At 59.9% G+C, this 228,998-nt stretch carries 219 protein-coding genes, 5 tRNA genes, 1 pseudogene and 1 riboswitch (1 of these 226 running past the window's edge); of the genes and pseudogenes, 93 read left to right on the plus strand and 132 right to left on the minus strand.

Annotated features, from left to right (window positions below; translation table 11 throughout):
• Positions 1-75: 75 nt before the first annotated feature.
• From CD175_RS16860 to cobA, 6 genes are all read left to right on the plus strand, one after another.
• Positions 76-1,287, plus strand: coding sequence for a nitrate/nitrite transporter (locus tag CD175_RS16860; RefSeq protein ID WP_104449766.1), 1,212 nt, complete (start codon positions 76-78; stop codon positions 1,285-1,287).
• Between the two features lie 7 nt (positions 1,288-1,294).
• Positions 1,295-2,962, plus strand: a complete 1,668-nt coding sequence (locus CD175_RS16865) for a bifunctional protein-serine/threonine kinase/phosphatase (RefSeq protein WP_104449767.1) — start codon at positions 1,295-1,297, stop codon at positions 2,960-2,962.
• 290 nt (positions 2,963-3,252) lie between these two features.
• Positions 3,253-5,706 carry a nitrite reductase large subunit NirB gene (nirB, locus tag CD175_RS16870; protein WP_104449768.1) on the plus strand — a complete coding sequence of 818 codons (2,454 nt, stop codon included), beginning with the start codon at positions 3,253-3,255 and terminating at the stop codon, positions 5,704-5,706.
• A complete protein-coding gene (nirD, locus tag CD175_RS16875; RefSeq protein WP_102698809.1) occupies positions 5,703-6,020 on the plus strand; it encodes a nitrite reductase small subunit NirD in 318 nt (105 codons plus the stop codon). Before nirB ends, nirD begins: the two co-directional genes overlap by 4 nt.
• Positions 6,020-8,737, plus strand: coding sequence for a nitrate reductase (locus CD175_RS16880; RefSeq protein ID WP_104449769.1), 2,718 nt, complete (start codon positions 6,020-6,022; stop codon positions 8,735-8,737). The genes nirD and CD175_RS16880 overlap by 1 nt, the downstream gene beginning before the upstream one ends.
• 10 nt (positions 8,738-8,747) lie before the next feature.
• On the plus strand, positions 8,748-9,515 hold the full coding sequence (gene cobA / locus CD175_RS16885) for a uroporphyrinogen-III C-methyltransferase (RefSeq protein ID WP_104449770.1): 768 nt from the start codon (positions 8,748-8,750) through the stop codon (positions 9,513-9,515).
• 114 nt (positions 9,516-9,629) lie between these two features.
• Here cobA and CD175_RS16890 read toward each other — a convergent pair whose 3' ends face one another.
• The 8 genes from CD175_RS16890 to ppsA form a co-directional block, all read right to left on the minus strand.
• The gene (locus CD175_RS16890) at positions 9,630-10,676 is read right to left on the minus strand and encodes an OmpA family protein (protein WP_104449771.1); all 1,047 of its coding nucleotides are present in this window, start codon (positions 10,674-10,676) and stop codon (positions 9,630-9,632) included.
• Positions 10,677-10,783: 107 nt separating this feature from the next.
• On the minus strand, positions 10,784-11,374 hold the full coding sequence (sigX, locus tag CD175_RS16895; RefSeq protein WP_075949123.1) for an RNA polymerase sigma factor SigX: 591 nt from the start codon (positions 11,372-11,374) through the stop codon (positions 10,784-10,786).
• 90 nt (positions 11,375-11,464) lie between these two features.
• On the minus strand, positions 11,465-12,289 hold the full coding sequence (locus CD175_RS16900; protein WP_007916401.1) for a mechanosensitive ion channel family protein: 825 nt from the start codon (positions 12,287-12,289) through the stop codon (positions 11,465-11,467).
• A 2-nt stretch (positions 12,290-12,291) separates the two neighbouring features.
• Positions 12,292-12,540 (minus strand): hypothetical protein, encoded by a 249-nt coding sequence (locus CD175_RS16905; protein ID WP_007971509.1) that lies wholly within the window; start codon positions 12,538-12,540, stop codon positions 12,292-12,294.
• 62 nt (positions 12,541-12,602) lie between these two features.
• Positions 12,603-13,598, minus strand: coding sequence for a divalent cation transporter CmaX (locus CD175_RS16910; protein ID WP_104449772.1), 996 nt, complete (start codon positions 13,596-13,598; stop codon positions 12,603-12,605).
• A gap of 27 nt (positions 13,599-13,625) precedes the next feature.
• Positions 13,626-14,114 (minus strand): ribonuclease E activity regulator RraA, encoded by a 489-nt coding sequence (gene rraA, locus CD175_RS16915; RefSeq protein WP_173900792.1) that lies wholly within the window; start codon positions 14,112-14,114, stop codon positions 13,626-13,628.
• Between the two features lie 140 nt (positions 14,115-14,254).
• Positions 14,255-15,244: an alpha/beta fold hydrolase gene (locus CD175_RS16920; RefSeq protein ID WP_104449773.1), complete on the minus strand. Its 990-nt coding sequence runs from the start codon at positions 15,242-15,244 to the stop codon at positions 14,255-14,257.
• Positions 15,245-15,446: 202 nt separating this feature from the next.
• Positions 15,447-17,822: a phosphoenolpyruvate synthase gene (ppsA, locus tag CD175_RS16925; RefSeq protein WP_007971525.1), complete on the minus strand. Its 2,376-nt coding sequence runs from the start codon at positions 17,820-17,822 to the stop codon at positions 15,447-15,449.
• Positions 17,823-17,996: 174 nt separating this feature from the next.
• On the opposite strand from ppsA, the gene ppsR reads away from it, so the two are divergent.
• On the plus strand, positions 17,997-18,815 hold the full coding sequence (ppsR, locus tag CD175_RS16935; protein ID WP_007971527.1) for a posphoenolpyruvate synthetase regulatory kinase/phosphorylase PpsR: 819 nt from the start codon (positions 17,997-17,999) through the stop codon (positions 18,813-18,815).
• A 210-nt stretch (positions 18,816-19,025) separates the two neighbouring features.
• Here ppsR and prpF read toward each other — a convergent pair whose 3' ends face one another.
• From prpF to CD175_RS16960, 5 genes are all read right to left on the minus strand, one after another.
• Complete coding sequence (gene prpF, locus CD175_RS16940; RefSeq protein ID WP_095965144.1) at positions 19,026-20,216, minus strand: 2-methylaconitate cis-trans isomerase PrpF; 1,191 nt, start codon at positions 20,214-20,216, stop codon at positions 19,026-19,028.
• 66 nt (positions 20,217-20,282) lie between these two features.
• A complete protein-coding gene (gene acnD, locus CD175_RS16945; protein WP_102698814.1) occupies positions 20,283-22,877 on the minus strand; it encodes a Fe/S-dependent 2-methylisocitrate dehydratase AcnD in 2,595 nt (864 codons plus the stop codon).
• 194 nt (positions 22,878-23,071) lie between these two features.
• Entirely contained in the window at positions 23,072-24,199 is a 1,128-nt protein-coding gene (gene prpC / locus CD175_RS16950) for a bifunctional 2-methylcitrate synthase/citrate synthase (RefSeq protein ID WP_046042905.1), read from the minus strand.
• 164 nt (positions 24,200-24,363) lie between these two features.
• Positions 24,364-25,254, minus strand: a complete 891-nt coding sequence (gene prpB / locus CD175_RS16955; RefSeq protein ID WP_046816178.1) for a methylisocitrate lyase — start codon at positions 25,252-25,254, stop codon at positions 24,364-24,366.
• On the minus strand, positions 25,251-25,970 hold the full coding sequence (locus CD175_RS16960) for a GntR family transcriptional regulator (protein WP_007971537.1): 720 nt from the start codon (positions 25,968-25,970) through the stop codon (positions 25,251-25,253). Before CD175_RS16960 ends, prpB begins: the two co-directional genes overlap by 4 nt.
• Positions 25,971-26,266: 296 nt before the next feature.
• Here CD175_RS16960 and rloA point away from each other — a divergent pair, with 296 nt between their 5' ends.
• The 4 genes from rloA (at position 26,267) to pabB (ending at position 30,860) form a co-directional block, all read left to right on the plus strand.
• Complete coding sequence (gene rloA / locus CD175_RS16965; RefSeq protein ID WP_085716837.1) at positions 26,267-26,803, plus strand: retropepsin-like aspartic peptidase RloA; 537 nt, start codon at positions 26,267-26,269, stop codon at positions 26,801-26,803.
• Between the two features lie 5 nt (positions 26,804-26,808).
• Entirely contained in the window at positions 26,809-28,344 is a 1,536-nt protein-coding gene (gene rloB, locus CD175_RS16970) for an osmotic stress tolerance membrane protein RloB (protein WP_104449774.1), read from the plus strand.
• Positions 28,344-29,330, plus strand: a complete 987-nt coding sequence (locus tag CD175_RS16975; protein ID WP_104449775.1) for an alpha-L-glutamate ligase-like protein — start codon at positions 28,344-28,346, stop codon at positions 29,328-29,330. Before rloB ends, CD175_RS16975 begins: the two co-directional genes overlap by 1 nt.
• A gap of 186 nt (positions 29,331-29,516) precedes the next feature.
• A complete protein-coding gene (gene pabB, locus CD175_RS16980; protein WP_104449776.1) occupies positions 29,517-30,860 on the plus strand; it encodes an aminodeoxychorismate synthase component I in 1,344 nt (447 codons plus the stop codon).
• Positions 30,861-30,950: 90 nt separating this feature from the next.
• Here the strand turns inward: pabB and thrH are convergent, their stop codons facing one another.
• The gene (gene thrH, locus CD175_RS16990; protein WP_104449777.1) at positions 30,951-31,568 is read right to left on the minus strand and encodes a bifunctional phosphoserine phosphatase/homoserine phosphotransferase ThrH; all 618 of its coding nucleotides are present in this window, start codon (positions 31,566-31,568) and stop codon (positions 30,951-30,953) included.
• 173 nt (positions 31,569-31,741) lie between these two features.
• Here thrH and CD175_RS16995 point away from each other — a divergent pair, with 173 nt between their 5' ends.
• From CD175_RS16995 to CD175_RS17005, 3 genes are all read left to right on the plus strand, one after another.
• A complete protein-coding gene (locus CD175_RS16995; protein WP_104449778.1) occupies positions 31,742-32,482 on the plus strand; it encodes a phosphoadenylyl-sulfate reductase in 741 nt (246 codons plus the stop codon).
• Between the two features lie 565 nt (positions 32,483-33,047).
• On the plus strand, positions 33,048-34,589 hold the full coding sequence (locus tag CD175_RS17000) for an NCS1 family nucleobase:cation symporter-1 (protein ID WP_104449779.1): 1,542 nt from the start codon (positions 33,048-33,050) through the stop codon (positions 34,587-34,589).
• Between the two features lie 56 nt (positions 34,590-34,645).
• Positions 34,646-35,374: an aspartate/glutamate racemase family protein gene (locus CD175_RS17005; RefSeq protein WP_104449780.1), complete on the plus strand. Its 729-nt coding sequence runs from the start codon at positions 34,646-34,648 to the stop codon at positions 35,372-35,374.
• Positions 35,375-35,489: 115 nt separating this feature from the next.
• Here CD175_RS17005 and CD175_RS17010 read toward each other — a convergent pair whose 3' ends face one another.
• Positions 35,490-36,413 (minus strand): LysR family transcriptional regulator, encoded by a 924-nt coding sequence (locus CD175_RS17010; protein ID WP_104449781.1) that lies wholly within the window; start codon positions 36,411-36,413, stop codon positions 35,490-35,492.
• A gap of 124 nt (positions 36,414-36,537) precedes the next feature.
• Here CD175_RS17010 and CD175_RS17015 point away from each other — a divergent pair, with 124 nt between their 5' ends.
• Positions 36,538-37,284 carry a 3-oxoacyl-ACP reductase family protein gene (locus tag CD175_RS17015; protein ID WP_104449782.1) on the plus strand — a complete coding sequence of 249 codons (747 nt, stop codon included), beginning with the start codon at positions 36,538-36,540 and terminating at the stop codon, positions 37,282-37,284.
• Positions 37,285-37,403: 119 nt separating this feature from the next.
• Here the strand turns inward: CD175_RS17015 and CD175_RS17020 are convergent, their stop codons facing one another.
• A complete protein-coding gene (locus CD175_RS17020) occupies positions 37,404-38,099 on the minus strand; it encodes an HAD-IA family hydrolase (RefSeq protein ID WP_104449783.1) in 696 nt (231 codons plus the stop codon).
• 247 nt (positions 38,100-38,346) lie between these two features.
• Here CD175_RS17020 and CD175_RS17025 point away from each other — a divergent pair, with 247 nt between their 5' ends.
• Entirely contained in the window at positions 38,347-41,556 is a 3,210-nt protein-coding gene (locus CD175_RS17025) for an RHS repeat-associated core domain-containing protein (protein WP_104449784.1), read from the plus strand.
• Here the strand turns inward: CD175_RS17025 and CD175_RS17030 are convergent.
• From CD175_RS17030 to CD175_RS17060, 7 genes are all read right to left on the minus strand, one after another.
• Positions 41,537-41,761, minus strand: coding sequence for a hypothetical protein (locus CD175_RS17030; protein WP_104449785.1), 225 nt, complete (start codon positions 41,759-41,761; stop codon positions 41,537-41,539). The two genes, CD175_RS17025 and CD175_RS17030, sit on opposite strands and share 20 nt — an antisense overlap.
• 107 nt (positions 41,762-41,868) lie before the next feature.
• Entirely contained in the window at positions 41,869-42,051 is a 183-nt protein-coding gene (locus tag CD175_RS17035) for a hypothetical protein (RefSeq protein ID WP_104449786.1), read from the minus strand.
• A gap of 16 nt (positions 42,052-42,067) precedes the next feature.
• Entirely contained in the window at positions 42,068-42,535 is a 468-nt protein-coding gene (locus CD175_RS17040) for a YMGG-like glycine zipper-containing protein (protein ID WP_104449787.1), read from the minus strand.
• Between the two features lie 112 nt (positions 42,536-42,647).
• Positions 42,648-43,016, minus strand: a complete 369-nt coding sequence (locus CD175_RS17045) for a bacteriocin (RefSeq protein WP_104449788.1) — start codon at positions 43,014-43,016, stop codon at positions 42,648-42,650.
• 312 nt (positions 43,017-43,328) lie between these two features.
• A complete protein-coding gene (locus tag CD175_RS17050) occupies positions 43,329-43,517 on the minus strand; it encodes a hypothetical protein (RefSeq protein ID WP_104449968.1) in 189 nt (62 codons plus the stop codon).
• 144 nt (positions 43,518-43,661) lie between these two features.
• The gene (locus CD175_RS17055) at positions 43,662-43,982 is read right to left on the minus strand and encodes a YbjQ family protein (RefSeq protein WP_104449789.1); all 321 of its coding nucleotides are present in this window, start codon (positions 43,980-43,982) and stop codon (positions 43,662-43,664) included.
• Entirely contained in the window at positions 43,979-45,265 is a 1,287-nt protein-coding gene (locus CD175_RS17060) for a serine hydrolase domain-containing protein (protein ID WP_240629008.1), read from the minus strand. Before CD175_RS17060 ends, CD175_RS17055 begins: the two co-directional genes overlap by 4 nt.
• Before the next feature lie 188 nt (positions 45,266-45,453).
• On the opposite strand from CD175_RS17060, the gene CD175_RS17065 reads away from it, so the two are divergent.
• Positions 45,454-46,038, plus strand: coding sequence for a hypothetical protein (locus CD175_RS17065; protein ID WP_104449969.1), 585 nt, complete (start codon positions 45,454-45,456; stop codon positions 46,036-46,038).
• A gap of 92 nt (positions 46,039-46,130) precedes the next feature.
• Here CD175_RS17065 and CD175_RS17070 read toward each other — a convergent pair.
• Positions 46,131-46,220: transfer RNA gene (locus CD175_RS17070), tRNA-Ser, on the minus strand.
• Between the two features lie 307 nt (positions 46,221-46,527).
• Between CD175_RS17070 and CD175_RS17075 the strand changes: the two genes are divergently transcribed.
• The 3 genes from CD175_RS17075 (at position 46,528) to CD175_RS17085 (ending at position 49,289) form a co-directional block, all read left to right on the plus strand.
• Positions 46,528-47,217, plus strand: a complete 690-nt coding sequence (locus tag CD175_RS17075; protein ID WP_102702387.1) for a crotonase/enoyl-CoA hydratase family protein — start codon at positions 46,528-46,530, stop codon at positions 47,215-47,217.
• Positions 47,218-47,431: 214 nt separating this feature from the next.
• Positions 47,432-48,154, plus strand: a complete 723-nt coding sequence (locus tag CD175_RS17080) for a lysophospholipid acyltransferase family protein (RefSeq protein ID WP_104449791.1) — start codon at positions 47,432-47,434, stop codon at positions 48,152-48,154.
• A gap of 163 nt (positions 48,155-48,317) precedes the next feature.
• Positions 48,318-49,289, plus strand: coding sequence for a magnesium and cobalt transport protein CorA (locus tag CD175_RS17085; RefSeq protein ID WP_104449792.1), 972 nt, complete (start codon positions 48,318-48,320; stop codon positions 49,287-49,289).
• Between the two features lie 100 nt (positions 49,290-49,389).
• On the opposite strand, the gene CD175_RS17090 is transcribed toward CD175_RS17085, so the two are convergent.
• From CD175_RS17090 to CD175_RS17100, 3 genes are all read right to left on the minus strand, one after another.
• Positions 49,390-50,112, minus strand: a complete 723-nt coding sequence (locus tag CD175_RS17090) for an amidotransferase (RefSeq protein WP_007971914.1) — start codon at positions 50,110-50,112, stop codon at positions 49,390-49,392.
• A gap of 95 nt (positions 50,113-50,207) precedes the next feature.
• Positions 50,208-52,352, minus strand: coding sequence for a 3-hydroxyacyl-CoA dehydrogenase NAD-binding domain-containing protein (locus CD175_RS17095; RefSeq protein WP_104449793.1), 2,145 nt, complete (start codon positions 52,350-52,352; stop codon positions 50,208-50,210).
• Positions 52,353-52,376: 24 nt separating this feature from the next.
• Positions 52,377-53,582, minus strand: coding sequence for an acetyl-CoA C-acetyltransferase (locus tag CD175_RS17100; RefSeq protein ID WP_104449794.1), 1,206 nt, complete (start codon positions 53,580-53,582; stop codon positions 52,377-52,379).
• A gap of 603 nt (positions 53,583-54,185) precedes the next feature.
• Between CD175_RS17100 and CD175_RS17105 the strand changes: the two are divergent.
• A pseudogene (locus CD175_RS17105) lies at positions 54,186-55,008 on the plus strand (c-type cytochrome).
• A gap of 114 nt (positions 55,009-55,122) precedes the next feature.
• Here CD175_RS17105 and CD175_RS17110 read toward each other — a convergent pair.
• From CD175_RS17110 to CD175_RS17155, 10 genes are all read right to left on the minus strand, one after another.
• On the minus strand, positions 55,123-55,932 hold the full coding sequence (locus tag CD175_RS17110) for a transglutaminase family protein (RefSeq protein ID WP_104449796.1): 810 nt from the start codon (positions 55,930-55,932) through the stop codon (positions 55,123-55,125).
• Positions 55,929-56,879 (minus strand): alpha-E domain-containing protein, encoded by a 951-nt coding sequence (locus CD175_RS17115; RefSeq protein WP_104449797.1) that lies wholly within the window; start codon positions 56,877-56,879, stop codon positions 55,929-55,931. Before CD175_RS17115 ends, CD175_RS17110 begins: the two co-directional genes overlap by 4 nt.
• Positions 56,880-56,891: 12 nt before the next feature.
• Complete coding sequence (locus tag CD175_RS17120; RefSeq protein WP_007971899.1) at positions 56,892-58,301, minus strand: circularly permuted type 2 ATP-grasp protein; 1,410 nt, start codon at positions 58,299-58,301, stop codon at positions 56,892-56,894.
• A gap of 431 nt (positions 58,302-58,732) precedes the next feature.
• On the minus strand, positions 58,733-59,077 hold the full coding sequence (locus CD175_RS17125) for a ribonuclease E inhibitor RraB (RefSeq protein ID WP_007971898.1): 345 nt from the start codon (positions 59,075-59,077) through the stop codon (positions 58,733-58,735).
• Between the two features lie 210 nt (positions 59,078-59,287).
• Positions 59,288-59,521, minus strand: a complete 234-nt coding sequence (locus CD175_RS17130; RefSeq protein ID WP_104449798.1) for a hypothetical protein — start codon at positions 59,519-59,521, stop codon at positions 59,288-59,290.
• 185 nt (positions 59,522-59,706) lie between these two features.
• The gene (speE, locus tag CD175_RS17135; RefSeq protein WP_104449799.1) at positions 59,707-60,582 is read right to left on the minus strand and encodes a polyamine aminopropyltransferase; all 876 of its coding nucleotides are present in this window, start codon (positions 60,580-60,582) and stop codon (positions 59,707-59,709) included.
• A gap of 253 nt (positions 60,583-60,835) precedes the next feature.
• Entirely contained in the window at positions 60,836-61,027 is a 192-nt protein-coding gene (locus CD175_RS17140) for a PLD nuclease N-terminal domain-containing protein (protein WP_104449800.1), read from the minus strand.
• A gap of 83 nt (positions 61,028-61,110) precedes the next feature.
• Positions 61,111-61,641, minus strand: a complete 531-nt coding sequence (locus tag CD175_RS17145) for a hypothetical protein (RefSeq protein ID WP_104449801.1) — start codon at positions 61,639-61,641, stop codon at positions 61,111-61,113.
• Between the two features lie 155 nt (positions 61,642-61,796).
• A complete protein-coding gene (locus CD175_RS17150) occupies positions 61,797-62,315 on the minus strand; it encodes an ankyrin repeat domain-containing protein (protein ID WP_104449802.1) in 519 nt (172 codons plus the stop codon).
• A gap of 97 nt (positions 62,316-62,412) precedes the next feature.
• Positions 62,413-64,251, minus strand: coding sequence for a long-chain-acyl-CoA synthetase (locus tag CD175_RS17155; RefSeq protein ID WP_104449803.1), 1,839 nt, complete (start codon positions 64,249-64,251; stop codon positions 62,413-62,415).
• A gap of 355 nt (positions 64,252-64,606) precedes the next feature.
• Here CD175_RS17155 and CD175_RS17160 point away from each other — a divergent pair, with 355 nt between their 5' ends.
• Positions 64,607-64,885, plus strand: a complete 279-nt coding sequence (locus tag CD175_RS17160; protein ID WP_104449970.1) for a DUF3509 domain-containing protein — start codon at positions 64,607-64,609, stop codon at positions 64,883-64,885.
• A gap of 119 nt (positions 64,886-65,004) precedes the next feature.
• Here CD175_RS17160 and mtnC read toward each other — a convergent pair whose 3' ends face one another.
• Genes mtnC through aroC form a run of 5 tightly spaced genes read right to left on the minus strand, consistent with a single transcriptional unit; the run spans position 65,005 to position 69,154 of the window.
• Positions 65,005-65,688 (minus strand): acireductone synthase, encoded by a 684-nt coding sequence (gene mtnC, locus CD175_RS17165; protein WP_104449804.1) that lies wholly within the window; start codon positions 65,686-65,688, stop codon positions 65,005-65,007.
• A 4-nt stretch (positions 65,689-65,692) separates the two neighbouring features.
• On the minus strand, positions 65,693-66,238 hold the full coding sequence (locus CD175_RS17170) for a 1,2-dihydroxy-3-keto-5-methylthiopentene dioxygenase (RefSeq protein WP_104449805.1): 546 nt from the start codon (positions 66,236-66,238) through the stop codon (positions 65,693-65,695).
• A 20-nt stretch (positions 66,239-66,258) separates the two neighbouring features.
• The gene (locus CD175_RS17175) at positions 66,259-66,885 is read right to left on the minus strand and encodes a methylthioribulose 1-phosphate dehydratase (RefSeq protein WP_095964025.1); all 627 of its coding nucleotides are present in this window, start codon (positions 66,883-66,885) and stop codon (positions 66,259-66,261) included.
• On the minus strand, positions 66,882-68,033 hold the full coding sequence (locus CD175_RS17180; protein ID WP_104449806.1) for an MFS transporter: 1,152 nt from the start codon (positions 68,031-68,033) through the stop codon (positions 66,882-66,884). Before CD175_RS17180 ends, CD175_RS17175 begins: the two co-directional genes overlap by 4 nt.
• A 29-nt stretch (positions 68,034-68,062) precedes the next feature.
• Complete coding sequence (aroC, locus tag CD175_RS17185) at positions 68,063-69,154, minus strand: chorismate synthase (protein ID WP_085716874.1); 1,092 nt, start codon at positions 69,152-69,154, stop codon at positions 68,063-68,065.
• An 83-nt stretch (positions 69,155-69,237) separates the two neighbouring features.
• On the opposite strand from aroC, the gene CD175_RS17190 reads away from it, so the two are divergent.
• On the plus strand, positions 69,238-70,236 hold the full coding sequence (locus tag CD175_RS17190; RefSeq protein WP_104449807.1) for an alpha/beta hydrolase: 999 nt from the start codon (positions 69,238-69,240) through the stop codon (positions 70,234-70,236).
• Between the two features lie 152 nt (positions 70,237-70,388).
• A complete protein-coding gene (locus tag CD175_RS17195) occupies positions 70,389-71,180 on the plus strand; it encodes a hypothetical protein (protein ID WP_104449808.1) in 792 nt (263 codons plus the stop codon).
• 83 nt (positions 71,181-71,263) lie between these two features.
• On the opposite strand, the gene prmB is transcribed toward CD175_RS17195, so the two are convergent.
• Positions 71,264-72,172, minus strand: coding sequence for a 50S ribosomal protein L3 N(5)-glutamine methyltransferase (gene prmB, locus CD175_RS17200; RefSeq protein WP_007974906.1), 909 nt, complete (start codon positions 72,170-72,172; stop codon positions 71,264-71,266).
• A 239-nt stretch (positions 72,173-72,411) separates the two neighbouring features.
• Here prmB and CD175_RS17205 point away from each other — a divergent pair, with 239 nt between their 5' ends.
• The 5 genes from CD175_RS17205 to CD175_RS17225 all read left to right on the plus strand — a co-directional run bounded on the left by CD175_RS17205 (position 72,412) and on the right by CD175_RS17225 (position 75,189).
• On the plus strand, positions 72,412-73,002 hold the full coding sequence (locus CD175_RS17205; RefSeq protein WP_007974909.1) for a cysteine hydrolase family protein: 591 nt from the start codon (positions 72,412-72,414) through the stop codon (positions 73,000-73,002).
• A 131-nt stretch (positions 73,003-73,133) separates the two neighbouring features.
• Entirely contained in the window at positions 73,134-73,454 is a 321-nt protein-coding gene (locus CD175_RS17210; protein WP_007974911.1) for a hypothetical protein, read from the plus strand.
• A 78-nt stretch (positions 73,455-73,532) separates the two neighbouring features.
• Positions 73,533-74,090 (plus strand): Smr/MutS family protein, encoded by a 558-nt coding sequence (locus CD175_RS17215; protein ID WP_104449809.1) that lies wholly within the window; start codon positions 73,533-73,535, stop codon positions 74,088-74,090.
• A 77-nt stretch (positions 74,091-74,167) separates the two neighbouring features.
• A complete protein-coding gene (gene folE, locus CD175_RS17220) occupies positions 74,168-74,713 on the plus strand; it encodes a GTP cyclohydrolase I FolE (protein ID WP_003204506.1) in 546 nt (181 codons plus the stop codon).
• A gap of 104 nt (positions 74,714-74,817) precedes the next feature.
• Positions 74,818-75,189: a glutathione S-transferase N-terminal domain-containing protein gene (locus CD175_RS17225; RefSeq protein ID WP_104449810.1), complete on the plus strand. Its 372-nt coding sequence runs from the start codon at positions 74,818-74,820 to the stop codon at positions 75,187-75,189.
• A 166-nt stretch (positions 75,190-75,355) separates the two neighbouring features.
• On the opposite strand, the gene CD175_RS17230 is transcribed toward CD175_RS17225, so the two are convergent.
• Positions 75,356-76,522 (minus strand): aminotransferase-like domain-containing protein, encoded by a 1,167-nt coding sequence (locus CD175_RS17230; protein ID WP_104449811.1) that lies wholly within the window; start codon positions 76,520-76,522, stop codon positions 75,356-75,358.
• Between the two features lie 82 nt (positions 76,523-76,604).
• Between CD175_RS17230 and CD175_RS17235 the strand changes: the two genes are divergently transcribed.
• From CD175_RS17235 to CD175_RS17245, 3 genes are all read left to right on the plus strand, one after another.
• A complete protein-coding gene (locus CD175_RS17235) occupies positions 76,605-77,051 on the plus strand; it encodes a MarR family winged helix-turn-helix transcriptional regulator (RefSeq protein WP_104449812.1) in 447 nt (148 codons plus the stop codon).
• A 357-nt stretch (positions 77,052-77,408) separates the two neighbouring features.
• Complete coding sequence (locus CD175_RS17240) at positions 77,409-78,758, plus strand: NCS2 family permease (RefSeq protein ID WP_104449813.1); 1,350 nt, start codon at positions 77,409-77,411, stop codon at positions 78,756-78,758.
• A 72-nt stretch (positions 78,759-78,830) separates the two neighbouring features.
• Positions 78,831-79,457: a LysE family translocator gene (locus tag CD175_RS17245; protein ID WP_053157031.1), complete on the plus strand. Its 627-nt coding sequence runs from the start codon at positions 78,831-78,833 to the stop codon at positions 79,455-79,457.
• A 179-nt stretch (positions 79,458-79,636) separates the two neighbouring features.
• Here the strand turns inward: CD175_RS17245 and uraH are convergent, their stop codons facing one another.
• Positions 79,637-79,990, minus strand: coding sequence for a hydroxyisourate hydrolase (gene uraH, locus CD175_RS17250; protein WP_007974925.1), 354 nt, complete (start codon positions 79,988-79,990; stop codon positions 79,637-79,639).
• 428 nt (positions 79,991-80,418) lie between these two features.
• Between uraH and puuE the strand changes: the two genes are divergently transcribed.
• From puuE to CD175_RS17295, 8 genes are all read left to right on the plus strand, one after another.
• Positions 80,419-81,345 (plus strand): allantoinase PuuE, encoded by a 927-nt coding sequence (gene puuE / locus CD175_RS17255; protein WP_007988146.1) that lies wholly within the window; start codon positions 80,419-80,421, stop codon positions 81,343-81,345.
• Positions 81,342-81,857, plus strand: a complete 516-nt coding sequence (gene uraD, locus CD175_RS17260; protein ID WP_104449814.1) for a 2-oxo-4-hydroxy-4-carboxy-5-ureidoimidazoline decarboxylase — start codon at positions 81,342-81,344, stop codon at positions 81,855-81,857. The genes puuE and uraD overlap by 4 nt, the downstream gene beginning before the upstream one ends.
• A gap of 89 nt (positions 81,858-81,946) precedes the next feature.
• Complete coding sequence (gene alc, locus CD175_RS17265) at positions 81,947-82,942, plus strand: allantoicase (RefSeq protein WP_104449815.1); 996 nt, start codon at positions 81,947-81,949, stop codon at positions 82,940-82,942.
• Positions 82,943-83,080: 138 nt separating this feature from the next.
• Positions 83,081-83,584 (plus strand): ureidoglycolate lyase, encoded by a 504-nt coding sequence (locus CD175_RS17270; protein WP_007960046.1) that lies wholly within the window; start codon positions 83,081-83,083, stop codon positions 83,582-83,584.
• Between the two features lie 50 nt (positions 83,585-83,634).
• A complete protein-coding gene (locus CD175_RS17275) occupies positions 83,635-84,936 on the plus strand; it encodes a urate hydroxylase PuuD (protein WP_104449816.1) in 1,302 nt (433 codons plus the stop codon).
• Between the two features lie 139 nt (positions 84,937-85,075).
• A complete protein-coding gene (locus CD175_RS17280; RefSeq protein ID WP_104449817.1) occupies positions 85,076-86,428 on the plus strand; it encodes a nucleobase:cation symporter-2 family protein in 1,353 nt (450 codons plus the stop codon).
• 197 nt (positions 86,429-86,625) lie between these two features.
• Positions 86,626-87,411 (plus strand): outer membrane protein OmpK, encoded by a 786-nt coding sequence (locus tag CD175_RS17290; RefSeq protein WP_104449818.1) that lies wholly within the window; start codon positions 86,626-86,628, stop codon positions 87,409-87,411.
• Between the two features lie 377 nt (positions 87,412-87,788).
• Entirely contained in the window at positions 87,789-88,574 is a 786-nt protein-coding gene (locus tag CD175_RS17295; protein WP_104449819.1) for an outer membrane protein OmpK, read from the plus strand.
• 87 nt (positions 88,575-88,661) lie between these two features.
• On the opposite strand, the gene CD175_RS17300 is transcribed toward CD175_RS17295, so the two are convergent.
• Together CD175_RS17300 and CD175_RS17305 are read right to left on the minus strand one after the other, a co-directional pair.
• Complete coding sequence (locus CD175_RS17300) at positions 88,662-89,816, minus strand: patatin-like phospholipase family protein (RefSeq protein ID WP_104449820.1); 1,155 nt, start codon at positions 89,814-89,816, stop codon at positions 88,662-88,664.
• 150 nt (positions 89,817-89,966) lie between these two features.
• Positions 89,967-90,899: a lipid A biosynthesis lauroyl acyltransferase gene (locus tag CD175_RS17305; RefSeq protein WP_007974944.1), complete on the minus strand. Its 933-nt coding sequence runs from the start codon at positions 90,897-90,899 to the stop codon at positions 89,967-89,969.
• Between the two features lie 118 nt (positions 90,900-91,017).
• Here CD175_RS17305 and minC point away from each other — a divergent pair, with 118 nt between their 5' ends.
• The 7 genes from minC to CD175_RS17340 all read left to right on the plus strand — a co-directional run bounded on the left by minC (position 91,018) and on the right by CD175_RS17340 (position 97,910).
• Positions 91,018-91,755, plus strand: a complete 738-nt coding sequence (gene minC / locus CD175_RS17310) for a septum site-determining protein MinC (protein WP_008017693.1) — start codon at positions 91,018-91,020, stop codon at positions 91,753-91,755.
• A 202-nt stretch (positions 91,756-91,957) separates the two neighbouring features.
• The gene (minD, locus tag CD175_RS17315; protein WP_007974946.1) at positions 91,958-92,770 is read left to right on the plus strand and encodes a septum site-determining protein MinD; all 813 of its coding nucleotides are present in this window, start codon (positions 91,958-91,960) and stop codon (positions 92,768-92,770) included.
• A 3-nt stretch (positions 92,771-92,773) separates the two neighbouring features.
• Positions 92,774-93,028, plus strand: coding sequence for a cell division topological specificity factor MinE (gene minE / locus CD175_RS17320; protein WP_007974947.1), 255 nt, complete (start codon positions 92,774-92,776; stop codon positions 93,026-93,028).
• Between the two features lie 179 nt (positions 93,029-93,207).
• Positions 93,208-93,843, plus strand: a complete 636-nt coding sequence (locus CD175_RS17330; protein ID WP_015096127.1) for an RluA family pseudouridine synthase — start codon at positions 93,208-93,210, stop codon at positions 93,841-93,843.
• 210 nt (positions 93,844-94,053) lie between these two features.
• A complete protein-coding gene (locus tag CD175_RS17335) occupies positions 94,054-95,343 on the plus strand; it encodes a M18 family aminopeptidase (RefSeq protein ID WP_007974949.1) in 1,290 nt (429 codons plus the stop codon).
• A gap of 155 nt (positions 95,344-95,498) precedes the next feature.
• Positions 95,499-95,675, plus strand: coding sequence for a hypothetical protein (locus CD175_RS31360; RefSeq protein ID WP_008048365.1), 177 nt, complete (start codon positions 95,499-95,501; stop codon positions 95,673-95,675).
• Positions 95,676-95,801: 126 nt separating this feature from the next.
• Complete coding sequence (locus CD175_RS17340; RefSeq protein WP_240629003.1) at positions 95,802-97,910, plus strand: mechanosensitive ion channel family protein; 2,109 nt, start codon at positions 95,802-95,804, stop codon at positions 97,908-97,910.
• Positions 97,911-97,975: 65 nt separating this feature from the next.
• On the opposite strand, the gene CD175_RS17345 is transcribed toward CD175_RS17340, so the two are convergent.
• Complete coding sequence (locus CD175_RS17345) at positions 97,976-98,689, minus strand: UTRA domain-containing protein (protein ID WP_104449822.1); 714 nt, start codon at positions 98,687-98,689, stop codon at positions 97,976-97,978.
• Between the two features lie 363 nt (positions 98,690-99,052).
• Between CD175_RS17345 and CD175_RS17355 the strand changes: the two genes are divergently transcribed.
• From CD175_RS17355 to CD175_RS17380, 6 genes are all read left to right on the plus strand, one after another.
• Positions 99,053-100,117, plus strand: coding sequence for an ABC transporter substrate-binding protein (locus tag CD175_RS17355; protein ID WP_007974957.1), 1,065 nt, complete (start codon positions 99,053-99,055; stop codon positions 100,115-100,117).
• A 122-nt stretch (positions 100,118-100,239) separates the two neighbouring features.
• Positions 100,240-101,046, plus strand: coding sequence for an alkaline phosphatase family protein (locus tag CD175_RS17360; RefSeq protein ID WP_104449824.1), 807 nt, complete (start codon positions 100,240-100,242; stop codon positions 101,044-101,046).
• 5 nt (positions 101,047-101,051) lie between these two features.
• Complete coding sequence (locus tag CD175_RS17365; RefSeq protein ID WP_165824810.1) at positions 101,052-101,888, plus strand: ABC transporter permease; 837 nt, start codon at positions 101,052-101,054, stop codon at positions 101,886-101,888.
• Positions 101,875-102,675, plus strand: coding sequence for an ABC transporter permease (locus CD175_RS17370; RefSeq protein ID WP_104449825.1), 801 nt, complete (start codon positions 101,875-101,877; stop codon positions 102,673-102,675). The genes CD175_RS17365 and CD175_RS17370 overlap by 14 nt, the downstream gene beginning before the upstream one ends.
• Positions 102,672-103,661, plus strand: a complete 990-nt coding sequence (locus CD175_RS17375) for an ABC transporter ATP-binding protein (RefSeq protein WP_095964001.1) — start codon at positions 102,672-102,674, stop codon at positions 103,659-103,661. Before CD175_RS17370 ends, CD175_RS17375 begins: the two co-directional genes overlap by 4 nt.
• A gap of 34 nt (positions 103,662-103,695) precedes the next feature.
• Entirely contained in the window at positions 103,696-104,349 is a 654-nt protein-coding gene (locus CD175_RS17380; RefSeq protein WP_104449826.1) for an HAD family hydrolase, read from the plus strand.
• A gap of 113 nt (positions 104,350-104,462) precedes the next feature.
• Here the strand turns inward: CD175_RS17380 and CD175_RS17385 are convergent, their stop codons facing one another.
• Positions 104,463-105,425 (minus strand): zinc-binding dehydrogenase, encoded by a 963-nt coding sequence (locus tag CD175_RS17385; protein ID WP_104449827.1) that lies wholly within the window; start codon positions 105,423-105,425, stop codon positions 104,463-104,465.
• A 138-nt stretch (positions 105,426-105,563) separates the two neighbouring features.
• Between CD175_RS17385 and CD175_RS17390 the strand changes: the two genes are divergently transcribed.
• Together CD175_RS17390 and CD175_RS17395 are read left to right on the plus strand one after the other, a co-directional pair.
• Complete coding sequence (locus tag CD175_RS17390; protein ID WP_167399535.1) at positions 105,564-107,645, plus strand: carboxy terminal-processing peptidase; 2,082 nt, start codon at positions 105,564-105,566, stop codon at positions 107,643-107,645.
• A 146-nt stretch (positions 107,646-107,791) separates the two neighbouring features.
• Complete coding sequence (locus CD175_RS17395) at positions 107,792-109,582, plus strand: bifunctional diguanylate cyclase/phosphodiesterase (protein ID WP_104449829.1); 1,791 nt, start codon at positions 107,792-107,794, stop codon at positions 109,580-109,582.
• 363 nt (positions 109,583-109,945) lie between these two features.
• Here the strand turns inward: CD175_RS17395 and CD175_RS17405 are convergent, their stop codons facing one another.
• From CD175_RS17405 to CD175_RS17430, 6 genes are all read right to left on the minus strand, one after another.
• Positions 109,946-111,124 carry an integrase core domain-containing protein gene (locus CD175_RS17405; protein WP_104447355.1) on the minus strand — a complete coding sequence of 393 codons (1,179 nt, stop codon included), beginning with the start codon at positions 111,122-111,124 and terminating at the stop codon, positions 109,946-109,948.
• 266 nt (positions 111,125-111,390) lie between these two features.
• Positions 111,391-111,798, minus strand: coding sequence for an SEL1-like repeat protein (locus CD175_RS17410; protein ID WP_104449830.1), 408 nt, complete (start codon positions 111,796-111,798; stop codon positions 111,391-111,393).
• Entirely contained in the window at positions 111,799-112,170 is a 372-nt protein-coding gene (locus CD175_RS17415) for a hypothetical protein (RefSeq protein WP_003223109.1), read from the minus strand.
• Positions 112,167-112,508 carry a helix-turn-helix domain-containing protein gene (locus CD175_RS17420; protein ID WP_007974980.1) on the minus strand — a complete coding sequence of 114 codons (342 nt, stop codon included), beginning with the start codon at positions 112,506-112,508 and terminating at the stop codon, positions 112,167-112,169. Before CD175_RS17420 ends, CD175_RS17415 begins: the two co-directional genes overlap by 4 nt.
• Before the next feature lie 114 nt (positions 112,509-112,622).
• Positions 112,623-113,078: a YkvA family protein gene (locus CD175_RS17425; RefSeq protein ID WP_104449831.1), complete on the minus strand. Its 456-nt coding sequence runs from the start codon at positions 113,076-113,078 to the stop codon at positions 112,623-112,625.
• 292 nt (positions 113,079-113,370) lie between these two features.
• The gene (locus tag CD175_RS17430) at positions 113,371-114,087 is read right to left on the minus strand and encodes a BamJ family beta-barrel-assembly machinery protein (RefSeq protein WP_008017718.1); all 717 of its coding nucleotides are present in this window, start codon (positions 114,085-114,087) and stop codon (positions 113,371-113,373) included.
• 267 nt (positions 114,088-114,354) lie between these two features.
• Here CD175_RS17430 and CD175_RS17435 point away from each other — a divergent pair, with 267 nt between their 5' ends.
• On the plus strand, positions 114,355-116,157 hold the full coding sequence (locus CD175_RS17435) for a di-heme-cytochrome C peroxidase (RefSeq protein ID WP_104449971.1): 1,803 nt from the start codon (positions 114,355-114,357) through the stop codon (positions 116,155-116,157).
• Positions 116,158-116,185: 28 nt separating this feature from the next.
• Positions 116,186-117,322, plus strand: coding sequence for a catalase family protein (locus CD175_RS17440; protein ID WP_104449832.1), 1,137 nt, complete (start codon positions 116,186-116,188; stop codon positions 117,320-117,322).
• A 128-nt stretch (positions 117,323-117,450) separates the two neighbouring features.
• Here the strand turns inward: CD175_RS17440 and CD175_RS17445 are convergent.
• From CD175_RS17445 to CD175_RS17460, 4 genes are all read right to left on the minus strand, one after another.
• Positions 117,451-117,527, minus strand: a tRNA-Asp gene (locus tag CD175_RS17445).
• Between the two features lie 19 nt (positions 117,528-117,546).
• Positions 117,547-117,622, minus strand: a tRNA-Val gene (locus CD175_RS17450).
• Positions 117,623-117,821: 199 nt separating this feature from the next.
• Positions 117,822-117,898, minus strand: a tRNA-Asp gene (locus CD175_RS17455).
• Between the two features lie 19 nt (positions 117,899-117,917).
• Positions 117,918-117,993 (minus strand) — tRNA-Val (locus CD175_RS17460).
• 159 nt (positions 117,994-118,152) lie between these two features.
• Here CD175_RS17460 and rdgC point away from each other — a divergent pair.
• The 3 genes from rdgC to sugE all read left to right on the plus strand — a co-directional run bounded on the left by rdgC (position 118,153) and on the right by sugE (position 120,600).
• Positions 118,153-119,073, plus strand: a complete 921-nt coding sequence (gene rdgC, locus CD175_RS17465) for a recombination-associated protein RdgC (protein WP_007969735.1) — start codon at positions 118,153-118,155, stop codon at positions 119,071-119,073.
• A 128-nt stretch (positions 119,074-119,201) separates the two neighbouring features.
• Positions 119,202-120,167, plus strand: coding sequence for a bile acid:sodium symporter family protein (locus CD175_RS17470; protein ID WP_104449833.1), 966 nt, complete (start codon positions 119,202-119,204; stop codon positions 120,165-120,167).
• A 118-nt stretch (positions 120,168-120,285) separates the two neighbouring features.
• On the plus strand, positions 120,286-120,600 hold the full coding sequence (gene sugE, locus CD175_RS17475; protein ID WP_007977599.1) for a quaternary ammonium compound efflux SMR transporter SugE: 315 nt from the start codon (positions 120,286-120,288) through the stop codon (positions 120,598-120,600).
• 126 nt (positions 120,601-120,726) lie between these two features.
• Here the strand turns inward: sugE and CD175_RS17480 are convergent, their stop codons facing one another.
• From CD175_RS17480 to CD175_RS17490, 3 genes are all read right to left on the minus strand, one after another.
• Positions 120,727-122,601 (minus strand): MFS transporter, encoded by a 1,875-nt coding sequence (locus tag CD175_RS17480; RefSeq protein WP_104449834.1) that lies wholly within the window; start codon positions 122,599-122,601, stop codon positions 120,727-120,729.
• A 96-nt stretch (positions 122,602-122,697) separates the two neighbouring features.
• Positions 122,698-123,849 (minus strand): TDT family transporter, encoded by a 1,152-nt coding sequence (locus CD175_RS17485; RefSeq protein WP_104449835.1) that lies wholly within the window; start codon positions 123,847-123,849, stop codon positions 122,698-122,700.
• 105 nt (positions 123,850-123,954) lie between these two features.
• Entirely contained in the window at positions 123,955-125,145 is a 1,191-nt protein-coding gene (locus CD175_RS17490) for an MFS transporter (RefSeq protein ID WP_104449836.1), read from the minus strand.
• Positions 125,146-125,259: 114 nt separating this feature from the next.
• Here CD175_RS17490 and CD175_RS17495 point away from each other — a divergent pair, with 114 nt between their 5' ends.
• Both CD175_RS17495 and CD175_RS17500 read left to right on the plus strand, forming a co-directional pair.
• Entirely contained in the window at positions 125,260-125,796 is a 537-nt protein-coding gene (locus CD175_RS17495; protein ID WP_102701771.1) for a TetR/AcrR family transcriptional regulator, read from the plus strand.
• 194 nt (positions 125,797-125,990) lie between these two features.
• A complete protein-coding gene (locus tag CD175_RS17500; protein WP_104449837.1) occupies positions 125,991-129,461 on the plus strand; it encodes a hybrid sensor histidine kinase/response regulator in 3,471 nt (1,156 codons plus the stop codon).
• Positions 129,462-129,587: 126 nt separating this feature from the next.
• On the opposite strand, the gene CD175_RS17505 is transcribed toward CD175_RS17500, so the two are convergent.
• Together CD175_RS17505 and CD175_RS17510 are read right to left on the minus strand one after the other, a co-directional pair.
• Positions 129,588-130,952 carry a DNA recombination protein RmuC gene (locus CD175_RS17505; RefSeq protein WP_167399541.1) on the minus strand — a complete coding sequence of 455 codons (1,365 nt, stop codon included), beginning with the start codon at positions 130,950-130,952 and terminating at the stop codon, positions 129,588-129,590.
• Between the two features lie 175 nt (positions 130,953-131,127).
• Positions 131,128-131,451: an SEL1-like repeat protein gene (locus CD175_RS17510; RefSeq protein WP_015096151.1), complete on the minus strand. Its 324-nt coding sequence runs from the start codon at positions 131,449-131,451 to the stop codon at positions 131,128-131,130.
• A gap of 1,007 nt (positions 131,452-132,458) precedes the next feature.
• On the opposite strand from CD175_RS17510, the gene CD175_RS17520 reads away from it, so the two are divergent.
• From CD175_RS17520 to CD175_RS17530, 3 genes are all read left to right on the plus strand, one after another.
• Complete coding sequence (locus CD175_RS17520; protein ID WP_007898912.1) at positions 132,459-132,683, plus strand: hypothetical protein; 225 nt, start codon at positions 132,459-132,461, stop codon at positions 132,681-132,683.
• 275 nt (positions 132,684-132,958) lie between these two features.
• Positions 132,959-133,441 (plus strand): hypothetical protein, encoded by a 483-nt coding sequence (locus tag CD175_RS17525; RefSeq protein ID WP_007977587.1) that lies wholly within the window; start codon positions 132,959-132,961, stop codon positions 133,439-133,441.
• Positions 133,442-133,587: 146 nt separating this feature from the next.
• On the plus strand, positions 133,588-134,859 hold the full coding sequence (locus CD175_RS17530) for an OmpP1/FadL family transporter (RefSeq protein WP_104449839.1): 1,272 nt from the start codon (positions 133,588-133,590) through the stop codon (positions 134,857-134,859).
• 174 nt (positions 134,860-135,033) lie between these two features.
• Here CD175_RS17530 and CD175_RS17540 read toward each other — a convergent pair whose 3' ends face one another.
• From CD175_RS17540 to cobO, 14 genes are all read right to left on the minus strand, one after another.
• Positions 135,034-135,600, minus strand: a complete 567-nt coding sequence (locus CD175_RS17540) for a glutathione peroxidase (protein WP_104449841.1) — start codon at positions 135,598-135,600, stop codon at positions 135,034-135,036.
• A 54-nt stretch (positions 135,601-135,654) separates the two neighbouring features.
• Positions 135,655-135,777 carry a hypothetical protein gene (locus tag CD175_RS31915; RefSeq protein WP_007977581.1) on the minus strand — a complete coding sequence of 41 codons (123 nt, stop codon included), beginning with the start codon at positions 135,775-135,777 and terminating at the stop codon, positions 135,655-135,657.
• A complete protein-coding gene (locus tag CD175_RS17545; protein WP_167399542.1) occupies positions 135,774-136,973 on the minus strand; it encodes an MFS transporter in 1,200 nt (399 codons plus the stop codon). Before CD175_RS17545 ends, CD175_RS31915 begins: the two co-directional genes overlap by 4 nt.
• 61 nt (positions 136,974-137,034) lie before the next feature.
• A complete protein-coding gene (locus tag CD175_RS17550; protein WP_046037619.1) occupies positions 137,035-137,439 on the minus strand; it encodes a MarR family winged helix-turn-helix transcriptional regulator in 405 nt (134 codons plus the stop codon).
• Between the two features lie 200 nt (positions 137,440-137,639).
• Complete coding sequence (locus tag CD175_RS17555; RefSeq protein WP_104449843.1) at positions 137,640-138,371, minus strand: adenosylcobinamide-GDP ribazoletransferase; 732 nt, start codon at positions 138,369-138,371, stop codon at positions 137,640-137,642.
• 2 nt (positions 138,372-138,373) lie between these two features.
• On the minus strand, positions 138,374-138,949 hold the full coding sequence (gene cobC / locus CD175_RS17560; RefSeq protein ID WP_104449844.1) for an alpha-ribazole phosphatase family protein: 576 nt from the start codon (positions 138,947-138,949) through the stop codon (positions 138,374-138,376).
• The gene (gene cobT / locus CD175_RS17565) at positions 138,946-140,001 is read right to left on the minus strand and encodes a nicotinate-nucleotide--dimethylbenzimidazole phosphoribosyltransferase (RefSeq protein ID WP_104449845.1); all 1,056 of its coding nucleotides are present in this window, start codon (positions 139,999-140,001) and stop codon (positions 138,946-138,948) included. The genes cobC and cobT overlap by 4 nt, the downstream gene beginning before the upstream one ends.
• A complete protein-coding gene (gene cobU, locus CD175_RS17570; protein WP_104449846.1) occupies positions 139,998-140,519 on the minus strand; it encodes a bifunctional adenosylcobinamide kinase/adenosylcobinamide-phosphate guanylyltransferase in 522 nt (173 codons plus the stop codon). Before cobU ends, cobT begins: the two co-directional genes overlap by 4 nt.
• A 42-nt stretch (positions 140,520-140,561) precedes the next feature.
• Positions 140,562-142,013: a cobyric acid synthase gene (locus CD175_RS17575; protein ID WP_104449847.1), complete on the minus strand. Its 1,452-nt coding sequence runs from the start codon at positions 142,011-142,013 to the stop codon at positions 140,562-140,564.
• On the minus strand, positions 142,010-143,002 hold the full coding sequence (gene cobD / locus CD175_RS17580) for a threonine-phosphate decarboxylase CobD (RefSeq protein ID WP_104449848.1): 993 nt from the start codon (positions 143,000-143,002) through the stop codon (positions 142,010-142,012). The genes CD175_RS17575 and cobD overlap by 4 nt, the downstream gene beginning before the upstream one ends.
• A complete protein-coding gene (gene cbiB / locus CD175_RS17585) occupies positions 142,995-143,903 on the minus strand; it encodes an adenosylcobinamide-phosphate synthase CbiB (RefSeq protein WP_104449849.1) in 909 nt (302 codons plus the stop codon). Before cbiB ends, cobD begins: the two co-directional genes overlap by 8 nt.
• The gene (gene bluB, locus CD175_RS17590) at positions 143,900-144,550 is read right to left on the minus strand and encodes a 5,6-dimethylbenzimidazole synthase (RefSeq protein WP_104449850.1); all 651 of its coding nucleotides are present in this window, start codon (positions 144,548-144,550) and stop codon (positions 143,900-143,902) included. The genes cbiB and bluB overlap by 4 nt, the downstream gene beginning before the upstream one ends.
• Entirely contained in the window at positions 144,547-145,929 is a 1,383-nt protein-coding gene (locus CD175_RS17595; protein ID WP_104449851.1) for a cobyrinic acid a,c-diamide synthase CobB, read from the minus strand. The genes bluB and CD175_RS17595 overlap by 4 nt, the downstream gene beginning before the upstream one ends.
• Complete coding sequence (gene cobO, locus CD175_RS17600; RefSeq protein WP_007984541.1) at positions 145,926-146,537, minus strand: cob(I)yrinic acid a,c-diamide adenosyltransferase; 612 nt, start codon at positions 146,535-146,537, stop codon at positions 145,926-145,928. The genes CD175_RS17595 and cobO overlap by 4 nt, the downstream gene beginning before the upstream one ends.
• A gap of 82 nt (positions 146,538-146,619) precedes the next feature.
• A riboswitch (cobalamin riboswitch) is annotated at positions 146,620-146,852 on the minus strand.
• A 153-nt stretch (positions 146,853-147,005) separates the two neighbouring features.
• On the opposite strand from cobO, the gene CD175_RS17605 reads away from it, so the two are divergent.
• On the plus strand, positions 147,006-147,590 hold the full coding sequence (locus CD175_RS17605) for a hypothetical protein (RefSeq protein ID WP_104449852.1): 585 nt from the start codon (positions 147,006-147,008) through the stop codon (positions 147,588-147,590).
• A gap of 66 nt (positions 147,591-147,656) precedes the next feature.
• Positions 147,657-148,970, plus strand: a complete 1,314-nt coding sequence (locus CD175_RS17610; protein ID WP_104449853.1) for a PQQ-dependent sugar dehydrogenase — start codon at positions 147,657-147,659, stop codon at positions 148,968-148,970.
• Positions 148,971-149,076: 106 nt separating this feature from the next.
• Here CD175_RS17610 and CD175_RS17615 read toward each other — a convergent pair whose 3' ends face one another.
• From CD175_RS17615 to CD175_RS17640, 6 genes are all read right to left on the minus strand, one after another.
• Positions 149,077-149,739 carry an O-methyltransferase gene (locus tag CD175_RS17615; protein WP_104449854.1) on the minus strand — a complete coding sequence of 221 codons (663 nt, stop codon included), beginning with the start codon at positions 149,737-149,739 and terminating at the stop codon, positions 149,077-149,079.
• A gap of 18 nt (positions 149,740-149,757) precedes the next feature.
• Entirely contained in the window at positions 149,758-150,294 is a 537-nt protein-coding gene (locus CD175_RS17620; RefSeq protein WP_104449855.1) for a C40 family peptidase, read from the minus strand.
• 165 nt (positions 150,295-150,459) lie between these two features.
• A complete protein-coding gene (locus CD175_RS17625) occupies positions 150,460-151,092 on the minus strand; it encodes a C40 family peptidase (RefSeq protein ID WP_057715813.1) in 633 nt (210 codons plus the stop codon).
• 221 nt (positions 151,093-151,313) lie between these two features.
• Positions 151,314-152,018: a DnaA regulatory inactivator Hda gene (gene hda, locus CD175_RS17630; RefSeq protein ID WP_007898944.1), complete on the minus strand. Its 705-nt coding sequence runs from the start codon at positions 152,016-152,018 to the stop codon at positions 151,314-151,316.
• 231 nt (positions 152,019-152,249) lie between these two features.
• Complete coding sequence (locus CD175_RS17635; RefSeq protein WP_104449856.1) at positions 152,250-153,323, minus strand: AI-2E family transporter; 1,074 nt, start codon at positions 153,321-153,323, stop codon at positions 152,250-152,252.
• Positions 153,324-153,359: 36 nt separating this feature from the next.
• A complete protein-coding gene (locus tag CD175_RS17640) occupies positions 153,360-154,418 on the minus strand; it encodes a DUF2066 domain-containing protein (RefSeq protein WP_104449857.1) in 1,059 nt (352 codons plus the stop codon).
• A gap of 384 nt (positions 154,419-154,802) precedes the next feature.
• Here CD175_RS17640 and purM point away from each other — a divergent pair, with 384 nt between their 5' ends.
• Genes purM through CD175_RS17655 form a run of 3 tightly spaced genes read left to right on the plus strand, consistent with a single transcriptional unit; the run spans position 154,803 to position 157,233 of the window.
• Positions 154,803-155,861: a phosphoribosylformylglycinamidine cyclo-ligase gene (purM, locus tag CD175_RS17645; protein WP_034146362.1), complete on the plus strand. Its 1,059-nt coding sequence runs from the start codon at positions 154,803-154,805 to the stop codon at positions 155,859-155,861.
• Positions 155,861-156,511 (plus strand): phosphoribosylglycinamide formyltransferase, encoded by a 651-nt coding sequence (gene purN, locus CD175_RS17650; RefSeq protein WP_007977542.1) that lies wholly within the window; start codon positions 155,861-155,863, stop codon positions 156,509-156,511. Before purM ends, purN begins: the two co-directional genes overlap by 1 nt.
• 8 nt (positions 156,512-156,519) lie before the next feature.
• Positions 156,520-157,233 (plus strand): DUF3108 domain-containing protein, encoded by a 714-nt coding sequence (locus CD175_RS17655; protein WP_007977541.1) that lies wholly within the window; start codon positions 156,520-156,522, stop codon positions 157,231-157,233.
• A 208-nt stretch (positions 157,234-157,441) separates the two neighbouring features.
• Here CD175_RS17655 and CD175_RS17660 read toward each other — a convergent pair whose 3' ends face one another.
• Complete coding sequence (locus tag CD175_RS17660) at positions 157,442-159,067, minus strand: methyl-accepting chemotaxis protein (RefSeq protein ID WP_104449858.1); 1,626 nt, start codon at positions 159,065-159,067, stop codon at positions 157,442-157,444.
• 236 nt (positions 159,068-159,303) lie between these two features.
• On the opposite strand from CD175_RS17660, the gene CD175_RS17665 reads away from it, so the two are divergent.
• Both CD175_RS17665 and CD175_RS17670 read left to right on the plus strand, forming a co-directional pair.
• Positions 159,304-159,720: an OsmC family protein gene (locus tag CD175_RS17665; RefSeq protein ID WP_104449859.1), complete on the plus strand. Its 417-nt coding sequence runs from the start codon at positions 159,304-159,306 to the stop codon at positions 159,718-159,720.
• A 62-nt stretch (positions 159,721-159,782) separates the two neighbouring features.
• On the plus strand, positions 159,783-160,649 hold the full coding sequence (locus tag CD175_RS17670) for a pirin family protein (protein ID WP_104449860.1): 867 nt from the start codon (positions 159,783-159,785) through the stop codon (positions 160,647-160,649).
• Positions 160,650-160,749: 100 nt separating this feature from the next.
• Here CD175_RS17670 and CD175_RS17675 read toward each other — a convergent pair whose 3' ends face one another.
• The 4 genes from CD175_RS17675 to CD175_RS17690 all read right to left on the minus strand — a co-directional run bounded on the left by CD175_RS17675 (position 160,750) and on the right by CD175_RS17690 (position 164,457).
• On the minus strand, positions 160,750-161,478 hold the full coding sequence (locus tag CD175_RS17675) for a dienelactone hydrolase family protein (RefSeq protein WP_104449861.1): 729 nt from the start codon (positions 161,476-161,478) through the stop codon (positions 160,750-160,752).
• A 67-nt stretch (positions 161,479-161,545) separates the two neighbouring features.
• Entirely contained in the window at positions 161,546-163,450 is a 1,905-nt protein-coding gene (gene htpG, locus CD175_RS17680; protein WP_104449972.1) for a molecular chaperone HtpG, read from the minus strand.
• Positions 163,451-163,531: 81 nt separating this feature from the next.
• Positions 163,532-163,984 (minus strand): PaaI family thioesterase, encoded by a 453-nt coding sequence (locus CD175_RS17685; protein ID WP_007977526.1) that lies wholly within the window; start codon positions 163,982-163,984, stop codon positions 163,532-163,534.
• Positions 163,981-164,457, minus strand: coding sequence for a PaaI family thioesterase (locus CD175_RS17690; protein ID WP_104449862.1), 477 nt, complete (start codon positions 164,455-164,457; stop codon positions 163,981-163,983). Before CD175_RS17690 ends, CD175_RS17685 begins: the two co-directional genes overlap by 4 nt.
• A 159-nt stretch (positions 164,458-164,616) precedes the next feature.
• On the opposite strand from CD175_RS17690, the gene CD175_RS17695 reads away from it, so the two are divergent.
• Entirely contained in the window at positions 164,617-164,880 is a 264-nt protein-coding gene (locus CD175_RS17695; protein WP_104449973.1) for a hypothetical protein, read from the plus strand.
• A 67-nt stretch (positions 164,881-164,947) separates the two neighbouring features.
• On the opposite strand, the gene CD175_RS17700 is transcribed toward CD175_RS17695, so the two are convergent.
• The 12 genes from CD175_RS17700 to sdhC all read right to left on the minus strand — a co-directional run bounded on the left by CD175_RS17700 (position 164,948) and on the right by sdhC (position 179,397).
• Entirely contained in the window at positions 164,948-165,349 is a 402-nt protein-coding gene (locus CD175_RS17700) for an MAPEG family protein (protein WP_104449863.1), read from the minus strand.
• Complete coding sequence (locus CD175_RS17705) at positions 165,349-166,086, minus strand: DUF599 domain-containing protein (protein ID WP_007977519.1); 738 nt, start codon at positions 166,084-166,086, stop codon at positions 165,349-165,351. The genes CD175_RS17700 and CD175_RS17705 overlap by 1 nt, the downstream gene beginning before the upstream one ends.
• 282 nt (positions 166,087-166,368) lie before the next feature.
• Entirely contained in the window at positions 166,369-167,682 is a 1,314-nt protein-coding gene (gene brnQ, locus CD175_RS17715) for a branched-chain amino acid transport system II carrier protein (RefSeq protein WP_104449865.1), read from the minus strand.
• A 374-nt stretch (positions 167,683-168,056) separates the two neighbouring features.
• Entirely contained in the window at positions 168,057-168,938 is an 882-nt protein-coding gene (gene sucD, locus CD175_RS17720; RefSeq protein WP_003223019.1) for a succinate--CoA ligase subunit alpha, read from the minus strand.
• The gene (gene sucC, locus CD175_RS17725) at positions 168,938-170,104 is read right to left on the minus strand and encodes an ADP-forming succinate--CoA ligase subunit beta (protein WP_003223015.1); all 1,167 of its coding nucleotides are present in this window, start codon (positions 170,102-170,104) and stop codon (positions 168,938-168,940) included. The genes sucD and sucC overlap by 1 nt, the downstream gene beginning before the upstream one ends.
• A 181-nt stretch (positions 170,105-170,285) precedes the next feature.
• A complete protein-coding gene (gene lpdA / locus CD175_RS17730) occupies positions 170,286-171,722 on the minus strand; it encodes a dihydrolipoyl dehydrogenase (RefSeq protein WP_077047447.1) in 1,437 nt (478 codons plus the stop codon).
• 98 nt (positions 171,723-171,820) lie between these two features.
• A complete protein-coding gene (gene odhB, locus CD175_RS17735) occupies positions 171,821-173,041 on the minus strand; it encodes a 2-oxoglutarate dehydrogenase complex dihydrolipoyllysine-residue succinyltransferase (RefSeq protein ID WP_104449866.1) in 1,221 nt (406 codons plus the stop codon).
• Between the two features lie 42 nt (positions 173,042-173,083).
• Complete coding sequence (locus tag CD175_RS17740) at positions 173,084-175,915, minus strand: 2-oxoglutarate dehydrogenase E1 component (protein WP_102701985.1); 2,832 nt, start codon at positions 175,913-175,915, stop codon at positions 173,084-173,086.
• 253 nt (positions 175,916-176,168) lie between these two features.
• Entirely contained in the window at positions 176,169-176,873 is a 705-nt protein-coding gene (locus tag CD175_RS17745; RefSeq protein WP_003223007.1) for a succinate dehydrogenase iron-sulfur subunit, read from the minus strand.
• Positions 176,874-176,884: 11 nt separating this feature from the next.
• Complete coding sequence (gene sdhA, locus CD175_RS17750) at positions 176,885-178,657, minus strand: succinate dehydrogenase flavoprotein subunit (RefSeq protein WP_104449867.1); 1,773 nt, start codon at positions 178,655-178,657, stop codon at positions 176,885-176,887.
• A 3-nt stretch (positions 178,658-178,660) separates the two neighbouring features.
• A complete protein-coding gene (gene sdhD / locus CD175_RS17755) occupies positions 178,661-179,029 on the minus strand; it encodes a succinate dehydrogenase, hydrophobic membrane anchor protein (RefSeq protein WP_007977503.1) in 369 nt (122 codons plus the stop codon).
• Complete coding sequence (gene sdhC, locus CD175_RS17760; RefSeq protein ID WP_015096190.1) at positions 179,023-179,397, minus strand: succinate dehydrogenase, cytochrome b556 subunit; 375 nt, start codon at positions 179,395-179,397, stop codon at positions 179,023-179,025. The genes sdhD and sdhC overlap by 7 nt, the downstream gene beginning before the upstream one ends.
• A gap of 363 nt (positions 179,398-179,760) precedes the next feature.
• On the opposite strand from sdhC, the gene gltA reads away from it, so the two are divergent.
• The gene (gene gltA / locus CD175_RS17765) at positions 179,761-181,050 is read left to right on the plus strand and encodes a citrate synthase (protein ID WP_007977501.1); all 1,290 of its coding nucleotides are present in this window, start codon (positions 179,761-179,763) and stop codon (positions 181,048-181,050) included.
• A gap of 789 nt (positions 181,051-181,839) precedes the next feature.
• Here gltA and CD175_RS17770 read toward each other — a convergent pair.
• From CD175_RS17770 to CD175_RS17785, 4 genes are all read right to left on the minus strand, one after another.
• The gene (locus tag CD175_RS17770; RefSeq protein ID WP_104447355.1) at positions 181,840-183,018 is read right to left on the minus strand and encodes an integrase core domain-containing protein; all 1,179 of its coding nucleotides are present in this window, start codon (positions 183,016-183,018) and stop codon (positions 181,840-181,842) included.
• A 375-nt stretch (positions 183,019-183,393) separates the two neighbouring features.
• Positions 183,394-185,052 (minus strand): cation acetate symporter, encoded by a 1,659-nt coding sequence (locus CD175_RS17775; protein WP_104449868.1) that lies wholly within the window; start codon positions 185,050-185,052, stop codon positions 183,394-183,396.
• Entirely contained in the window at positions 185,049-185,360 is a 312-nt protein-coding gene (locus CD175_RS17780; RefSeq protein WP_104449869.1) for a DUF485 domain-containing protein, read from the minus strand. Before CD175_RS17780 ends, CD175_RS17775 begins: the two co-directional genes overlap by 4 nt.
• Before the next feature lie 242 nt (positions 185,361-185,602).
• Entirely contained in the window at positions 185,603-186,454 is an 852-nt protein-coding gene (locus CD175_RS17785; protein ID WP_104449870.1) for a glycine betaine ABC transporter substrate-binding protein, read from the minus strand.
• Positions 186,455-186,741: 287 nt separating this feature from the next.
• On the opposite strand from CD175_RS17785, the gene CD175_RS17795 reads away from it, so the two are divergent.
• Positions 186,742-188,337 carry a glycoside hydrolase family 17 protein gene (locus CD175_RS17795; RefSeq protein WP_104449871.1) on the plus strand — a complete coding sequence of 532 codons (1,596 nt, stop codon included), beginning with the start codon at positions 186,742-186,744 and terminating at the stop codon, positions 188,335-188,337.
• Positions 188,338-188,461: 124 nt separating this feature from the next.
• On the opposite strand, the gene CD175_RS17800 is transcribed toward CD175_RS17795, so the two are convergent.
• The gene (locus CD175_RS17800; RefSeq protein WP_104449872.1) at positions 188,462-188,830 is read right to left on the minus strand and encodes a hypothetical protein; all 369 of its coding nucleotides are present in this window, start codon (positions 188,828-188,830) and stop codon (positions 188,462-188,464) included.
• A 225-nt stretch (positions 188,831-189,055) separates the two neighbouring features.
• Here CD175_RS17800 and CD175_RS17805 point away from each other — a divergent pair, with 225 nt between their 5' ends.
• Positions 189,056-190,354, plus strand: a complete 1,299-nt coding sequence (locus tag CD175_RS17805; protein ID WP_104449873.1) for a serine/threonine protein kinase — start codon at positions 189,056-189,058, stop codon at positions 190,352-190,354.
• Positions 190,347-191,135, plus strand: coding sequence for an MlaA family lipoprotein (locus CD175_RS17810; protein WP_104449874.1), 789 nt, complete (start codon positions 190,347-190,349; stop codon positions 191,133-191,135). The genes CD175_RS17805 and CD175_RS17810 overlap by 8 nt, the downstream gene beginning before the upstream one ends.
• A 64-nt stretch (positions 191,136-191,199) precedes the next feature.
• Here CD175_RS17810 and CD175_RS17815 read toward each other — a convergent pair whose 3' ends face one another.
• Together CD175_RS17815 and CD175_RS17820 are read right to left on the minus strand one after the other, a co-directional pair.
• The gene (locus CD175_RS17815; protein WP_104449875.1) at positions 191,200-192,075 is read right to left on the minus strand and encodes a YncE family protein; all 876 of its coding nucleotides are present in this window, start codon (positions 192,073-192,075) and stop codon (positions 191,200-191,202) included.
• A gap of 356 nt (positions 192,076-192,431) precedes the next feature.
• On the minus strand, positions 192,432-193,346 hold the full coding sequence (locus CD175_RS17820) for a DUF808 domain-containing protein (RefSeq protein WP_104449876.1): 915 nt from the start codon (positions 193,344-193,346) through the stop codon (positions 192,432-192,434).
• A 134-nt stretch (positions 193,347-193,480) separates the two neighbouring features.
• On the opposite strand from CD175_RS17820, the gene CD175_RS17825 reads away from it, so the two are divergent.
• Entirely contained in the window at positions 193,481-194,089 is a 609-nt protein-coding gene (locus tag CD175_RS17825; protein WP_015096199.1) for a TetR/AcrR family transcriptional regulator, read from the plus strand.
• 98 nt (positions 194,090-194,187) lie between these two features.
• Here the strand turns inward: CD175_RS17825 and CD175_RS17830 are convergent, their stop codons facing one another.
• Together CD175_RS17830 and CD175_RS17835 are read right to left on the minus strand one after the other, a co-directional pair.
• The gene (locus CD175_RS17830; RefSeq protein ID WP_104449975.1) at positions 194,188-194,646 is read right to left on the minus strand and encodes an REP-associated tyrosine transposase; all 459 of its coding nucleotides are present in this window, start codon (positions 194,644-194,646) and stop codon (positions 194,188-194,190) included.
• A 207-nt stretch (positions 194,647-194,853) separates the two neighbouring features.
• Positions 194,854-195,294: a GlcG/HbpS family heme-binding protein gene (locus CD175_RS17835; protein WP_104449877.1), complete on the minus strand. Its 441-nt coding sequence runs from the start codon at positions 195,292-195,294 to the stop codon at positions 194,854-194,856.
• Positions 195,295-195,562: 268 nt separating this feature from the next.
• Here CD175_RS17835 and gcl point away from each other — a divergent pair, with 268 nt between their 5' ends.
• From gcl to CD175_RS17880, 8 genes are all read left to right on the plus strand, one after another.
• Positions 195,563-197,338, plus strand: a complete 1,776-nt coding sequence (gcl, locus tag CD175_RS17840) for a glyoxylate carboligase (RefSeq protein WP_104449878.1) — start codon at positions 195,563-195,565, stop codon at positions 197,336-197,338.
• A gap of 173 nt (positions 197,339-197,511) precedes the next feature.
• A complete protein-coding gene (gene hyi / locus CD175_RS17845; RefSeq protein ID WP_104449879.1) occupies positions 197,512-198,294 on the plus strand; it encodes a hydroxypyruvate isomerase in 783 nt (260 codons plus the stop codon).
• 137 nt (positions 198,295-198,431) lie between these two features.
• Positions 198,432-199,319 (plus strand): 2-hydroxy-3-oxopropionate reductase, encoded by an 888-nt coding sequence (locus CD175_RS17850; protein ID WP_104449880.1) that lies wholly within the window; start codon positions 198,432-198,434, stop codon positions 199,317-199,319.
• A 186-nt stretch (positions 199,320-199,505) separates the two neighbouring features.
• Positions 199,506-200,786 carry a glycerate kinase type-2 family protein gene (locus tag CD175_RS17855; protein ID WP_007971416.1) on the plus strand — a complete coding sequence of 427 codons (1,281 nt, stop codon included), beginning with the start codon at positions 199,506-199,508 and terminating at the stop codon, positions 200,784-200,786.
• A complete protein-coding gene (gene pyk / locus CD175_RS17860; RefSeq protein ID WP_007983282.1) occupies positions 200,776-202,191 on the plus strand; it encodes a pyruvate kinase in 1,416 nt (471 codons plus the stop codon). The genes CD175_RS17855 and pyk overlap by 11 nt, the downstream gene beginning before the upstream one ends.
• Positions 202,192-202,383: 192 nt before the next feature.
• The gene (locus CD175_RS17870) at positions 202,384-203,298 is read left to right on the plus strand and encodes an urea transporter (RefSeq protein WP_104449881.1); all 915 of its coding nucleotides are present in this window, start codon (positions 202,384-202,386) and stop codon (positions 203,296-203,298) included.
• Positions 203,299-203,319: 21 nt separating this feature from the next.
• On the plus strand, positions 203,320-204,144 hold the full coding sequence (locus tag CD175_RS17875; RefSeq protein WP_102702001.1) for an ion transporter: 825 nt from the start codon (positions 203,320-203,322) through the stop codon (positions 204,142-204,144).
• 181 nt (positions 204,145-204,325) lie between these two features.
• Positions 204,326-205,324, plus strand: coding sequence for a sulfate ABC transporter substrate-binding protein (locus CD175_RS17880; protein WP_104449882.1), 999 nt, complete (start codon positions 204,326-204,328; stop codon positions 205,322-205,324).
• A gap of 169 nt (positions 205,325-205,493) precedes the next feature.
• Here the strand turns inward: CD175_RS17880 and CD175_RS17885 are convergent, their stop codons facing one another.
• Positions 205,494-205,937 (minus strand): hypothetical protein, encoded by a 444-nt coding sequence (locus CD175_RS17885; RefSeq protein ID WP_104449883.1) that lies wholly within the window; start codon positions 205,935-205,937, stop codon positions 205,494-205,496.
• Between the two features lie 106 nt (positions 205,938-206,043).
• On the minus strand, positions 206,044-206,673 hold the full coding sequence (locus tag CD175_RS17890) for a hypothetical protein (protein WP_104449884.1): 630 nt from the start codon (positions 206,671-206,673) through the stop codon (positions 206,044-206,046).
• 235 nt (positions 206,674-206,908) lie between these two features.
• On the opposite strand from CD175_RS17890, the gene CD175_RS17895 reads away from it, so the two are divergent.
• The gene (locus CD175_RS17895; protein WP_104449885.1) at positions 206,909-208,114 is read left to right on the plus strand and encodes an MFS transporter; all 1,206 of its coding nucleotides are present in this window, start codon (positions 206,909-206,911) and stop codon (positions 208,112-208,114) included.
• Between the two features lie 46 nt (positions 208,115-208,160).
• A complete protein-coding gene (locus tag CD175_RS17900) occupies positions 208,161-209,048 on the plus strand; it encodes a LysR family transcriptional regulator (RefSeq protein WP_104449886.1) in 888 nt (295 codons plus the stop codon).
• Between the two features lie 111 nt (positions 209,049-209,159).
• Here CD175_RS17900 and phnN read toward each other — a convergent pair whose 3' ends face one another.
• The 11 genes from phnN to ccmA form a co-directional block, all read right to left on the minus strand.
• The gene (gene phnN / locus CD175_RS17905) at positions 209,160-209,711 is read right to left on the minus strand and encodes a phosphonate metabolism protein/1,5-bisphosphokinase (PRPP-forming) PhnN (protein WP_104449976.1); all 552 of its coding nucleotides are present in this window, start codon (positions 209,709-209,711) and stop codon (positions 209,160-209,162) included.
• A gap of 752 nt (positions 209,712-210,463) precedes the next feature.
• Entirely contained in the window at positions 210,464-210,871 is a 408-nt protein-coding gene (locus CD175_RS17915) for a hypothetical protein (RefSeq protein WP_015096214.1), read from the minus strand.
• A gap of 15 nt (positions 210,872-210,886) precedes the next feature.
• The gene (gene ccmI / locus CD175_RS17920; protein ID WP_104449887.1) at positions 210,887-212,089 is read right to left on the minus strand and encodes a c-type cytochrome biogenesis protein CcmI; all 1,203 of its coding nucleotides are present in this window, start codon (positions 212,087-212,089) and stop codon (positions 210,887-210,889) included.
• The gene (locus tag CD175_RS17925) at positions 212,082-212,555 is read right to left on the minus strand and encodes a cytochrome c-type biogenesis protein (RefSeq protein ID WP_104449888.1); all 474 of its coding nucleotides are present in this window, start codon (positions 212,553-212,555) and stop codon (positions 212,082-212,084) included. Before CD175_RS17925 ends, ccmI begins: the two co-directional genes overlap by 8 nt.
• Entirely contained in the window at positions 212,552-213,088 is a 537-nt protein-coding gene (locus CD175_RS17930; RefSeq protein ID WP_104449889.1) for a DsbE family thiol:disulfide interchange protein, read from the minus strand. Before CD175_RS17930 ends, CD175_RS17925 begins: the two co-directional genes overlap by 4 nt.
• Positions 213,085-215,073: a heme lyase CcmF/NrfE family subunit gene (locus tag CD175_RS17935; RefSeq protein ID WP_104449890.1), complete on the minus strand. Its 1,989-nt coding sequence runs from the start codon at positions 215,071-215,073 to the stop codon at positions 213,085-213,087. The genes CD175_RS17930 and CD175_RS17935 overlap by 4 nt, the downstream gene beginning before the upstream one ends.
• Positions 215,074-215,076: 3 nt before the next feature.
• Complete coding sequence (ccmE, locus tag CD175_RS17940; RefSeq protein WP_104449891.1) at positions 215,077-215,532, minus strand: cytochrome c maturation protein CcmE; 456 nt, start codon at positions 215,530-215,532, stop codon at positions 215,077-215,079.
• Positions 215,529-215,705, minus strand: coding sequence for a heme exporter protein CcmD (ccmD, locus tag CD175_RS17945; RefSeq protein ID WP_007980758.1), 177 nt, complete (start codon positions 215,703-215,705; stop codon positions 215,529-215,531). The genes ccmE and ccmD overlap by 4 nt, the downstream gene beginning before the upstream one ends.
• A complete protein-coding gene (locus CD175_RS17950) occupies positions 215,702-216,457 on the minus strand; it encodes a heme ABC transporter permease (RefSeq protein WP_102702637.1) in 756 nt (251 codons plus the stop codon). The genes ccmD and CD175_RS17950 overlap by 4 nt, the downstream gene beginning before the upstream one ends.
• Positions 216,458-216,530: 73 nt before the next feature.
• Positions 216,531-217,199 (minus strand): heme exporter protein CcmB, encoded by a 669-nt coding sequence (ccmB, locus tag CD175_RS17955; RefSeq protein ID WP_007980754.1) that lies wholly within the window; start codon positions 217,197-217,199, stop codon positions 216,531-216,533.
• Complete coding sequence (gene ccmA, locus CD175_RS17960) at positions 217,196-217,831, minus strand: cytochrome c biogenesis heme-transporting ATPase CcmA (RefSeq protein WP_104449892.1); 636 nt, start codon at positions 217,829-217,831, stop codon at positions 217,196-217,198. Before ccmA ends, ccmB begins: the two co-directional genes overlap by 4 nt.
• Positions 217,832-218,030: 199 nt before the next feature.
• Here ccmA and fliK point away from each other — a divergent pair, with 199 nt between their 5' ends.
• On the plus strand, positions 218,031-219,605 hold the full coding sequence (gene fliK, locus CD175_RS17965; protein ID WP_104449893.1) for a flagellar hook-length control protein FliK: 1,575 nt from the start codon (positions 218,031-218,033) through the stop codon (positions 219,603-219,605).
• Positions 219,602-219,931 carry an EscU/YscU/HrcU family type III secretion system export apparatus switch protein gene (locus CD175_RS17970; protein WP_104449894.1) on the plus strand — a complete coding sequence of 110 codons (330 nt, stop codon included), beginning with the start codon at positions 219,602-219,604 and terminating at the stop codon, positions 219,929-219,931. Before fliK ends, CD175_RS17970 begins: the two co-directional genes overlap by 4 nt.
• 281 nt (positions 219,932-220,212) lie before the next feature.
• Here the strand turns inward: CD175_RS17970 and CD175_RS17980 are convergent, their stop codons facing one another.
• Positions 220,213-221,133, minus strand: coding sequence for an EamA family transporter (locus tag CD175_RS17980; RefSeq protein ID WP_104449895.1), 921 nt, complete (start codon positions 221,131-221,133; stop codon positions 220,213-220,215).
• 463 nt (positions 221,134-221,596) lie between these two features.
• On the opposite strand from CD175_RS17980, the gene CD175_RS17985 reads away from it, so the two are divergent.
• Positions 221,597-221,905, plus strand: coding sequence for an EscU/YscU/HrcU family type III secretion system export apparatus switch protein (locus CD175_RS17985; RefSeq protein WP_104449896.1), 309 nt, complete (start codon positions 221,597-221,599; stop codon positions 221,903-221,905).
• A gap of 63 nt (positions 221,906-221,968) precedes the next feature.
• Here the strand turns inward: CD175_RS17985 and CD175_RS17990 are convergent, their stop codons facing one another.
• A complete protein-coding gene (locus CD175_RS17990; protein ID WP_104449897.1) occupies positions 221,969-222,469 on the minus strand; it encodes a hypothetical protein in 501 nt (166 codons plus the stop codon).
• Between the two features lie 260 nt (positions 222,470-222,729).
• Between CD175_RS17990 and CD175_RS31770 the strand changes: the two genes are divergently transcribed.
• Both CD175_RS31770 and CD175_RS17995 read left to right on the plus strand, forming a co-directional pair.
• A complete protein-coding gene (locus tag CD175_RS31770; RefSeq protein ID WP_240628910.1) occupies positions 222,730-223,032 on the plus strand; it encodes a transposase in 303 nt (100 codons plus the stop codon).
• An 8-nt stretch (positions 223,033-223,040) separates the two neighbouring features.
• Positions 223,041-223,865 (plus strand): IS3 family transposase, encoded by an 825-nt coding sequence (locus tag CD175_RS17995; RefSeq protein ID WP_240628908.1) that lies wholly within the window; start codon positions 223,041-223,043, stop codon positions 223,863-223,865.
• Between the two features lie 56 nt (positions 223,866-223,921).
• Here the strand turns inward: CD175_RS17995 and CD175_RS18000 are convergent, their stop codons facing one another.
• From CD175_RS18000 to CD175_RS18030, 7 genes are all read right to left on the minus strand, one after another.
• A complete protein-coding gene (locus CD175_RS18000) occupies positions 223,922-224,314 on the minus strand; it encodes a DUF2802 domain-containing protein (RefSeq protein WP_104449898.1) in 393 nt (130 codons plus the stop codon).
• Positions 224,315-224,800, minus strand: coding sequence for a chemotaxis protein CheW (locus tag CD175_RS18005; RefSeq protein WP_007980742.1), 486 nt, complete (start codon positions 224,798-224,800; stop codon positions 224,315-224,317). It abuts the gene before it with no gap.
• 73 nt (positions 224,801-224,873) lie between these two features.
• A complete protein-coding gene (locus tag CD175_RS18010) occupies positions 224,874-225,794 on the minus strand; it encodes a CheW domain-containing protein (protein WP_104449899.1) in 921 nt (306 codons plus the stop codon).
• A gap of 141 nt (positions 225,795-225,935) precedes the next feature.
• Positions 225,936-226,724 carry a ParA family protein gene (locus CD175_RS18015; RefSeq protein ID WP_007980740.1) on the minus strand — a complete coding sequence of 263 codons (789 nt, stop codon included), beginning with the start codon at positions 226,722-226,724 and terminating at the stop codon, positions 225,936-225,938.
• Between the two features lie 43 nt (positions 226,725-226,767).
• Positions 226,768-227,658: a flagellar motor protein MotD gene (gene motD / locus CD175_RS18020; RefSeq protein ID WP_007980739.1), complete on the minus strand. Its 891-nt coding sequence runs from the start codon at positions 227,656-227,658 to the stop codon at positions 226,768-226,770.
• A 12-nt stretch (positions 227,659-227,670) separates the two neighbouring features.
• Entirely contained in the window at positions 227,671-228,411 is a 741-nt protein-coding gene (locus CD175_RS18025; protein ID WP_007980738.1) for a flagellar motor protein, read from the minus strand.
• Positions 228,411-228,998 carry the 3' portion of a protein-glutamate methylesterase/protein-glutamine glutaminase gene (locus tag CD175_RS18030; RefSeq protein WP_104449900.1) on the minus strand. 543 nt of this gene lie beyond the right edge of the window, so 588 of the gene's 1,131 nt are visible here — the last part of the coding sequence; its start codon lies off the right edge, out of view — the gene reads right to left on this strand; it ends in the stop codon at positions 228,411-228,413. The genes CD175_RS18025 and CD175_RS18030 overlap by 1 nt, the downstream gene beginning before the upstream one ends.

Below are 228,998 nucleotides of genomic sequence, written 5' to 3' on the forward strand. Positions count from 1 at the left end.
GGTGGAGCGGCCGTAGCGGCGCCCCACCTGCAAGCTCATGACTCCTTTCGAGACTCTTCACAGCTGAGGTGCGCAATGAATTCAAGCTTCTGGAAATCCGGCCATACCCCCACATTGTTCGCAGCCTTCCTCTATTTCGACCTGAGCTTCATGGTCTGGTACCTGCTCGGTCCGCTGGCGGTGCAGATCGCCGCCGACCTGCACCTGACGACACAGCAACGCGGGCTGGTGGTCGCCACGCCGATTCTGGCCGGGGCGGTCTTGCGTTTTATCATGGGGATGCTGGCTGATCGCCTGTCGCCCAAAACCGCCGGCCTGATCGGTCAGGTCATCGTGATCTGCGCGCTGTTCGGCGCCTGGAAGCTCGGCATCCACAGCTACGAGCAAGCGCTGCTGCTGGGTCTGTTCCTCGGCATGGCCGGTGCGTCCTTTGCCGTTGCCCTGCCCCTGGCCTCGCAGTGGTATCCGCCGCAGCATCAAGGCAAGGCCATGGGCATCGCCGGCGCCGGCAACTCGGGTACGGTATTCGCCGCACTGATCGCCCCGGTCCTGGCGGCGGCGTTTGGCTGGAGCAACGTGTTCGGCTTCGCCCTGATTCCGCTGATCCTGACCCTGATCGTCTTTGCCTGGCTGGCGAAAAACGCCCCCGAGCGACCAAAAGCCAAATCCATGGCCGACTACTTTAAGGCCTTGGGCGATCGTGACAGCTGGTGGTTCATGTTTTTCTACAGCGTGACGTTCGGCGGCTTCATCGGCCTGGCCAGCGCCCTGCCCGGCTATTTCAACGACCAGTACGGCCTGAGCCCGGTGACGGCCGGTTACTACACGGCGGCCTGCGTGTTCGGCGGCAGCCTGATGCGCCCATTGGGTGGCGCGCTGGCTGACCGGTTCGGTGGCATTCGGACCTTGTTGGCGATGTACACCGTCGCGGCGATCTGCATAACAGCAGTCGGCTTCAACCTGCCGAATTCCTACGCCGCACTCGCACTTTTCGTCTGCACTATGCTCGGCCTGGGCGCCGGCAATGGCGCGGTATTCCAGTTGGTGCCGCAGCGTTTTCGTCGGGAAATCGGTGTGATGACCGGTCTGATCGGCATGGCAGGCGGCATCGGTGGCTTTGCCCTCGCGGCCGGCATGGGTGCGATCAAACAAAGCACCGGTAGTTATCAACTGGCGCTGTGGTTGTTCGCCAGCCTCGGCGTTCTGGCCTGGTTCGGCCTGCACGGCGTGAAACGGCGCTGGAGAACCACCTGGGGTTCGGCGGCCGTGACGGCTGCGCGGGTCTGACGCCTCGATGAGCCTGCAACTGAGTTTCGCCGAAGCCAGCGCCATCGGTCCGCGCGAGGAAAACCAGGATGCCCTGCGCCTGGTCACGCCGGTCCCGGCGCTGGCGGCGAGCAAAGGCTACCTGTTCGCCATCGCCGACGGTGTCAGCCAGTGCGTCGATGGAGGCCTGGCTGCCCGTTCGACGCTGCAAGCCCTGGCGCTGGACTACTACGCCACGCCGGAAACCTGGAGCGTGGCGCAGGCACTTGATCGCCTGTTGCTGGCGCAAAACCGCTGGTTGCAGGCCAATGGCGGCGGACAACCACTGCTGACCACCCTCAGTGCGCTGGTCCTGCGTGGCCGGCGTTTTACCCTGGCCCATGTCGGCGATTGCCGGGTGTATCGCTGGCACGCCGACCGATTGCAGCGAATCAGCGAGGATCACGTCTGGGACCAGCCGGGCATGCAGCATGTGTTGAAACGGGCGCTGGGCCTCGATCAACACCTGGTGCTGGACTTTCTCGACGGTGAATTGCGTCTCGATGAAAGTTTCGTCCTGCTCAGCGACGGCATCTGGGCGGTCCTCGGCGATACCGCCATTGCGGCGATCCTGCGTGATCAACCGGAATTGCACAGTGCTGCGCAAACCCTGGTCAATGCCGCACACCTGGCTGGCAGCCAGGACAACGCCAGCGCCTTGCTGGTGCGGGTCGACGCCCTCGGTGAAGCGAGCATTGGCGATGCATTGATGCACTTGCAGCAATGGCCACTGCCGCCCGCCCTGAAACCGGGTCAGACGTTCGAGGGCTGGCAGGTCGAAGGGATCGTCGCACAAAGCCAGCAATCGCTGCTTTATCGCGTTCGCGACAGCCAGCAACAACCCTGGCTGCTGAAAACCCTGCCGGGGCGCCTGCACGACGATCATCAGGCCGGGCAAGCGTTACTGTCGGAAGAGTGGTTTCTCAAACGCGTGGCCGGTCGGCATTTTCCTGAAGTGCATGCCGCCAGTCAGCGTCAGCATTTGTACTACGTGATGCGCGAATATTCGGGCGCTACCCTGGCGCAACGCCATGAGCAAAACGGGCCGTTGCCGCTGCCCCAGTGGCAAGACATCGCCGAACGCTTGCTGCGAGCGGTCGGCCTGTTGCATCGACGACAGATTCTGCATCGCGATATCAAACCGGAAAACCTGTTGCTGGGGGACGACGGTGAACTGCGCCTGCTGGATTTCGGCCTCGCCTACTGCCCCGGTCTCTCGCAAGACCTGCCCTGGGCTCTGCCGGGTACACCCAGTTACATCGCGCCGGAAGCCTTTCGTGGCGACGTGCCGACACCACAGCAGGACCTGTATGCCGTTGGTGTGACCTTGTATTTCCTGCTCACCGGGCACTATCCCTATGGCGAAATCGAAGCGTTCCAGCGCCCGAGGTTTGGTCTCCCGGTCAACGCCAGCCGCTACCGGCCCGACCTGCCGGACTGGATCGCCCATCACCTGGAACGCGCCGTGGCGGCGGCCCCCGAACAGCGTTTCGAAACGGCGGAAGAATGGTTGCTGCTGATCGAGCAAGGCGAACGCCGCAGTTTGAGCGTGCGCCCCAAACCCTTGCTGGAACGCGAGCCGCTGAAAGTCTGGCGAACATTGACGCTGGTATCGCTGCTGCTCAACCTGGTGCTGCTGGTAGTGGCGCTCCATTAGCGGGCAACGCGCCTTGAATCGGTGCATTCCCTCGCGACCCTGCCCTTGCGAACGGGAAGAACGCCAACAAACACGGGACCTGAGCGACTTGGCACAACCACTGCATTACCCTTTTCAACAGACATAAAGCGCAGGCTTCAACGACGAAGGCTGCTCTTCCCGAGAGAACGGGACCAGGACAAAGGCGTCCTCGCTAGGCAACTAGCGGGACGCCTTTTTTTGTTTGCGCAAAATTTGTCGAGCATGGCCTGAACCCTGATGAGGCAGGCCTGAGCTCCCCGGAGAACCTGATGAAAAAACTAAAACTGGTGATGATCGGCAACGGCATGGCCGGGGTCCGGACCCTGGAAGAACTGCTCAAGCTGAGCACAGAGCTGTACGACATCACGGTCTTCGGCGCCGAACCGCACACCAACTACAATCGCATCCTGTTGTCGCCGGTGCTGGCGGGCGAACAGACCTTCGAAGAGATCGTGCTCAACGATCTGGACTGGTACCTGGACAACAACATCAAACTGCTGCTCAACCGCAAAGTGGTGGAGATCGACCGGGTCAAGCGCCGGGTCATTGCCGAAGACGGCAGTGAAGCCGAATACGATCGCCTGCTGATCGCCACCGGCTCGACGCCATTCATCCTGCCCATTCCCGGCAACACCCTCGAGGGCGTGATCGGCTACCGCGACATCGCCGATACCCAGGCCATGATCGACACCGCGAAAACCTACCGGCACGCCGTGGTGATCGGCGGCGGTCTGCTCGGCCTGGAGGCCGCCAACGGCCTGATGCTGCGGGGCATGCACGTCACCGTGGTGCATATCGGCGAGTGGCTGCTGGAGCGGCAACTGGACAAGACCAGCGGCCAGTTGCTGCAAACCGCCCTGGAGTCTCGCGGCCTGCATTTCCGTCTGTGCGAGCAGACCCAGGCCTTGCACGACGCGGGCAATGGCCGGGTCGGCTCGGTGCAATTCAAGAACGGCGACATCATCCCCGCTGACCTGGTGGTGATGGCTGCCGGCATTCGCCCCAATACCGAACTGGCGGAGAAATCCGGCATTCCGTGCAACCGCGGGATTCTGGTCAACGACACCCTGCAAACCTATGACCCGCGGATCTACGCCATCGGCGAGTGTGCCAGCCACCGCGGCATCGCCTATGGCCTGGTGGCGCCGCTGTTCGAGCAGGCCAAAGTCTGCGCCAACCACCTCGCCCAACTCGGTTTTGCCACCTACAAGGGGTCGGTGACTTCGACCAAGCTGAAGGTCACCGGCATCGATCTGTTTTCCGCCGGCGACTTCATGGGCGGTGAAGGCACCGAGACCATCACCCTCTCGGACCCGATTGGCGGGGTCTACAAGAAACTGGTGATCAAGGACGACGTGCTGGTCGGCGCTTGCCTGTATGGCGATACGGCCGACGGCGGCTGGTATTTCCGGCAGATCCGTGAAAACCACGCCATCAGTGAGATCCGCGATCATCTGATGTTTGGCGAAAATGCTTTGGGCGACGTAGGGCACCAGGGCCAGGACAAAGCCATGAGCATGGTCGATACGGCCGAAGTCTGCGGCTGCAACGGCGTGTGCAAAGGCACCATCGTCAAGGCCATTCAGGAACACGGGCTGTTCAGTGTCGACGAAGTGAAGAAGCACACCAAGGCTGCCAGCTCCTGCGGTTCGTGCGCGGGTTTGGTGGAGCAGATCCTGATCAACACGGTGGGCGGCGCCGCCGACGTCAAACCGAAAAGCGAAAAGGCCATCTGCGGCTGCAGCGACCTCAACCACGGGCAAATCCGCCAGGCCATCCGCGAGCAGCACCTGCTGACCATCGCCGGCACCCTGAGCTACTTGAACTGGCGCACACCCAACGGCTGCGCCACCTGCCGGCCCGCGCTCAATTACTACCTGATCTCCACCTGGCCGGGGGAAGCCAAGGATGATCCGCAATCGCGCCTGATCAACGAACGTGCCCACGCCAACATTCAGAAAGATGGCACCTACTCGGTAGTCCCGCGGATGTGGGGTGGCGTGACCAATCCTTCGGAGCTGCGGCGCATCGCCGACGTTGCCGACAAGTACAACGTGCCGATGGTCAAGGTCACCGGCGGCCAGCGCATCGACTTGCTGGGGATCAAGAAGCAGGACTTGCCGGGCGTCTGGAAAGACCTCGACATGCCGTCCGGCCATGCCTACGGCAAATCCATCCGCACCGTGAAGACCTGCGTCGGCAGCGAATTCTGCCGCTTTGGCACGCAGAACTCCACGCAGTTGGGCATAGAGCTGGAGCACGACCTGTTCAACATGTGGTCGCCGCACAAAGTGAAACTGGCTGTCTCCGGTTGCCCGCGCAACTGCTCGGAAGCGGGCATCAAGGACGTAGGCATCATCGGCGTCGATTCCGGCTGGGAGATGTACATCGGCGGCAACGGCGGGATCAAGACCGAAGTCGCGGAATTCTTCGTCAAACTGAAAACCGCCGAAGAAGTCCGCGAATACAACGGCGCATTCCTGCAGCTCTATCGCGAGGAAGCCTTTTACCTCGAACGCACCGTGCACTACCTGCAACGAGTCGGCATGGACCACATCAAGAAAGCAGTGCTGGAAGACCCGCAGCGGCGCAAGGCGCTCAATGATCGCCTGCAGTTCTCCCTGTCGTTCGAACAGGACCCGTGGAAGGAGCGCCTGGAACAGCCACAGCTGAAAAAAGAATTCGACGTCATCCCCGTGAAAAACCTGGAGGTGCTGGCATGAACTGGCTGGATATCTGCGCACTGGATGAAATCAATGCCCTGGGCTCGCGGATCGTTGCCGGCCCTAAAGGCGACATCGCGATTTTTCGTACCAGCGACGATGAAGTGTTCGCCCTCGACGACCGTTGCCCGCACAAGGGCGGACCGCTGTCCCAAGGTTTGATCTACGGCAAACGCGTGGCCTGCCCACTGCACAACTGGCAAATCGACCTGCAAAGCGGCGAAGCCCTGGCCCCGGACGTCGGTTGCGCCCACCACCATCCGGCGCGGGTCGAAAATGGCCGAGTGATGCTAGCCCTGCGGGACGCAGGCTGATGGACCGCCAGATCACCGCGTCCACCTGCTGCTATTGCGGGGTCGGCTGCGGCGTGCTGATCGAGCATGACGGCGAGCGCATCCTCGGCGTCAGCGGCGATCCGGCGCACCCGGCCAATTTCGGCAAGTTGTGCAGCAAGGGATCAACCCTGCATTTGACCGGCGACTTGACGGCAAGGGCGCTGTACCCGGAACTGCGCCTGGGCAAAGGCCTGGCGCGCAGCCGCACCGACTGGGATACCGCGCTTGATCACGCCGCCAGCGTTTTCGCCCAAACCATTGCCGAGCATGGCCCGGACAGCGTGGCGTTCTACATTTCCGGGCAATTGCTGACCGAGGACTACTACGTCTTCAACAAACTGGCTCGGGCGCTGGTGGGCACCAACAACATCGACAGCAATTCGCGGCTGTGCATGTCGTCGGCGGTGGTCGGCTACAAGCGCAGCCTGGGCGCCGACGCCCCGCCATGCAGCTATGAAGACCTGGAATTGAGCGATTGCGTGATGATCGTCGGCAGTAACATGGCCTACGCCCACCCGGTACTGTTTCGCCGACTGGAAGAAGCCAAATCCCGTCGACCGCAGATGAAAGTCATCGTCATTGACCCACGTCGGACAGACACCTGCGATCTGGCTGACCTGCACCTGGCGATTTTGCCCGGCACCGATGTCGCCTTGTTCCATGGGATTTTGCATCTGCTGCTGTGGGAAGACTGGATCGACCGTGACTTCATCAAGGACCATACCGAAGGCTTGCCCGAGCTGAAGAAACTGGTGCGCGATTACACACCGCAGATGGTGTCGCAGCTCTGCGGCATCAGCGTCGGGCAATTGCAGCAATGTGCCGAGTGGATCGGCACATCACCGTCTTTCCTGTCGCTGTGGTGCATGGGGTTGAACCAGTCCACCGCCGGCAGCGCGAAAAACAGTGCTCTGATCAATCTGCACCTGGCTACCGGGCAGATTGGCCGTCCGGGTGCAGGTCCTTTCTCGTTGACCGGTCAGCCGAATGCCATGGGCGGGCGGGAAACCGGAAGCCTGTCCAACCTGCTGCCGGGCCATCGAGACGCCGCCAACCCTGAGCACCGTGCCGATGTGGCCACTTACTGGGGTGTTGATCAACTGCCTGAAAACCCGGGGCTGACTGCCATCGAGTTGTTTGAGCAGGTGGGCAGCGGCAAGATCAAAGCCTTGTGGATTGCCTGCACCAACCCCGCGCAGTCTCTTCCCGATCAGGCTGCCGTGCGCGCGGCACTGGAGGCCTGCCCGTTTGTTGTGTTGCAGGAGGCCTTTCGCACCACTGAAACCGCCAGGTTTGCCGACCTGTTGTTGCCCGCCGCCAGTTGGGGCGAAAAGGACGGCACGGTGACCAACTCCGAACGGCGTATTTCCCACGTCCGCCGCGCGATCGTCGCACCGGGTGAAGCGCGTCCGGACTGGACGATCACGGTGGATTTCGCACAGCGCCTGGAAAAACATCTGCGCCCGAAAGCCACCAGCCTGTTTGCCTTTGACACCCCGGCGCAGGTCTTCGACGAATACAAACAGCTGACGCGGGGCCGGGATCTTGATTTGTCCGGGATCAGCCACGGCTTGATCGACAGCATCGGCCCGCAGCAATGGCCCTTTCCTGCGGGGTCCAGCGCAGGCACCGCCCGCCTCTATCTCGACGGCATTTTCCCGACTTCCAGCGGACGCGCGCAGTTCGTGGCCGATCCGTATCGCGCCGCCAAGGAACAACGGGATGCGCGCTTCCCGCTGACGCTGATCACCGGTCGTCTGCGCGATCAGTGGCACGGCATGAGCCGCACCGGCACCGCCGCGCAGTTGTTCGGCCATGTCAGTGAAGCCGTGTTGAGCCTGCACCCGGATGAGCTGCGCCGGCATCGCCTGCAAACGGGTGATTTGATCAGCCTGAAAAGCCGCCGCGGCGCGTTGATCGTGCCGGTCGCCAGTGACGACAGCGTGCGTCCGGGCCAAGCCTTCTTGCCGATGCATTTTGGTGACCGTTTTCTCAAGGGGGGTGTGAACAGCCTCACCCTGCCCGCCTTCGACCCGTTGTCGAAACAACCGGAGCTCAAACACAGCGGCGTGCGCCTGGAACCGGTGCAATTGCCTTGGCACCTTTTCGCGCTGATAGAGGGCGATGTCCAACAACACTTTGAGACTCTACGCCCCCTCTGCGAGGCGTTTTCCTACGTCAGCCTTAGCCTGACCGGTCGTGAGCGCCCTGCGCTGCTGATACGCGCTGCCAGCGCCACGGCGCCAGATCCGCAACTGCTGCGCGATATCGATCAATGCCTGGGGCTGAACGACGGACCGGTGCTGGCCTACGACGACCCACGACGCTCCATCGGTAAGCGGGTGCGGATCGAGAACGGCCGGATCACCGCAATCCGCCTGGCGGGTGAAACCCTCGCCCGGCACTGGCTGCAAAACCTCTGGCTCGAAGGTCGCGCCGATGAACAGCTAAGGCGCTGGCTGCTCGCGCCACTGAGTGCCCCTCCGGGCCAGGTTGACGCCGAAGCGATCGGTAACAAAACCCTGTGCAACTGCAAAAACGTCAGCCAAAACGCGGTCTGCGCCGGCATCCGCCGCGGCCTGGACTTGCCGGGGTTGAAACAAGAATTGGGTTGCGGCACGCAATGCGGCTCCTGCGTCCCGGAAATCAAGCGTTTGTTGGCCGCCACCGCGCAGCCGCAAGCCGCCATCTCGTGAGGAAAACACTATGAGCGCAAAAGTCTGGCTGGTGGGTGCAGGTCCCGGTGATCCTGAATTACTGACCCTCAAAGCTGTTCGGGCGTTGAGAGAGGCGCATGTAGTGCTGATCGACGATCTGGTCAACGACGCGGTGCTGGAGCACTGCCCCGGCGCGCGGATAATTCCGGTAGGCAAGCGCGGCGGCTGCCGTTCAACGCCGCAAGCCTTTATCCATCGCCTGATGTTGCGGTATGCCCGTCAGGGCAAATGCGTAGTGCGGCTCAAGGGTGGCGACCCATGCATCTTCGGGCGTGGCGGTGAAGAAGCGCAGTGGTTGCGCGAGCGTGGTGTCGAGGTTGAGCTGGTCAATGGCATCACCGCCGGCCTGGCGGGCGCGACGCAATGCGATATTCCCTTGACCCTGCGCGGCGTGGCACGAGGGGTAACGCTGGTGACCGCCCACACTCAGGATGACAGCAGCCTGAACTGGCAAGCGCTGGCCCAAGGCGGCACGACACTGGTGATCTACATGGGGGTGGCGAAGCTCAGCGAGATCCGTGAGCAACTGCTGGCGGGCGCAATGGCGGCAGATACGCCGGTGGCAATGATTGAAAATGCATCGTTGCCGCATCAACGGGAATGTCGAAGCAACCTGATGGCAATGGAGGACGATGCCTGTGCCTTCGAGTTGAAAAGCCCGGCAATCCTGGTGATCGGTGCTGTGGCGGCCTGTGATGAGATCAAAAGATCGCAGCCTTCGGCAGCTCCTACACGGGTTCGGCATTTATCCCTGTAGGAGCTGCCGCAGGCTGCGATCCTATAGAAGCAACGCAAAACCAATGCTGAAACCCAAATCGCAGACAAAGAAAAGCCCGGCCTGAGCCGGGCTTTTCTCGGAGCTGTGGGCTAATTACTTAGCTTGAGCTTCAACCTGCGCTTCTACGCGACGGTTAACAGCGCGACCAGCTTCAGTTTTGTTGTCAGCAACTGGGCGGGATTCGCCGTAGCCAACGGACTGAACGCGGGACGATTCAACACCGTACTGGTTGGTCAGAACTTGCTTAACGGCGTTTGCACGACGCTCGGACAGTTTCTGGTTGTAAGCGTCAGGACCGACGGAGTCAGTGTGACCTTCAACAGTAGTGGTGGTGGATGGGTACTGCTTCATGAAGTCAGCCAGGTTCTTGATGTCGCCGTAGCTGTTTGGCTTGACTACCGACTTGTCGAAGTCGAACTTCACGTCCAGCTCTACACGAACGACTTCAGCAACAGCTGGGCAGCCATCAGCGTCAACAGTGACGTTGGCCGGGGTGTCCGGGCACTTGTCAACGTTGTCGCAAACGCCGTCGTTGTCGCTGTCGGAGCAGACTTCTGGTGCTGGAACCGGAGCAGCAGCAGGCTTGTTGCCGCCACCGAAGTTCACACCCAGACCTACGGACGGGATGTAGTCCCAACGGCCGTTGTCCAGCTTGTAGTCAGCTTCTACGCCAGCACGAGCGTAGACGTTTTCGAGGAAGTAGTACTTCAGGCCAGCGCCAGCAGTCAGGAAAGTCGACTGGTCACGACCGGTGTGGCCGTCAGCAGCAACGTTGGTCAGGCTACCGTGCTTGACACCACCTTGAACGTAAGGACGCAGAGCGTCGCCAGCGTTGTTGAAGTGGTACTGAGCGTTCAGACCGAACTGGTCGCCCTCGATTTTCTGGTTGCCGGTGTTGTTGTTCGAACGGGTGTAGTCATCGTTGTTGTAGGTGAAGTTCAACGATACGTCGTCGGTCAAGAAGTAACCGATGGAGGCGCCAGGAGTGTAGCCGTCTTCAACGTTGTTAACGCTGTCGTTGTACTTCTTCCCGTAGTTGAGCTCGCCTTCAACTGCGCCTTGGCCTTGTGCCAATGCGCCGAACGAAGTAGCGGCAATAAGAGTACCAATGGCCAAGCCCAAGGTGTTTTTCAGTTTCATCCGTTAAATCCCCATCTGGTGATTGTGAAGCAGTCCCGCAAACCGGGGGACAACTCGGCGGCAAGTCTAACAGAACTTGCCTACACGTAAGAGATATTTGCGCTGAACTAAGTTTCAGCAATGCCTGCAAATTTCTCACGCAATTTATCTAGAGCGCGTTTGTACCGCATTTTTGTTGCACTCAAACCCATATGCATGATGTCTGCGATCTCCTGAAACTCCAGCTCTGCGACAAAACGTAGCACCAGAATTTCCCGGTCAATCGGGTTCACATACACTAACCAGCGATCAAGTCCACCCTTTTCCTCAGGTTTCGGCGCCTTTTCTTCGGACGCCTCCTCGAGGGGGTCAAGACTCAATGCGTCCATCAAGCGACGCTTTCGCCGTTCCTTTCGATACTGTGTGATGCACTCGTTGTACGTGATGCTATATAGCCACGTCTTGAACTTCGATTTGCCCTCGAAGTTCTTCAGGCCATACAACACCTTCAACATGACCTCCTGACAGACATCGTCTGCATCGCGATCGTTCCCGAGATATCTTGCGCACACGTTAAATAATGTTCGCTGGTAACGCCGCATCAGTTCTTCGTAAGCGCGTGTTACGTGAAACAGCTCGGTATGCGAGCGCGCGACCAACTCCTCATCAGAGAGCTCGCGGGGGTCGTAGCGCATGGAGAGCGATTGAGCTTTATTCAAAACAAGTCGGGCCGACAGTCAGGTCAATATCCTCCGCAGCCAGCGTCAGCTGGCATTTTGCGGCGGCATACATTAGCAGGGTTTGCCGGGTTAGCGGCTACTCACATGCTGCTCGAGGAGGATCCGATTGGAAAGAGAGACTAGCTCACCCTCATCGGTCAGCAATGTGGTTTTAACCGTGCCGATCTCTTCGATCTGGCCTTCGACCTCGCCAACACGCACTTGTTGCCCAACCTGGTACAGCTCACGCACGTAGATTCCCGCAAGAATCTGGCCGGCAATTTCCCGGCTTCCCAACCCCATGGCCAGCGCTACCGCCAGACCAACGGTTATCAACACAATCACGATCACGTGGTTCAGCAGGTCGGTCTTGACCTCCAACTGGCTGATCGCCACCGAAATACTGATGATGATCACCAGGCCCTGGGCAATTCGTCCAAGCCCTGAAGCATAGTCCAGACCCACGCCTTCTGCCGCTCCGCGCACCAGCCCGTTGGCCAGTTGCGCCAGCAAAACACCTACCAGCAACACCAGCGCCGCACCGAATACCTTCGGCAAATACAGCGCAAGCATATCCAGCGTAGCTGATACTCGCTCAAGTCCAAGGGATTCTGCGGCAGAAACCAGAAAAATAAGCAGAACGAACCAATAGACGATCTTGCCGATCAGGGTCGAAATGGGAACCTGCAGGCCGGCGCGGGACATCAGCTTGGTCAGGCCGGTGCCGCCCATCAAGCGGTCCAGGCCCAGTTTGGCGAGCAATTTGGAAAGCAGGGTGTCCAGCAGTTTGGCTACGACAAAACCCAACAGCAGCACAACCAGTGCGCCGAACAGGTTTGGAATGAAGTTCGCAACCTTGGTCCACAACGCAGTCATTGCAGTGACGAGGCTCTGTGTCCAGAGATCAAGTTCCATATTCAATCAGCCTTATCAGCAGTGCGGGCAGCAGGTTTACGAAGACGGGATACCGGCGAGACATGGGCCGATCCGTTATTCAGGGCAATCATCAGTGCGGGCAACCAACGCCCCAGCAGACTGAACAAATCACCGGCGCCGACCTGGCGGTTGGCGGTTTTCAGCACACGCCCCAGACACGCATCGTCGTCCCGGGTGGACGGTGAGGCGTTGAGCATGTCGCGCAAAGACTGTTCAAACGGATCGTGCATACGCACCTCTCGTGATGTCTGTGGGAGACGCGGTCAGTTTTGGTCGGGTCACATGCTTTCCCTCAGACCCAGCGCAAACGTCGGAATAACCACCATTGCCCCAGCGCCACCGAGACCATCATCAGGCAGGCGACCAGAAAGCCGTAAGGGCTGGCAGAGAATGGAATACCACCGACGTTGATCCCCAAAAGCCCGGTCAGAAAACTCATCGGCAAAAAGATCCCGGTGATGATGCCAAAGCGATACATCGTGCGATTCATGCGCACGCTCAACCGACGGTCTTCCGCCTCAAGGACCAGCCCCACCCGCTCCCGGGTCAGTTCCAGCTCCTCGAGGTAGCGGGTCAGGCTGTTGTTCAATTCGTTCCAGTAATCACCATCGTCCTCGACGAACCAGGGCAATTTGATCCGCGTCAACTGACCGAAAATATCCCGCTGCGGAGCGAGAAAACGCTTCAACGCGGCAGCCCTGCGACGGATCTGCAATACGGCGCCGTGTTCCGGCGCATACCGTTCGTCGGCATCGAGCTTTTCTTCTTCCTCATCGACCACTTCCGAGAGGTCGCTGACCAGATCCTGCACCTTGTTGGTGAGGTACTGCGCCATATACAGAATGAGTTCCGAGGCGGTTTTCGGCCCCTTGCCCTCAGACAGTTGCACCAGCAACTCGTCAGTGGCACGCAACGGACGCAAACGCAGGGAAATGACACGCTGGGCAGAACCGAAGATCCGCACTGACACCATGTCTTCCGGCTCGGCACCGGGGTTCAGATTGACCCCGCGCAAAAATAGCAGCAGTTCGCTGTCCGAAAGCTGTAAAAGTCGCGGACGGGTGTTTTCTTCGAGTAACAGATCACAGCTGAATTCGCTCAGACCGCTGGATTTGCGTAGCCAGGTCTGGGTTTGCGGATGACTGCGATCCCAGTGCAACCACAGGCTTTCATGGGCCTGCAGCTGCAAGTCGTCAAGTTCAGTCCGGGCAATCGAACGCGCACCGCCTCTACCGTCCAGCACCAGGGCATGCACCAGCCCCCATTGCGCGTTTTCTTCCTCGAACATCCGCACTCCTGTGGTCTGCAGCCGTTTTTATTCAGGCATTTTCAGCGGGCTGGGCGAGATGATCACGCCGTTGTTGTCCGCATAGATGTAATGGCCCGGATGGAAGGTCACGCCGGCGAAGGTCACGGCAACGTTGAGATCGCCGATACCGCGCTTGTCGGTTTTCATCGGGTGGCTGGCCAGCGCCTGAACCCCCAGATCGGTTTGCGCGATGACGTCGACGTCACGGATGCAACCATAGATCACCAGGCCTTCCCAGCCATTGCTGGAGGCTTTCTCGGCGAGCATGTCACCCAGCAGCGCGCGGCGCAGGGAACCGCCGCCATCGACCACCAGAACCTTGCCATTGCCCTTGAGCTCGACTTGCTCCTTGACCAGCGAGTTGTCTTCGAAGCACTTGATGGTCACGATTTCGCCGCCGAAGGAATCACGGCCGCCGAAATTGCTGAACATCGGTTCCAGCACCTGCACCAGTTCCGGATAGGCGTCGCACAGGTCAGGCGTGAGGTAATGGATCATCGAGAAACTCCTGTAAAGAGGAAGACAGCACGAACATCAGTGATGACTCAGTCACGCAAAGTGACCGGAACAGCTCAATGCGTCATATCTTAGCCGCAAGCCGACCGGAGCGAAATGCCCTTGTTAGAGCATCAGGCTCAAACCGCCGCGGCCAAATCCCCTTGCCCACCCAGCAAGGGTGTCTGCTGATCCGCCAGCCAGCGGGTCACCAATGGCCACACTTCGGCCTGGGCAGGTTTGCTGACAAGCATTTCAACGTGACCGAAATTGTCGTTGAAACCCTGATCACGACCCAGATTGATAAATTGCTTGTGCTCGGAACCGAACTGTTCGAACAGCTTGCGGCACGCCCACGCAGGGTCCTGATGATCACCCGCTGCACTCACGGCGAGCACCGGCAACCTGACCTCGGCCAAACCGGCCCACCAGTCTTTATCGGCATCGCCAAAGCGCCCGAACAGACCGAACCAGCGCATGCTTTCCAGGGCCAGGCCAATCGGCTCGTCCTCCGGGCCGCGCTTGAGCCTTGCGCCGGACAACTGGGCAAAACGCTTGAGAATGAAGCGACTGCTCCACTCCACCGGCGGAATTTTCAATGGCCAGTAGGTGCGGCTGACTTGTGTACCGAAAAAAGCCGCTGAGGCCACCACCGGCTCACCGATGTACTCGCCACCCAGCGCTGCGGCCAGTGTAGTACCGCCCAGCGAGTGACCGATCCAGTGCGGCACCTGCCCGCTCTGTTCGCGCACGAACGCACCAATGGCCGGCAGGTCATAGCGTGCGTAGTCGGCGACCCGGTTCTTGCGGTAGTCGTGGTTACGCTGGGACAGGCCATGGCCGCGCATTTCCGGAATCCAGACGTCGAACCCCAAGCGGGCCAGATAGGCGCCCAACCCCAGGCCCTTGGGAGAGAACCAGAACCGGCGATTGGAAAAGCTGCCGTGCAGCAGGATCACCGGCACACCACGGGATGACGACTCATCGGCCATGCCAAGGCGTGTCACAGCCAGTTCGACGGTGAAGTCGGGGCTGTTACCGGGTTTCAAACGATACACATCTTCGCTCAGATCGCCGCGCCGTTCGGCGCTGATCAGGGCGACAGGAAATAGGTTGCTGCTGCTTTGCATAATCTCTTGCACAAAAAAGGGCGGCATCCGGAGGAGCCCGCCCTGCTTGAATCTCTAAAAGACCGCTCCCCTGTGGGAGCGAGCCCTGCTCGCGAAGAACTTCAGGACACCGCGTTTATCCAGGATAAACGCGTGATCGTTGACGTCCATCGCGAGCAGGCTCGCTCCTACAAAGGTATGTGAGCGGTCCGTTCACACGGGATCAAGCCTGCGCCTGACCCTCAGCCAGGAAGAACCAGGTTTCCAATACGGAGTCCGGGTTCAACGAAACGCTTTCAATGCCCTGCTCCATCAGCCACTTGGCCAGGTCCGGGTGGTCCGAAGGCCCCTGACCGCAGATGCCGATGTACTTGCCGGCCTTGTTGCAGGCGGCAATGGCGTTGGCCAGCAGCTTCTTGACCGCCGGATTACGCTCGTCGAACAGGTGCGCGATGATACCGGAATCGCGGTCCAGGCCCAGGGTCAACTGAGTCAGGTCGTTGGAGCCGATGGAGAAACCGTCGAAGAACTCGAGGAATTCTTCGGCCAGGATGGCGTTGGACGGCAGTTCGCACATCATGATCACGCGCAGGCCGTTTTCGCCACGGGCCAGACCGTTTTCCGCCAGCAGATCGACCACCTGGCTCGCTTCACCCAGGGTACGAACGAACGGCACCATGATTTCGACGTTGGTCAGGCCCATCTCGTTGCGCACGCGCTTGAGGGCGCGGCATTCGAGTTCGAAGCAGTCGCGGAACGATTCGCTGATGTAACGCGAAGCACCGCGGAAGCCCAGCATCGGGTTCTCTTCTTCCGGCTCGTACAGCTTGCCACCGATCAGGTTGGCGTATTCGTTGGACTTGAAGTCCGACAGACGCACGATGACCTTCTTCGGCCAGAACGCAGCCGCCAGGGTGCTGATGCCTTCGACCAGTTTCTCGACGTAGAAGCCGACCGGGTCGTTGTAACCGGCAATGCGCTTGTCGACGCTTTCCTTGATGTCCAGCGGCAGACCGTCGTAGTTCAGCAGTGCTTTAGGGTGCACGCCGATCATGCGGTTGATGATGAACTCCAGGCGAGCCAGGCCCACGCCGGCGTTCGGCAATTGCGCGAAGTCGAAAGCGCGGTCCGGGTTGCCGACGTTCATCATGATCTTGAACGGCAGCTCCGGCATGGCATCCACGGAGTTCTTCTTGATGTCGAAGCCCAGTTCGCCTTCGAAGATGAAACCGGTGTCGCCTTCAGCGCAGGAAACGGTCACGCCCTGGCCGTCTTTCAACAGCTGGGTGGCGTTGCCGCAACCGACTACCGCTGGGATGCCCAGCTCACGGGCGATGATCGCCGCGTGGCAGGTACGTCCACCACGGTTGGTGACGATGGCGCTGGCGCGTTTCATGACCGGTTCCCAGTCCGGGTCGGTCATGTCGGACACCAGTACGTCGCCTGGCTGGACCTTGTCCATCTCGGACACGTCCTTGATGATGCGGACCTTGCCGGCGCCGATGCGCTGGCCGATGGCGCGGCCTTCAACCAGCACGGTACCGGTTTCTTTCAACAGGTAACGTTCCATGACGTTGGCCTGGGTGCGGCTCTTCACGGTTTCCGGACGGGCCTGCACGATGTACAGCTTGCCGTCGTCACCGTCCTTGGCCCACTCGATGTCCATCGGGCACTGGTAGTGCTTCTCGATGATCATCGCCTGCTTGGCCAGCTCGCTGACTTCAGCGTCGGTCAGGCAGAAGCGTGCGCGCTCAGCCTTGTCCACGTCGACGGTCTTGACCGAACGACCGGCCTTGGCCTCGTCGCCGTAGATCATCTTGATGGCCTTGCTGCCCAGGTTGCGGCGCAGGATGGCCGGACGACCGGCGGCCAGCGTGCCCTTGTGGACGTAGAACTCATCCGGGTTCACCGCGCCTTGAACGACGGTTTCACCCAGGCCGTAGGCGCCGGTGATGAACACCACGTCACGGAAGCCCGATTCGGTATCGAGGGTGAACATCACGCCGGCGGTGCCGGTTTCGGAGCGGACCATGCGCTGCACGCCGGCCGACAGGGCGACCAGCTTGTGGTCGAAGCCCTGGTGCACGCGGTAGGAAATGGCGCGGTCGTTGAACAGCGAGGCGAACACCTCTTTGGCGGCGCGAATGACGTTTTCGACACCACGAATGTTCAGGAAGGTTTCCTGCTGACCGGCGAAGGACGCGTCCGGCAGGTCTTCGGCGGTAGCGGAAGAACGCACGGCCACGGCCACGTCAGGGTTGCCGGCGGACAGCGTGGCGAACGCGGTACGGATTTCGGCATTCAGTTTTTCAGGGAACTCGGCTTCCATGATCCATTGACGGATCTGGGCACCGGTCTTGGCCAGGGCATTCACGTCATCGACGTCCAGGGCATCGAGCGCGTCGTGAATCTGCTGATTCAGGCCGCTCAGCTCCAGGAAATCACGATAAGCCTGAGCGGTCGTGGCGAAGCCGCCGGGCACCGATACACCGGCACCCGCAAGGTTGCTGATCATCTCGCCCAGGGATGCGTTCTTGCCCCCCACATGCTCAACATCGTGTTTGCCGAGCTTATCGAGGGAAACTACGTACTCTACCAAGGTGATCTCTCCACTAACTGTGTTGGAAAAGCTCAGAAACCGGCTGCTTAAATGAGCATTTGCCGGCTATATGGCCTGGACCTGGAAAATAAGTGAGAATGCGGGCCAATGGCGGCCGGCAAATCGCGCCTATCATATCCAAGATTCGTTACTAGCTTAAGGCCCAAGGTGCAAATGAAACGATCTGCTTTCTTTATCTCCGATGGTACCGGCATTACCGCCGAAACCCTGGGTCAAAGCCTTCTGGCGCAGTTCGAAAACATTACCTTCAGCAAGGTCACGCGGCCGTACATCGACAACGTGGACAAAGCGCGGGCCATGGTACAACAAATCAACAAAGCCGCCGAAACCGACGGCTTCCGTCCGATTATCTTCGACACCATCGTCAATCAGGACATTCGTGAGATTCTCGCCACCTCGAATGGTTTCATGATCGACATTTTCTCGACGTTCCTGGCACCGCTTGAACAGGAACTGACCGAGCATTCTTCCTACACCGTCGGCAAATCCCACTCCATCGGTGCCAACACCAATTACATGGAGCGTATCGAGGCCGTCAACTTCGCCCTCGACAACGACGACGGCGCCCGCACCCACTATTACGACAAGGCCGACCTGATACTAGTAGGCGTGTCGCGATGTGGTAAGACGCCGACGTGCCTGTACATGGCGATGCAGTTCGGTATCCGCGCGGCCAACTACCCGCTGACCGAAGACGACATGGAACGCCTGCAACTGCCAAACGCCCTGCGCGCCCACCAGCACAAGCTGTTCGGCCTGACCATCGACCCGGACCGCCTCACCGCGATTCGCAACGAGCGCAAACCCAACAGCCGCTATTCGAGCTACGCCCAGTGCGAGTTCGAGGTGCGCGAGGTCGAGAACCTGTTCCGCCGCGAAAACATTCCGCACATCAACTCCACGCATTTCTCCGTGGAAGAGATCTCCGCGAAGATTCTCGTGGAGAAGGGTGTGGAGCGGCGTTTCAAGTAAATTTCCCGGGCCTGTTCCGGCCCTATCGTGAGCAGGTTCGCTCCCACACTGGATTTGCGTCGCACACGAATACCGTGCTCATCGAAGATCAATTGTGGGAGCGAGCCTGCTCGCGAATTCGGCGTCACATTCAACATTGATGTCGTCTGATACTCCGCTATCGCGAGCAGGCTCGCTCCCACAGGGTTTAGTGGTGATTTCAGAGGCGCGTCAGAACGAATCCCCCGGCACCCGCACAAACCCTTCCATCAGTACCCGCGCACTGCGGCTCATGATCGCCTTGTTCACGGTCCATTCACCATTGACCAGGCTGGCCTCGGCGCCGACGCGCAGGGTGCCGGACGGGTGTCCGAAGCGCACTGCGTTGCGTTCGATACCGCCTGCCGCGAGGTTCACCAGGGTGCCGGAGATCGCTGCAGCCGTACCGATCGCCACGGCCGCCGTGCCCATCATCGCGTGGTGCAACTTGCCCATGGACAACGCACGCACCAGCAGGTCGACATCGCCTGCGGCAATCGCCTTGCCGCTGGACGCCACGTAGTCCGCCGGCTTGGCCACGAAGGCGACTTTCGGTGTGTGTTGGCGCTTGGCCGCTTCGTCGATGTTGGCAATCAGGCCCATGCGCAATGCGCCGTAAGCACGAATGGTCTCGAACATCAGCAAGGCTTTCGGGTCGCCGTTGATCGCGCCCTGCAACTCGGTGCCCTTGTAGCCGATGTCTTCGGCATTGACGAAAATCGTCGGGATGCCGGCGTTGATCATGGTCGCCTTGAAGGTGCCGACGCCTGGCACTTCCAGGTCATCGACAAGGTTGCCGGTGGGGAACATCGAACCGCCGCCGCCCTCTTCTTCCGCTGCCGGATCGAGGAACTCGATCTGCACTTCGGCCGCCGGGAAGGTCACGCCGTCGAGTTCGAAATCGCCGGTCTCCTGCACTTCACCATTGGTGATCGGCACATGGGCGATGATGGTCTTGCCAATGTTGGCCTGCCACACGCGAACCACGGCTACGCCGTTATGCGGGATGCGGCTGGCGTCCACCAGGCCGTTGCTGACCGCGAACGAACCGACCGCCGCCGACAGATTGCCGCAGTTGCCGCTCCAGTCGACGAAGGGCTTATCGATGGACACCTGACCGAACAGGTAATCGACGTCGTGATCGGCCTTGGTGCTTTTCGACAGGATCACGGTTTTGCTGGTGCTGGAGGTTGCGCCGCCCATGCCGTCGATTTGTTTGTCGTACGGGTCTGGGCTGCCGATCACGCGCAGCAGCAACGCGTCGCGGGCCGGGCCCGGGACCTGTGCCGCTTCAGGCAGGTCTTTGAGACTGAAGAACACGCCTTTGCTGGTGCCGCCGCGCATGTAAGTGGCTGGAATCTTGATTTGAGCTGCGTGAGCCATGGTGCTCGTTACTCCTGATCTGAAAGCAGACACGGGACTTGAAGTCCCGTGTCTGTGTTGCGTGCGTTAAACGGCAACCGCCGACTCTTCGAGGAAGTCCTGGGCGAAGCGTTGCAACACGCCGCCGGCCTCGTAGATCGACACTTCTTCGGCGGTGTCGAGGCGGCAGGTCACCGGCACATCGACGCGCTCCCCGTTCTTGCGATGGATCACCAGCGTCAGCTCGGCGCGCGGCGTGCGATCGCCGATCACGTCGTAGGTTTCGCTGCCGTCGATGGCCAGGGTGTGACGGTTGGTGCCCGGCTTGAACTCCAGCGGCAACACGCCCATGCCCACCAGGTTGGTGCGGTGAATGCGCTCGAAACCTTCGGCGGCAATCGCCTCCACACCCGCCAGACGCACGCCCTTGGCCGCCCAGTCGCGGGACGAACCCTGACCGTAGTCGGCACCGGCGATGATGATCAGCGGCTGCTTGCGATCCATGTAGGTTTCGATGGCTTCCCACATGCGCATCACTTTGCCTTCCGGCTCGACACGGGCCAGCGAACCCTGCTTGACCTTGCCGTTTTCCAGAACCATTTCGTTGAACAGTTTCGGGTTGGCAAAGGTGGCGCGCTGCGCGGTCAGGTGGTCACCGCGGTGAGTCGCGTAAGAGTTGAAGTCCTCTTCCGGCAGGCCCATTTTCGCCAGGTATTCGCCGGCGGCGCTGTCCATCATGATCGCGTTGGACGGCGACAGGTGATCGGTGGTGATGTTGTCCGGCAGCACCGCCAACGGGCGCATGCCCTTGAGCGGACGGGCACCGGCCAGCGCACCTTCCCAGTACGGCGGACGGCGGATGTAGGTGCTCATTTCACGCCACTCGTACAGCGGCGCGACTTTCGGGCCGGTGTCTTCGTGGATGGCGAACATCGGGATGTACACCTGGCGGAACTGCTCCGGTTTCACCGACGCCTTGACCACCGCGTCGATTTCTTCGTCGCTCGGCCAGATGTCTTTCAGGCGGATTTCCTTGCCATCCACCACACCCAGCACGTCTTTTTCGATGTCGAAACGGATGGTGCCGGCAATCGCATACGCAACCACCAATGGCGGTGATGCGAGGAACGCTTGCTTGGCGTACGGGTGAATCCGGCCGTCGAAGTTACGGTTGCCGGACAACACCGCAGTGGCGTACAGGTCGCGGTCGATGATCTCTTGCTGGATCACCGGGTCCAGTGCGCCGGACATGCCGTTGCACGTGGTGCAGGCGAAAGCCACGACGCCGAAGCCGAGCTTGTCCAGCTCTTCGGTCAGGCCGGCTTCATCGAGGTACAGCGCCACGGTTTTCGAACCCGGTGCCAGGGACGACTTGACCCAAGGTTTGCGGGTCAGGCCGAGCTTGTTGGCGTTGCGCGCCAGCAGGCCGGCGGCGATCACGTTGCGCGGGTTGCTGGTGTTGGTGCAGCTGGTGATGGCGGCGATGATCACCGCGCCATCCGGCATTTGCCCCGGCACATCGTCCCACTGACCAGAGATGCCTTTGGCGGCCAGGTCCGAAACCGCCACACGGGCGTGCGGGTTGCTCGGGCCAGCCATGTTGCGCACGACCGAGGACAGATCGAAAGTCAGGCCGCGCTCGTACTGCGCGCCTTTGAGGCTGTCAGCCCACAGGCCGACCTGCTTGGCGTAGTTCTCGACCAACTGCACCTGCTCGTCTTCACGGCCGGTGAGCTTGAGGTAGTCGATAGTCTGCTGGTCGATGTAGAACATTGCCGCAGTGGCGCCGTATTCCGGGGCCATGTTGGAGATGGTTGCGCGGTCGCCGAGGGTCAGCGCGGAGGCGCCTTCGCCGAAGAACTCCAGCCACGCACCAACGACTTTTTGCTTGCGCAGGAACTCGGTCAGCGCCAGCACCATGTCGGTGGCGGTGATGCCCGGTTGCAGCTTGCCGGTCAGTTCGACGCCAACGCTTTCCGGCAGACGCATCCACGATGCGCGGCCGAGCATTACGCTTTCGGCTTCGAGACCACCGACACCGATGGCGATCACGCCCAACGCATCGACGTGCGGGGTGTGGCTGTCGGTACCGACGCAGGTATCAGGGAAGGCCACGCCGTCGCGCACCTGGATCACCGGAGACATTTTCTCCAGGTTGATCTGGTGCATGATGCCGTTGCCCGGCGGGATCACGTCGACGTTCTTGAACGCCTTCTTGGTCCAGTTGATGAAGTGGAAGCGGTCTTCGTTGCGACGGTCTTCGATGGCGCGGTTCTTCTCGAACGCGTCCGGATCAAAGCCACCACGCTCGACGGCCAGGGAGTGGTCGACGATCAGTTGGGTCGGCACCACCGGGTTGACTTGCGCCGGGTCACCGCCTTGCAGGGCGATGGCGTCACGCAGGCCGGCGAGGTCGACCAGCGCGGTCTGGCCGAGAATGTCGTGGCACACCACGCGGGCCGGGAACCACGGGAAATCGAGGTCGCGCTTGCGCTCGATGAATTGCTTCAGGGATTCGGTGAGCGTGGCCGGGTCGCAGCGACGCACAAGGTTTTCCGCCAGCACACGAGAGGTGTACGGCAGGGTGTCGTAGGCGCCAGGCTGGATCGCCTCGACCGCTGCGCGGACATCGAAGTAATCCAGGTGGCTGCCAGGCAGCGGTTTACGGAATTGTGTGTTCATCGTCAGGACTCGGTCACGGTAGTTACAAAAGGTGGGGCCTGGCACAGTTTGCGAGTTGAGCGCGGACCTCTGTAGGAGCTGCCGCAGGCTGCGATCTTTTGATCTTCAAAAAGCAACATCAAAAGATCGCAGCCTGCGGCAGCTCCTACAGGGTCACCGGCTCATTCAGTGACCTGTGTAGGCATTCCCACCATTCAGCGCTGTTCGATTGGCACGAACTTGCGCTGTTCAACGCCGGTGTATTCGGCGCTTGGACGGATGATGCGGTTGTTGGCGCGTTGTTCGTACACGTGTGCAGCCCAGCCGGTCAGGCGCGAGCAGACGAAGATCGGTGTGAACAACTTGGTCGGGATGCCCATGAAGTGGTACGCCGAGGCATGGTAGAAGTCGGCGTTCGGGAACAGCTTCTTCTGCTCCCACATGGTCTTGTCGATGGCTTCGGAGACCGGGAACAACACCTTGTCGCCCACTTCGTCGGCGAGCTTTTTCGACCAGCCCTTGATCACCTCGTTGCGCGGATCGTTGTCCTTATAGATCGCGTGGCCGAAGCCCATGATCTTGTCCTTGCGCTCGAGCATGCCGAGGGTGCCTTTGATCGCGTCTTCCGGCGACGAGAAACGCTCGATCATTTCCATCGCCGCTTCGTTGGCGCCGCCATGCAGCGGGCCGCGCAGCGAGCCAATGGCCGCGGTGATGCACGAATACAGGTCGGACAGGGTCGATGCGCAAACACGTGCGGTGAAAGTCGACGCGTTGAACTCGTGCTCCGCGTAGAGGATCAGCGAAACGTTCATCACCTTGACGTGCAGCTCGCTTGGTTTCTTGCCGTGCAGCAGGTGCAGGAAGTGGCCGCCGATGGACTGCTCGTCGCTGACGCAATCGATGCGCTTGCCTTCGTGGCTGAAGCGATACCAGTAAGTCATGATCGCCGGGAACGCAGCCAGCAGGCGGTCGGTCTTGTCGTGCTGCTCGGAGAAGTTGTTCTCCGGCTCGAGGTTGCCCAGGAACGAGCAGCCCGTGCGCATCACGTCCATCGGGTGGGCGTCGGCGGGGATGCGCTCGAGCACTTCTTTCAGCGCTTGCGGCAGGTCACGCAGCTTGCTCAGCTTGGTGATGTAGGCGTTCAGTTGCGCCTTGCTCGGCAGCTCGCCGTACAGCAGCAGGTACGCAACTTCTTCGAACTGTGCGTCAGCCGCCAGTTCACGTACGTCATAACCACGATAGGTCAGACCGGCACCCGACTGGCCCACGGTGGACAGTGCGGTTTGCCCGGCTACCTGGCCACGGAGCCCGGCGCCACTGAGTACTTTTGCTTCGGCCATTGCTGTCTCCAGTTTTCTTGAATTTTTTAGGGGAAACTCATTGCTCTTCTGTGGGAGCGAGCCTGCTCGCGATGGTGGACGGCACACCGCGGGGTATCAGGCTTCCCGCGTCATCGTTGACGTCTATCGCGAGCAGGCTCGCTCCTACAGGTACAGGGTGTTCATTACTTCTTCGCGGCAAACAACGCATCGAGCTTCTGCTCGAAGGTGTGGTAGTCGATGCGATCGTAAAGCTCCATGCGAGTCTGCATGGTGTCGATGACATTCGCCTGCGTCCCATCGCGGCGCAGTGCGGTGTAGACGTTTTCCGCGGCCTTGTTCATGGCGCGGAAGGCCGACAGCGGGTACAGCACCAGCGACACGTCGACAGCGGCGAGTTGCTCGGTGGTGTACAGCGGGGTCGCGCCGAATTCGGTGATGTTGGCCAGGATCGGCGCTTTCACGCGGCTGGCGAACAGTTTGTACATCTCAAGTTCGGTGATGGCTTCCGGGAAAATCATGTCGGCGCCGGCTTCGATGCAGGCAGCGGCGCGATCCAGGGCAGACTCCAGGCCTTCCACCGCCAGGGCGTCGGTACGGGCCATGATCACGAAGCTGTCATCGGTACGCGCATCGACGGCGGCCTTGATGCGGTCGACCATTTCCTGCTGGGTCACGATTTCCTTATTAGGACGGTGACCGCAGCGCTTGGCGCCAACCTGATCTTCGATATGAATCGCCGCCGCGCCAAACTTGATCATCGACTTGACGGTACGAGCGACGTTGAACGCCGAGGAACCGAAGCCGGTGTCCACGTCCACCAGCAATGGCAGATCGCAGACGTCGGTGATACGGCGCACGTCGGTCAGCACGTCATCCAGGCCGGTGATGCCCAGGTCAGGCAAGCCGAGGGAGCCGGCAGCCACCCCGCCACCCGACAGGTAGATCGCCTTGAAACCGGCGCGCTTGGCCAGCAGCGCATGGTTGGCATTGATTGCGCCGACCACTTGCAGTGGATGTTCGCTGGCGACCGCATCGCGGAAACGCTGGCCTGGTGTGCTCTTGTTCAAACTCATGACTCACCTCGTTTGGCTGTCGGGTTGACGCCGTCCTGGTAATGACGGGCGATATTGCGTTTGGAGGCGCCGATGTGACGGCGCATCAACAACTCGGCCAGCTCACCGTCACGGTCGGCGATGGCATCGAGAATGCGGTGGTGCTCGGCGAAAGCCTGGTGCGGGCGATTGGGCGTGGTGGAAAACTGGATGCGGTACATGCGCACCAATTGATAGAGCTCGCCGCAGAGCATTTGGGTCAGCGTGCGGTTGCCGCTGCCCTGGATGATTCGGTAATGGAAGTCGAAATCGCCTTCCTGCTGGTAGTAGCCCCGACCTGCCTGGAATGCCTCGTCACGTTCATGGGTTTCCAGGACCCGACGCAGCTCGTCGATTTCTTCGAGGCTCATGCGCTCGGCGGCCAGGCGACAGGCCATGCCTTCCAGGGATTCACGGATTTCGTAGAGTTCAAGCAGCTCGGCATGATTGAGCGACACCACCCGCGCCCCGACATGCGGCACGCGTACCAGCAGGCGCTGGCCTTCCAGGCGATGGATGGCCTCGCGCAACGGACCACGGCTGATGCCGTAGGTACGCGCCAGCTCCGGCTCGGAGATTTTGCTGCCCGGCGCGATCTCGCCTTTGACGATAGCCGCCTGAATGCGGCGGAAGACGTTCTCGGAAAGTGTCTCCGTATCGTCTTGCGTAGAAACCGGGGGATCGAGTTGATCCAGCATATTGTCGACACCTTGTGAGCCAATGCCGCAAAAACTAACGAATACCGGGAGCGCAGTCAAAGGATAAATCGATATTGTCGACAATCTTCTGATAACCGGTTGCACCATAACGAAGCAACCTGCTGGTTTATAGCCACCGGCCAGCGCTGGCGCCATCAAACCACCGTGCTAGAATGCCGCCGCATTTGTTTGTCACATCTGCACTGCCTGTCATAAAGATCTGCCAGGCATACGAGGGAGCTTGCGCAGCGATGCCAGGGCCTTGAATCAAGTCGGACCGCTGCGCACCAGGATTTATGAGACTCAAGCCCTTCCCTGCCTTCCTTTATTTACTTTGCCTGCCCGGGTTCGCAATGGCCGGGGAAAAGACTGTGTATGGCCTCAATGAGTACGCATCGCTCAATGGCATCGACCTGGAAGTGGCGGCCAAACTCGACACCGGGGCGAAAACCGCTTCCCTGAGTGCACGGGATATCAAACGTTTCAAACGCAACGGCGAATCCTGGGTGCGGTTTTACCTGGCCATCGACGCCGCCCATTCGCACCCGATCGAACGCCCGCTGGCCCGTGTCAGCAAGATCAAGCGCCGGGCCGGCGACTACGACCCCGAGGAAGGCAAGAAGTACACCGCCCGCCCCGTGATCGAACTGGACATCTGCATGGGCTCGGCCCTGCGCAGCATCGAAGTGAACCTGACCGACCGCAGCGCGTTCCAATACCCGCTCCTGATTGGCTCCGAAGCGCTCAAGCGTTTCGATGCACTGGTTGACCCCAGCCTTAAATATGCTGCCGGCAAACCTGCCTGCACCACCGACGCTCATACCGCCGAGTAATTCAAATGCGCTCTCTTACCCTTCATCTGAAACTGCTGATCGCCATCCTGGTGGTGCTGGGCATTTCAGTTACGGCCTATCAGATCTTCGTGCTGGGCATCCCGGTGACTGAAGACGCCACTGACGACCTGTGGAACATCGACGCCAAGGTCGAGTTCGTCGCCAGTGCCAAGGATCCGGTCAAGATCCAGATGTTCGTGCCACCGCTGAGCCGCGACTTCGTCAGCCTCAACGAGAGCTTCATCTCCAATAATTACGGCGTGGCCGTGAACCGGGTCGACGGCAACCGCAAGGTCACCTGGTCGGCACGCCGGGCCAAAGGCAATCAGACGCTGTATTACCGCCTGGTGCTGACCAAGCGTTATTCCGGCGAGAAGGCCAAGATCAAAGGCCCGACCTTTCGCGACAGCATCACCATCGAAGGTCCGGAAAAAATCGCCGCCGAAGCCCTGCTCGCACCGATTCGCCAGCACTCGGCCGACGTCGAAACCTTCGTCGGCGAAGCCATCAAGCGGGTCAACAACCTCAACGACGACAACGTGAAACTGTTGCTGGCCGGTGATCCATCCACCGCGCACAAGGCGAAAACCGTCGAGCTGCTGCTGTCCATCGCCCACGTGCCGATCGAGAAGGTCCACACCATCCGCCTGGTGGCCGACCAGCCGCAAACACCGGAACTGTGGCTGCGCAGTTTCAATGGCACCGACTGGCTGTACTTCAACCCGGAAACCGGTGAGCAAGGGCTGCCGACCGACCGCCTGCTGTGGTGGACCGGCGACGAAAACCTGATCACCGTCGATGGCGGCAAGAAGGCCAACGTGACCTTCAGCCTGAACAACAGCGAAATGAACGCCATTCGCCTGGCCAAGCTGACCGACGAAAACACCGACGCCAACTTCCTCGAGTACTCGTTGTATGGCCTGCCACTGCAAACCCAGCAGACCTTCATGATCATGGTCATGATCCCGATCGGCGTGCTGGTGATCCTGATCCTGCGCAACCTGATCGGCATCCAGACCCTGGGCACCTTCACCCCGGTGCTGATCGCCCTGGCCTTCCGCGAAACCCAGCTCGGCTTCGGTATCGTGCTGTTTACCATCATCACGGCGCTGGGCCTGTCGCTGCGCTCCTATCTTGAACACTTGAAACTGCAGATGCTGCCGCGGCTGTCGGTGGTACTGACCTTCGTGGTGGTGCTGATTGCCGCGATCAGCCTGCTCAGCCATAAACTCGGCCTGGAACGCGGCTTGTCGGTCGCACTGTTCCCGATGGTGATCCTGACCATGACCATCGAACGCCTGTCGATCACCTGGGAAGAGCGCGGCGGTGGCCATGCCATGAAAGTGGCCATCGGCACGCTGTTCGCCGCGTCCCTGGCGCACCTGATCATGAGCGTGCCGGAACTGGTGTACTTCGTGTTCACCTTCCCGGCGATCCTGCTGATCCTGGTGGGCTTCATGCTGGCCATGGGTCGTTATCGCGGCTATCGCCTGACTGAACTGGTGCGCTTCAAGGCCTTCCTGAAAAAGGCTGACGCCTGATGTTCGGCTTCTGGAAGACCTGGAAGGCCCTGGAAGCCCGGGGCATCATGGGGATCAATCGGCGCAACGCAGACTACGTGCTCAAGTACAACAAGCGCAGCCTGTACCCGATCGTCGATGACAAGATCATCACCAAGGAGCGTGCCATCGCCGCCGGCATCCATGTGCCCGAGCTCTATGGCGTGATCTCCACCGAGAAGGAAATCGACAATCTCGAAGAGATCATCGGCGGTCGCAGTGACTTCGTGATCAAACCGGCCCAAGGCGCTGGCGGCGATGGCATCCTGGTCATCGCCGACCGCTTTGAAGGGCGTTATCGCACGGTATCCGGCCGGATCATCAGCCATGAGGAAATCGAACACCAGGTTTCCAGCATCCTGACCGGTCTTTACTCCCTGGGCGGTCACCGCGACCGGGCGCTGATCGAGTACCGCGTGATTCCGGACCAGATCTTCAAGAGCATCAGCTACGAAGGCGTGCCGGACATCCGCATCATTGTCTTGATGGGTTACCCGGTGATGGCCATGTTGCGCCTGCCGACGCGCCAGTCCAACGGCAAGGCCAACCTGCACCAGGGCGCCATCGGCGTCGGCGTGGACCTGGCCACCGGCCTGACCCTGCGCGGCACCTGGCTGAACAACATCATCAACAAACACCCGGACACCACCAACGCGGTGGATGGGGTTCAACTGCCCTACTGGGACGGCTTCATGAAACTTGCCGCTGGCTGTTATGAGCTGTGCGGGCTGGGCTACATCGGTGTCGACATGGTCCTGGACCAGGAAAAAGGCCCGCTGATCCTTGAACTCAACGCCCGGCCGGGGCTGAATATCCAGATTGCCAATGACTGCGGGCTGACGTTGCGTACTCATGCGGTCGAGGCGCGGCTGGAAGACTTGAAGGCCCGTGGCGTGACCGAAACGGTGGAAGAGCGCGTGGCGTTTGTGCAGGAGATGTTTGGGCATATTCCTGCGGTCGAGGGCTGATCGTCGCCCTGTAGGAGCTGTCGAGTGAAACGAGGCTGCGATCCTTTGATCTTGTTTTTTCAGGATCAAAAGATCGCAGCCTCGTTTCACTCGACAGCTCCTACATTCCCCGACATCCCCTCTAGGAGCAATTCTCCGAGGGGACTACAATCGCCACCCCGCCTCAATGGCTGATCTCCCCCGCCCATGTTGACCTGCTCCGTACACCCGCTGCCCTATCGCGCCAACCCCGCCCACTACTTCGCGGCGATTCGCCATGCCCCGGGCGCCGTGCTGCTCGACAGCGGCCGCCCCAGCGCCGACCGCGGCCGCTATGACCTGCTCAGCGCCTGGCCGCTGGAACAACTGACGGTAGCGCCCGACGAAAGTGGCGAGGCCTTCCTGCAACGCCTGCGCGATAACCTGACACGCCTCGGCGAAGCCTCTTTGCCGGCACCTTATGAGTTGCCGTTTGCCGGTGGGTTGATCGGCTACCTGAGTTACGACTTCGGCCGACATCTGGAGCGCCTGCCGAGCCAGGCCAGTGACGACCTGCATCTGCCCGATGCGCGTTTCGGCCTGTACGGCTGGGCATTGGTCAGCGATCACCTTGCGCTGACCAGCCAGCTGGTATTCCACCCGACCCTGCCCGACAACGAGCATCAGCGCCTGATCGAGCTGTTCAGCCAACCGGCACCTGAAGCCGTCGCGCCCTTCAAACTGCTCACCCCGATGACCGCCGACTTGAGCGCTGACGAGTATCAACAGGCCATCGAGCGCATCCAGCAGTACATTCAGGCCGGTGACTGTTACCAGGTCAATTTCGCCCAGCGTTTTCGCGCACCCTGCCAAGGTGATTCGTGGGCCGCCTACTGCGCCTTGCGCGCAGCGTGCCCGACGCCTTTTTCCGGCTTCCAGAGCTTGCCTGACGGCGATGCCGTACTCAGCCTGTCGCCGGAACGCTTCGTCAAAGTCAGCCAGCGCCATGTGGAAACCCGCCCGATCAAGGGCACTCGGCCCAGGGGCATTACGCCTGAGCAAGACGCCGCGAACGCCGCCGAACTGCTGGCCAGCCCCAAGGACCGCGCGGAAAACCTGATGATCGTCGACCTGCTGCGCAACGATCTCGGCCGGACCTGCCGCATCGGCTCGGTCCGGGTGCCGGAGTTGTTCAGCCTGGAGAGTTACCCGAACGTGCATCACCTGGTGAGCAGCGTCACCGGTGAACTGGCGGATGATCGCGACGCCCTGGACCTGATCGCCGGCAGCTTCCCCGGCGGTTCGATCACCGGCGCGCCAAAGATTCGCGCGATGCAGATCATCGACGAACTGGAGCCGACCCGACGTGGCCTGTATTGCGGTTCGTTGTTGTACCTGGATGTGCGCGGCGAGATGGACAGCTCCATCGCCATCCGCAGTTTGCTGGTCAAGGGCGGGCAGGTGTGTTGCTGGGGCGGTGGCGGGATAGTCGCGGATTCGGAGTGGCAGGCCGAATATCAGGAATCGATCACCAAGGTGAAAATCCTGCTGGAAACGCTGCATAACTTGTAGGAGCTGCCGAAGGCTGCGATCTTTTGATTTTGTTTTTTAAGATCAAGATCAAAAGATCGCAGCCTTCGGCAGCTCCTACAGGGATCGGGTTTACAGGCTCAAAGGGCGGTTCGAAGCTTTGATGAACTCTTGCTTGAGCTCTTCAAACGTATGCACCGCCGGGAACTGCGGGAACTCGGCAATCACGTTATCCGGCGCATGAAACAGAATCCCGGCATCGGCTTCGCCCAGCATCGTGGTGTCGTTGTAGGAATCCCCCGCCGCGATCACCCGGTAGTAGAGGCTCTTGAAGGCCAGGACCGACTGACGCTTTGGATCTTTCTGACGCAGTTGATAGCCCGTGACTCGACCGCTGTCGTCGGTAATCAGTCGATGGCAGAGCAAGGTCGGGAAGCCCAGTTGACGCATCAACGGCTGGGAGAACTCATAGAAAGTGTCCGACAGGATCACCACCTGGAAGCGCTCGCGCAGCCAGTCGACGAACTCGATGGCGCCGTCCAGCGGCTTGAGCGTGGCAATCACTTCCTGGATGTCGGAGAGTTTCAGGCCATGCTCGTCGAGAATCCGCAGGCGTTGCTTCATCAGCACGTCGTAGTCGGGAATGTCCCGGGTGGTGGCCCTGAGGGATTCGATCCCGGTTTTTTCGGCGAAGGCGATCCAGATTTCCGGGACCAGCACACCTTCAAGATCCAGACAGGCAATTTCCACAAGACACTCCCATTTGTATTGATTATTGAGTCGAGCGAGCAAAAAGATTGCCGAACTCTAGCGACTCGGGCCTGCCTGCGCAACGCAGAGGATGCCCCGGCCCGTGCAGCTTTTTGTTACCATCGGCCCTATATAGAGCGCCCAGCGCCACCGACCTGTAGGAAGCCGCCCTGATGAGCCCAACGTTCGACGTCGTGGAACTCGCCACGACCTATGCCAACAAATCCGCCCAGGACATCCTGAAACTCGCGTTTGCCGAGTTCGGCGATGACCTGTGGATATCTTTCAGCGGCGCCGAGGACGTGGTGCTGGTGGACATGGCCTGGAAGCTGAACAAGAACGTCAAGGTGTTCAGCCTCGACACCGGCCGCTTGCACCCCGAGACCTATCGCTTCATCGATCAGGTGCGCGAGCACTACAAGATCGACATCGAACTTGTGTCGCCGGACTACACGAAACTTGAACCCTTCGTGAAGGAAAAAGGCCTGTTCAGCTTCTACAAGGACGGCCATGGCGAATGCTGCGGCATCCGCAAGATCGAACCGCTGCGCCGCAAGCTGTCCGGCGTGAAAGCCTGGGCCACCGGCCAGCGTCGCGACCAGAGCCCCGGCACCCGCAGCGCCGTTGCAGTGATGGAAGTCGACACCGCGTTCTCCACCGCGGAACGCACCCTGTACAAGTTCAACCCGCTGGCGCAAATGACCAGCGAAGAGATCTGGGGCTACATCCGCATGCTGGAGCTGCCGTACAACAGCCTGCACGAACGCGGCTTCATCAGCATCGGCTGCGAACCCTGCACCCGTCCGGTTCTGCCGAACCAGCATGAGCGTGAAGGCCGCTGGTGGTGGGAGGAAGCGACGCAGAAGGAATGCGGGTTGCACGCGGGGAATATCATCAGCAAGTCCAAAGCGTAAACCCACTGTAGGAGCGAGCCTGCTCGCGATGGTCGTCAACGATAACGCGGGGTGCCTGATACCCCGCTGCGTTCTCGGGTTCATCGCGAGCAGGCTCGCTCCTACAGTGTTATCTGCAGCTTCAAAAACGTGTACACACGATTGTCACCATAGGTGCCATTTGTGTGTGCACTTTTAGTTTCTACGCCCCAAAAAGTTACATTCCTCCCCCCGACGTGCGCCGCCACGCCCTCCTGAATCCCCAATTCAAAATAAATACCTGTTCAATCGGTCAATTTATATTGTCGTTTTTTCAATGGCTTGGCGAAAAGCCATAACAAAACGAAATTAACAACGCCGTTCATAGAACGCTCGACTGGCACAGATCTGGCTTAAGTGCATACATGTTTTGTATACAATCACAACAAAACATACACACACTTTAGATCCGCAAGCCTGAAGTGCCCTATCCCGTACAGGCTGCAGATGCCCCATAACCAATGATGTTCGCCACCCGCGACGAAGATTTGTCGAGCCAAGGCTCATGCACAGTCATCGCGGCGTCGAGCATCAGGAGCCTGCCGGAATGCGTACTAGTCTCTCCAATAACAATATCGCGCTGGATCTACCCTCCCCCCATTCCACCCACACCGCCGACCATCAGGCGCATCACTCCCCCGTGGTGCTCAGCCCCCGACTGCACAACAAGGACCTCGCACCGACCAAGGCCGAAGGCCGGCGCTGGGGGCGCTACAGCATCTTTGCCCTGTGGACCAACGACGTTCACAACATTGCCAACTACTCCTTTGCCATCGGCCTATATGCCCTGGGCCTGGGCGGCTGGCAGATCCTGTTGTCCCTGGGGATCGGAGCGGCGCTGGTGTATTGCTTCATGAACCTGTCCGGCTACATGGGACAAAAGACCGGGGTTCCGTTTCCGGTCATCAGCCGGATCAGTTTCGGCATTCACGGGGCGCAGATTCCTGCGTTGATCCGCGCAGTGATCGCCATCGCCTGGTTCGGCATTCAGACGTACCTCGCGTCGGTTGTCTTTCGCGTGCTGTTGACGGCTATCCATCCCGGGTTCGCCGACTATGACCACGACTCGATCCTCGGCCTCTCGACCCTGGGCTGGGTGTGTTTCGTCGCGATCTGGTTCGTGCAACTGGCAATCCTGGCCTATGGCATGGAGATGGTGCGCCGCTACGAGGCGTTTGCCGGCCCGGTGATTCTGCTGACCGTTGCCGCCCTCGCCGGGTGGATGTACTTCCAGGCCAACGCGACCATTGCCTGGTCGATCCGTGAGCCGCTGACCGGTGGTGAGATGTGGCGCAATATCTTTGCCGGCGGCGCACTGTGGCTGGCGATCTACGGCACCTTGATCCTCAATTTCTGCGACTTCGCCCGCTCTTCACCGTGCCGCAAGACCATCAAGGTCGGAAATTTCTGGGGCTTGCCGGTGAATATCCTGGTGTTTGCCGGCATCACAGTCCTGCTGTGCGGTGCGCAGTTTCAGATCAACGGCCGGATCATCGAAAGCCCGACCGAAATCATCGCCTCGATCCCCAACACCTTCTTCCTGGTACTCGGTTGCCTGGCGTTCCTGATCGTCACCGTGGCGGTGAACATCATGGCCAACTTCGTCGCCCCGGCGTTCGTCCTCAGTAACCTGGCGCCGAAGTACCTGACGTTCCGTCGCGCCGGACTGATCAGCGCGACCATCGCCGTGCTGATCCTGCCGTGGAACCTCTACAACAGCCCGCTGGTGATCGTGTACTTCCTGTCCGGCCTCGGTGCCCTGCTCGGCCCGTTGTACGGCGTGATCATGGTCGACTACTGGCTGGTTCGAAAAGGCCAGGTCAACGTGCCGCAGTTGTACAGCGAAGACCCCAACGGCGCGTACTACTACAGCCGCGGTGTCAATTTGCGCGCGGTGGCGGCGTTCATTCCCGCCGCCCTGATCGCCATCGTCCTGGCCCTGGTGCCCGGGTTCCACAACGTATCGCCATTCTCCTGGCTGGTGGGTGCCGGCATCGCCGGGATGCTCTACCTGATCATCGCCAAGCGCCAACCGCACTACGCCGATGTCAGCGGCGAAGCCATCGCGGTCGAAAACGTCAGCCATTAACTCCATGGCGGCCCGACAAAGTCGGGCCGCAGAACCATCCGCAATAAGGACTCCCCATGCGCATTCTCGTGGTCAACGTCAACACCACCGAATCCATCACCCAGGCCATCGCCCGCTCGGCACAAGCCGTCGCGTCGCCCGGCACGGAAATCGTCGGCCTCACCCCGCACTTCGGCGCCGACTCCATCGAAGGCAATTTCGAAAGTTACCTGGCGGCCATCGCGGTCATGGACCGGGTGATGTCCTACGACCAGCCGTTCGACGCGGTGATCCAGGCCGGCTACGGTGAACACGGTCGTGAAGGCTTGCAGGAGCTGCTCAACGTGCCGGTGGTGGACATCACCGATGCCGCCGCCAGCACGGCGATGTTTCTCGGTCACGCCTATTCCGTGGTCACCACCCTCGACCGCACCGTGCCGCTGATCGAAGACCGCCTCAAGCTCTCCGGCCTGTGGGACCGTTGCGCCTCGGTACGGGCCAGTGGTCTGGCGGTGCTGGAACTGGAACATGAACCGCAGCGCGCACTGGAAGCCATCGTGCATCAGGCCGAACTGGCAGTGACCCAGGACAAGGCCGAAGTGATTTGCCTGGGCTGCGGCGGCATGGCCGGGCTGGACGAGCAGATTCGCCAGCGTACCGGGGTGCCGGTGGTGGATGGGGTGACGGCGGCGGTGACCATTGCCGAATCGTTGGTGCGGCTGGGGTTGTCGACCTCGAAGGTGCGGACCTATGCGACGCCGCGGCCGAAAAACATCATTGGCTGGCCGGGGCGGTTTGCCCGTTAGACCGCGGTGTCCTTATCGCGAGCAGGCTCGCTCCCACAGGGGATTTGTGAACGTCGCAGATCCAATGTGGGAGCGAGCCTGCTCGCGATGGCCGCACCTCGGTTTCAAGACTTGCTCAAACCGCACTGAACCTCTGCCCCAACCCCCGCTCGGCAAACTGCTCGATGATGAAATCGACAAACGCCCGGGTCTTGCCGGGCAGCAGCTTGTGTTCGGCGTAATAGATGGAGGTGTAGCCGTCGTCGATGTACCAGTCCGGCAACACCCGCTGCAACCTGCCCGTCTCCAGGTAACCCGAGGCGAACGGCATACTCACCAGCGCAATACCCAGACCTTGTGCGGCGGCGACGCAGGCGGCCTCGGAATCGCTCATGGTCATCCGCGCCTTGAGCGTCAATGGGCTGTGTTGCTGATTGCGATGGGTCAACTGCCAGGAGCGCACGCGACCGGTTTGTGGCGAGCGGATCAGAATCCCGTCGTGGTGCTTGAGGTCGTCCGGTTCGGTGATTGACGCATGTGCCGCCAGGTAATCCGGCGTAGCCACCAATACCCGATGCGCCGGACTCAGCTTGCGCGCGACTACGCCCTGGGGTAATTCGAAGCCGCCGCCGATGGCCGCATCGAACCCCTGCCCGATCAGATCGACCTGGCGGTTGTCGAAGTGCCAGTCCGGGTTGATCGCCGGGAATCGCCGCAGAAACTCGTCGAGCATCGGCACTATGTACAGGCAACCGAATACCGTCCCCATGCTGACCTTCAATGTACCCGCTGGCTGCCCACCGGCGCTGGCGAGATTGGCCACGGCATTCTGGATGGTGTGCAGGCTGGTGCTGACTTCGCCGAGAAACAACTGACCGGCCTCGGTCAGCGTCAGGCTGCGCGTGCTGCGCTGAAACAATCTGACGCCCAGGCGCGCCTCAAGTTTGGCAACGCTCTTGCCCACCGCAGCCGGTGTCAGGCTCAAGCGTCGCGCCGCTTCGGCGAAGCTGCCGACCTCGGCGCTGCGCACAAAGCATTCGATACTGCTGAAGGTTTCCATAGGCGCCACTATAAACTTTTGGTTTACACAGACTATCGCAATTATGGTCTACACAGCTCGTAATCCTGAATCGATACTAACCTCCATCAACCGGGACATCTCGCCTCGGGACTTGGAGACCGACATGACTACTCAAAACCTCAGCGGCAAAGTGGCATTGATTCAAGGTGGTTCCCGCGGCATCGGTGCAGCCATCGTCAAGCGCCTGGCCGCTGAAGGCGCGACCGTTGCCTTCACTTATGTCAGCTCGACAGCCAAAGCTGAAGAGTTGCAACACAGCATCACCGCCAAGGGCGGCAAAGCCCTGGCCATCAAGGCCGACAGCGCCGACGCCGACGCGATCCGCGGCGCCGTGTCCGCCACGGTGGAAGCCTTCGGTCGCCTGGATATCCTGGTCAACAATGCAGGCGTACTGGCCGTCGCACCGCTGGCCGAGTTCAAACTCGAAGACTTCGACCAGACCCTGGCCATCAACGTACGCAGCGTTTTCATTGCCACCCAGGCCGCCGCCAAACACATGACCGAAGGCGGTCGCATCATCAACATCGGCAGCACCAACGCCGATCGCATGCCCTTCGCCGGTGGCGGCCCGTACGCCATGAGCAAGTCGGCGCTGGTCGGCCTGACCAAAGGCCTGGCCCGTGATCTCGGCCCACAAGGCATCACCATCAACAACGTGCAACCGGGTCCGGTCGACACCGACATGAACCCGGCCCACGGTGACTTTGCGGAAAGCCTGATTCCGTTGATGGCCGTGGGCCGTTACGGCAAGGCCGAAGAGATCGCCAGCTTCGTCGCCTACCTCGTCAGCCCGGAAGCCGGCTACATCACCGGGGCCAGCCTGACCATCGACGGTGGCTTCGGCGCCTGATGCGTTGAGCGCATAGCAAATGTGGGAGCGGGCTTGCTCGCGAAGGCGGTGTGTCATTCGACATTGAGGTGACTGACACAACGCCTTCGCGAGCAAGCCCGCTCCCACATTATTTGTTGTCAGGCCCACTCAAGCACAGGCAAACCAAAGGCGCCCGGCTCGAACGCCTTCAACGTACGAAGAATGCCATCGGCGTGTGCGTACCGGGCGTCGGCCATTGCCGCATCCGGAATCGCAATCGCCGTCATCCCCGCCGCTTTCGCCGCGGTGACACCAAAGGGCGAATCCTCGAACACCAGGCAATCCTCGGGCGCGACGCCCAGACGCCGCGCCGCCGTCAGGAAGATATCCGGTGCCGGTTTGGCCGCCGCCACCTCGGGGTCATCGGCGGTGACGATGAAGTCGAACAAAGTGAACCAGTCGCGGTGCAGGGTGGTTTTCTGGCCGAACGACTGGCTCGATGAGCTGGTACCCACGGCAATGGGAATGTGGTTGGCCTTCAGATGCCGTACCAGTTCCTGTGCGCCAGGCATAGCTTGCGCTGTAGGAAAACGCTCGCGCATCAGCGGCTCGCGGATCACCAGAAACTCTTCGGCGGTAATCGGCAGGTCGAGCGCTTCAACCACATAGCGCGCCAGATCCCCAGCGCCCCGGCCAATGATGTTCTGCTTGATGCTCCAGTCGAACGTTCGGCCGTAACGCGCGGCAATGATGGACGTGACTTCGGTGTAGATGCCCTCTGTGTCCAGCAGCAAGCCGTCCATATCGAAAATCACGGCCTTGATCGGGCCGAATGTCTTGAGCGGTGCATTCATCGCATCTGATCCGTTTTCCAAGGCATCCCGGGCGGCGCAGGTGAGGCCCGCCCCCGAATGGATTAAAGGATTCAGCAGCATAACGAGCGCGGCTGCCTCAGAGCAACGATGAAATCCCGATCCACGCCGAATGGCTCTCGTGATTTAGCGATTCGCCCTACATCAAGCGCCAACTTTCCCGACTTCTTTCCTTGAAGATCCTCCGCAGAGTCTCACGTCCTACATTCCGCCAAGCGAAAGTCTGCAGATGTTCGATCCCCAAAAGGTATTGGCCTGTCACGCCAGCGGCCCCCTGACACAGGTGCACAGGTTCGCCACCAGTATCGATACCATCGAGCGCACCGCCCCCCACAACGGACCGGTCTCGATGGTCACCGGTGAAGTATCGCTGGCCCTCACGGACGGCACCCTCGACGGGATCTTGCCGTTCGTCTTCACCCGCCTCTATCGCACCCGTGCCGTCGAACTCGACAGCGGGCTCGGTTTCGGCTGGCGGCACTCGCTGTCCCAGCATCTGGAATTCCACGGCGAGCAGGTGCTGTGGATCGACGCAGAAAACCACCGCACGCCATTTCCATGGCCGACGACGGCGCGCCCGATGATCCGTAACAAACTGTCGCGGGCGGCGATTTACCTCGGCGAAGAACCGGGCGAACTGATCCTCGCTCAGGCCGGCGACGCGGCGCGTTTTTTTCATTTCCGCGACGGCCGACTGACCGTGATCAGCGACGCCTACGACAACCGCCTGACGGTACAGCGGGACGGCCTTGAGCGAATTCAGCGCCTGGACAACGGCGCCGACCGTGCCTTGCAGCTGCGTTATGACCTCAAGCACCTGGTGGCCGTCGACTATCAGGTGTTTCAGCGCTGCGGGCCCGAGGCGCACACCTGGCGCACCGAACAGACACTGGCCAGCTACCGCTACGACGCCCGCCAGCGTCTGGTCGAGGCGACCAACGCCGTGGGTGAAAGCGAGCGTTATGACTACGACGAGCAGCACGTGATCCTGCAACGGCAACTGGCGGGTGGCGCGAGTTTCTTCTGGGCGTGGGAACGCTCGGGCAAAACCGCCCGTTGCGTCCATCATTGGGCCTCGTTTGCGCAGATGGAGGCGCGTTACACCTGGGACGATCAAGGCACCGTGACGGTGAACAACGCCGACGGCAGCCAGGAGGTTTACGTTCATGACCCATACGCGCGGTGGGTACGCCAAATCGGGCTGGACGGCGGCGAGCAGCACAAGGCCTACGACAATCTGGGCCGATTGATCTTCGAGCAGGACGCCCTCGGCGCCGTCACCCAATACCATTATGACGAAGCCGGTCGACTGATCGCGCTGCATGCGCCGGATGAGGCGCCCACGTCCTACAAGTATCGCCACGGTTTCCTGCACGCCCGCACCCGAGGTCGGGCGACGTGGAGCTACCAGCGCAATGCCCAGGGAGACATCACGGCCGTCACCGATCCCGACGGACAGATCACCCACTATGGCTACGACTCGCTGGGGCGCTTGCTGACGATCCGCTTTCCAGACCAGAGCATTCACCGGTTCGCTTGGAACGCCCTGGGGCAATTGCTGAAAGAAACCTTGCCCGATGGTTCTCAGCGCATGTTTTCCTACGATGCGTTGGGGCGGAGGATTACCGGGCAGGACGAACACGGTGCAATCACCCGTTATGAATGGGACGCCGTCGGTCGACTGAGCCGGACCACGCTGCCCACGGGGGTCTGCCGTGCCTGGCGCTACAACGCCTACGGCCGGATAACCGCCGAGACCGACGAACTGGGACGGGTAACCCGTTACGAATACGCCGACGACCTGCACTTGATCAGTCGTCGGATCAACCCCGACGGCAGCGCGCTGAAGTACCGCTACGACCATGCGCAATTGTTGTTGACCGAGATCGAAAACGAGGTGGGCGACACTTACCGTCTGGACTACACCCCCGGAGGATTGATCCGACAGGAAACCGCCTTCGATGGACGTCGTACCACTTACAGCTACGACCTCAATGGCCAATTGCTGAAGAAAACCGAGTTTGGCGACGACGGCTCGCAGCTGGTTACCGGCTATCAGCGTGGCAGCGCCGGGCGGTTACGGGTCAAAACCTTGCCCGATGGGGTCAGGGTCGAGTACCACTACGACACACTCGGGCGACTGGTCAGCGTCGATGACGGCCGGGACCCTCCATTGCAGTTCGAATACGACCTTCAGGACCGACTGATCACCGAGCATCAGGGCTGGGGCATTTTGCGTTACGACTACGACGTCTGCGGTCGGCTCAAGTGCCTGCGCCTGCCGGACGCCTGTATCCTCGTCTACCACCACGCCAAGGGAGGCGCCCTCACGGCCATCGACCTCAATGGCACACCCCTGACCCGCCATCGTTTTGTCGGCGGGCGCGAACAGCAGCGCCAACAGGGCCTTCTGCTCAGCGAATACGCCTACGACGAGCACGGCCGTTTGCAGGCCCATGACATCAGCCAAAAACAACGGCCGCAGTACCGCCGCGAGTATGCCTACAGCGCCAAGGGCAACCTCTTGAAGGTTACCGACAGCCGCCACGGTTCACGCCGCTATCAATACGATGCACTCGACCGCCTGACCGGCGTACGTCACGCCCGCGACCAGTGCGCAGAGCACTTCACCCACGACCCGGCCGGTAACCTGCTGATCCACGGGCGTCCCGGCCCGTGTGTTTTCCAGGGCAACCGACTGCAGCGCAGTGACGACAGCTGGTACGACTACGACGCCTTCGGCAATCTGATCCGCGAACGCCGCGGCCTGCCGCCCCAGGTCACCGAATACGCCTACGACAGCCAGCACCGCCTGATCGGCGTCAGCCCCCCGGACGGTAAAAGTGTCAGCTATCGCTACGACGCCTTCGGCCGGCGCATCCACAAAACGGTTGACGGCTATACCACGCAATACTTCTGGCAAGACGACCGGCTGATCGCCGAAAGCGGCCCCCGGCACTACCGCAGCTACATCTATGAACGCAGTGAACCCGGCGAGCCCGGTAGCTTCCGCCCGCTGGCGCTGCTCGACGGCAAAGGCCGGGCACACGCCTGCCCGTACTACTTTCAACTCGACCACCTCGGCACCCCGCAGGAACTGACCGGCCACGGCGGTGCGATCGTCTGGTCGGCCCAATATACCGCCCACGGCAAACTCCGCGAATCGAGCCGCGAACGGTTCGAACAACCCTTACGGTTTCAGGGGCAATACTTCGATGCTGAGAGTGGTCTGCACTACAACCGGCATCGCTATTACCATCCGGACTTCGGGCGTTTTCTGACGCCGGATCCGCTCAGGTCGGGCGGTGGGTTGAACCCGTATCGGTACACCCGCAACCCGATGGGGTGGGTGGATCCGCTGGGATCGGGCGACCCCCTCGGATTGATTCCTTCAGGAAGCATTCAAGCCCCGGATGTCCTCACCGTCGCTTCGAAGTAGCCGGCTCTTCCGAGGCATCGGTATCTGCATCGCGCCGATCTTGCGGATCTGCCTCGACACTTTCGTCGCTCTCGTCGCTCGGCACTTGCTCCACGCCGGCATCGTCGTCCGGCGGCCGTTGGTCGCGGCTCAAGGAATCGGTAGGTGACGGCAGCGGATACTCCGGAGTTTCATCAACGTCGAAGGCCTTTGGATCAGTGTTCATATCGCACCTCTCATCTGACCTCAAGAGCAGGTCATGACATATCGAGGACTTCCCGATGGACGCGTTCGACTCGGTAGACGATCGGTTGATTCGGCAACAGGGTTCAATCAGTCTTCGTCCTCTTCCTCATCATCAAACTCGATATTTCCCACATCGCCTGCGTCATCGGCATCGTTAAGTGGCACCGTCGCATCATCCATCAGCGATCCCGGATCTTCATTGCCGGGATCGTTGATGGATGACTGTCCGCTTGGATCTTTGTCTTCTGTGCTTTCGGATTCCAGAGTCATGGTTTGCCTCACTCAATCAGTGATGCTTTTTGTGGTGCTTGTTCGAGTGTTTATGTCCGCCACCGGAATGGGAATGGCCACTGCCATCCCCCAGATCATTGCCGATCGCACCGCCGGCTGCACCACCAAGACCGGCACCGATGGCCGATCCGGTCGAACCGCCAAGACTGTTGCCGAGCACCGATCCGCCCGCCGCGCCCAAACCACCGCCTACCGCCGCTTCGGTGCGATTGTTCTTGGGGGCAGCAACGGCACTGCCGGCCGCTCCGCCGACACCCGCACCAATCGCTGCGCCAGTACTGCCACCCACCTGACCACCGACCACGTTGCCCAGCACCCCACCAAGACCACCGCCCACCGCGGCATCTCCATTACCGCCTGCCAGCGCCACCTGGGAGAGCAGCAATCCAAAAACAATCGCAGGCAACATCAATCGTCGAGTCATCGGGCTTGCGTTCTGTTTGCCGTCGGTTTTGGGGTTCATGGCACGCCTCGCATTCTTCAGGGGTATGGAAGATTTGAGCCGTTGCGGCGGGAATCGTTCATATATGAAAAAGCCCGGCATCAAGCCGGGCTTTTTCACATCTGGATCAGCATCAGTGACGCTTGTGACCGTTGGCCAGGTTGCTGCCTACGCCGCCGCCCAATGCACCGCCCAGGCCTGCGCCGATGGTGGCACCGGAATTGCCACCCAGGTTCTTACCGATCACCGAACCACCGGCTGCGCCGACACCGCCACCGATGGCAGCGCTGGTGCGATGACCTTTTTTGGCGGCAACTGCGCTGCCCGCCGCGCCAGCAACGCCCGCACCGATCACTGCGCCAGTGCTGCCGCCCATCTTCTGGCCGACCACGTTACCCAATGCGCCGCCCAAACCACCACCCAGCGCGGCAGTACCGTCACCGGCCATTGCACCTTGAGCAACCAGAAGCCCCAGAACCAGAGCAGGCAGTGTTAAACGCATGACAAAAACCTCAAAAAATAGGGGTACACACAAAGGAGGCGAGATTGAATGCTTTTGCGCGGATAGAGTCCAGCACGCCGGTCCAACTTCGCAATTGGCGACGGTTGGACAGCAATTTTGGAAAAGGTTTTACGACGGGCAAAAAAAAGCCCGCTGGGGAAACGGGCCAGGTGTTGCTTTCTAACGGATAAGTCGAGACTACGGAGGGTGCTGTGAAAAGTTTGTGAAAGGTCTCCACTTTTAAAAAACTTGTCATGAAACCCTTTCAGGCATGAGAAACCCCGTTCTATCACGGGGTCTGTCTGCGTTCGCCTACTTCCTGACCGGTGCTGTCACCCTGGGCAGGAACTTGCCCTTCAGGACCCGGCACGCCCTGGTCTTGATCTTGTCGACCTCTGTCTGGTCTTCGCCGAAACTGGCCACATACTGGGTCTGGCCACACCGTACGGAATTGTTGATCGGAAATTCTGCGCCATCGTCCTCGATATACGGATCAGCCATCTCGTCACCCCTTTCAAAGAGCGGGATCGACACCGGCAAGCCCTTTGCCTGAAAAATATCGACCGCCAAGGTTTTTCAGACTAGCCGGTCACTAATGGACTTGTCGTTCCAATTCCCACGTGACCGACGAATGGCTGCGATCCCTCATCGCAACTTGACCGCTGTCCCGGTCACAAACACGACGACCATCCCGCCCTTGCCGGCCGGCATGCTGATCTCATAGTCAAGCCCCACCACCGCGTCCGCCTGAAGCGCCCGTGCCCGCTCCTTGATCTCATCGGTGGCCTGAATGCGTGCTTCCTTCAACGCTCGCTCCAACGTCTGGGAGCGCCCGCCGAAAAAATCGCGCATCCCGGCAAATACGTCACGAACAACGTTGATCCCTTGCACTGACTCGGCGCTGACGATGTCCAGGTAAGCGGTGATTTGCTGGCCTTCAATGGAGTGGGTTGTGGTGGTGATCATTGCTGTTTATTCCTGTTCAGATATTCGGCCAGCGCATCAAACGCCGGCAAAGTCACGGGATCATTGGCCGAGTTGCTGGCCACCGGATGTGATGCGTAACGGACGATGACCATCTCGGCCTTCGGGTCGACATAGATGCGTTGCCCATGAACCCCGCGCGCCATGAACGCCCCGCCCTCCTTGTCCGTCACCCACCACATCGACCGGTAACTCCAGTCTTTGAGCAATGTGTACCCCGCCTTGGCGAAAGCCTGTTTATCAGCACCGGCACGGATATCCTCAATCACGGTCTCAGGTACGATCTGCTGACCATTGAACCGACCGCCGTTACGCAGCATCTCGCCAAACCGCGCCAAATCCCGCAGCCCCGTATTCAGGCCACCGCCGGCGAACGGCGTGCCGATGGAGTCCACGGTGAAATAGGCGTCCTGTTCGGCACCCAATCGGCTCCAGATTTGCTCCGACAGCAGTTGCGCCACATTGCGTCCGGTGGCACGGGCAATGATCCAGCCCAACACATCAGTGTTGACGGTTTTGTAGGCAAACGCTTTGCCGTGCTCGCCTTGGGGTTGCACCGTCTGCAGAAACTCGTAATAACTGCGAGGGCCGTCATAGTCCTTGGGTTTTGGCAACGGGCTGCCCGCCCTGGCATGAGCCCAGACCTCGGCATCCGGGTCCGCATAGTCCTCGCTGTATTTGAGACCCGTAGTCATGTCGAGCACCTGCCGTACCGTAGCGCCACCAAACGCGGAGTCCTTCAACTCCGGTACATATTCGTCAACCCGTTTGCCAGCATCGATACGTCCCTGCGCCACCAACATGGCGCCCAGCGTACCGACCACAGACTTGGTCACCGACATCGCGGCGTGTTGACCGTCCGCCTTCAACACACCGAAATAACGCTCGTAGACGACCTTCCCGCGGTGCATCACCACAATGCCATCGGTGTAGGTAGCCGCCAGGGATTGCTCCCAGGTCATAGGCAGCTGGGCGCCAAGGGGGACGAAGCTGATCCTGTCGATGTCGTCGCGTAGCATGGATACCAAGGGAACAGGCGAACCAAGCCCACGCGAAACATTGATCGTCGGCATCAGTTGCCGGAAATTCGAGACGCTCCAGCGCATTGCCGGAAACCGGAAATAGCTACCGTCTTCAAAACGCACAGTGCGATCAGCGGGAGGTGGAGACCCGACCATCCAGCCCAGCCTGGCGGGGTCGCTGGCTTCGGCGTCGGGAAAGGTTGCAGGAGCGGAAGCGAGGGCCACTGATGACAGGGCGACCATCCCAACAGTCACTATGAACCTGGCGGTACCACGAAAACTGGCGCGAGGACGGAGCATGATGTCGATTCCATTCGAAGAATCCGGACAGTCTAACAGCCGGCTCGCCTTGTTCACTGCTTGCGTGGCCAATGCCAGAGTGCCCTACTGCTATGCTGAAGGATCGGTTCCCTGCGCTGGAGACCATCAGCATGGCGGCAGAAGGCAATCATTCCCCGTTCACTTGCAAGGCTATGGCCTACACGGTTGCAGGCTTCCTTATTGCCCTGATCATTGCCACAAAGCTGCTCGACACTTACTTCGAGCTGACGCTGTTGGCAGAGATCAAGGGCTGGCTGCTACGTACATGGAGCTGGCTTCAGCTGGAAACGCCATTGCCGAACTGGTCGCTACTGATGATTATCGGGGCTTTCGTCAGCACCCTGACTTTAGTGATTTACTACTACCGCAGCAACGACGGAGCCTACAGCGAGCTACATGAGATAGAGCGAAAAATTTACAAAAAGAACAACCCACAGTTTCCACAGCTGACAGATAACCAAACGCTGCTGATGGAAGCTTTGGCCTATCACGCAAACTTCAGAAAAGTTGCAAACCTGGACTCGATTTGCAAACTGGTCTCACTCAGCAAGCTGGAAGTTGAAGAGGGTCTGAAGCAACTCCAGGCTAAACGTCTTGTGAATCAAAAAGTGACACGGGGTACGTTCGGCGCCACCATTTTTGAACTTACCCTGGCAGGTAAGGATTATGCGCAAGAGCGGTTTGAGCTGACGTAGTGGAGACTCGGGAAGTGGCGGGATGTATTGAGTGGCACAACTGAAAAAGAAAAACCCCCGCAAACCGTTAGCTTGCGGGGGTTTTCAGAATGTGGCGGTGAAGGAGAGATTCGAACTCTCGATACAGTTTCCTGTATACACACTTTCCAGGCGTGCTCCTTAAGCCACTCGGACACTTCACCGTATCTCTTCAAACATGTTCTGTCTGTCGAGGCGCGCTAATGTAGTCGAAAGCTTTTCCGATGGCAAACATTTTTTTCAGAATTTTCATGCGGTTAACGCGATTCAGCGTTTGCGCTCCCTCCGGGCCATGGCAAACCGGCCAATCTCCGGCTTCGTGCCCTCCTCTATATAGAGGGGAATGCGCAGCAGGCGCGGCGGGCTGCGCCTGGCGGCAGGCAAAGGGTGACTGGCGGGTCAGTCACGGCGCTTTACCTGGCCTGCGGCGGTGGGTAACGTCTGCCCATCTTTATTGAAAGGAATAGCGTCATGAGTGAGTTGATTTCCTACCATCTCGAAGACGGTATCGCGACCCTGACCTTGAGCAATGGCAAGGTCAATGCCATCTCCCCGGATGTGATTGCCGAGTTCAACGCTGCGCTGGATCGGGCAGTGACTGATCGTGCGGTGGTGATCATTACCGGCCAGCCGGGCATTCTCTCTGGCGGTTATGACTTGAAGGTGATGACGGCCGGCCCTAGAGAAGCCGTGGCATTGGTGACCTCCGGCTCGACCCTGGCTCGCCGCCTGCTGTCGCACCCCTTCCCGGTGATCGTGGCGTGCCCGGGGCATGCGGTGGCCAAGGGCGCGTTCCTGCTGTTGTCGGCCGACTATCGCATCGGCGTAGACGGTCCGTTCAGCATTGGCCTGAACGAAGTGCAGATCGGCATGACCATGCACCACGCGGGCATCGAGATCGCCCGTGACCGCCTGAACAAAGTGGCGCTTCAGCGCTCGGTGGTCAATGGCGAGATGTTCAATCCACAAGGCGCCGTGGCTGCCGGTTTCCTGGATGTCGTGGTGTCGGCTGAAGAGCTGCAAGGCACGGCACTGGCGGCGGCTCGTCAGTTGAAGAAGATCAACATGACCGCGCACAAGAACACCAAGTTGAAAGTGCGCAAAGCACTGCTGGAGGCCCTGGACAACGCGATCATCCAGGACCAGGAGCATTTGGGTTAAGCCCGGATCGGCTGCAACGAAAAGCCCGACCGTCGTGTCGGGCTTTTTTGTACCTGTCCTGGTTAAACACCTGTAACCGCTCTAGACCGCATCTGACCCATTAGTCGGAAACATCAGCACAAACATCGGCTATCTCTCACTACTCTGGCAGCAATTGCCGAAAACAGTGCACATCCGTACACTGCGCCACCTTTTGTCCCGGTGGGGCCTGTAAATGCTGTTTTTGTTTCGTATGTCATTGATGGGCCTACATTTTATCGTGGCGGGTGTACTGGGTGTAATCCTCGGCCTGTGTCGGCCTTTCAACCCGGACAACAGCCGCCTGTGCGCACGCCTGTATGCGTGGCCGGCGATGTGTATTTTGCGTTTGCGGGTGAAGACCGACGTCGGGCCGTTGATGGATAAACCTGACAGTTGCGTGATCATCGCCAATCATCAGTCCAACTACGACCTGTTCGTGTTTGGCAACGTGGTGCCCCGCCGTACCGTGTGCATCGGCAAAAAGAGCCTGAAATGGGTGCCACTGTTCGGGCAGCTGTTCTGGCTGGCCGGCAATGTGCTGATCGACCGCGGCAATGCGCACAAGGCGCGCAAGTCGATGTTGACCACCACCCACACCCTGCAAAACAAAGACACCTCGATCTGGGTGTTCCCGGAAGGCACGCGCAACCTGGGTGAGGAGTTGCTGCCCTTCAAGAAAGGCGCCTTCCAGATGGCCATTGCCGCCGGGGTACCCATCGTGCCGGTGTGTGTCAGCAGCTACGTCAAACACATGCGATTGAACCGCTGGCGTAGCGGGAAAATCCTGATTCGCTCGTTGCCGGCGATTCCCACCGCCGGATTGAGCCTGGACGACATGCCCCTGCTGATTGCCCAGTGCCGCGAACAGATGCGTGAATGCATCGAGTCGATGGACCGGCAACTGCAAGCCGCCTGAACAAGAAAACCCGCCTGGTGCGGGTTTTCTTTTGCCTGTGAGACTTTACCGGCGAACTCGGCAGATTTAACTGACTCTCAAACCCTTGCGAGGCTAAGCTGATCGACACTGCCATTGCATTTGTTGCCAATTGAAAGCCGCCAAGAAGAAGTGAATCACCATCATGGGTAGAGTTGTTGCTGCGGCGGTTTATAGCGCCGGTAAGAAAGTCACCAATATCACCCTCGACGAAGGCGCAGCCTGGGCGGCAAAGCCCGGGCACTTTGTCTGGATCGGCCTGGAAGAGCCGAACGCCCAGGAACTGAGCAATCTGCAACGCCAGTTCAACCTGCACGAACTGGCGATTGAAGACGCCCTGGAAAAGCACAGCCGGCCGAAGCTGGAAACCTTCGGCGATGCGCTGTTCATCGTTACGTACTCGCCGATTCGTAATGAAGGCAAACTCGAATTCATCGAAACACATATCTTTGCGGGCAAGGGTTACATCATTACCGCACGCAACGGCCATTCGGCTTCCTACGCCTATGTCCGACAGCGCTGTGAGGCACGTCCGATTCTGCTGGAGCACGGAGAAGATTTCGTACTTTACGCCATCCTCGACTTCGTCATCGAAAACTACCAGCCAATGGGTGAAGCCATCCATGCTGAAATCGATGAGCTGGAACGCAACGTACTTTGCAGTGCGCTGAATGAGCATGACATTCAGAAACTTCATGGCTTGCGCCGGGATGTCTTGCGCCTGCGTCGTTACGCGGCGCCGATGGTGGAGATTGGCGAGGAACTGCAAAAGCTGAGCTTCCCGTTCATCGACAAGAACATGCGTCCGTACTTCCGCGATGTGCAGATCCATGTAACGCGGCAGATGGAAGACCTGACAACCCTGGCGGATATTGCCAGCCAGACGATTGAGGTCGGGGTGCTGCTGGAAGCCTCTCGCCAGAGCGTGGTGCAACGCAAGTTTGCGGCCTGGGCGGCGATTCTGGCCTTTCCGACGGCGGTGGCGGGGATCTACGGGATGAACTTCCAGAACATGCCGGAGTTGAGCTGGCACTACGGGTATTTCGGGGTGCTGGGGTTTATTACGCTGGGCTGCCTGGGGTTGTGGGCGAGCTTCAAAAAGTCCGGCTGGTTGTAGGCGCGAGCTCGCTCGCGAAAAACCTGAGAGCACCGTGGGCTGTCAGGTTTGGCGCGTTATCGTTCACGACCATCGCGAGCAGGGCTCGCTCCTACAGGTTTTAAACAGCGGCCGGCTTGTGCGCGACAAACCGCATCATCCACTCGGCAACCGTGGTGCCGTGGTGCTCCTGCTCCAGGCTCGCAATGCCTTTGGAGTAGATCTGCTGGCCCAGCGCATCCTGACGAATCTCCAGCAGGGCGCGGGAGTAGTCGTGGATGAACTCCGGATGCCCCTGGAAGCACAGCACCTGATCGTTGATGTGGTAGGCGGCATAGGGGCAGAAATCGCTGGAGGCGATGACCGTGGCGTTCTCCGGCAGCGACGTGACCTGATCCTGGTGGCTGATCAGCAGCGTCAGTTCTTCGCGTACAGGACTCATCCATGGCGCCTTGGCGGCCAGTTTGTAGTTGTGGGTGCCGACACCCCAGCCTTGAGTGGCGCGCTCGCTCTTGCCACCAAGCAGCAATGCCAGCAACTGATGACCGAAGCAGACACCGAGCAACTTGTCGCCACGCTCGTAGCGGGTCAACAGGTACTTCTTGAGGGTTTCGATCCACGGGTCGGTGCCGAAGGAATCGGCCTTGCTGCCCGTCACCAGGTAGGCATCGAATGTCAGGTCGTCGCTTGGGTATTCACCCTGCACCACGTTGTAGACGGTGAACTCGGCGGCAATCGGCTGCTGCGAAAACAGGTGTTTGAACATCTGCCCGTAGCCCTGATATTGGTCAACCAATTCCGGACGCAGGTGGTCGGTTTCCAGAATGCAGATGCGTAACGACATAAAAAATACCTGACACGTGATGGGAATAATGCACACCCCAGAGCCTGCCTTGAAACACTGTGACAAGGCAAGCCCCGAAATGTGTCATCGCGCCCTTAGAAGGCCTCCCCTTTCGCCGCTTTTTCCAGGAGCAGTGCAGGCGGCGCGAACCGTTCGCCATATTGCTTGGCCAGGTACTGGGCGCGGGCGACGAAGTCCTGTACGCCGTACTGGTTGATGAACTGCAGTGCACCGCCGGTCCAGGCGGCAAAACCGATGCCGAAGATCGAGCCGACGTTGGCGTCCGCCGTCGAGGTCAACACGCCCTCCTCCACACAACGCACGGTTTCGATGGCTTGCACGAACAGCAGGCGATCACGCACATCCACTGGCGAAATCTGCCCGTCGGCTTTCTCGAAGCGTTTTTTCAACTCCGGCCACAGGTGTTTCTGGCCGCCCAGCGGATACTCATAGAAACCGCCACCGGCCGCCTTGCCCGGACGCTTGAACTCATTGAGCAGCAAGTCGATGACGGCAAACGCAGGATGTTCTGTCAGCGGCTTGCCTTCTGCTTGCAGGTCCTTGGCCGTTTGCAGGCGGATATGGTTCATCAGGCTGAGGGAAACTTCATCAGAGATCGCCAGCGGCCCTACAGGCATGCCGGCCTTGCGTGCTTCAGTCTCGATCATCGCCGCGTTCACACCTTCACCCAGCATGGCAATGCCTTCGTTGGTGAAGGTGCCGAACACCCGCGACGTGAAGAAACCGCGGCTGTCATTGACCACAATCGGGGTTTTCCTGATTTGCAGGACGTAATCGAATCCGCGGGCCAGGGTTTCGTCGCTGGTGTTGGCACCCTTGATGATTTCCACCAGCGGCATTTTTTCCACGGGGCTGAAAAAGTGCAGGCCGATGAACTTGCTCTGATCGGGCACGGCGCACGCCAGGCCGCTGATCGGCAAGGTCGAGGTGTTGGACGCGATCACTGCGTCCGCGCCGACGACCTTCTGCGCGGCCAACGAGACTTTGGCCTTCAGGTCACGATCCTCGAACACCGCCTCGATGATCAGGTCGCAACCGGCCAGGTCAGCATCGTTTTCGCTGGTTTGAATGCGCGCCAGCACCGCGTCACGTTGCTCGACGCTCATTTGTCCGCGGGCGACTTTCTTGTCCAGCAGCGCTGCCGAATGCGCCTTGCCCTTCTGGGCTGCGGCGAGGTTGATGTCCTTGAGTACCACGTCGATACCCGCCGACGCGCTGACAAACGCAATACCGGCGCCCATCATCCCGGCGCCGAGCACGCCAACCTTGCGGGTGACATAAGGCGCAAAACCTTGCGGCCGCGAGCCGCCGGCGTTGATTTCGTTGAGCTGGAACCAGAACGTGCCTATCAGGTTTTTCGAGACCTGGCCGGTGGTCAGCTCGGTGAAGTAGCGGGTTTCGATCAGGTGCGCGGTGTCGAAATCCACCTGCGCGCCCTCCACCGCTGCGCAGAGGATTTTCTCCGGCGCGGGCATCGTGCCCTGGGTTTTGCTGCGCAGGATAGACGGGGCAATCGCCAGCATCTGCGCGACTTTCGGATTCGACGGTGTGCCGCCCGGAATCTGATAGCCCTTCACATCCCAGCGTTGTACCGCCACCGGGTTGGCGAGAATCCACGCCCGCGCCTTGGCCAGCAGATCTTCGCGGTCGGTTGCCAACGCGTCGATCAAGCCTGCCTGCAATGCCTGTTGCGGCCGCACCTTCTTGCCTTCCAGCAGGTACGGCAGGGCTTTTTCGATCCCGAGCATACGCACCATGCGCACCACGCCACCACCGCCCGGCAGCAGGCCGAGGGTGACTTCCGGCAGGCCGAGTTGCACCGCAGGATTATCCAGCGCCACCCGATGATGGCAGGCCAGGCAGATTTCCCAGCCGCCGCCGAGTGCCGCACCATTGATCGCCGCAACCACCGGTTTGCCGAGGGTTTCCAGGGTGCGCAACTGCCCCTTGAGGGTCAGCACCATGTCGTAGAAGGCTTTGGCTTCGGGCTTGCCGACCTTGATCAATTCATTGAGGTCGCCGCCGGCAAAGAAGGTTTTCTTGGCCGACGTGATGATCACGCCGGCGATGTTGTCCTTGTCGCCCACCAGGCGCGCGACGCAGTCGGCCATGGCCTCGCGGTACACCGCGTTCATGGTGTTGGCGCTCTGGTCCGGCAGGTCGATGGTCAGGACGACAATGTGGTCCTGATCTTTTTCGTAACGAATGGCTTCGCTCATAACGGGGTTCCTTGAAGTCCGGGCTCAGAGGCGTTCGATGATGGTGGCAATGCCCATGCCGCCGCCGACACACAGGGTCGCGAGGCCATAACGCAGGCGTCGGGCTTCCAGTTCATCCAGCAGCGTGCCGAGAATGGCGCAACCGGTGGCGCCCAGCGGGTGGCCCATGGCGATGGAACCGCCGTTGACATTGACCTTGTCCGGGTCGACCGCCATGTCCTTGATGAATTTCAACACCACCGAAGCGAATGCCTCGTTGACCTCGAACAGGTCAATGTCTTCGACCCGCAGCCCGGCCTTGGCCAACGCCTTGCGGGTCGCCGGCGCAGGGCCGGTGAGCATGATGGTCGGATCGGTACTGGTGACCGCCGTGGCGACGATCCGCGCCCGGGGCTGCAGCCCCAACTCCCGGCCCTTGGCTTCGGAGCCGATGAGCATCAGCGCCGCACCATCGACAATCCCGGAACTGTTGCCCGGGGTGTGAACATGATTGATCCGTTCGACATGGCTGTAGACCCGCAGCGCGGTGGCATCGAATCCCATCTGCCCCATCATCTCGAAACTCGGCTTGAGCTTGCCCAGGCCTTCCAGAGTCGATTCGGCGCGGATGAACTCATCGTGATCGAGCAGGATGATGCCGTTCTGGTCCTGCACCGGCACCAGCGACTTGTTGAACGAACCGTCGGCCCGCGCCCGCGCGGCCTTCTGCTGGGAATGCAGGGCGTAGGCATCGACGTCCTGACGGCTGAAGCCTTCAAGGGTGGCGATCAGATCGGCACCCACCCCTTGCGGAGTGAAATGGCTGTGCAGGTTGGTCGCCGGGTCCAGCGCCCAGGCGCCGCCATCGCTGCCCATCGGCACCCGTGACATCGACTCGACACCACCGACCACCACCAGATCCTCGAAGCCGGACCGCACTTTCATTGCGCCGAGGTTGACCGCCTCCAGCCCCGAAGCGCAGAAACGGTTGATTTGTACCCCCGCCACACTGACATCCCAATCCGCCACCTGGGCGGCGGTCTTGGCGATGTCAGAACCTTGATCGCCAATCGGCGTTACGCAGCCGAGCACCACGTCATCGACCTGGCTGGTGTCCAGCGCCGTGCGCTGCTGCAGCGCGCTGAGCAAACCGGCCACCAGATTCACCGGTTTGACACTGTGCAAGGCGCCGTCGGCCTTGCCTTTGCCACGGGGCGTGCGTAATGCGTCGAAAATCAATGCTTGGGTCATGACGTCCTCGAACCGCAGTGCAGGAGAGTAAAGGCAGAGTGCTCACTCTTGGCCCGAGCGGCGTTTGATTCAATGACCGCAGCGCTCACAGATGTTGACGCACACGCTCAGACGGACGGTCGTGAACGAGTGGATTAACCGTTTCAGGACACCAAGCTGTCTAGCCAACGGGCGGCAAAGAAGCTGGCAATAGGCCTCATACCTTTTTTAAAGCGAATCGTGACAACACCATACGAAATGGATCTAAACCAAGCGCTGCGCGGGCTCTAAGGTGAACTTGTACGAAGTTGTCGTCGGGTTTTGCCGAGGCGCTCGTCACTGCAGGAAGTGCAACGCGCTGCCATCATGGAGATATGCAGGCAGGCATCAGGAAATAACAATAAAGGCGGTCAAGCCATGTTCAAACAATCGAAAGTACGTCAAGCCGGGCTCATCCTTTTTGCCACCACGCTGTTGTTGATATTGCCGAACCTGACCAAGGTCATCGGCTAGTCGCGTCTAAAAGATACGGCGTCACAGTTTTTGAATTGCCACTATCAAAATGTGACTGGCCCGCTACCCGGGCCAGCGTGGCTGTGCCACCCTTCATGGCACTTCCACGACATGGACGGCGATCACTTTGAAAATGCTCATTCTGCTCGGGGCCCTGCTATTCGGCTCGCCCCTTTTGGCCGCACAGCTGAATCTGGAGCTGGGCGCGAACAGTCGCACCTGGCAGACGGAGGAATTGCTCAAGCATCCTCAGGTGCAAACCATCACCATCAGCAACGACGTTTCCTACAAACGGGACATGAGCTACCGCGCCGTGCCTCTCTCCGCCCTGCTGACCGGCATCAAGCCTGACGACCACTTGCAAGCCGTGGCCCTGGATGGCTTTGCCGCCGAAATGGCCGCGGCGCCGTTGCTCAGTACCCAAGGGGCACGGGCCTGGCTGGCGATTGAAGACCCGGCCGAACCGTGGCCAGCACTATCGGAAGACAAGCCGGGTGCCGGGCCGTTCTACCTGGTCTGGACCGATCCGCAGGCCGGCAACATCAGCCCCGAGCAATGGCCGTTCCAGGTCGCGAGCATCAAGCGCCTGGCGCCTGTGGCCGAGCGCTTCCCTGCCCTGCTGCCCGATCCGGCCTTGAAGGCCGATGATCCGGTGAACAAGGGTTTTGCGTTGTTCCAGAAGAACTGCCTGGCGTGCCATCGACTCAATGGTGCCGGGGATGCGCAGTTCGGGCCGGACCTGAATATTCCATACAACCCGACCGAGTACTTCGGCGCGGACTTCCTCAAGCGCTACATTCGCGATCCACAGAGTTTGCGCCAATGGCCGCAGGCGAAGATGCCCGGTTTCTCGGCCGAGGTGTTGCCGGATGGGGATCTGGGGATGCTGGTGGGGTATTTGCAACATATGGTCGGGCGCAAGATCAAGCCCTGACTCGCACGCACTGTAGGAGCTGCCGAAGGCTGCGATCTTTTGATTTTGCTTTTTAAAAGACAACGTCAAAAGATCGCAGCCTTCGGCAGCTCCTACAAAGGGCGATCCGCGGTATTACTGTTGTTGCACCGAAATCACCGGCGCGGGCGTCGGTGAGACCAGCACCTTGGCATGCATCTGCTCACACCCGCCGCCCCGGCGCATTCCGCGTACCGGGCAGGCATCCAGGTAATCCAGGCCCACCGCCAGTTTCAGGTGACGTTCCGGCCGGGCCAGTTCGTTGGTCACGTCGAAGCTGTACCAGGCGTCATCCAGCCAGGCTTCGGCCCAGGCGTGGCTGGCCAAGTGTTCGCTGCTTTCGCTGTACAGATAGCCCGACACATAACGCGCAGGAATGCCCAGGCTGCGGGTGCAGGCAAGAAACGCATGGGTATGGTCCTGACACACGCCGGAGCGTCCGGCAAAGGCCTGGGCCGCGCTGGTGTCCACTTCCGTGGAACCCGGCGTGTAGGTCATATGCTGGTTGAGCCCATGCATCAGATCGATCAACGCCGTGCGGTCGCGGCGCTGCTTGCACGCCTTCTCGGCGAACGCACGCAGGGCGGCGTCGGCTTCAGTCAACCGGGTGAAGCGCAGAAACGGCAGTGCCGATTGGCTTTCGTGTTCGGCCTCACGCCATTCATCGATATCGACCTGGCCGCGGGCACCGATGATGATCGCCTCGTGGGGCTCGTCCATGGTCAGCACATGCAGGATGTTGCCGAACGGATCGAGTTGCGCCCGCACCGGACGCGGCAGGTCGAGCTGCCAGCTGAGCACGTGCTGGCGCTCGCTGTCGTGGGGCGTCAGCCGCAGGTACTGGATGCTCGCCCGCACCTTGTCTTCGTAGTGATAGGTGGTCTCGTGGCTAATGGAAAGTCTCATGCGGCCTCCAGATAAGAACTGTGAATCGCGTTACCCAACTGGCGCACCAGCGGGATGAACTCGGTCAGCCAGGCGTGCAGGCCTTCTTCGAGAATTTCATGGATGCCGGTGTAGCGCAGGCGCGCGTCCATTTCTGCCGCCTGGCGCTGCGCCGGACGACCGTTGGCCCCCGGCAATTGCGCGAGGATCTGGTCGATTTCTTCGGTGCAGGCGCGCAGGGAACGCGGTACATCGGCGCGCAGCAACAGCAATTCGGCAACATGGCGGGCGCCAGGGGCGTCGCGGTAGATTTCCGTGTAGGCCTCGAACGATGACAACGCCCGCAACAACGCGCTCCACTGGTAATACGCGTGAGCGGTGCCATCGCTGACCGCTTCGGCCTGGTCGCCGGCCATCTCGTAGCGGGCATCGAGCAGGCGCAAGGTGTTGTCCGCCCGCTCGATGAAGGTCCCCAGACGAATGAAGCGAAACGCATCGTTACGCATGATGGTGCCGTAGGACGCGCCCCGGAACAGGTGGGAACGTTCCTTGATCCACTCGCAGAATCGGCTCATGCCGTAGCGACTGAGGCCCTGTTCGGCGATGCCGCGAATTTCCAGCCAGGTGGCGTTGATGTTTTCCCACATGTCGGCGGTGATGCGCCCACGCACCGCATGGGCGCTGGCCCGTGCGGCGCCGAGGCAGCTATAGATGCTCGCCGGGTTGGCCGCATCCAGGGCAAAGAAATGCAGCAGCCGTTCGGCATGCAGTTCGCCATGGCGCTCCAGGTAATCGTCCAGGGTGCCGGTGATCAACAGCGGCATGGCCAGTTCGTGCAAACCGTCGCCACGGCCGTCTTGCGGCATCAGCGACAGCGAATAGCTGATGTCGAGCATCCGTGCGAGGTTTTCCGCCCGCTCCAGATAACGCGACATCCAATACAAATCCGAGGCAGTTCTACTTAACATGGCAGGCTTCCTTTAATCCTCGACCACCCAGGTGTCCTTGGTTCCGCCACCCTGGGAGGAGTTGACCACCAGGGAGCCTTCGCGCAGGGCGACACGGGTCAAACCGCCGGGCACCACCCGGGTCTCACGCCCCGACAGGACAAACGGCCGCAAGTCAATGTGGCGTGGTGCGATACCGTTTTCGACAAAGGTCGGACAGGTCGACAGCGACAGCGTCGGTTGTGCGATATAGGCATGAGGCTTGGCGATGATCCGCGCGCGGAAGGCTTCGATTTCCGCCGCCGTCGCCGCCGGCCCCACCAGCATTCCATAACCGCCGGAGCCCTGGGTTTCCTTGACCACCAGTTCTGGAAGATTGGCCAGCACATGGGAAAGTTCAGACGGATTCCGGCACTGCCAGGTCGGCACGTTCTTCAGGATCGGCTCTTCATCGAGGTAGAAACGGATCATGTCGGTCACGAACGGATACACCGATTTGTCGTCCGCCACCCCCGTGCCGATGGCATTGGCCAACACCACGTTGCCGGAACGGTAGGACGACAGCAGCCCCGGCACGCCGAGCATCGATTCCGGGTTGAAGGCCAGCGGATCGAGGAAGGCGTCGTCGAGGCGACGATAAATCACGTCGACCGCTTTCGGCCCATCGGTGGTGCGCATGAAGACCTTGTCGTCACGCACGAACAGGTCCGCGCCTTCCACCAGTTCCACACCCATTTCCCGCGCCAGAAACGCATGCTCGAAGAACGCACTGTTGAAGCGTCCCGGTGTCAGCACCACCACGCTGGGGTTGTCGATGGGGCTTGAGCTTTTCAGGGTATCGAGCAACAGGTTCGGGTAGTGGTCGATGGGGGCGATGCGTTGCGCCGCGAACAGTTCGGGGAACAGGCGCATCATCATCTTGCGGTCTTCGAGCATGTAGCTGACGCCGCTCGGTGTGCGCAGATTGTCTTCGAGCACGTAATACGTGCCGTCGCCGTCGCGCACCAGGTCGACGCCGGAGATGTGCGAGTAGATATCGCGGTGCAGGTCCAGCCCCTGCATCGCCAACTGGTACTGCTCGTTGGCCAGCACCTGCTCGGCCGGAATGATGCCGGCCTTGATGATGCGTTGCTCGTGATACAGGTCGGCGAGGAACATGTTCAACGCCTTGACCCGCTGGATGCACCCGCGCTCGACGACCCGCCATTCACTGGCGGGGATACTGCGGGGGATGGTGTCGAAGGGGATCAGGCGCTCTGTGCCCTGCTCGTCCCCGTAGAGCGTGAAGGTAATCCCGGCGCGATGAAACAGCAGATCGGCCTCGCGTCGCCGTTGTGCCAGAAGCTCGTCAGGCGTCTCGGCCAGCCAACGGGCAAACTCCCGATAATGCGGGCGGACCTGGCCGCCGGCATCGTACATCTCATCAAAATAGGTGCGGATCATGCCGTACTCCTTGTCACTCGGACGTCCAGACCTTCGCAAGGCCCGTGCCAGCGGCATAAACGCTTTGATATCAATCAGTTGGATAATCAATGCGCAAGTACCGCACCATTCCTGTGCGGCAAATGCTCCAATCTGATCGCCCCCGCTTCATTGCAAGGCGTGGCTATCGCCTATCACCAGCATAGCCAGAGATGATTTCACTGCCCGGTAACGGGTGCGGATAATCTAGGCATTCGCTGAAAAGCACACCGAACTTCCCTTTTAGCCGCCTGCTCAGGCGGCTTTTTTTGCCGTCTTGAAACAAGATCAAAAGATCGCAGCCTTCGGCAGCTCCTACAGGGTGTGTGCGATCTTTTGATCTTCAACATCCAAAAACGAAAACGGCCAACCCGAAGGTCAGCCGTCAATGCCGGTTGTCACTGTTCATAAGCTTATGCGAGTCGCCCTCGTACCTCCTGTTTCACACCCCAGCCTTCGATGATGCCGCCCAACGGCTCGACAACCGCTTCGAAACCCTGTTCGAAGTCGCCGATATCGTCGTAGGTGGCATACATGACTTTGCACAACTCCAGCGCCCAGGCGCCATCGTCGCGCACACTGACTTGCGCATCCAGGGATTCACCACGGTGGAAATGACCTGCCGCCCTGCGTGCCCGCTCCTCATCCGGGAAAATGGCGTAGAACTCGATGGGATGAAACCGCGAAAAGTCAAAACCGCCTTCTTTCATGCGGCGCAACACGCTGCTGCTGATGTCTTCTTGATAGGCTGTGCTCATGAAACGTCCTCCTCAAAACGATGGATAGACTTTCCGTACTCCCTCACCCGCAACCGAACAGCGCGAGCGACGGCAACCGATGTGCCGGCGGGAAACAAGCATGGAGCTGACAAGACCAGACCTTAGCGATTCATTCGCTGATCTCGCTTGCAGAGTAGCCTCAAGATAGAGCCTCTGCCAAGGCCTGGATGTGAATGCGACAGGTGTCGTTCAGATTGGAGTAATGCCGAGGATTTCAATGCTGTTCTGGGACTTGAGCTCTTTGACACTCGCATCGGCGGTCCGCCCTTCCAGATCGTTCAGATCCAGTTCGGCAGCGACAGGAAGAAGCCGTTCCTTGATGAGCTTGGCGGCACGCTCGTTGTCCGGGCGCTCGGTGCACTCGAAGACTTCGTCGGTAGTTTCGCCATGATCATCCACGAAAGTGATTTTCCACTTTTGCATTGATGCCTCCTCGATAAAACCCATGGATGGGCTTACACATATCTGGACTTTGACAACGAGTGATCGTTCAAACGGATTACAGCGGCTTGCGTAGGAGCTGCCGCAGGCTGCGATCTCTTGATCTTGATCTTTAAAAAGCCAGGTCAAAAGATCGCAGCCTGCGGCAGCTCCTACAGGGCAGCGCTTTAGTCGTTGCTTGGCTTGTTCACTGCCTGCAACACGTATTGCGGCAGGGCGAAAGCGCCGATGTGGATTTCAGAATTGTAGTAGCGGGTGACGATGCCGCTGCCCGTGAAACGCTGTTGCAGGGTTTCGCGGGACAACTTGCGATAAGCGGTATCGGTCGCGCCCCAGGCGAAGGTCATCGAGCCGCCGATGTAGGTCGGCACAGCGGCCTGGTAGAAGTGCCAGTCCGGGAACAGGCTGCGCAGGCGACCGGCGGTGGTCTTCACTTCTTCGATCTGCATGAACGGCGTGCCGTTCTGGGTCACCAGGATGCCGCCTTCATTCAGGCAGCGGTGGCAAGCCTGGTAAAAGTTTTCCGAGAACAGCACTTCGCCCGGCCCGATCGGGTCAGTGGAGTCGGAAATGATCACGTCGAACTTTTCAGTGGTGGTGGCGACGAAACGCATGCCGTCGTCGATCACCAGGTTCAGGCGTGGATCATCGAATGCACCCTTGGAGTGATTCGGCAGGAACTCCTTGCACATGTCGACCACGGTGCCGTCGATCTCGACCATGGTGATGTGCTCGACACTGCGGTGCTTGGCCACTTCACGCAACATGCCGCCGTCGCCGCCGCCGATGATCAGCACGCGCTTGGCGGTGCCATGGGCGAGGATCGGCACGTGGGTCAACATTTCGTGATAGATGAATTCGTCGGCTTCGGTGGTCTGGATCACGCCGTCCAGCGCCATCACGCGGCCCATGCGCGGGTTCTCGAAGATCACCAGGTGCTGGTGTTCGGTGCGCACTTCGTGCAGCAGTTTTTCCATGCGAAAACGCTGGCCGTAGCCTTCGTAGAGGGTTTCCAGGTAGTCGCTGGTCGGGATGTTGCTCATGGGAAGTGCTCCGATGAATGCGGGTGGCAACGGACGGTTACCCGCCCATGATGGCCATTCGTTCGTCTCGAATGACCGGGAAAGGCGCGCATTCTACGTCGCGGAACATGACAGGTCGAACCTTCGTCATCGAAGTACCCACAGAACATTGTGGGAGCGAGCCTGCTCGCGAAGCGGACGATGCGGTGTTCAGTTGCTCCGCGTCATCGTTCTTCGCGAGCAGGCTCGCTCCCACAGGTACAGTGTCGCTTGTTCAGGCCCGTACATTGCCCCGCGGCCCAGCGATGGCCCAGATGATCAGCCCCAACACCGGCAACAGTGCGATCAACAGTACCCAGAGGACTTTCATCCCGGTCTCGGCGCTGCTTTTGAATACGTTGATGATGGCCCAGATGTCCAGGGCAAAAATGATCAAGGCAACCAGGCTGTTGAACGTGGAACCCATGGTGACGCTCCTGAAGAGTGATTTGCCCTCTTAGGATAGACGGTCGTCGCGAGGGTTCCCTTTGATTTGACAGTATTTGGCTATCAGACGTGGATCGCCACCTTCAGGGCTTCCAGGGAGGGCGCGGCTGCGATGCCGGCTTCTGCGCACAATTCCAGCACGCTGGGAACGTCATTGCCGTACACCAGCACCACCTGCAATTCGTCATCGAGCAACTGGCTGAAGTTCATCAGCGTGTAGCCGCCGTTTTCCTTGTTCAGGCTGCTCATTTGCACTTGGATGCGGTTGAGCGCGGTCAAGGCTTCGGTCTTGGCCAGTTGCTTGGGCTTGAGATTGAACTCCACGCCCGGGCCGAACGAGGCGACGATCTGCGCGAACAGGTCCATGTAGGTGTCAGCCTGGAACAGCACCGTTTCCGGCAGGCTGCCGACCACCACCCATTCACCCAACGGGATCGGGAAGGTTTCGTCGTAGTTGATGTCCGGATTGGCGCTCAGAAAAACCTGCGGATCGGCGTAGGCCTGGGCCGCTTCCTCGGCGACCTTGAGGATTTCGTCTTCGCCCATGCACCCGGAGCTGATTTTGTTGATGAGTTCGACGAGTGCGGCTTTCATGGGGAGGATCCTGTAGCGAGGGGGATTTTGAGGGCGCGAAGGATACCGCAAGGATAGTTTCGATTGTCCAAAAAAGATCGCAGCCTTCGGCAGCTCCTACAGGTCCACGCGGTTCAAATGTAGGAGCTGCCGAAGGCTGCGATCTTTTCAAACAATCAGCCAACCAGTTTCTGCAACTGCGCAACCGTATCGGCAGCCCCCATGGTCCTGGCAGCCTCCAGTGCAGTGATGCCATTGGCGTCCTTGGCATTCGGGTCGGCACCCTTGCTGATCAGGTAATCGACCACTTCGACGCGGTTGAACATCGCCGCCATCATCAGCGCCGTGCGGCCATCGAAGGACGAGCCTTCAACCTGCGCGCCGCCCTCGACCAAAGCCTTGATCACCGCCAGGTCGCCCTTGAAGGCGGCGCCGGCAATCGGGCTCTGGCCGTTGTCGTTGCGGATCTCCGGGTCGGCCTTGTGCTCCAGCAGGACTTTTACCGTGTCCACATGACCGTGGTACGCGGCCAGCATCAGCAAGGTATCGCCCTTGTGGTTACGCAGGTTCGGCGGCAAACCCTTGGTCAGCAGCGCGGCCATCATCGCCGCATCGCCCTCCCGTGCCTTGTTGAATACCTGCTCGGCAAATTCGGCGGCTTCTTCGGGGGTCATCTGGCGGCTTTTGTCTGACATTGGGCACTCCCTTTTCTGTCATTCGTAAAAGCCGACAGTTTCCCGAGCGGTCCCGGCACTGTCACTTGTTTTTTCTCATGGGCGGCCATAGCCAGATTCAATAGCGGTACTTGCCGCCGTGAATGTCAGACAACAATTGCTCCGTGACCTGCACGTAAGTCTGGGTTCCCGGCAGCCAGGCATAGATCGGGTCATCACCGGTCCTACCCGGGTCGAAGGCTTCGTCCTTGAGCCGGGTCTTCTGATACTTGAACGTCCCGGTGGTCTCCATTTTCACTTTCACCCGCAGGAACAACGGCACCGCATAGGCCGGCATTTGCTCGCGGGCAAAGGCCAGCAGTTCGCTGAAGTCCAGGGTGGCCAGGGATTCGGCGGGCGTGATCGCCGCCATCCCGGCCCGGCCATTGGTGTTGCGGATTTCCACGCCGTAGGCCACGGCTTCGGAAATATGCGGGTGTTGCAGGAGGATGTTCTCGACCTCCGTGGTCGACACGTTTTCACCCTTCCAGCGGTAGGTGTCGCCCAGGCGGTCGACAAACTGCGCATGACCAAAGCCGATGTTGCGCAACAGGTCGCCGGTGTTGAAGTAGCGGTCACCCTTTTCGAACACATCCTCAAGCACGACCTTGGCGGTTTTCTGCGGGTCGGTGTAGCCGTCCAGCGGAGCCTTGTCGTCGATTTTTGCCAGCAACAGCCCTTGTTCGCCCTTGGCGACCTTGCGCATCAAGCCATTGGCTTCACGAATCGGCGCGCCGCTGTCGTGGTCATAGGCGACCAGTTCCCAGGACATCAGGGAAAACCCGATGGTGTTGTCGAAATTGAGAATGTTGGTGAACCCGATATTGCCGTCGCTGGCGGCATAGAGTTCGCAAATGTGATTCACCGCAAAGCGGGTCTTGAACTCGTTCCAGGCGCCGGGGCGCAGGCCGTTGCCGATCATCTTCTTCACATCGTGCCGGCTGTCGTTAGCGCTCGGTGGTTGATCGACCAGGTAGCGGCACAGTTCGCCGACATAACCGATGGTGGTTGCCTGGTATTTGCGTACGTCGCTCCAGAATTGACTGGCGCTGAATTTGCGGCGGATGGCGAACCCGCTGGCACCACTGACGGCCGAGCCCCAGCACACGCAAAGGCCGGTGGCGTGGTACAGCGGCAAGGTGCAATAGACGACATCCTCCGGGCGCATGTCCAGCGCGATCATGCCGAAGCTCGCGGAGCTGCGCATCCAGCGGCCATGCTTGAACACTCCGGCCTTGGGCAGCCCCGTGGTGCCCGAGGTGTAGATATAAAAGCAGGGATCGTCGAAGAAAATCTGCCGGCTGCTGGCCGGGTTGTCGCAGGCGTCGTCGAGGCTTACGGTCATCAGGTTGATGAACCCTTCAGGCGCGATACCCGGTTGGCGAGAGGTGTCCTGATCGGCGACGAACCAGGTTCGCGCAGGCTGGATCGACACCCGATCCCGTATTGCCTGGTAAGCCGGGACCAGTTCCTCACCGACAATGATCGCCACCGGCGCCACCAGATTCACACTGTGCACCAGGGTGTCGCGGGTCTGCGAGGTATTGAGCAAGGCACTGATCGCGCCGACCTTGGCCATCGCCAGAATCGTCACCAGCAGTTCCGGGCGGTTCTCGATGAAGACCGCCACCACGTCACCCTTGCCGATACCTTGGCCGATCAGGTGATGGGCGATGCGGTTGGCCCACTGGTTGACCTCGGAGTAACTGAGCGTGACGTCGTCCTGCAGCAGCGCCGGGCCATCCGGGTTGCGCAATGTGGCTTGCTCGAAACTCCAGCCCAAACCACACGCCTGGGTCGGGTCCTTGACGTTGGCGACCTTCATGCCCTTGACCACCCGGGGGATGGCCTTGGCGATGGAAGGCAGCTTGCGGAGCATCATGCCCCAGGTAATCGTGTCGTTCGACGTGCGGCTCATGATGCTCCCGTTCGCTGTATTTTTATTGTCGGGCGGCGATGTCTGAGGCCGAAAATACGTCAACGGTTCTTGAGCTGTACACGCGGTTTTTGAAATGTTTTGTATCTGCGATCTTGATCGGCGATCGATAGGTTGCCCGGCGTGAACCCTGCCTTGAGCAATGGTTCCATCGAATCGCCGAGCGACCTCGCAAAATGCAGGATGCACGATGGCCATTCATGCAGATTGCACGAATGCAAAAAACATCAAAAAAAGTAAGTCATTGATTTTTATTGATATTTGCCAAGTAAAAACACTGGCACAAAGGCTGCAACGGTCTCTCCACGCCATTCAAGTCATCACGGAGCTGAACGACATGAGCCTGATTCAGGAAAAATTTACGTCCCTGTTCTCCAACTACACAGTCACCACCCAGGCCCGTCCTGATGGCGGGATCCTGCTGACACTGAGCGGCGGCGAAGGCAAAGTGTTCAAACGCTCGATTTCCTACCAGCAATTGCACAATGGCGACCAACTGACGTGGGTCATCAGTGCGATTCGCCGCGACCTCGCCGAACAAGCCAGTGAGTTGCCGCAGATTTCCTTGCTGCAAAGCCAGCAACGGTTTGCCTTGCCGACTTATCACTCGCTGTAAAAGGGTAAAAAAACCTGTGGGAGCGAGCCTGCTCGCGAAGACGGAGTGTCAGCCAACATCAATGTTGAATGACAGATCGCCATCGCGAGCAGGCTCGCTCCCAAAGGGGGTTGTGGCGTTTAGAAAATAGCGGGATCGATCCGCGCAAAGCTGTCCACAGTGATATGCGCCGCCAGTTCCCCGCCCTCGCGAGCCAGGCCGCAAGTGGCCATCCCCGCTGTACGCGCCGCATCCAACTCCTCGACGATGTCAGACAGAAACAGAATCTGCCCCGCCTTGATGTGGATCGCCTGGGTGATGTTGACGTAGGACTGCGCCTCGCGCTTGGGGCCCGAAGTGGTATCGAAGTAGCCGCTGAACAGCGGCGTCAGGTCCCCCGCCACCGAGCAGCCAAAGATCAACCGCTGGGCCTGGATCGAACCGGACGAGTAAACAAACAGTTGAAAGCCATCCTGATGCCAGCGCTTGAGCGCTTCAACGGCGTCCGGGTACACGTGGCCCTGCAACTGCCCGGCCTGATAGCCCTGCTCCCAGACCATGCCCTGCAACGCTTTCAACGGCGTGGCCTTGCGGTCTTCGGCAATCCAGCCCAACAGGATCTCGACGACCCGTTCAACGTCGGCGTCCGGCTCATTGCTCTCGCGGCGTACGGCGGCCAGTTGTTCGGCCACGTCAGCGCGCCCGGCCTGCTCTCGAACAAACGCCGGCAGGTGCTTGGCGGCATAGGGAAACAGCACGTCGAAGACAAAACTCACCGCGCTGGTGGTGCCTTCGATGTCGGTGAGAATCGCTTTGATCGGCATCGACTCAGTCCTCCAGACGCGGGAATTGGCTGGCGATGTCTTCACCGGTGAAATTGGCCACCCAGCCTTCCGGGTTGTTGAACAGGCGGATCGCAATGAAATGCGGGTGCTCGCCCATGTCGAACCAGTGTTTGGTACCGGCCGGCACCGAGATCAGATCGTTCTTCTCGCACAGCACGGCGTAGACGTAATCGTCGATGTGCAGGGTAAACAGGCCACGGCCGGCGACGAAAAATCGCACTTCGTCTTCGCCATGGCGGTGTTCGTTGAGGAACTTGGCGCGCAGTTCGGCTTTTTGCGGGTGATCGCTGTTGAGGCTGATCACATCGACAGTGATGTAACCGCGCTCGGTCATCAGCTGGTCGATTTGCGCTTGATAGGCGGCAATCACTTCTTCCTGAGTGGCGCCCGGCTGAAGCCTGGTGGCGGCTTGCCAACGGTCGAAGCGCACGCCTTGTTCAGCCAGGGTCGAGGCGATGTCTTCGAAATGGGTCAGCACCTTGTTGGGGATTTCAGGGCTGGAGACGTGATAAACGGACAGGCTGCTCATCAGGGCAACTCCTTAACGGTTCATGCTTTAACGTTCAAGAGCGAGCGCATCTTCAACTCGCACTCGAACAAAAATTCAAAGGCCTCGATCTGCCGCAGGGCATCGCTCATGCGCGCGCCCCAGGTGTACAGGCCATGGCCGCGGATCAGGTAACCGACGCAATCGGGATGGGCGTCCAGCCAAGGCTGCACTTTGGCGGCCAGGCGCGCAATGTCCTGGTCATTGTCGAAAATCGGCACGCGCACCCGGGACTCGTGGGTCGTCACACCGCTGAAGGCTTTTTGCAGTTCGTAGTCTTCGAATTCGATGAAGTCTTGCGGCGTCAGGCGTGACAGCACGGTGGCATTCACCGAATGGGTGTGCAGCACCGCGCCGATCTCGGGCCGCCAGCTGTAGAGCTGAGTGTGCAGCAGAGTTTCGGCGGACGGCTTCTTGCCCGGCTCCAGGCTATTGCCTGACAGGTCGGTGGCCAGCACATCGTCCATGCCCAACTGGCCCTTGTGCTTGCCGGAGACGGTCAGCAAGGCTTCGGTCGGCGACAGACGGGTCGAGTAATTGCTGCTGGTGGCCGGCGACCAACCGCGGCCATAGAGAAAACGCCCGGCGTCGATGATTTCCTGGGCGAGGTGTTCACGGGTAAGGCTCATGGCCTGTCCTCTTGCATACATGTGGCAATGATAACGGCAGCTGCGAGCGCTGCGAGGCTGGCAATACTAAAGGTCAATGCGGCGCCAAGGGCGTTCCAGCTGTAACCGGCGTACAACGCGCCCATTGCGCCACCCGTGCCGGCCAGGGCGGCGTACAGTGCCTGCCCCTGACCTTGCTGGCGCGCACCGAAGCTACGTTGCACGAATTGAATGGCAGCGGCGTGAAAGCTGCCGAATGTCGCCGCGTGCAACACCTGGGCAAACAACAGCACCCAAAGAAACTCCGCCAGCGAACCCAGCAACAGCCAGCGCAACGCCGCCAGCAGAAAGCTGGCCATCAGCACCCGGCGCAGCGAGACGCGCGCGAGTATCCGGCTCATGGCCAGAAACATCAGCACTTCGGCGACTACGCCGACCGCCCAGAGCATGCCGATCACACCGCGGCTGTAACCCAGCCGCTCGAGGTGCAGGGTCAGAAACGTGTAGTAAGGCCCATGGCTCATCTGCATCAGCGCCACGCAGACGTAAAACGCCAATACACCGGGGCTGCGCAGTTGCTTGAGAAATCCGTCCCCCGCCACCCGGTTGCCCGGTGTCGGTTGGGCATTGGGCACCCACAGGCTGCTGAGCACGATGCCGGCCAGGATCAGCACCAGCGCCGCGGGGTAGATGTCGAGGCTCAGCCATTCGAACAGCCTGCCCAGCGCGACCACGGTGATGATGAAACCGATCGATCCCCACAGGCGAATCTGGCTGTAGCGCGAGGTCTGCCCCTGCAGGTGCGCCAGGGTGATGACTTCGAACTGCGGCAACACCGCGTGCCAGAAGAACGCATGCAAGGCCATGACCATCGCCAGCCAGGCGTAGGTCTTGCTGACGAAAATCAGCGAGAAGGTCAGCAGCGTGCACACCGCGCCAAAACGCACGATGGCCAGCCGCCGCCCCGTGAAGTCGCCCAGCCAGCCCCAGATGTTCGGCGCCACGCAGCGCATCAGCATCGGGATCGCCACCAGCTCGCCGATGCGCGCGGCGCTGAATCCCAGGTGATCGAAATACAGCGCCAGAAACGGCGCTGTCGAACCGAGCAAGGCGAAATAGAACAGATAGAAACTGGAGAGCCGCCAGTACGGGAGCGCCGCAGTCGCCATCAGACGGCTGCGACCAGGAGGTCAGCCATTTACAGCTGACCCAGCACCGGCGTGCTCACACGCACATCGGCGTTCTGCCCACGGTGACGCAGCAGATGATCCATCAGCACGATGGCCATCATCGCCTCGGCGATCGGCGTGGCACGGATACCCACGCACGGGTCGTGACGGCCCTTGGTGATCACTTCCACCGGGTTGCCATGGATGTCGATGGAACGGCCCGGCGTGGTGATGCTCGACGTCGGCTTCAGCGCCAGGTGCGCAACGATAGGCTGGCCGGAGGAAATGCCGCCGAGAATGCCGCCGGCATTGTTGCTGAGGAAACCTTGCGGGGTCATTTCATCGCGATGCTCGGTGCCGCGCTGGGCGACGCTGGCGAAACCGGCGCCGATTTCCACGCCTTTGACCGCGTTGATGCTCATCAGCGCATGGGCCAGTTCGGCATCGAGACGGTCGAAGATCGGCTCGCCCAGACCTGGCATCACACCTTCGGCCACCACGGTGATTTTCGCGCCGACCGAATCCTGGTCGCGGCGCAACTGGTCCATGTAGGCTTCCAGTTCCGGCACTTTGTCCGGATCCGGGCTGAAGAAGGCGTTCTGCTCGACCGATTCCCAGGTCTTGAACGGGATTTCAATCGGCCCGAGCTGGCTCATGTAGCCGCGAATCACGATGCCCTGGCTGGCCAGGTATTTTTTCGCAATCGCACCGGCCGCAACGCGCATTGCGGTTTCACGGGCCGAGCTGCGACCGCCACCGCGGTAGTCGCGCTCACCGTACTTGTGGTGGTAGGTGTAGTCGGCGTGGGCCGGGCGGAACAGGTCCTTGATCGCCGAGTAGTCCTTGGACTTCTGGTCCGTGTTGCGGATCAACAGGCCGATGGCGCAACCGGTGGTGCGACCTTCGAACACGCCAGAGAGGATTTCGACTTCGTCGGCTTCCTGGCGCTGGGTGGTGTGGCGGCTGGTGCCGGGCTTGCGGCGGTCCAGGTCACGCTGCAGATCCTCCAGGGATATCTCCAGGCCCGGCGGGCAGCCATCGACAATGGCGACCAACGCCGGGCCATGGCTTTCGCCCGCGGTGGTGACAGTGAACAGCTTGCCGTAGGTATTGCCGGACATGCAGGACGCTCCGTGAAATGAACCTGAATACGTAATGCGCGCCAGTATACGCAGGCTACCCAAGTAGTTCATCCTCGAACCTTATGGGTGCCTGTGAGTCCAACCGGCATCTTCTTGATGATGGCGTGATGATGCTGCGAGTTCTAGCCTTGAGCCTTACCCTGATTTCCGGCTTCGCCCAGGCGACTGTCCTGCAACGGCCGATCACGTTGGACACCGGCACCGGCGAGCTTTTCGGCTCTTTGCTGCTGCCCAAGTCCGACAACCCGGTCCCCGTTGTCCTGATCATTTCCGGCTCCGGCCCTACGGATCGCGACGGCAACAACCCTGACGGCGGGCGTAACGACAGTCTCAAACGCCTGGCCTGGGTGCTGGCCAAACACAACATCGCCAGCGTGCGTTACGACAAGCGCGGTGTTGCAGCAAGCCTGGCCGCGACGCCGGACGAGCGCAATCTGACGGTCGACGCCTACGTTTCCGACGCCGAGGCCTGGGGCCAGAAACTCAAGACTGATCCGCGCTTCGGCAAACTGATCGTGCTCGGACACAGCGAAGGCGCCTTGATCGCCAGCCTGGCCGCGCCAACCATCGACGCCGATGCGGTGATTTCCGTCTCGGGTAGCGCGAGGCCGGTCGATCAGGTGATCCGCCAGCAACTGGGCAATCGCCTGCCACCGCCGTTGTTGCTGCGCAGTAATCAGCTGCTCGACAGCCTCAAGGCCGGGAAGCCCGACGACAATGTGCCGCCACCCTTGCAGGCCATTTTCCGTCCGAGCGTGCAGCCGTACCTGATTTCCCTGTTCCGCCAGGACCCGGCTGCTGCGTTTGGCCAGTTGAAGATGCCAGCGCTGATCATCCAGGGCAGCAACGACATCCAGGTCGGCGTCAATGACGCCAGGCTGCTCAAGGCCGCCAAACCGGACGCCGAACTGGCCCTGATCGAGGGCATGAACCACGTCATGCGCATCGTACCCAACGACGTCAAACGCCAGCTGGCATCCTATAAAGACCCGCAATTGCCTCTGGCGGCGGAACTGAGCACGCGAATCCTCGGGTTTATCGACGGACTTCGCACCAGTTAAGCGCTGCTGGGGGCGTTATCAACCCGTTTTCATGGTGTGAAAAATAGTTGATAACGCCCCCAGCCCTCCAGTCTTGAAAAAAACGGCCGATAAGCCTTTGTCGCCAACACATTGGTTGGCGACAAGCTGAGCTTGGACAGGATCTCGCCGTTATGACTGACACCCAGACTTCACCCGACACCCCCGCTGAAACAGAAGCACCGCCAGCGGTCGAGCTGCCCTGGGCGGACGTCCACGTCGAGCACCACAAGATGCTCCGTCTGGCGCCGCTGCAGACTGACCGCAATACAGGCGGGCGCCCATTGCGTTTTGTCGAGTTCGGCTATGCCGAGCGCAACGACAAGGCGCACAGCCTGATGCGCATGAGCATCACCCTGCCCGCCCAGCGCGTGCGCAAGGAACAGAATCATCTGGATGTGTGGGTCGATCACGCGGAAAAGCGCGTGCATTTCGGACCGGAAAGCGGTTTGCAGGTCGAACCGCTGAACCGCGGCATCGGCCGATTCATGATCGCCCAGGGCATCAACTGGGCGAAGCAGCGCTGGCCCACCTACACCGTCGACGGCTTTGACCTGAACAACAAGGAAGCGCTCAACGAAGACACCCGCCAGCGTCGCGATCATTTTTTGCGCGTGCACGGTTTCGACGTGGTGTATGCCGATGCCCAGCATTTGAAAGGCAGCGTCAAAGCAGTCAAGGTCGGCGACCTTGCGGGGGACTGGAACAGCGAAAAGCTGCAGGTCGTGGAAATCCTCGAGGCGGCACAGATGCTCCAGCAAGCCGAGCAGAACCTGGCCGAGCAGGAAGTCAAACTCAAGAAACACGAAGAGAAGGTCAGCAAATACAAACGCGAAGACGCCGGGCTGCGTTTCACCATTACGTGCCTGGTGGCGTTTGCGGTGTTTCAGGCGGGGTTGCTGATCTGGATTGCCACGCACCGCTGAATCAAAAGATCGCAGCCTGCGGCAGCTCCTACCTGGAATGCGTATCCCTGTAGGAGCTGCCGCAGGCTGCGATCTTTTGCTTTCTAAACGCGGGAAGCGAACAACGCCTGATGCTCCCGGCACTGCTGCGCGCTCAGCATGAACACACCATGACCACCGCGCTCGAACTCCAGCCAGGCGAAGTCGACTTCCGGGTACAACGCCTCGACGTGCACCTGGCTGTTGCCCACTTCGACAATCAGCAAACCTTTCTCGGTCAGATGATCCGCCGCTTCGGCGAGCATGCGTCGCACCAGGTTCAAACCGTCATCGCCGCACGCCAGGCCCAGTTCCGGTTCGTGCTGGTATTCGTCCGGCATGTCGGCAAAATCTTCCGCATCGACGTAGGGCGGGTTCGACACGATCAGGTCGAAACGCTGGCCAGGCAAGCCCTCGAAACCGTCGCCCTGCACCGTGTACACGCGCTCATCGACACCGTGGCGCTCGATGTTCTGGTTGGCCACTTCCAGCGCTTCGAACGACAGGTCGGCCAACACCACTTCGGCATGCTGGAACTCGTAGGCGCAGGCGATGCCGATGCAGCCGGACCCGGTGCACAGGTCGAGAATCCGCGCCGGCTCGTTGGCCAGCCACGGGGTAAAACGGTTTTCGATCAACTCGCCAATCGGCGAACGCGGAATCAGCACGCGCTCATCGACGATGAACGACATGCCGCAGAACCAGGCCTCGCCCAGCAGGTAAGCCGTTGGCACGCGTTCTTCGATGCGGCGCTTGAGCAGCAGCTGCAAGTGGACCACTTCGTCTTCTTCCAGATTGCAGTCGAGGTAGCTGTCGGCGATTTCCCACGGCAGGTGCAGCGCGCCCAGCACCAGTTGACGGGCTTCGTCCCAGGCGTTGTCGGTGCCATGGCCGAAAAACAGATCCTCCCCATGAAAGCGGCTGACGGCCCAACGGATATGGTCACGCAGGGTGCGAAGGCGGGAAGTGATCACGACGGCAAACTCCAGAAAAATCGACGGGCGATTCTACCAGTCAAACGGCGCCACGACGACGCGGGAAAACGACCGACTCAAATGTAGGAGTTATCCGTTTTTTCGCCAGGCTATTGAACAAAACGTGACTATTGACAAGGCTAGAGGCCAGCAACCACGGCACCTACGATCGTAGCGATTCACATAACCGCTCAGCCAGAGGACAATGGCGCAAAAGCCCCACTCCAAGGAGCCCCAGAATGTCCGTTCCAAAAACGATGTTTCAACTCAGCGGCCGCGGTTATCCGGCAGCCAAACTGAGTCATGCGACCCTTATCATCATCGATGCCCAGAAAGAGTATTTGAGCGGGCCGCTGGCCCTCAGCGGCATGGATGAGGCCGTCGCGAACATCAAGCAGTTACTCGCCGCGGCCCGTGCCGCCGGCCGGCCGATCGTGCATGTCCGCCACCTCGGCACGCTCGGTGGAATGTTCAACCCGCAAGGCGTCGGTGGTGAATTCATTCCGGGTCTTGAGCCACAGAGCGACGAAACGATCATCGGCAAATTGCTGCCGAGCGCGTTCCACGGTACCGAACTGGCCAAACGCCTGGAGGACCTCGGCGCCCTCGACCTGATCGTCTGCGGCTTCATGAGTCACTCGAGCGTCAGCACCACTGTGCGCGCCGCGAAGAACCTGGGTTTCCGCTGCACGCTTATTGAAGACGCCTGCGCCACACGCGACCTGCCCTACAAGGGCGGTGTCCTGAGCGCCGCGCACGTTCATCAGACCGAAATGGCGATCATGGGCGACAACTTCGCCACCCTCGCGCTGACCTGTGAACTGATCTGATCGACGCTCAATGAGCGGCCTGGAACGCCGCTCATCCGCAAAAACCTCTCATTTGCCGTAATTGTCTTAGCCTCAGGAACATCCCGGTCAACTCCCGGTCGAAGGGCCGATACCCATTGAGGAAGGTCGGAATGAAGTTATCCGATGGTTTTGACGCTCGCCGCTTGCGGCCCAAAGGCCAACGCAACTGGCGTTTTCGAATCGGCGCGACGTTCGCGGCATTGCTGGCGATGTGCGGCGTGTTGCTCGCCATGGCCGGTGCCGCCGGCCTGCTCGGCCACGCACCCGCCCTGGGTGAGTTGAACACCAGCCGCACCGGTGCTGCCGTGATCCTGGCCATCGGCCTGTTCGTGCTGTACCTCGGTGTCTGGCTGTGGCGCCGTTGCCGCCGTCGCTCGCGGCAGTCGCGGGAACTGGCCATGTCTCCGCACCTGATGAAAAAACACGACTGAGCCAAGTGCTGCGCGCGTTTTTGTCGCGCCCGATTCGCTTCGAGTTGGGTAAACTGGCCGCCCTTCGCGGAGGCTGACATGCAAGACGACGATTTATCCCTGTTCAAAAGCGCGATCCAAGGCGTCAAGCCGATCAAGCACGATCGCGCCGAAACCGGCAAACCCAAGGCTGACCGTGCGCAGATTGCCAAACTGCGTCAAGCGGCCACCGTGCGCACCGAATCCACCACCGTTGACGGCTTGTCCGATCAGTTTGTCATCGACGTCGGCCCTGAAGACGAGCTGATGTGGGCGCGTGACGGCGTGCAGGAAAGCCAGATGCGCAAGCTCAAGATCGGTCAGATTCCATTCGAAGGCAGCCTCGACCTGCACGGCATGAGCGTGGAAAAGGCCCGGGAAACCCTCTGGGCGTTCCTCGCCGAAGCGACCAAATTCGAAATCCGCTGCGTGCGCGTCACCCATGGCAAGGCAGTACGCCTGGACGGCAAGCGGCCGATGATCAAAAGCCACGTCAACACCTGGCTGCGCCAGCATCCGCAAGTGCTCGGCTTCACCTCGTGCCAGGCGAAACACGGCGGTGCCGGGGCGGTCTATGTGATGCTCAAACGCACCATGATGGAAGGCCGCGACGAGTAAAGCTGATGCGCCACGCTTGCAGCGTCGTGTCCGTCACCGTACCCTTGCCCTTTGCGTAAAATCCCACAGGTAGTTTCATGTCCCTGGAACAGAATTACACGGCGATCCTCGGCCAGCTCGGCGAGGACGTTTCCCGCGAAGGCCTGCTCGACACGCCAAAACGTGCCGCCAAAGCCATGCAGTACCTCTGCCGCGGCTATGAACAGACACTGGAAGAGGTCACCAACGGTGCCCTGTTCAGCTCCGACAACAGCGAAATGGTGCTGGTCAAGGACATCGAGTTGTACTCGTTGTGCGAACACCACCTGCTGCCGTTCATCGGCAAGGCGCACGTTGCCTACATCCCGAGCGGCAAGGTCCTGGGCCTGTCGAAGGTGGCGCGGATCGTCGACATGTACGCCCGTCGCCTGCAGATCCAGGAAAACCTCAGCCGCCAGATCGCCGATGCGGTCCAGCAAGTCACCGGCGCCCTGGGCGTCGCAGTGGTGATCGAGGCCAAGCACATGTGCATGATGATGCGCGGCGTGGAAAAGCAGAATTCGTCGATGATCACTTCGGTGATGCTCGGTGAATTCCGCGAGAACGCCGCCACCCGCAGCGAGTTCCTCAGCCTCATCAAGTAATTCGCGGCACGAAGAAAACCGGCATTCATCGCCGGTTTTTTTTCGTCCGCGAAAAATCAGGTAAGCTGCGCGCCCTTCTTCGTTAGCACCGTGAGGCTTTCAACGTGTTCGTAAAAGCGCTTCGTGTCGGCCTTGGCCAACTGATCATCTTCATCGACTTCCTGACTCGCCCAAGCAAAAAACAGCGCCCTGCCGCCGCCCAGGCCCAGGTTGAATCCGCCGCCAAGGGGCTGACCCTGTATCAATTCCACGCCTGCCCGTTCTGCGTGAAGACTCGCCGCACCCTGCGCCGCCTGAACGTGCCGGTGGCCCTTCGCGACGCGAAGAACAACGAACAGGATCGCCAGACCTTGCTCGAGCAAGGCGGCAAGATCAAGGTGCCGTGCCTGCGTATCGAAGAAAATGGCCAGACCACCTGGATGTATGAGTCCAAGGTGATCATTGATTATCTGGACAAGCGTTTCGCGGCAGCCTGATGTTGATGGGGTGTTGCTGATGGCCCCATCGCTGGCAAGCCAGCTCCTACAGTGATCCGTGGCGTTCACAAATCCTGTGGGAGCTGGCTTGCCAGCGATGAGGCCCGCTAAAACGACACATGACTCAGACAAAAATAAACCGGCCCTTGCGCCGGTTTATTTGTTTTCAGGCCGCTTGCGCCGCCTGCGCCTGTCGCACCACCGCCGCCAGCCGCTTGAGCCCCTCCTCCAGCCGCGCTGGGTCAATGTGGCTGAAGTTCAACCGCAAATACCCGTGATGCTTGTCCGGATCGGGGAAGAACGGCTCGCCCGGCATGAACGCCACATCGTTGGCCAATGCCGCATTGAGCAAAGTTCGAGTGTCCAGCGGCTGCTTGAGTTTCAACCAGAAAAACAGCCCACCCTGCGGTTCGTTCCAGTCCGCCAGATCAGAGAAGTGGGTTTGCAGTGCCAGCTGGAACGCATCCCGGCGCACCCGGTAAAAATCCCGTAGCTCACTGCGATGCTGTTGATACTTCTCGGTTCCGATCCATTGCAGTGCCTGCCACTGGCCAACCCGATTGGTGTGCAGGTCCGCCGACTGCTTGAGTTTCAACAGATGGGGAAACAGGTCCGGGCTGGCGATCAGATAGCCAACGCGCAAACCTGGCAACAGGGTTTTCGACACGGTCCCGGTGTAGATCCAGCTGGCTTTTTTCAAACGACCGGCAATCGGTGTGGCGCTGCCGCCGTCGAAGGTCAGCTCGCGATAAGGCTCGTCTTCGATCAGGGTGACGCCGAACTCGTCAAGCAGCGCTGCCACCGCGTCGCGTTTGGCTTCGCTGTAACGCACCGCCGAAGGATTCTGGAAGGTCGGAATCAGGTAGATGAAGGCCGGGCGGTGTTGCTCCAGGCGAGCGCGCAGCTCTGCCAGGTTCGGCCCGTCAGCTTCCAGCGGTACGGTCAGGCAATCGGCGCCGAACAGCTGGAAAATCTGCAATGCCGCCAGATAAGTCGGCGCTTCGAGCAGGATTTCGGTGCCCTTGTCGATGTAGAGCTTGGCGGCCAGATCCAGGGTTTGCTGTGAGCCACTGACCACCAATACCTGGCTTGCCTCACATGGCACACCCAGCGCTCGCGCCTCAGCGGCCAGCGCCTCACGCAGCGCCGGTTCGCCCTCGCTCATGCCGTACTGGCCCATGGAAAGCGGCATCTCGGCCCAATCGACCTTCGGCAACATGGCTTCCGCTGGCAGACCTCCGGCAAACGACATCACCTGCGGGCGCTGGGCCGCGGCAAGGATTTCACGGATCAAAGAACTTTTAAGGCGTGAGACACGTTCGGAAAAAGGCATGGGGATCACCGGTAGCGAGGCATGAGGAAAATGAGTCAAACTTATTGACCGAAATTACGCTTCTTCGAACGGATACGTCAACATGCTTGACCTTAAAAACCCGCTTTCCCAACAGCAAGCCATGGAAGCGTTTTTCTTCGGCTACCAGGCTTTCACCGCCAAGGCCGATGAAATGCTCGAACGCCGCGGCCTGAGCCGGGTGCATCAACGCATCGTGTTTTTCATCGCCCGCTATCCGAACCTGAGCGTCAAGGAGTTGCTGGCCTTGCTTGGCGTGAGCAAGCAAGCGCTGAACATGCCATTGCGGCAATTGCTGGAGATGCATCTGGTCGAGAGCGTCGCGGCCGAGACGGACAAGCGTAAGCGTCTGCTGGAGTTGACTGCTGAAGGTGTGCGGTTTGAGCAGGCATTGAGGCGTGAGCAGGTGAAATTGCTGGAGCGGGTGTTTGCCGAGGCTGGGGAGACGGCGGTGAATGGGTGGTTGGCGGTGAATCTGGCGCTGGGGCAAACCCGGTTGTCGGCAGACTGAGTATTCAATCTGCTGGATTTGTAGTGAATGTTCCGGCCTCTTCGCGGGCAAGCCCGCTCCCACAGTGATTGATGGCGTCCACAAATCTTGTGGCTGACCGGGTTTCCTGTGGGAGCGGGCTTGCCCCGGGCGGCGTTCCGACGAAGGGGCCGGAACAGGCGATATATCCCTAAAGCCAAACTTTTCGTCGACAAAATCAAAAACATTATTTGCTTTCTTTGTATACAAAAGCATAATCCACTTCGTGCGAGTTCCTGACCAGGCGGTCAACAAATTCGCAAGTGCCTCAAAGGGTCGCTGCCACCCTCATGGGTCCGGCCCTGGAAATAACAATAAAACTCTTGAGGAGTACCCGCTGTGGAAAGCCGCAAATCCGAAGCATCGACGCTGGATCTCTCGCCGCCACTACGCAATGGCTTGCTGGAACGTCTGTTCAAACTCAGCTTGCACGGCACCACGGTGAAGACCGAGCTGATTGCCGGTCTGACAACCTTCATCACGATGGCCTACATCATTTTCGTCAACCCCAACATCATGGCTGACGCCGGGATCGATCACGGCGCGGCTTTCGTCGCCACCTGTATCGCCGCGGCACTCGGTTGCCTGTTGATGGGCCTGTACGCCAACTGGCCAGTCGGCCTGGCGCCAGGCATGGGGCTCAACGCCTTCTTCACCTACACCGTGGTCGGCACCATGGGCTACAACTGGGAAACCGCCCTCGGCGCGGTGTTCGTGTCCGGTGTGTTGTTCATGATCCTGACCTTCTCGCGAATCCGCGAATGGCTGCTCAACAGCATCCCGGTCAGCCTGCGCTTCGCCATGGGCGCCGGCGTGGGTCTGTTCCTGGGGCTGATCGGCCTGAAAACCGCGGGTATCGTCGTCGATAGCCCGGCCACGCTGATCAAGCTCGGTTCCCTGCGCGAACCCGGCCCGCTGCTCGCCGCCGTGTGCTTCCTGATGATCGCCATCCTCAGCTATCACAAGGTGTTCGGCGCGATCCTCATCAGCATCATCACCGTGACCCTCGCTGGCTGGGGCCTGGGCCTGGTGCACTACGAGGGCATCATGTCGGCTCCACCGAGCCTTGCCCCTACCTTCATGGCCATGAACGTCGCCGGCGTGTTCAACGTCAGCATGATCAGCGTGGTGCTGGCGTTCCTCTTCGTACACATGTTCGACACCGCCGGCACCTTGATGGGGGTTGCCCAGCGCGCCAACCTGGTGGGCGCTGACGGCCGCATCGAAAACCTCTCCCGCGCCATGAAAGCCGACAGTGCTTCCAGCGTATTCGGTGCGGTAGTCGGTGTTCCGCCGGTCACCAGCTACGTGGAAAGTGCTGCCGGTGTCGCTGCGGGTGGTCGGACTGGTCTTACCGCAGTCACCGTGGGTGTGCTATTTATAGCGGCAATGTTTTTCGCACCACTGGCCGGCATGATTCCCGCCTATGCCACCGCTGGCGCACTGATTTATGTGGCAATGCTGATGATGGGCGGCATGGCCCACATCGAATGGGATGAAGCGACCGACAGCATCCCGGCGATCGTCACCGCAATCATGATGCCTCTGACCTTCTCGGTCGCTGATGGCATCGCGCTGGGCTTCATCACCTACGTGGCGTTGAAGGCCGGTACCGGCAAGTACAAGGAAATCTCCGTCAGTCTGTGGGTGCTCTGCGCGATCTTCATCGCCAAGTTCATCTTCCTGTAAGCCTTACGCGGGACCCGCTTCAAAACAGCCTCACCCCGTCGGGTGAGGCTTTTGTGCAAATGGAGGAAAGTGATGAGTCTGGAAACCTGGCTGCTGTTCAGCGGCGCTGCGCTGATAGTGATCCTGATCCCGGGGCCGCTGTCTTTGCTGATGATCAGCAACAGTCTGAATTACGGCCTGCGCCGCTCTTACCCGGCCTTTCTCGGCGGCGTGTCCGCATCGATCTGCCTGCTGAGTGCGTCGGCGCTAGGCCTGGGTGCGTTGTTGCTGGCGTCGGAACAGCTGTTCAGCGCCCTGAAGATTCTTGGCGCCCTTTACCTGTTCTACCTCGCCTGGCAGAGCTGGCAGCAATCGCGCCTGCCTTCCCATGGCGCTGAAGTGCCACAGGCCGCGCCGGTGCCACGCTTTCGTGCACTGTTCGGGCGTGCGTTCATGCTGGGCGCCAGCAACCCGAAGGACATCCTGTTCTTTGCCGCTTTCCTGCCGCAGTTCTTGAGTGCCGAACAGCCGTTCCTGCCGCAGCTGCTGGTGATGATTGTCACCTGGACACTGCTGGATCTGGCCTGCAAGTTGGCTTATGGCCTCGGCGCCCATGGTGCGGCGCGGTATCTGCGCAGCGGCAAGGGCCAGAGCTGGTTTAACCGGATCAGTGCGGGGTTGTTCAGCGGAGCGGGGGCAGCGTCCCTGCTGAGCCGCTAAACAGCAAGAGCAAAAGATCGCAGCCTTCGGCAGCTCCTACATATCCCGCGTAGGAGCTACCGAAGGCTGCGATCTTTTGATTTGTTCACAGACGAAAAAAAGCCCGCAGTGTGAGCGGGCGAAAAACCAAAGAAGCTATATGCGCAGTCGCTTCCAGGGTGCAGCAGCTGCTTGGGGGATCAGCTGCCGCGATAGGTGGAGTAGCTGTAAGGCGAAATCAACAACGGCACGTGGTAGTGATCCTGCTCGGCAGAGATGCCGAAACGCAGCACCACGACATCCAGGAAGGCCGGCTCCGGCAGCTTGACGCCGCGGGCGCGGTAGTAATCGCCGGCATGAAACTGAACCTGATAGACCCCGGTGCGGTAGTCATCGCCTTGCAGCAGCGGTGCATCGACACGGCCATCGCTGTTGGTTATCGCGCTGGCGACCAATTCCAGGTGCGATCCTTCAACGCGGTACAACTCGACCTTGATCGAGCTGCCCGGGCAACCGTGTGCTGCGTCCAAAACGTGTGTAGTCAAACGTCCCATTGATTCTGCGCGCCTGCCTGCGTGGAGCAGTCAGACTTCGCGCCTCCCGAAGTCAGTTGAAAAGGAGACCGCACCGATTCGGAGCACGAAAAGTTGCGGCGAGCGACTGATTAAGACACTTTTCAAAAAAATTGTACACAATAAAAACGACATTTTTCGCGTTATACCCGCCACTTGCACCGCCGATTTCCCGCCGAACTGCACACCCTATGTACCCTTCATCAAATTACTGACCAGTCAGGCAGATTTCTTGCAGGCTCACGCCAATAGCAGTAAAAGATGACAGTCGGTTAAAAATGCGAAAATTCAGGCTTACAAAGTGAATATAAAGTTGTATACAATCAGCCCATCGCTGTGACGCCAGCCTGCCACCCAATCTTCAGCTGCGTCACACCAACCGTCATCATCGAACAAGAAGGAAGCCTGCAGTGAGCGCTGACTACCCACGCGACCTGGTCGGTTACGGCAGTAACCCTCCTCATCCACACTGGCCGGGCAATGCCCGTATTGCCCTGTCGTTCGTACTCAATTACGAAGAAGGCGGCGAGCGCAACATCCTGCACGGCGACAAAGAGTCCGAAGCCTTCCTCTCGGAAATGGTGTCTGCCCAGCCACTGCAAGGCGCGCGCAACATGAGCATGGAATCGCTTTACGAGTATGGCAGCCGTGCCGGCGTGTGGCGGATCCTGAAGCTGTTCAAGGAATTCGACATTCCACTGACCATCTTCGCCGTGGCCATGGCCGCCCAGCGTCACCCGGACGTGATCCGCGCCATGGTCGATGCCGGCCACGAGATCTGCAGCCACGGCTATCGCTGGATCGACTACCAGTACATGGACGAAGCCCAGGAACGCGAGCACATGCTCGAAGCGATCCGCATCCTCACCGAAATCACCGGCGAACGCCCGCTGGGCTGGTACACCGGCCGCACGGGTCCGAACACCCGTCGCCTGGTGATGGAAGAAGGCGGTTTCCTCTACGACTGCGACACCTACGACGACGACCTGCCCTACTGGGAGCCGAACAACCCGACCGGCAAGCCGCACCTGGTGATCCCGTACACCCTGGACACCAACGACATGCGCTTCACCCAGGTCCAGGGTTTCAACAAGGGCGACGACTTCTTCGAATACCTCAAGGATGCGTTCGATGTGCTCTACGCCGAAGGCGCCGAAGCACCGAAGATGCTGTCGATCGGCCTGCACTGCCGCCTGATCGGCCGTCCAGCGCGTCTGGCTTCGCTCAAGCGCTTTATCGAATACGCTAAAAGTCATGAACAGGTGTGGTTCAGCCGTCGAGTCGACATCGCACGCCACTGGCAGGAAACCCACCCGTACCAAGGGGCCGCGAAATGAGCGCCTTTCAAACATTGAAACCATCGACATTGAGCCGCGACGCCTTCGTCAATGCCTTCGCCGACATCTACGAACATTCGCCATGGGTGGCCGAAAAGGCCTTCGACCTGGGCCAGGATGCCTCGATCGACGAGATCGAAACCCTGCACCAGCGCATGAGCGACATCCTGTTGAGCGCCGATCACGCCAGCCAGCTGGCTCTGATCAACGCTCACCCGGACCTGGCCGGCAAAGCCGCCGTCCAGGGCCAGTTGACCGAAGCCAGCACTCATGAACAGGCTGGCGCCGGTATTCACCAATGCACGGCCGAAGAGTTCCAGCGCTTCACCGAGCTGAACGACGCCTACAAAGCCAAGTTCAAGTTTCCCTTCATCATGGCGGTAAAAGGCAGCAACCGGCATCAGATCCTCGCAGCGTTCGAAACGCGCATCCACAACCCGGTCGACACCGAGTTCAAATGCGCGTTGGCGGAGATCAACAAGATCGCCCTGTTCCGATTACTGACCCTATAGCAAGCCTGGCCCAGCGATTTCATGAACGCCGAAACCGCCCAGGGCCTTGCAAGCATCCCAAGCCAACTTATTAAAGGCAGACAAGAAGAATGAAAGCTTACGCCGTACCTTTCGAGAAGTTCGTCAACCTGGCCGACGCCCGCCTGGGCACCAAAATCATCTCGGTCACCGATGACTGGTTCGCAGACGCCAACCGTCTGTTCCAACCGACCCCGGCCGTATGGAAGGAGGGCGTGTTCGATGACAACGGCAAGTGGATGGACGGCTGGGAATCGCGCCGCAAGCGCTTCGAAGGCTTCGACAGCGCCGTGATCCGCCTGGGCGTACCGGGTTCAATCAAGGGCGTCGACATCGACACTTCATTCTTCACCGGCAACTTCCCGCCATCGGCGTCCCTGGAAGCCTGCTTCCTGGCGTCGGGCGAGCCAGATGAAAACACCCTGTGGACCGAAGTGCTGTCCGCCGTCGAGCTGCAAGGCAACAGCCACCACTACCACGAAATCAGCAACGACCAGGCCTTCAGCCACCTGCGCTTCAACATCTACCCGGATGGCGGCGTGGCCCGTCTGCGTGTGTACGGCGTGCCGTTCCGCGACTGGTCGGCCATCGGCGACAACGAGCAAGTCGACCTGGCAGCCGCCCTCAACGGTGGCCGTGCCCTCGCCTGCTCCGATGAACACTTCGGCCGCATGAGCAACATCCTCAACCCGGGCCGTGGCATCAACATGGGCGACGGCTGGGAAACCGCGCGTCGCCGTACCCCGGGCAATGACTGGGTCATCGTCGCGCTGGGTCATGCCGGTGAAGTCGAGAAAGTCATCGTCGACACCCTGCACTTCAAGGGCAACTACCCGGACAGCTGCTCGATCCAGGGCGCCTTCGTGAAGGGCGGCACCGACAGCCAGATCGAAACCCAATCGCTGTTCTGGCGTGAACTGTTGCCAAGCCAGAAGCTGGAAATGCACGCCGAACACACCTTCGCCGAGCAGATCAAGGCACTGGGCCCGATCACCCACATCCGCCTGAACGTGTTCCCGGATGGTGGTGTGAGCCGCCTGCGCGTATTGGGCAAGGTCGCGAAGTAATGCTGAGCCTGTAGGAGCTGCCGCAGGCTGCGATCTTTTGATCTTGATCTTAAAAAGCAAAGTCAAAAGATCGCAGGCTTCGCCAGCTCCTACAGGGGCACGGTGAACCGATAACGAATTTTGGATAAGAAGAACAGCATGCGCACACTGACGATTGAACCGCTGACCAAAGAAGCTTTCGCCCCTTTCGGTGACGTGATCGAAACCGACGGCAGCGATCACTTCATGATCAACAACGGTTCGACCATGCGCTTCCATAAACTGGCGACGGTCGAAACCGCTACGCCAGAGGACAACGCGATCATCAGCATCTTCCGCGCCGACGCGCAGGACATGCCGCTGACCGTCAGCATGCTGGAGCGCCATCCGCTGGGCAGCCAGGCTTTCATTCCGCTGCTCGGCAACCCCTTTCTGATCGTGGTCGCGCCACTTGGCGATGAACCTGTATCAGGCTTGGTCCGCGCCTTCGTCACCAACGGCAGGCAGGGCATTAATTACCATCGCGGCGTCTGGCACCACCCGGTGCTGACGATCGAAAAGCGGGATGACTTCCTGGTGGTTGATCGCAGTGGCACAGGCAATAACTGCGATGAGCATTTTTTCAAAGAGGATGAGCGTTTGATCCTCGCCCCCCACCAATAAGAGAAGGTCTGATCACTCGACAACAGAGTGACAGGCGAGAGGTAAAGACTGTGGAAGCACATCTGTTGGAATGGCTGAACCTGAGCGTGCGCTGGGTTCACATGATTACTGGCGTGGCCTGGATCGGTGCGTCGTTCTATTTCGTCTGGCTGGAAAACAACCTCAACCGGGTCAACCCGAGAACCGGCCTGGCCGGCGATTTGTGGGCGATCCACGGCGGCGGTATCTACCACCTGGAAAAATACAAGCTGGCTCCACCGACCATGCCGGACAACCTGCACTGGTTCAAATGGGAAGCCTACTTCACCTGGATGTCGGGGATCGCGCTGCTGTGCGTGGTGTTCTACTCCAACCCGACGCTCTACCTGCTGGCTCCGGGCAGCACCCTCAGCGGTCCTGAAGGCGTGGCCATCGGTATCGGCTCGCTGTTCATCGGCTGGTTCGTCTACTCCTTCCTGTGCGACTCGGCCCTGGGCAAACGCCCTGCCCTGCTCGGCTTCATCCTGTTCGTCCTGATCATCGGCGCGGCCTATGGCTTCAGCAAGGTGTTCAGCGGTCGCGGTGCGTACCTGCACGTCGGCGCGATCATCGGGACCATCATGGTCGGCAACGTGTTCCGCATCATCATGCCGGCACAGCGCGCACTGGTGGCGGCGATCGCCGAGAACCGCACGCCGGATCCGGCCCTGCCGGCCAAAGGCCTGCTGCGTTCGCGTCACAACAACTACTTCACCTTGCCGGTGCTGTTCATCATGATCAGCAACCACTTCCCGAGCACCTACGGCAGCCAGTACAACTGGTTGATCCTGGCCGGGATCGCGGTACTGGCGGTGTTGGTGCGTCACTACTTCAACACCCGTCATGACAGCCACAAGTTTGCCTGGACCCTTCCAGTCGCAGCCGTTGGCATGATCAGCCTGGCTTACGTCACCGGCCCTGCGCCGCTGAACAGCCCGGAAGTGGCCAAGGCACCCGCGAAGATCGAATACCAGCCGCTGCCGGAAACCGCAGTGGGCGGTGGTTTGAAACCCGCTGAAGCCAAACCTGCAGAAACGCCAGCCGCCGCTCCGGCGCAAGCGTCCAACGCCGGCCCTGCCTTTGACAAAGTGCACAGCGTGATTCAGGAACGTTGCGCGGTTTGCCACTCGGCCAAGCCCACCAGCCCGCTGTTCAGTGCGGCCCCTGCCGGTGTGATGTTCGACACCCCCGAGCAGATCCGCCAGAACGCACCGCGGATCCAGGCGCAAGCCGTCACCAGCCAGATCATGCCACTGGGCAACATCACGCAGATGACCCAGCAGGAACGTGACCTGATCGGTGCCTGGATTGTGCAGGGAGCCCAGACCAACTAATCGTTGAGAAGCATCGCTGGCAAGCCAGCTCCTACAGGTCATTTACAACTCTGTAGGAGCTGGCTTGCCAGCGATTGGCCGCGCCGCGGTCAACCCTGACGCACAAAATCACAAGAATAAAAAAGATCCGAGGTGTTGCATGTCCGAGCTATCCGCAGCGCGCATCCCCGACGCACCCGCCATTCAGCGTTTGCCCCTCTTGCAACTGATCCTGGTCGGCTTGCAACATGTTCTGCTGATGTACGGTGGCGCCATCGCGGTGCCGCTGATCATCGGACAGGCCGCTGGCCTGAGTCGTGAAGAAATCGCCTTCCTGATCAACGCCGACCTGCTGGTGGCCGGTATTGCCACCATCGTCCAGTCCCTCGGCATCGGCCCCATGGGCATTCGCATGCCGGTGATGATGGGGGCCAGTTTCGCCGCCGTCGGCAGCATGGTCGCCATGGCCGGCATGCCCGGTATCGGCCTGCAAGGGATCTTCGGCGCGACCATCGCCGCCGGTTTCTTCGGCATGCTCATCGCGCCGTTCATGTCCAAGGTCGTACGCTTCTTCCCGCCGCTGGTGACCGGCACGGTCATCACCTCGATCGGTTTGTCGTTGTTCCCCGTGGCCGTGAACTGGGCCGGCGGCGGTGCCAGCGCCGCTCAGTTCGGCTCGCCGATCTACCTGACCATCGCCGCCCTGGTGCTGGGCACCATCCTGTTGGTCCACCGTTTCATGCGCGGCTTCTGGGTCAATATTTCCGTGCTGATCGGCATGTGCCTGGGCTACGTGCTCTGCGGCCTGCTCGGCATGGTCGACCTCAGCGGCATGGCTCAGGCGCCATGGCTGCAATTCGTTACGCCGCTGCACTTCGGTATGCCGAAATTCGAACTCGCACCGATCCTGTCGATGTGCCTGGTGGTGGTGATCATTTTCGTCGAGTCCACCGGGATGTTTCTTGCGCTGGGCAAGATCACCGGCCAGGAAGTCTGCCCACGGATGCTGCGTCGCGGTTTGCTGTGCGATGCCGGCGCCTCGTTCTCCGCCGGGTTCTTCAACACCTTCACCCACTCCTCCTTTGCCCAGAACATCGGCCTGGTGCAGATGACCGGTGTGCGCTGCCGCTCCGTGACCATCGTCGCCGGCGGTTTGCTGATCGTCCTGAGCCTGCTCCCCAAGGCCGCGTTCCTGGTGGCCTCGATCCCTCCGGCCGTCCTGGGTGGCGCAGCGATTGCGATGTTCGGCATGGTTGCCGCCACCGGCATCAAGATTCTCCAGGAAGCCGACATCGGTGACCGTCGCAACCAGTTGCTGGTGGCGGTGAGCATCGGCATGGGCCTGATCCCGGTGGTGCGCCCGGAGTTTTTCGCCCACCTGCCCGTGTGGATGAGTCCGATCACCCACAGCGGCATTGCCATGGCCACCCTCAGCGCGCTGACGCTGAACCTGCTGTTCAACATCCTCGGTGGCGCCGAACGCGCGGCCATCAACGACTGCCACGCCCACTAAGACAGAAACGCACACCCCCTGTAGGAGCGAGCCTGCTCCGGGCGGCGTTCCGACGATGAACCCGAGAACACCGCGTTTATCCAGATAACACGCGTAATCGTTGACGACCATCGTCGGTACGCCGCCCGGAGCAAGCTCGCTCCTACAGGGGTAGGGGTTTCCTGCGCCTTGAAAATAAAAACAAGAGGGAGCAACAGATGATTCGGACACAAACCAACCTGCTGTTGGGTGCTGGCCTGCTGGCCGCGAGTCAAGCCATGGCCGGCGATTTACTGCTGTGGCAGACCAACAGCCTGAGCTATCTGTACGGCAAGGATTTCGTCGTCAACCCGTCGATCCAGCAGACGATAACCTTCGAACACGCCGATCGCTGGAAGTACGGCGATAACTTCATGTTCATCGACAGCACCTACTACAACGGCGAGAAAGACCGGAACAAAGGCGCCCACGCCTACTACGGCGAGTTCAGCCCGCGCCTCTCCCTGGGCAAGATCCTCGACCGTCGTTTCGAGTTCGGCCCGATCAAGGACGTGCTGCTGGCCATGACCTACGAGAACGGCGAAGACGACACCGAGTCCTACCTGATCGGCCCCGGATTCGACCTTGCGATACCGGGCTTCAATTTTTTCACCCTGAACTTCTACTACCGCCAGACCGAAGGCTCGCGTCCCGGCGACGACGTCTGGCAGATCACGCCGGCCTGGTCCTACACCCTGCCATTGGGTAACTCGAACCTGTTGATCGACGGCTACATCGACTGGGTAGTGGATAACGACCAGAACGCCCATGGCACCTATCACGCCAACCTGCACTTCAACCCACAGATCAAGTACGACCTTGGCAAAGCCTTGGGCTGGCGGGAGAAACAGGTGTACGTCGGCGCCGAATACAGCTACTGGAAAGACAAGTACGGTATCGAAAACAGCGGCAAATTCGACACCAATGAAAACACCACCAGCCTGCTGGTGAAGGTGCATTTCTGATGCTGCCCCGCAACCGTGCCCCAAACCTGTCGTCGGTGCGCCGTTGCGGAGCACTTGAGACCTGGCCGAGGAGTCAGTATTCTCCGCGGCCGCCCGAATCCGGTTTAAAAAAAAGCCCGGATGTAAAACCTGACCAGCAGGCCAACTTATCCCGGCGCTGGCAGGCACCAAGGCACCCCAAAACCCCTCTCAATCGACTGCTCTTGAGCCGTCGAGCGGGAGTTTTTTTGCTTTTTGAAAGCCTTGGCTCAGCTCTTGCTAACAGCACCAAAGCTGACCGATTGGATGATTTTTTACCGCTACGGAAACAGGCGCCACACCAGAGCGCCGATCTTAAAAAAATAACGTGGAACCACCTACTTTTTGGGAGCAACCGAATGAAACGTACGTGCACTAGCCTGATGCTGGCGGGATCGATGCTGGCCGGGGGCCAGGCCATGGCCGGCGATTTGCTGCAGTGGCAGACCAACAGCCTGACCTACCTGTATGGCAAGGACTTCCAGGTCAACCCGCGCATCCAGCAGACGGTGACCTTCGAACACGCCGATGGCTGGAAGTACGGCGACAACTTCTTCTTCATCGACAAGATCTTCTACAACGGCAAGGAAGACGCTTTCGCGGGCAAGAACAGCCACTATGGCGAGCTCAGCCCACGCCTGTCGTTCAACAAGATCTTCGACCAGAAGTTCGAGTTAGGCCCGATCAAGGACGTCCTGCTGGCCATGACCTACGAGTTCGGCGAAGACGACACCGAGTCGTACCTGATCGGTCCGGGTTTCGACCTGGCCATTCCGGGCTTCGACTACTTCCAGTTGAACTTCTACAACCGTCACACCGAAGGCGACCGCCCGGGCGACAACATCTGGCAGGTCTCGCCGGTTTGGTCCTACACCATTCCGGTGGGTGCCTCGGACGTGCTGATCGACGGCTTCATGGACTGGGTCGTCGACAACGACGTCAACAGCAAAGGCGAATACCACGCCAACCTGCACTTCAACCCACAGGTCAAATACGACCTGGGCAAGGCGCTGAACCTGGGTGCCAAGCAGCTGTACGTCGGTGTCGAGTATGACTACTGGAAAAACAAGTACGGGATTGAAGACAGCCAGGGCTTCAAGACGGATCAGAGCGTGACCAGTTTCCTGGTCAAGGTTCACTTCTGATTTAAAATCAAAAGATCGCAGCCTTCGGCAGCTCCTACAGGGGAACGCATTCCAATGTAGGAGCTGCCGAAGGCTGCGATCTTTTGCTTATGGCAACCCCAGAAACCGGCACAACTCCCCGCGCTTGGCCAGTGCATCGCGCCGCCCCAGTTCGATCAACTCGCTGCAATACCCCGCCTCAAACAGCAGGTAACTCAGTACCCCTGCCCCACTAGTTTTGGTCGCGCCCGGTCCGCGTAAAAACAGGCGCAATGCCGCCGGCAACTCCTGACGATGTCGCGCGGCAATCTCATCGATCGGCTGGCTCGGTGAAATCACCAGCACGTCCACCGGCGCCACGCCCAATGCGCGGGTCGGTGTGCCGTCAGGCATCAGGTGACTGAACTGGTTCAGGCGCTGCAACAGCTCGATGTCACTTTCCAGGCTGTCAATGAACGTACTGTTGAGCATGTGTCCGCCGATCTGCGCCAGGGTCGGCTGCTGCCCGGTGTAGCTGCGCTGCAAGGGTTGTTGCGGATCGATACCGCGGGGGTTGCCGCTGACGCCCACCACCAGCACCCGACTGGCGCCCAGATGCAGCGCCGGGCTGATCGGCGCCGACTGACGCACCGCGCCATCACCGAAATACTCTTCGCCGATTTTCACCGGGGCGAACAGCAGCGGAATCGCCGAACTGGCGAGCAAGTGTTCAACCGACAGTCGAGTGGGAACGCCGATGCGCCGGTGGCGCAACCAGGCATCGATCTTGCCGCCGCCCTGATAAAAGGTGACGGCCTGGCCAGACTCATAGCCGAACGCCGTGACCGCCACCGCATGCAATTGCTTCTGGGCGATCGCTTCGGCGATGCCGCCCATATGCAGCTTGTCGTTGAGCAGATCCCGCAGCGGCGAACTGTTGAGCAGCGCCACCGGAACCTGGGAACCGATGCCGAGCAAACTGTGGCTGACAAAGCGACTGGCCTGGCGAATGACCCCGGGCCAGTCGCTGCGCAATACCAGAGGGCTGCGAAAGCCCTGCCAGAAGGCCGTCAGGCGTTGGATGGCATGACGAAAATCCATTGCCCCGCTGGCGAGGCTGACGGCGTTGATCGCGCCTGCGGAGGTGCCGACGATCACCGGAAACGGATTGCTCGCCCCCGGCGGCAGCAATTCCGCAATCGCCGCCAGTACCCCGACCTGATAAGCCGCCCGAGCCCCGCCTCCGGAAAGAATCAACCCTGTAACCGGTTCGCCTGGACTCATGCACAACTCTCCATGGTGCTTGATGGGATTTCGTTGTTTCGACCTGTTCCCTTGTTCGCGATGGTCGTGAAAACGCCGAGGAGTGTCAGGTGCCCCGCGTTATCGTTGACCACCATCGCGAGCAGGCTCGCTCCTACAGGGGATCGGGATTCAACGGCGTTTGGCGTACAGCTTCGGCTCGCCCGGTGGACGGCTCTTGAAGCGGCGATGGGCCCACAGGTATTGCTCGGGATATTCGCGCAGGACGCCTTCGATCCATTGGTTGATGCGAATGCAGTCTTCTTCCTCGGTTTCACCGGGGAAGCCTTCGAGCGGCGCATGGATCACCAGGCGATAACCGCTGCCGTCCGCCAGACGCTCCTGGGTGAACGGCACCACCAGCGCCTTGCCCAGCCGCGCAAACTTGCTCGTGGCGGTGACGGTCGCCGCCTGAATGCCGAACAGCGGCACGAAGATGCTTTGCTTGGCGCCGTAGTCCTGGTCCGGTGCATACCAGATCGCGCGGCCCGAGCGCAGCAATTTGAGCATGCCGCGCACGTCTTCACGCTCTATCGCCAGCGAATCGAGGTTGTGCCGCTCGCGGCCCTGGCGCTGGATGTAGTCGAACAGCGGATTCTTGTGCTCGCGGTACATGCCGTCGATGGTGTGCTGCTGACCGAGCAACGCCGCGCCGATTTCCAGCGTGGTGAAATGCAGCGCCATCAGGATCACGCCCTTGCCTTCGCGCTGGGCCTGCTGCAGATACTCCAGCCCTTCAACGTGAGCGAGACTTGCCAGGCGCTTGCGCGACCACCACCAGCTCATCGCCATTTCAAAGAACGCGATGCCGGTGGAGGCGAAGTTTTCCTTGAGCAGGCGTTTGCGTTCGGCGGCGGTTTTTTCCGGAAAACACAGTTCCAGGTTGCGCTTGGCAATGCGCCGTCTGTCGCCGGCCACGCGATACATCAATGAACCCAGGACGCGACCGATCCACAGCAGGGCCGGATACGGCAACTGGACGATCAGCCACAACAGCCCCAGGCCACACCACAGCGGCCAGAAACGTGGAGATAGAAATGCTTTTCGAAAACGCGGGCGGTCCATTAATGCTTCCGGAATGACAATGGCCGCGCATTCTACATCGTTCGACCCGGCTTGCGGCCTGCGGGCGTTCTCGTTATAAGTCTCGGCACTTTTAGTGACAAGTCGTTGTATGCCGACCATGAGCCAAACCGAACCGCTAGACCAAGATCCCGTGTTCCAGTTGAAGGGCAGCATGCTGGCCATTACGGTGCTGGAACTGGCCCGTAACGACCTGGAAAGCCTTGATCGGCAACTGGCCGCCAAGGTCGCCCAGGCGCCCAACTTCTTCAGCAACGCGCCGCTGGTACTGGCCCTGGACAAACTCCCGGCCAACGAAGGCGCCGTTGATCTGCCCGGCCTGATGCGCGTGTGCCGCCAGCATGGCCTGCGCACCCTGGCGATCCGCGCCAGCCGCATCGAAGACATTGCCGCCGCCATTGCGGTCGACCTGCCGGTGCTGCCACCGTCCGGTGCCCGGGAGCGTCCACTGGACCTGACCGAAGGCGAACCGAAGAAAAAACCGGAAAAACCGCCTGAACCGACCATCAAGCCGACAAAAATCATCACCTCGCCAGTACGTGGTGGCCAGCAGATTTATGCCCAGGGCAGCGATCTGGTGGTGATCTCCTCGGTCAGCCCGGGGGCGGAACTTCTCGCCGATGGCAACATCCATGTATACGGCCCGATGCGTGGTCGCGTGTTGGCCGGCGTCAAGGGCGACACCAGGGCGCGGATTTTCTGTCAGCAAATGAGTGCTGAACTGATTTCCATTGCCGGACATTACAAGGTTTCCGAAGACCTGCGCCGCGATCCTCTGTGGGGTTCGGGTGTGCAGGTCAGCCTGTCCGGCGACGTGTTGAACATCATTCGGCTTTAACGGATACTGCCGCATTTTCCAAGCATCTCTAAAACGTAGCGAAAACGGCTCAAACGAAGTAGGAAAAAGGCCGAAAGCAGTGTTTACCGGGGGTAAGCGCCGCTCAAAACCGGATTCCAGCCAAGGCTGTCCGACTGCAGTAGTTTTTCAGGAGATGTTTTTCAGGGGCTGAAAAGTCCTTTTTCCTTAGGGGTGAAACACCTTGGCCAAGATTCTCGTGGTTACATCCGGCAAGGGTGGTGTGGGTAAGACCACCACCAGCGCCGCTATCGGTACCGGTCTCGCTCTGCGCGGCCACAAAACAGTTATCGTCGACTTCGACGTGGGCTTGCGTAACCTCGACCTGATCATGGGTTGCGAGCGCCGCGTGGTGTATGACTTCGTCAACGTGGTCAACGGCGAAGCCAACCTGCAACAGGCCCTGATCAAAGACAAGCGCCTGGAAAACCTCTACGTGCTGGCCGCCAGCCAGACCCGCGACAAAGATGCGCTGACCGTCGAAGGCGTGGAAAAAGTCCTGATGCAACTCAAGGAAGACTTTGAGTTCGTGGTCTGCGATTCCCCGGCGGGCATCGAGAAAGGCGCCCACCTGGCCATGTACTTCGCCGATGAAGCGATCGTCGTGACCAACCCGGAAGTCTCCTCGGTACGTGACTCCGACCGCATGCTCGGTCTGCTGGCCAGCAAGTCCCGTCGTGCCGAGCGCGGCGAAGACCCGATCAAGGAACACCTGCTGATTACCCGTTATCACCCGGAGCGTGTGAGCAAAGGCGAAATGCTCGGCGTAGAAGACGTCAAGGAAATCCTTTCGGTGACCCTGCTCGGCGTGATCCCTGAATCCCAGGCGGTGCTCAAGGCATCCAACCAGGGCGTTCCGGTGATTCTCGACGACCAGAGCGATGCAGGCCAGGCCTACAGCGATACCGTTGACCGCCTGCTGGGCAAGACCGTGGATCATCGATTCCTTGATGTACAGAAGAAGGGATTCTTCGAGCGCCTGTTTGGAGGCAACTAAGCAATGAACCTTTTTGACTTCTTTCGTGCCAACAAAAAGCAAAGCACCGCGTCGGTAGCGAAAGAGCGTCTACAGATCATCGTGGCGCACGAACGCGGCCAACGCAGCACCCCGGACTACCTGCCGGCCTTGCAGAAGGAACTGGTCGAGGTGATCCGCAAGTACGTCAATATCGGGTCCGATGACGTGCACGTCGCACTGGAAAGCCAGGGCAGCTGCTCGATTCTGGAACTCAACATCACCCTGCCTGATCGCTGAGTCGATCCGGCTGGAGCCACGGCGGCTCAGGCCCTTCAGGCCTTTGTAGGAGCTGCCGCAGGCTGCGATCTTTTGATCTTGTTATTGAAATTCAAAATCAAAAGATCGCAGCCTGCGGCAGCTCCTACGGGGAACGAGGGGCCTGAGCCGCCGTTGGCGTTTGTTACGAGGCTGTTTTAATGCCGTTGTCCAACATCCACATCATCCATCAGGACGCTGCCGTACTGGTGGTGAACAAACCGACCCTGTTGCTCTCTGTCCCTGGCCGGGCCGATGACAACAAGGACTGCCTGATTACCCGCCTGCAGGAAAACGGCTACCCGGAAGCGCGAATCGTCCATCGGCTGGACTGGGAGACGTCCGGCATCATCCTGCTGGCTCGCGATCCGGATACCCATCGCGAGCTGTCCCGGCAATTTCACGACCGCGAAACCGAAAAGGCCTACACCGCCCTGTGCTGGGGTCAGCCGGAACTGGACAGCGGCAGCATCGACCTGCCCTTGCGCTACGACCCGCCGACCAAGCCGCGCCACGTGGTCGACCATGAATTCGGCAAACATGCGCTGACCTTCTGGCGCGTGCTGGAGCGTTGCGGCGACTGGTGCCGCGTTGAGCTGACACCGATCACCGGCCGCTCCCACCAGTTGCGCGTGCACATGCTTTCGATCGGTCATCCGCTGCTGGGTGACGGGCTCTATGCCCACGAGCAGGCGCTGGCGGCCTGGCCGCGCCTGTGCCTGCACGCGAGCATGCTGACCTTCACCCATCCGCAAAGTGGCGAGCGCCTGCGCTTCGAGTGCCCGGCACCGTTCTGAGATCCATACACTCCCCCTGTAGGAGCTGGCTTGCCAGCGATGGCGTCCATTCAGGCGATAAATATGTCGACTGATCCACCGCAATCACTGGCAAGCCAGCTCCTACAGGAGTCCTGCATGCTCAAACTGGGTGTCTACCCCAACATCAGCCCACCGCCACTTCTGCAACCAATACGTTAAACTGGCGCCACTGCTGTCTGGAGCTACTTTATGCGCGAAGAGTTGAACCAAGGCCTGATCGATTTCCTCAAGGCCTCCCCTACCCCGTTCCATGCCACCGCCAGCCTTGTTCAGCGCCTGGAAGCGGCGGGCTATCAACGCCTCGACGAGCGCGAGCCGTGGAATACCGAAGCCAACGGTCGCTACTACGTCACCCGCAATGACTCTTCGATTGTCGCGATCAAAATGGGCCGTCATTCGCCGCTGCACGGCGGCATTCGCCTGGTCGGCGCCCACACCGACAGCCCGTGCCTGCGCGTCAAGCCGCAACCGGAGCTGCAACGCCAGGGTTTCTGGCAGCTGGGTGTCGAAGTCTATGGCGGCGCACTGCTGGCACCGTGGTTCGACCGCGACCTGTCCCTGGCCGGCCGCGTGACCTTCCGGCGTGATGGCAAGGTCGAGAGCCAGTTGATCGACTTCAAGGCCCCGGTCGCGATCATTCCGAACCTGGCGATTCACCTCAACCGCGAAGCCAACATGGGCTGGGCCATCAACGCCCAGACCGAACTGCCGCCGATCCTCGCGCAATTCGCCGGTGACGAACGCGTGGACTTCCGCGCGGTGCTCACTGACCAACTCGCCCGCGAACACGGCCTGAATGCCGATGTGGTGCTCGATTACGAGTTGAGTTTCTACGACACCCAAAGCGCTGCGGTCATTGGCCTGCATGGCGACTTCATCGCCGGCGCGCGCCTGGACAACCTGCTGTCGTGCTATGCCGGCCTGCAAGCGCTGCTGACGGCCGACACCGACGAAACCTGCGTGCTGGTCTGCAACGACCACGAAGAAGTCGGTTCCTGCTCAGCCTGCGGTGCCGATGGCCCGATGCTGGAGCAAACCCTGCGTCGCCTGCTGCCTGAAGGGGATGAATTCGTACGTACCATTCAGAAATCCCTGCTGGTTTCGGCTGACAACGCCCACGGCGTGCATCCGAACTACGCCGACAAGCACGATGCCAACCACGGCCCGAAACTCAACGCCGGCCCGGTGATCAAGGTCAACAGCAACCAGCGCTACGCCACCAACAGCGAAACCGCCGGGTTCTTCCGTCACCTGTGCATGGCTGAAGAAGTGCCGGTGCAAAGCTTCGTGGTACGCAGTGACATGGGCTGTGGCTCGACCATCGGCCCGATCACCGCCAGCCACCTGGGCGTGCGCACCGTGGACATCGGCCTGCCGACGTTCGCCATGCACTCGATCCGCGAACTGTGCGGCAGCCACGACCTGGCGCACCTGGTCAAGGTACTGAGCGCGTTCTACGCCTGCCGCGAGTTGCCGTAAACCCTGTAGGAGCTGCCGCAGGCTGCGATCTTTTGATTTTGTTTTTAAGATCAAGATCAAAAGATCGCAGCCTGCGGCAGCTCCTACACACACATCACTTCGGCTGCTTTAAAAGCGGCCTAGACTTCAAGTATCCCTTCGACAAGGCTGTCTCCATGATTTCGATGTCCACCTTTCACGCCATGCTGATCCCGATTCTTGCCGGGATGCTCCTGCTGGCCGTCGGCTTCAACTTTCGCGACAAAAACGCCGGTGTGTTCGCCATGTGGATCGGCATGCTGACCATCCTCGCGACCGTGGTGATCAAGATCCTCGCCAAACTCAACGAATAATTCATCGCCCTTGGCTCGCATTGATTTTGACGGCCTCGTACACTCGGTCGATCCGCTCCTTGCGAGGTTGACCGCCTAGTGTTCGCTCGTCTTTTTGCCCTTCCGTATATTTTCCTTGTCTGCCTGATGCTGCTGCCAGTGGCACCTGCCCAGGCGGTCGGCCTTCCAAGCCTGCTCGGCGGCCAGGCCAAGGCGCAGCCCGAAGCACAGGAACCGCTGGGGCAGTCCCTGGACGAAGTGATCAAGTCACTGGAAAACGATCAGCAACGCGCCAAGCTGCTGGCCGATCTGAAAAGGCTCCGTGACACCACCAAACAAGCCCAACCGATTACCGAAGAAGGCGTGCTGGGTTTGATTGGCGGAACCCTGGCCACGATCGAAAAGAAATTTTCCGGCGACGACAGTCCGCTCACGCGCTGGTCCAGCGAGTTCGACCAGGCCCAGGAAGAGCTGATGGCGCTGGCGCTGCCGGCCAATGAATGGCTGCCGATGCTCTTTGCGTTCGCCATGATCCTGATGGTCTGGAGCCTGCTGGCCGCCGCGCTGATCTGGATCAGCCACCGCGTGCGCATGCGTTTCGGCCTGACTGAGGAACTGCCGCAGCACCCCCGCGCCCTGGACATGTTGCGCTTTGCCTTGCGCAAGCTCGGGCCATGGCTGATCGCCCTGGTGATCACGATCTACATGAGCTATGCCCTGCCCTCGTCCCTGGGCAAAAGCCTGGCGATGGTGCTGGCCTATGCATTGGTCGTCGGCACCTGCTTCTCGGCCATCTGCGTGATTGCCTTTTCCCTGCTCGACGGCCCACACCGCCACCGCGCCTTGTACATTCTGCGGCACCAGGCGTTTCGACCGCTGTGGCTGATCGGCAGCTTCGCCGCATTTGGCGAAGCGCTGAGCGACCCAAAACTGGTCGACAGCCTCGGCAGCCATCTGGCCCATACGGCTGCCACGATTGCCAATGTCCTGGCAGCTTTGTCCACCGCCCGGTTCATCTTGCGTTTCCGCCGCCCGATCGCCCACCTGATCCGCAACCAGCCGCTGTCCCGACGCCTGACCCGGCGCGCCCTCAACGACACCCTGTCGATTCTCGGCACCTTCTGGTACGTGCCGGCTCTGGTGCTGGTGGCCATCTCCCTGTTCGCGACGTTCATTTCCGCCGGCGACACCAGCACTGCCCTGCGCCAGTCGCTGATCTGCACCGTGTTGCTGGTGTTGTGCATGGTCATCAACGGCCTGGTACGCCGCCACGCCCTTAAGCCCCAGCGCGGAATCCGGCGTTACGCCGTGTATTCGGAACGGCTGAAAAACTTCTTCTACACCATCCTCCACCTGTTGGTGTGGCTGGCCTTTATCGAGCTCGGCCTGCGGGTCTGGGGCATGTCCTTGATCCGCTTTACCGAAGGCGATGGCCACGAAGTCAGCGTCAAGTTGTTCAGCCTCGCCGGCACGCTGTTGTTCGCCTGGTTGATCTGGATTCTCAGCGACACCGCCGTGCACCACGCACTGACCCGCTCGCGCAAAGGCCTGGCCAATGCCCGCGCGCAGACGATGATGCCGCTGATTCGCAACGTGCTGTTCGTGGCCATCTTCATTGTCGCGCTGATCGTTGCACTGGCGAACATGGGCATGAACGTCACGCCGCTGCTGGCCGGTGCCGGTGTGATCGGTCTGGCCATCGGCTTTGGTGCGCAATCGCTGGTAGCCGACCTGATTACCGGGCTGTTCATCATCATCGAAGACTCCCTGGCCATCGACGACTACGTGGATGTCGGCGGCCACCTCGGCACGGTCGAAGGCCTGACCATCCGCACCGTGCGCCTGCGGGACATCGACGGCATCGTCCACACCATTCCGTTCAGTGAAATCAAAAGCATCAAGAACTACTCCCGGGAATTCGGCTACGCGATCTTCCGGGTAGCAGTGCCGGCCAACATGGACATCGACAACGCCATCAAACTGATGCGCGAAGTCGGCCAGAAAATGCGCACCGATCCGTTGCAGCGACGCAATATCTGGTCGCCGCTGGAGTTCCAGGGGGTGGAAAGTTTCGAGTCGGGTAATGCGATCCTGCGCGCCCGCTTCAAGACCGCGCCGATCAAGCAGTGGGAAGTGTCGCGAGCGTTCAACCTGTCACTCAAGCGGCACATGGATGAAGCCGGATTGGACCTGGCGACACCGCGGATGAGCATTCAGGTCACCGCCGCCGCCGGCTCCCCGGAACAACCCTTGTAGGAGCTGCCGCAGGCTGCGATCTTTTAAAAATCAAAAGATCGCAGCCTGCGGCAGCTCCTACGAGGTCAAACCACGTCAACGCCGACATGAATCGCATCATGCCGCCAGAACTCCAGATCGCAGTCGATCAGGCGTTCATACTGGTCATAGTTGACGCGGGCAATCCGTAAGCCCGGGCTACCCGCCGACACCTTCAGCGCCGCCGCCGCATCCACCGACAACGCCGTGGGCACAATCTCGAAGCGCACCCGCCCATAGTGCAAATCGTAATGCCGCGCGTACAACTCGGTGATCGACTGATTCAAATCGAAATCGAGGATTCCCGGAAAGTACTGCGGGTTCAGATAGTGCTCCACATACAGCACCAGCCGCCCGTCGATCCGCCGTGAGCGGCAGATCTGGATCACGCTCGACAGCGCCGGCAATTGCAGCCAGGCACAAACGGCCGCCGACGCCGGTTGCAATCGCGCCGAAATCACCTCCGTGGACGGCACCCGCCCCTGGGCACTGACCATCGCGTGAAAGTGGCTGCGCTGCATCAGGTTGTACGCCAGGCGTGGCGGCGAGACGAACCAGCCGCGACGCTCCTCGCGATAAATCTGCCCCTGCGACTCCAACTGCAACAACGCCTCACGCAAAGTGATCCGCGTGGTGCCGAACAATTCACTGAGCTTGCGCTCGGCCGGCAATTTGCTGCCCGGGGCCAACAAGCCGTGGTCGATCTGCTCCTGAAGTACCTGGCCGATGGCTGTTACCGCCTTTGTTGCCTCTTCACGCATCAACGTTTCCTTTCTGGACTAGACCAGCACCAATTCAGGGCAGAACCGCCGCGCAATCCGGCTCATTCAATAGTCTGCAAGCGTAGGCAGCGTAGATGACCGAGATGTGACAAAGCTGCCCAACGGTCGCCATTCTGCGAACTCGAAAACCTGCAAATCATCGGCCAAGTCCCTTGCCAGCCGAGGGCTTGACCATGGTCTACGCTTATCAGGCCAGTCGCGATACCGCTGAACAAAAAGTCCTCCAGGGCGACGAGCGACATCAAAGTGTCATCCAGCCCCCTTAAATTGGCTCAGGTATTGCTGACCTAGACCAACACAAACCGCAATCGCAGCGTTGAACACGACCCAAGGAGCTTCGGAATGAAAAAGCTTTTCCTGGCATCACTGTTAGGCTCGACCATCGCAATGTGCACCGCCGCCATGGCGGCCGATGATTTGAAAACCCTGGAAGCCGCTGCGAAAGCGGAAGGCGCCGTCAACAGCGTCGGCATGCCCGATGACTGGGCCAACTGGGCCGGCACCTGGAAAGACCTGAGCGACAAGTACGGCCTCAAGCACATCGACACCGACATGAGCTCAGCCCAGGAGATCGCCAAGTTCGCCGCGGAGAAAGACAACGCCAGCGCCGACATCGGCGACGTCGGTGCAGCGTTCGGCCCGATCGCGGTCAAGCAGGGCGTAGTCCAGCCCTACAAGCCTTCCACCTGGGATCAGGTGCCAGCCTGGGCCAAGGACAAGGACGGCAACTGGGCACTGGCCTACACCGGCACCATCGCTTTCATCGTCAACAAGAAGTTGCTGCACGGCTCCGAAGCCCCGACCAAATGGGCTGACCTCAAGAGCGGCAAATACAAGGTGTCCATCGGTGACGTGAGCACTGCAGCCCAGGCAGCCAACGGCGTACTGGCCGCGGCACTGGCCAACGGTGGCGACGAGAAAAACCTGCAGCCTGCCCTGCTGCTGTTCGCCGACATCGCCAAGCAAGGTCGCCTGTCGATGTCCAACCCGACGATTGCCACCATGGAAAAAGGCGAAATCGAAGTCGGCGTGGTCTGGGACTTCAACGGCCTGAGCTACAAGGCCAAGATGGCCAACCCGGATGACTACGTGGTGCTGATCCCGTCCGACGGCTCGGTGATTTCCGGTTACACCACCATCATCAACAAGTACGCGAAAAACCCGAACGCCGCCAAGCTGACCCGCGAATACATCTTCAGCGACGCCGGCCAGATCAACCTGGCCAAGGGCAACGCCCGTCCGATCCGTGCCGAGCACATCACACTGCCGGCCGACGTGAAGGCCAAGCTGCTGCCTAACGAGCAGTACAAGAAAGTGACGCCGATCAAAGACGCGGATGCGTGGGAAAAGACCTCCAAGGCCCTTCCTCAGAAGTGGCAGGAAGAAGTCATCATCAATATGCAGTAATGCTGCATCCGTAGGAGCTGCCGCAGGCTGCGATCTTTTGATTGTGCTTTTTCAAGATCAAAAGATCGCAGCCTGCGGCAGCTCCTACACCGTTCAGTTTTGATTCTGGAGTCATCGCCCCTATGAAGCACAACGTCATCCTTGTGGTGCTCGACGGCCTCAACTACGAGGTCGCCCGTCACGCCATGGGGCACCTGCAGGCGTACGTCGGTGCAGGACGTGCGGCACTCTACAAGCTGGAGTGCGAGTTGCCGGCCCTGTCCCGCCCGCTGTACGAATGCATCCTGACCGGCGTTGCGCCCATCGACAGCGGTATCGTCCACAACAACGTTTCGCGCCTGTCCAACCAACGCAGCATCTATCACTACGCCACCGACGCGGGTCTAGTCACCGCCGCGGCGGCCTATCACTGGGTCAGCGAACTGTATAACCGTTCGCCTTTCGTGGCGGCACGGGACCGCCACACCGATGATCCGCAACTGCCGATCCAGCATGGGCATTTCTACTGGAACGATCACTACCCCGATTCGCACCTGTTCGCCGACGCCGAAAACCTGCGCCAGCGCCATGCGCCGCACTTTTTACTGATCCACCCGATGAACATCGACGACGCCGGGCACAAGCACGGCCTCGACACCCCGCAGTACCGCAACAGCGCCCGCTCGGCCGACATCATCCTGGCCGACTACCTGCAAGGCTGGCTCGGTGCCGGTTATCAGGTGCTGGTCACCGCCGACCACGGCATGAACAACGACCGCTCCCACAACGGCCTGCTGCCGGAAGAACGTGAGGTGCCGTTGTTCGTTCTCGGTGACGCCTTCAGCTTCGACGCCGGCGCAGCGCCGAAACAGACCGAGATCTGCGGCACCGTCTGCGAGTTGCTGGGCGCGCCCCACGACAAACCGGTCTGCCGGGAGCTGCTCAAGTGAATGCCATGACCCGCAGTAAATGGCTCGCAGCCTTATGCCTGGTCCCGTTCGCACTGTTCTTCATCGTGTTCGAGATCGCACCGCTGACCTGGGTGATGATCAACAGCCTGCAATCGGAAGAATTCGGCTGGGGCCTGGCCAACTTCAGCAAAATCTTCAGTTCGAAGTTTTACCTGCAGGCGATCCAGTACAGCCTTGAGATCAGCTTCTGGTCCAGCGTGTTCGGGATCATCATCGCGATACTGGGCGCCTACTCCCTGCGCCGGGTCGATTCGAAACTGCGCAACTTCGTCAACGCCTTCGCCAACATGACCAGCAACTTCGCGGGCGTGCCCCTGGCCTTTGCGTTCATCATTTTGCTCGGCTTCAATGGCAGCTTCACCATCATGCTCAAGCAGGCCGGCATCATCCAGGATTTCAACCTGTACTCGAAAACCGGGCTGATCATTCTCTACACCTACTTCCAGATTCCCCTCGGCGTACTGCTGCTGTACCCCGCCTTCGATGCGCTGCGCGAAGACTGGCGTGAGTCCGCTGCGCTACTGGGCGCCGACGGTTGGCAGTACTGGCGGCACATCGGATTGCCGGTGTTGACGCCGGCACTGCTGGGCACCTTCGTGATCCTGCTGGCCAACGCCCTCGGTGCCTACGCCACGGTGTACGCCCTGACCACCGGCAACTTCAACGTGCTGCCGATCCGCATTGCGGCGATGGTGTCCGGTGACATTTCCCTGGACCCGAACCTGGCCAGCGCCCTGGCCGTTGTGCTGGTGGCCTTGATGACCCTGGTGACCATCGTGCACCAGTTGCTGTTGAAGAGGAGCTACCATGTCTCGCGCTGAACTGGGGCCCGCCGGTGTCTACCACCGCGTCGTGGTTTACCTGTTGTTTGCCATCCTGCTGTTGCCGCTGGCCGGCACGCTGATCTACTCGATCGCCAGCAGTTGGTCGGCAACCATTCTGCCCAGCGGTTTCACCCTCAAGTGGTACATCCAGCTGTGGAGCGATCCGCGCTTCCTGAATGCGTTCGGGCAATCGCTGCTGGTCTGCGTGGGTTCACTGATTCTTTCCGTGGTGCTGATCCTGCCGTTGCTGTTCGTGGTGCATTATCACTTCCCGAAACTCGATGCGCTGATGAACATCCTGATCCTGCTGCCCTTCGCCGTGCCACCGGTGGTGTCGTCGGTGGGGCTGCTGCAACTCTATGGTTCCGGACCGTTCGCCATGGTCGGTACACCCTGGATCCTGATCGGTTGCTACTTCACCGTGGCGCTGCCGTTCATGTATCGGGCGATCACCAACAACCTGCAAGCGATCAACCTGCGCGACCTGATGGACGCCGCCCAGTTGCTCGGCGCCAGCACCTGGCAAGCCGCCCTCCTGGTGGTGCTGCCGAACCTGCGCAAGGGCCTGATGGTGGCGCTGCTGCTGTCGTTCTCGTTCCTGTTCGGTGAGTTCGTGTTCGCCAACATCCTCGTCGGCACCCGCTACGAAACCCTGCAGGTCTACCTCAACAACATGCGCAACAGCAGCGGTCATTTCACCAGTGCGCTGGTGATTTCCTACTTCTTCTTTGTGCTGGTTCTGACCTGGATTGCCAATATCTTGAACAGGGACAAAAGCGAATGAGCTATGTCAGCGTCCAACATCTTCAGAAAAGCTTCGCCGGCACCACGGTGTTCAGCGACATCAATTGCGAAATCCAGAAAGGTGAGTTCGTCACCCTGCTCGGCCCGTCCGGCTGCGGCAAATCCACCCTGCTGCGCTGCATCGCCGGCCTGACTTCGGTGGATGGTGGCAAAATCCTGCTCGATGGTGCCGATATCGTGCCGGTGAGCCCGCAGAAACGTGGGATCGGCATGGTGTTCCAGAGCTATGCGCTGTTCCCCAACATGACCGTGGAGCAAAACGTCGCCTTCGGTCTGCGCATGCAAAAGGTCAATGCCGATGACAGCCAGAAACGTGTCGCCGAAGTACTGAAACTGGTGGAGTTGCAGGACTTCGCCGCACGCTATCCACATCAGCTGTCCGGTGGCCAATGCCAGCGCGTCGCCCTCGCCCGCTCGCTGGTGACCCGGCCACGCCTGTTGCTGCTGGACGAACCGCTGTCGGCGCTGGATGCGCGCATTCGCAAGCACCTGCGCGAACAGATCCGTCAGATCCAGCGCGAACTGGGCCTGACCACGATTTTCGTCACACACGATCAGGAAGAAGCCCTGACCATGTCTGACCGGATTTTCCTGATGAATCAGGGAAAGATCGTACAAAGTGGCGACGCCGAAACCCTCTACACTGCGCCGGTGGATGTGTTCGCTGCCGGTTTCATCGGCAACTACAACCTGCTGGACGCCGACAGCGCCTCGAAGCTGCTGCAGCGGCCAATCAACAAGCGCATCGCCATTCGCCCGGAAGCCATCGAACTGAGCCTCAACGGTGAACTGGACGCGCAGGTACGCAGCCACAGCCTGTTGGGCAACGTCATCCGCTACCGGGTCGAAGCCCGGGGCGTGGAACTGGTGGTGGATGTGCTGAACCGCTCGGCGGCCGACCTGCATCCCGATGGTCAGCGCCTGGCGCTTTCCATCGATCCGACGGCCCTGTGTGAGGTAGCCTGATGCCTTTGCTTATGCTGAAGAGAGAACTGCACTGATGGCCCTGGCAATTTTTGATCTGGACGAAACCCTGATCCACGGCGACTGCGCCACCCTTTGGAGCGAGCAGATGGGTCGCCTGGGCTGGGTCGACCCCGAATCGTTCATGCGACAGAACAACGAGCTGATGGACGCTTACAGCCACGGCAAATTGCGCATGGAAGACTTCATGACCTTCAGCCTGGAGCCGATGATCGGCCGCACGCCACAAGAGGTCGAGCATCTGGTTGGCCCCTGGGTGGAAGACTACATCGAGCCGATCATTTTCAGCGACGCCACCAAGGCCATCGCGGCGCATCGCAAGGCCGGCGACCGGATTCTGGTGATCTCGGCCTCGGGCACTCACCTGGTCGGCCCCATCGCCGAGCGCCTGGGCATCGACGAGATTCTGGGCATCGAACTGGAAGTGGCTCAGGGCGTTTACACCGGCCACACCGTGGGCACCCTGACCTACCGCGAAGGCAAGATCACCCGCTTGCTGGAGTGGCTGGATGCGGAAGAGGAAAACCTCGAAGGCGCGAGCTTCTATTCCGACTCACGCAATGACCTGCCGTTGTTGCTGAAGGTGGATTTCCCCCACGTGGTCAATCCGGATCCGGTGTTGCGCGAGCAGGCCGAAAAGGCCGGGTGGCCGATCCACCTCTGGAAATAACCCGGCCCCCCTGTGGGAGCGAGCTTGCTCGCGATGGCGGCGAGTCAGTTGCATTAATATCAACTGACACTCCGCTAATCGCGAGCAAGCTCGCTCCTACAGGTTTCTCGTTGTCAGTTCAGGCTCTCGTCAATCACCAACACCACCTTCCCCGCCACGTTATTGCTCGCCAACTCGGCAAACGCTGCCTCGGCATCCCTGATCGGGAATGTCCTGGCCAGTTGCGCACTCAAGCGCCCCTCGGCGAACAACGGCCACACGTGCAGGCCCAGATCGCTGAACAGATCCGCCTTGAACTGATCATCCCGGCTGCGCAGGGTCGAGCCCAGCAACTGCACGCGCTTGGCCAGCACCTGGGCCAGATCCAGCTTGGCCTCGCGCCCGCCCATCAGACCGATCAACACCCAGCGACCATCCTGAGCCAGCAACTTCAGGTTCAATGCCGCGTAACTGCCACCCACCGGGTCGAGAATCACGTCGAACGGCCCCAGATCGCGCAAGCTCTCCAGATCACCGTTACGCACCACGCCGCCCTGGGCACCGAGCGCTTCGCAGTACGCCAGTCGCTCGGCAGAGCCGACGCTGACCCAGCACGGGTTACCGAAGGCCTTGCACAGCTGAATGGCCGCTGAACCAATGCCACTTGCTCCGGCGTGCAGCAGAACTTTCTGTCCCGGCTTGAGCGCAGCCAGTTGAAACACATTCAGCCAGACTGTTGCATAAACTTCGGGCAATGCCGCCGCTTCGACCAGTGACATTCCGTCGGGAACCGGCAACACATGCCGCCCGTCGACAACCACCTCTTCGGCCATCCCGCCCCCGGCCAGCAAGGCGCAAACACGATCGCCCACCTGCCAGGAGGAGCCCGCGCCAACCTCGCTGATGACCCCCGAGCACTCTAGACCGAGCACCTGGCTGGCCCCTGGCGGTGGCGGATATAGACCGGCTTTCTGCAACAAATCGGCGCGATTGAGGCCCGCTGCCGCCACTCGAATACGAACTTGCCCTACATCGCATGCAGGACTGGGTTCATCAACCCATACCACTTGACCGTCAACGCCTTGCAATGCTTTCACAGTGCCTCCATAGTGAGTCTGGACTGAGCCCGAAGCTATAGCGCCGGGCTTTTTGCATTATGCGACCGGCTCCCAAAGAGCCGGCGACTTCAAAGACGGCCTAATATGCGTTATCAATTGTCCCCGCGTCGAATCAGCATGAAGCATCTGTTCCCCAGCACTGCCCTCGCCTTATTCATCGGTATCGGCTTGCTGCCGATGTCGAGCAATACATTCGCAGCCAATAGCTGGGACAAGCTTCAGCCCGATCGTGACGAAGTGATCGCCAGTCTGAACGTCGTGGAATTGCTCAAACGCCACCACTACAGCAAGCCGCCACTCGATGACGCGCGCTCGGTGATCATCTACGACAGCTACCTCAAGCTGCTGGATCCATCGCGCAGCTATTTCATGGCCAGCGACATTGCCGAATTCGACAAGTGGAAGACGCAGTTCGACGACTTCCTCAAGAGCGGCGACCTGAACGCCGGGTTCACCATCTACAAGCGCTACCTGGACCGCGTAAAGGCGCGCCTGGACTTTGCCCTTGCCGAGCTGAACAAGGGCGTCGACAAGATCGACTTCAACACCAAGGAAACCTTGCTGATCGACCGCAAGGACGCCCCTTGGCTCAAATCCACCGCGGAACTCGACGACCTGTGGCGCAAACGCGTCAAGGACGAGGTCCTGCGCCAGAAGATCGCCGGCAAGGATTCCAAGCAGATCCAGGAAACCCTGACCAAGCGCTACAAGAACCAGCTGGCGCGCCTGGACCAGACCCGCGCGGAAGACATCTTCCAGGCGTACATCAATACCTTCGCCATGTCCTACGACCCGCATACCAACTATCTGTCGCCGGATAACGCGGAAAACTTCGACATCAACATGAGCCTGTCCCTCGAGGGCATCGGCGCCGTGTTGCAGAGCGATAACGACCAGGTGAAAGTCGTGCGTCTGGTGCCGGCAGGTCCGGCGGACAAGACCAAGCAGGTTGCACCGGCCGACAAGATCATCGGCGTTGCCCAGGGCAACAAGGAAATGGTCGACGTGGTGGGCTGGCGCCTGGACGAAGTGGTCAAGCTGATCCGTGGTCCGAAAGGCACCGTGGTGCGCCTGGAAGTGATCCCGGCCAGCAATGCGCCGAACGACCAGACCACCAAGATCGTGCCGATCACCCGTGAAGCGGTGAAGCTCGAAGACCAGGCCGTGAAGAAATCGGTCTTGAACCTGAAGCAGGACGGCAAGGACTACAAGCTCGGCGTCATCGAGATCCCGGCGTTCTATCTGGACTTCAAGGCCTTCCGTGCCGGCGACCCGGATTACAAGAGCACCACCCGCGACGTCAAGAAACTGCTGACTGAACTGCAGAAAGATAAAGTCGACGGTGTGGTCATCGACCTGCGCAACAACGGCGGCGGCTCCTTGCAGGAAGCCACCGAGCTGACCAGCCTGTTCATCGACAAAGGCCCGACCGTGCTCGTGCGTAACGCCGATGGCCGTGTAGACGTGCTGGAAGATGAAAACCCGGGCGCGTTCTACAAAGGCCCGATGGCGTTGCTGGTCAACCGCCTGTCCGCCTCGGCTTCGGAGATTTTTGCCGGCGCCATGCAGGACTACCACCGCGCACTGATCATCGGCGGCCAGACCTTCGGCAAAGGTACCGTGCAGACCATTCAGCCACTCAACCATGGCGAGCTGAAACTGACCCTGGCCAAGTTCTACCGGGTTTCCGGACAGAGCACCCAGCATCAGGGCGTCTTGCCGGACATCGATTACCCGTCGATCATCGACACCAAGGAAATCGGCGAAAGCGCCCTGCCCGAAGCCATGCCGTGGGACACCATCAAGGCGGCGATCAAGCCGTCGCTGGATCCGTTCAAGCCGTACATTTCGCAGCTCAAGTCCGAGCATGACATACGTACAGCCAAGGATGCGGAGTTCGTGTTCATCCGCGACAAGCTGGCCCTGGCGCAGAAACTGATGGCCGAAAAAACCGTCAGCCTCAATGAAGCCGAGCGTCGTGCCCAGCACGCCGACATCGAAGCCAAACAGTTGACCATGGAAAACATCCGTCGCAAGGCCAAGGGCGAAGAACCGCTCAAAGAGCTGAAGAAAGAAGACGAGGATGCCATCGCGGCCGAGGATGACAAGACCAAACCGGAAGACGATGCCTACCTGAGCGAAACCGGGCGGATTCTGCTGGACTACCTGAAACTCAACACTGCAGTGGCGAAGCACTGAGTGTAAACAAACAGCTGATGGCAATTTAATGCTAACGCCCTCCGGGGCGTCATCAAACAGTCATCATTCTGTCGTGAAATATGGGACTGGCGTGCTCCTCGTAGAAAGGGACCACGCCAGTCCTTTTTTTATCGCCAGAGATCGCCATGACCACAACCGAACAGCTGAGTGCATTGAGCTCGATCCTGACTCAAGGCGGTTTGCACAGTTTGTTCCAACCGATCATCAGCCTCTCTGAGCGGCGCATTCTCGGCTACGAAGCCCTCAGTCGCGGCCCGTCCAACAGCCCTCTGCACTCCCCTGTCGCCCTGTTCGCCGTGGCTCGTCAGGCCGGTCGTTTGAGCGAGCTGGAAATTGCCTGCCGCGAAAGCGCTTGCCGGCGCTTCAATGAACAACAACTGCCCGGCCTGTTGTTCCTCAACGTATCCCCGGAATCCCTGCTCGAAGCCGCCCATCAACCGGGACGCACCCTGCAATTGCTGCAGGACTTCGGCATTCCGCCGAGTCAGGTGGTCATCGAGCTCACGGAACAGACGCCAACGGATGATTTCCAGCTGCTGCAAACCGCCCTGCATCATTATCGGGCGATGGGATTTTCGATTGCGCTGGATGATCTGGGGGCGGGTTATTCGAGTTTGCGCTTGTGGTCCGAACTGCGGCCGGATTACGTGAAAATCGACCGGCATTTCATTGATGGCATTCATCAGGATGCGCTCAAGCGCGAGTTCGTCGGCTCGATCCTGCAAATCGCCAAGGCCTCGCGGGCGCAAGTCATTGCCGAAGGTATCGAGTTACCGGAAGAGCTCGCGGTACTGACCGAGATGGGCGTGGATCTGGTCCAGGGCTATCTGCTCTGCCGCCCCCAGGAACACGCGCCACGGGATGCCCGGGCAATGATGCCCCGCCAGGACAGCACCAGCGTTGTACTGAGCGAAGACGGCAGCGACCTCAGCGCACTGCTCAACGAGCAACCCGCCGTGAACCGGGACACCCCGACCGCCACGGTGCTCGAAGCCTTTCGCCGCCAGGCCAACCTGAACTCGCTGGCGGTCCTGGATGCACAGGGTCAGCCATGCGGTATTGTCCATCGACATTCGCTCTCCGATGCCCTGCTCAAGCCCTTTGCCACCGATCTGTTCGCCCGCAAACCCATCAGCCGCCTGATGAACGATGACTTCCTGGCCGTCGAGCTGAGTCAGTCGCTGCAACAAGTCAGCCGCCTGATCACAGGCCGTGCCCGCCAGCGCATCGAAGAAGACTTCATCATCACCCTCAATGGCGGCTATCTCGGGCTCGGCCGCGTAATAGACGTACTCAAACTGATTACCGAACTGAAGATCCAGCAAGCCCGCTACGCCAACCCGCTTACCTTGCTCCCGGGCAACGTACCGATCCAGCAATGCCTGACGCGGTTGCTGCAACAGCAACGGGAATCGGTGATCTGCTACGTGGACATCGACAGCTTCAAACCTTTCAACGACATCTACGGCTATGGCCGCGGCGACGAAGTCCTGTTGTGCCTGGCGCAATGCCTGAACGACCGCGTCGACCCGTCCCGCGACTTCGTCGGCCACATCGGCGGTGATGATTTCCTGCTGGTGCTCGGCCCGGAAGACTGGCGCAAACGCTTGAACCAGCTGCTCGACGACTTCCAGAGCCAATGCCGACGCTTCTACCGCAGCGAGCACCTGGAAGCCGGCTGCTTCATCGCACCGAATCGCCAGGGCGTGCGGCAGGAGTTTGCGCTGTTGTCGCTGTCGATCGGCGTGGTGCATCTTCATCCACAGGCCTGTGGACAACTCGATGCGAGCCAGTTGGCGGAAATGGCGTCACAAGCCAAGCACCATGCGAAGAATGTGCAGGGCTATAGCGTGCATGTGATTGATAGCCTGGTGGGGCAGGAACATGAAGGTGCTTGCCTGATGGGGCAGCGGTGATTGACAGGACGCTTTCGCGAGCAGGCTCGCTCCCACAGAAGAGCAGAGCAAAGGCAGAGCGGCGTACACCTTCGCTCTTCACCACTCATCAGGCCGAGCGTTAGCTCGCCTGCAGCTCTTGATCCACCCGCCCCCTCGGCAGGCTGAGTGGAGGTGTTCATCCGGGGACGGGCGCGCAGCGCCGTTCGATGCAGTCGAACTCATTGCATGTAGGTCGAAGCGAAGCCGACCGGAGGCGATGCCCCCGGCTGAATGCCGGAGCGAAGGAACGCCGAGCCCAGGCGAGGGGCCGTACGTTCGGGGCGAGTGAAGGGATCAACCACATAGGTAACAGAAGAGGTCAGTCACATAGGTAACACCTGATCACTTATTTCTGATTACTTTGAGCGTCAGATAAGCGTCTTTGGCATCCCTTTCATCAACGCGGCCTAATACTACCGGTCCAAAAATGATGTCCCAAACACCCTCACTGACGCTCTCCAACCCAACCGTTTCATGCTTGAGCACGTAGCCGACATAGATTCTAAGCCTACCTTTGTTCACCACGCCGTTGGAGTCCGTCCGGTAAACCTCAACATGGCTTGGGTACCTCATCTCCGGCAGCTTGCCCGGATAAGGTCGTGAAGAGCTTGTGTAGCAAGAGCCGGGGGTTTTCTGCCCCAGCGCCTCATGAAGACGCTCATGATTGTAGTGCTGCATGAACAGATCGAAATGTTTCTGCTGGGCTCCCCACTCAATTTCCGGCGGCCTTGGCAACGTACTTTTCAGCGTGCGGTGCATGCGCTCATGCCGTCCGTTTTGCTCTGGTCGACCAGGTTGAATCCTTTCGTGAATGATGCCCAGACGGGCCCACCAGATGGACAACTGCGATAACCCGGCACGCCCACCGCTGGCAAAAGGGACACCGTTGTCGGTACGGATCCGCTCGGGCATTCCATGCATCTTAAATAGCCGCTCGAAGGTTGCCTTGGCGTCCTTGAAAGTCGTGCTGGGCATGCTTTCACACGCCAGTAGAAAGCGACTGGCGTGATCCATCACTGTCAGGGGGTAACACCAGACACCGTCTCCCGTCAGGTATTGGCCTTTGTAATCGGCGCTCCAGAGCTGGTTGGGAAGATCGGCTTTCTGAAGTGGCTTGGGATAGATGGCGACACGCTGACGTAAACGCCGTGGGGGCACCAGACCCGCCTTTTTAAGCACGTTGTAGATCGTGGTTTTCGAGGGCGGAGACTGATCTGGAAACCGTTCACTCAGGGCTGTCTGAATCTTCTTCGGGCCCGGTGTGGTTTGCCCTTGGCCGCGCAGCTCAAGAATGGCCTCCTTGACCGCAAACGGCACGGCCTGAGCCTGGGAGTGTCGCTTGCGACTGCACTCCGCCAAGCCATTAATGCTGTCCGCGTTGTAGCGGGCCACCCACTTGTAACCAGTCTTGCGACTGATGCTGTGAGCCGCACAGAGTTGACTGAAATTGAGTCGACCAGACAAATAATCGGCAATGAACATCACTTTCAGGTCCATAGGTTTCAGCTCTCGCCACGGCATGGTCAGATCCTCGGAATCGACCAGTGCCAGTTAAAAACTGTTACCTATGTGCTTGAACTGTTTTGTTACCTATGTGGGTGAGTCATACCGCGAGCGTTTTTTGCTTACTTTTTTAGGCGCTTGTAAAAAAGTGAGTCGCCGTAAGGGCGAAACCATAAGTCGCCGTTACCGAAAAAACGGATATGTACACAGTCAACAAAAGACAGGTCGCCTTGCAGACAGGCGCAGGACAATTCCCCAAATAGCCATCCCCCGCCAGCCCAGGGTTATAGCTCAGACTCGCGAGACGCCAACTCTTGCAACTTGATCGGCGCCAACGGATGCCCGGCCTTGGCAGCCATCGCCCAAAACCGAGCCGCTTCAAGCGGATCCGGCGCCTTGCTCGCCGTCCCGGCCAAACAGATCACGCCCACCTGATACGCCGCCTTGCCATCGCCCGCCAATGCCGCCAGGCGCAACAAACGCACGCCCTCCTCACGAGCGCCGAGGCCGACACCGCGAAACGTCAGGATGTGCCCATAGAAGCTCTGGGCGCCGACGTCGCCCAGGTTGGCCATGCGTGCAAACTGGCCTTCGAGCCAGCGCCAGCCCTGCGGCTGGCGAACAAACCACGACCAGTGAAACAACCGGCGCGCGAGCCAGTACCCGGCTCGCGCCTTGAGTTGCAAAAACATTCAAGCCTCGGCCGATTCCGGGTATTCGTACTCGAACACCCGCACCACTTCCGAAGCGTGCCAGGACGCGGCGGCAACGCCGTCCGACGGCCCGGAAAAACGCCCGAGACGCTCGACACACTCAAAGAATCCGGTGCGCGGCAAACGGCTGGCACCCTGGCTGATCACCAGTGAACTGCGCAATGGCTGCTCCGCCTTGGCGTCCAGAGCCGCCAGATGCTCAAGGGCCGCCGTCAGGGTCTGCATGGCCGGGGTCGGCAGCTGCAAACGCTCCAGCAATGCCCGATACGTCAACAGATGGCGCTGGCGTCGCGCCTGATCCAGTTCGCCCAGCAATCCGTCCCAGTGTTGACGACTGATGCGTACACTCACGATTCATCCCTCCACCCTGGCACCGTCAATTCCCAAGCCAGGCTGCGGCGAATCGCGGCGTCGGGCAGACGCTCGCCACTTTCGATCATGGCCAGGTAAGACGGGCTGATGCCTACCGTGCGGGCCAGCGCCTCGATGGCGATGCCCTTCCCCTCGCGCAAACTGCGTAGTTGATCCAGACCCGGAAGAATCGCGTCTGGTGTCGCCGCCTGAGGCTTCGTGGCTTGAGGCGACGCTTGCTCCTTGATGCCCGCTGCTTTTAATAACGCCTGATATTGAGCCCATGGCAGAACCGCATACTCGGGCTCGCCTTCGCGTGTAATTATCTGAATATCCATCACTACCCCGTAGGACAACAACACTTAGCGAGTCGGCACTTTTCCCTAGAAGTGTAATCCTAACAGCGGCCAAGGTCGCGGGGGGCATCAATCTATGAACTCGTGGAAATCGACTCAGCGTTTTTTCGGGCCTTGCAGTTGAAGTTGCTCGGGGGTATCGGGCAGGCGCTCAACCACCACGAGCTTCTCCGGCACCTGCCGTTTGCGCCAGGCACGGAAGGCATTGAGCTCGTCGTCGAGCACTTTCATCAGCCACGCCAGGACTGCGATGTCATCGAACATGCCGAACACCGGAATGAAATCCGGGATCGCATCCACCGGGCTGAGGAAGTACATCAGGCCCGCGACAACCGACACCAGCGCCTTGGGACTGATGGCTCGATACTCGCCACGCCAGTAGGCCAGGCAGAGTGCCTGCAACAGCTTCAGGTCGTCCTTGATCTTGCCTAGTCGATTGCCCTGGCTTGCGCCTTTACTGGCGACCGCGAACAACAGGGTCGGCAATCGACCGCGTGCCAGCAGACGTCCGGCCAGTGGCAGGAAACGAGCGAAATTCCAGGGTGCTTTCATCATTCCTCCCGTTGAAATGTTATCCACACAAATTGTGGATAACCTTGTGAACAGAGCTACTTTTCATCGCTGTAAGCCCCGTTTTACAAGGCCCGCGTTCAGATCGGGCGTTTTTTACTCATCAAAAAAAACCCATAATTTCATTGACTTGGCGGCCTTGTGCGTCTACCGCCGACACTACTATGCCTAAGACTCCGGCCTAGAGCGTCTGTTCGTTTTGTTTACCCCTGCCGAACGCCAGATGCAACAACGCCCCGCATGAGCGAGGCGTTGTTGTCGAAGCAGGCGCTGGTTACTTGGCAGCGGCGTCTTCTTTTGCCGGGTCCTTGATGGCCAGCAGTTCCAGGTCGAATACCAGTACCGAGTTGGCCGGAATCGCCGGGCTCGGGCTTTGAGCACCGTAAGCCAGGTCAGCAGGGATGTACAGCTTGTACTTCTCGCCAACGTGCATCAGTTGCAGGCCTTCGACCCAACCCGGGATCACACCGCTGACCGGCAGATCGATCGGGCTGCCGCGCTCGACGGAACTGTCGAATACGGTGCCGTTGGTCAGCTTGCCGGTGTAGTGAACGGTCACTACATCAGTCGGCTTTGGCTGAGGACCATCGGCTTTCTGCACGACTTCGTACTGCAAGCCCGAAGCGGTGGTCGTCACGCCGGCTTTCTTGCCGTTTTCCTCGAGGAATTTCTTGCCGGCAGCGGCCGACTCTTCGCTCATCTTGGCCATGCGCTCTTCGGCACGCTTTTGCAGTGCGGCGAACGCCTCGACCAGCTCTTCGTCCTTGAGCTTCTGCTCTTTCTTGCCGACGGCGTCTTCGATGCCCTGGGCTACAGCTTTGGAATCCAGGTCATCCATACCTTCTTGAGCCAGGCTCTTGCCCATGTTCAGGCCAATGCCGTAGGAAGCTTTTTGCGCCGGAGTTTTCAGCTCTACGCTGGTCTGCGAATCACAACCCGCGAGTACCAGGCTAACCAGGGCCACCGCCGCCGCCAACCGATGCTGTTTCATGCTATTTCCTTGTTCATGCGCCTAAAGGGCAATCGAGTAAAGCCGCGAGCTTATCAGGCCGCCACGACCAATGGCTACCGGCATGAGAGCCGGAATCAATTGATAAGTTCAGGTGTTTAAACGCTTTTCACAATTCGGGCGATGAAGCTTCTTTCATCTTGCTCCGACAGAGGCTGATTCCTGAACCTGCAATCTGGCGTAATGGCCTCTTGCCGTACCTTGGGCACTCGGGCATAACCGCATGATAGTTCGACAAGGATGTTTATCTTGCGCCTCTTCCTACGCTTGCTGGTTCTCATCGCAGCCCTGCTCGGGCTGGCCCTGGCCGTGGTTCTTTATTACGTCGCCAACCCGAAACTGCCGGCCTGGTCGCCTGCTGAACAGGTGCATTATCTGGAGCAATGGAGCGCCGTCGACCGAGAGACTTATTACTTCACCCCCCAGGGCACCCAGGTCAAAGGCTTGCGCTATGACTGGTTCACCGCCCTCGAACTGCCCTTCTCGCAGCAACGCTTCGCCGCCCCCGAATACCTCGCGCGCTTCGGTTTTCTGGTGGACCCCGGCCAGAAGCCCACACCGAACAACCCCGGCAACCTCCCCGCAGGCTTTACCCGGCATCAGAATGTCGGCAGCCCGGATGTGTTTCTGGATATCACCTGTGCGGCCTGCCACACCGGTGAACTGCGCTTCAGGGGGCAAGCCGTGCGTATCGACGGCGGTTCGGCGCAGCATGTGCTGCCGTCCAGCGTTCCTACGCTCAAAGGGGGCAGTTTCGGACAAGCGCTGGTCGCCAGCCTGGTCTCGACCTACTACAACCCGTGGAAATTCGAACGTTTCGCACGCAACGTACTGGGCCAAGACTACGAGACGCGCCACAAGCAACTGCGCAAAGAATTCAAGACTTCACTGGATACATTCCTCAAAGTGGCCTGGAACGACACCCATCGCGGGCTCTATCCCACCGAGGAAGGCCCGGGGCGCACCGATGCCTTCGGGCGCATTGCCAACGCCAGCTTCGGTGACGCGATTTCCCCCGACAACTACCGCGTGGCCAATGCTCCGGTCGATTATCCACAGTTGTGGGACATGTGGACGTTCGAATGGGTGCAGTGGAACGGCTCGGCGAAACAACCGATGGCCCGCAACATCGGCGAGGCGCTGGGCGTCGGTGCCACGCTGAACTTCTTCGACCAGAACGGCCAGCCGCTGATGGGCGATGCCCGCTATCCCTCCAGCGTCCATGTGCGCGACCTGCACCTGATCGAAGAAACCCTGCAACGGCTCTCGCCACCGGCCTGGCCGGAAGACCTGCTGGGCGCGATCGACAAGCCGCTGGCCGCCAAGGGGCGCACCCTGTTCGCGGAAAACTGCGCGGGCTGTCATGTACCGCGTACCACCCAGGGCGAGGGACGATACGTTCAGCACCTGAAAATGCTCCCGGTGGATGACATCGGCACAGACCCGGGCGCGGCCAACAACATCGCCGACCATCGCTTCGACCTGACAGCACTGCAATGGAAGCAGGCGGAACTGGAAAAACTGGATGTAGAGCCAAAACCCACCGAACTACTGGACCTGAGCAAGATGTCCGTGGCCACGGGGCTGGCCTATGTCACTGCATTTGTCCGCGACCGCGCCTATCAGGACGCCAGTGTCACCCCCGCCGAGCGCCCGGAAATGGACGGCTTCGGCCTGCCAATCGGTGTGCGCGAATTACGTTCGTACAAGGCCCGGCCGTTGGCGGGTGTATGGGCAACGGCGCCGTTTCTGCACAACGGTTCGGTACCGAGCATTTATCAATTGCTGTCGCCTCAGGATGAGCGTGCAACCACGTTCTACAAAGGCACTTTCGAATATGACCCGGGACACCTGGGTTACCGCACCGAAGCCTTTACCAACGGTTTTCTGTTCGACACGCGAATCACCGGCAACCACAACAGTGGTCATGAATTCCGTGCCGGCAAACTCGGCAATGGCGTGATCGGCCGCTGGTTGCAGCCACAGGAGCGTTGGGCACTGCTGGAATATCTGAAAGTGCTGGGCGGCCCGCTGGAAGCGCAATTGCCATGACCACGGACTCAGCCAAAAGGACGCTCTCATGCTGATTACACTCTGGCTGCGCCTGGGCGCCTTCCTCGGCAAGCTGTTGCTGTGGCTGCTGGTTCTCGGCGTGCTTGGCTGGGCATTGGCCACCGCCTGGTTTGCCTGGCAGCAGCGCGGACCGGTCTCGGCGCAGGAGTCGATTGCGGACGGTGAAGCCGCGATGACCCGGGACATCATCCAGACCGCCGTGCGCATCGTCGATCAGCACCGCGAAAGCACCCGCTACCTGCGCGATGCCCATGCCAAGGCCCACGGCTGCATCAAAGCCGAAGTCCAGGTGTTGCCGGAACTGGCCAGCGAATTGCGCCAGGGCGTGTTCAGCGAGCCGGGCAAAACCTGGCAAGCGACGATGCGCCTGTCCAATGGCAACGCCTACCCGCAGTTCGACAGCATCCGCGACGCCCGGGGCATGGCGATCAAGCTGTTCGATGTTCCGGGCAAACAACTATTGAGCGATCAGCCAGGGCGAAGTGAACAGGACTTTGTGATGTTCAGCCATCCGAACTTTTTTGTAAGTAACGTGGCCGAATACCGTCAGAATGTCGCTGCCCAGGCCGAGGGTAAAAAAATGATGGCGTTCTTTCCGGGGTGGGACCCGCGTTCGTGGCAGGTTCGCCACCTGTTTATTGCCCTGGCGACACTGTCCCCTGCGCCATCGAGCCCAACCCGGACGACGTATTTTTCGGTTTCACCCTACAAATTCGGTGAAGCCAATGCCAAGTTCCGGGTCATGCCCGATCCAGGCAGTTGCCCGGCCTACAACCTGCCGGAACAAAACCGCAGGTTGCCGAACTTCCTGCGCAATGCGCTGAATCAACAGTTGTCGACCGATCGGGTGCCCGCGTGTTTCGTCTTGCAAATCCAGCGACAGGACGCCAACAAGTACATGCCGATTGAAGACACCAGCATTGAATGGCGCGAAAGCGATGCGCCCTTCGAGACGGTGGCGCAGATCAAGGTGCCGGCGCAGGACTTCGATACACCGGCACTGAACCTGCAATGCGACAACCAGTCATTTAATCCCTGGTTCGGTATCGAGGCACACCGCCCTATCGGCGGCATCAATCGCCTGCGCAAAGCCGTTTATGAAGCTGTCAGCGACTACCGGCACAGCCGAAACGCCGAGCAATAACCGGGCAGACACAAAAAAAGCGATCCCGGGATCGCTTTCAGGACTGGCCAAATGCCAGAAAGCAAAAAGCCCGCACAAGGCGGGCTTTCTGTGGTGACCTAGCGTTCAGTGTTCCAGGTTACCGAATATGGCGCAGCGGACGGGACTCGAACCCGCGACCCCCGGCGTGACAGGCCGGTATTCTAACCGACTGAACTACCGCTGCGCGAAACGCTTGAAACGAATGGTGGGTGATGACGGGATCGAACCGCCGACATTCTGCTTGTAAGGCAGACGCTCTCCCAGCTGAGCTAATCACCCTTCGCTTCGTTACGGGACGCATTATGCCACAAGTTTTCGTAAAGTGTTGATTTAATTGAAGTTTTTTTTCAAATAAATCCGAAAACCGGTAAAACGACACGTCCCGCGGGTACAACGTACAAACTTGAGGCAGAAAAAAACCCGCTATTGCGGGTTTTTCCGTGGTGACCTGGCGTTCAGTGGTCCAGGTTACCGAATATGGCGCAGCGGACGGGACTCGAACCCGCGACCCCCGGCGTGACAGGCCGGTATTCTAACCGACTGAACTACCGCTGCGCTAAACACATGAAACGAATGGTGGGTGATGACGGGATCGAACCGCCGACATTCTGCTTGTAAGGCAGACGCTCTCCCAGCTGAGCTAATCACCCTTCGCTTCGGTGTGGCGCGCATTCTACGGAGCGACCCAACCTCTGGCAAGCACTTTTTTAAATAATTTTCTCAGGCCTTCCAAAGGCTTAGAGAAAGGTTGGCCTATGGCACGGCGAAGACAATAATGCCCCCCTTTGTATAAAGGAGAGACTCACCCCATGTGGTTCAAAAACCTGCTTATCTATCGCCTGACCCAAGATCTGCCTGTTGATGCCGAGGCGTTGGAAACTGCACTGGCCACCAAACTGGCGCGCCCCTGTGCAAGCCAGGAGTTGACCACCTACGGTTTCGTCGCGCCGTTCGGCAAAGGCGAAGATGCGCCACTGGTGCACGTCAGCGGTGACTTCCTGCTGGTGTCCGCGCGCAAGGAAGAACGTATTTTGCCGGGCAGCGTCGTGCGTGACGCGGTCAAGGAAAAGGTCGAAGAGATCGAAGCCGAGCAAATGCGCAAGGTCTATAAGAAGGAACGCGATCAGATCAAGGATGAAATCATCCAGGCCTTCCTGCCCCGCGCCTTTATCCGCCGCTCGTCGACCTTCGCCGCCATTGCGCCGAAGCAGGGCCTGATCCTGGTCAACTCGGCCAGCCCGAAACGCGCCGAAGACTTGCTGTCGACCTTGCGTGAAGTGATCGGCACCCTGCCGGTGCGTCCGCTGACCGTGAAAATGTCGCCGACCGCGACCATGACCGAGTGGGTCACCACGCAGAAAGCCGCGGACGATTTCTTTGTGCTGGACGAGTGCGAACTGCGCGACACCCACGAAGACGGCGGCATTGTGCGTTGCAAGCGCCAGGACCTGACCAGCGAAGAAATCCAGCTGCACCTGAGCACCGGTAAAGTGGTCACTCAACTGTCCCTGGCCTGGCAGGACAAACTGTCGTTCGTCCTCGACGACAAGATGGTGGTCAAGCGCCTGAAGTTCGAAGACCTGCTGCAAGACCAGGCGGAACAGGACGGTGGCGACGAAGCCCTGGGCCAACTGGACGCCAGCTTCACCCTGATGATGCTGACCTTCGGCGATTTCCTGCCGGCGCTGGTTGAAGCATTGGGTGGGGAAGAGACGCCGCAAGGGATCTAAGCCCGGTAGTGACTTATTGTAGGAGCCGGCTTGCCGGCGAAGCGGTGTGTCAGGCACTCCGAGTTGCCTGAATCGCTGGCAAGCCAGCTCCTACAGAACTGCGTAGCTCTCATAACAAGGAACAGGCCATGCGCGCACTGGCTGCATTGAGTCGTTTTGTCGGCAACACCTTCGCCTACTGGGTACTGATTTTCGCTGTCGTGGCGTTCCTGCAGCCAGCATGGTTCATCGGCCTCAAAGGCGCCATCGTGCCGTTGCTGGGGCTGGTGATGTTCGGCATGGGCCTGACCCTCAAGGTCGAAGACTTCGCCGAAGTCGCTCGCCATCCCTGGCGCGTGGCCCTGGGCGTGGTTGCACATTTCGTGATCATGCCGGGCGTGGCGTGGTTGCTCTGCCAGGCGTTCCACTTGCCGCCGGAAATCGCCGTCGGCGTGATTCTGGTCGGTTGCTGCCCAAGCGGCACCTCGTCGAACGTGATGACCTGGCTGGCCCGTGGCGACCTGGCGCTGTCGGTGGCCATCGCCGCTGTCACCACCCTCCTCGCCCCCCTGCTGACGCCGGCGCTGATCTGGCTGCTGGCCTCGGCCTGGTTGCCGGTATCGTTCATGGAGTTGTTCTGGTCGATCCTGCAAGTGGTGCTGTTGCCGATCGTGCTGGGAGTGGTTGCCCAACGGGTGCTCGGCGACAAGGTTCGCCACGCCGTGGACGTGTTGCCGCTGGTGTCGGTGGTCAGCATCGTGATCATCGTCACGGCAGTAGTGGCCGCCAGCCAGGCGAAGATTGCCGAGTCGGGCCTGTTGATCATGGCCGTGGTCATGCTGCACAACAGCTTTGGCTACCTGCTGGGTTACTTCACCGGGCGCCTGTTCAAGCTGCCTCTGGCCCAGCGCAAGTCCCTGGCCCTGGAAGTCGGCATGCAGAACTCCGGGTTGGGCGCCGCGTTGGCCAGTGCGCACTTCTCGCCGCTGGCGGCAGTGCCCAGCGCATTGTTCAGTGTCTGGCACAACATTTCCGGGGCATTGCTCTCGACGTATTTCCGTCGCATGAGTGAAAAACAGGATCGGGAAATGGCGGCGCAACAGGTCAGCGACTGACTGGAAAACTTGATCCCCGGGTTAATGCTGGGCACTATATTGCCCATCGCGAGGACGACCTCGCGGCTCGATCGAGTCATTAATCTGGGGACGACCCCGTCAGACGATGGAGGTCTTCATGTCCTGGATCATTCTGTTTTTCGCCGGCCTTTTCGAAGTGGGCTGGGCCGTCGGCCTCAAGTACACCGACGGCTTCACCCGCCCGCTCCCCACCGTATTGACCGTTGCGGCCATGGCTATCAGCCTTGGCTTGCTCGGCCTTGCAATGAAGGAATTGCCGTTGGGCACAGCCTATGCGATCTGGACCGGTGTCGGCGCCGTTGGCACTGTGATCGCCGGGATCATTCTGTTTGGCGAGTCGATGGCGCTGGTGCGGCTGGCGAGTGTGGCGTTGATCATTAGCGGGTTGGTTGGGCTCAAGGTCAGTGCTTAACTTTTAGGCCGCCATCGCGAGCAGGCTCGCTCCCACAGGAATCGCAGGTGTTGCAACAATCTGCGACACACCCTGGAACCCTTGTGGGAGCGAGCCTGCTCGCGAAGAGGCCAGCACAGCCACCGACTATCTGACTGCCCCGCGCAACTCCCCCACCAACGCCTGCAACTTCACCGGCTGCGCCACCTCAACCGCTACCGCCGGCCCGGCCACCAACGTCACCCGCGACCACAACCGGCGAAACAGCCCTTTACCCGGATCGCGGCTGAAGAAACTCCCCCACAACCCCTGCAATGCCAGCGGAATCACCGGTACCGGTGTCTCCTCGAGAATCCGCGTCAACCCGCCCTTGAACTCGTTGATCTCGCCATCGGCGGTCAATTTACCTTCCGGGAAGATGCACACCAGCTCACCGTCCTTCAGATACCGGGCAATCCGCGTGAAGGCTTGCTCATATATCTGGATGTCCTCCTGGCGCCCGGCAATCGGAATCGTCCCTGCGGTTCGGAAGATGAAGTTCAGCACCGGCAGGTTGTAGATCTTGTAATACATCACAAAGCGAATCGGCCGACGTACCGCGCCGCCAATCAGCAAGGCGTCGACGAACGACACGTGGTTGCACACCAGCAGCGCCGCGCCTTCGTCGGGAATCAGGTCCAGATTGCGGTGCTCGACGCGATACATGGAATGGCTGAGCAGCCAGATCATGAAACGCATGGTGAACTCGGGGACAATCCTGAAGATGTAGGCGTTGACACCGATGTTCAGCAACGACACGACCAGGAACAACTGCGGGATCGACAGCTTGACCACGCTCAACAGGACGATCGAGACAATCGCCGACACCACCATGAACAGCGCGTTGAGGATGTTGTTGGCGGCAATCACCCGCGCCCGCTCGTTCTCCGCTGTGCGCGACTGGATCAGCGCGTACAGCGGGACAATGTAGAAACCGCCGAAGACGCCCAGGCCGAGGATGTCGAGCAACACCAGCCAGGTGTGGCCGAAACTGAGGATGTCGATCCAGCCATGGCCGGCGGCGCTGTCCGGAATTCCACCGGAATGCCACCACAGCAACAGACCGAAGACGGTCAGACCGAACGATCCGAACGGCACCAGGCCAATCTCGACTTTGCGCCCGGAGAGTTTCTCGCACAGCATCGAACCCAATGCGATGCCGACCGAGAACACCGTCAAAATCAGCGTCACCACGGTTTCGTCGCCGTGCATCCATTCCTTGGCATAGGCCGGGATCTGCGTCAGATAGATCGCCCCGACAAACCAGAACCATGAGTTGCCGACAATCGAGCGTGACACCGCCGGTGTTTGCCCCAGGCCCAGTTTCAATGTGGCCCAGGACTGGCTGAAAATGTTCCAGTTCAGGCGCATTTGCGGCGTGGCGGCCGCCGCCCGGGGAATGCTGCGGCTGGCCAGGTAGCCGAGCACGGCAATGCCGATGATCGCCGTGGACACCACCGGTGCGTAATGCGCCGAAGACATCATGACCCCAGCGCCAATGGTGCCGGCGAGGATCGCCAGGAAGGTGCCCATTTCCACCAGGCCGTTGCCGCCGACCAATTCATCCTCTCGCAGGGCCTGCGGCAGGATCGAGTACTTCACCGGCCCGAACAGCGCCGAATGGGTGCCCATGGCGAACAGCGCCAGCAGCATCAACGACAGGTGATCGAACAGAAAACCGACGGCACCGACCGCCATGATGGCGATTTCCCCAAGCTTGATCAGGCGGATCAACGCATCCTTGGCGAACTTTTCCCCGAATTGCCCGGCCAGGGCCGAGAACAGGAAAAACGGCAGGATAAACAGCAACGCACACAGGTTGACCCAGACAGAGCGGTCGCCCTCGATGCTCAGCTTGTACAAAATCGCCAGGATCAACGACTGCTTGAACACATTGTCGTTGAATGCCCCAAGGGACTGGGTAATGAAGAACGGCAGGAAGCGCCGGGTACGCAACAAGGTGAACTGTGAGGGGTGACTCATCTTCCATGTGTCCCTGATTATGTAGAGAGTGGCCTGGATACTGTAATTGGAGTATCGAAACTCGATCCAGGCCACACCTTACCTAATCTTTGCCGGTTATTTCTTCAAACCGGCAATGCATGGCGAGACAAACAGTTCGCCACGCCAGGCGCCCAGCACCGTGCGCTTACCGACGATCAGCCACATCACCGCCAGCAACGCCACCAGCACACAGCCAAACACACTGAAAAACGTCAGGTTCAAGGTACTGGCCAGCTTCAACGTCGCCAGAGAATAGACGCCCAACGGGAAGGTGAAGCCCCACCAGCCCAGATTGAAGGGGATGCCGGCACACAGGTAGCGCACAGTGATCAGCAGCGCCATCAGCATCCACCACAGGCCGAAGCCCCACAGGGTGATGCCGGCCACCAGGCCCAGTCCCGCCGCAATCTCACCGACGCCCGGCAAACCGTTGGCCGCGAAAATCAGCGGTGCATCGCCGCCCAGTACCAGCATGCCCAACGCGCCGGTGCCGATCGGGCCAAGGGCCAGCCAGCTCGAGGCGGCCATGTTTTCGTGGGGCAGTTTATGCAGGGCCATGCGCAGCAACAGAATGGTCAGGATGCTGAAAGCCACCGGCAAGGAAAATGCCCAGAGTACGTAGCTGGTCACCAGCATCACCAGTTGCGAGTGAGCGTCGGCCAGATGCGGCGCCAACAGGCCACCGCTGGCGGCCGCCACTTCTGCCGCGACCACCGGCAACAACCAGACGGCGGTCATCTGGTCGATGCTGTGCTCCTGACGCGTGAACATCATGTAGGGAATCAGCACGCCGCAGGCCAGCGACATCGCCACATCCAGCCACCACAGCACTTCGGCGAGGTGAATCACACCTTCGCCCCAGCGTGGCAGGCCGAACACCAGGAAGCCGTTGATGATGGTCGCCAGGCCCATCGGGATGGTGCCGAAAAACATCGAAACCGTGGAGTGGCCGAAGATCCGTCGTGCTTCGTCGAAAAACAGCAGCCAACGCGCGGCGTACAGCGCCGTGAACAGCAGGAACAACGCGATATTGAACAGCCATAGGGCTTCGGCAAAGGCGTGCAAGGCGGGCATGGCAACCGGCAATTGCGCCAGTGCCAGCGCCAGCACACCGGTACCCATGGTGGCCGCGAACCAGTTGGGGGTGAACTGGCGGATCACTTCGCGTGGGTGCTGCAGGTGACTGAACGGTTTGATTCCGGGCTTGATGCTGTTGGCGCATGTCATGGCGAACTCCTGTCCTCTCGTGAGGTAGAGCCCATGTTAGATCCGGATCGAATATCTATATAACGGGTAATATCTCTATATGTTATCTATTACATAGATATTTGATCAGGAACCGACCTCACATGCACTCCCTGAACGCGGGCGCATCAAACCTGCCAAAGCGCCAAGGGCCAGGAGTATCAACACCGCGCCATAACCGTCGACGGTCGCCACCAATCCGAGGGTTCGGCTCAGGTTCCCGGCCAGCAGCGATGGCAGGCAGAAGGCGAGATAGCTGAGCGCGTAATACGTCGACACCAGCCCGGCACGCTCATGAGGCAAGGCCAGCGGCACCAGACTACGCAAGGTGCCCAGAAAACCGGAGCCGAAACCACAGCCTGCGACCAGGGTGCCAAGGAAGAACAGCTGCAGGCTGGCACTGTGGACCCCCAGCAAAATCATCACGACACCCGCTGGCATCATGCTGGCGCCCAATAACAATGACTTGCCGGCGGGTCGGTTGCGCATGCGGTAAATCATCAGCGCACCGGTCAAGGTCAAGGCGGCAACGGTCGCCCCGCCGATCATGTTCGAGGTCGAGCCCGTGGCCGTGCGCACCAACGAAGGCGCCAGGGAAGCGTAGAAACCGCCGAGGGCCCACAGGGCAGTATTGAGCGGCAGCACCCGCCACAAAGTCGAGCGCGCTTGCAGCGGTACATGCAGAGTCGGTCGCAATGAGGCCCAAACCCCGGCCTGCCGCGAGACGCTTTCCGGCAAGCGCCAGACATACAACGCTTGCATCACAAACAACCCCAGCAGCAGCCAGAACGTCAGGTGCAACGGCGCCGGGGCGAACTCGGCCAACACACCGCAACCCAACCCGCCAATGGCCATCCCGGTCAAGGGTGCAACGCTATTGACCAGCGGCCCCCGTTCGCGGTCGGTATCCAGTAGCGTTGCGCCCAGCACCGCGGTAGCCATGCCGGTGGCAAAACCTTGCAGGACTCGGGCACTGATCAGCCAGGTGACGCTGTCGGCGTGAATGAATAGCAGCATCGCCAGGATATTCAGCACCACCGCCGTGAAAATCACCGGTTTGCGCCCCAGGTAATCCGACAGCGAGCCGACGGTCAGCAATGCAACCAACAGGCTGAGGGCGTACACGCCAAAAATCAGGGTCAGGGTCGCGGCCGAAAACTGCATCTGCTCCTGATACAGGTGATACAGCGGCGTCGGCGCCGTGGAGGCCGCGAGGAAACTGAGCAAGGTAACGGCGAGAAACCACAAGCTGGCACGGTTTGAATGAGAACTGGACATGGGTGCGCTCCACAAAAGCTAACTTTTTGCTTTTGCGGAGTGTGCTACTGGATCTCTCTTAAAGCAAATTCTTTGTGTTAAGGTCCGAGGCATGGCTTTTACAGGAACCCCAGGATGACAGCTCCCACCTTACGCCCAGGCGGACGCAGCGCGCGGGTACAAGAGTCGATTCACTCGGCCGTGCGCCAGCTCCTCGAGGAGCAGGACCGCGCCAGCCTGACCGTGCCGCAAATTGCTGCGCGCGCAGGCGTTACACCCTCGACCATCTATCGTCGCTGGGGTGATTTGTCGGCGCTGCTGGCCGACGTCGCCCTCGCCCGCATGCAGCCCGACAACGACCCCACCCACACCGGCAGCCTGCGCGGCGATATTCGAGCCTGGGCGGAACAGTACCTGGACGAAATGAGCTCCGAACCTGGCCGCAACATGCTGCGCGACGTACAGGCGGCGCTCAAGCCAAGTTACTGCGCGACGATCATTGGCGGGCAGTTGCAGACAATCCTCGACCGTTTTCCCAACGAGCCCGTGCCGGGTGTCGATCGGCTGATCAACCTGATCGCCGCCCCCATCGTTTTCCGCATTCTGTTTTCCGAGGCCGCGCTGGAGGTTGAGGAGCTTCATCGATTGATCGAGATTGCATTCAGTCAGTGAGGCCCCCACTTTGCCCTGTGTTCGCCGCCCCCTGTGGGAGCGAGCCTGCTCGCGATGAGGCCAGTCCAGACACTGCAAAATCCCCTGCGACACCCCGCCACGCCACGACCTTGGTCGACACTGACTAACGCTGGCGGTCGTGCGAGACTGTCTGTCCGGGTGTGAGGCCCGGGTGTCTTTTGTCTGGAGTCCCCATGTCGCTGTCCACCGGGCTGATTGCCGCCGTCGCCCTGGCCTATATGGCCATCATGTTCGCCATCGCCTTCTATGGCGACCGTCGCAGCGCGCCTTTGCCGCCGCGTGTGCGCGCCTGGGTGTACAGCCTGTCGCTGGCGGTCTATTGCACCAGCTGGACGTTCTTCGGCGCCGTGGGCCAGGCCGCCGAACAGCTCTGGTCGTTCCTGCCGATCTACCTCGGGCCGATCCTGTTGCTGGTCGGCGCGCCCTGGGTCCTGCAGAAAATGGTGATGATCAGTAAACAGGAGAACATCACCTCGATCGCCGACTTCATCGCTGCGCGCTATGGCAAATCCCAGTCGCTGGCGGTGGTGGTGGCGCTGATTTGCCTGGTCGGCGTGCTGCCCTATATCGCGTTGCAGCTCAAAGGCATTGTGCTCGGCGTGAACCTGCTGATCGGCGCCGGCGCCGACGCCATGGGCACACGGGCCCAGGACACCGCGCTGATCGTGTCACTGGTGCTGGCGCTGTTCACCATCGTCTTCGGTACCCGCAACCTCGACGCCACGGAGCACCACCGCGGCATGGTGCTGGCCATTGCCTTCGAATCACTGGTCAAGCTGTTCGCTTTTCTCGCGGTCGGCGCGTTCGTGACCTACGGCCTGTACGACGGTTTCGACGACCTGTTCGACCAGGCCATGCTGGCGCCGCGTCTCGAACAGTACTGGAAGGAAACCATCAACTGGCCGTCGATGGTGGTGCAGACCGGTGTGGCGATGATGGCGATCATTTGCTTGCCGCGGCAGTTCCACGTGACCGTTGTCGAGAACATCGATCCCCAGGATCTGCGCCTGGCCAAGTGGGTATTCCCGGCCTACCTCGCCCTGGCTGCCTTGTTTGTCGTGCCGATCGCCCTGGCCGGCCAGATGCTGCTGCCCAGCTCGGTATTGCCGGACTCGTTCGTCATCAGCCTGCCCCTGGCGCAGGCGCATCCGGCGCTAGCCCTGCTGGCGTTTATCGGTGGCGCATCGGCGGCCACCGGTATGGTGATCGTGGCCAGCGTGGCGCTGTCGACCATGGTGTCCAACGACATGCTGTTGCCCTGGCTGCTGCGTCGCAACAACGCCGAGCGCCCGTTCGAAGTGTTCCGCCAGTGGATGTTGTCGGTGCGCCGCGTCAGCATCGTGGTCATTCTGCTGCTGGCCTACGTCAGTTACCGCCTGCTGGGCTCGACCGCCAGCCTGGCGACCATCGGCCAGATCGCCTTCGCCGCCGTGACCCAACTGGCCCCCGCCATGCTCGGTGCGCTGTACTGGAAACAGGCCAACCGCCGCGGAGTTTTCGCCGGCCTCGCCGCAGGCACCTTCCTGTGGTTCTACACCCTGATCCTGCCGATTGCCGCCCTCAGCCTCGGCCTTTCCTTGAGCACATTCCCGGGGCTGGCCTGGTTGCACAGCAATCCACTGAACCTGCCGATCACCCCGCTGACCCAGGGTGTGGTGCTGTCGCTGGCTGGCAACTTCACGCTCTTCGCCTGGGTCTCGGTGCTGTCGCGCACCCGGGTTTCCGAGCACTGGCAGGCGGGCCGCTTCATCGGCCAGGAAATCAGTGCCCGCCCCAGCGCACGCTCGATGCTGGCGGTGCAGATCGACGACCTGCTGCAACTGGCGGCGCGCTTCGTCGGCGAAGAGCGCGCCCGTCAGAGCTTCATCCGCTTTGCCTATCGCCAGGGCAAAGGCTTCAACCCGAACCAGAACGCCGACGGTGAATGGATCGCCCACACCGAACGCCTGCTGGCCGGTGTGCTGGGTGCCTCTTCGACCCGCGCGGTGGTCAAAGCCGCCATTGAAGGCCGGGAGATGCAACTGGAAGACGTCGTGCGCATCGCCGACGAAGCCTCGGAGGTGTTGCAATTCAACCGTGCCTTGCTGCAAGGCGCCATCGAGAACATCACCCAGGGCATCAGTGTTGTCGACCAGTCGCTGAAACTGGTGGCCTGGAACCGTCGCTACCTGGAATTGTTCAACTACCCGGACGGCTTGATCAGTGTCGGTCGGCCGATCGCCGACATCATTCGCCACAATGCCGAGCGCGGCCTGTGCGGCCCCGGCGAAGCCGAAGTTCACGTCGCGCGTCGCCTGCACTGGATGCGCCAGGGCCGTGCGCATACCTCCGAGCGCCTGTTCCCCAATGGCCGGGTGATCGAGCTGATCGGCAACCCGATGCCGGGCGGCGGCTTCGTCATGAGTTTCACCGACATCACCGCGTTCCGCGAAGCCGAGCAGGCGCTGACCGAAGCCAACGAAGGCCTGGAGCAACGGGTCACCGAACGGACCCACGAATTGTCGCAGCTCAACGTCGCCCTGACCGAAGCCAAGGGCACCGCCGAGGCGGCCAACCAGTCCAAGACCCGCTTCCTCGCGGCCGTCAGCCATGACTTGATGCAACCGCTGAATGCGGCGCGCCTGTTCTCCGCCGCCCTCTCCCATCAGGACGATGGACTCTCCGGCGAAGCGCAGAAACTGGTCGGGCACCTGGACAGCTCGCTGCGCTCGGCCGAGGACCTGATCAGCGACCTGCTGGACATCTCCCGTCTGGAGAACGGCAAGATCACCCCGAATCGCCAGCCGTTCGCGCTCAACGAACTGTTCGACACCCTTGGTGCAGAGTTCAAGGTGCTGGCGCAGGAACAAGGCCTGGAGTTCCGCGTTCGCGGCAGCGCGCTGCGGGTCGACAGCGACATCAAACTGCTGCGGCGAATTTTGCAGAACTTCCTGACCAATGCGTTTCGCTACGGCAAAGGGCCGGTACTACTGGGCGTTCGCCGGCACAAGGAAGGATTGAGCCTGGAAGTCTGGGACCGTGGGCCGGGTATTCCGGAAGATAAACAACAGGTGATTTTCGAAGAGTTCAAACGCCTCGACAGCCACCAGACACGGGCCGAAAAAGGCCTCGGCCTGGGGTTGGCTATTGCCGACGGGCTATGTCGCGTGCTTGGTCATACCTTGCGCGTGCGCTCCTGGCCGGGACGCGGCAGCGTGTTCAGTGTCAGCGTGCCGCTGGCCCCGGCGCAAACCGTAGCGCCGGTCAAAGTCGCCGAGCTCAATGGCAAATTGCTCAATGGTGCGCAGGTGCTGTGCATCGATAACGAGGACAGCATCCTGATCGGCATGAACAGCTTGCTCAGCCGCTGGGGTTGCCAGGTCTGGACCGCACGCAATCGCGAGGAATGCGCGACGCTGCTGGGCGAAGGCGTGCGCCCGCAATTGGCGCTGGTGGATTACCATCTCGATCATGGCGAAACCGGAACCGACCTGATGGCCTGGTTGCGCACGCAAATGGGTGAGCCGGTTCCTGGCGTGGTGATCAGCGCCGATGGCCGGCCGGAGACGGTCGACAAGGTGCATGCAGCAGGGCTGGATTACCTGGCCAAACCGGTGAAACCGGCGGCGTTGCGGGCGTTGTTGAGTCGGTATTTGCCGTTGTAACGCTCAAGAATTGACCTTTGCGGTGGCGCGACTGCCGTCATCGCGAGCAAGCTCGCTCCCACAGGGGTACGCTGTCAACTGTGGGAGCGAGCTTGCTCCGGGCGGCGTTCCGACGATGCTTTTCCGCTACTCCGGCAATTCGACCAACCCATCGACATCGGTCATCGCCCGCTCCAGCAAATCCGCCGGCAGGCTCTTGCTCGCCCGTGCCCCCAGCAGCTTGAGTTGTTCACTGCGGCTGACCAGGTTGCCACGCCCCTCTGTCAGCTTGTTGCGTGCCGAACTGTAGGCCTTGTCCAGTTGCTGCAGGCGATTGCCGACCTCGTCCAGATCCTGGATGAACAGCACGAACTTGTCGTACAGCCACCCGGCCCGCTCGGCGATTTCCCGGGCGTTCTGGCTCTGGCGCTCCTGTTTCCACAGGCTGTCGATGACACGCAGGGTCGCCAATAACGTGGTCGGGCTGACGATCACGATGTTGCGGTCGAATGCCTCCTGAAACAGCGTCGGCTCAGCTTGCAACGCGGCAGAAAACGCGGCCTCGATCGGCACGAAGAGCAACACGAAATCCAGGCTGTGCAATCCATCGAGGCGCTTGTAATCCTTGCCGGCCAGGCCTTTGACGTGATTGCGCAATGAAAGCACGTGCTGCTTGATGGCGATCTGGCCGATAGCCTCGTCTTCAGCCGCCACGTATTGCTGATAGGCCGTCAGGCTGACCTTGGAGTCGACCACCACCTGCTTGTCCCCCGGCAGGTAAATGATCACGTCCGGCTGGAAGCGCTCGCCGTCCGGTCCCTTGAGATTGACCTGGGTCTGGTACTCGCGCCCCTTCTCCAGCCCTGCATGCTCGAGCACGCGCTCAAGGATCAGTTCGCCCCAATTGCCTTGGGTCTTCTGCCCTTTCAAGGCGCGGGTCAGGTTGGTGGCTTCGTCGCTCAAGCGCAAGTTCAGCTGTTGCAGGCGCTCCAGTTCCTTGGCCAGGGAAAAACGCTCACGGGCCTCGTTCTGATAGCTTTCCTCGACACGCTTTTCGAAGGACTGGATGCGCTCCTTGAGCGGATCGAGCAACTGCCCCAGGCGCTGCTGGCTGGTTTCGGCAAAACGCTGCTCGCGCTCATCGAAAATCTTCCCCGCCAGCTCGGCAAACTGCGCGCGCAATTCGTCCCGCGAACCTTGCAGGTCGTCAAGGCGTTGCTGATGGCTGTCCTGCTGCTCGCGCAATTCGGCGTTGAGCGACGCGGCCTGGGCATCCAGACGGCGCAGTTCGGCGTCTTTGCCGGCGCGTTCGATATTCCACGCATGGGCGGCGTCCCGGGCGTCGTCGCGCTCGATCTGCAGCAGTTCGACTTCACGACGCAGTGCAGCCAGATCAGCCTGTTTGGCGGAATTGGCCTGGGTCAGATCAGCGATTTCATCGCGGCTGGACTCGAGTTGTGCATTCAAGCCGTCCTGCGCCAGTTGCGCCATGGCCAGGCGTTCCTGCAGCAGTGCAACGTCTGCCTGCGTGGTGCTGGCCCGACGCTGAAGTTGCCAGGCCAATACCAGCAACGGCAACCCTGCCGCTGCCAGCCCCAGCAATACGCTGGTCAAGTCCATTGCCATAGCCACTCCTGCCATTCGGATAAAGCCTGAAGGTTAACCAAGGCGTCCGGTCTTGGACAGCTCAGTCTTCGATCAGCCCCAGTTCCTGTTGAGCGCGGCGATCGCCTGCCCGAGCGGCCTGGCGCAACAGGTCCTGACCGATACGGCGGTCCCGGGCATTCCCGCATTCGCGGCACATCAACTGGCCAAGGCGACTTTGCGCAGCCACCACGCCCTCACGGGCCGGCTGCTTGAGCAGACGTCCGGCGATGTGTTTGACGTTCGGGTTTTCACCCAGGTGCGGACTGTCCAACAGCCACTCTGCCACGCGCATGGAAAAGCGCTTGGTAGGGGCAACAGAGGGTGGAGTGGAGGTAGAGGAAACAGGAGCTGAGCGAAACTTCATAAAGCACTGTGGGGCAGATCGGAAGGCGCGCAACTTTACTCTCTTTTTCTTACAGGTAAAGCTGAAAATGTCCCGGCACGCCCGTCCTAGAGCAAGCGCTCGGGACAATCCACAGAAGCTGTGGATAACTCAGTGGACAACCGTCCTTGAACCCGCTCAAAGCCCTGTGGAATGGGGTTCGCAGTCAAACTGACGATTTTTTCACCAGTAAAAAAAAGCGATGTTTTTCATTGACTTAAATTTTGGTTACAGGCAGCCATTACGCTTGAACGTGAGATGACAGCGGGGTGACAGCCTCTGCAACTAATGTGCACAAGTGCCTTTGCGACGGTTATATCAATGCACTTTTTCGGCGCGTTTTTTTGTCATGGCTGGGGATAAGCGCTGGCAAACCCAGTGTTTAGACGGCTGCGTTGCTACCAACGTCGATGACCGATGGTCGGATTTTGTTCTGCTAGTGGGCGTATCAACCGCAGGCAGCGTAGCTTCATACGCTTATCAGCAAGGCAAAACAGCCAGATCGGGCACCCGTTGGGAAATTCTTTTTGCTAACACACTTCCCTTGTCCAGTTCAATCCGTTAGTATCCGCGGCGTTAGTACCAAGCTGAAAGTCAATTCTGGTCGAACAAATCCCCCCGGTCAGCCTTCCCGACGGAAGCCTCCACCGAACAAGCGGGATCGACCACCTCGATGGTTTCCAGGTAAATCTTGCGCCGACACGACCTTTGAATCGAAAGCAAAGGGTGTTGTTCCGCCTGCCTACTCTGCTCGAACCAACCTGCAAATTGATCAGGATCTTCACCCCGGGCCCAGAACCTTTGCCCTTGATGTGTTGCCTGCCCTCCTAAGTACCTACCTGCCAGCCCAAGCGCGCCAACTTATCAGCGCTTCAAACTGGCTGCTTTGTTCCAGTCGGGTTCTTCGTTCGATCAATGGTGATCGACGTTACTGGAACGTTTTAACGTTGCACGGTTCTTATCCGTGTCATTTGTAGGAACACCCAATAATGTCTACTCAAATCCACACTCAGGATGCCATTCGCACCCTAACCAACGCTTTTGCACCAATGAACTGCCTGATCATGGCCGCTCGCAAAGGCTGCTTCAGCTTCACCCTGGTCAACGAACACGGCATCGCTCGTCACAGCGAACGCCTGTACCCCGATCAATACTCCAGCGCCGAGCCGCTGCAGGCCGTGATCGAGCGTACCCGTCAGGCCCTGGTTGCCTGAAACGCCAGAAAGGCTGAAAAACCCGAAAGCCCTGCCCGAAAAGCAGGGCTTTTTATTGCCCGATGTTTCCCTGTCCTCCAACCACGACTAAGCACGATCCGATATAAGGGTTATAACTGGTCGCTGGAAATATTTTAAAAACAGTCCTTTACAGCGCGAATATGACACTACACTTCAACTCAAGCGGCTTGACCCGCTTGCGGCGAGCCTGAACCGATTCACAGCTGCCAAGGCCCCCTCAGGTATCGCCGTCCAATTCAGGTTTCGAGGGTTTTATGGGTATCGCTGCCAGCGAACTGTGCCGCTATGTGATTCGTCCGACGTTGATCTACCTCGGACGCCATAGCGCTACTGCCGAATCCCTGCTGCTGGGCATTGCCGCCAGCCAGTCAGCCCTTGGTTCCGCCCTGCATGACCGCCGTGGGCACGGCTTGTACCGCATCGCCGAGCCCCGCCACCAGGCACTTTGGGACCATTACCTGGCCCTTGATCCGGAGCGTGCAAGCCTGGTCCGCGGCCTGGCCAGCCAGCATGCGTTTCTGAGCGGCCCGCACCTGGAGTTGACCGTCAACCTGCGTTACGCCACTGCCATCGCCTGGCTGCTGGTGGAGGAACAGAATACCCCCCTCCCCTCCCCTGATGATTTGTTGGGCATGGCCAGGATCTGGCGCCAGACATTTCATCCCCAAGGGCGTCTGCGTGATTTCACCAGCGCCTGGCAAACCTGTGTTTCACCTCTGAATCAGGTAGCCTGCTGACACTTCTGGATCCAAACATCGCGTAACAGGTGGTGATTTTGGTCGGATTGTCCTACAAAACCGCTCTAAATCAACGCATACAGCCTATGGCGCCGGGACGAAAATGTTGGTAATTTTCGCCCCGGTGATCACCAGGAGTTCTAATAATGAAAAAAGTAATGCTCAAAACCACCCTTAGCCTCGCCGTTGCCATGGCATCCACCCAGATCTTTGCGAGTGGCTTTGCTCTCAACGAACAGAGCATCAGCGGGATGGGGACAGGTTTTGCCGGGCGATCTTCTGCTGCCGACGACGCATCCACCATTGCTGGCAACCCTGCCGGCATGTCCCGCATCAAGCGCGAACAAGTGACCGGCGGTGTTGCATTCATCGACGCGCACACTGACATCAGTGACGCCAGCTCCCGTCCGAACGGCGGTACCAACAAAGGTGACATGGTCCCTTTCATGGGCGTGCCGATGGGTTACTACGTCAAACCAATCGACGACCACTGGGCATTCGGTATCGGCGTGTACGCACCGTTCGGCCTGGTAACCGACTACGAAAACGGCTTTGCCGGTCGTTACTTCGGCAGCAAGAGCGAAGTTAAAATCGTCACCCTGCAACCGACTGTCAGCTACGCCTTCAACGACAAGGTTTCCATCGGTTTCGGCCCGACCATCAACCGCATCGACGGCACCCTGGAATCGAACCTGTCGATCACCCAGGCCGCGCCAGACGGTAAGGTCAAGATCGAAGGTGACGACACTGCGCTGGGCTACAACATCGGCGTGCTGGTTCAAGCCACCGACAGCACGCGCGTCGGCCTGACCTACCACTCGAAAGTGAAGTACAAGCTTGAGGGCAACACCAAGGTCAACTACAACGTGCTGGGCTTGATCGGCCAGAACCCGAACCAGAAATACGACGCTTCGCTGGACCTGACCACACCTGAATCGGTGGACTTCTCGGTCACTCACCAGCTCGACGACAAGTGGACTCTGTACGCAGGCAGCACCTGGACCCGCTGGAGCCGCCTGAAAGAAATCACCGTTGAAAACACAGGTGTTCCAGCCGTTCTGAATGGCCAGTTCGGTACCATCACCGAAGAACAGAACTGGCACGACACCTGGGCTCACGCCATCGGCGCGTCCTACCAGTTGAACAAGCAATGGGTACTGCGTACCGGTCTGTCCGTTGACCAGGCACCGACCAACAACGTCGACCGCTCTCCGCGCATCCCGACGGGCGATCGCAAGATTTTCAGCGTGGGCGCCGGCTGGAGTCCGACCGACGACCTGACCATCGACCTGGCGTATTCGTACCTGCGCGAAGAGTCGGTCAAGGTGAACAACAGCAACGACCGTGGCCAGAGCTACAACGCCAAGTATGAAAACTACGCGAACGGTTTCGGTCTCGGTGCAACCTACCGCTTCTGATGATTCCCGGCGAGCCTGAACCGCTCGCCATCGGACTCAAAAAAGCCCCGCTCTCTTCACAGAGGCGGGGCTTTTCATTTGTAGGAGCGAGCCTGCTCGCGATGGACGCGAACGATGACGCGTGCTTACTGGATGAACGAAGCGCCTTGAGGCGAGCAAGCTCGCCCCTGCCAGTCAGGGGGCAGAAGCAAGCGGTGCCGAAGCCAGGGCTTTTTCTACCGCGGCGATGAACTCGGGATCATCCGGCTTGGTCAGGCTGGAGAAATTGGCGATCACCTTGCCCTGGCGATCCACCACATACTTGTAGAAATTCCACTTCGGCGCACTGGTTTGACGGGCGAGGACTTTGAACAAGTGCGTCGCATCATCGCCACGAACCTTTTGTGGTTCAGTCATGGTGAAGGTCACGCCGTAGTTGGCATAGCAGACTTTCGCAGTCTCGGCGCTGTCTTTGGACTCCTGCTTGAAGTCGTTTGACGGCACGCCGAGTATTTCCAGCCCTTGCCCCTTGTAGCGCTGATTGAGTGCCTCAAGGCCCTCGAACTGCGGCGCGAAGCCGCAGAAACTGGCGGTATTGACCACCACCAGCGGTTTGTCGGCGTAACGCTGGCACAGGTCGATGGACTCCTTGGCCCGTAACTTCGGCAGCGAGCCCTGCAGCACCTCCGGACAGTCAGCGGCCCAAGCCAGCCCGGACAACGCCATCAGCAACGCGGGAACAGCACACCAGCGCTTGAGCATCTCGAGCATCCTTGATAATTCGTCAAAAGCGACGTTACTCGCCCTCCCCGCTCACTAGCAAGCACCCATACCCAACTGCATCAGCGCCAGCCCGCCCTGATGCCAGCCCCACCACGACAACGCCAGCAACAAGGCGCAGACGGCGGCTACAGCGATCCGCGGCCAAAGGCTGTTCATGTCGCACTCATTTGTGTTTGCAGGCGCGCCACCGGCCGTTCACGCACCGGCCAGTTGAGGGCGGCGGCCAACAGGCTCAAGAGAATTGCCACTTGCCAGATCAAGTCATAACTCCCGGTTCGGTCATACACCACCCCGCCCAGCCAGCCGCCCAGGAACGAACCGAGCTGGTGAAACAGGAAAACAATCCCGCCGAGCATGGACAGGTTTCGCACGCCGAACAAGGTCGCCACCGTACCGTTGGTCAACGGCACCGTCGACAGCCACAGGAAGCCCATGGCCATGCCGAACAGGTAGGCCGTGGTGGTGGTCACCGGTGCCCACAGGAACAACGCAATGACCACCGCCCGCAGCAAATACAAACCGGTGAGCAAACGCGGCTTGGACATGCGCCCGCCGAGCCATCCGGCGGTATAGGTGCCGAAAATGTTGAACAGGCCGATCAGCGCCAGCACCGTGGTGCCGACCGTCGCCGGAAGATGTTGATCCACCAGGTAGGCCGGCAAGTGCACACCGATGAACACCACCTGGAATCCGCAGACAAAAAAGCCGAACGCCAGCAACCAGAATCCGGAATGCGAGCAGGCTTCGCGCAGTGCTTCGCCAAGGGTTTGTTCGTGGCCCAGGACGGGCAACGGCTTGTCCTTGAGCATGCTCACCAGCGGTACGATCAGCGCCACCAGCAAGCCCAGCGCGAGCAACGCCGCGGACCAGCCAAGCCATCCGATCAAACCGAGCGTGCCGGGCAACATCGCGAACTGGCCGAACGAGCCGGCAGCACTGGCGATCCCCATGCCCATGCTGCGCTTTTCCGGCGGTACTGCGCGGCCGACCACACCCAGAATCACCGAGAACGACGTGCCGGACAGCCCGATACCGATCAACAGACCGGCGCTCAGGGACAGGGTCACTGCCGAGTCGGAGAGCCCCATGCAAATCAGCCCGGCTGCGTACAGGACGCCACCGATCAGTACCACCTTCGCCGCGCCGAAGCGGTCGGCCAGCGCGCCGGTGAATGGCTGGGCGAGCCCCCAGATCAGGTTCTGCAAGGCGATGGCGAAGGCAAAGACTTCACGCCCCCAGCCGAACTCGGCACTCATCGGCGCCAGAAACAGCCCGAAGCCATGTCGAACCCCCAGAGACAACGCAAGGATCAGCGCACTCCCCAACAGAACCCAACCGCACGCACGCCACATCGATGTCATTGTTGTTCTCCGGTAGCGGGTATATACCCGCTTATGTTCGGAAAAACCGGCGTCACGCCAGTTCGTCCAGCAGCTTCAATAAGGTTTCGCGCTTCTCGGCCCCCAGGCGATCGATCAAGCGCTGCTGTGCGGCTTCCCAGGCCGGCAAGGCAGCCTTGAGACGCTCTGCCCCGGCTTCGGTCAGCAGGACAATGCGGTTGCGCATGTCCTCGCCCTCGACCAGTGTCACCAGGCCGTCACCCTCCAGCACCCGCAAATTGCGCCCCAAGGTGCTGCGATCCAGGCCCATGGCCTCGGCCAGGGTTGAAATGCTCGGCTGATCCAGACGCTGCAGATTGCACAGCAAAGAATACTGCGCAACGTTGATCCCGAAGCCGTCGAGAGCGCCGTCGTAATGCCTGCTGACGCCACGGGCGGCGCGACGCAGGTTGATGCATAAACATTGGGAATCGAGCATGGTGCGTGTATATACCCGCGAGCGTGTTAAATCAAGTTACATGGTTTCTTCAATGATTGAGCGGCGCCTGGCAGACCGCCATCGCGGGCAAGCCCGCTCCCACAGAGATTTTCGGTGTGCCCACCATTTTGTCAACAAAACAGAAACCCTGTGGGAGCGGGCTTGCCCGCGAAGGGGCCAGAACATTCAATACAACCCCATCAGAACAGCGCCAAGCCTACCAGCACTGCAACTTCCAGCAACTCCAGCATTGCCCCTGCCGTGTCCCCCGTCGTGCCACCCAGCCGCCGCAGCATCACCTGCCGCAACCAGACAAACCCGAGAACCGCCAACACCACCGCCACCACACCACTCAAAGCGGCAATCAAAACACAGGCCAGTGCACTGCCAGCCAACACCCACCTGCCCGCCGAACGCGGAAGATGATCGGCCAAGGCCTGCCCCAGGCCACCGACACGCACATAGGGAGTGGTCAGGAACAAGCCGAGCAAGGCGCTGCGACCAATCAACGGCACGATGATCAAGGCCAGCGAATTCGGTTGCCCGATCAACGCCAGCAACGCAGTGAACTTGAGCAACAACACCAGCACCAGCGTCACCACGGCGATCGGTCCGCTGCGCGGGTCTTTCATGATGGTCAGCGTACGCTCACGGTCGCCAAAACCGCCGAGCCAGGCGTCGGCGCTGTCCGCCAGGCCATCGAGATGCAACCCGCCGCTGAGCAGTACCCAAACGCTCAGCAGTAACGCCGCGTGCAACAACGCCGGTGCGCCCTGCAACAGCCAGTTCACTGCCCACAGAATCACGCCAAAGAACAATCCCACCAGCGGATAAAACAGCAGTGACCGCCCCAGTTCCCGAGGTTCAGGCATGCCGGGCAGGCGAATCGGCAGGCTGCTGAGAAATTGCAGGGCGATCCAGAATGGCAACATGGTCAGAGCACTTCCTTCAATAAACCATCGGACTCCATCGTCAGCGAAAACAGTGCGCCATGCCCGACCTCAACGTTGAGCAGTTGCTCTCGCGGCAGCCCGCGAGCGTGTGCCAGCAACAGGCGCATCACCCCGCCGTGGCTGATCAGCAGAATGCGCTCACCGGTACAGGTCGCGTGCAAACGCTGCAGCGCTGCCAGCACCCGTGTCGAGAAGTCTGCAACCGGCTCGCCCTGAGGCGGCGTGAACGAGTAAGGATCGGCCCAGAACAAGCCCAGCGCCTGCGCGTCGGTCTCCATCAACGCCGCCGCGCTTTGCCCTTCCCAGGCGCCGAAATGCAACTCTTGCAGGTCTTTATCCAATTGCACCGGCACACCCAGTTGTGCACCGAGTTCCTCGGCAAACCGCGCACAACGCTGCAACGGCGAACTGATCAACCGATCCCATGGCCCCTGCCCAACCACGGCGGCGCGCATCTGCGCCCAGCCCGTGTCGGTCAAGGCATCATCAATGCTGCCGCGCAGGCCACCGCCGAATTCGGTTTCACCGTGACGCAACAGATCCACGCGCAGGGTCATGCCGGACGATCTGCCACAGCGGCTTCGGCGAAAGTCGCCATTTGCCCGTGCAGGTCGCACGCCAGACGCAACAGCGGCACAGCCAATGCCGCGCCACTGCCTTCACCGAGCCGCAGACCAAGATCGAGCAAGGGTTGCGCATCCAGGGTTTCCAGCACATGACGATGCCCCGGCTCGGCGCCGCGATGACCGAACAACAGCCACTGACGGCATTCGGGATTCAAGCGCACCGCGACCAGCGCAGCGACACTGCAGATGAAGCCGTCCACCAGTACCGCGACACCTTCTTGAGCACAGGCGAGATAGGCACCGACCAACGCGGCAATCTCGAAGCCACCGAGGTTGAACAGGGTCTGCAAGGCATCGCCACGCTGTGCGCCATGCAATGCCAGGGCGCGCTCGATCACCTGGGCCTTGTGGCTGACACCTTCGGCGTTGAGCCCAGTGCCAGGCCCGGTCAAATGGCCCACCGGGCAATCGAGCAAGGCACAGGCCAGGGCGCTGGCGGCGGTGGTGTTGCCAATGCCCATTTCGCCACCGATGAACAACTGCGCACCGCTGGCAATCGCCCGCTGCACGCTGTCACGGCCGGCCTGCAAAGCAAGTTGTCCTTGGGCGTCGGTCATGGCCGGCCCCTGTACGAAATTCGCCGTGCCCGGGCCGACGCTCAGGTGACGCACACCCGGCAGGTTCAGCGACGGCGTCACCGTGCCAAGGTCAACCACCTCAAGGGAAGCGCCCAGTTGCCGCGCCAGTACGCTGATCGCCGCACCACCGCTGACGAAGTTGAGCAGCATCTGCCCGGTGACTTCCTGGGGATAGGCCGACACGCCCTCGGCGACGACGCCATGGTCGCCGGCAAATATCGCGATCCACACCTGTTCCAGACTCGGCTTGACCCGCCCCTGCAGTCCCGCCAGTTGCACCGCCACCGATTCCAGCTGACCGAGGGACCCGGCCGGTTTGGTCAGCTGCTGTTGCCGCGCCTGGGCCTGTTCGAGCGCTTGGGTATCGACCGGCCTGCACGGGTTCAGCCACCAGGATTGAGTCATAACGCAGTTCCTTTCAGAGTCAGGGGCAGGCCGGCGACGGTCAGGACGACACGCTGACAGCGCTCAGCCAGAGCTTGATGCAGCCAACCGGCTTCATCGACATAGCGGCGAGTCAATTCGCCCAGCGGCACGACACCCATTCCGGTCTCGTTGCTGACAAAAATGATTTCACCCGGCAGCGACGCCAGGCAGTCCAGCAAGGCATCACGCTCGGCTTGCAAGCGCTCGGCATCGTCGAGCATCAGCAGGTTGGTCAGCCACAGGGTCAGGCAATCCACCAGCAGGCAGTGGTCGGCACGGGCGCTTTCACGCAGTACCCGGGCCAGTTCCAGGGGTTCTTCAATCAGTGCCCATTCGGCAGGACGACGGGCACGGTGATGGGCCACCCGCTCGCTCATTTCGCCATCCAGTGGCTGGCTGGTGGCGATGTAGGTCACGGTCAGGGCACTGTCGATAGCGAGTTTTTCAGCCAGGCGACTCTTGCCGGAACGGGCGCCGCCGAGGATCAGTTGGAGCATGGTTGTTTCCTTGAAATTTTCGCTGAGGCCAGCACAAACGCCTCAAATCCCACAGAGTTGCCGCAACAGCCCGGTATCCAGATGCTTCTCCACCAGATCCGCCAGCCGCTCGATATCGCGCTCGCGCAAGGCGTGATAATCCACGTCCTGCACCTCCTGCAAACCGGCCCAGCGCAACAGCGCGCTGCACGCCGCCAGCGATTCGAACAGCCCGTGCAGGTAGGTGCCGAAAACCTGCCCGTCCGCACTTTGCGCACCGTCGCAGCGGCCGTCATCCAGATGCACGGCGGCATTTTCCAGGGCCGCTCCGATGGTCACGCCAGCATGGATTTCATAACCCGATACCGGCGCTTCTTCCAGCGCCAGGCGACCGCACACATTGCGCAGCTGTTTCTCTTGTTCGAGCCGGGTCTGGAACGCCAGCAACCCCAAACCGGCACTGGAGCCCGGCGCCCCTTCAAGCCCCAGCGGGTCATGCACCTGCTCACCGAGCATCTGCAGGCCGCCACAAATCCCCAGCAGTTTTCCGCCGTAACGCAGATGCCGGGCAATCGCGGTTTCCCAGCCGTTGGCCCGCAGGTACGCGAGGTCGCTGCGGACACTTTTCGAACCGGGAAGAATGATCAGGTCGGCGGGAGGAATCGCCTGGCCGGGCCCGATGAATTGCAGGTCCACTTGCGGATGCAGGCGCAGCGGATCGAAATCGGTGTGATTGCTGATGCGCGGCAGCACCGGCACCACGACTTTCAGCACCCGCTCGGCTTTATTGGCCTGGCGTTGATCGATGCCGTCCTCGGCCTCCAGATGCAGATCCATCACGTACGGCAGCACGCCGACCACCGGTTTGCCGGTGCGCTCTTCAAGCCAGTCGAGACCGGGTTGCAGCAACGCGATGTCGCCGCGAAAACGATTGATGATGAAGCCTTTGACCCGCGCCTGTTCGCTCGGCGACAGCAGTTCGAGGGTACCCACCAAATGGGCGAAAACCCCGCCGCGATTGATATCGGCAATCAGCAACACCGGGCAATCCACCGCTTCGGCGAAGCCCATGTTGGCGATGTCGCCTGCGCGCAAATTGATTTCCGCCGGCGAGCCTGCGCCTTCGACCATCACCAGTGGATACGCCGCGCTCAAGCGCTCGTGGGAAGCCAGCACCGCTTGCATGGCGATGCTTTTGTAGTCGTGATAGGCGACGGCGTTCATGCTCGTGACAGCGCGGCCATGGATGATCACCTGGGCACCGGTGTCACTGTTGGGCTTGAGCAATACCGGATTCATATCGGTGTGCGGTTCGAGGTGAGCGGCCTGGGCCTGAACCGCCTGGGCACGGCCAATCTCGCCGCCGTCGGCGGTCACCGCACTGTTGAGTGCCATGTTCTGCGGCTTGAACGGCACCACCCTGACGCCCTGACGCGTGGCCCAACGGCACAACGCAGTCACCAGCGTGCTTTTACCGGCATCCGACGTGGTGCCCTGCACCATCAGCGTGGTCATTGCTTTTCCTTGGCGAAATCTTCGAATGCCTGCGCCAGTCGCACCCAGGCGGCTTCGTCACCGGGCAGGCCGAATCGCAGGCTGCTGTTGTGCGTGAACAACCGCAGGAGAATGCCGCGCCGGGCCATGAACTCATGCAGGGCTTCGGCGCGTTCGGTGATCAGCCACTGGAACAGCGCACATCCGCCCTGGGGCTCGAAACCGTGTCGCTGCAGCAACGACGCCAGGCGCTCACTGGCCTCTTCGGTGCGCTGCCGTTGCCGCGTTTGCCCCTCGGTATCGCGCAGGCAGGCCTGCCCCACTACCCGGGTTGCCCCGCTCACGGCCCAGGGCCCCACTTGTTCTGCCAGCAACTTGAGCAACTTGCGCTCGGCCAGCACAAACCCCAGGCGCACACCGGCCAGACCGAAAAACTTGCCGAAGGAGCGCAAGACGATCAGCCCGACCTGATGGGCAAACGGCGCCACGCTCAGTTGCGGCGTGTTATCCATGAACGCTTCGTCCACCACCAGCCAGCCGCCGCGCTGGGCCAGTCGCGTGTGCCAGTCGAGTAGCCGACTGGGGGTGAGGCTCAGCCCCGTGGGGTTATTCGGATTGACCACCACCAGCACGTCGAAACTGTCGATAAAGAAGTCGACTTCCTGCTCCAGCACTTCCCGCACGATGTAGCCGTTGCGCCGCCACGCTTCGGCGTGCTCGGCATAGCACGGCGACAACACCCCCACCTTGCCCGCCCGCCGCAATCGCGGCAGCAGCTGGATCGCCATTTGCGAACCGGCCACCGGCAATGCCTGCAAGGTGCCGTAGTAATCACAGGCGGCCTGTTCCAGACCATCGTCCGCCTCCGGCAAACGGGCCCAGGCCCGCAGCGGAATATCCGGCACCGGGAACGACCAGGGCGCAAGGCCCGTCGACAGGTCCAGCCAGTCGGCTTCATCTATGCCGTATTCGAGCGCCGCCTTGCGCAATCGTCCACCGTGCTCAAGCATAAAATTCGGCCCCCAGGCAGAGAATCAGCAGCCATAACCATACCCCGCGCTGGACCAGTTGCCAGCCCCGGTCAATGGAGTCGGCGTCCGCCGGCACGCCTTCGCCCAGTTGCGGGCGCTGGTGCAGTTCGCCGTGATAAATCGCCGCGCCGCCCAATTCGACGCCAAGGGCACCCGCCCCTGCCGCCATCACCGGGCCGGCGTTCGGACTGTCCCAGGTCGGGCCCTGGGTGCGCCAGCATTTCAACGCCAGCCGGGTTTTGCCCAGCAGCGCGTAAGTCAGTGCCACCAGACGCGCTGGAATGTAATTGAGCACGTCGTCGATCTTCGCCGCCGCCCAGCCGAACCGTTCGAAGCGCTCATTGCGATAGCCCCACATCGCATCCAGCGTATTGCTCAGGCGATAGAGCACCACGCCCGGCGCACCGGCCACGGCAAACCAGAACAACGCGGCGAACACCGCGTCGCTGCCGTTTTCCAGCACTGACTCGGTGGCGGCACGGGCGACTTCGGTTTTATCCAGGTCACTGGTTTTACGGCTGACCAGAAAACTCACACGCTTGCGCGCTTCATCCAGATCATCGCCGCGCAAGGCCTTGGCCACCGGCGTGACGTGTTCACCGAGGCTGCGCATGCCGAGGGCGCAATAGAGCGCGAGAATCTCGACGATCCAACCAACATAAGGCGCCCAGGAGAATGCCGTGACCAACAGCACCAGCGGCAGCACGGCGATCACCCACGCGGTGACGCCATGGCTGCGCCAGCCGCGACCGCCGCCGTTGAAACGTTGTTCGATACGATCGGCAAAACGGCCGAACGCCACCAGCGGATGCCAGCGCTTGGGTTCGCCCAGCAGCGCATCCAGCGCAACCGCGGCGACACTCAACAACGCCACACTCATTGACTCACTCCCCAATAATTCTCATACAGCAATTCATGCAGCGGACGCGCCTGCGCCCAGCCTTCGAGCACCAGCATCGGTGCCGGGTAGAACGTCTTCACCGGTCCCAGGCACAGCACCGCCAGCGGTTTGGCTCCCGGCGGCAACCTCAGCAGGTCCGCCAGTGCCTGGGGTTCGAACAGCGACACCCAGCCCATGCCCAGCCCTTCGGCGCGGGACGCGAGCCACAGGTTCTGGATGGCACAGGACAGCGAGGCCATGTCCATTTCCGGCAAGGTGCGGCGGCCGAAGATATGCTGCTCGCGGTCGTCCATCAGTGCGGCGACCAGTACCTCGGCGCAATCGTTGATGCCTTCCACCTTGAGCTTCATGAACTCGTCGCTGCGCTCGCCGAGGGCTTCGGCGGTGCGCACGCGCTCCTCTTCCACGAGCTCCTGGATTTGCCCGCGCAAGGCGCGATCGCTGATGCGGATGAAGCGCCAGGGCTGCATCAGGCCGACGCTGGGTGCCTGGTGCGCAGCCTCGAGCAGGCGCTGGAGCAACTCGGGCTCGACGCTGCCACCACTGAAGTGGCGCATGTCGCGGCGCTCGCCGATGGCGCGGTAGACCGCTGCGCGTTCGGCTTCGGTGAATGCGTTGTCGGTCATGGCCTCTTCGCTGGCAAGCCAGCTCCTACAGGGGTTAGGTGATCCATTGTAGGAGCTGGCTTGCCAGCGATGGCGGCTTCAAGGTCCGGCGCAAACAGCGCGGCAATCGCCGAGGGATTGGACGGAAAATAAAAGTGCACATAAGAGGCAGTCATCCGCCCGTCACGGTAAACCGCTTCCGCGCCGCGCCCGCCATTCGGGCTCACGCCTCGGGCAATCGGCGCCAGTTCAGTGCTGGTCAGCGAATGGTGATAGGTGTGCCCGCGCAGCGAACCTTCCGGCAGTGCCACCGCTTGCAACGCCAGCGCGGCCAAGCGCTTTTGCATGACCGCATCACCGGCCAGCAAGCCCGCCAGTTCGGCGCGAGTGCCCTCGACATCGGTCAGGGAGTCGAGCAGATACAGCATGCCGCCACACTCGGCCAGCAAGGGTTTGCCCGTCTGGTGGTGGGCGCGGATCGCCTCGAGCATCGCGGTGTTTTGCGCCAGCGCGACATGGTGCAGCTCCGGGTAACCGCCCGGCAGATACAGGCTGTCCGCCTCCGGCAATTGGCGGTCGCGGATCGGCGAAAAGAACGACAACTCGGCGCCCATCGCCCGCAGCAAATCCAGGCTCGCACCGTAGGTGAACGCAAAGGCTTCATCACGGGCCACAGCAATGCGCACACCGGCCAGCAGCGGTTCGGCGACGATGACATCGGGGGCGGCGAACTCGACTGCCGGTGGCAGCGCGACCTCGCAACTGTTGGCCAGGGCATCGGCTGCCGCATCGAGGCGCAGGTCGAGATCATTCAGCTCACTGGCTTGAACCAGCCCCAGGTGTCGGCTCGGCAGTTCAATCCCGGTTTCCCGGGACAACGCGCCGTACCAGCGCAATCCTTCAGTCAGGCTGCCCTCGAGCAGTTGCGCGTGGCGCAGCGTGCCGACGCGATTGGCCAGCACGCCGGCGAACGGCAAGTCCGGCTGATAACGCGCCAGCCCCAGGGCCAGTGCACCAAAGGTCTGGGCCATGGCAGTGCCGTCGATCACACCCAGCACCGGCACACCGAAATGCCGCGCCAGATCGGCGCTCGACGGCGTACCGTCGAACAGCCCCATGACGCCTTCGATCAGGATCAGGTCGGCTTCAGCGGCGGCTTCCCACAGCAACCGGCGACTCTCCTGCTCGCCGACCATCCACATGTCCAGTTGATACACCGGTGCACCGCTGGCACGCTCGAGGATCATCGGATCGAGAAAGTCGGGGCCGCACTTGAACACGCGAACCTTGCGCCCCTGATTGCGATGCAATCGGGCCAGCGCCGCGGTGACGGTGGTCTTGCCCTGGCCGGAGGCCGGCGCAGCAATCAGTACCGCCGGGCAATGACGAGGCTGGTTCACAGCTCGACGCCTTTCTGCGCTTTGATCCCGGCCTGAAAGGCGTGCTTGATCATGCCCATTTCAGTGACCGTGTCGGCCATCTCGATCATTTCCGGCTTGGCGGCACGCCCGGTGACCACCACGTGTTGCATCGGCGGCCGGGCCTGCAAGTCGCTGAGCACCTGATCGAGGTCGAGGTAGCCGTGCTTGAGGGCGATGTTCAGCTCATCCAGAACCACCAGGCCGATGGACGGATCGCGCAGCAGTTCCCGGGACACCGCCCACGCAGCTTCAGCGGCAGCGATGTCGCGCTGACGGTCCTGGGTTTCCCAGGTAAACCCTTCGCCCATCACATGAAAACGCACCTGCTCGGGAAAGCGCCGGAAGAACAGCTCTTCGCCGGTACTGTTGCGGCCCTTGATGAACTGCACCACGCCGCATTGCATGCCGTGCCCCATGGCGCGGGCGAGCATGCCGAAGGCCGAACTGCTCTTGCCCTTACCGTTGCCGGTCAGCACCAGCAACAGACCACACTCGTTCGGGGAATTGGCGATGCGCTCGTCGATCACGGCTTTTTTGCGCTGCATGCGCGCCAGGTGGCGTTCGTCACGATCGGGGGTATCAGTCATGGGGGAGCTCTCCGTTGAGACAGGAATAACGGCGGGCAGGCACAGCAATAGAAGGCAACAAGCCTGGCATCGCCCACCGTGATGCCGCTGGATGAATCAGGCCGGTCTCCGGGCTCATGAGTGGCGTGAAGCCAGACTGTGCGCCTTCCCGCATCGAATCGACACAGTGGCATCAGACACAGTTTTCACTCATTTACCGTTGCGGGGGCAGCGCCGGAATGGCGGGTCTTCAACCAACAGAAGAACGCGTTCACCGGCTTCCCTGTTTCACTCTGTCGACCCAAGTCACAGAGCACCTGAAACAAGCCGCGAAGGTTAGAGGGTTGGGGGTGGAGCGTCAATTAAAGCCGGGAGGCCACCCGCCGAATAACGGTCGTCAATCAAAAAACTGACGTCAATCTTGTGCCTCGCCCTCAGCAGTGATATCAAAGAGCCATAACCTCACAACACAATAATAAGGGTGAGTCCATGCAAGGCATGATCATCAGCAATCCAAAGCTGGAATTCCTGCGTCCTGTGCTAGAGCGCTGGTTCGAATGCATCGACCGCTATAACGCCGTCCGCGGTGATGGCGACACCCCCTACTGGCACGACGAAAAAGCCAATCTCGGACTGTTGTCGGCCGCCGCCTGGATGGCCGAGATGGTCACACTGCAACAGACACCCACCCGCAAGCAGACCGAAGAAGGCGAACGCAACAGCCGCGCCGATCTGTTCCTCGCCTCGCCCGAAACCCGCGCCTACATCCAGACCAGCCAGCGCTGGCCACGGGTCAACAGCCTCAATCTGACCCAGGCCCTGTTCGACATCGCCAGCGATGCGAAGCGCCTGAGCCACGCCAGCGACCTGAAACTCGGCTGCCTGTTCGTCGCCCCGCAAAAAGCCCAGCAAGGCGCGACACCGGAAGAACTCCAGGACATGGTCGACGACCTGCAAAAGGAACACACCTGCGCGGTCGCCTGGTATTTCCCGTATGCCTACCGCAAGTTGCGCAATGAAGCTGGCAACTATCACCCCGGTATTGCGGTGCTGTTCAAGGAAGCACGTGGCTAGGGGTTGAACCATTGGACGACAACGCGTCTCTATGATTAGAACAAGGCATTCATAGGGAACACCCGTATGCGCACGCCCCCGCTCGTTCTCGTTATCGTGATCTGCGGAGGGCTCGCCGGTTGTAGTGAGACCGCCGGCCTGCAAGTCTCCGACGGCACCGGCCCTTCACCTCAACTGCCGCCCCCCAACAAAACCCTGATCCCGACTCTGAACATCGCCCCGGCCATCGGCTGGCCACAGGGCGCGAAACCCGTCGCCGCCGCAGGCACTCAAGTGGCCGCTTTTGCCGAAGACCTGGATCACCCCCGCTGGCTTTATGTGCTGCCCAACGGCGACGTGCTGGTGGCGGAAACCAACGCGCCCCCCAAACCCGAAGATGGCAAAGGCATTCGCGGCTGGGTCATGAAGAAAGTCATGGGCCGTGCCGGTGCCAGGGTGCCCAGCGCGAACCGCATCACCTTACTGCGCGACAAGGACCACGATGGCGTCGCGGAAACCCGCACGGTGTTTCTGCAAAACCTCAACTCGCCCTTCGGCATGACCCTGGTCGGCAATGACCTGTATGTGGCCGACACTGACAGCCTGCTGCGATTCCGTTATGAAAACGGCGATACGTCGATCAAGTCGCCGCCGGTCAAAGTGGTCGACCTGCCGGGTGGCCTGCTGAACCACCACTGGACCAAAAACGTCATCGCCAGCAAGGACGGCCGCAAGCTCTACGTCACCGTGGGCTCCAACAGCAACGTCGCGGAAAACGGCATGGACAAGGAAGAGGGTCGCGCAGCGATCTGGGAAGTGGACCGTGCCACCGGCCAGCACCGGATCTTCGCCGCCGGCCTGCGCAACCCCAACGGCATGGCCTGGGAACCGCACAGTGGCGCGCTGTGGACTGCGGTCAACGAGCGGGATGAAATCGGCAGCGACCTGGTCCCGGACTACATCACCTCGGTCAAGGACGGCGCATTCTATGGCTGGCCGTACAGCTACTACGGCCAGCATGTCGATATTCGCGTCGAGCCGCAAAACCCCGACCTGGTGGCCAAGGCCATCGCTCCGGACTATGCCGTCGGCCCGCACACGGCATCACTGGGCCTGACCTTCGCTGAAAACAGCAAGCTGCCGGCACCGTTCACCCAAGGGGCCTTCATCGGGCAGCACGGCTCCTGGAACCGCAAACCCCACAGTGGCTACAAAGTGATTTTCGTGCCGTTCAGCGCAGGTAAACCTGCGGGACAACCGATTGAAGTGCTCAGCGGCTTTCTCAACGAAAAGGAAGAAGCCATGGGCCGCCCGGTGGGCGTGGTGATCGACCGGCAGGGCGATCTGCTGGTGGCTGATGATGTGGGGAACAAGGTGTGGCGGGTGTCGGCGCTCAAGTAATTCGCCTCACCTGTGGGAGCGAGCCTGCTCGCGAATGCGCACGGTCAGTCGACAAGTTTTGTGACTGATACACCGCATTCGCGAGCAGGCTCGCTCCCACAGGGTTCTAGCGTTTGCGACAGAGTGTGAGCCCGTCACCCAACGGCAACAACGACAGATCCACCCGCACATCATCCTTCAACGCCAGGTTGAGCGCCTGGATCGCCCGGGTGTCCGCGCTCTCGGGGCTGGTCTCAAGCACGCGCCCGCTCCACAGGGTGTTGTCGAACACCGCCAGCCCACCGACCCGCAGTAAACGCAGGGCATGCTCCAGATAACTCGGGTAGTTGGCCTTGTCGGCATCGATGAACACCAGGTCGAACTGCTCTGCCTGTCCTTGCCGTTCAAGCTCGGCGAGGGTTTCCAGTGCGGGTGCCAGGCGCAGGTCAATGCGCCCGGCGAGTCCTGCTTCCTGCCAGTAGCGCCGTGCGATGGCGTTGTAGTCGCCGGGGATATCACAGCAAATCAGCGAACCTCCAGCCGGCAATGCCGCCGCCATGCACAGCGCGCTGTAACCGGTGAACGTACCGACTTCGAGCAAGCGTCTGGCGCCTGTCAGCTTCACCAGCAAGGCGAGAAACTGTCCCTGCTCCGGCGCCACCTGCCAGCGTGCCATCGGCAGCGCCTGGGTCTCATCGCGCAAGCGCTTGAGCAGTGGCGTTTCGCGCAGGGAAACATCTAGCAGGTATTGATACAGGGCGTCGTCGAGATTCAGCGTGCGAGCAGTCATGAGCAACAGCTCCGGACGTTACGGGTTGCGCGCCAGATGTTCAGGCTGCAGAACACGCTTGGCGCTCAGGTAAGCCTTTTGCCAATAGGCCTTGGACAGACTGTCGAGCTTCACGGTGCCGCCGGTGGCCGGTGCATGGACGAAACGCCCTTCTCCCACGTAGATCCCGGCATGACTGACCTGGGAACCGCCATTGGTGGCGAAGAAAAGCAGGTCGCCGGTTTGCAGGCCTTCCTTGCCGACATTCGCCGCTTGCATGGAGATCATCTCGCGAGTCGTGCGCGGCAAGGCAATACCGGCGACATCGCGATACACATAGGCGATCAGGCCGCTGCAATCAAATCCGGAATCCGGCGTATTGCCACCCCAGCGATAAGGCGTACCCACCAGGCCGAGCGCGCGAAACAGCACGTCTTCCGCTTCGGGCGAAAAAGCTTGCGGGGAACCAAACACGATGGGCGCGCGCACCACCGGCGCGGGAGGCGGTGTGCGGCTGGCGCAGGCACTGAGCAGCGCGGCGAAGAACATGATTGCGAGGCGGGCCGACGTCGTCATAAGCAGAGCATCCTGATCTGGCTGCGGCTTTTTCTGCCGGGAGTGCAGAAAAGAAAACCGCCTGCGCGGGACGCAGGCGGTTTGCCATCATTCATACATCAGGATTTTAGCTGTTATGGGGCAAACTTCAAGTAAGACTTTAAGTTCACCCTACAAACTGTGCACTTATTTGCGGGCAGTGACGATTGGCGACGCGTTAGGTGCCATCGCCAAGGCGCGCTTGGCCTCGATGAAGGTCTTGCTCCAGTAGCTGTCGCCCAGGCTATCGATGCGCACACCACCGCTGCGGCGGCTGCTGGAGTGGATGAACTGGTTGTCACCCAGGTAGATCCCGGCGTGACTGACGCGACCACGACGACCGTTGGTTGCGAAGAACAGCAGATCGCCCGGCTCAAGCTTGCTGCGCGAGACCAGCGGAGCGTCCACGTTGATCATTTCGCGGGTGGAGCGTGGCAGGTTCATGCCCGCTTCTTCGCGGAACAGGTAACCGATGAAACCGCTGCAATCGAAACCGGCTTCAGAAGTGCCGCCAAAACGGTAACGGGTACCGATCAGGGACATGCCGCGTTCGAGGATGCTGTCGGCCAGGACTGGAAGCTGGTAGGACTTGCCGCCAGCGAAGTCTGCGAGTTCTTTTTCGGTGGCCAGCTCTTCCTGAAAGAGGGCGGAAGACTGGGCAGTGGCCGAGTTTTGAACCTGCTGTTGCGGCGCTTGCTGGGCCACTGGAGTGTGGGCAGCGCAACCGAACAACAGGGTGACGAGTGCGAGAGGCACGAGGGGTGCGAAGCGATTTAGCATGGGCACGACCGTGGCTGAAGTTGTAAAGAAGTCGAGACTATGCCCGCTATCGACCTCATTTGCAAATTCAATCAATCTTTTTGTGACTTATTGGTTTCTCGTTTACATCTAAGCGCTTAAGCCCATTTTAAACAGACACGCGGCCTGCAACCTTGCAGGAAAGCGCAATTCCTGGCGCCTGAAATATGCCGAACCGGCTAAAAGCCCCGTTTTCAGCGGGTTTACCAGCCGAGGGTTTCTTTCAAAAACGGGATTGTCAGCTTGCGCTGAGCCTGGAGGGAGGCCTGATCGAGACGCTCAAGCAGCTCGAACAGCGCACTCATGCTGCGGGTACCGCGAGTCAGGATGAAATGCCCGACCTCATCGGTCAGGTGCAGTCCGCGACGGGATGCGCGCAATTGCAAGGCACGCAATTTGTCCTCGTCGGACAGTGGACGCATCTGGAAGATCAAGGCCAGGGTCAGGCGCGACTTGAGGTCCGCCAGCTTCACCGGCAACTCGCGCGGGGATGTCGACGCGGCAATCAGCAGGCGCCGGCCGCTGTCGCGCAGGCGATTGAACAGATGGAACAGCGCCTCTTCCCAGTCCGCCTTGCCGGCAACTGCCTGCAGGTCATCGAGACAGACCAGCTCGTACTGCTCAAGGTTATCGAGAATCTCGATACCGCGATCGAGCAGCTCGGCCAGCGGCAGATACACCGCAGGCTCTCCCAATTGCTCGAAGCGCAGGCAGGCAGCCTGCAACAGGTGCGTACGCCCTACCCCATCCTTGCCCCAAAGGTAGATCAGGCTTTCGGTCCAGCCGGCGTCGGCTTCGCATAGCCGCTCGACATAGCCGAGTGCAGCGGCATTGGCGCCTGGGTAGTAGTTGATAAAGGTGGCGTCGTCACGCAGACGCACACCTAGGGGCAGCTGAATCGGTTTCATGCTGACTGAACAGTTCCAAAGGAACCGTTAGTGGCCTCTGTGTAAAGTTTGCGAAGTTTATACCCGTGAAGCGGGCCGCACAATGCGATAGACCACAAGCAAAATCAAAGGTTTGCGTTAACGCACCGGTTTTATGACAGTTTCTTTGGCGGTGCATGTGACAGTCGCGCTGTGTAATAAGGCTGACCCGGCACGAACCCGAGGCAGCTCCCCATCGCCCATCGACACCTTTTACAGCTGCGGTTCGTCGGCGCCCCCGTAGATATCGGAATCCTTATACAAATCTTGCACATGACGCACCAGCACCATGATCACCGCGGCGACCGGCAATGCCAGTAGCACACCGGTAAAGCCAAACAGTTCACCCCCGGCCAGAACAGAGAAAATCACCGCCACCGGGTGCAGACCAATCCGGTCACCGACCAGCAACGGCGTCAGCACCATACCCTCCAGCGCCTGGCCGACCATGAACACCGCGACAATGCCGAGCATCGGGTAAAGATCACCACCGAACTGGAACAGCCCTGCAATCAGCGCCGCACCGATGCCGATGATAAACCCCATGTACGGCACGATCGCCGCCAGACCGGCAATCACGCCAATCAGCAAGCCCAGCTCCAGCCCGACCAGCATCAGGCCTGCTGCGTAGATCACCCCCAGGGCCACCATGACCAGCAACTGGCCACGAATGAACGCTCCGAGCACTTCATGGCACTCACCCGCCAGCGACACCGCGCGCTCCTCACGATCACGGGGCAGCAGGCTGCGGACCTTGGCCATCATCAGGTCCCAATCGCGCAACAGGTAGAAGCTCACCACCGGGATCAACACCAGATTCGCCAGCCAGCCAATCACCGCCAGCCCCGAGGCAGTGGCATGACTCAGTACCACGCCGACAACATCGGTGGTCTGACTCATGTGCTCGCCGATGGCTGCCTTAAGCCTGTCGAACTTCCAGAAGCCCTCCGACAGGCCGAACTTCGATTGCGCCCAGGGCAACGCCGTGTGCTGCAGCCAGTCGAGCATCTGCGGGGCCAGCTCATACAAACGAAACAGCTGCCGGGCGAGCAACGGCACCAGGACCAACAGCAGCGCAGTGAGGATCAATGTCACCAGGGCAAACACCGCCACGACACCCCAGGTTCGAGACAGCCCCGCCTTCTCCAGTCGATCCACCAGCGGGTCGAACAGATAGGCCAACAGCAGGGCCACCAGGAACGGCGTCAGGATCGGATGCAACAACCAGACAAAAACACAAAGCAGGACCACCCCACCGAGCCAGAACCAACGCCGCGTATCGGCCATGAACCACTCCATTGCTTCTATATAAAGAGAGAAAAACTACCAGCGAAACCGCAGTTGCGGTGTCGCCGCTGGCGCAGGTGCCGGGGCTGGCACCGCACCACCGGCGGCCGGCTGAACCGGCACTGCCGGAGTCGGTGCCTGAGCCGCCGGCGCTTCCTGCAACCGTGCCAGCGACAGTTGCGCACGCAACTGCTCGGCGCTGCCATTGACCCGGTAGACGATCCGGTCGCCGTCGACGCTTTGCACGCGCCCGCCAAATGGCTCCAGCAAGCGCCCAAGGGCCGCGTAGTGCTCAAGATTCATGCCTTGCACTTCCAGCAATTGCGCGCTCGAGGCACCGGGCTTGGCGACAAACCGCGGCGCCAGGCGCTCATTGACCGCCAGCATCACCGCATCGGCCACGGCGGCCTGATCGGCGCCCTGCACGCTGCCTGCCTCCTTTTTATCCCCCAGCCACAATTGCCACTTGGCTTGCCACTGCCCGCCCTCCTCTTTGGCGTGTACCGCGAGCAGGGCGTCGGCGTTGTAGCGTTCCGATGCCGCAAGCAAAGGGCCGGAATCTGCGCCTTCCAGATTCGGCGCGGTCGCGACGATCTGTTCGTTCAGGTCCGCCAATGGCAAGCGCAATGGCAAGCCCCGGTGCTGGGCAGCCCGACGCAGCGGCGCCGCGCTGGCCTGGCCGTCGCCCACCAGGCTTGAACCCTCGGTGGTATCGTTGAGCCACCAGCCGAGGATCGACGGCCGATTGGCTCCCCACAGGGCCAGGCCCGCTCGGCGCAAGGCCTGCTCGGTGGTACCCGGGTCGAAATCGACTTTCAGGACTTCCGGCGGACCGGCTTCAAAGCCGTATTGGCTGATGATCTGTTGCGGATCTTTGCGAATTGCCGCCAGCCCCGGATTTTGAGCAGCCTTGGGGTCGCCGGTCAGGCGCAACACCAAAGTGTCCAATGCACGCTGAGTCGCCTGGTCACGCTCCTCGGGCGACTGGCCATTCACCGGCTCGCGCACCTGATAAAGGCCTTTGACGGTTTCGGCTTGACTGACCAGGCTGACCACTGACAAACAACTCACAAGCAAGAATTTACAAAAACGCATGGAAGATTCCTGACGACAAGAGCGGCTGGAACAGACCGCATGAAGACGATCGAGCAAGGCTGTGACCATTGCCCGACGCAAAACATTCACACGTTCCGGGTAAGTTTTCGCACTGTCATAACGATAGACGGTTAATCGCGACACCTTATACAACCATGCAGGATGCCACCGACACCGCGCATCAAAGGTTTTTTTTAACGGATATGGCCCTGCTGTCGGCCTGAGGATGGCCGCTGCGGCTCAAGCCTGATAAAATCGCGCGCCTTCGCAGACCGGCAACAGCCGGGCACTTTCGAAATTCGCGTGAGGCAATCGCCTTCGTCGATTTCGGCGGCCCCGCTGGACTCGGTCGTTACCCCTGAATCCCCCCTAAAGGCCTGGATCATGAGCAAGCAACCCTCCCTGAGCTACAAGGACGCCGGTGTAGACATCGACGCCGGTGAAGCATTGGTCGAACGCATCAAGAGCGTCGCCAAGCGCACTGCGCGCCCGGAAGTCATGGGCGGCCTGGGCGGTTTCGGCGCCCTCTGCGAAATCCCGGCCGGCTACAAGCAGCCTGTGCTGGTTTCCGGTACTGACGGCGTCGGCACCAAGCTGCGCCTGGCACTGAACCTGAACAAGCACGACAGCATCGGCATCGACCTGGTTGCCATGTGCGTCAACGATCTGGTGGTGTGCGGCGCCGAGCCACTGTTCTTCCTCGACTACTACGCCACCGGCAAACTGAACGTCGACACCGCTGCCCAGGTTGTTACCGGCATCGGCGCTGGCTGCGAACTGTCGGGCTGCTCGCTGGTGGGCGGTGAAACCGCTGAAATGCCGGGCATGTACGAAGGCGAAGACTACGACCTGGCCGGCTTCTGCGTCGGCGTCGTGGAAAAATCCGAAATCATCGACGGTTCCAAGGTTGCTGCCGGCGACGCCCTGCTCGCCCTGCCGTCTTCCGGCCCGCACTCCAACGGTTACTCGCTGATCCGCAAGATCATCGAAGTGTCCGGTGCCGACATCGAAAACACCCAGCTCGACGGCAAGCCGCTGACCGACCTGCTGATGGCCCCGACCCGCATCTACGTGAAGCCGCTGCTCAAGCTGATCAAGGAAACCGGCGCCGTCAAAGCCATGGCCCACATCACCGGTGGCGGCCTGCTGGACAACATCCCGCGTGTTCTGCCAAAAGGCGCGCAGGCTGTGGTTGACGTGGCCAGCTGGACCCGTCCGGCCGTGTTCGACTGGCTGCAAGAGAAAGGCAACGTTGACGAGAACGAAATGCACCGCGTGCTGAACTGCGGCGTGGGCATGGTCATCTGCGTGGCGCAGGAACATGTTGAAACCGCCCTGAACGTTCTGCGCGAAGCGGGCGAGCAACCTTGGGTCATCGGCCAGATCTCCACCGCTGCCGAAGGCGCGGCTCAGGTAGAACTGAAGAACCTCAAGGCTCATTGATGTCTCAGACCTGTGATGTGGTGGTGCTGTTGTCCGGCACCGGCAGTAACTTGCAGGCCCTGATCGACAGCACGCGGACCGGCGACAGCCCGGTCCGCATCGCTGCGGTGATTTCCAACCGCGCCGACGCCTACGGCCTGCAACGCGCCAGGGACGCGGGTATCGACACCCGCACCCTGGATCACAAGGCTTTCGAAGGTCGCGAGGCCTTCGATGCCGCGCTGATCGAACTGATCGACGCCTTCAATCCAAAACTCGTGGTACTGGCCGGATTCATGCGCATTCTCAGCGCGGGTTTCGTACGCCACTATCAGGGTCGCCTGCTCAATATCCACCCCTCGCTGCTACCCAAATACAAAGGGTTACACACTCATCAGCGCGCGCTGGAGGCTGGCGACGCCGAGCACGGCTGCTCCGTGCACTTCGTCACCGAGGAACTCGATGGCGGACCACTGGTCGTACAGGCTGTAATACCGGTAGAGTTACAGGATTCGCCGCAGAGTCTGGCGCAGCGGGTCCATGTTCAGGAACACCTGATCTACCCGATGGCCGTACGCTGGTTTGCCGAAGGTCGTCTGGCCCTCGGCGAGCAAGGTGCTTTACTGGATGGACAGCTACTCGCGGCCAGCGGCCACTTGATTCGAAACTAGGAGATTTTATGCGTCGCGCCCTGCTCTTCGCTTGCGCTCTGCTCGCTTTGCCCTTCGCTCAGGCGGCAGAACTTCAACCCTTCTCCGCCAGCTACACCGCCGACTGGAAACAGCTCCCCATGAGCGGCACTGCCGAGCGCAGCCTCGAAAAAACCAGCGACGGCAAATGGAAACTGAGTTTCAAGGCATCGATGATGATTGCCAGCCTGTCCGAGGAAAGCACCCTGACCCTGGACAAGGACACGCTTCTTCCGGAGTCGTACCACTTTGAGCGTGGCGGCCTGGGCAAGGCCAAGAAATCGGATCTGGATTTCGACTGGAACACCAAGATGATCACCGGCACCGATCGCGGTGACGCCGTCAAGCTTCCACTCAACCGCGGCATGGTCGACAAGTCCACCTACCAGTTGGCACTGCAACATGATGTCGCTGCCGGCAAGAAGACCATGAGCTATCAAGTGGTCGATGGCGGTGAAGTCGACACCTATGACTTCCGCGTGCTGGGCTCGGAAAAAGTCGACACCAAGGCCGGCCAGATCGATGCGATCAAGGTTGAGCGCGTGCGCGACCCGACGCAGAGCAAACGCATCACCGTGATGTGGTTCGCCAAGGACTGGGATTACCTGCTGGTCCGCCTGCAACAGGTCGAAAACGACGGCAAGGAGTACAACATCATGCTCCTGGACGGCAAGGTCAACGGCAAGACTGTCAAAGGCAGCTGATCCGGACCGACACGAAAAGCCCCGCCATCGCGGGGCTTTTTTTTGCTCTTCTGTAGGAGCCAGCTTGCTGGCGATGGACTCCAGTGCGCCGCGTTTATCCAGCTCACACGCGTCATCGTTAAAGCCCATCGCCGGCAAGCCAGCTCCTACAGGTATTGCGTTATCCGTGTTTCCCGGTATTGCGCGATGAACCTTTTTCGCCCGTCATTCACACCGAAAACCGTGCCACCAGCGTATTGAGGTCCACCGCCAACCGCGACAACTCCTGACTCGCCGCACTGGTCTGATTCGCTCCGGCCGAGCTCTGTTGCGCCAGGTCTCGGATGTTCATCAAGTTGCGATCGACCTCCCGCGCCACCGCCGCCTGCTCCTCCGAGGCACTGGCAATCACGATGTTGCGCTCATTGATCACCGTGAATGCCGAGGCGATGTCTTCCAGGGCAACGCCCGCCGCTTTTGCCGCCTCCAGCGTCGAGCGCGCCCGGGTGTTGCTCTGCTGCATCGAGCTGACGGCCAGGTCGGTACCCTGCTGGATACCGGTGATCATCTGCTCGATTTCCCGGGTCGATTGCTGGGTGCGATGCGCCAGGGCGCGCACCTCATCGGCTACTACCGCAAACCCGCGCCCGGCCTCCCCGGCTCGCGCGGCTTCGATCGCGGCGTTCAAGGCCAGCAGGTTGGTCTGTTCAGCAATCGCGCGAATCACGTCCAGCACGGTAGTGATGCCATACACCTTCTGCGCCAGATCTTCGACCTGAGCGACGTTGGTGGTGACATCCTCGGCCAGCGACTCGATCGACAGCACCGTCTGGTGCACTTGTTCGCGGCCGTGCTGGGCAATGCGGTCAGACTCGCGCGAAGCTTGCGACGTTGCTGCGGCATTGCTCGCCACTTCCTCCACGGCGGCGGTCATCTGGTTGACCGCCGTGGCCGCCTGCTCGATCTCCAGGCTCTGCTGATGCAGGCCTCGGGTAGCGTCTTCCGTGACGCAACTGAGTTCTTCCGAAGCCGAAGCCAATTGACTGGATGAATCGGATATACGGCGGATGGTTTCGCGCAAACTCTGTTGCATGCTCTTGAGCGCGTGCAGCAGCCGCGCGGGTTCATCCTTGCCGGAAATGCTGATGGCTGCAGTCAGGTCGCCGCCGGCGACCACCTCGGCCACTTTCAATGACTGTGACAGCGGCAACACGATGCTGCGCGTCAACAACAGTGCCAGGCCAATGGTGATCAACGCGCTCACACCGATCATTACCCCGACCCAGACCCGCGACTGGCTGAACACCAGACGACCCGCTTCGGTTGCCAGATTGGCGTTGTGCCGATTGAGCTCGACCAGCTCCCTGAGCGTAACCGTGATTTCATCGGCCAACGGATTCATCTCGCCATTGAGAATGGCCGCCGCCTCTTCCACCCGTCCCTGGGTAGCTTCGGTCATCACCTGCCCCTGAAACTGCAGATACTTGGACTCGGCAGCCTTGAAGCGGTCGAACAGCACGCGCTCCTCAGGCAACACGATCAACTTGTCATAGCGCTGCTGTGCGCCATCGAGGACACTTTTGAGATCGTTGATCTTGCTGACGTTCTGCGCCTGTGCCTGAGGGTCGCGATTGATGAGTAGACGCATGGTCAATGCTCGCAGCCGCAACATGTCCTGACTCATATCACCGACCGCCATCACACTAGGCAGCCAGTTGTCATCGACCTGATCGGACTGCGCCCGCATGTTGGACATTTGCAGCAAAGCGAACGCGCCCAAGCCAAAAACCATCAACGCCAACAGACCAAAACCGAGACTCGCGCGCGGCGCAATATTGAGACTTCTGATACTCATTCCCCTGGTTCCTTCCAAAAGCGCTGCGTCAGGCAGCGGGTTCTTTAGACGGTATCGGACTGTTGAAAATTTGCGTAAGACGAAAAAGTGATATCAAAACAACATTACTGCGACGGTAACGATTCAGCGAAAAGACTCACCCGTACAAGAAAACCGGAACGCATATCCGGCACCATGCTCTATACCTTCAAGGTCTTTTTGATCGAATAAATATCCTGTTGCTTGCGAGGTTTCCCATGACCGTCACCGTCAACACCGTTTCTGCCGAAGGCTTTCGCCACAGCGTACAAATCGATGACCATGAACTCTTCGCCGACGTGCCCGTCACGGCGGGCGGTGAAGGCACCGCGCCGGAACCGCACGATTATTTCGATGCCGCGCTCGGCGCCTGCAAAGCCCTGACCCTCAAGCTCTATGCGAAGAAGAAGGACATCCCATTGACCGGTGTCGGCGTCGAGGTCAAGCGCGACAACAGCCTGGAACAGAAAGGCCAATACACGCTGCACGTCAAACTGACCCTCAAGGGCGTACTCACCGACGCCCAGCGCGACGAGCTGCACCGCGTGGCCGATCGCTGCCCGATCCACAAGCTGATGACCACGTCTGAAGTCAGCATCGAAACGCATTTGTCCGAAGGCGCCTTCAGCCAATAGCGGCAACGGCTGCGCAAGCGGGTTATGCTCGAACGCATCACCCGCTCAGCCTGGAACGCACCATGAACACTCCGCTCGTGATCCGCCCCCGCACCGAAGACGTCGAAGGCCAGCCGATCCTGCGTCCACTGCCATCCGCCAAGTGCCGCAGCGTCGGGCCATTCGTGTTTTTCGATCACATGCTGGAAACCCGTTATCCGCCGGGCAAAGGCATGAACATCCGCCAGCATCCGCACATTGGCCTGTCCACCCTGACCTATTTGTTCCAGGGGCAAATCCAGCACAAGGACAGTCTGGGCTCCGACCAGGTTGTTGATACCGGCGATGTCAGCTGGATGACGGCTGGCAGCGCCATTGCCCACGTCGAACGCACGCCCGAGGCACTCAAGGAGAGCGGCTTCACGATGCACGGCTTGCAGATCTGGCTGGCATCGCCCAAGGACAAAGAACAGGGCCCGGGGCATTACAGCCACCATCCGGCGTCCACCTTGCCAGTCAGCGAAAACCTGGGGGTGAAGATCCGCATGATTGCCGGATCCGGCTTTTGCCTAGAGTCACCGGTGCCGGTGCTTTCTCCTACGTTGTACGCGGAATTGCACCTGCAAACGGCGACGACATTGCTGATTCCCACCGAGCATGAAGAACGTGCGCTGTATGTGTTGAGCGGCGAGGTGCAACTGGATGGCGAGCTGATAGAACCGCATTCGCTGGTGGTACTGCCTGCCGGGGAAGAGTTGACCCTGTTTGCTGAAAGCGACAGTCACGCCGTGCTGTTTGGCGGCGCGCCGCTGGACGGGCCACGGCGGATCAACTGGAATTTTGTCGCAAGCGATCCGGCGGCGATTGATGAAGCGCGCCGGCGTTGGGCGGCCGGGGACTGGCCGACGGTGCCGGGGGAAGTTGAGCGGATTGAACTGCCTGTGAAATAGGCCTCCTCAACTCACACAAAACCCTGTAGAAGCCGGCTTGCCGGCGATGGCGATCTTGAGGTTGCCATCGCTGGCAAGCCAGCTCCTACAAAGACTGCGATCAGCCCTTGAACACTTCATCCAGCAAATTATGCATCGAAGTGAACGCCCGGGCAGCCACCTTGGCGTCATACATCATCATGCCCGGCACCTTGGCGTGCGGGTCGGTGAACGAGTGAAACGCACCGCCGTAGCTCAGCAATTGCCAGTCCACACTGGCCGCGTTCATTTCATCTTCGAACGCCGGCAACTGCTCCTTCGGCACCAGTGGATCGGAAGCACCGTGCAGGACCAGGACCTTACCCTTGATGTTTTTCGCGTCGGCCGGATTCGGTGTATCCAGCGTGCCGTGGAAGGATACCGCAGCCTTCACCGGCGCACCGGTACGGGCAAACTCCAGGGCACAGCAGCCACCAAAACAGAAACCGTAGGTCGCCAGCTTCGACGTATCGACGGCCGCCTCGCCCTGGCTCTGCAACTGTTCGAATGCTACCTGCATGCGCTTGCGCAGTAACCCACGGTCATTCTTCAACGGCATCATTGCCGCTCCAGCCTCGTCATTGTTCGACGGACGAACCGATTGCCCGTAAAGGTCGGCGATCAGCACCACGTAGCCCTTGGCCGCCACGGACCTGGCGATCTCCTCGGCACCGGCGCTGACGCCCATCCAGTTCGGCGCCATCAACAAACCCGGACGCGGGCCTTTATGGTCGGCATCGAAGGCCAGACGGCTTTCGTAGGCCTGGCCATCAATCTGATAGGCAACGGAACGTACAGTGATCTGGCTCATTTCTGACTCCTGATTGTTGAACACCAGAATGAAAAAACCCGCCGAAGCGGGTTTTTCTGCAACACAGTTAAGCGGATAGCTCGACCAACAGTTTGTTCAGACGGCGCACATAGGCCGCCGGATCTTTCAAGCTGTCGCCGGCCGCCAGGGCCGCCTGATCGAAGAGGATGTGCGACAGATCGCCGAAGCGCTCGTCGCTCTGCTCGTTATCGAGCTTCTCGATCAGCGGGTGAGCCGGGTTGAATTCGAAGATCGGCTTCGAATCCGGAACCTTTTGCCCGCTGGCTTCGAGGATCTGGCGCATCTGCAGGCCCAGGTCCTGCTCACCGATGGCCAGGATCGCCGGCGAATCGGTCAGGCGATGGGACACCCGGACTTCCGCAACGGATTCGCCCAGCGCGGTTTTCAGGCGCTCAACCAGACCTTCTTTAGACTTCGCGACTTCTTCCGCAGCCTTCTTGTCCTCTTCCGAGTCCAGGTTGCCGAGGTCCAGGTCACCGCGTGCCACGTCGACGAAGTTCTTGCCGTCGAAGTCGCTGAGGTAGCTCATCAGCCACTCGTCGATGCGGTCGGTCAACAGCAGCACTTCGATGCCTTTCTTGCGGAAGACTTCCAGGTGCGGGCTGTTCTTGACCTGCGCGTAGGTTTCGCCGGTCAGGTAGTAGATCTTGTCCTGACCTTCCTTGGCGCGCGCCAGGTACTCGGCCAGGCCGACAACCTGCTCGCCATCATCGCCACTGGTCGATGCGAAACGCAGCAGACCGGCGATCTTTTCCTTGTTGGCGAAATCTTCTGCCGGGCCTTCTTTCATGACCTGACCGAAGTTTTTCCAGAAGCCCTTGTACTGCTCAGGCTCGTTTTTCGCCAATTTTTCCAGCATGTCCAGCACGCGCTTGGTCAGCGCCGACTTCATGGAGTCGATGATCGGGTCTTTCTGCAGGATTTCCCGCGACACGTTCAGCGACAGGTCGTTGGAGTCGACCACACCCTTGATGAAGCGCAGGTACAGCGGCAGGAAGGACTCGGCCTGATCCATGACGAACACGCGCTGCACGTACAGCTTCAGGCCTTTCGGCGCTTCACGCTGGTACAGGTCGAACGGAGCACGGGTCGGTACGTAGAGCAGCGAGCTGTATTCCAGCTTGCCTTCGACCTTGTTGTGGCTCCAGCTCAGCGGGTTTTCGAAATCGTGAGCGATGTGCTTGTAGAACTCCTGGTATTCCTCGTCCTTGATCTCGGTACGCGGACGGGTCCACAGAGCGCTGGCGCGGTTGACGGTTTCCCATTCAACGGCCGGTTTGTCTTCGCCTTCAGCGGCCGCCACTTCTTTTGGCAACTCGATCGGCAAGGCGATGTGGTCGGAGTACTTCTTGATGATGTTGCGCAGGCGCCAGCCATCGGCGAACTCGTCTTCACCGGATTTCAGGTGCAGGACAATGCGAGTGCCGCGCTCGGCCTTGTCGATGGTCGCAACTTCGAAGTCACCTTCGCCCTTGGACGACCAGTGCACGCCTTCGCTGGCAGCGCTGCCGGCACGACGGCTATACACATCGACTTTGTCGGCGACGATGAAGGCGGAGTAGAAACCGACACCGAACTGGCCGATCAGGTGCGAGTCTTTTTTCTGGTCGCCGGTCAGGTGCTTCATGAAATCGGCGGTGCCGGACTTGGCGATGGTACCCAGGTGGGTTATCGCGTCTTCGCGGCTCATGCCGATACCGTTGTCTTCGAGGGTGACGGTTTTAGCGTCCTTGTCGAAGCTCACGCGGATTTTCAGTTCGGCGCCGCCTTCCAGCAGCTCTGGCTTGGCCAGGGCTTCGAAACGTAATTTGTCGACAGCGTCAGAGGCGTTCGAGATCAATTCGCGAAGGAAAATTTCCTTGTTGGAATACAGCGAATGGATCATGAGATGCAGCAGCTGCTTCACCTCGGTCTGGAAGCCCAGGGTTTCCTTTTGAGTTTCCACACTCATGGTCATCAAACTCCAATCAGATGGCATAAGCCGCGACCTTGAGGGTCGGCGGCGGGTTGTCATCAGAGTTTGGGGCTGAGTTCAGGATTTCAAGGGCTCCTCGAGTTTGAAATGTGCACGGGCCGTGGCGATGGGTTCGGCTTCGGTACTTTGCCAGGCGGTAATCGCCACGTTGGCAACCCGTCGCCCCTGGCGGCAAACCTGGCATCGGGCCCAGGTGTCGCGAAACTGCCCGGCTCGCAGGTAATCCAGGGAGAAGTCGATGATCTTCGGCACCCCGGATGAACCGGTAAACACCAGCAGGTGCAGTGCCGCTGCCAACTCCATGAACCCGGCGATCACCCCGCCATGAATCGCCGGCAGCAAAGGGTTACCAATGTTGTCCTTGTTCGCCGGCAACTTGAACAGCAGCTCATCTCCCACCCGTGAACATTCGACGCCGATCAGCCGGGCATAGGGAATCAAACCCAGCAGCGAGGCGTAATCGCCTTGCTCATGGGCCTTTTGCAATTGATCCTTCAGCGACTCGCTCATTGCGCACCTCCGGCAACCGCACCACCAAAGCCCTTGGTGCCTTTGATGCCCTTGCCCATGCGCATGAAAGTGCCTGTCACATGGGCAATGGGTTGCCCAGGGTCATCCTGATAGGCGAAACCACGGGCAAAAATCACGTCGGTGGTGACCCGGTAGCACTGGGCGAAACCATAGACATCCTTATGCGGTTCGGCGGCGTGCATGTAGTCGATGCGCAGGTCGAGGGTCGGGCAGACTTCGAACTCCGGGAGCACACAGAGCGTCGCCATGCCACAGGCCGTGTCCATCAGCGAGGTGACTGCCCCGCCATGAATCACGCCGGTTTCGGGATTGCCAACGATCTGCGGGCTGTACGGCAGCACAATCGTCAGTCCTTCGCTGCTGGCGCTGTGAACGCTTAGTCCAAGTACCTGACAATGTCGCAGCGCCGACAGAAAGCGCTTCGCTCGCTCAAAAACGGGGTTCTCAGCCATTTGATAAACACTCTTGTTTAGGTTCGCGCAATGCGGTGGCAGTCCGGGTAAAAGTTCCGCATTAGAACAAAACTTATATATCTGAAAGAATTAAGGAACTTAACCCTGATGTATGGGTTCTTAAGGCCAGTAGATGCTTTTCATCAGGAGAAACACCCCATGCGTAAGACTTTAGCTATTGCCTTGATGTTGACCGCTTCCCTCGGTCTCGCTGCCTGCGATAAAAAATCCGAGGACAAAGCTCAAGAAGCTAACAAACATGCTGAGCAAGCTCAGCAAGACATGAGCAAAGCTCAGGATAAAGTGAACGACGCGGCGAAAGAAAACGCCGAAGCTGCCAAAGCTCAGGCTGAATCGAACGCGGAAGCGGCAAAAGAGGCTGCTCCGGCCACTCCGGCCGCTCCGGAAGCGCCTAAGAACTAATCCGGTTTTTAGCGTGATAAACGAAAACCCGCCAAGTGCGGGTTTTCTTTTGCCTTCAAAAAAATGCTTAGAGCAAAATCGTTCGAAAAGTCGGACTAATCATCAGCAACAGCGAACAGATTAATCCCACCAGCCAGACCAGACTGCGTTGCCAGGCCAGGTCCTTCCAGTAACACACCAGATAAATAACCCGGGTGATCACAAAGATGATCGCGAGCAAATCGATGAGCCAGCCTGCCGTCTGCGTTGTATGCGCCATCAACACACCCACCGCAAACAATATAAAGGCTTCAAAACTATTCTGATGCGCCGCCACCGCACGGGCACCGAAACCTGTGAGTTGGCCCTGCTGTTGGCGCGGTAGGTGATTGTTGTAACCGCCCTGCTCTTTCATGGCCGTGGTCACGGGCATACGCGCCACGTAAATCAGCACGGCACTGATAAACACACACCAGAACGGAATACTCATCAAGCAGCCTCTTTGATCACCTCGGGCAATGGCGCCTCTGTAGGGGTATAGACCATCACGTCGAGTACGTCAGAGTGAAACTCGCGACGGTACAGCACAAATACCACGCCGGCACTCATCAACATGAACAACCAGGGGCTGACAAACCAGGCCAGCATGGTCATGCCGAAGTAGTAGGAACGCAGACCGAAGTTGAACTGGTTGGCGGCCATGGAGATGACACGGGCCGCGCGGGAAGCAAATGCCTTGCGCTCTTGCTCCGACACAAGACGCTCGCCGACCATTGGCGCCGAACCCACCAGTACCGCCGCAAAGTTGTACTGGCGCATGCACCAGCTGAACGTAAAGAACGCATAGACAAACACCAGCGCCAGGCACAGCAACTTGATTTCCGACATGCCCTGGGACGCCTGTTGCACCATCGGGATATCCGCCAGCAACGATACCGCCCTTTCCGAAGCCCCCAGCACCGTGAGAATACCGGCCAGGATAATCAACGTACTGGAGGCGAAGAACGAAGCGTTGCGTTCCAGGTTGCCGATCACGCTGGCATCGGCGATACGGTTGTCGCGCAGCAGCATGCGGCGCATCCAGTCTTCACGATAGAGGTGCAGCACACTGGCCAGGCACGCGGTGTCACGGCCTTTCCAGGTGGCATAGCGGGTGTACCCGCCCCAGCAGATGACGAACCAGATGGCGGCAAGGATGTGGATCAGGTTGGCTTGGATGAACGACATGCAGGTCCTTGTGATGTAGTGGCGGAACACCGTCCCCCTGTAGGAGCGAGCTTGCTCGCGAAGGTCGCGAAGGTCGCGAACTATGGCGCGTGTTACCTGGATAAACGCGTCGCTCTCAGGTTCTTCGCGAGCAAGCTCGCTCCTACAAGTGGATTGCGCAGTCTTTCGACGTTAGCGCAGAAGAAAAGACACCGCATCACCCCATAAAAAAATGCCCCGTATCGATTGATACGGGGCATTTCTGTTTTTTTCACAGGCCCGCTTGTGACGGGCCGGTAAAGCTTAAGCCAGCGCTTCTTCGCGCTTGCCCAGCAGACGGTCGCAGACCACGGCAACCACCAGCGTCATCACCGAAGGCACCAGCCAGGCCAGGCCCTGCTCGCTCAGCGGCAGGTGCGCCATTTGCGTCGGCATCCAGTCCGCCAGGCCTGCACCCTTGAGGGCGTCGATCAGGCCGAAGATGAACGACACCAGCATGACCGGGCCGAGGATACGGCCCTGCTCATGCCAGAAGTCCTTGCAGAAGCTCAACGCCACCAGAACGATGCACGGTGGGTAGATCGCGGTGAGCACCGGGATCGAGAACGCAATCAGCTTGGTCAGGCCCAGGTTGGACACCAGCAGCGAGAACGCAGCGAGAATGATCACCAGTGTCTTGTAGGACAGCGGCACCACTCGGCTGAAGTACTCGGCGCAGGCACAGGTCAGGCCGACCGCGGTCACCAGGCACGCCAGGGAAATCAGCACGGCCAGGAAACCGCTGCCCAGCGAACCGAAGGTGCGTTGTACGTAAGCGTGCAGTACCGCCGCGCCATTGGTAGCGCCAGCGGCCACTTCATGGCTGCCCGAACCAAGACGGAACAGGCTGACGTAAACCAGCGCCAGGCCGACGCCGGCGATCAGGCCGGCGATGATCGCATAACGGGTGATCAGTGCCGGCGACTCGACGCCGCGGGAGCGGATGGCGTTGACGATGACGATGCCGAACACCAGGGCGCCCAGGGTATCCATGGTCAGGTAACCATTGATGAAGCCCTGGGAAAACGGTGCCGCCACGTATTCAGGCGTAGCTTGGCCAATGTCTCCGGCCGGCAAGGCGAATGCAGCAATGCCCAGCACAGCCAGGGCGATGATCTTCAGCGGAGCGAGGAAGCGCCCTACGGTGTCCAGCAAACGGCCTGGGTACAGCGAGATGAAGAACACCAGCAGGAAGTAAACCGAGCTGTACAGGAACAATGCCAGCGGGCTCTCGCCGGTCAGCGGCGCGAGGCCCACTTCGAAGGATACCGTCGCGGTACGTGGCGTCGCGAACAGCGGGCCAACAGCGAGGTAGCAGGCCGCTGCCAACAGGCCACCAGCCACTTTACCGATCGGGCTGCTCAAGGCATCCATTGCCCCACCGACCTTGGCCAGCGCCACAACGGTGATCACCGGCAGACCAACGGCCGTGACCAGGAAACCCAGCGCCGCCATCCACACATTGGGCCCGGACTGCAAACCGACGATAGGCGGGAAGATGATGTTGCCAGCCCCGACGAACAGGGCAAACGTCATAAAACCAAGTGCCAGGATGTCCTGGCCTTTCAACACTTTCATTAAGGAAATACCACACTACTGAATCGGAATTTAGAGAGGGATTTCCCTATGGGTGAGGGAAATGCTGTCAGTCCGTATAAGACCGACCCTTTTAGCGCGTTGGTGCCTTGTGGGCCGCAGACGCAAAAATGGCGCGTAGCCTAACGAATTTGTCTGACAAACGCACTGTTTGAGGGCGAACTATCCGATACACGACATTTCCGTGTCGCGTTTACGTATTAAAAGATCAAAAGATCGCAGCCTTCGGCAGCTCCTACAGGGAAAAGCGATCTCATGTAGGAGCTGCCGAAGGCTGCGATCTTTTGATCTTCAAGAACGACAAAGGCCACCCGAAGGTGGCCTTTGTTTGGTGAAGCGTCAGCCAAGCACGAGGCTTACTTGACAGCCCAACCAGTCAGCTCGGCCAGGGCCTTGCCGATGTCTGCCAGCGAACGCACGGTTTTAACGCCTGCGTCTTGCAGAGCAGCGAATTTCTCGTCTGCAGTGCCTTTGCCGCCAGAGATGATTGCGCCAGCATGGCCCATGCGCTTGCCCGGAGGAGCAGTCACACCAGCGATGTAGGAAACAACCGGCTTGGTCACGTGTGCCTTGATGTAGGCAGCCGCTTCTTCTTCAGCCGAACCGCCGATCTCACCGATCATCACGATCGCTTCGGTCTTCGGGTCTTCCTGGAACAGCTTCAGGATGTCGATGAAGTTCGAACCCGGGATCGGGTCACCACCGATGCCGACGCAAGTCGACTGACCGAAACCGGCGTCAGTAGTCTGCTTAACAGCTTCGTAGGTCAGGGTGCCGGAACGGGAAACGATACCGACCTTGCCTGGCAAGTGAATGTGACCTGGCATGATGCCGATCTTGCATTCGCCTGGAGTGATCACGCCTGGGCAGTTAGGGCCGATCAGGGTAACACCCAGCTCGTCGCACTTAACTTTAGCGTCCAGCATGTCCAGGGTAGGAATGCCTTCGGTGATGCAGACGATCAGCTTGATGCCGCCGAAAGCAGCTTCCAGGATCGAGTCCTTGCAGAAAGGAGCCGGAACGTAGATCACGCTGGCGGTGGCGCCAGTGGCAGCTACGGCGTCTTTCACGGTGTTGAACACTGGCAGGCCCAGGTGCTCGGTGCCGCCTTTGCCTGGAGTTACACCACCAACCATCTTGGTGCCGTACTCGATGGCTTGCTGGGTGTGGAAACTACCTTGCGAACCGGTAATACCCTGGCAGATAACTTTGGTGTCTTTATTGATCAGGACGCTCATTATTTGCCCTCCGCAGCTTTAACGACTTGTTGAGCAGCGTCGGTCAGGCTGGTAGCAGCGATGATGTTCAAACCGCTTTCTGCCAGTACTTTAGCGCCCAGCTCAGCGTTGTTGCCTTCAAGGCGAACAACAACCGGGATTTTCACGCCGACTTCTTTCACTGCACCGATGATGCCTTCGGCAATCATGTCGCAACGAACGATGCCGCCGAAGATGTTGACCAGTACTGCAGCGACGTTAGTGTCGGACAGGATGATCTTGAACGCTTCGGTAACGCGTTCCTTGGTAGCACCGCCGCCCACGTCGAGGAAGTTGGCTGGCTTGCCGCCATGCAGGTTGACGATGTCCATGGTACCCATGGCCAGGCCAGCACCGTTGACCATGCAACCGATGTTGCCTTCCAGCGCTACGTAGTTCAGTTCGAACTTGGCAGCGTGCGCTTCGCGCGGATCGTCTTGCGACGGATCATGGAAAGTCTTCAGCTTAGGCTGACGGTACATGGCGTTGGCGTCGATGTTGATCTTGGCGTCCAGGCAGTGCAGATCGCCGTCAGCCTTGATCACCAGCGGGTTCACTTCCAGCAGGGCCAGATCGTGATCCTGGAACAGTTTGGCCAGACCTACGAAGATCTTGGCGAACTGGGCAACTTGCTTGCCTTCCAGACCCAGCTGGAAAGCCAGTTCGCGACCCTGGAATGGCTGAGCGCCAACCAGTGGATCGATAGTGGCCTTCAGGATTTTTTCTGGAGTGTCGTGAGCGATTTTCTCGATGTCCACGCCACCTTCGGTGGAAGCCATGAACACGATGCGACGGCTCGAACGGTCAACGACAGCGCCCAGGTACAGCTCTTTAGCGATATCAGTGCACGATTCAACCAGGATCTTGGTGACTGGCTGACCATTGGCGTCAGTCTGGTAAGTCACCAGACGCTTGCCCAGCCACTGCTGTGCGAAGGCTTTGGCGTCTTCTTTGTTGCGAACCAGCTTGACGCCGCCCGCTTTACCGCGACCACCGGCGTGGACCTGGGCTTTGACAACCCACTCGCTGCCGCCGATTTTGTCGCAAGCTTCTGCTGCTGCTTCCGGGGTGTCTACCGCGTAACCGGTGGATACTGGCAGGCCGTACTCAGCGAACAGCTGCTTACCCTGATACTCGTGAAGATTCATGCTTATTACCGTCTTCGTTAGGTACTGCGCATTCGGTGCTGCACTCGTTCAAGTGCCGCACCACCTGTGACTGCTGCTTGCATAGCTGAGCTATGCAAGACTGCGTCCAGCGGATATTCCGCGGTGAGTCTTGCGTGCAAGGCTCACGACGGGCCAAACCGCCGTGGTTTCTTATTATGTCTTAACGCTTCTTGCGGTTGGCGATGTGGATGGCGCCGCCATTCACTGCCAAAGCAGCTTCGTGCAAGGCTTCAGACAGGGTCGGATGGGAGAAAACCATCATGCCCAGGTCTTCAGCGCTGGTGCCGAATTCCATACCGATCGCGCCCTGCTGAACCAGTTCGGCAGCGCTTGGGCCAATCACGTGGACGCCCAGTACGCGGTCCGTCTTGGCATCTGCGATGACCTTGACGAAACCACCGGTGTCGTTGGCAGCCATGGCACGGCCGGAGGCTGCGAACGGGAAGGTGCCGACGTTAACTTCAACGCCTTCGGCTTTCAAGGCCTGTTCGGTTTTACCAACCCACGCGATTTCCGGGTGAGTATAAATAACCGAAGGGATCAAATCATAGTTCATCTGGGCCTTGTGGCCCTTGATGCGCTCGACAACCATGATGCCTTCTTCGGACGCCTTGTGCGCCAGCATCATGCCGCGAACCACGTCGCCGATGGCGTAAACGCCCGGTACGGTGGTGGCGCAGTGATCGTCAACGTGCACGAAACCGCGCTCGTCCAGGGTCACGCCGCAGTCGGCAGCCAACAGATCAGTGGTCACCGGACGGCGACCAACGGCTACGATCAGCTTGTCGAAAGTGATGTTCTGTTCGCCGTTGGCATCGGTGTAGTTCACCACGACTTCGTCGCCGTTCACTTTGGAACCGGTGACGCGAGCGCCCAGCTTGATGTCCAGACCTTGCTTGGTCAGGGTTTTCAGCGCTTCCTTGGAAACAGCGGTGTCGGCTGCCATCAGGAAGGTGTCCAGGGCTTCCAGGACAGTCACTTCTGCACCCAGACGCGACCAGACCGAACCCAGTTCCAGACCGATCACGCCAGCGCCGATCACGCCCAGACGTTTTGGAACGGATTGGAATTCCAGGGCGCCAGTCGAATCGACGATCACATTCTGGTCAACCGGAGCTGGCGGAATGTCGATCGGACGCGAACCTGGTGCCAGGATGACGTTTTCGGCTTCGATGACTTCTACCGAGCCATCAGGCTTGGTGACTTCGACTTTCTTGCCGGCCAGCAGCTTGCCGTGACCCTGGATGGAGGTCACACCGTTGGCTTTGAACAGGGTCGCAACGCCGGAGGTCAGGCCTTTGACGATGTTGGCTTTACGGCCGACCATCGCTGGCACGTCCATGGTCACGCCAGCGTGATTGATACCGTGGATCGCGAAACCGTCCTGGGCTTCGTGGAATTTCCACGAGCTGTCCAGCAGGGCCTTGGATGGAATGCAGCCGACGTTCAGGCAAGTACCGCCCAGAGCCAGTTTGCCTTCCTTGTCGGTGTACTTCTCGATGCAGGCAGTGGAGAGACCCAACTGCGCGGCCTTGATGGCAGCGACGTAACCGCCAGGGCCCGCACCGATCACTACTACGTCAAATTTCTGCGACATTCAAAAAATCCTCTTTAGCGAAAAGCTTCAAGCCGCGAGCGGCAAGCCAGGCTGCGGGTTTTCCGACAGCACGGGCTTGCAGCTCATGGCTGCTTCTATCAGATATCCAGCAACAGACGAGCCGGATCTTCCAGCAGGTTCTTGATGGTCACCAGGAAGGTCACAGCTTCTTTGCCATCGATCAGGCGGTGATCGTAGGACAGTGCCAGGTACATCATCGGACGGATAACGACCTGACCGTTGATGGCCATAGGACGCTGGATGATGTTGTGCATGCCCAGGATGGCGGCTTGTGGCGGGTTGACGATCGGGGTCGACATCATCGAACCGAAAGTACCGCCGTTGGTGATGGTGAAAGTACCACCGGTCATTTCGTCCATCGACAGTTTGCCGTCGCGGGCTTTCTTGCCGAAGGTGGCGATGCCGCCTTCGATTTCAGCCAGGCTCATCAGTTCGGCGTTACGCAGAACCGGTACAACCAGGCCGCGATCGCTGGAAACTGCAACGCCGACGTCAGCGTAGCCGTGGTAAACGATGTCGCCGCCGTCGATCGAGGCGTTGACAGCCGGGAAGCGCTTCAGTGCTTCGGTAGCTGCTTTCACGAAGAAGGACATGAAGCCCAGGCGCACGCCGTTGTGGGACTTCTCGAAGAGATCCTTGTACTTCGAACGCAGCGCCATGACTTCGGTCATGTCGACTTCGTTGAAAGTGGTCAGCATCGCCATGTTCGACTGAGCTTCAACCAGACGCTTGGCCACGGTGGCACGAACGCGGGTCATCGGTACGCGCTTCTCGATGCGGTCGCCAGCAGCGAACACAGGAGCAGCGGCAGCCGGAGCAGCAGCCTTGGCAGGTGCGGCAGCAGGAGCCGCTTTCTTGGCTTCGACAGCGGCAACCACGTCTTCCTTGGTTACACGACCATCTTTGCCGGTGCCTTTGACGGAAGCCAGGTTGATGCCGTTTTCTTCGGCCAGCTTGCGAGCGGCTGGAGCGGCGATAGCGTCTTCGTCAGCGCCGGCAGTCGGAGCTGCGGCAGCAGCGGCCGGAGCAGCAGCGGCAGCCGGAGCGGCAGCAGCAGCGCCGCCTTCAACGATGGAGCCCAGGACTTCGTCGGACAGAACGGTGTCGCCTTCGTTCTTGACGATAGCGCCCAGCACGCCGTCAGCGGTAGCCAACACTTCCAGCACGACTTTGTCGGTTTCGATGTCAACGATCAGTTCGTCGCGCTTGACCGCATCGCCCGGTTGTTTGTGCCAGGTGGCAACGGTGCCATCGGCAACCGATTCCGGGAAAGTGGGGGCTTTGATCTCGATAGCCATTGTCTGTGGTTCCTTAAATTCGGTTTCAGGTGCGCGAAGGCGTTAAACAGTAAAGGCGTCTTGCAGCAGTTTTTCCTGCTGTTCGGCGTGCATCGATGCGTAACCGCATGCAGGTGCAGCAGAAGCCTCACGGCCCGCGTACTCGAGTACGAGAGACTTGTTGAGGTTGCTGATGCTGCGACGCATGTGGTGTTGGCTGCAGTACCAGGCACCCTGGTTCATCGGCTCTTCCTGACACCAAACGGCATGTTTGACGTTGGTATAAGGAGCCAGGACTTCTTTCAAGTCGTCCTCAGGGAATGGGTACAGCTGCTCGATACGCACGATGGCGATGTCGTCACGACCTTCGGCACGGCGTTTTTCCAGCAGGTCGTAGTAGACCTTGCCGCTACACAGAACAACGCGCTCGACCTTTTTCGGGTCTTGGGCATCGATTTCCGGGATGACGGTCTGGAACGAACCTTCGGCCAGATCTTCCAGCGTCGAGATGGCCAGCTTGTGGCGCAGCAGCGACTTCGGAGTCAGGACTACCAGTGGTTTGCGCAGCGGGCGAATCACCTGACGGCGCAGCAAGTGGTAGATCTGAGCCGGCGTCGTCGGCATGCACACCTGAATGTTGTGCTCGGCGCACAGCTGCAGGTAACGCTCCAGACGAGCCGAGGAGTGCTCCGGCCCCTGACCTTCATAACCGTGCGGCAGCAGCATGGTCAGACCGCACAGACGGCCCCACTTGTGCTCGCCACTGGTGATGAACTGGTCGATTACGACCTGGGCGCCGTTGGCGAAGTCGCCGAACTGGGCTTCCCAGATAACCAGGGCGTTCGGCGTGGTGGTCGAGTAACCGTACTCGAACGCCAATACCGCTTCTTCGGACAGGAACGAGTCGTACAGGTCAAAACGCGGCTGACCGTCGTACAGGTTCTGCAGCGGGATGTAGGTGCCCGCGTCTTTCTGGTTGTGCAGGACAGCGTGACGGTGCGAGAACGTACCGCGGCCGATGTCCTGGCCAGTCATGCGAATCGGGTGACCTTCGAACGCCAGGGTCGCGTACGCCATGGTTTCGGCGTAGCCCCAGTTGATCGGCAGGCCACCGGCTTGCATCTTCTGGCGGTCTTCGTAGATCTTGGCAACCTGGCGCTGAACCACGAAGCCTTCCGGGATTTCCAGCAGCTTGGCGGACAGTTCCTGCAAGGTCTTCAGATCGAAGCGAGTGTCGTGACGCGCGGTCCAGGTGTGACCCAGGTACGGACGCCAGTCCACGAACAGTTCCTTGTTCGGCTCTTTGACCAGGCTTTTCACAACGTGCAGACCGTTGTCCAGCGCGTTGCGGTATTCGTCGACTTTCGCCTGAACACGCTCCGCATCCAGCACACCGCCCTGAGTCAGACGATCGGCATACAGCTCACGGGTAGTGCGCTGCTTGGTGATCTGCTGATACATCAGAGGTTGGGTGCCGCTTGGCTCGTCGGCCTCGTTGTGGCCGCGACGGCGGTAGCAGACCAGGTCGATCACCACGTCACGTTTGAACTGCATGCGGTAGTCGATGGCCAGCTGGGTCACGAACAATACGGCTTCCGGATCATCACCATTCACATGGAGGATCGGCGCCTGGATCATTTTCGCAACGTCGGTCGCGTACTCGGTGGAGCGCGAGTCCAGCGGGTTGCTGATGGTGAAACCGACCTGGTTGTTGATCACGATGTGCACGGTACCGCCGGTCTTGAAACCGCGGGTCTGCGACATCTGGAAGGTTTCCATGACCACGCCCTGACCTGCGAAAGCAGCGTCACCGTGGATGGAGATCGGCAGAACCTTCTCGCCGGTCGGGTCGTTGCGACGATCCTGGCGGGCGCGAACCGAACCTTCGACCACCGGGGAAACGATTTCCAGGTGGGACGGGTTGAACGCCATCGCCAGGTGAACTTCACCGCCGGTGGTCATCACGTTGGACGAGAAGCCCTGGTGGTATTTCACGTCACCGGAACCGAGCTCGACCTTCTTCTTGCCTTCGAACTCGTCGAACAGCTCGCGCGGGTTCTTGCCGAAGGTATTGACCAGCACGTTCAGACGGCCACGGTGGGCCATGCCGATGACGATTTCCTTGGTGCCGTAGGAACCGGAACGCTGGATCAGCTCGTCGAGCATCGGAATCAGGCTTTCGCCGCCTTCCAGACCGAAACGCTTGGTACCCGGGTATTTGGTGCCCAGGTATTTTTCCAGACCTTCACCGGCGGTCACGCGCTCGAGCAGGTGGCTCTTGATGTCGGCGGAGTACGTCGGACGACCGCGCACGCTTTCCAGACGCTGCTGGAACCACTGGCGCTGCTCGGAATCGGTGATATGCGTGAATTCAGCGCCGATGGTGCGGCAATATGTCTGCTGCAACGCTTCGTGAATTTCGCGTAGGCTCGCTTCCTCTTTGCCGATGAACAGGTCGCCGGCACGGAAGGTCGTATCAAGATCGGCATTGGTCAAGCCGTAATGATTGATCGACAGGTCTGCAGGTGCAGGACGCTGCCACAGTCCCAGCGGGTCAAGCTGGGCTGCCTGGTGGCCACGCATACGGTAGGCCTGGATCAATCGCAGCACTTCAACTTGCTTCTTCTCGTGCTCACTGCTCACGCTGCCGGCGGAAACCGGTTGGGCGCGGCGCTGGTTCTTTGCCAGCAAGACGAAATGATCGCGAATTGTGGAGTGCGAAACATCGGTGGCAGAGTTGCCGTCAGCAGGCAACTTCTGGAAGTAGGTGCGCCACTCTTCTGGCACAGCGTTAGGGTCGTGCAGGTAGAGCTCATAAAGCTCTTCCACATAGGCAGCGTTACTACCGGATAGGTAGGCACTGTTCCACATGCGCTGCATCACGCTTTCTTGCATGCTTGGTCACCCTCGGTTAGGGGAACACCACCGGTGTCGACACCGAGCAAACTTGCAGAAGTCCGAATGCAGCGACCAAAACAAGCCACTAGGATCACACTGATAGTCCGGGTACCAGCCCGGATGCCCCTGCTTGTCTCATTTCTTCAAAATAAGAGCCGCAGCCTTTTAAGCTGCTACTCAGGTTAAAACTACGGCGCCGGTTGAAGCCTGCGCCGTAGCATCTACGGGTACAGCGGGTACAGCAGCTGAATCACACGCCGCTCGAGAGCAACATGTTACGGATGTGACCGATGGCCTTAGTCGGGTTCAGGCCTTTCGGACATACGTTGACGCAGTTCATGATCCCGCGGCAGCGGAATACGCTGAACGGGTCATCCAGTGAAGCCAGACGCTCGGACGTCTTGGTGTCACGGCTGTCTGCCAGGAAGCGGTACGCTTGCAGCAGGGCAGCCGGGCCCAGGAACTTGTCCGGGTTCCACCAGAAGGACGGGCAGGAAGTCGAGCAGCAAGCGCACAGGATGCACTCGTACAGACCGTCCAGCTTTTCACGTTCTTCAGGGGACTGCAGACGCTCGATGGCCGGAGCCGGCGTGTCGTTCTGCAGGTATGGCTTAACCTTCTCGTATTGCTTGTAGAAGATGCTCATATCGACGACCAGGTCACGGATAACCGGCAAACCTGGCAGAGGACGAACGATCAACTTGTTACCTTTTACGACAGCAGACAGCGGCGTGATGCACGCCAGGCCGTTTTTGCCGTTGATGTTCATGCCGTCGGAACCGCAAACACCTTCACGGCAAGAGCGACGATAGGAGAAACCTTCGTCCTGCTCTTTGATCAGGGCCAGCACGTCCAGCACCATCAGGTCTTTACCACCGGTATCGACCTGGAATTCCTGCATGAACGGCGCAGCGTCCTGATCAGGGTTGTAACGATAAACACTGACTTGCAACATGGCGGTCACCCTTAATAAGTCCGGACTTTAGGTTCGAAAGTCGGAACAGTCTTCGGCGAGAAGTTCACGGCACGCTTGGTGACGCGCTTGTCACCCGGGAAGTACAGGGTGTGGCACAGCCAGTTTTCGTCGTCACGGTCTTCGAAGTCTTCACGGGCGTGAGCGCCGCGGGACTCTTTGCGTACTTCGGCAGCGATGGCGGTAGCTTCGGCCACTTCCAGCAGGTTTTGCAGTTCCAGCGCTTCGATACGGGCAGTGTTGAACGCCTGCGACTTATCGTTGATCTTCACGTTGGCGATGCGCTTGCGCAGGTCAGCCAGCTGGGCAATACCCTTCTGCATGTATTCGCCGGTACGGAATACACCGAAGTAGTTCTGCATGCAGCTTTGCAGCTCGCGACGCAGGGTAGCCACGTCTTCGCCTTCGGTACGCTCGTTCAGGGCGGACAGACGGGCCAGGGCGGCATTGATGTCGGCGTCGGTGGCGTCGTCGTACTCGATACCGTCGGTCAGCGCTTTTTCCAGGTGCAGGCCAGCAGCGCGGCCGAATACCACCAGGTCGAGCAGCGAGTTGCCGCCCAGACGGTTGGCACCGTGAACCGATACGCAAGCCACTTCGCCCACAGCGAACAGACCAGGAATGATCTGGTCTACGCCTTCAGCGTTCTGAGTGATCGCCTGGCCATGAATGTTGGTGGCAACGCCGCCCATCATGTAGTGGCAGGTCGGAACAACCGGAACCGGAGCAACCACCGGGTCAACGTGTGCGAAAGTCTTCGACAGCTCGCAGATGCCTGGCAGACGGCTGTGCAACACTTCCTCGCCCAGGTGGTCGAGCTTGAGCATCACGTGGTCGCCATTCGGACCGCAACCGTTGCCGGCGATGATCTCTTTAACCATCGAACGGGCAACAACGTCACGACCGGCAAGGTCTTTGGCGTTCGGAGCATAACGCTCCATGAAACGCTCGCCGTGCTTGTTGATCAGGTATCCACCTTCACCACGGCAGCCTTCTGTAACCAGTACACCGGCACCGGCGATGCCGGTCGGGTGGAACTGCCACATTTCAATGTCTTGTACCGGTACGCCGGCACGCAGTGCCATACCAACGCCGTCACCGGTATTGATCAGGGCATTGGTGGTCGACGCGTAGATACGGCCTGCACCGCCGGTCGCCAGCACGGTGGCTTTGGCGCGGATGTAGGTGGTTTCACCGGTTTCGATGCAGATGGCGATCACGCCGACGAACTCGCCTTCGCCGTTCTTCACCAGGTCGACAGCGTAGTACTCGTTCAGGAACACGGTACCGGCTTTCAGGTTGCCCTGATAAAGGGTGTGCAGCAGCGCGTGACCGGTACGGTCGGACGCAGCGCAAGTACGGGCAGCCTGCCCGCCTTTACCGTAATCCTTCGACTGGCCGCCGAATGGACGCTGGTAGATACGGCCTTGCTCGGTACGCGAGAACGGCATGCCCATGTGGTCCAGCTCGTAAACGGCAGCCGGGCCTTCCTGACACATGTATTCGATAGCGTCCTGGTCACCGATGTAGTCGGAACCCTTAACGGTATCGTACATGTGCCAGCGCCAGTCATCGTTCGGATCCGCAGACGCGATCGCGCAGGTGATGCCACCCTGGGCGGATACGGTGTGCGAACGGGTCGGGAACACTTTGGTGATCACGGCAGTCTTGTGACCGCCTTGTGCCAGTTGCAGCGCTGCGCGCATGCCGGCACCGCCACCACCAATGATGATGGCGTCGAAAGAAATCGTTGGAATGTTAGCCATGAATCAGATACCCCAGAGAATCTGCACACCCCAGACGAAGTAAGCGAACATCGCAACGCCGCATACCGCCTGGAAAAGGAAACGTACTGCAGTCGCGGACTTGCCCAGCGCCATTGGCGTCAGGTAGTCGGTCGCGATGGTCCACATGCCGACCCAGGCGTGAGCGCCCAGGGCAACGAGGGCCAGCAGACTGAAGATACGCATCCCGTTGTGGGCGAACAGGCCGTGCCATTGGTCGTAGCCAATGCCCGGGTTCGCTGCGAGGTATCCGATCAGGAAGATGAAATAAGCCGCGAGAACGACCGCAGACACACGTTGCGCCATCCAGTCATAAAGACCGGAACGCGAAAGGTTCGTAACGCTGGTTACCATATCCAAACTCCTGCCAGAACGATCAACACCACAGAAACGGCGATGATAATTTTCGAGCCCAGGCGGCCGCCTTCCAGCGTCTCACCGATGCCCATATCCATGATCAAGTGGCGCACACCGGCTACCAGGTGATAAAGAAGAGCGGACAGGAGGCCCCATGCTACGAACTTGGCCAGCGGGCTGGTCAAGCATGCCTTCACCTCGGCAAAACCTTCCTCGGAACCCAGGGATTTGCCCAATGCATAAAGCATGAAGCCAAGGCCCAGGAAGAGGATGATGCCGGAAACACGGTGAAGAAACGACGTAACGCCGGTGATGGGGAGTTTGATGGTCCTTAGGTCTAGGTTTACAGGTCGTTGGCTTTTCACGGCTTTTTTTTCACACTGAAGAGCCCCTAACAATCAGGGCAAAGTTGTTGGGGAGTGCACTGGTCAGGTAACCACCACCCAGGGATGCGACCCCCAATAAAGCAGGCCCAAAAGCCCCTGGCGGTCGGTGGCCGAGTATAGACAGTTAGGCTACTAATGACAACGCAAAGACCTAACCCAAACAGCGGATTGCGCAACTGACATAAAAGGCGTAAATGGCAGCCAATTTCGAGAAAAAAGTCCGGTTAAAGCCTTCTGGAGCAAGACTTTAGGCAAATTGACATTCGAATTTATCTCACTATAGTGGTGCGGGCCCTGCGTGGGGGGTCTGTCTGATGATTTCAAGCATAAATAGGAGGCCACATGGCTGACAAAAAAGCGCAGTTGATCATCGAGGGCGCAGCCCCCGTCGAGCTGCCCATTTTAACCGGCACCGTTGGTCCCGATGTTATCGATGTTCGGGGCCTGACGGCCACGGGCCGTTTCACTTTTGACCCAGGCTTCATGTCGACCGCCTCGTGCGAGTCGAAGATCACCTATATCGACGGCGACAACGGCATCCTGCTGCACCGCGGCTACCCGATCGAACAGCTGGCTGAAAAGTCGGACTACCTGGAAACCTGCTATCTGCTGCTCAACGGCGAACTGCCGACCGCAGAACAGAAGGCCCAGTTCGTCAGCACCGTGAAGAACCACACCATGGTTCACGAGCAGTTGAAGACCTTCTTCAACGGCTTCCGTCGCGACGCCCACCCGATGGCCGTCATGTGCGGTGTAGTCGGTGCCCTCTCGGCCTTCTACCACGACTCCCTGGACATCAATAACCCGCAGCATCGCGAAATCTCCGCGATCCGCCTGGTTGCCAAGATGCCGACCCTGGCAGCGATGGTTTACAAGTACTCCATGGGCCAACCCATGATGTACCCGCGCAACGACCTGTCGTACGCGGAAAACTTCCTGCACATGATGTTCAACACCCCGTGCGAGATCAAACCGATCAGCCCGGTACTCGCCAAGGCCATGGACCGGATCTTCATCCTCCATGCCGACCACGAGCAGAACGCCTCGACATCCACCGTGCGCCTGGCGGGCTCCTCGGGTGCCAACCCGTTCGCCTGTATCGCTGCCGGCATCGCTGCACTGTGGGGCCCTGCCCACGGCGGTGCAAACGAAGCCGTACTGACCATGCTTGATGAAATCGGCGATGTTTCGAACATCGACAAGTTCATCGCCAAGGCCAAGGACAAGAACGATCCGTTCAAACTGATGGGCTTCGGTCACCGCGTTTACAAAAACCGCGACCCGCGCGCCACCGTCATGAAGCAGACCTGCGACGAAGTATTGAAGGAACTGGGCATCCAGAACGATCCGCAACTCGAACTGGCCATGCGCCTGGAAGAGATCGCCCTGACCGACCCGTACTTCATCGAGCGCTCTCTGTACCCGAACGTCGACTTCTACTCGGGGATCATCCTCAAGGCGATCGGCATTCCAACCAGCATGTTCACCGTGATCTTCGCCCTGGCGCGGACCGTCGGCTGGATCTCCCACTGGAAAGAAATGCTCTCCAGCCCGTACAAGATCGGCCGTCCGCGCCAGCTGTACACCGGCTACGAGTCGCGTGACATCACCAAGCTGGAAGACCGCAAGTAAGATCTGTCTTGCTGTAGCGTGTTGAGTTGCACCGGGAACGGCCTCTGCTTTTTATAAAGAAGCAGAGGCCGTTTTTGTTTGTACGGCTTTTGGTTGTGTACATATCCGTTGTTTGGGTAACGGCGGCTTATGGTTCCGCTCTTACAGCGGGTCACTTTCGAAAAGCGCGAAAGTAACCAAAGCGCTCTGCCCCTGACATTCGGTGCCTCGCCGTGGCTCGGCATGCCCTCGCTCCGGTCCTGCTCCGTGGGCCCGCCGCCATCGGCCATCCATGGCCGGGGACGGCTAACCCGGCATCCATGCCGGGTTGCCCACTGCGCAGAACCTGCGCTCGGCCTCACGAGGGGGCGTACACCGCAACAGCGTCCGAGGCGGCCTACCGGCCGGCCTGTTTGCTGGCTTGGATCCGCGAGATTTCGGTCGGCTGACAGGCCGCCATCGCGAGCAAGCTCGCTCCCACAGAAGAGCAAAGGCAGGTCGGCGTACATCTTCGCTCTTCACCACTCATCAGGCCGAGCGTTAGCTCGCCTGCAGCTCTTGATCTTGATCCACCCGCCCCTTCGGAAGGCTGAGTGGAGGCGTTCATCCGGGGGTTAGGCGCGCAGCGCCGCTCGGCGAAGCCGAACACATCGAGAGGAGGTCGAAGCGAAGCCGACCGGAGGCGATGCCCCCGGCTGAATGCCGGAGCGAAGGAACGCCGAGCCCAGGCGAGGGGCCGTACGTTCGGGGCGAGTGAAGGGATCAACCACATAGGTAACAGAAGAGGTCAGCCACATAGGTAACACCTGATCACTTATTTCTGATTACTTTGAGCGTCAGATAAGCGTCTTTGGCATCCCTTTCATCAACGCGGCCTAATACTACCGGTCCAAAAATGATGTCCCAAACACCCTCACTGACGCTCTCCAACCCAACCGTTTCATGCTTGAGCACGTAGCCGACATAGATTCTAAGCCTACCTTTGTTCACCACGCCGTTGGAGTCCGTCCGGTAAACCTCAACATGGCTTGGGTACCTCATCTCCGGCAGCTTGCCCGGATAAGGTCGTGAAGAGCTTGTGTAGCAAGAGCCGGGGGTTTTCTGCCCCAGCGCCTCATGAAGACGCTCATGATTGTAGTGCTGCATGAACAGATCGAAATGTTTCTGCTGGGCTCCCCACTCAATTTCCGGCGGCCTTGGCAACGTACTTTTCAGCGTGCGGTGCATGCGCTCATGCCGTCCGTTTTGCTCTGGTCGACCAGGTTGAATCCTTTCGTGAATGATGCCCAGACGGGCCCACCAGATGGACAACTGCGATAACCCGGCACGCCCACCGCTGGCAAAAGGGACACCGTTGTCGGTACGGATCCGCTCGGGCATTCCATGCATCTTAAATAGCCGCTCGAAGGTTGCCTTGGCGTCCTTGAAAGTCGTGCTGGGCATGCTTTCACACGCCAGTAGAAAGCGACTGGCGTGATCCATCACTGTCAGGGGGTAACACCAGACACCGTCTCCCGTCAGGTATTGGCCTTTGTAATCGGCGCTCCAGAGCTGGTTGGGAAGATCGGCTTTCTGAAGTGGCTTGGGATAGATGGCGACACGCTGACGTAAACGCCGTGGGGGCACCAGACCCGCCTTTTTAAGCACGTTGTAGATCGTGGTTTTCGAGGGCGGAGACTGATCTGGAAACCGTTCACTCAGGGCTGTCTGAATCTTCTTCGGGCCCGGTGTGGTTTGCCCTTGGCCGCGCAGCTCAAGAATGGCCTCCTTGACCGCAAACGGCACGGCCTGAGCCTGGGAGTGTCGCTTGCGACTGCACTCCGCCAAGCCATTAATGCTGTCCGCGTTGTAGCGGGCCACCCACTTGTAACCAGTCTTGCGACTGATGCTGTGAGCCGCACAGAGTTGACTGAAATTGAGTCGACCAGACAAATAATCGGCAATGAACATCACTTTCAGGTCCATAGGTTTCAGCTCTCGCCACGGCATGGTCAGATCCTCGGAATCGACCAGTGCCAGTTAAAAACTGTTACCTATGTGCTTGAACTGTTTTGTTACCTATGTGGGTGAGTCATACCGCGAGCGTTTTTTGCTTCCTTTTTTAGGCGCTTGTAAAAAAGGGAGTCGCCGTAAGGGCGAAACCGTAAGCCGCCGTTACCGCAGCAATGGATATGTACACGGTCAACAAGAGACAGGTCGGCTGTCAGGCCGCCTTCGTCGGATCGCCGCCCGGACCAAGCCCGCTCCCACAGGATCGAGTACACCCGACAAATTCCGGTCGGTAATCGCCCAACAAAAAATGCCCCGATCTCTCGACCGGGGCATTCAATTGTCAGCGCAACTTATCTAAAAAGCGTTGAAGCCTTAGTGCGAAACCGCCCCACTCGCCCCCAACCCGGTCTGCGATCGAACAAACTGCGGGAAGAACAGCGCCCGCTCATTGTCAGCCGCAGTCGACTTGTCAGTGACCGAGAAGAACCAGATCCCGACAAAGGCAATCAACATCGAGAACAACGCCGGGTACTCATACGGGAAGATAGCCTTCTCGTGATGCAGGATCTGCACCCAGATGGTCGGGCCAAGGATCATCAGGCCTACGGCACTGATCAGGCCCATCCAGCCGCCGATCATCGCACCGCGAGTGGTCAGCTTTTTCCAGTACATGGAAAGCAGCAGTACCGGGAAGTTGCAGCTCGCCGCGATGGAGAACGCCAGGCCCACCATGAACGCGATGTTCTGGCTTTCGAACAGAATACCCAGAACGATGGCCAGCACAGCCAAGGCAACGGTGGTGATCTTCGAAATACGAATCTCATCCTTCTCGTTGGCCTTGCCCTTCTTGATCACACTGGCATACAGGTCGTGGGACACCGCCGAAGCACCCGCCAGGGTCAGGCCGGCCACTACCGCCAGAATGGTCGCGAACGCCACGGCCGAGATGAAGCCCAGGAAGATACTGCCGCCGACCGCGTTGGCCAGGTGCACCGCCGCCATGTTGTTACCGCCGAGCAACGCGCCGGCCGCGTCTTTGAAGGCCGGGTTGGTGCTGACCAGCAGGATCGCGCCGAAACCGATGATGAAGGTCAGGATGTAGAAGTAGCCAATGAAACCGGTTGCGTACAGCACACTCTTGCGAGCTTCCTTTGCATCACTCACGGTGAAGAAGCGCATCAGGATGTGCGGCAGACCCGCGGTACCGAACATCAGAGCCAGCCCGAGGGAGAACGCCGAGACCGGATCTTTCACCAGACCGCCCGGGCTCATGATCGCTTCACCTTTAGGGTGAACCTTGATCGCCTCGGAAAACAGCATGTTGAAGTCGAAGTTGACGTGTTTCATCACCATCAGCGCCATGAAGGAAGCGCCGGACAGCAGCAGAACCGCCTTGATGATTTGCACCCAGGTGGTCGCCAGCATGCCGCCGAACAGCACATAAAGGCACATCAGCACGCCCACCAGAATCACCGCGACGTGGTAGTCGAGGCCGAACAACAGCTGGATCAGCTTGCCCGCACCCACCATCTGGGCGATCAGGTAGAACGCCACCACCACCAGCGAACCGCAGGCGGACAGCGAACGGATCTGGGTTTGCCCCAGGCGGTAGGACGCCACGTCGGCAAATGTGTACTTGCCCAGGTTACGCAGGCGCTCGGCGATCAGGAACAGAATGATCGGCCAGCCCACCAGGAAGCCGATCGAATAGATCAGCCCGTCGTAGCCTGAAGCGAACACCAGCGCGGAAATACCCAGGAAGGAAGCGGCCGACATATAGTCACCGGCAATCGCCAGGCCGTTCTGGAACCCGGTGATCTTGCCGCCCGCCGCGTAGTAGTCGGCAGCCGACTTGTTACGCTTGGAGGCCCAGTAAGTGATGCACAGGGTTGCCCCCACGAATACCACGAACATCAGGATCGCGGCGACGTTAAGGGGTTGTTTTTGCACTTCACCGGTCAGAGCTTCAGCCGCCCAGGCGCCCGGTGCAAAAGCTGCGATGCTCAATAGAGCCAGTAGACGCCGGATCATTGCTGAGCCTCCTTGAGAATCGCATTGTTCAGGTCGTCAAACTCGCCATTGGCGCGTCGTACGTAGATACCGGTCAGGACGAAGGCCGAAACAATCAGCCCGACGCCAATCGGTATTCCCCAGGTAATCGAGGACTCAGGGTTGATTTTCGCCCCCAGCAAATGCGGCCCGTAAGCAATCAAAAGGATGAATCCGGAGTAAAGCCCAAGCATGATTGCCGAAAGAATCCAGGCGAATCGCTCCCTCTTGCTGACCAGCTCCTTGAAACGCGGGCTGTTTTGAATCGAGAGGTAAATGCTGTCGTTCATTGTTTTTATCCTCGCAGCACAGATTGAATTGGAACGTTATCCACTCTATGCGGCTGCGGGGCAGGTTCCAGACGACCTTAGTCTTAGAACCACATGACAGATTCGCCAATTTCCAGCATGCACCAAACAACTGTGGGAGCGAGCCTGCTCGCGAAGGCGTCTGATCAGCCGACAACTCAGTCAACTGACAGAACGCTTCGCGAGCAGGCTCGCTCCCACAGGGTCAAGCGTGCTCTTTTTTATTACTTGGTCCAGTCAGCCACGCGCTCAGGGTGCTTGGCGATCCAGTCCTTCGCCGCGGCTTCAGGTTTGGCACCGTCCTGAATCGCCAGCATCACCTGGCCGATTTCATCCTTGGATTCCCACTGGAAGTTCTTCAGGAACTTGGCCACTTCCGGTGCCTTGGCCTCAAGCCCTTTGCTGCCGATGCTGTTCACGGTTTCTGCCGCGCCATACACGCCTTTCGGATCTTCGAGGAAGCGCAGTTTCCACTTGGCGAACATCCAGTGCGGTACCCAGCCGGTGACGGCGATGGATTCGTTTTTCTTCTCGGCACGGGTCAGCTCGGCAATCATGCCAGCGCCGGAGCTGGCCTTGAGTTGATAACCGGTCAGGTCGTAGTCCTTGATGGCCTGGTCGGTCTTGAGCATCACGCCTGAGCCGGCGTCGATGCCGACGATGCGATTCTTGAAGCTGTCGTCGGTTTTCAGGTCCTCGATCGATTTGGCTTTGACGTACTCCGGCACGATCAATCCGATTTTTGCGTCCTTGAAGTTCGGGCCGTAATCGACGACCTGATCCTTGTTCTTCGTCCAGTATTCGCCGTGGGTCACCGGCAGCCAGGCCGACAGCATGGCGTCGAGTTTACCGGTCGCCACGCCCTGCCACATGATCCCGGTGGCAACGGCTTGCAGCTTCACGTCATAACCGAGTTTCTGCCTGATTACTTCGGCCGCCACGTTGGTCGTGGCAACGCTGTCCGACCAGCCATCGACGTAACCGATAGTCACTTCCTTCCCGGCGGCACTGGCCACGGTAGAGCTGATCGCCAGCACCAAAGCGGCACCTGCGCCCAAGAGTCGTCGCATCTTCATCGTTACTTCCCCGAAAGTGCTGCGCTCGACGGATGCCGAGTCGCTTAAACGTATTGTTATGGTGCACAGCGCCCCCATCACGCCTTACAGCAAACTCGTCCCGACATCAGCGGAGTACTGACGCCTCGATAATCAACCTGACGCTCATCGCGACCTGCTCTGCCAGCGACCTCAAGGCATCGAGAAACGACATCAGAAAGCCATTAATCCTGACCACGGCAAACGCACCTGCCAAACCGCCCGAACTTTGCATGTCAAAATCATGCAAGCCACCAAGCACGCGGTAAATGCAGGTAACATGCGCCGCTTTGCTCCCACACGGCCTGACCATGTCCGCGACATACCGCTTCTCCTTTGCTGCTTATCTATTCGCTTGCCTGCTCGGGCTGTTTGCCCTTGGCGGCTTCTGGTACGGCCTCGGAAAACCGGTGATCCTGCCGGACGCGGCCAGCGCCACGCACAAGCTGCAATGCGCGTCCTATACGCCGTTCGACAAGGATCAGTCGCCGTTCGATGTGCCGTTCAACTTGCGTCCCGAACGTATGGATGCCGACCTCGCACTGCTGTCAAAAAGCTTCGAATGCATTCGCACCTATTCCATGACCGGCCTTGAAGCCCTGCCGGACCTTGCACGCAAGCACGGTTTGAAGTTGATGATCGGCGCCTGGGTCAACAGCAACCCGGTGGACACGGAAAAAGAAGTCGACCTGCTGATCGCTTCGGCCAACGCCAACCCGGATGTGGTGAGCGCAGTGATCGTCGGCAACGAAACCCTGCTGCGTAAGGAAGTCACCGGGGCGCAATTGGCGAAGCTGATCAACAAGGTCAAGAGCCAGGTCAAACAGCCCGTCACCTATGCCGACGTCTGGGAGTTCTGGCTCAAGCACCCTGAAATTGCCCCTGCCGTGGACTTCCTGACCATCCATTTGCTGCCGTACTGGGAAGACGATCCATCGAACATCGACGCCGCCCTGCAACATGTGGCCGAAGTGCGTCAGGTGTTCGGCAACAAGTTCGCACCCAAGGACATACTGATCGGCGAAACCGGCTGGCCCAGCGAAGGCCGCCAACGCGAAACCGCACTGCCGAGCCGGGTCAATGAAGCCAAATTCATACGTGGTTTTGTCGCCATGGCCGAGCAGCAAGGCTGGCATTACAACCTGATCGAAGCCTTCGACCAGCCATGGAAGCGCGCCAGTGAAGGCGCAGTCGGCGGCTACTGGGGACTGTTCGATGCCGATCGCCAGGACAAGGGCGTGCTGGCCGGGCCAGTGACAAACGTCCCGTACTGGTCGCAATGGCTGGCAGTGGGCGGCCTGATCTTTATCGGCACCCTGCTACTTGGCGGCCGGGTTCGCACGACGCGCGCGGCACTGGTGCTGCCACTGCTCGGCGCATTGGCGGCTTGCTCGATTGGCGCCTGGGGCGACCTGGCACGCGTCACCACTCGCTTCACCAGTGAATGGCTGTGGGTCGGGTTGCTGACCGTACTGAATCTGCTTGTGCTGGCCCATGCAGCACTGGCGCTGAGTCCGCGTGACGGGTGGCGCGGGCAGGCTTTCGATTTACTGGAGCGCCGTGCTGGCTGGCTGGTTGCAACGGCAGGTTTCGCGGCGGCCGTGATGATGCTGGAACTGGTATTCGACCCGCGCTATCGCAGCTTCCCGAGCGTGGCGTTCATCGTGCCGGCGCTGGTCTACCTGTGCCGCCCGGTGAGCGTGCCGCGCCGGGAAATCGCCCTGCTGACCTTCATCATTGGCGCCGGCATCGCGCCGCAACTGTTTCGTGAAGGTTTACTGAACCAGCAGGCCTGGGGCTGGGCGCTGGTGAGTGTGTTGATGGTTGTTGCGTTGTGGCGTTGCTTGCGGGTTCGCAAGGTTTAATTTTCATCAACCTTGCAGGCCTCTTCGCGGGCAAGCCCGCTCCCACATTTGATCATTGTCGAACACAAAATTTATGTTCGCTGAAGAACCCTGTGGGAGCGGGCTTGCCCGCGAAGGCTGACTATCAGGCGCTACGGGAAGCCCTGACCAACCGCAACCCCGCAATCACCAGCGCAAACACCGCCAGCGTGGTGTTGTACAACGCCAGCGCCGGAAACCCGAACACCAGCGCCAGCACCGCCAGCCACCAGCCTGCCCGCCCCGGCACGACAAAACCGATGATCGCCGCGCCCAGTGCAGCCCAGCCCAGAACCCCGAAGTGAATCATCAGGCCCAGGTTCGAACGCACCTGGCATTCCCAGCGACTCGCCTCATCCACGCAAATACCGACCCACTGCGCATCCTCCATGAAGCCATAACGCGCGCCAAAACTGGCGGCCAGCCATACAGGCAGCAAAACAAGCAGCAGGATCACGGGCAGGCGGCGGGACATGAAACACTCCAATTGGCGAAAAACGGCGGCCAGCTTAATCGCCCTTGAACGTTTCGCAAGCTATAACAACTGTTAACTGGGCATTCAATCGCTGCAAAGTGTATCGTCCAGCTACTATAACTTCGAAATCAGGCCTGATTGGTGCCGAGGGTTGGCACTTTGGCGCATATCCGGTGGTCATAGCCTGCGAAATTCATTTGACACCTTCTTCTAAGGGATTTAGTCATGCTCCGCTCCTTGCGCTTCGCCGCCCTGTTTGGCGGCCTTATATTGAGTGCGTCCGCACTGGCAGTCGACGTTGACGCCGCCAGTTATGGCTACCCCCTGACCAACCCGTTCGAGGCGACCATCGCGACCACGCCGCCGGACCTACGTCCGGAGCTACCCCTGGACGATGACATCGACCAGACCGTGCGCAGCGTCACCTTGCGTCCGGAACGGGCGTTCGAATTGCCGGACAATTTCTGGGCCGTCAAGAAACTCGACTACCGCATTGCCACGCAGGATCACGCCGCGCCGCTGATTTTCCTGATCGCCGGCACCGGTGCGCGCTATGACAGCAGCCTGAACGAATACCTGAAGAAGCTCTATTACAAAGCCGGCTACCACGTGGTGCAGTTGTCATCGCCCACCAGCTATGACTTCATGAGCGCCGCATCACGCTTCGCCACGCCGGGCGTTTCCAAGGAAGACGCCGAAGACATGTACCGGGTGATGCAGGCCGTGCGGGCACAGAACCCGAAAGTGCCCGTCACCGATTACTACCTGACCGGGTATAGCCTGGGGGCACTGGATGCCGCTTTCGTCGCGCACCTGGACGAAACCCGCCGCAGCTTCAACTTCAAGAAAGTCCTGCTGCTCAACCCGCCGGTCAACCTCTACACCTCGATCACCAACCTCGACAAGCTGGTCCAGACCGAGGTCAAGGGCATCAACACCAGCACCACGTTCTATGAACTGGTACTGAACAAACTGACCCGCTACTTCCAGCAGAAGGGCTACATCGACCTCAACGACGCCCTGCTCTACGATTTCCAGCAATCCAAACAGCACCTGACCAACGAACAGATGGCCATGCTGATCGGCACCTCGTTCCGCTTTTCAGCGGCGGACATCGCCTTCACTTCGGACCTGATCAACCGTCGCGGCCTGATCACCCCGCCCAAGTTCCCGATCACCGAGGGCACCAGCCTCACACCGTTCCTCAAGCGTGCGTTGCAATGCGACTTCGACTGCTACATCACCGAACAAGTCATCCCGATGTGGCGCGCCCGCACCGACGGCGGCAGCCTGCTGCAACTGATTGACCAGGTCAGCCTGTATGCGCTGAAGGACTATCTGCACGAAAGCCCGAAAATCGCCGTCATGCACAACGCCGACGACGTGATCCTCGGCCCTGGCGACCTGGGCTTCCTGCGCAAGACCTTCGGTGATCGCCTGACCGTTTACCCGCACGGGGGCCACTGCGGCAACATTAACTACCGCGTCAACAGCGACGCCATGCTGGAGTTCTTCCGTGGCTAAATACCTCCTGCTTTTCGCAGCGTTACTCTGTGCAGGCGTCGCGCAAGCTGACAACAGCAAGGCCAACGCTCCCGTGGTCGTCGACAGTGACGGCTTCAAGGAACCGTTGAGCAAACTCAAGTTCAACCCGGGCCTGGACCAGCGCGAATTCGAGCGTTCGACGCTCAGCGCACTGGCCGTCTACGATCCGCTGGAAGAGTGGAACCGGCGCGTCTACCACTTCAACTACCGCTTCGACCAATGGGTATTCCTGCCAGTGGTCAATGGTTACCGCTACGTCACCCCGAGCTTCCTGCGCACCGGCGTCAGCAACTTCTTCAACAACCTCAGCGATGTGCCGAACCTGTTGAACAGCCTGCTACAACTCAAGGGCCAGCGCTCACTGGAAACCACCGGGCGACTGCTGCTCAACACCACCATCGGCATCGCCGGCCTGTGGGATCCGGCCACCGCCATGGGCCTGCCACGCCAAAGCGAAGACTTCGGCCAGACCCTGGGCTTCTATGGTGTTCCGGGCGGCGCTTACTTCGTCCTGCCGATCCTCGGTCCGTCGAACCTGCGTGATACCGGCGGCCTGCTGGTGGATTACACGGCCGAGAATGCGATCAATTACCTCAACGTGGCCGAAGTCAGCTCCAACCATCCGGAAGTCTGGATCCTGCGCGGCATCGACAAGCGCAACCAGACCACCTTCCGCTATGGCCAGATGAACTCACCGTTCGAGTACGAGAAAGTGCGTTACGTGTATACCGAAGCGCGTAAGTTGCAGATCGCCGAGTAACTCATCGGCAACAAAAAAGGCCATTCGATGTGAATCGAATGGCCTTTTTATTTCACATGCAACACTATACTCGAGACACTTCAAATACCTTTAAAGCAATTCCGTTGGTAACATAAACGCGAGCACCATCGCGTGCAACAACTACATGCCTTGGATCCCCACCAATCGAAACGTCTTCGATTTTTTTGACCTCACCATCCACGTCATATACAGCCATATTTGCGCCCTCATACGAAATGATAAACGCCAGTGAACCTGACGGAGTCAATGCAATGCCTTGAACAATGTCATTTCCGGGGATTGAGCCAAGAGAATCACCACTGGCGAGATCGTATATCTCTACATTTCTTCTCAAGTTTTGCCCCACAAATGCACGTGCTCTTCCCGGGTCAATTTCTACCAAACTACCGCTTTCAATCTTTCGTTCAAGTTTCGCGCCCCACCCCTGAATATCAAAAACGATAAATTTTTCAAACGTAACCACACAAAGAAAATTGCCTGAATTTAATGCCGAACTGTTCCTAAGCCCCGGATACGCGAAACTCCTGACAATCTCAAGCCGGGCCACGTCAAGTTCATCGATGCCCCTGGGTGAGACAGCGTATACATGACCGCCATCATTATCAGCTACTATTTTCGTCCATATTTCAGTCCAAGTAATACGCTTGCTTTCACGCCAGTCGGAAGTAAAAAATTCCACGATAGCGTCGCGATCAAGAACGACATAGAGAAACATGCCATTGCGACTGAACTCCACTCCGGTGGGTTGCCTGGGAAAAGAGATAGTCTTCAATATTTTACCCGAACGGGTGTCAATAATTGAGATTTTCCCCGAGCTGGTCTGGCAGACAACAGCGAACTCACCACTGGGACTGATAGCGAAAGCACCCGCATCAGGAAGAGGAATTTCAGGTAAAGATTGCAATTTAGTCGTCGACATAACGATTACCTTCCGAAGAGTCTAGTTTAACGATCAAAGCTACGTTTGATCATCATATTCTCTCTCCCTGCAAGTCACCCACTGTCAGAAATACCAGTTAAGACCAACTGTCCTGGTTCATTTCAAAATATGATTTGTTCGACTCATGATGAAGCGTAAATTGCGCGTCGCCGAGAACCATTGGCAACAACATTCGATTCAGATCGCATGGCCTTTTTTATGCGCACAACTTGAAACACCACAACTCAACTGTGTGCGAGCCTGTTCGCGAAAGGGGTGCATTACTCAACATGGAAGTTAAATGCTGTGACCTCTTCGCGAGCAGGCTCGCTCCCACACTTAAAGAGTGCCCGACCTCAGCTTCTAATCGCCTTGAAGATCTTGCTGATAACCATCACCCCCGCCAACACCACCGCACCCGCCACAATCCCCGCCACGCCATTGAGCAACACCGGCACGATAAATCCGCCGCTGCCTGCCGCTGCGCCAACACTTTCGATCCAGTGATGCACCACCGGCACACCGTGCGTGAGAATGCCGCCGCCGACCAAGAACATCGCCGCGGTGCCGATCACCGACAGGCTCTTCATCATGTACGGTGCCGCACGCAGAATCCCGCCGCCGATGCTTTTCGCCATCCGCCCGGGTTTTTGGGTCAACCACAGGCCAAGGTCATCGAGCTTGACGATACCCGCCACTAATCCGTACACACCGACCGTCATGACAATGGCAATGCCTGAAAGCACGATGATTTGCTGGGTCAATGGAGCGCCGGCCACGGTGCCGAGGGTGATGGCGATAATTTCCGCCGAAAGAATGAAGTCGGTGCGGATCGCGCCTTTGATCTTGTCCTTCTCGAACGCCACCAGGTCAGTGGCAGGATCGGCCACCGCCTCGACCAGTTGCGCATGCTCGACGGCGTCTTCAGCCTTGCTGTGCAGGAACTTGTGGGCGAGCTTCTCAAACCCTTCGAAGCACAGATAAGCGCCGCCGACCATCAACAGCGGTGTGACCAACCACGGAATGAATGCACTGATCGCCAATGCCGACGGCACCAGGATCAATTTATTGATGAACGAACCCTTGGCGACTGCCCAGACCACCGGGATTTCCCGCTCGGCCCGCACGCCGCTGACTTGCTGGGCATTGAGTGCCAGGTCGTCACCGAGTACGCCAGCCGTTTTCTTGGCGGCCATTTGGGTCATCAATGAGACGTCATCCAGCACGGCCGCGATGTCGTCGATCAGTACCAGCAAACTGCTTCCTGCCATGAATCGGGTTTCCTTCTGCAATGAATGCGCAGCAGCATAGCGCGGCATCATGGGCTGCGGTGCATTCTTGAGCGCCGCGCGAGGCCGGTGATACCATGCGCAACCGCCAGAACAGGCAAGGAATCACCGGGTTTATGAGCACTATCCGCGAGCGCAACAAACAACTGATCCTGCGTGCCGCCAGTGAGGAGTTCGCCGACAAAGGCTTCGCTGCGACCAAAACCAGCGACATCGCAGCCAAGGCGGGATTGCCCAAGCCCAACGTCTACTACTACTTCAAATCCAAGGAAAACCTCTACCGCGAGGTCCTGGAAAGCATCATCGAACCGATCCTGCAGGCTTCGACGCCGTTCAACCCGGACGGCGAACCCGGTGAAGTGCTCAGCGGCTACATTCGCTCGAAAATCCGCATCTCCCGCGACCTGCCTTTCGCCTCCAAAGTGTTCGCCAGCGAAATCATGCACGGCGCGCCCCACCTGAGCAGCGATCTGGTCGAACAGCTCAATGGCCAGGCCAAACACAACATCGAGTGCATCCAGACCTGGATCGACCGCGGACAAATTGCCCCCATCGACCCCAACCACCTGATGTTCAGCATCTGGGCCGCCACCCAGACCTACGCCGACTTCGACTGGCAGATCACCGCCATCACCGGCAAGGCCAGGCTGGATGAGGAAGATTACGAAGCGGCGGCGCAGACGATTATCCGGTTGGTGTTGAAGGGGTGTGAGCCGGAGCGGTAGACAGGGTCGCGGCCTTTGCGAGCAAGTCTGCTCCTACTTTGGAATGCACTTCCCTGTAGGAGTGAGCCTGCTCGCGATAGGGACGACTCAGTCCCAGATCAAACCCAAATCGCATCCCACAACGGATAGTCACCAAGCTTCTCCACCAGCCCAGCCCGCAGCGGGTTGGCTACTACATATCGGGCCAATTTAACCAAATCCTCTTCCCGCCGCAGTGCCCGATCATGAAACCCTCTCTGCCATAGACTGCTGTTTCGACCCGTAGACTGCTTCACGGCTTTGGTACTCATCGACTTGGTTTTCTGCATCAGCTCACTCAAAGATCCCTTCTGCAACTCAATCAGCCAATGAAAATGATCTGGCATGACCACCCAGGCCAGGGAGTTAGCCAGGCCAAGATTCTGTGCATTTCGAAATTGATCGACGACCAGTCTGCCCAAGGAAAAGTCCTTGAACAGTGGTGTCCTGTGAAGTGTGTTGGTGGTTAACAGATAAATTCGACTGGCTTCGGCATAGCGCCCGATTCGCAATCGATTTGCGGCAGGTAAATTCGGCATTCCTTTGCCTCCCATGGTCAAGTCATGAGAAGGCTAGCGCTGTGGATTCAAGTAGGTGGGCAAACTGTTGGCTGGATGTATCTGGTAGATAGCTATCGCGAGCAGGCTCACTCCTACAGGGGTTCAGGCACTCAGACAATTTTGTGTCCGACCATAAACCTGTAGGAGCGAGCCTGCTCGCGAAGGCATTAGCTCAAACGCAGAAGTTCAAGCCGCCACCCCCCCATCCGCCACCAACCCCAACGCCTCGATGGCATTGATCGCGCACTGCTCGTCAACATCCGACAGATCGCCGCTGATCCCCACCGCCCCCAGCACGTTCCCGTCCTGATCCCGCACCAGCACACCACCCGGTGCTGGCACGACGCTGCCCTGCCCCAGGCTGTTCAACGCGGCGATAAACGCCGGTCGTTGCTGGGCGTCCAGCGCCAGCAGGCGTGAACCCTTGCCCAGCGCGATGGCGCCCCAGGCCTTGCCGATGGCGACGTGCGGGCGCAGCAGGCTGGCGCCGTCTTCGCGTTGCAGGGTGATCAGATGCCCGCCGGCATCCAGTACCGCGATGGTCAAGGGTGCCGCGGCGATTGCACGCCCGGCGGTGATGGCCTCGTTGACCAGGTTGACTGCGACTTTCAAGGTTAAAGCGCTCATGGTGCCGTCCTCATTTTGTTATAGGGAAAGTCGTGGGGCTGCGCTTTTGTGCCGCAGCCCGATGCAACAAATAGAACACAATGAATTATTTTTTTGTATACAATAATTCTCGAAAGGCGCCACATGCGACGAAAAGCCACAGTAGAAAGGGCTTCCGACGAATGAAACAAGCGCTTGAGAAAATGGATTGACCTGCGCCGTCCGCCGTGAATACACTCTGCGCAAAGCCACTTGTATACAATTACAAAACGTAAAGAGGCACAAAACCATGAGCAAAATGAGAGCAATCGAAGCCGCCGTTCTGGTGATGCGCCGTGAAGGGGTCGATACCGCTTTTGGCATCCCGGGTGCCGCCATCAACCCGCTGTACTCCGCCCTGCAAAAGGTCGGCGGCATCGATCACGTACTCGCTCGCCACGTTGAAGGCGCCTCGCACATGGCCGAGGGCTACACCCGCACCAAGGCCGGCAACATCGGCGTGTGCATCGGCACTTCCGGCCCTGCCGGCACCGACATGGTCACCGGGCTCTACAGCGCCTCGGCCGACTCGATTCCAATCCTCTGCATCACAGGGCAAGCACCCCGCGCCCGTATGCACAAGGAAGACTTCCAGGCTGTCGACATCACCAGCATCGTCAAGCCAGTCACCAAGTGGGCAACCACCGTTCTGGAACCGGGCCAGGTGCCTTACGCGTTCCAGAAAGCCTTCTATGAAATGCGCTCCGGCCGTCCAGGCCCGGTGCTGATCGACCTGCCGTTCGATGTACAGATGGCGGAAATCGAATTCGACATCGACGCTTACCAGCCACTGCCGCTGGCCAAGCCAAGCGCCAGCCGCGTTCAAGTCGAGAAGGCTCTGGCCTTGCTGGATCAGGCCGAGCGTCCATTGCTGGTGGCTGGTGGCGGCATCATCAACGCCGACGCCAGCGATCTGCTGGTGGAGTTCGCCGAGCTGACCGGCATTCCAGTGATCCCGACCCTCATGGGCTGGGGCACCATCCCTGACGATCACCCACTGATGGTGGGCATGGTTGGCTTGCAGACCTCGCACCGCTACGGCAACGCGACCATGCTCAAGTCGGACGTGGTGCTGGGCATCGGTAACCGTTGGGCCAACCGTCACACCGGTTCGGTCGACGTCTACACCGAAGGCCGCAAGTTCATCCACGTCGACATCGAAGGCACTCAGATCGGCCGCGTGTTCACCCCGGACCTAGGCATCGTGTCCGACGCCGCTGCCGCGCTGACCGTGTTCATCGAAGTCGCTCGCGAATGGCAAGCCGCCGGCAAGCTGAAGAACCGCAGCGCCTGGCTGCAAGACTGCCAGCAGCGTAAAGCCAGCCTGCAGCGCAAGACTCACTTCGACAACGTGCCGGTCAAGCCGCAACGCGTTTACGAAGAAATGAACCAGGTGTTCGGCAAGGACACCTGCTACGTCAGCACCATCGGCCTGTCGCAGATTGCCGGCGCGCAGTTTCTGCACGTCTACAAGCCGCGTCACTGGATCAACTGCGGTCAGGCAGGCCCTCTGGGCTGGACCATTCCGGCAGCGCTGGGCGTGGTCAAGGCTGATCCGAACCGTAAAGTCGTGGCCCTGTCGGGGGACTATGACTTCCAGTTCATGATCGAGGAATTGGCGGTGGGCGCGCAGTTCAAGCTGCCGTACATCCATGTCGTGGTAAACAATTCGTACCTGGGCCTGATCCGCCAGGCACAGCGCGGTTTCGACATGGACTACTGCGTACAGCTGTCCTTCGACAACCTGAACGCGCCGGAACTCAACGGCTACGGTGTGGACCACGTCGCGGTGGCCGAAGGCCTGGGCTGCAAGGCACTGCGTGTGTTTGAACCGGCTCAGATCCAGCCTGCCCTGCGCAAGGCCCAGGAACTGATCGAAGAGTTCAAGGTTCCGGTGATCGTCGAGATCATCCTGGAGCGCGTGACCAACATTTCCATGGGTACAGAGATCAACGCCGTCAACGAATTCGAAGACCTGGCGCTGGTCGGCGACGACGCACCGACTGCGATTTCGCTGCTGGACTAACTGCTGACCGCTCCCCCTGTGGGAGCGGGCTATGTGGCGAGGGAGCTTGCTCCCGCTCGGCTGCGAAGCAGTCGTAAAGCTTTTGGGGCCGCTTCGCGCCCCAGCGGGAGCAAGCTCCCTCGCCACACAAGCCCGCTCCCACAAGGGACCTCATACATATACGGGAGACCACCATGCCGCGTTTCGCAGCCAACCTGTCCATGCTGTTCACCGAACAGGACTTTCTTGCCCGTTTCGAAGCGGCCGCCAAAGCCGGCTTCAGTGGTGTCGAGTACCTGTTCCCGTACGACTTCAGCTCCGCCGAAATCAAGGCCAAGCTCGACACCAACGGTCTGACCCAAGTGCTGTTCAACCTGCCGGCCGGCGACTGGGCCAAGGGCGAGCGCGGTATCGCGTGCCTGCCGGACCGGGTTGAAGAGTTCCGTGCCGGTGTCGATCTGGCCATCGCCTACGCGCAAGTGCTGGGCAACACCCAGGTCAACTGCCTGGCCGGTATCCGGCCGCAGGGCTTTGACGATGCCACCGTGGAGAAAACCTTCGTCGCCAACCTCAAGTACGCGGCCGACAAGCTGCAAGCGGCGGGCATCAAGCTGGTGATGGAAGCGATCAACACCCGTGACATTCCAGGTTTCTACCTGAACAACACGGCGCAAGCCCTGTCGATTCGCGAGCAGGTCGGCAGCGCCAACCTGTTCCTGCAATACGACATCTACCACATGCAAATCATGGAAGGCGACCTGGCCCGCACCCTGCAATCGCACCTGGGCGAGATCAACCATGTGCAGCTTGCGGACAACCCGGGGCGCAACGAACCAGGCACCGGTGAAATCAACTACCGCTTTCTGTTCGAACACCTGGACCGCATCGGCTACCAGGGCTGGGTCGGTTGCGAATACAAGCCGCTGACCACCACCGAAGCAGGCCTGGGCTGGCTGAAAACCTATAACGCAATCTGACACATATCCCTGTAGGAGCGAGCCTGCTCGCGATGGTCGTCAACGATTACGCGGGCTGTCTGAATACCCGCGTTGCTTCGGGGTTCATCGCGAGCAGGCTCGCTCCTACAGAAAGCACAAAACAAGAGGATTTTCTCATGGCTAAAATCGGATTTATCGGCACCGGCATCATGGGCCACCCAATGGCGTTGAACCTGCAGAAAGCCGGTCACAGCCTGTTCCTGTCGGCGCACCACGATACCGCCCCTGCCGACCTGGTCGCCGCTGGCGCCGTTGCTCTGGCGAACCCGAAAGAAGTCGCCCAGGAAGCTGAATTCATCATCGTCATGGTGCCGGATACCCCGCAGGTCGACGACGTGCTGTTCCGTGCCGACGGCATCGCTGCCGGTGTTGGCAAAGGCAAAGTGGTGATCGACATGAGTTCGATCTCGCCGACCGCCACCAAGGCTTTCGCCGCGAAGATCAACGAAAAAGGCGCGCAATACCTCGACGCCCCGGTCTCCGGTGGTGAAGTCGGCGCCAAGGCGGCGACCCTGAGCATCATGGTCGGCGGCGATGCCGACGCCTTCGAACGCGCCCTGCCGCTGTTCCAGGCCATGGGCAAGAACATCACCCTGGTCGGTGGCAACGGCGACGGTCAAACCGCCAAGGTGGCCAACCAGATCATCGTGGCCCTGAACATCCAGGCGGTGGCCGAAGCCCTGCTGTTCGCTTCGAAAAACGGTGCCGATCCAGCCAAGGTGCGCGAAGCACTGATGGGCGGTTTCGCCTCCTCGAAGATCCTCGAAGTGCATGGCGAGCGCATGATCAAGGGCACCTTCGATCCGGGCTTCCGCATCAGCCTGCACCAGAAGGACCTGAACCTGGCCCTGCAAGGCGCCAAGGAGCTGAACATCAACCTGCCGAACACCGCCAACACCCAGCAAGTGTTCAGCACCTGCGCGGCCATCGGTGGCAGCAACTGGGATCACTCGGCGCTGATCAAGGGTCTGGAACACATGGCGAACTTCTCGATCCGCGGGTAGGAGCTGCCGAAGGCTGCGATCTTTTGATCTTGATCTGACATTCCTCCGCAAGCCGCGTTATCCGCAAAAAAGATCGCAGCCTGCGGCAGCTCCTACAGGATCGGGCTCATCCAGTTAAACAGGGTGAGCCCTCCAGAGTTGTCGCAGGCTGCCTTCCTCCAATAACAAGAATTCCGGGAGCCCGCCATGTCGGTCGATCCGCAACAATTGCTGCGCGAGCTGTTTGCCACAGCCATCGATGCGGCGCATCCGCAACAAGTCCTCGAAGCCCATCTGCCTGCCGACCGCAGCGGTCGCGTCATCGTCATCGGCGCCGGCAAAGCCGCAGCCGCCATGGCCCAGGTGGTCGAGCGCTGCTGGCAGGGTGAAGTGTCAGGCCTGGTGGTGACCCGTTACGGTCACGGCGCACCTTGCGAAAAAATCGAAGTGGTCGAAGCCGCGCACCCGGTACCGGACGCCGCCGGCCTGGCCGTGGCCAAGCGCGTGCTGGAACTGGTCAGCGACCTCAACGAATCCGACCGCGTGATCTTCCTGCTCTCCGGCGGCGGCTCTGCCCTGCTGGCACTGCCGGCCGAAGGCATCACCCTGGCCGACAAGCAGTCGATCAACAAAGCCCTGCTCAAGTCCGGTGCGACCATCGGCGAGATGAACTGCGTGCGCAAGCACCTCTCGGCGATCAAGGGCGGCCGCCTGGGCAAAGCCTGCTGGCCGGCCACTGTCTACACCTATGCGATTTCCGATGTACCGGGCGATCTGGCCACGGTCATCGCCTCAGGCCCTACCGTGGCCGACCCGAGCACCTCGGCCGAAGCCCTGGCGATCCTCAAACGCTACGCCATCGAGGTTCCGGCCTCGGTGCGCACCTGGCTGCAAAGCCCCGAGTCGGAAACCGTCAAACCCGGCGACCCGAGCCTGGCACGCAGTCATTTCCAACTGATCGCCCGTCCGCAGCAATCCCTTGAAGCGGCGGCGGTGAAATGCCGTCAGGCCGGGTTCAGCCCGCTGATCCTCGGCGACCTCGAAGGCGAATCCCGCGAGGTGGCGAAGGTCCACGCCGGCATCGCGCGACAGATCGTCCTGCACGGTCAGCCACTGGCGGCGCCCTGCGTGATTCTCTCGGGCGGTGAAACCACCGTCACCGTGCGCGGCAATGGCCGTGGCGGGCGCAACGCCGAGTTCCTGCTGAGCCTGACCGACAGCCTCAAAGGCCTGCCCGGCGTCTACGCACTGGCCGGTGACACCGACGGCATCGACGGCTCGGAAGACAACGCCGGCGCGATCATGACCCCGGACAGCTACGCCCGCGCCGCCGCAAAGGGCCTGAGCGCCAGCGACGAGTTGGACAACAACAATGGTTACGGCTATTTCGAGGCGCTCGACGCCCTGATCGTCACCGAGCCGACCCGAACCAACGTCAACGACTTCCGCGCCATTCTGATCCTTGAGAGCACTAAACATGACGCCTGACAAAAAAGTCAAAATCCTCGCCACGCTCGGCCCGGCCATCGACGGCATCGACGACATCCGTGAGCTGGTGCTGGCCGGGGTCAACATCTTCCGCCTGAACTTCAGCCATGGCGATCACGCCGACCACGCCCAGCGTTTCCAGTGGATTCGTGAAGTCGAGCGCCAACTGAATTATCCATTGGGCATCCTGATGGACCTGCAAGGCCCGAAACTGCGGGTCGGCAAATTCGCCGAAGGCAAGGTGCAACTGGTACGCGGCCAGGCCTTGCGCCTGGACCTCGACGCCACGCCGGGCGATGAGCGCCGGGTCAACCTGCCCCACCCGGAAATCATCGCCGCGCTGGAGCCAGGCATGGACCTGCTGCTGGACGACGGCAAGTTGCGCCTGCGGGTCGTGACCAAATACGCCGACGCCATCGACACCACCGTGCTCAATGGCGGCGAACTCTCGGACCGCAAAGGTGTGAACGTACCGCAAGCGGTGCTCGACCTGAGCCCGCTGACCGCCAAGGATCGCCGCGATTTGACCTTCGGTCTGGAGCTAGGCGTGGACTGGGTGGCGCTGTCGTTCGTGCAACGTCCCGACGACATCCGCGAAGCCCGTACCCTGATCGGCGACAAGGCCTTCCTTATGGCCAAGATCGAGAAGCCCTCGGCCGTCGAACAACTGCGCGAGATCGCCGAATTGAGCGATGCGATCATGGTCGCCCGGGGTGACCTGGGCGTGGAAGTGCCGGCCGAAAGCGTGCCGCAGATCCAGAAGAACATCATCAGCACCTGCCGCCAGCTCGGCAAACCGGTGGTGGTGGCGACGCAGATGCTGGAGTCGATGCGCTTCTCGCCGGCGCCCACCCGCGCCGAAGTCACCGATGTGGCCAACGCCGTGGCCGAAGGGGCGGACGCGGTGATGCTGTCGGCGGAAACCGCGTCTGGCGAATACCCGCTCGAAGCCGTGCAGATGATGAGCAAGATCATCCGCCAGGTGGAAAACGGTCCGGACTACCAGACTCAACTCGACGTCAGCCGACCGAAAGCCGAAGCCACCGTTTCCGACGCGATCAGTTGCGCCATTCGCCGTATCAGCAACGTGCTGCCGGTGGCGGTGCTGGTCAATTACAGCGAGTCCGGCGCGTCGAGCCTGCGTGCGGCGCGGGAGCGGCCGACCGTGCCGATCCTCAACCTGACGCCGAACCTGCAGACCGCCCGTCGCCTGAGTGTGGCCTGGGGTGTGCACTCGGTGGTCAACGATCGCCTGCGCCAGGTCGATGAAGTCTGCTCCACAGCGCTGGAGATCGCCCAGGCCCAAGGCATGGCGCAGCGTGGCGACACCTTATTGATCACCGCCGGTGTGCCCTTTGGGCAGCCGGGATCGACTAACTCTCTGCGTATCGAGACATTGATCTAGCGAACGCTTTTCTGTGGCGAGGGAGCTTGCTCCCGTTCGACTGCGTAGCAGTCGTCGCTTCGGCATGACGGTTTCCACAGAGAAACCGCATTTACCGAGCTTGGGGCTGCTTTGCAGCCCAGCGGGAGCAAGCTCCCTCGCCACAGAGTTTGTGCAAAACCTTGGTTTTTCCTACTGCCCCCAGACTCCATCATGCCTGCCAACCACTTCAACACCCACTGCCCCGACTGGGCCGAAGCCTTGCTCAACGGCTTCAGCCAGATCTTTCTCCAGCGTAATCCGCTGTGCGGCCTGCTGTGTCTGTTGGCCATTTTGTTCACTGCGCCCGCCTTGCTGGGCGGCGCCTTGCTCGGCGGTGTCGCCGGGTTGTTCACCGCGCAACGACGCAACTACGCCAAGGCTGACCGTCAGGCCGGGTTGTTCAGCTACAACGGCGTTCTGCTCGGTCTGTTGCTGAGCCTGTACTTCCCTTGGTCGGCGATGATGCCGCCGCTGATTCTGGCCGCCGGTGGCCTGAGCGCGATGTTCACCCAGCAGTGGCTCAAGCGCGTCCGGTTCAGCCAATACCTTCCCGCCTACACCACGCCATTCGTGGTGCTGAGCTGGGTGCTGCTGTGCTTCGCCACACCCTCGACAGAGGCGCATTTGATCGAAGTCAGCACCCTGAACATGCTCGCCGCCCCTTTCAAAGGCATCGGTCAGGTGATGTTCCTCGGTCATCCGCTGGCCGGTGCGATGATTGCCGCCGGTTTGCTGATTGCTGATCGCCGCGCCTTCTACTGGGCGTTGTTGGCGTCTGTCGCGGGCATGGGCTGGAGCCTGCTGCAGCACGACTTCTACACGGCACTGCTCGGCCTCGGCGGCTACAACGCCGTACTCGCCGCCCTCGCCTTCAGCTCCCAGCGTCGCCAACCGTGGCTGCCGCTGGTTGGCATCGGCCTGGCGCTGTTGCTGACGCCGGTGTTTGCCGCTATCGGCCTGCCCACTCTGACCGCGCCGTTCATTCTTGCCTGCTGGCTGATCCGCACGGTTGTTCAGATGCTCGGCAAAGCCAGGGTCGAAAGCGCGCCTTGCGCTACCGAGGAGAATCAACCTAGGCTGCGCTGATCATCGAGTCAGGCGTTATCCATGGACAGCAACAAACACTGGCGTGAAGACCTTTACGTCATGATTTTCCAGACCGACACCCAGGCGGGTCGGCGCTTCGACGGCATCCTGCTGTTGATCATCCTCGCCAGCCTGGTGATCGTGATGCTCGACAGCATCGACAGCGTTCACCGCAACTACGCCGATGTGCTCGCCTATATCGAGTGGGGTTTCACGGCGGTCTTCCTCGGCGAGTACATCCTGCGCCTGTACTGTTCGCCCAAACCCCTGCGCTACGCCTTCAGCTTTTACGGACTGGTGGACCTGCTGGCCATCGTGCCCGGCATCCTCGCGCTGTATTACGCCGATGCGCAGTATCTGCTGATTATCCGGATCATCCGCATGCTGCGGATCTTCCGCGTGCTCAAGCTCAGCCCTTATCTCAAGCAAGCCAACTACCTGATGTCGGCGCTGCGCGGCAGCAAGCAGAAAATCGTGGTGTTCCTGGTCAGCGTCTGCACGCTGGTAACGGTATTCGGCACGCTGATGTATGTGATCGAAGGCCCGGAACATGGCTTCACCAGCATTCCCAAAGGCATCTATTGGGCTATCGTGACACTGACCACCGTGGGCTTCGGCGACATCGTGCCGAAGACGCCGCTGGGCCAGGTGATTTCGTCGCTGGTGATGATCACCGGTTACTCGATCATCGCCGTGCCAACCGGGATTTTCACCGCTGAACTGGCCAACGCCATGCGCGGCGATCAACTTCAACACGACTGCCCGGTGTGCAAGAAAAACAGCCACGAACACGGTGCTGCATTCTGCTCCCGTTGCGGCAACGCACTGTTCAAGAAACTGGAATAAGCAAAGAGCTTTTTAATCTTTAAAGGACTAAACGACCCCGGCTATAGTCGCGTGCTTTGAAACCAACAAATAACCTGTAGTAGCTGCCGCAGGCTGCGATCTTTTGATCTTGCTTTTAGAAACAGAAGATCAAAAGATCGCAGCCTGCGGCAGCTCCTACAAATAGAACAAGGAATTCGCAGTGAAAAAACTCTTTGGCGCCTCACTTCTCGCCGCTGGCCTGGCCTTGGGCAACATCGCCCAGGCTGCACCGACCCTGCTCAACGTTTCCTACGACGTGATGCGCGATTTCTACAAAGACTACAACACTGCGTTCCAGAAACACTGGCAAGCCGAGCACAACGAAAACATCACCCTGCAGATGTCCTTCGGCGGCTCCAGCAAACAGGCACGCTCGGTGATCGACGGTCTGCCGGCGGATGTCATCACCATGAACATGGCCACCGACATCAACGCCCTGGCGGACAACGGCAAACTGGTCCCGGACAACTGGGTCACGCGCCTGCCGAACAACAGCGCGCCATTCACCTCGGCCACCGTGTTCATCGTGCGCAAAGGCAACCCGAAAGCCCTGAAAGACTGGCCGGACCTGCTCAAGGATGGCGTGCAAGTCATCGTGCCGAACCCGAAGACTTCGGGGAACGGTCGCTACACCTACCTCTCGGCCTGGGGCTACGTGCTGAAAAACGGCGGTGACGAGAACAAGGCCAAAGACTTCGTCGGCAAGCTGTTCAAGCAGGCGCCGGTACTCGATACCGGTGGCCGCGCCGCCACCACCACCTTCATGACCAACCAGATCGGCGACGTGCTGGTGACCTTCGAGAACGAAGCGGAAATGATCGCCCGCGAGTTCGGCCGTGATCAGTTCGAAGTCATCTACCCAAGCGTTTCCGCCGAAGCCGAGCCACCGGTGTCGGTGGTCGACAAGACCGTCGACAAGAAAGGCACCCGCGCCGCCGCCGAGGAATACCTGAAGTACCTGTGGTCGCCGGAAGGCCAGGAGATTGCTGCCGCCAATTACCTGCGCCCGCGTGACCCGGCCGTGCTGGCCAAGTACACCGACCGTTTCCCGAAAGTGGACTTCCTATCCGTCGAGAAGACCTTCGGTGACTGGCGTACCGTGCAGAAGACCCACTTCAACGATGGCGGGATTTTCGACCAGATCTACAGCGGTAAATGATCCCTGCCCGGCAATGAACAAGGCGACCTGCACAGGTCGCCTTTTTTGTGAACACCCCGAACGACTGTAGGAGCTGCCGCAGGCTGCGATCTTTTGATCTTGATCCTGTGTTTTTTAACATCAAGATCAAAAGATCGCAGCCTGCGGCAGCTCCTACAAGGGTCCACCTCTAGCTCAAATTGCCGCAGAAAATAGCCTGGTGACCATCGACCGGGCTTTGACGCACCACCAAGGCGTAGCCGCCGGCTCGAAGGGTCTCGACGGCGACCGGTGCGCTTTTCCAGAAGCGCTGGTTCGACGCTTGCGAATAGAACCGGGCATTTGGACCGTCATTCATGTCATAGGCGGGTTTCGAACCCAGGTTCCCACAGCTTCCCGGATAGATGTAGGCCGTCAACCGACCCGGCAATGTGCTGCCTATGCCCTCGCCGCTGACCTCAACCCAGAACGTTGTTGCGTTATCACTAGGCATCATGATCAACCGGGCAATATTCCCGGGATTATTGGATGTAGCATTCAGGGGAACGCTGGTGACCTGACTGTCAGACACTGTCGAGCACCCAGAGATCCAACCGACCGCTACCACTAACGCCAGCGAAGATACGATTTTCATCGTGATACTCCCGCTTGTAAGGAGACATTGAAGTGATCCCCCCAGTAGATTCTAGCTGCCGGGGCTGTGCGGGCTTTTCTTCAGATGGCCGGTTGCCATGTGTCGGCTACATCGGCGGCGTCACGCCATCCTTGCCCGCCGAGATGGATTGAGCGGTGAGCGTGCCGTCAGCGCCCTGCGTGACAAAGGTCACGATCTTCACGCCCACCTTCAACAGGCTGCGATCGGCCGGCATCAGGTTGACGATGGGAACGTCTTCGGGCACCAGGATCTTCTGTTGGCCACCCTTGTAGTTGACGGTCAGCACCCGGCCATTGCTCACCACCAGGTCGCCGACGCTGCCGTTGGTCATGCTGCTGCCCTTGACCAGATCGAAGGGTCGATGCCCGTCGCCACTGCCGGCCAGTTCCGGTGGAAAAACATGGACCTCCAGGGCCTTGAGAGTGCCATCCTCCTGGGGAATGGCTGCGGAGCCGATGTAGCTGCCGGGCTTGATGTCTTCGATATTGGCCAGGGTCACGGCGCGGACCTTGGTGTCCTGGGTCAGGTTGATCACCAGGTTGTCGCCGCTGTTGGCGTGGACCTTCACAACGTCCGGACTGACACCGGTGATCTCGCCGCGTACGCCGATGCGCGTGCCCGGCGCGTCTTCGGCCTGCACCAGGCCAGCGCTGAATACGCTGATCAAGGTGACGACTGAAACCCGGCGCATCAGCTGACGAAACTTCACATTCATGGAGCGGCCCTCGGGTCATGAGACGTGGAGAGAGAACATAAGCACGCTATCGAACAAGATGTAAGTGAATGTATCATTGACCTTCGATCTTCTGACGCAAGGCCATCAGGCGCACGACACTCGCGTCCGTCAGTCATTCCGCAATGGAATGATAGCTATCACTCCAATCCCTCTTCCGCCGTTTCAGTCAGCCCATTAGCCTGCGCGTATTCCTTTCCGTACAGCGAGACCCGTTATGAACCCAGCGACCCAGGTGCCCCACGGCACCGCGACAATGACCCGAGGCATGGTGCTGCTGTTCGCCTTCTGCTGCGGCGCCATTGTCGCCAACATCTACTACGCCCAGCCGATCATCGGCCTGATCGCCCCGGACATCGGCCTGACCAACACCATGGCCAGCCTGATCGTTTCCCTGACCCAGATCGGCTATGCGCTGGGGCTGTTTTTCCTGGTGCCGCTGGGGGATCTGCTGGAGAACCGCCGGTTGATGATCACCACCACCCTGGTGGCGATTGCCAGCCTGCTGGGTGCGGCGTTCACCGATCAGCCGAACCTGTTCCTGCTGATTTCGCTGTTGGTGGGGTTCAGCTCGGTTTCGGTGCAGATCCTGATTCCACTGGCCGCACACCTGGCGCCTGAAGAAACCCGTGGCCGTGTGGTAGGCGGGATCATGGGCGGTTTGCTGCTCGGCATTCTGCTGGCCCGGCCGGTGTCCAGCGTGGTGGCCGACCACTTCGGCTGGCGCGCGATGTTTGTGATTGCCGCCGTGTTGATGGCAGCCATCAGCATCGTGCTGGCCGTGACCATTCCCAAGCGTGAACCTGATCACAGCGCCTCCTATGGCCAGTTGCTCGGCTCGCTGTGGACGCTGTTGCGCAAGCAACCGGTGCTGCGTCAGCGGGCGTTTTACCAGGGCTGCATGTTTGCCACTTTCAGCCTGTTCTGGACCGCCGTACCGCTGGAGTTGGCGCGCAATCATGGTTTGTCGCAAAGCGAGATTGCGATTTTCGCCCTGGTCGGGGCCATCGGCGCCATCGCCGCCCCGATCGCCGGACGCCTGGCCGATGCCGGCCACACCCGCATCGCGTCGTTGCTGGCCCTGCTGTTCGCCAGCCTGAGTTTTATGCCGGCGTTCATCCATCCGGCCTACAGTGTCATCGGCCTGGCCGTGACCGGCGTGGTGCTCGATTTCTGCGTGCAGATGAACATGGTCCTCGGCCAGCGTGCGGTGTACGCCCTCGACGGCAAAAGCCGCAGCCGCCTGAATGCGCTGTACATGACCAGCATCTTCATCGGCGGCGCCTTCGGCTCTTCGGTGGCCAGCGCAGTGTACGAACAGGGCGGCTGGTTGTGGATCGTGATTGTCGGCAGCGCGTTTCCGCTGCTGGCGTTGTTGCGGTTCCTGAGTGTTTCGCCGAAGGCATCGTTGGCGACGGCTTAAAACCGTTGACTTGCGACATCCTCAAGATTTGGCACAAGGACCCTCAATGGACCGCCTCGGCGCAATGGAAACCTTCGTCTACGTGGTGGAAACCGGCTCGTTTTCCGCCGCGGCACGACGCCTGAACATCGGCCAGCCGGCCGTGTCGAAAACCATCGCGCAACTCGAGGCGCGGTTGGCGGTGCGGTTGTTGCTGCGCTCTACCCGGGGCCTGACGCCCACCGAGGCCGGGCTGGCCTTTTTCGAACGGGCCAAGCGTGCCATCGAAGAAGCCGACGAGGCCGACAACGCCGCACGCGGTTGCGCCAGCGGGCTGAGTGGCAACCTGCGTATCTGCGCGCCCGTCACCTTCGGCCGGCTGTACATCGTTCCGCACCTGGGCCCCTTTCTGGAGCAACACCCGGAGCTGAACATCGACCTGATGCTCGACGATCGCAATGTCAATCTGGTGGAAGAAGGCGTCGATATCGCCCTGCGCATGGGCGCATTGAGCGACTCAGGCCTGACCGCGCGCAAGATCGCCGAATGCCGGCGCATGGTACTGGGTACACCGGCGTACTTCGAAAGACACGGTGCCCCCACCTGCCCCGCCGACCTGGGCAAGCATCAGGCAATCGTCTACACCCTCGGTGACAGTGCCAGTTGGCAGTTCAACAACGCCGGGGAGGAGCGATCGGTGACCGTCAGCGGCCGGATCCGTGTCAATGCCGCCGAAGGCCTGCGTGAAGCCGTGCTGGCACATCAAGGACTGACCATGGCCTCGCAATGGATGTTCGCGCCGGAACTGGCCGACGGTTCGGTCCGGGAAGTGATGAAGGACTGGACAGTGCCGAACCAGGACCTGTGGGCTGTGTTCCCCACCGGGAGAATGGCCAGCGCCAAGGCTCGGGCATTTGTGGAGTATGTGCATGGGTTGTTGGGCAGGAAAGCCTGACAGGCAGCTCAATCAAGATCAAAAGATCACAGGCTGCGCCATTGCCTGCATTGGCCGCATACGAAGGTAATTGCTCTTCGTCCGTTCCCGGCAATGTCAGGTAAATCGGTGTCACTCGTCAATGCAGACCAGCAAACGCTCGACCGTTTGCTCAATTGGCCCGGAGTTGTCGAGCATGTGTACGGTCGGGTCGTCCGCCAGAAGTTGCTCGCTGAAGCGGGCGTTGCGCGCCAGGCGCTGATCGATCTCGATCAACGATTCTCGCCCGCGCTCCAACAGTCGTTGGCGCAGTACCGCTTGATCCACAGTCAACAACAGCACCAATACGTCTGGATAGCGCTGGCGCGTGTTCTGCAAATGCCCCCGAGAGCCATTAACCAGCACGTCCTCGCTGGCGGCCAACCAATCGTCGATTTCCCGCGGGATGCCATAGGACAACCCATTGGCGTGCCAGCTCAGGGCAAACGCGCCTTGAGCTTCCATATCGACGAATTGTTGCGCACTGACACCCAGCGCCGCCTCGCCCACAGCTTCGGCCGAGCGGGTAATGACCCGGCGCACGATACGGCAGCCGCGTTCGGCCAACCGCGTTCGCGCGGCATCCAGCAGGCTGTCCTTGCCCGAACCTGAAGGCCCGATGAGATAGATCAACCTGCCCGCCATCAAAACACCCTCTTCATTTGTCGCCACACTTGCTGGACCACCGGCAAACCATCCTGACTGCGCTTGCACCCGATCAGCCCGCTGGCCCGGCGAATGATCCATCACCTGCACCCGTTGCACCAGCAGGTTTTCCATCAGATCACGGTATAGGCTCAGGGTGTTCGACTGAGTCATACCCTGCGATCTTTTGATTTTGATTTTTGACCATGTCGAAGGGGCGGAAGATCAAGATCAAAAGATCGCAGCCTGCGGCAGCTCCTATAGGGGGGAATGCGTACCACCCCACCACTCAACAGGCCGAGCGTTAGCTCGCCTGCCGCTCTTGATCTTGATCCACCCGCCCCCTCGGCAGGCTGAGCACAGGTGTTCATCCGGGGATGGGCGCGCAGCGCCGTTCGACGCAGTCGAACTCATTGCATGTAGGTCGAAGCGAAGCCGACCGGAGGGCAATGCCCCCGGATGAATACCGGAGCGAGGGAACCCCGAGCCTAAGCGAGGGGCCGTACGTAAGGGGCGAGACCTTTGGTTACTTTGGGCTGGGCCGGCACTCCGGCGTTTGCCAAAGTGACCCGCTGTAAGAGCGGAACCGTAAGTCGCCGTTACCGAAGAAACGGATATGTACACAGTCATCAAAGACAGGTCGGCTGTCAGGCCGCCTTCGCGAGCAAGCCAGCTCCCACAGGGGTTCAGCATCAGCCCGGCAATCACATTCGGCAGGCACAAAAAAGCGACCCGAAGGTCGCCTTAGTGCGTTACTGCCCAAATTGCCGCCCCAGCCCCCCCGGTACACCGTGAATATCAGTCTCCTCCCACGGCCCTTTCGGACTGATCGACCGGCTCCAGCCGTTATCCCAGCGGTAATAGGTACGCTGGCGATAAAAGGTATTGGGCTGATCATCAAGCACATAAACCCCAAGCTTCGGATCCCAATGGCTATTGCCCCCCGGCGGTGGCGCAAAGCTGGCAGACGTGCGTGGCAGCGGCTTGGAAGGTTTTACCGGAACAGACGGCTTGCTCGGTACCGGCGACGTCGATGGCGTGGGACTGGGCTGCGACGGCGGAATCGGCGGCGGAGCCGTTTGCTCCGGTGGTCGCTGGACCGCACAAGCGCTTAACCCCAAAACGACGCTGAGCAGGGCAATACGAGCGATGGCGGTCATGGTAGCGTTTTCCTGTTATTTGTCCGGGCTGTCGATGGTCAGTGTTTGCGGCGCGGTGGTGCTGCTGGCCAAAGGCTGGCTGCGACCGATCCACTCGCCGGCGGTCGGTTTGCCGGCACGGGAAATGCGCGCAACCAGTTGGACTTCAGGGAAGTTCGACAGTTTCAATTGCGGCATCATCGCGTCGGCATCGCTCAGCTCGACGGTCACCGGCAGATCGGCCACGGTCATGCGCTTGACCGCCAGCGGTGCCGGTGGACCGGAGACCGCACGGGCGAAGATGAACACACTGTCGCCCGGCTGGACCTTGGTTTTGAGCTCCGCCGCCAGATCGACGCTGACCTTGAGCAACGCCGCGGTCTTGGCCGCCGGTGCTTGCGCAACCTTGCCACCACTGGCCACCAGTTTCTCCGTGGCCCTGGTGATCCCGCCTTGCAGCGCCTCGCGGGACGGGTCGTCCGGCGGCAACTGCGCCAACAGGCGATTCCAGTAATCGATGGCGTCCTGATAATGCTCGCCTTCAAACGCGGCAATACCGAGCAGGCCAAGGCTGGTGACTTCTTTCGGATCGGCCTTGAGCGCTTCGTCGGTCAGGGCCTGGACCTTGTCCGACCACTTCTTGCCATCGGCGAAGTACTGCGCCTGGGCCCATTGACCCAGCAGTTCGGGCTGGCGACCGGCCAGGTTCACCGTGCGCTCGAACATCTTCGCCGCGTCCGCCGGGCGATCCTGCGCCATGTAGGTACGACCGAGGAAGTACATGCCTTCGGCGGAATCCGGTTGAGCGGCGACCACACGCTCCAGGCGTTGGGTCATCTCTTCCATCGACTTGGGTGCCTGGGAGAATTCGCGGGTCAGTTCGACCTTGTCGCTGGCGCCGTAATGCATGTACAGCCCCAGGCCCAGCACCGGCACCAGAATCGCCGCCAGCAACGGCAAGGGTTTGCCCAGTCGCGACACCCGCGGCGCGTCGACACCTTCGGTGTCCGCCAGCAACTCACGGGCGGCTTCGGCGCGACCGGCGTCCATTTGCGCCGCATCGAGCACACCCTCTTCCTGCTGAGTCTGCAACTCAGTCACGCGCTCCTGATAAAGCGCGACGTTCAAGGCGGTACGATCCTCTTCACGCTGGGCACGACGGCTGCGCAAAACCGGGATCAACAGAAAACTCAGGGCAACCAGAAGCAGCAGACCTGCAGCGAGCCAGAAATCAATCATTCTTGGTTTTATCCAACAGGTGGTCGAGGCGCGAGCGCTCCTCGGCAGACAGCGAGCCCGGGGTGTCGGCGCGTTGCACGCGACGACGGCGGACGATCACCGCGATGATCACGACACCACCCAGCAGCAGGCCGGCGGGGCCGAACCAGAGCAAGGCAGTCTTGGCGTTCAACGCAGGTTTGTAGCGGACGAAGTCACCGTAGCGGTCGACCATGAAGTCGATGATCTGCTGGTTGTCCTTGCCTTCGCCGAGCATGCGGAAAATCTCTTTGCGCAGGTCGGCGGCAATCGGTGCGTTGGAATCGGCAATGTCCTGGTTCTGGCACTTGGGGCAACGCAGCTCCTTGGTCAGTTCGCGGAAACGCTCGCGGTCACCTTCCTTGGCAAACTCATAGGTGTCGATGGCCGCGTGGGCCACACCGGCCATACTCAAGCCCAGGACAGCGGCAGCAATCCAGCGCTTCATGGCTTGGCCTCGTCGACCAGCGCCTGGTACTTGCCCGCCAGTTTTTCGCGCCAGACCTGCTCGTCGATCACGCCGACGAACTTGTCACGAATGATGCCCTTGGCGTCGATGAAGAAGGTCTCCGGCGCGCCGTACACGCCGAGGTTCAAACCCAGCGAGCCTTGGTCGTCACGGATGTCCAGTACATACGGGTTGTGGAAGTCCGTCAGCCACTTCAAGGCGTCGGCGTTGACGTCCTTGTAGTTGATGCCATAGATCACCACACCCTGCTGGGCCAGCTTGTTCAGCACCGGGTGCTCGACCCGGCAGGAAATGCACCAGGTGCCCCAGACGTTGACCAGCGCCGGCTTGCCCAGAATGTCGGCACGGGTCAGGGTCTTGTCGCCCTGCACCGCCGGCAGGGAAAACTCCGGAAACGGCTTGTTGATCATGGCCGAAGGCAACTCGGCCGGATCCAAGTACAACCCACGGTAGAGAAACACGGCAACCACCAGAAAAATCGCCAGTGGCAACAACATCAACCAACGCTTCATGCAGTGGCTCCCGACAGGCCCAGTGCTTCGCGCACGCGGCTTTTGACCTTGACCCGATAACGCCGATCCAGCGCCGCCAGCAACCCGCCTGCACCTGTCAGCAAACCACCGAACCAGATCCAGCGCACGAAGGGTTTGACGTGTACGCGCACAGCCCAGGCGCCGTTACCCAGCGGTTCACCGAGGGCGACATAGAGGTCGCGGGTGAAACCGGCGTCGATGCCCGCTTCGGTCATCACCGAGTTCTGCACGGTGTACAGGCGTTTTTCCGGGTGCAGCACGCTGATTTCCTTGCCGTTGCGGATCACCCGGACAGTGCCCTTGTCGGACGTGAAGTTCGGGCCTTCGAAGTGCTTGGCGCCTTCGAAGATGAAGTGATAACCGGCCAGGTCCATGGACTCGCCCGGCGCCAGGCGCAGGTCACGCTCGGCACTGTTCTGGCTCGACAGCACGACACCCAGCGCACACACGGCAATGCCCAGGTGTGCGATCTGCATGCCCCAGTAGCTGCGGGTCAGGGTTGGCAGGCCTTTGATCAGGCCTTTGTGGCGGGTCTTGTCGACAATGTCACGCGCACCGGCCAACAGCACCCAGGCGGCGAGCATGAAGGTCGCGAGCACTGCCCAGTTGAAGTCGCCGTACGCGACACCAGCCACCACGGCCATGGTCGCACTGCCGAGCAATACCGGAGTCAGCATGCTCAGCAGCCATTTCACCGGGGTGTCTTTCCAGCGCACGATCACGCCGACCGCCATCACCACCATCAACAACGCCATCAACGGAATGAACAGCGCGTTGAAGTACGGCGGGCCGACCGACAGCTTGGCGCCGGTCATGGCATCGAGAATCAGTGGGTACAAGGTGCCGAGCAGGATCATCGACGCGGCCACCACCAGCACCAGGTTGTTGCCCAGCAGCAGGGTTTCCCTGGACCAGAGGTTGAAGCCGACCTGGCTCTTGACCACCGGCGCGCGCAAGGCGAACAGCGTCAATGAACCGCCGACCACGAACAGCAGGAAAATCAGGATGAACACGCCACGTTCCGGGTCGGAGGCAAAGGCGTGCACCGAGGTCAACACGCCGGAACGCACGAGGAAGGTGCCCAGCAGGCTCAACGAGAACGCAGCGATGGCCAGCAACACGGTCCAGCTCTTGAACACGCCACGTTTTTCCGTGACCGCCAGCGAGTGAATCAGCGCGGTGCCCACCAGCCATGGCATGAACGAAGCGTTTTCCACCGGGTCCCAGAACCACCAGCCGCCCCAGCCGAGTTCGTAGTAAGCCCACCACGAACCGAGGGTGATGCCGATGCCGAGGAACGCCCAGGCCACGATGGTCCACGGACGCGACCAGCGCGCCCACGCGGCATCCAGGCGACCGCCCATCAGCGCGGCGATGGCGAAGGCGAAGGCCACCGAGAAACCGACGTAGCCCATGTACAGCATCGGCGGGTGCACGATCAGGCCGATGTCTTGCAGCAGCGGGTTGAGGTCGGCACCGTCGCTGGGCATTTGCGGCAGGATGCGTTTGAACGGATTGGAGGTCATGATCAGGAACAGCAGGAAACCGGTGCTGATCATACCCATCACCGCCAGCACGCGGGCCAGCATGACCTGTGGCAACTGCCGAGAGAACACCGACACCGCGAAGGTCCAGCCACCGAGAATCAAGGCCCACAACAGCAGGGAACCTTCGTGGGCACCCCACACCGCGCTGAACTTGTAGTACCACGGCAAGGCGCTGTTGGAGTTGTTGGCCACATAGGCCACGGAGAAGTCATCGACCATGAAGGCGTAGGTCAGGCAACCGAAGGCAAACAGCAGAAAGCTGAACTGCCCCCACGCGGCCGGCTGGGCCAGACTCATCCACAGGCGGTCACCGCGCCAGGCACCGAACAGCGGTACCACGGCCTGGGCCAGGGCGAAGCACAGCGCCAGGATCATCGCCAGATGGCCAAGCTCGGGAATAAAGATGCCGGATGTCATGGATCAACCCTCCTTCGCGGGCGTTGGAGCCGATTGACCGCTGTCTTTCAACGCCTTGGTCACTTCCGGCGGCATGTACTTCTCGTCGTGCTTGGCCAGCACTTCATCGGCCACCACCACGCCATCGGCATTGAGCTTGCCCAGGGCGACGATGCCCTGCCCTTCGCGGAACAGGTCCGGAAGGATGCCGCGATAGGTGATGGTCACGGATTTATTAAAGTCGGTGACGACGAACTTCACATCCAGGGAATCGCCGGAACGCTCCAGCGAGCCCTTCTCGACCATGCCACCGGCGCGGATGCGCGTGTCATGCGGGGCTTCGCCGTTGGCGATCTGGGTCGGTGTGTAAAACAGGTTGATGTTCTGCTGCAGGGCGCTCAGGGCCAGGCCGACGGCAGCGCCGACCCCGACCAGGATCGCGAGAATGATGATAAGACGCTTTTTGCGCAGCGGATTCACTTGCCGTTCTCCCGGCGCAAACGACGCGCCTCTTGTTGCAGATACCGCTTGCGGGCCAGGATCGGCGCCGCCACGTTGAGGGCCAATACCGCCAGGCAGATGCCATAGGCTGACCAGACATACAGGCCATGATGACCCATGGCGATGAAGTCGCCGAATGAAGCAAAACTCATCGAGCGATCTCCAGGCTGTTTTCCACTTCGGCCTTGACCCAACTGGCCCGGGCTTCGCGCTTGAGCACTTCAAGTCGCATGCGCAGCAACAGCACCGCACCGAAGAAACAGTAGAAACCCAGCGCTGTCAGCAGCAATGGCAGCCACATCTCGGCTGGCATTGCCGGTTTTTCGGTGAGGGTGAAAGTCGCGCCCTGGTGCAGGGTGTTCCACCACTCCACCGAGTATTTGATGATCGGGATGTTGATCACGCCGACAATCGCCAGCACCGCACAGGCCTTGGCCGCGCTGTCACGATTGCTGATCGCGTTGCCCAGCGCAATGAGACCGAAGTACAGGAACAGCAGAATCAGCATGGATGTCAGGCGCGCATCCCAGACCCACCACGAGCCCCAGGTCGGCTTGCCCCAGATCGCGCCGGTGACCAGCGCCACGGCGGTCATCCAGGCACCGATGGGGGCTGCACATTGCAAGGCAACGTCGGCCAGTTTCATCTTCCACACGAGGCCAACGATGCCGCACACCGCCAGCATCACGTAGATGGACTGCGCCAGCATGGCGGCCGGAACGTGGATATAGATGATGCGAAAGCTGTTGCCCTGCTGATAGTCCGGCGGCGCGAAGGCCAGGCCCCAGACTACGCCAACGCTGATCAGCAGCAAGGCCGCGACGCTCAGCCAGGGCAGCATTTTGCCGCTGATGCCGTAAAACCATTTGGGCGAGCCGAGCTTGTGAAACCACGTCCAGTTCATACTGTTTCCATCACGGTTGCTCTTTACTGTGAAGAGCCAGGGTCTTTACTGGTCAAAAAACGACCAGACCTCATTATTCGCCGACGCTGATCTTCAGGCCAGCGGCTATTGCAAAAGGTGTCAGGGTTATCGCCAGGGCGGTCAGGCTACCAAGCCACAGGAGATAACCGGTCGCCGGCATCCCCTGCAAGGCTGCCTGCAAGGCGCCACTGCCAAGGATCAACACCGGGATGTACAACGGCAGAATCAGCAGGGCCAGCAACAGGCCACCGCGCTTCAAACCGACCGTCAGCGCCGCACCCACTGCACCGAGCAGGCTCAGTACCGGTGTACCGAGCAGCAACGAAAGCAGCAACACCGGCAGACAGGCGGCAGGCAAACCAAGCATCAGCGCCAGCAAGGGTGCCAGCAAAACCAGTGCCAGGCCGGAAAAAGCCCAGTGTGCCAGCACTTTGGCCAAAACCAGAAGAGCCAGGGGGTGCGGCGAAAGGACCCACTGCTCAAGGGATCCGTCTTCGAAATCACTGCGGAAAAGCCCGTCCAGCGAGAGCAGGACCGATAAAAGCGCCGCCACCCAGACCAACCCCGGAGACAAGGTTTGCAACAATTGAGACTCGGGTCCGACGGCCAACGGGAACAGCGAAACGACAATGGCAAAGAACACCAGCGGATTGGCCAGCTCCGCCGGACGGCGAAACAGCAGACGCGCCTCGCGGGCGACCAACAGGCCGAACACACTCATACGGCCCAGCTCCCCAGATCGATGTCGCGATAACCGGCCGGCATCCGGCTCAGCGTGTGATGAGTGGTCAACACCACCATGCCGCCGCGTTCGCAGTGGCCGGCCAGGTGTTCTTCGAGTTGCGCCACGCCCTGTTTGTCGAGGGCGGTAAAGGGTTCATCGAGGATCCACAGCGACGGGCTATCCAGATACAGACGCGCCAGCGCGACGCGGCGCTGTTGACCGGCAGACAGGGTGTGACAAGGCACATCCTCGAATCCGCGCAGTCCGACCGCAGCCAGCGCCTGCCAGATCGCCTCCTGGGTCGCCGGATGATGCAAGGCACACAGCCAGCTCAGATTCTCTTCCGGTGTCAGCAAATCCTTGATCCCGGCCGCGTGGCCGATCCACAGCAGGTTGCGCGCCAGTTCGCCGCGTTGCTCGTTCAGCGGCTGGCCGTTGAGCAGCACCTGACCGGCGGTTGGCTGCATCAGCCCCGAGAGCAGGCGCAACAGACTGGTCTTGCCACTGCCGTTGGGGCCGCTGATTTGCACCATTTCGCCACTGGCCAGTCTCAAATCGAGATTTTCGAAGAGCAGCCGAAGGTCTCGCTCACAGGCAAGGGCAACGGTTTGCAGGACAGGACTGGTCAAGGGTTCACGGGCCTTATACGGTTCAAGTCGGCACTGGCGCGGCCGTTAAAGAGATGCAGCATAGATGCAATGACGTCTTGTTCTAGAGAGCTGCGTCAAACAATTGCAAAGTTTTCGCCATTTTTGGATACAACGGCGCCGCATTATACATGCCAGGCCCTACTCTAAAGAGTGCATTTTCCTCAGGTTGTGACCGCGTATGACAGGCGAAATGAACATCCTCCCGCTACCGCAGACCCTCCCGGCGACCTCACGCCCGCAGGTGGTCAGCGGCGAGTTGCTCAAGTTGCTGACGCCAGTGGAGGGGCTGATCAGCGTCGGTCAATCCGCCCAGGCCGAAGTGTTGTCGCTCAAGCAGGCGGATCAGACTTTCCAGATGCTGCTCAAGGTCACCCTCGACAGCGGCCGCCAGACCACGGTCCAGACCACCAGCAATCAACCGCTGGCCCAGGGCACCACGCTGCTCGTCACCCAGCCCTCGGCCGGCAACCTGGCCGTGACGGTGCAACAGGCCATCGCCTCCAGCGTCGCCACCCTCACCCGCCTCGACACCGCGCAACTGCCCGTTGGCACCCTGCTGCAGGGCAAGGTGCTGACCTCGCAAGTGCTGCCGCAAGTGCCCGGCCAGCCCATGGTGTTTCGCTCGATGGTGAGCCTGCTCAACACCGCATTGAGCGGCAGCACCCTGGACATCGACAGTCCGCAGCCCTTGCGCATCGGCACCTTGTTGAGCGCGCAGGTGCAAGACAGCCAGACATTGAAATTCGTACCACTGAGCGGCCGCCAGGAACAACTGGCGGTCACCCGGCAACTGGTTGACCAGCAAAGCCGCCAAGGCTCGCTGGATGGCTTGCTCAAACTCCTGCAGAACCTTCCGCCCTCGGACCAGACCTCCAACGAACTGCGCAGCGCCGCTGCCCGGCTGCTCGCCGGCCTACCGGATATCCAGCAACTAAGCACCCCCAAGGGCCTGGCCCTGGCGCTGGCCAGCAGTGGTGCGTTCCTCGAAAGCAAACTGCTGAACGGGCAAAACCCGACACTAGCGCCGGACATGAAAGGCGACCTGCTCAAACTGGTTGCGCAGTTGAGTCAGGGTTTGCCGGCCAATACCAGCCTCGGCGCGATCATCACCGCCAACACCCTGGCCCAGGCCATGCCGAATTTTGTCCGCAATGCCTTGGGCATGCTCGGTCAGATCAGTGCCAAACCGTCGCCGAGCGGTTTCCCGCTGCCCGAACGCCTGCTGCAAAGCGCCGAGGGTGAAGACGACCTCGAACACTTGCTACGCCTGGCCGCCGCTGCGGTTTCACGCCTGCAAAGCCATCAGCTGTCGAGCCTGGAACAAACCGGCGTCACCGCCGACGGACGGCTGATGAGCACCTGGCAACTGGAAATCCCGATGCGCAACCTGCAGGACATCGTGCCCTTGCAGGTCAAGTTCCAGCGCGAGGACGCCCCCGAGAAAGAACAGCCAAAGGAGCGTCGCGAAGAACGCGAACCCAAGCAACAGCTGTGGCGAGTCGAACTGGCCTTCGCCATGGAGCCTTTGGGGCCCCTGCAAATCCAGGCGCAACTGATCAAGGGCAGCCTCTGCGGCCAGCTCTGGGCCGAACGGCCGTACACCGCCAGCCTGATCGAAAGCAATCTGGCCGGGCTGCGTGATCGCCTGGTGTCCGCCGGCCTGAACGTCGGCGACCTGGACTGCCACCTCGGCAGACCACCCCAAGGCCCCCAAACCCGCCTCGAACAACGCTGGGTAGACGAAACCGCATGAAAAACCCCAACGCCCCACGCCAGGCCATCGCCCTCAAATACGACGGCACCCACGCCCCCACCCTCACCGCCAAGGGCGACGAAGAACTGGCGGAAGAAATCCTGCGGATCGCCCGCGACTGCGAAGTGCCGATCTACGAAAATGCCGAGTTGGTGAGGCTGCTGGCGCGCATGGAACTGGGGGACAGCATTCCGCAGGAGCTGTATCTGACGATTGCCGAGATTATTGCGTTTGCTTGGAGTCTGAAGGGGAAATTTCCGGCGGGGCAGGACCCGGATGCGCTGATGGTGGAGAAGGATGTGACGGGTCGTGGGGACGACTATTGATCAACACTGAGAAACACTCAACAACGGAGACCAGCAAATACCCCCTCGTACCTATTGAATACCATTACTTACTGCTAACAGAAAACCTGCCTGCGTAAAACATCGACACTTCCTCTGAAAGAAAACCATTTAAAGCAGCTCTCGCAAGCACACCTCACAAACCCGTCGCGAATTTAAATCCATGCCCGGAGCATGCAGAAACATAAAAACGCCTGGCAAACTTACTAATCCAAAGCGAAGCACTTCCAACAACACCCAGGCCAATTACGACGACTTTGTATTTATTCTTCATCTTGCCCTCCACCACTACAAAAACACAGTTTTTTGAGAATTGGCTCGAACACAACTACTAACAGCCCAATGATTACGACCAAAAGAGCCATTACAGTTATTGGAGAAGCAGCTTGCTTGTAAATTATCGTCACCACAAAAAACTGCGTGAGTGGCAATACAAACTGGGACAAGCCCATAGACATTACAGAAAGCCTTTTAGCTGAAAACGAAAACAGCGCTAACGGAATAATAGATACGGCACCACAACTAAAAACAAGAAGCGTGCGCCACAAACCAAAATCATCAGGAATTGCCATGCCGAGATTTGAAAATATAAAAAACAAAGTGCAAAAAAAAGAAAGCACAAGAGACTCTAACAACAAGCCACTAAAAACATTCAAAGATGTCATTTTTTTCAAGCACGAATAAAAACCCCAAGCCAGACCGATACCTAGATAAACTCTTATATCAAGATCATTACTCAACACGAAAAGACTCACCACACTGAGCAGCATCATCAACACGGCCGCGGCTTTGAACACGGTGACTGGCTCTTTGTAAACAACGATACCCATCGCGATACTTAAAATTGGCGCCACCAGATAACCGAGACTACTTTCAAGTACCCGACCATGGACAGATGCCCATATGAACGTCCCCCAGTTGATCGCTATCAGTATGGATGCGACGGCATGTAAAATTAGCAGCCTAATATTAAGTTGAGCAAAAAGCGGCCTTAGCTCCCGACCAGCGTACACGACAAGAAACACCGTCAGCAAAGACAAGTAAACCCTATAACCGAGCAACGCCAACGCACTCAACGACCCAATATACTTCCAAAAAACTGAAGACAACCCCAATAGCACGTTCGCCAATACCCCACTGAGCGCGCCGATAAAAAAATGTCGACCTCTATTTGAAGGCAGCATCCCTCTACCTTTCCCACAAAGTTATTTCAACTATTTCATACGACCATATTACTTTGCCGTCCTCGTGCATACTGCAATAGGCTTCACCCTTCCTTGTCCAATTCATTACTTCATCCACCAAAAGGTTTTGTATCCGCGCCCATTCTTCTGCCGCCACCCATATGACCAGCGCCCAGAATATAAACTCTTCTCATCCAACTCTTTCCTTTATCGATTACTTTTGAACACCCCTCGCCAACAAAACTTAAAGAATTGCGTTCCAACCTGTCAACGCACAAACGACAAGTCCATTGCCATCAAAATAAACAAGTCGTTAAAACACAGATTAAGATGTAGGAATATTCATACTTCATCCTGTAGGACTTAGTTGACCGCGACGGTCTATTCAGGACTTCTTAAAGTAGGACTTGGATTCCTTGAAAAGGAAAACCTTTGAATCATTCTGCAACACTCAAAGTGACGAATTTTATCTATCAATCGGTTAGTCATCTGGCAAACGGCCCCTACCTTCCCCGCCAAGGGCGACGAAGAACTGGCGGAAGAAATCCTGCGGATTGCCCGCGACTACGAAGTGCCGATCTACGAAAATGCCGAGTTGGTGCGGCTGCTGGCGCGCATGGAACTGGGGGACAGCATTCCGCAGGAGCTGTATCTGACGATTGCCGAGATCATTGCGTTTGCTTGGAGTTTGAAGGGGAAATTTCCGGCGGGGCAGGATCCGGATGCGTTGATGGTGGAGAAGGACATCACTGGACGCGGGGATGATTATTGAGCTTACGCGCCCCTTACGCAGGTGCCGGCTTGCCGGCGAACAAGGCCTTGAATATTGCACCGATCATTTAGCCGCCTTCGCTGGCAAGCCAGCTCCTACAAAACGCAAAAGCTTGAGACTGCGACCAATAATCAATCCATTGATAAGGCCAGCCCCCAGTGCCGACCATGCCGTCATCGGCAACTCATTGGCCATTTCCGGATACATCGCTACCTGATAGCCAAGGTAGTAACGCCATGCAAAGAAGCCCCAATACACCATCAGTACCTTGACTGTACCGCCCAACTCCAACGTTTCTCCCTCGCACTTCACATTCGTGTACGAGTAAAAACGCAATGCGAGTAACCATCCTGCCCATAGCCCGAGTACGTAGGCAGAGAGGGGAATGACTACACCTTGGGAGAGATTCAGCGAAGCCAGAGACAGGGTCACGAATATCACCGGAGTGATCTGCAATGACCTTTTCGACACGTGATTCTTGAAGCAGGCAATGACACCGTAATAAGTCAGGATCAGGAAAACCGCATAAACCCACAGCGGTGTACCGCGCAAAATGTCGATCATAAGCCTCCTTGGCAGTGCGTATTTTGAACAAGATGATCAAACGACTGATGGCGGATCACAAGATAGACGAATCTGAGAAAACTATCGGCGGGAGACTACGACGGCGTAATACCCGTCTGAGGATAGAGAGGACTGCGTCGGATCGCGGGAAAGACTGCTGAAGTTTCGAGGACGCCTTCGCGGGCAAGCTGAACTGGCCTAATGATTTTGGACACTTCAATCGGGCGCTATGATGGCGCTCAAATCTGAGGTGTTTGGATATGCGTAAATCTTATTCCAGTGAGTTCAAACTCAAGGCCGCCAGCATGGTGCTGGACGAGGGTCAGTCAATTCCCGATGTTTGTGCCAGTTTGGATATTGGCCCTACGGCCTTGCGCCGTTGGGTCGACCAGGTTCGCAAAGAACGCTTGGGTTCGACCCCGGTGGGGGCCAAGGCAATCACCGCCGATCAGCGGGAGATTCAGCAGCTCAAAGCGTTGCTCAGGCAAAAAGACCTGGACATTGAAATCCTAAAAAAGGCCAGTGCTCTCCTGCTTTTGGACTCCAAAGATCATTCGCGCTGATCAATGAGCTGGACGAGCAGTACGGCGTTAACAATTGCTGCCGGGCGTTTGGAGTCACCCGCAGCAGCTTTTACGCCTGGCGTCAGCGCCAGGGCAAGGTGAATCCTGAACGGGAGAAACTTAAGGCCGTGCTGGTCAAGCATCATCAGGAGTCCAGAGCGTCCGCAGGGTCTCGCACCCTGTCCAAGGAACTGCAAGCCAAGGGGCATCGTGTCGGGCGACATATGGCTCGTAGCTTGATGCGCGAAGCCGGTGTTGCCAGTCATCAGCGGCGGCGGCACAAGTACAAATCTTCCGGCGTTGAGGCGCTGGTGGCGCCGCATGTGCTCAAGCGCAAGTTTGATGTCACGGCGGTTAACCAAGTGTGGTGCGGCGATGTGACCTACATCAAAGTCGGCACGCGCTGGATGTATTTCGCGGCGGTGCTGGATCTGTTTGCCCGCAGGATCGTGGGCTGGTCGTTTTCGATGATTTCCGATGCCACGCTGACCTGCGAAGCGTTGCGGATGGCGGTCGACCTGCGAGGCCGGCCAAAAGAGGTGCTGTTTCACTCTGACCAAGGCTGCCAATACACCAGTCATAAATTCAGGAAAGAAATGCGCAAACATGGCCTCCTGCAAAGCATGAGTCGCAAAGGTGAGTGCTGGGACAACGCTCCGATGGAGCGTTTCTTTGGAAGCCTCAAGTCAGAGTGGGTACCAGAAGACGGCTACCGCTCGGAACATGAGGCGCGGGTGGATGTGCAGCGTTATGTGATGCGTTACAACAACGTCAGGCTCCATAGCTACAACGACTACCGGTCGCCGGTAGCTATGGAGAAACTGGCGGCATGAAACCGTAACTGGTGTCCAAAATTAGTTGACCAGTTCAGGCTCGCTCCTACAGGTAACTAGTTCTTGTGCACCTTGCTCATCAACTCCGCCTCAGCCTGGGTCAAGCCGCAGGACTGGGTGAGTTCGTCGACGCTGGCGCCCATTCCGACCAATCGTGCTGCCTGGGCAAACGACAGGCTGGTCGGGTCGCGCTGTTCCAGCTGAGCGAGTTTGTCCGGCAGCGGCGCAACGATCGCCCGCAGTTCATGCAGGTCTTCGCCCATGCGCACGTTGCCGTTCTGGTAGTTGTCAACGCGTTTGCCCAGGTCCTTGATGCGCTGGTCGCGCTGCGCATCGCCCTGGGCCTGTTGCGCGGAGATCTGCTTCTGGGCGCGAATGTAGGCCAGAAACATCGCCAGCGTGCCTGCCCAGAACAGGAACAGGACAATGACCGCAACCTCGAGAATCAATCAGATACTCTCCAGTTCCGACCATTCTTCTTCGCTCATCATCTTGTCCAGCTCGACCAGGATGAGCAATTCGTTGTTCTTGTTGCACACGCCTTGAATGAACTTGGCGGACTCTTCGTTACCCACGTTCGGCGCGGTTTCGATTTCCGACTGACGCAGGTAAACCACTTCGGCCACGCTGTCGACCATGATCCCGACAACCTGCTTGTCGGCTTCGATGATGACGATACGGGTGTTGTCGCTGATCTCGGCATTCATCAGGCCGAAGCGCTGACGGGTGTCGATCACGGTGACGACGTTGCCGCGCAGGTTGATGATGCCCAGCACGTAGCTCGGAGCACCCGGGACCGGGGCGATTTCGGTGTAGCGCAGGACTTCCTGGACGCGCATCACGTTGATGCCGTAGGTCTCGTTGTCCAGCTTGAAGGTGACCCATTGCAGGATCGGATCTTCGGAACCTTTTGCCGCCGTTGCCTTGTCATTCATACCCTGACCCCTCAAGAAACCGCCCTGGCGGTGTGTGTTCCGTGCAACGCCATCGAGTGACGTCGCCTGTTGTTTATTTGATGTTTGTCGGTTTGTGGTTCGGTTTGCTGCCGGACATGTGCTTTGCCCCGCCACTGGCGATCAACTCCGCCAATGAGGCGACGTCGAGCAAGGCGCACATGTGTTCAATCACCGTGCCGGCGAGCCATGGCCGCTGCCCCCGGTGACTTCTCCATTTGATTTCATTCGGGTCCAGTCGCAACGAGCGGCTGACCTGATGCACCGCCAGGCCCCATTCATAGCCCTGGACCGAAATCACGTATTGCAGGCCCTGCTTGAAATCGTCGCGGTAACGGTCGGGCATGACCCAACGCGCGGTATCGAGCACCTTGAGGTTGCCGGCCTGGCTCGGCAGGATGCCCAGGAACCATTCCGGCTGGCCGAACAACGGCGTCAGCTCGTGACCGGCCAGGGAATAGATCGATCCCAGGCACACCAGCGGCACCGCGAGGGTCAAGCCGGCGACATCGAACAGCAGGCATTCGAAAGGCTCGGCGGCCCAGGACGGACGACCCTCGGTGTCCACCGGTGGCGGCGTATTGCTCGGCGGTAGATGCACTTCGACGACGGGCGGCACCAGGGTTTGCGGCACTTCGACAGCGACTGGCTGCGCTTCAACAGGTGGCGGTACCAAGGCTTGCAGCAGCGGAGCGATGGTCGAAACGGACGCCATGACCGGCGCCGGGGCCTCGATCACCGGCGCCTTGAACACTGGCGCTACGGATGCCGGCACCGGCGCGGCCGCCGCGGCATCACGGGCCTGCTCTTCGAGCACCGCTGCCTGGAATTCGTCCAGCACCGCTTCGGCGGCGATCTCCTCGGCCACTGCCTCTATCGGCAGCGTCAATTCTTCGGTCACGTCCTGCAGCAAGCTGTCCAGATACGACTGCAGCGCCAGTTGCGGGCGCGATGTGGTCTTCAATGGCCGGTTCATGAACGCTCACCTGTAGGGGCGACGGTGCGACGATTCGACTTGCTCGCGATGAACCTGAGAGCGCCACGGGGTGCCAGGTTTCCCGCGTCATCGTTGACGACCATCGCGAGCAGGCTCGCTCCTACAGGGATCGAGGTCATGTCAGGCTACCTGCGCAACAAGTTGCGCCGCCAGCAGATGCTTGAGCAACGCACGGTAAGCGAGAACGCCACGGCTCTTGCCGTCGAACTGCGAAGGCGTCAGCCCGGCACGGCTGGCATCGCGCAGGCGCGTGTCCACCGGGATATAGCCTTGCCAGATTTCGTCGGGGAATTTGTCGCGCAGCACGCGCAAGGTGCCGAGGGACGCCTGGGTGCGGCGGTCAAACAGGGTCGGCACGATGGTGAATGGCAATGCCTGTTTGCGCGAGCGGTTGATCATCGCCAGGGTGTTGACCATGCGCTCGAGGCCCTTGACCGCCAGGTGTTCGGTCTGCACCGGGATCACCAGTTGCTGGCTCGCCGCCAAGGCATTGACCATCAGCACGCCGAGCAAGGGCGGGCTGTCGATCACGGCGTAATCGAAGTCCTGCCACAGTTGCGCCAGGCTCTTGGCAATCACCAGGCCCAAACCACTCTGCCCTGGCGACTGGCGCTCGAGGGTGGCCAGCGCGGTGCTGGACGGCAACAGGGAAATGCGTTCGTCGCTGGTCGACAGCAACAGTTGCCCCGGCAGGCCTTGCGGCACGTTGCCCTTGTGCAGGAACAGATCGTAGTTGCTGTGTTCCAGGCTGTCGGGATCGTAGCCGAAATAGCTGGTCATGGAGCCGTGGGGGTCGAGATCGACCACGACCACGCGCTTGCCCGCCTCGGCCAGCAACCCGGCTAAAGCGATGGAGGAAGTGGTTTTACCGACACCACCCTTTTGATTGGCGACTGCCCAGACTCTCATTCGGATTGTTCCTCCCGGCCGCACGGATCGACCGAGAAATAGCTCAACGTGTTAATGCGGGTGACGGAGAATTGACGGCGTTCTCTCGTACCGGCGACTTGACCGGGGTCGGTGCAGTTTGTGTGCCAGCACGCTTCAATGCGGCATCCGGTTGCGCATGGGCGGTCCCGGTACCGGTCAGGCTGCGGCGAACATCGAGGTTGCGCGACACCACCAGCACCACGCGACGGTTGCGTGCGCGGCCTTCGGCGGTGGCGTTGTTGGCCACCGGCTGAAATTCGCCGTAGCCCACCGACGCCAGGCGACCGGGGTTCACCCCTTGCATCGCCAGCATGCGCACGATGCTGGCCGAGCGCGCCGAGGACAGCTCCCAGTTGGTCGGATACTGCGCGGTGCGGATCGGTTGATCGTCGGTGAAACCTTCGACATGGATCGGGTTGTCGAACGGCTTCAGGATCGCCGCGACCTTGTCGATGATGTTGAACGCGATATCGCTGGGCATGGCATCGCCGCTGCCGAACAACAGGCTGGAATTGAGCTCGATCTCGACCCACAGTTCATTGCCGCGCACGGTCATCTGGTTGGAGCTGATCAGGTCACCGAACGCCGCGCTGATGTCGTCGGCGATGCTTTTGAGCGGATCGCTGGCGCCGGAGACACCGGCATCGACCTGATCACTGTCCTTGACCAGCGGCTTGGCCGGGGTCACGGTCTTCGGCCGCTCGTCACCGATGGGGATCGGCTTGAGCGCGCGATCGGAATCGGTGAAGACCCCGATCAGGGCTTCGGAAATGACCTTGTACTTGCCTTCGTTGATCGAAGAAATGGAGTACATCACCACGAAAAAGGCGAACAGCAAGGTGATGAAGTCCGCATAGGAAACCAGCCAGCGTTCATGGTTTACATGCTCTTCATGTTGGCGACGGCGAGCCATGAGCTTATTCCCTTAATCCATGAAGCCCTGAAGCTTCAACTCGATGGAGCGAGGGTTTTCACCTTCGGCGATCGACAACAGCCCTTCCAGCAACATTTCGCGATAACGCGACTGGCGCAGCGCGATGGCTTTGAGTTTGGCGGCAATCGGCAGCAGCACCAGGTTGGCACTGGCCACGCCGTAGATGGTGGCGACGAAGGCCACGGCGATGCCGTTACCCAGTTGCGACGGATCACCCAGGTTGCCCATGACGTGAATCAGGCCCATCACCGCACCGATGATGCCGATGGTCGGCGCGTAACCACCCATGCTTTCGAACACTTTGGCCGCTTCGATATCGCGGCTTTCCTGGGTGTAGAAATCCACCTCCAGAATGCTGCGGATCGCTTCCGGCTCGGCGCCGTCGACCAGCAGTTGCAGGCCTTTGCGGGCGTAATTGTCAGGCTCGGCGTCGGCGATACCTTCAAGACCCAGCAGGCCTTCCTTGCGGGCGGTCAGGCTCCAGTTCACCACGCGATCGATGCCACCGGCAAGGTCGACCCGAGGCGGGAACAGGATCCAGGCGAGGATCTGCATGGCGCGCTTGAAGGCGCTCATCGGTGATTGCAGCAGCGCCGCACCGATGGTGCCGCCGAGCACGATCAACGCTGCCGGACCGTTGGCCAGGGCGCCCAGGTGACCGCCTTCAAGGTAATTGCCGCCGATGATGGCGACAAAGGCCATGATGATGCCGATCAGGCTTAGAACATCCATCAGATGCACGCCTCGACCAAGTGCTTGCCGATGTCGTCGAGGCTGTACACCGCGTCGGCGAGTTCAGCTTTTACAATGGCCATCGGCATGCCGTAGATCACGCAACTGGCTTCGTCCTGCGCCCAGATCGAACTGCCGCCCTGCTTGAGCAGCCGAGCGCCTTCACGGCCATCGGCGCCCATGCCGGTCAGGACGACCGCCAGAACTTTGTCACCGTAGGACTTGGCGGCCGAACCGAAGGTGATGTCCACGCACGGCTTGTAATTGAGGCGTTCGTCACCCGGGAGGATTTTCACCGCGCCGCGACCGTCGATCATCATCTGCTTGCCACCCGGCGCCAGCAGCGCCAGGCCCGGACGCAGGATGTCGCCATCCTCGGCTTCCTTGACACTGATGCGGCAGAGCTTGTCCAGGCGCTCGGCGAAGGCCTTGGTGAAGGCGGCCGGCATGTGTTGAACCAGCACGATCGGGGCCGGGAAATTGGCTGGCAATTGGGTCAAGACCCGCTGCAGGGCGACCGGACCGCCGGTGGACGTACCGATGGCCACCAGTTTGTAGTTTTTGCGTTTTGGCGCGGGCGACGACGT

Source organism: Pseudomonas laurylsulfatiphila (assembly GCF_002934665.1).
Lineage (GTDB): Bacteria > Pseudomonadota > Gammaproteobacteria > Pseudomonadales > Pseudomonadaceae > Aquipseudomonas > Aquipseudomonas laurylsulfatiphila.

Excerpts from the sequence above, each read along its gene's own strand:
- CD175_RS17300 (WP_104449820.1), bottom strand. The coding sequence starts at position 89,816 with ATGAGTCCAGGCGAACCGGTTACAGGGTTGATTCTTTCCGGAGGCGGG.
- CD175_RS17005 (WP_104449780.1), top strand. The coding sequence starts at position 34,646 with ATGCGCATTCTCGTGGTCAACGTCAACACCACCGAATCCATCACCCAG.
- cobU (WP_104449846.1), bottom strand. The coding sequence starts at position 140,519 with ATGCTCCAACTGATCCTCGGCGGCGCCCGTTCCGGCAAGAGTCGCCTG.
- CD175_RS17775 (WP_104449868.1), bottom strand. The coding sequence starts at position 185,052 with ATGATCCGGCGTCTACTGGCTCTATTGAGCATCGCAGCTTTTGCACCG.
- brnQ (WP_104449865.1), bottom strand. The coding sequence starts at position 167,682 with ATGAAAGTGTTGAAAGGCCAGGACATCCTGGCACTTGGTTTTATGACG.
- CD175_RS17895 (WP_104449885.1), top strand. The coding sequence starts at position 206,909 with ATGAACCCAGCGACCCAGGTGCCCCACGGCACCGCGACAATGACCCGA.
- CD175_RS17550 (WP_046037619.1), bottom strand. The coding sequence starts at position 137,439 with ATGCTCGATTCCCAATGTTTATGCATCAACCTGCGTCGCGCCGCCCGT.
- aroC (WP_085716874.1), bottom strand. The coding sequence starts at position 69,154 with ATGTCCGGCAATACCTACGGCAAGCTGTTCACTGTCACCACCGCGGGC.
- CD175_RS31770 (WP_240628910.1), top strand. The coding sequence starts at position 222,730 with ATGCGTAAATCTTATTCCAGTGAGTTCAAACTCAAGGCCGCCAGCATG.
- sucD (WP_003223019.1), bottom strand. The coding sequence starts at position 168,938 with ATGAGCGTCCTGATCAATAAAGACACCAAAGTTATCTGCCAGGGTATT.
- CD175_RS17245 (WP_053157031.1), top strand. The coding sequence starts at position 78,831 with ATGAGTCTGGAAACCTGGCTGCTGTTCAGCGGCGCTGCGCTGATAGTG.
- CD175_RS17625 (WP_057715813.1), bottom strand. The coding sequence starts at position 151,092 with ATGCTAAATCGCTTCGCACCCCTCGTGCCTCTCGCACTCGTCACCCTG.
- CD175_RS17990 (WP_104449897.1), bottom strand. The coding sequence starts at position 222,469 with ATGATCGACATTTTGCGCGGTACACCGCTGTGGGTTTATGCGGTTTTC.
- CD175_RS17235 (WP_104449812.1), top strand. The coding sequence starts at position 76,605 with ATGCTTGACCTTAAAAACCCGCTTTCCCAACAGCAAGCCATGGAAGCG.
- CD175_RS17890 (WP_104449884.1), bottom strand. The coding sequence starts at position 206,673 with ATGAATGTGAAGTTTCGTCAGCTGATGCGCCGGGTTTCAGTCGTCACC.
- CD175_RS17780 (WP_104449869.1), bottom strand. The coding sequence starts at position 185,360 with ATGAACGACAGCATTTACCTCTCGATTCAAAACAGCCCGCGTTTCAAG.
- prpC (WP_046042905.1), bottom strand. The coding sequence starts at position 24,199 with ATGGCCGAAGCAAAAGTACTCAGTGGCGCCGGGCTCCGTGGCCAGGTA.
- CD175_RS17620 (WP_104449855.1), bottom strand. The coding sequence starts at position 150,294 with ATGACGACGTCGGCCCGCCTCGCAATCATGTTCTTCGCCGCGCTGCTC.
- CD175_RS17180 (WP_104449806.1), bottom strand. The coding sequence starts at position 68,033 with ATGGCGACTGCGGCGCTCCCGTACTGGCGGCTCTCCAGTTTCTATCTG.
- hda (WP_007898944.1), bottom strand. The coding sequence starts at position 152,018 with ATGAAACCGATTCAGCTGCCCCTAGGTGTGCGTCTGCGTGACGACGCC.
- rloB (WP_104449774.1), top strand. The coding sequence starts at position 26,809 with ATGCGCTCTCTTACCCTTCATCTGAAACTGCTGATCGCCATCCTGGTG.
- CD175_RS17490 (WP_104449836.1), bottom strand. The coding sequence starts at position 125,145 with ATGTCCAGTTCTCATTCAAACCGTGCCAGCTTGTGGTTTCTCGCCGTT.
- CD175_RS17740 (WP_102701985.1), bottom strand. The coding sequence starts at position 175,915 with ATGCAAGAAAGCGTGATGCAGCGCATGTGGAACAGTGCCTACCTATCC.
- CD175_RS17145 (WP_104449801.1), bottom strand. The coding sequence starts at position 61,641 with ATGAAAGCCGCACTCGTCGAACTCATCAACAAAATCAGCTCCGGGTGC.
- CD175_RS17665 (WP_104449859.1), top strand. The coding sequence starts at position 159,304 with ATGACCGTCACCGTCAACACCGTTTCTGCCGAAGGCTTTCGCCACAGC.
- pabB (WP_104449776.1), top strand. The coding sequence starts at position 29,517 with ATGTTGACCTGCTCCGTACACCCGCTGCCCTATCGCGCCAACCCCGCC.
- CD175_RS17520 (WP_007898912.1), top strand. The coding sequence starts at position 132,459 with ATGTCTACTCAAATCCACACTCAGGATGCCATTCGCACCCTAACCAAC.
- CD175_RS17150 (WP_104449802.1), bottom strand. The coding sequence starts at position 62,315 with ATGTCAGACAAAAGCCGCCAGATGACCCCCGAAGAAGCCGCCGAATTT.
- CD175_RS16865 (WP_104449767.1), top strand. The coding sequence starts at position 1,295 with ATGAGCCTGCAACTGAGTTTCGCCGAAGCCAGCGCCATCGGTCCGCGC.
- CD175_RS17825 (WP_015096199.1), top strand. The coding sequence starts at position 193,481 with ATGAGCACTATCCGCGAGCGCAACAAACAACTGATCCTGCGTGCCGCC.
- CD175_RS17170 (WP_104449805.1), bottom strand. The coding sequence starts at position 66,238 with ATGAGCAGCCTGTCCGTTTATCACGTCTCCAGCCCTGAAATCCCCAAC.
- CD175_RS17820 (WP_104449876.1), bottom strand. The coding sequence starts at position 193,346 with ATGGCAGGAAGCAGTTTGCTGGTACTGATCGACGACATCGCGGCCGTG.
- CD175_RS17805 (WP_104449873.1), top strand. The coding sequence starts at position 189,056 with ATGCTCCGCTCCTTGCGCTTCGCCGCCCTGTTTGGCGGCCTTATATTG.
- CD175_RS17100 (WP_104449794.1), bottom strand. The coding sequence starts at position 53,582 with ATGACCCAAGCATTGATTTTCGACGCATTACGCACGCCCCGTGGCAAA.
- CD175_RS17125 (WP_007971898.1), bottom strand. The coding sequence starts at position 59,077 with ATGAGCACAGCCTATCAAGAAGACATCAGCAGCAGCGTGTTGCGCCGC.
- CD175_RS17675 (WP_104449861.1), bottom strand. The coding sequence starts at position 161,478 with ATGAGCCAGATCACTGTACGTTCCGTTGCCTATCAGATTGATGGCCAG.
- CD175_RS17130 (WP_104449798.1), bottom strand. The coding sequence starts at position 59,521 with ATGCAAAAGTGGAAAATCACTTTCGTGGATGATCATGGCGAAACTACC.
- fliK (WP_104449893.1), top strand. The coding sequence starts at position 218,031 with ATGACAGGCGAAATGAACATCCTCCCGCTACCGCAGACCCTCCCGGCG.
- CD175_RS17060 (WP_240629008.1), bottom strand. The coding sequence starts at position 45,265 with ATGGTCGCCCTGTCATCAGTGGCCCTCGCTTCCGCTCCTGCAACCTTT.
- acnD (WP_102698814.1), bottom strand. The coding sequence starts at position 22,877 with ATGAACACACAATTCCGTAAACCGCTGCCTGGCAGCCACCTGGATTAC.
- odhB (WP_104449866.1), bottom strand. The coding sequence starts at position 173,041 with ATGGCTATCGAGATCAAAGCCCCCACTTTCCCGGAATCGGTTGCCGAT.
- CD175_RS17090 (WP_007971914.1), bottom strand. The coding sequence starts at position 50,112 with ATGTCGTTACGCATCTGCATTCTGGAAACCGACCACCTGCGTCCGGAA.
- CD175_RS16900 (WP_007916401.1), bottom strand. The coding sequence starts at position 12,289 with ATGGAACTTGATCTCTGGACACAGAGCCTCGTCACTGCAATGACTGCG.
- CD175_RS17085 (WP_104449792.1), top strand. The coding sequence starts at position 48,318 with ATGGGTAGAGTTGTTGCTGCGGCGGTTTATAGCGCCGGTAAGAAAGTC.
- cbiB (WP_104449849.1), bottom strand. The coding sequence starts at position 143,903 with ATGAGTGTGGCGTTGTTGAGTGTCGCCGCGGTTGCGCTGGATGCGCTG.
- CD175_RS17015 (WP_104449782.1), top strand. The coding sequence starts at position 36,538 with ATGACTACTCAAAACCTCAGCGGCAAAGTGGCATTGATTCAAGGTGGT.
- CD175_RS16995 (WP_104449778.1), top strand. The coding sequence starts at position 31,742 with ATGAGCCCAACGTTCGACGTCGTGGAACTCGCCACGACCTATGCCAAC.
- bluB (WP_104449850.1), bottom strand. The coding sequence starts at position 144,550 with ATGACCGACAACGCATTCACCGAAGCCGAACGCGCAGCGGTCTACCGC.
- cobC (WP_104449844.1), bottom strand. The coding sequence starts at position 138,949 with ATGACCCTGCGCGTGGATCTGTTGCGTCACGGTGAAACCGAATTCGGC.
- CD175_RS17615 (WP_104449854.1), bottom strand. The coding sequence starts at position 149,739 with ATGACTGCTCGCACGCTGAATCTCGACGACGCCCTGTATCAATACCTG.
- CD175_RS17785 (WP_104449870.1), bottom strand. The coding sequence starts at position 186,454 with ATGAAGATGCGACGACTCTTGGGCGCAGGTGCCGCTTTGGTGCTGGCG.
- mtnC (WP_104449804.1), bottom strand. The coding sequence starts at position 65,688 with ATGCCGATCAAAGCGATTCTCACCGACATCGAAGGCACCACCAGCGCG.
- sdhD (WP_007977503.1), bottom strand. The coding sequence starts at position 179,029 with ATGGTAACCAGCGTTACGAACCTTTCGCGTTCCGGTCTTTATGACTGG.
- CD175_RS17335 (WP_007974949.1), top strand. The coding sequence starts at position 94,054 with ATGCGCGAAGAGTTGAACCAAGGCCTGATCGATTTCCTCAAGGCCTCC.
- CD175_RS17835 (WP_104449877.1), bottom strand. The coding sequence starts at position 195,294 with ATGAGCGCTTTAACCTTGAAAGTCGCAGTCAACCTGGTCAACGAGGCC.
- nirD (WP_102698809.1), top strand. The coding sequence starts at position 5,703 with ATGAACTGGCTGGATATCTGCGCACTGGATGAAATCAATGCCCTGGGC.
- rloA (WP_085716837.1), top strand. The coding sequence starts at position 26,267 with ATGAGACTCAAGCCCTTCCCTGCCTTCCTTTATTTACTTTGCCTGCCC.
- ccmI (WP_104449887.1), bottom strand. The coding sequence starts at position 212,089 with ATGATTGATTTCTGGCTCGCTGCAGGTCTGCTGCTTCTGGTTGCCCTG.
- CD175_RS17875 (WP_102702001.1), top strand. The coding sequence starts at position 203,320 with ATGGACAGCAACAAACACTGGCGTGAAGACCTTTACGTCATGATTTTC.
- CD175_RS17470 (WP_104449833.1), top strand. The coding sequence starts at position 119,202 with ATGCGCGCACTGGCTGCATTGAGTCGTTTTGTCGGCAACACCTTCGCC.
- CD175_RS17795 (WP_104449871.1), top strand. The coding sequence starts at position 186,742 with ATGCAGGTAACATGCGCCGCTTTGCTCCCACACGGCCTGACCATGTCC.
- CD175_RS17605 (WP_104449852.1), top strand. The coding sequence starts at position 147,006 with ATGCAAGGCATGATCATCAGCAATCCAAAGCTGGAATTCCTGCGTCCT.
- CD175_RS17215 (WP_104449809.1), top strand. The coding sequence starts at position 73,533 with ATGCAAGACGACGATTTATCCCTGTTCAAAAGCGCGATCCAAGGCGTC.
- CD175_RS17410 (WP_104449830.1), bottom strand. The coding sequence starts at position 111,798 with ATGTTTTTGCAACTCAAGGCGCGAGCCGGGTACTGGCTCGCGCGCCGG.
- CD175_RS17270 (WP_007960046.1), top strand. The coding sequence starts at position 83,081 with ATGCGCACACTGACGATTGAACCGCTGACCAAAGAAGCTTTCGCCCCT.
- CD175_RS16920 (WP_104449773.1), bottom strand. The coding sequence starts at position 15,244 with ATGCAAAGCAGCAGCAACCTATTTCCTGTCGCCCTGATCAGCGCCGAA.
- CD175_RS17030 (WP_104449785.1), bottom strand. The coding sequence starts at position 41,761 with ATGAACACTGATCCAAAGGCCTTCGACGTTGATGAAACTCCGGAGTAT.
- CD175_RS17430 (WP_008017718.1), bottom strand. The coding sequence starts at position 114,087 with ATGAAACAGCATCGGTTGGCGGCGGCGGTGGCCCTGGTTAGCCTGGTA.
- CD175_RS17870 (WP_104449881.1), top strand. The coding sequence starts at position 202,384 with ATGCCTGCCAACCACTTCAACACCCACTGCCCCGACTGGGCCGAAGCC.
- CD175_RS17495 (WP_102701771.1), top strand. The coding sequence starts at position 125,260 with ATGACAGCTCCCACCTTACGCCCAGGCGGACGCAGCGCGCGGGTACAA.
- CD175_RS17855 (WP_007971416.1), top strand. The coding sequence starts at position 199,506 with ATGTCGGTCGATCCGCAACAATTGCTGCGCGAGCTGTTTGCCACAGCC.
- CD175_RS17330 (WP_015096127.1), top strand. The coding sequence starts at position 93,208 with ATGCCGTTGTCCAACATCCACATCATCCATCAGGACGCTGCCGTACTG.
- CD175_RS17375 (WP_095964001.1), top strand. The coding sequence starts at position 102,672 with ATGAGCTATGTCAGCGTCCAACATCTTCAGAAAAGCTTCGCCGGCACC.
- folE (WP_003204506.1), top strand. The coding sequence starts at position 74,168 with ATGTCCCTGGAACAGAATTACACGGCGATCCTCGGCCAGCTCGGCGAG.
- ccmD (WP_007980758.1), bottom strand. The coding sequence starts at position 215,705 with ATGAGTTTTGCTTCATTCGGCGACTTCATCGCCATGGGTCATCATGGC.
- alc (WP_104449815.1), top strand. The coding sequence starts at position 81,947 with ATGAAAGCTTACGCCGTACCTTTCGAGAAGTTCGTCAACCTGGCCGAC.
- CD175_RS17925 (WP_104449888.1), bottom strand. The coding sequence starts at position 212,555 with ATGAAGCGCTGGATTGCTGCCGCTGTCCTGGGCTTGAGTATGGCCGGT.
- CD175_RS17175 (WP_095964025.1), bottom strand. The coding sequence starts at position 66,885 with ATGAGCCTTACCCGTGAACACCTCGCCCAGGAAATCATCGACGCCGGG.
- CD175_RS17745 (WP_003223007.1), bottom strand. The coding sequence starts at position 176,873 with ATGTTGCAAGTCAGTGTTTATCGTTACAACCCTGATCAGGACGCTGCG.
- CD175_RS17830 (WP_104449975.1), bottom strand. The coding sequence starts at position 194,646 with ATGCCGAATTTACCTGCCGCAAATCGATTGCGAATCGGGCGCTATGCC.
- CD175_RS17655 (WP_007977541.1), top strand. The coding sequence starts at position 156,520 with ATGCGTCGCGCCCTGCTCTTCGCTTGCGCTCTGCTCGCTTTGCCCTTC.
- CD175_RS17120 (WP_007971899.1), bottom strand. The coding sequence starts at position 58,301 with ATGATCCGCACCTATTTTGATGAGATGTACGATGCCGGCGGCCAGGTC.
- CD175_RS17365 (WP_165824810.1), top strand. The coding sequence starts at position 101,052 with ATGACCCGCAGTAAATGGCTCGCAGCCTTATGCCTGGTCCCGTTCGCA.
- pyk (WP_007983282.1), top strand. The coding sequence starts at position 200,776 with ATGACGCCTGACAAAAAAGTCAAAATCCTCGCCACGCTCGGCCCGGCC.
- CD175_RS17660 (WP_104449858.1), bottom strand. The coding sequence starts at position 159,067 with ATGAGTATCAGAAGTCTCAATATTGCGCCGCGCGCGAGTCTCGGTTTT.
- CD175_RS16910 (WP_104449772.1), bottom strand. The coding sequence starts at position 13,598 with ATGTTCGAGGAAGAAAACGCGCAATGGGGGCTGGTGCATGCCCTGGTG.
- CD175_RS17075 (WP_102702387.1), top strand. The coding sequence starts at position 46,528 with ATGAGTGAGTTGATTTCCTACCATCTCGAAGACGGTATCGCGACCCTG.
- CD175_RS17020 (WP_104449783.1), bottom strand. The coding sequence starts at position 38,099 with ATGAATGCACCGCTCAAGACATTCGGCCCGATCAAGGCCGTGATTTTC.
- CD175_RS17010 (WP_104449781.1), bottom strand. The coding sequence starts at position 36,413 with ATGGAAACCTTCAGCAGTATCGAATGCTTTGTGCGCAGCGCCGAGGTC.
- CD175_RS17935 (WP_104449890.1), bottom strand. The coding sequence starts at position 215,073 with ATGACATCCGGCATCTTTATTCCCGAGCTTGGCCATCTGGCGATGATC.
- purM (WP_034146362.1), top strand. The coding sequence starts at position 154,803 with ATGAGCAAGCAACCCTCCCTGAGCTACAAGGACGCCGGTGTAGACATC.
- CD175_RS17115 (WP_104449797.1), bottom strand. The coding sequence starts at position 56,879 with ATGTTAAGTAGAACTGCCTCGGATTTGTATTGGATGTCGCGTTATCTG.
- CD175_RS17045 (WP_104449788.1), bottom strand. The coding sequence starts at position 43,016 with ATGCGTTTAACACTGCCTGCTCTGGTTCTGGGGCTTCTGGTTGCTCAA.
- CD175_RS17705 (WP_007977519.1), bottom strand. The coding sequence starts at position 166,086 with ATGTCGTTCATCCAAGCCAACCTGATCCACATCCTTGCCGCCATCTGG.
- cobO (WP_007984541.1), bottom strand. The coding sequence starts at position 146,537 with ATGACTGATACCCCCGATCGTGACGAACGCCACCTGGCGCGCATGCAG.
- CD175_RS17915 (WP_015096214.1), bottom strand. The coding sequence starts at position 210,871 with ATGACCGCCATCGCTCGTATTGCCCTGCTCAGCGTCGTTTTGGGGTTA.
- CD175_RS17545 (WP_167399542.1), bottom strand. The coding sequence starts at position 136,973 with ATGTGGCGTGCGTGCGGTTGGGTTCTGTTGGGGAGTGCGCTGATCCTT.
- CD175_RS17110 (WP_104449796.1), bottom strand. The coding sequence starts at position 55,932 with ATGAGACTTTCCATTAGCCACGAGACCACCTATCACTACGAAGACAAG.
- CD175_RS17850 (WP_104449880.1), top strand. The coding sequence starts at position 198,432 with ATGGCTAAAATCGGATTTATCGGCACCGGCATCATGGGCCACCCAATG.
- CD175_RS17065 (WP_104449969.1), top strand. The coding sequence starts at position 45,454 with ATGGCGGCAGAAGGCAATCATTCCCCGTTCACTTGCAAGGCTATGGCC.
- htpG (WP_104449972.1), bottom strand. The coding sequence starts at position 163,450 with ATGAGTGTGGAAACTCAAAAGGAAACCCTGGGCTTCCAGACCGAGGTG.
- CD175_RS17195 (WP_104449808.1), top strand. The coding sequence starts at position 70,389 with ATGACTGACACCCAGACTTCACCCGACACCCCCGCTGAAACAGAAGCA.
- CD175_RS17205 (WP_007974909.1), top strand. The coding sequence starts at position 72,412 with ATGTCCGTTCCAAAAACGATGTTTCAACTCAGCGGCCGCGGTTATCCG.
- CD175_RS16890 (WP_104449771.1), bottom strand. The coding sequence starts at position 10,676 with ATGAAACTGAAAAACACCTTGGGCTTGGCCATTGGTACTCTTATTGCC.
- CD175_RS18015 (WP_007980740.1), bottom strand. The coding sequence starts at position 226,724 with ATGAGAGTCTGGGCAGTCGCCAATCAAAAGGGTGGTGTCGGTAAAACC.
- CD175_RS17900 (WP_104449886.1), top strand. The coding sequence starts at position 208,161 with ATGGACCGCCTCGGCGCAATGGAAACCTTCGTCTACGTGGTGGAAACC.
- CD175_RS18010 (WP_104449899.1), bottom strand. The coding sequence starts at position 225,794 with ATGAACCGGCCATTGAAGACCACATCGCGCCCGCAACTGGCGCTGCAG.
- CD175_RS17000 (WP_104449779.1), top strand. The coding sequence starts at position 33,048 with ATGCGTACTAGTCTCTCCAATAACAATATCGCGCTGGATCTACCCTCC.
- CD175_RS17930 (WP_104449889.1), bottom strand. The coding sequence starts at position 213,088 with ATGAAGCGTTGGTTGATGTTGTTGCCACTGGCGATTTTTCTGGTGGTT.
- speE (WP_104449799.1), bottom strand. The coding sequence starts at position 60,582 with ATGAGCAACATCCCGACCAGCGACTACCTGGAAACCCTCTACGAAGGC.
- uraH (WP_007974925.1), bottom strand. The coding sequence starts at position 79,990 with ATGGGACGTTTGACTACACACGTTTTGGACGCAGCACACGGTTGCCCG.
- cobT (WP_104449845.1), bottom strand. The coding sequence starts at position 140,001 with ATGACTCAATCCTGGTGGCTGAACCCGTGCAGGCCGGTCGATACCCAA.
- CD175_RS17575 (WP_104449847.1), bottom strand. The coding sequence starts at position 142,013 with ATGACCACGCTGATGGTGCAGGGCACCACGTCGGATGCCGGTAAAAGC.
- CD175_RS17230 (WP_104449811.1), bottom strand. The coding sequence starts at position 76,522 with ATGCCTTTTTCCGAACGTGTCTCACGCCTTAAAAGTTCTTTGATCCGT.
- CD175_RS17440 (WP_104449832.1), top strand. The coding sequence starts at position 116,186 with ATGCTGATTACACTCTGGCTGCGCCTGGGCGCCTTCCTCGGCAAGCTG.
- cobD (WP_104449848.1), bottom strand. The coding sequence starts at position 143,002 with ATGCTTGAGCACGGTGGACGATTGCGCAAGGCGGCGCTCGAATACGGC.
- CD175_RS16975 (WP_104449775.1), top strand. The coding sequence starts at position 28,344 with ATGTTCGGCTTCTGGAAGACCTGGAAGGCCCTGGAAGCCCGGGGCATC.
- CD175_RS17305 (WP_007974944.1), bottom strand. The coding sequence starts at position 90,899 with ATGGACCGCCCGCGTTTTCGAAAAGCATTTCTATCTCCACGTTTCTGG.
- CD175_RS17355 (WP_007974957.1), top strand. The coding sequence starts at position 99,053 with ATGAAAAAGCTTTTCCTGGCATCACTGTTAGGCTCGACCATCGCAATG.
- CD175_RS17670 (WP_104449860.1), top strand. The coding sequence starts at position 159,783 with ATGAACACTCCGCTCGTGATCCGCCCCCGCACCGAAGACGTCGAAGGC.
- CD175_RS17800 (WP_104449872.1), bottom strand. The coding sequence starts at position 188,830 with ATGTCCCGCCGCCTGCCCGTGATCCTGCTGCTTGTTTTGCTGCCTGTA.
- prpB (WP_046816178.1), bottom strand. The coding sequence starts at position 25,254 with ATGAGTTTGAACAAGAGCACACCAGGCCAGCGTTTCCGCGATGCGGTC.
- CD175_RS17695 (WP_104449973.1), top strand. The coding sequence starts at position 164,617 with ATGCGTAAGACTTTAGCTATTGCCTTGATGTTGACCGCTTCCCTCGGT.
- CD175_RS17980 (WP_104449895.1), bottom strand. The coding sequence starts at position 221,133 with ATGCTGCCTTCAAATAGAGGTCGACATTTTTTTATCGGCGCGCTCAGT.
- CD175_RS16860 (WP_104449766.1), top strand. The coding sequence starts at position 76 with ATGAATTCAAGCTTCTGGAAATCCGGCCATACCCCCACATTGTTCGCA.
- CD175_RS17500 (WP_104449837.1), top strand. The coding sequence starts at position 125,991 with ATGTCGCTGTCCACCGGGCTGATTGCCGCCGTCGCCCTGGCCTATATG.
- CD175_RS17970 (WP_104449894.1), top strand. The coding sequence starts at position 219,602 with ATGAAAAACCCCAACGCCCCACGCCAGGCCATCGCCCTCAAATACGAC.
- CD175_RS17040 (WP_104449787.1), bottom strand. The coding sequence starts at position 42,535 with ATGAACCCCAAAACCGACGGCAAACAGAACGCAAGCCCGATGACTCGA.
- CD175_RS17050 (WP_104449968.1), bottom strand. The coding sequence starts at position 43,517 with ATGGCTGATCCGTATATCGAGGACGATGGCGCAGAATTTCCGATCAAC.
- ccmB (WP_007980754.1), bottom strand. The coding sequence starts at position 217,199 with ATGAGTGTGTTCGGCCTGTTGGTCGCCCGCGAGGCGCGTCTGCTGTTT.
- CD175_RS16905 (WP_007971509.1), bottom strand. The coding sequence starts at position 12,540 with ATGCACGATCCGTTTGAACAGTCTTTGCGCGACATGCTCAACGCCTCA.
- cobA (WP_104449770.1), top strand. The coding sequence starts at position 8,748 with ATGAGCGCAAAAGTCTGGCTGGTGGGTGCAGGTCCCGGTGATCCTGAA.
- lpdA (WP_077047447.1), bottom strand. The coding sequence starts at position 171,722 with ATGTCGCAGAAATTTGACGTAGTAGTGATCGGTGCGGGCCCTGGCGGT.
- CD175_RS17885 (WP_104449883.1), bottom strand. The coding sequence starts at position 205,937 with ATGAAAATCGTATCTTCGCTGGCGTTAGTGGTAGCGGTCGGTTGGATC.
- CD175_RS17080 (WP_104449791.1), top strand. The coding sequence starts at position 47,432 with ATGCTGTTTTTGTTTCGTATGTCATTGATGGGCCTACATTTTATCGTG.
- sugE (WP_007977599.1), top strand. The coding sequence starts at position 120,286 with ATGTCCTGGATCATTCTGTTTTTCGCCGGCCTTTTCGAAGTGGGCTGG.
- hyi (WP_104449879.1), top strand. The coding sequence starts at position 197,512 with ATGCCGCGTTTCGCAGCCAACCTGTCCATGCTGTTCACCGAACAGGAC.
- phnN (WP_104449976.1), bottom strand. The coding sequence starts at position 209,711 with ATGGCGGGCAGGTTGATCTATCTCATCGGGCCTTCAGGTTCGGGCAAG.
- CD175_RS17190 (WP_104449807.1), top strand. The coding sequence starts at position 69,238 with ATGGGTGCCTGTGAGTCCAACCGGCATCTTCTTGATGATGGCGTGATG.
- minE (WP_007974947.1), top strand. The coding sequence starts at position 92,774 with ATGAACCTTTTTGACTTCTTTCGTGCCAACAAAAAGCAAAGCACCGCG.
- CD175_RS31360 (WP_008048365.1), top strand. The coding sequence starts at position 95,499 with ATGATTTCGATGTCCACCTTTCACGCCATGCTGATCCCGATTCTTGCC.
- CD175_RS17025 (WP_104449784.1), top strand. The coding sequence starts at position 38,347 with ATGTTCGATCCCCAAAAGGTATTGGCCTGTCACGCCAGCGGCCCCCTG.
- CD175_RS17210 (WP_007974911.1), top strand. The coding sequence starts at position 73,134 with ATGAAGTTATCCGATGGTTTTGACGCTCGCCGCTTGCGGCCCAAAGGC.
- CD175_RS31915 (WP_007977581.1), bottom strand. The coding sequence starts at position 135,777 with ATGAACAGCCTTTGGCCGCGGATCGCTGTAGCCGCCGTCTGCGCCTTG.
- CD175_RS17815 (WP_104449875.1), bottom strand. The coding sequence starts at position 192,075 with ATGTCGACGACTAAATTGCAATCTTTACCTGAAATTCCTCTTCCTGAT.
- CD175_RS17700 (WP_104449863.1), bottom strand. The coding sequence starts at position 165,349 with ATGAGTATTCCGTTCTGGTGTGTGTTTATCAGTGCCGTGCTGATTTAC.
- CD175_RS17425 (WP_104449831.1), bottom strand. The coding sequence starts at position 113,078 with ATGAAAGCACCCTGGAATTTCGCTCGTTTCCTGCCACTGGCCGGACGT.
- CD175_RS17390 (WP_167399535.1), top strand. The coding sequence starts at position 105,564 with ATGAAGCATCTGTTCCCCAGCACTGCCCTCGCCTTATTCATCGGTATC.
- CD175_RS17095 (WP_104449793.1), bottom strand. The coding sequence starts at position 52,352 with ATGAGCGAAGCCATTCGTTACGAAAAAGATCAGGACCACATTGTCGTC.
- CD175_RS18025 (WP_007980738.1), bottom strand. The coding sequence starts at position 228,411 with ATGGATGTTCTAAGCCTGATCGGCATCATCATGGCCTTTGTCGCCATC.
- CD175_RS16960 (WP_007971537.1), bottom strand. The coding sequence starts at position 25,970 with ATGCTGGATCAACTCGATCCCCCGGTTTCTACGCAAGACGATACGGAG.
- CD175_RS17525 (WP_007977587.1), top strand. The coding sequence starts at position 132,959 with ATGGGTATCGCTGCCAGCGAACTGTGCCGCTATGTGATTCGTCCGACG.
- CD175_RS17770 (WP_104447355.1), bottom strand. The coding sequence starts at position 183,018 with ATGCCGTGGCGAGAGCTGAAACCTATGGACCTGAAAGTGATGTTCATT.
- CD175_RS17160 (WP_104449970.1), top strand. The coding sequence starts at position 64,607 with ATGAGCCTGATTCAGGAAAAATTTACGTCCCTGTTCTCCAACTACACA.
- CD175_RS17345 (WP_104449822.1), bottom strand. The coding sequence starts at position 98,689 with ATGCGTGAAGAGGCAACAAAGGCGGTAACAGCCATCGGCCAGGTACTT.
- CD175_RS17485 (WP_104449835.1), bottom strand. The coding sequence starts at position 123,849 with ATGACATGCGCCAACAGCATCAAGCCCGGAATCAAACCGTTCAGTCAC.
- CD175_RS17690 (WP_104449862.1), bottom strand. The coding sequence starts at position 164,457 with ATGGCTGAGAACCCCGTTTTTGAGCGAGCGAAGCGCTTTCTGTCGGCG.
- CD175_RS17685 (WP_007977526.1), bottom strand. The coding sequence starts at position 163,984 with ATGAGCGAGTCGCTGAAGGATCAATTGCAAAAGGCCCATGAGCAAGGC.
- uraD (WP_104449814.1), top strand. The coding sequence starts at position 81,342 with ATGAGCGCCTTTCAAACATTGAAACCATCGACATTGAGCCGCGACGCC.
- CD175_RS17950 (WP_102702637.1), bottom strand. The coding sequence starts at position 216,457 with ATGAACTGGACGTGGTTTCACAAGCTCGGCTCGCCCAAATGGTTTTAC.
- CD175_RS17395 (WP_104449829.1), top strand. The coding sequence starts at position 107,792 with ATGACCACAACCGAACAGCTGAGTGCATTGAGCTCGATCCTGACTCAA.
- gltA (WP_007977501.1), top strand. The coding sequence starts at position 179,761 with ATGGCTGACAAAAAAGCGCAGTTGATCATCGAGGGCGCAGCCCCCGTC.
- CD175_RS17340 (WP_240629003.1), top strand. The coding sequence starts at position 95,802 with ATGCTGCTGCCAGTGGCACCTGCCCAGGCGGTCGGCCTTCCAAGCCTG.
- sucC (WP_003223015.1), bottom strand. The coding sequence starts at position 170,104 with ATGAATCTTCACGAGTATCAGGGTAAGCAGCTGTTCGCTGAGTACGGC.
- CD175_RS17380 (WP_104449826.1), top strand. The coding sequence starts at position 103,696 with ATGGCCCTGGCAATTTTTGATCTGGACGAAACCCTGATCCACGGCGAC.
- CD175_RS17480 (WP_104449834.1), bottom strand. The coding sequence starts at position 122,601 with ATGAGTCACCCCTCACAGTTCACCTTGTTGCGTACCCGGCGCTTCCTG.
- motD (WP_007980739.1), bottom strand. The coding sequence starts at position 227,658 with ATGGCTCGCCGTCGCCAACATGAAGAGCATGTAAACCATGAACGCTGG.
- CD175_RS17420 (WP_007974980.1), bottom strand. The coding sequence starts at position 112,508 with ATGGATATTCAGATAATTACACGCGAAGGCGAGCCCGAGTATGCGGTT.
- CD175_RS17540 (WP_104449841.1), bottom strand. The coding sequence starts at position 135,600 with ATGCTCAAGCGCTGGTGTGCTGTTCCCGCGTTGCTGATGGCGTTGTCC.
- CD175_RS17280 (WP_104449817.1), top strand. The coding sequence starts at position 85,076 with ATGTCCGAGCTATCCGCAGCGCGCATCCCCGACGCACCCGCCATTCAG.
- sdhA (WP_104449867.1), bottom strand. The coding sequence starts at position 178,657 with ATGGCTAACATTCCAACGATTTCTTTCGACGCCATCATCATTGGTGGT.
- CD175_RS17140 (WP_104449800.1), bottom strand. The coding sequence starts at position 61,027 with ATGGGTTCCACGTTCAACAGCCTGGTTGCCTTGATCATTTTTGCCCTG.
- CD175_RS17290 (WP_104449818.1), top strand. The coding sequence starts at position 86,626 with ATGATTCGGACACAAACCAACCTGCTGTTGGGTGCTGGCCTGCTGGCC.
- CD175_RS17530 (WP_104449839.1), top strand. The coding sequence starts at position 133,588 with ATGAAAAAAGTAATGCTCAAAACCACCCTTAGCCTCGCCGTTGCCATG.
- CD175_RS17610 (WP_104449853.1), top strand. The coding sequence starts at position 147,657 with ATGCGCACGCCCCCGCTCGTTCTCGTTATCGTGATCTGCGGAGGGCTC.
- CD175_RS17055 (WP_104449789.1), bottom strand. The coding sequence starts at position 43,982 with ATGATCACCACCACAACCCACTCCATTGAAGGCCAGCAAATCACCGCT.
- gcl (WP_104449878.1), top strand. The coding sequence starts at position 195,563 with ATGAGCAAAATGAGAGCAATCGAAGCCGCCGTTCTGGTGATGCGCCGT.
- CD175_RS17635 (WP_104449856.1), bottom strand. The coding sequence starts at position 153,323 with ATGGCCGATACGCGGCGTTGGTTCTGGCTCGGTGGGGTGGTCCTGCTT.
- nirB (WP_104449768.1), top strand. The coding sequence starts at position 3,253 with ATGAAAAAACTAAAACTGGTGATGATCGGCAACGGCATGGCCGGGGTC.
- CD175_RS17360 (WP_104449824.1), top strand. The coding sequence starts at position 100,240 with ATGAAGCACAACGTCATCCTTGTGGTGCTCGACGGCCTCAACTACGAG.
- CD175_RS16880 (WP_104449769.1), top strand. The coding sequence starts at position 6,020 with ATGGACCGCCAGATCACCGCGTCCACCTGCTGCTATTGCGGGGTCGGC.
- rdgC (WP_007969735.1), top strand. The coding sequence starts at position 118,153 with ATGTGGTTCAAAAACCTGCTTATCTATCGCCTGACCCAAGATCTGCCT.
- CD175_RS17370 (WP_104449825.1), top strand. The coding sequence starts at position 101,875 with ATGTCTCGCGCTGAACTGGGGCCCGCCGGTGTCTACCACCGCGTCGTG.
- CD175_RS18005 (WP_007980742.1), bottom strand. The coding sequence starts at position 224,800 with ATGAATGACAAGGCAACGGCGGCAAAAGGTTCCGAAGATCCGATCCTG.
- CD175_RS17640 (WP_104449857.1), bottom strand. The coding sequence starts at position 154,418 with ATGCGTTTTTGTAAATTCTTGCTTGTGAGTTGTTTGTCAGTGGTCAGC.
- minC (WP_008017693.1), top strand. The coding sequence starts at position 91,018 with ATGAGCCAAACCGAACCGCTAGACCAAGATCCCGTGTTCCAGTTGAAG.
- ppsR (WP_007971527.1), top strand. The coding sequence starts at position 17,997 with ATGAAACGATCTGCTTTCTTTATCTCCGATGGTACCGGCATTACCGCC.
- CD175_RS17155 (WP_104449803.1), bottom strand. The coding sequence starts at position 64,251 with ATGAGCCGCACGTCGAACGACACGATTACCTGGGGCATGATGCTCCGC.
- CD175_RS17295 (WP_104449819.1), top strand. The coding sequence starts at position 87,789 with ATGAAACGTACGTGCACTAGCCTGATGCTGGCGGGATCGATGCTGGCC.
- CD175_RS17510 (WP_015096151.1), bottom strand. The coding sequence starts at position 131,451 with ATGAAGTTTCGCTCAGCTCCTGTTTCCTCTACCTCCACTCCACCCTCT.
- CD175_RS17555 (WP_104449843.1), bottom strand. The coding sequence starts at position 138,371 with ATGTTGCCATTCTGGATCGCCCTGCAATTTCTCAGCAGCCTGCCGATT.
- purN (WP_007977542.1), top strand. The coding sequence starts at position 155,861 with ATGTCTCAGACCTGTGATGTGGTGGTGCTGTTGTCCGGCACCGGCAGT.
- CD175_RS17035 (WP_104449786.1), bottom strand. The coding sequence starts at position 42,051 with ATGACTCTGGAATCCGAAAGCACAGAAGACAAAGATCCAAGCGGACAG.
- prpF (WP_095965144.1), bottom strand. The coding sequence starts at position 20,216 with ATGGCTCACGCAGCTCAAATCAAGATTCCAGCCACTTACATGCGCGGC.
- CD175_RS17405 (WP_104447355.1), bottom strand. The coding sequence starts at position 111,124 with ATGCCGTGGCGAGAGCTGAAACCTATGGACCTGAAAGTGATGTTCATT.